The sequence below is a fragment of the Paenibacillus sp. EB106-06-01-XG199 genome (genome assembly GCF_058791575.1).
In genome coordinates this window covers 800,693-1,031,378 of record NZ_JBYTDQ010000001.1, presented here as the reverse complement: position 1 = coordinate 1,031,378, position 230,686 = coordinate 800,693, and the positions used below count along the sequence as shown (strand labels likewise).

Genomic DNA, 230,686 nt, shown 5'->3' with positions numbered 1-230,686 from the left:
ATTGCCGGAAGCTGTGGCCAAACGGATGGATTCAAAGCTTTGTTCCGGCAGCTCCAGGTATACGGTCTCATTCTTTAAATGGATGAATCCGGATGCCGGTTCAGCGTTAACGGTAAGCACACCCGCCTCCAGCGCCGCCGGCAGCCCGCCATTCGTTTTCATACGGAGCTTCACTTCTGAATCTTTGGAACGGCTCACCTTAATGGATTGTCCTTCAGTTTTCACTTCAATCTGCTGCACCCTGGAGCCCTCGAAAGAAGCTGTTTTCTCCACGGTTTTGTCCCCGCAGCCCGCAAGTACGAGGATCAGGAATGCTGCCGCGATGAGGACAAACCATTTGTTGCCTTTATATTTTGTCATATGGATCTCCTTCTTATTGATAAATTACCGGTCTGTAAGAGCCGGATGGTTATGCCTGCAACGAATAAAAGAACAGTCAACATGAGATAAAGCGCAGTGTTCCTTTCGAATATCCCCAAAAAGTCAAGTGAGGGCACATGATTGAGCGGTCCCACATACCACCAGAGCAAATAAATAACCTCAAACAGCTTCTTTGAGCCGCCTAATGTGCCCAGTGCAAGCGCCAAAGTCGGAATAAAGAGGATACCCGTTCCCCAAGCCAACAGGGAAGCCATCTGACCCTCCACGATAAAGCGGGTGATTGCACCTGTCGAAAACAGCAAGGTGATGAGGACGCCAGAGAGCCATTCCGTCAACCACTTCACCAGCGGCGAACTGCTGGACAAGATAAGTTCAGTGGTAAAATTATGTTTATCCCGCGTACCCAACTGCGACCATAAAGCAAGAGGCCATATCATAATAAAGGGCAGCCAGTTGTTTATGGAGTTTGACGTAATCAGCATAGGCCCCGAAATGAGCGCTATGGCGGGCAGCGTCCACCACAGGGACATGCCTTTCAGCATAAGCTTCAGCTCGGCTTTGACCCGCCCGGGCAACCTTGCACTCTTCACTTTTACTGCTGGAGACAGCTTCAGCGAGACACTGTGTTCTATGCGCGCAAGCGGCAAAGGTGTTGTCTTTTCCTTGCCCGAAGCAAGTAGAGGATGAACTTTGGATGAGCTTTCCGAGTTTTCAAAACGCCGAAATAGCAGGGCAGAGAGGACGACACCTACTATACCCGCAGCTATCCAGACTAGCCGGATTAGGATAAGCGAATGATCCCATGCTGCGCCTTCCCACACAAACGTGGAGATCGGGCCTTGTGTCGGATAATATCCAAAGCTTCCGCTCTCCTCAATACTAGAGAGGGTAGGATAATGCTTAGCTGCACTTTGGGCCATCGTTTTCAAAATACCGTTGATGCCGAACAAATCCCCCCAATCGCTTGGCGCGGCAATGGACATCACACCGATAGCGATCCATAGGCAGAAGAACAGCACATTTCCCATAACTCCCTTCAAACCGGGAAACACATCAAACAGGACGGTTAAAGAAGAGAGCAGAAACAGGGAGGGGAAGGTTAAATAAAAAAAGGGAGCCATATAATCCATCAGCCGGAGTTGGGAATCTTCTGCCCTCAGCAGTTGCATGGCCATAAAGGCCACCAGCAAGACAGCTCCAATCACCAGCATTACCACAAAATTGGCCGCCGCCTTACTAGCGATATACCTGATTTTTCGGACAGGGGTGGAGGCAATTAACGGCCCGAGCTTCAGGCGCACATCTCCCGATATTTGGCTTCGAAGCATGAAAAAACCGAATAGCCAAAGCATCATTGTGGACAGCATTGCCGCAAGCCCGCCCAGCCAGGCCGAGTTATAGATCCCTCTGACTCCGCCGATATAAAAGATTTCATACCCGGCAGCAGCATCCGGTACGCAGGCATAGCCGGCAAACACACTGATTCCTATGACGAGCAGGAAGGAATAGCTGCGCATCTGACTTTTCAAATTGCTTTTGATTAAATAAAAGTAGGCAGAGAGCGTTCGGATCATGGCTGAACTCCTAACGAGGACACTGTATACAGGTACGCATCCTCCAGTGAAGCGGGCAGCAGGGTGGCGTTTGCGCTGGGGCGCAGATCAGAAACGATCCGGGTGTGGATGCCGTCGCTGCGCTGAATGGCGCTGCTTATCGTGTATTTGGCCTGCATGTCCGGCAGGGCGGAGGCAGGCAAGACACAGTTCCAGACTTTCTGCTCCACACTCTGAATCAAGTTCTCCGGTGCCGCATGCTTGACAAGCCGTCCCTTAGCCATCAGAGCGATGGAGGGAGCGATGGACTCAATGTCGGTCACGATATGTGTGGATAAAATAATGATTCTGTTCCCCGATAAGCTGGACAATAAATTGCGGAACCCAATTCTTTCACCGGGGTCCAACCCGACCGTAGGTTCATCGACAATGAGCAGCGACGGATCATTAAGCAGGGATTGGGCAATGCCCACCCGCTGTCTCATGCCGCCCGAGAACCCGCCGAGTAATCTCTTCCGGTCATTTGAGAGATTCAAGATTTCCAGCAGTTCGTTGATTCGTGACCGGGCAGACTGGGCGGATAAGCCTTTCATTGCCGCTATGTATTCCAGAAATTCAAGCGGGGTCAGATTCGGATACACACCGAAATCCTGTGGCAAATATCCCAGCTCCTTCCGCAAACCCTGCGGCTGTCTGGCAATATCCACACCGTTCCATTTGATGCTCCCTTGACCGGGTTTCTCAATAGTCGCTAGCATCCGCATTAATGTGGATTTACCTGCACCATTGGGGCCAAGCAGTCCGGTCACACCCTGTTTGAGCTTCAAGGTAATGCCGCTGAGGGCCTGCTTTGCGCCGTAGCTTTTCGATACCTGTTCAATCTGTAGTTCCATCTCTATTCCTCCGTCACAATCCAATTGCCATACCATTCCTTGGCGGCGTAACATAAGATTAGCCCACAAAAGTAAAAACAAAGCAAAATTGCGGTTAAAAGGAAACAGCAGGGAAGAGAAATTCCAAAAGGAATGATAAACTGAGAGAGTACTTATGCACTCAGGGAGGAAATACTGTTGCTGAATGACAATATGAACGCAGAGAAAATTCTACTGGTCGATGATGAGCTGGGGATTTTGACTTTGCTGGAGATTTCGTTGAAGAAAGAGCGCTACCATAACATCACAAGCTGCTCAACCGGGGAACAAGCATTATTTTTCGTGAAAAATCATACCTATAACCTGATCCTGCTGGATGTAATGCTGGGGGATGTGAATGGCTTTGACCTGTGCCGTGAGATCCGCAAGCATACGGACACACCTATTATTTTTATCACCTCCTGCGCAAGTGATTTTGATAAATTGACCGGGCTCGGGATCGGCGGGGATGATTATATTACGAAGCCTTTTAATCCGCTTGAGGTCATTGCCCGGATCAAAGCTTTGTTCAGAAGGCAGAATCTCACCCAAGCCTCTTCTTACGGGAATTCGGAAGGTACCGGGGACAAAGAATACAATTACGGGCGTTTTATTCTGAGGCCTGCGGACGCCGCATTGATCGTGAATGGACAGACTGTGGAATGTACGGCCAAGGAGTTGGAGCTGCTCAGCTTCTTTTGCCGGAACCCGAACCGGATCTATACGACCTCTCAAATCTATGAACTGGTATGGGGCAGCCCCGGGTATGGCGATGAGAAAACAGTCACTATTCATATTTCCAAGATCCGGAGAAAGTTGGATGACAATCCGAAAGCCCCTGAGCTGATCATTAACCTGAGAGGGATCGGTTATAAATTTGTGCCGCCGGTCAAGGGAACCTGAGATGAAAACGGGATTTCGGTTCAGTGTCCATTTTGCCATCGGATTAATTGCCTGGATGCTTGGACTCGGCATTACCATGATGATTACCGTGGATGTGCTGTTTCCTCTGCTGGGCCTTCTGGAAGGGCAGGAGTATTATGATCTGTACATTCTGGCGGTATTTGTACTTAATATTACCGGATGCAGCGTACTGTTCGGCTGGTATTTCGGGAGTCCGTTAAGATTCATGATGTCTTGGATTGCTTCCTTATCGGGCGGGAATTTCGAACCTCCGCCTGCGGCACAGAGCATCTTCAAACGGAACCAGAAACTCAAATCCAGATACCGGCTGTACAGTGAATTGATTGTGAACATCGAGTCGCTGTCCGCCAGCCTGAAGCAGTCCGAACTCGAACGCCGCAAGCTTGAAGATAACAAAAAAGATTGGGTGGCCGGCATCTCGCATGATCTCAAAACACCGTTAACGTATGTCACGGGATACTCAGCTCTGCTTCTGAACGAGGAGTATAGCTGGAACGCGGATGAACAGCGGACATTTCTGCAAGAAATCCAGTCCAAAGGGCTGCATATGGAGGAATTGATCAGCGACATTAACCTCTCTTTTCAGATGAATGAGGATCATGCCTCCTTCCCCATGCATTTTGGCACGCTGGAGTTGATCGGATTCCTGCAGCGGCTGATTGCCGATGTTGGCAATGATCCGAGAGCGGTGTCCTACCTGTTGAGCCTGGAGGCAGAGATAGAGTCGCTGGAGCTTGTTGCCGACGAGAAGGTGCTCTACCGGGCATTGCAGAATATGCTGATGAATGCTGTACTTCACAATCCGGCAGGCACTGCCATTCACGTGACTGTGCGGCGGGAAGGGGAGGAAAGTGCGAATATCATGATTTCCGACAATGGCACTGGTATGGACGAAGATACGCTGAACAATCTGTTTCAAAAATATTACCGCGGAGCAAAAGGCAGCTCCCATAAGCTGGGAACAGGACTAGGTATGGCTATTGTAAAAAACCTGATCCTCGCACACGGGGGCTTCCTGACTGTAGATAGCGAAGTAAGTAAAGGAACCACATTTCATATCCGTCTACCTGTCCGGGAGCATGAAAAGTCTACTTGAGCTTGAGAGATCAGTTGAAATTTTAAACAAGATATGAAAAAATAAGTTGCTGTATCAAACCCGGAACTTCCATGAGCAGTATTAGCTGACTTCGGACAAACGGATAAAATTGAATAGGGGTGAATATGATGTTTTGGACATAAAAGATGAAAAACACCTTATTAGGTTCTTTATATTTAACTTTAGCTTCCATGATCTGGGGCGGTATGTACGTTGTTGTTAAAATTGTAGTATCGGTCATACCTCCATTAGAACTTGTATGGATGAGATATTTAGTAGCCATTGTTGCACTTCTAGTTATCGGCTTCATCACACGACAGAACTGGCGAATTGAGAAACGTTATTTTATCTTAATCGTAGCTATTGGGCTCATTGGTAATACGATTTCAATTGTTGCACAGGAAACTGGTACCATGTTATCCACAGCACAAATGGGAGCCATTATAACTTCTTCAACCCCAGCATTCATGGTTATTTTTGCTCGCCTTATTCTTAAAGAACAGTTGACACTAAAAAAGGGAATCTCTGTTTTATTAGCGACAATTGGGGTGCTTCTCATTGTTGGAATTGGTGATGTGAATTTATCCAGTACACTTGGAGGTATTGCCCTGCTTATTGCTGCATTAACATGGGGCCTCATGTCTGTACTTGTAAAACGTTTGCCAAGTGATTACTCACAAATTGTGGTAACCACCTATTCCATCTTAGTAGCCTTAATCGTGTTGACTCCTTTTGTATTGCCGCGGTTACACGAGATTAGTATCTCTCAACTGGCTCACCCGACGATTTGGGGAGGACTCTTATATTTGGGTATTGTTTCAACAGCAGGCGGATTTCTACTTTGGAATCGTGGATTACAAATGCTTAACGCTTCAAGTGGAGGAATATTTTTCTTCTTTCAACCCCTGGTTGGAACATTACTTGGATGGCTTGTTCTAGAAGAGAACATAGTTGTAGCGTTTTGGATCGGCTCTATTCTAATTCTCACAGGTGTTCTATTTGTTATCAACGAGAAAAAATAGTATTTAGGAAACTCCATTCGAATGTATGAAGTGCACATTCCTTTCGGAGTAGGAGAGCCCTTATGCAGGGCTCTTTTTCATATTCCTAAGTGGGAAGATCATTCGGCGATATGTTCTTGCAGCCACTGTCTGAAAAATTGCAGCTGCTCTTTGGTGTGAAAATAATGTTCGCCATGCTCCATCACGCCCAGTTCACAGTGAAACCGATCACTAAAAGCAGAGACTACGTCAAACTCGCACAAGTTATCGTCTGAGCCATAAAGAATTGCAGTTGGACTTTTCCATGTATTGATAGGATGTGATTTAACATATTGATAATAATCCCAATAAAGTATTTGTCCGATAGGGGTGGAAACTTCTTTTTCAGCTTTTAATTTCTCTTCACTTACGTTGAACCATGTCATCATACCTTTGATAATTCGCTCCATATCCAGAACTGGAGAAAGGAACAGAGACTGCTTAAGCGGTAACTTGTTGTAAGAAAGCAAGCTAAAGTATGCCCCCATACTACAAGCAAAGATACTGATGTCATTCGATAGATTTTGTGCATAACGCATGATAATCTCAAGATCATGAACACAATTTTGAACTTTGCAAGCGTATTTTTCTTCTTCGCGGTCACCATGCTCAGGCAAATCAAAGCTAAGGACCTGATACCCCCGTGCCGATGCTTCTTCAGCAAAGATAACAATCGCATCATCTGCTTTGTTGGACATATTACCGTGGACAGCAATAAATAGTTTGTTTGATTTCTCACCCCATACTATTGCTGGGATGCCCTCAATTTTCAATTCCTGCTTCATCATTTCATTACCTTCTTTGTAAAATATTAATAGCAATTATACCATGAATTAATAGTTAATTAAGGATATAATTGAAGTAGCAGGTCGCGTGGATGATCACGCGTCCCTTTTTTTGCTTTATTCAAATCATAGTTTTGACCATTTCAATTTAGATTGATACAATTAGGCAACTATGTCGAATGACTTTAAAAACAGGTGGTGATCTAAGCTTGCAACATGAAAACGAACTTTTGGATGTATGGTTGTCTTGGTCCCGCATCAATACAAATTTAAGTGAAAAGTTAGAACAAGCTCTGCTGAACAATTATAATTTATCTTTGAAGGAGTTTTATGTTTTAAATTTTATAACCAATTCCGGGGATAAAAAATTACGGCTACAGCAACTTCAAGAACTTGTGGGACTAAGTCAAAGTGCTACATCGAGACTCGTAGTAAGAATGGAAGCTGAAAAATGTGGTGCTTTAGAAAGACATATATGTGAGGATGATCGGCGTGGTATTTATACTCGAATTACAGAGTTAGGCGAGAATAAATACCAGCGGGCACTTCAGACCTTTCATCAGGTCTTACAAACAGAACTGAAAAAAGAGGGATTTAATACAGAAGTAGAGAATCTCACGAAAAAATTGTTTTTGTGACCCGTGCAGAGATCTTATTATTGGAGTTGAGTGGATGGTTAAGTTTAGGAATAAGACTTGACATAATTATTTTCATCCGTTAAATTATATGCATGCGCATGCTTATTTATTGTTACTGTAATTCAATTCAGCTGATGAGGAGTGGGTAGCTATCAAGGTGTTAGTGGTCGGATCGAATGGACAAATCGGACAGCACCTTATTCAACTGTTGAAAGAAAGCAAAGATCACACCGTCCGGGCGATGGTACGGAATAAAGAACAAGCCGATGCATTTGTACAACAGGGAGTCGAAACTGTTCTCGCGGATTTGGAAGGGACAGTAGACTCCATTGCAACGGCCGCCAAGGGTTGTGACGCTATTGTGTTTACGGCTGGATCAGGTGGAAAAACGGGTGATGACAAAACACTGTTAATTGATTTGGACGGTGCAGGAAAAACTATTGAAGCTGCTGAAAAAGCAGGCATTGACAGATTCATCATGGTCAGTGCAATTCAGGCGAATAACCGGGACAACTGGCACCAGAATATTCTACCGTATTACGCAGCTAAGCATTATGCAGACAAAGTGCTCGAAAGCAGCAGTCTGACATACACGATTATACGTCCAGGAATTTTGTTGAATGAACCAGGAACGGGAAAAGTGTCTGCTGCGGAGAATATCACTGTTGGCAGTATCCCTCGTGAAGATGTAGCACGTACCATTGTGGCTGCTTTGGAAAAGAAGCACACCTATAAGCGTGCTTTTGATCTGATTTCTGGTTATGATCCGATTCCTGATGCATTGCAAAAGTTCTGAAAAAACCATAACCTGAAAGTACATACATGCTTGCGCATGCATGATAACTTTAACATATAAGAGCAAAAGGGAGCGTTTATCCATGAAAGATTTGTTTAGTCCGTATTCTTTTAAAAGTTTAAATTTGAAAAACCGTGTTGTGATGCCTCCAATGTGTCAATACTCCGTCGACAATAAAGATGGAATTTCCACAGATTGGCATTACATGCACTATGTTAGCCGTGCTGTAGGCGGAACTGGTTTAATCATAATTGAAATGACTGATGTGGAGCCCGATGGGCGCATTTCCGATTTCGATCTTGGTCTTTGGTCAGATGATCAGATTCCGGCTCTGAAACGGATTGTAGATGCTTGTCATAGTCACGGTGCCAAAGTGGGAATCCAAATCGCGCACGCTGGACGCAAGGCGGAAGATGCTGAAGTTCCCGTAGCCCCGTCAGCTATCGCTTTTGATGAAAATTCTAAACAACCCCGGGCACTTACCACCGCAGAAGTAAAAGGAATGGTTGAGAAATTCCGCACTGCTGTAGCTCGAGCTGTCCAGGCTGGATTCGATACTATCGAGCTTCATGGCGCGCATGGCTATTTGATCCATCAATTTCATTCTCCGCTTACGAACAAACGGGACGATGAATATGGGAAAGATCTTACATTATTTGGCCGGGAGGTCATTCAGGCTGCAAAGGCCGAGATGCCGGAGGACATGCCACTAATCATGCGTATATCAGCTAAAGAATACGTTGAAGGTGGTTATGGGCTTCAGGAAAGCCTTGCTTTTGCCAAGGAATATCAAGATGCAGGAGTAGACATGTTTGATGTTTCATCAGGTGGCGAGGGAGCTATTGCTGCATGGGGCAGACCAGGAACTCACGCAGCTTATCAAGTACCGCTCGCTAGAGATATCAAACAAGCACTCGATGTTCCAGTGATCGCTGTTGGAAGATTGGATGATCCAATTTTGGCGAATGCAGTCATAGGAAATGAAGAGGCAGATTTGATTGCTGTCGGAAGAGGAATGCTGAGAAATCCATATTGGGCCTTAGAAGCTGCATCAAAGCTGAGAAAAGAAACAGCAATTCCTAAACAGTATACTAGTGGATTTGGATTCTAAGCCCGATTTGTCGAGAAATTAATGGGTTTAATACGAAAAAAACTTAGGAGGTTTATGATGTTTAATACCGAATCAGTACAACCATTACTCCGTCCCTTTACTTTAGGAAATCTTAATCTGTCTAATCGGACAGTAATGGCGCCAATGACCCGGAATCTGTCGCCCAATGGGGTTCCTGGAGCAGACGTTGCTGCATACTATCGCCGGAGAGCCGAAAATAATGTGGGTCTGATCGTAACAGAAGGCACGGTTATTGATCATGCGGATGCATCAAATCAGGAGAATGTCCCTTTCTTTTATGGTGAAGAAGCATTGAATGGCTGGGCAAATGTTGTGTCTGAGGTTCATGAAGCCGGCGGCAAAATTATCCCTCAAATCTGGCACATGGGTGCACGGGGCAACGTCAATGATTATTCCGAGTCCGAAATCAGTGACATCGTTGATGCTTTTGCACAATCGGCAGCTGAAGCCAAGCGCATTGGTTTTGATGGAATTGAAATCCATGGAGCTCACGGCTATTTGATTGACCAGTTCTTTTGGGAGAAAACTAATGAGCGTACAGATCGTTACGGAGGCAGCATGATTGCACGTACCCGCTTTGCGGAAGAAGTCATCCGGGCTTGCCGCCAAGCCGTGGGTCCCGACTTTACCATCGTGCTGCGCATCTCACAGTGGAAAGGAACGGAATATACAGCCAAATTAGCGAAAACACCCGACGAGCTTCAACAATTTCTGCAACCTTTGGTTAACGCTGGAGTGGATATTTTTCATTGCTCGACACGTCGTTTCTGGGAACCGGAATTTGAAGGCTCTGACTTGAATCTTGCTGGTTGGGTTAAGAAGCTTACAGGCAAACCAACTATTACTGTGGGTTCGATTGGCCTTGATGGTGATTTCATGACTCTTTTCACCGAAGGAAAAGGTGCAGAGAATGCAAGTATCGAGAGATTGGTTCAAAAGCTCGAAAATCAAGAATTCGATCTGGTTGCTATCGGTAGAGCCTTGCTTGTAGACCCTGCATGGGTCAGTAAAATTCGGGATGGGAAATTGGATGAATTGATTCCATTTACTCCTGAAGCACTCAAAACTCTTTATTGATCGGTAAATAAACCTCTATATAGATTGAACTTATAATTCTTCTATTTTGGGATTGGCCGTGACTACAGTGAATGTTTAGACTTCCGGCCGCTGTTAGATTTGGATTTCCTGAATTTAGCCGCGAATCGCGGTAGAAATCCAACCTTGCCCATGCTTCCGAAGCGAGCTTTCCTGCGGAAAGCTTTCAGGCGGGCGCTATCGCTCCTCCAGTTCCCAAATTCCCCTCCGCCACTTTTCCCTAAATGTATATTCTCAAGTTCAATATAGAAAACAAAAGACTGGTATTATACCGGTCTTTTGTTTGTTTTTCTTTTGTTCGTCAATCCATGTAACAGAATATGCAGCCCCCAAATGTTAAATTAACGGGGACACGGGTGGAAGTTCGGGCTGTCCGACTATCTATACACGTTGAATGGTACAATGTGAATATAAATAGAAATTAACACTACCCGGAGGGATGTTTGTCATGAGCGAATCGAATCAGGAGTATATCGTAATTTCGGGTGCGAGGGAAAACAATCTCAAGAACGTATCCTTGCGCATTCCAAAGCGGAAGATCACGATCTTCACCGGGGTGTCCGGATCCGGCAAGTCATCGATCGTCTTCGATACGATCGCCGCAGAATCCACACGATTGCTGAACGAGAACTTCAGCATGTTCGTGCGAAATTTTCTGCCCCGTGTTCCGCAGCCGGATACAGATGCGATTGAGAACCTAAGCATGGCTGTTATTGTGGATCAGAAGCGGCTGGGTGGGGGATCCCATTCCACGTTAGGCACGATTACTGATATTTCTCCCATTCTCCGGCTTCTCTTCTCCCGCGTAGGCCAGCCCTATGTTGGACAAGCGCACATATTCTCGTTTAACGATCCGCAAGGTATGTGCCCCGAATGTAACGGACTTGGCCGTCGGCTTGGCGTCGACATGAGCAAGGCGCTGGACAAGTCAAAGTCGCTCCATGAAGGGGCTATTCTGCTGCCGGACTATTCAGTGAACGGCTGGGAATGGAACATGATCGTGCAGTCAGGAGACTTCGATCTCGACAAGAAATTGAGCGATTATTCGGAAGAGGAACTGGAGCAGCTGCTGTACGCCAAGGCAAGAAAAGTTAAGATGGATTTCGCCGGCAAGGCAACAAATATTACAGTGGAAGGCGTCATTGAGAAGTTCACCAATAAATACATCAAGCAGGATGTGAAGATGAAGTCCGAGCGCACACAGAAAGCTGTTGCGCCGTATATTTCCGAGGGGCCTTGCTCCAGCTGCCACGGTGCGAGACTCAGTCAGGCTACGCTCAGCTGCAGGATCAATGGTCTCAATATTGCGGAGCTATCCTCCATGGAGGCCGGGAACCTCATCCGCGTCATTCGTGAGATTGATAACCCTGTCGCCGTGCCGGTCGTCAAGTCGCTGACGGAGCGGTTGCAGCATCTGGTGGATATCGGACTTGATTACTTAACGCTGGACCGTGAAACGGATACTTTATCCGGCGGCGAGTCACAGCGCGTCAAGATGGTTAAGCACCTGAGCGGCAGTCTGGTGGATGTCACCTACATCTTCGATGAACCCAGCGTGGGTCTGCACCCCCGTGATGTTCACCTTTTAAATGAACTTCTGCAGAAGCTGCGTGACAAGGGGAATACTGTGATTGTTGTCGAGCATGATCCCGATGTGATCAAGGTGGCGGATCATATCGTCGATGTCGGGCCTCACGCCGGTAGCCATGGCGGCAGCATTGTGTATGAAGGAAGCTTCCAAGGCCTGCTGGAAGCCGGTACACTGACAGGCACACATCTGAAACGTCCGCTCCAGTTGAAGCAAGAGTGCAGGCAGCCTTCCGGTAAGCTGTCCATCAAGGAGGCGACACTTCACAACCTGCGGAACGTGAGTGCAGATATTCCAACCGGAGTGCTGACAGTAGTAACGGGTGTTGCCGGTTCCGGTAAGAGCACGATGATTAACGAAGTCTTCCTCAGTCAGCATCCAGACGCTATCGTCATCGACCAATCGGCAATAGGAGTGTCAACACGTTCGAATCCCGCGACCTACACAGGCATAATGGATGATGTGCGTAAGGCGTTTGCATCCGCGAACAAGGTGAATCAAGGTTTGTTCAGCTTCAACTCTAAGGGGGCTTGTGAGAACTGCCAGGGACTGGGTGTTGTGTACACAGACCTTGCCTTCCTCGACAGCGTGAAGCTGCCCTGCGAAGTATGCGGAGGCAGACGATTCAAAGAAGAGGTGCTCGCGTACAAGCTGAACGGCAAGTCAATTGCAGAAGTGCTGGAGATGAATGTGGAGCAGGCATTGGCGTTTTTTAAGCTAAAAGAGGTTGTGCGAAAGCTCCAGGCGATGAGTGATGTGGGGCTGAATTATATTACACTCGGCCAGCCGCTCAGCACGCTTTCAGGCGGGGAATGCCAGCGCATCAAGCTGGCCAGCGAGCTGCATAAGAAGGGCAGTATCTATGTGATGGACGAGCCGACGACCGGCCTCCACATGTCAGATATCGGCCAGATAGAATAAATGCTTATTACATAAGGGCGCATTCGACTTGATTAGTTACTTTGCCCATATTGTGCCCATCAGGGGTTGATTTCCTCACGGAATTCATCAGATCTGAAAAATTATCAGCAGCTTCTCTCCTCAATGGCTTTGTTATATGAAGATAAATAAGCTTTGTTATATTGTCATTTTTATGGCCCATTCTTTTTTGAATGAGCTCTAAGTCAGTTCCGGCTTCTGCGAGCAAGGAGACATGAGTATGCCTCAAAATGTGTGAAGAGAAGTTTTTAGAAAGACCGCACCCTTTTAAAATAGTTTTCATGATTTTATTTGTTGATCTTGGGGAAATGGGCTGACCGGGGAGACTATTTCTATTCACAATTAAGAAATTTTTATCGTCGTAATTATGTGAAGTTTCCTTAAATCTTAAAACATCACTAATCAAATTTTCTATTACAGATGTGGTAATAGCGTCTATTTCAATCTTCCTTTTTGAGCTTTTTGTTTTTGGTGTACCCGGAATGTAAGTGCCATTTACTTTCCTTCTACAATACAAAGTCTTGGTTACACTAATAATTTTATTATCAAGATTGATATCAGATATTTTTAATGCATGCAGTTCCCCTATGCGTAAACCAGTGTAAGCCATAATGTGAAATATAGCATAAACTCGGTATGGGTAGGATTTATATGTGTAATCCAAAAATAAAGCAAGTTCTTCTTTTTCAAGATAACTCGGAATTTCTTCTTCTTCTTCGAGAGATTCCACTGTAACTGGGTCAAAAGGAATAATTGCATTAGTAGCAGGGTTTTTGCTCAACTCTCCAAGAGAAACTGCATAATCGAAAATAAGTTTTGCAGTGGCGTGAGTTGAAATCATAGTGCTATCCGAGTAGTTTTCGAATTCTTGCCCATCTATCTTTGATGGTTTTAATGACTTAAGTTTGTTAAGTGCAAATTGATAGTTTCTTTCAGTTATATCCTTAACTTTGCGTTCCCCGAGCACTACGTTCAATCGTTTGATATCAACGGTTCTTATATCTATTGAGTTTAATTTCTTTTTATTGGTTGGAGAAGAATAAGTTTTAATAAATTCCTGAGCTAATTCTTTGAATAAAAAATCGGTGTCTTTTATGTAATTACCCTTGAGTATTTCTGCATGCAACTTGGTGGCAGCCTCCACCGCTAGCTGACGTGTTTTAAAGTCACTGCCCTGAGGGTAAATCCTTTTTCCGGTGTTTGGATCGATGACGCTTAATCTAAACTCCCATGTTGCACCACAAGTACACTTTTTCTGATCCTTCGGACATTTGCAGCCTCTCTTACGATATGACGCCACAGTTAACCCTCCTTTAGTCTTTTTCTGGTTTGAAATGACCCATGTATAAGCCTGAAATGCTAATTTCATTAGGGTACAGTTCTTTTGTTTGGTATTTATCGTTTTCGGGAACCAAAAGAATAGAAGGAGATCCTTCCGTCCACTTGATTCTTTTAAGCATCCCATCTTCTTGATCATTGATAAGAGCTGCAACAATTTGTCCATTATACTCAGCCCAAGGAGCTTTTCTTAAATAGACAACATCTCCATCTTCAATACCTACGCCATTCATGGAATCTCCCTTCACCCTTAAAGCAAAATCGGGCTGCTTTTTCCCTGGAAAAGGATAACATATGTATTCTTCAATGTTCGATTCCGCTAATAAACCTTCACCTGCACAAATAGTTCCTACCAAAGGAATTTTCACCATTTGTTCAACCAGAGGTATTTCTATCGCTTCTCCGTAACTCGGATCAATTTCTGATTTAAGAACTTGCAAGGCAATGGCTAATTTATTTACATTAGCAGGTAACGCCAAAGATCGAGCATTTAAATAATCGGAAATTGTACTGGTGGGAATGCCGGTCAATTCACTAAGTTTTTTTTGAGTCATTCTTTTCTCTATTAGTAATTTTTTCAGATTCTTAGCTATTGAATCTCTAATTTTAATTTCAAATTCGGTGTGCTTTCCTCTTTCCACTGCTTCCACTCCTTGTATTGGTTATAATATTTAACTTCATTATATCCGATTTTTTCCGAAAAATAAAGACTGAATCCGAAAAAATCCGGTTGACTATCCGAAAAAAATCGGATATGATTTCATTAATCCCTTACAACAAGAAAAGATTGGAGGATATGTAATGGAAATAAAGGCGTTTGAAAAAGAAATATTGTTAATGATTACACTTGAGGCTGCCAGGAAAAATTGTGGATGGACTCTTGAATATGCTTCTAAAGAATTTGGAATTCATAGTGATACTTTATGGAATTATGAAAAAGATTCTACAAAAGTTTCACGCGAGTTCTCTGAAAAGGCCCACCAAGTGTATAAACAGCCGTTTGGACGTATTTTTTTCGGTAAAAAATCCGAATTTTTTCGGATGAGAGAGGAGGTTGTTTATGAAACTAAAAACGAAGGATACAAAAATCACAAGAGAAGAGTTGCCCAATAATCTGAGTCCGATGGTTATTCACTTATTCACGAGCATCCCGCTCAGCACTGTATATACGCATTTGAATAACGGATCAAATAATGGCGTGATTCCAACTTTTAAAATTGGAAGATCCATTTATGTTAACAGAGAATTATTTCTGGAGTGGTGGGACAAAGTCTCCATGCACACTAAATAATTCAACAGTACTATCCTTTATTCACATGTTTAATCACAGAATATCTGAAAGGAGATAACCATGCAAAAGGAAATAGATATTTACCGAATGGGCTTAATCGCTGCGATCCGGGGTGAAAGCGAGGAGGAGCAGAATAAAATCCTTTGTGAGCAACTTCTCCTAAAACTCAAGGAATTAGAAGGTGCGGAACTGCAACTATATTTTAAAAGTGCAGTAGTTTATCCTCTTCAAAAAGAAATCATCGTGAAACTTGTATTTCCATCAGTGGATAGTCCTATGTCACAAGAATTAAGGGATGAAATAACCAGGTTTGAGAGAAACAATGTGCCAAGGAGGGGGATAAGCCAATGAGTAATATTTTGAAAGAAGGTGCCGACCTGAACAAGGTCGCGAATGAAATAGTCTCGACCTTGATCAGGCATGGCGTGATGTACTCCGAAATCGAGAGAGTATGTGAACATGTGAAAGAGAAGTCCTTTAACTCGGTTATGTTGCAGCAATCTTTCGACGCTGCTTTTGAAGAAGAGACGAATGCCCTGCCTCAAGAAACAACGATTGATTTTGAAATGCCTAAAATTCAAGTAATCTTTAATGACGCTACCGACCTTGATTATGAAAAAATCGCCCAAGAAGTTGGAAATCAACTCGCTAAGGCGATGCAGGAGAGGGTGGTTAACCATGGTGATGTTCTATAGCCGGAAATGGTACAACGATGAAATAGGTACGATAAATGGTGTGAAAACATTGATCATCGAAGAATCACCCGGGAAAGTCGAACTATTATTGATTGTTTTCGACGAAGCAGACGTTGAGAGCATAAAGAAAGTTGTCATTGAGAAGATGCAAGCAAAAAAAGGGCTCTTCTTTGAAGCCAATTTAACAATCCTAAAGGCAGAAAGCTTCTTGGCTTTAAGTGATCTCTACGGAGAGGGCAACAGAGATTAATTCCGAAGCATATTGTTTTAAAAGGTCGATCTCTACTTGAGACAATTTGTTATCACTCGGGAGCCAAATCAGTAATTTTTCTTTTTCTAGCTTTGCTAATTTTAAATTTAATTGAGGGAATGCACTATTCAATGATTTGATAATTCCTTCTTGATTTGTACCTCCATGTAAAGCCAACGTTTTAATCAATTCTGGAGGATCTGATATAGCTGGGACATTGTCTACAGTGAGTTCTCTATAAGGCTTTACGCTATGCAATAAATGAGCATCACCAATTTCTTCTAAAAAAATAATAAGGTTTTTTACTTGAGTCTGATCGAGATTTTGATTCACATCTCCAGCGTAAATCGTAAGTGAGAATCCTCCTGGCGAATAAGCCCGAACGTAACTAATATCGGGAAAATTACTTTTAACAAGTGTTTCATAACGGATTCTTGTACTCAAAATGCTTCAACCTTCCTTTCCGTGAGATATGGTGAGTCTGGACAACTACCAATATTCGACAGAAGGAAATGAAATACCTACCAGGAAGGAAGTGGCATCCAAGAATGAACATCATCCCAGTAGAACATATGGGCCTGCGAGTAATAACTACAAATGATCTTGCCTCTTCAATGGGCACCGACACAAAGATTATCAGCAAGAATTTTGAAAGGAATGAGCATCGTTACCAAGTAGGTAAGCACTATTTCATTCTGCAGGGTGAGGAATTGAGGATTTTTAAAGCTTCCCGTCATATTGACGACAACCTCAAATATGCACCAGTTATATACCTTTGGACTGAAAAGGGCGCTTGGATGCATGCGAAGTCTTTGAATACGGACGCAGCTTGGGAAGCCTACGAGTCCCTGGTAGATGATTATTACCGAATCAAAAGTCCTTCAGTCGTCGTGGATCAGTTGAGCCCCCAATTACAACTACTCATAAAAATGGAACAGGGGATAAGAGAAATTGAACTGCGGCAGGATCATGCAGAACAGCAGCTTTCCATCATTAAAGAGACCTTTCTTTCCAGGGATGAAGATTGGCGTAATAAGATTAACGGCCTACTGAATGGGGCTACACGGCGTCTAGGCAAGTCTTACAGAGACATGAGGACACTTAGTTACCAAATGCTTGAGGACCGCGCTCGATGCAAACTGGACCGCCGGCTGACGTTCCTTAAGGATCGACTGCGGGAGTCCGGTGCTACCAAGACAAAGGTAGAAGATGCTAATCGCCTGGATATCATTGAGGCCGATCCAAAGCTTAAAGAAATATACACCACTATCGTAAAAGAGCTCAGTATTGGAGCCATGAATTAAGGAGGGATTACATTGGCAATCGAACTAGTCCCGGATGTGACTAGAAGTGGATTTCTGGCAAACGAGATCAGAATTACCGCTGCGGACACAACAACCGGGGAAGTAATTGAACGAAATCTTCAATTGACTTTTAAAGAGGACTTTCGTGGCATCTGGCTTGAAGGCACTGATGAATTTGGGGATCCGCAGGCAATTGTGATTTTGAATAAGTTTGGTAAGTATCTGCTGAATGAAGCTATTGCGGAACAACCGAAATCATGGGAGGGTGAGGAATTGTGGACAAAAGACTCATTGAGCGCGATTTAAGAGAGGAAATGACATATTGGCTTCAGGTGCAGCAGGACTCACACTGGCGCGGCGGTGAAGTGGACTTGAAGATTGCAGAGTTTGCTTCAAAAGAGCAGCGCCGGCTACAGGACAAGCTTCTTGATCTTTGGGATGGAGAGGCCCGTAAACATCACGAGCGCACGGCATTTATCTTTGCAAATGAAAAACAGCCCACCGGATCCTACCCCGGCAGGCTGAACACGAACATGAAAAAATCAATTACGGACAGCTTAACACGAAATGAGGGTGAGTGCAATGCATTCATACGCAGACATATATCGTAAGCATGAGCACCCATCAGTCATCCCTTACACATTACCACTCTATGACAAGTACTTTTTCACACGCGACGAAGGAGTTATTTGGAGTAATTCATTTCTCTCAGCGATTGTAAAAGTGGTTGCCTATATAAATCCGCAAACAGAGATTGATTTTGAACGGATCGAGTTCACGGATGATCAAATGCGTGTGGTCGAGCTTGCCAAGGAAATTCGAAAACGTAGGGCTCTTATGCGGCGGCCGGATAGGTTCTGTTATGACGTTCAGCCTTATTTTTATCGAATGGAAATGCAGAGGCTAAAAGATCAACTGGATGCACTAAAGGAGATTGAGCCTATGTACATCGATAATCCGGAATTGACGATGTGCCCGGCTTGTGAACAGTCCGTAGAGGCTGGTGAGAAGATCTTGCAGCTGCCCGACGGTTCCACTTGCTGCAATTGGGATTGTTACGCTGTCATCCTATCCAGGGAGCACGTTCATGGATCTTGAAAAATACATTCAAGACGTCAAGGCTCTACAGGCGAAGGCAGAGGAGTTTGACGAGGATGCTCCCGGAGCTGTACAAGAAAAGATCAAAGTGTTAACAAAGGCTCATACGCTTGCAGGGCGAGTATCAGCGCAGATGGATGCCAACTACGCTAAAGTATATGCCTTCCGCAAAATTTCGTATGCGCAAGCTAAAGATGCTGCGAAAACGGGAGACAAAGCCAATGCCGGAGAGTTAGCAATCATTAATCTCCGGATGGCTGAAGCTCAGGCAAAGGGTCTTAAGTCGTTCTGGAATAATGAGTTCAAATCGATAGCAGAGACACTATACGAGCTTCGGCTGCGGGTTAAGGTGGACCTGCACACATTAGGAGGTGGGGATTGATGGTAGATCAAACAGCCCTACAGACAATAAAAGATACAAGGCTGCGAAGAAGACTTAACGAACTTGAGTCTCTCCGTAGTCCGCAGAATGGAAACCTTCCCATTGAAGTGGAGAAAGAGATTCATGAAATAAGGAGGGCATTGCATTCTGTTCACCAGCCCGTTCGTCCAGCAAGAAAATCAGCAGGCAGTTGCATTAATCCGAAGTGCCGTAAGAGAATTCTCCAGGGACAAGCAGTTGTGAAATATGGTCCCCATGGACTCTGTTGTAATTTTAAGTGTCTTACGGAGGCAATGCGCAGCAATTGAAAGGGGTCTGACATCATGGCGCGGCCATTAAAAGAGGGCCTGGACTACTTCCCGTTGGACATCGACTTCGATCAGGACGACAAGCTGGTTGTACCGATTGCCAAATTCGGAATGCAAGGACTCGGAGTTATCGTAAAGATCATGATGAATATTTATCGCAACGGATACTTTTACCCATGGGAGGAACGTGAGCATTATGCCCTTTCAAGCAAAGTTAATGTTGACATTAATACCGTAATAGATGTGGTTAATGAGTGCATTAACTGGGGGTTCTTCAATGTTAATGTATACGACAAATACAAGGTGTTAACTTCCCGCGGAATTCAGAAAAGGTATATCGAAGCAGTGAAACGACGGAAGGCAATATCTCTACTGGAACACTACATGCTGATTGACCCGGGAGAAGAGTGCAAAAAGGTTTCGCATTCAATAATTGTAGTTAATGCGGACAGTAACCCAGTTAATGTTTACATTAACCCTGATAAATGTTCCTCAACGTTAGCAGTAAGTACACAAAGTAAAGTAAAGGAAAGTAAAGGAAAGAAAGAAGATATTAAACCATTGTGTGATCCGCCTCCGGACGGACCACCTGCTGCAGAAAAATATCATGATGATTTCGAGAGATTTTGGAAAGTGTTCCCACCAAATCGCCGGAAGGATAAAGCCAAGGCTTATAAAACCTGGAAGTCAAAAATCAAGGTGCCGGAACGCGAGGTATTAATCAAATGCACTGAGTTATATGCCAAGGACAGAAATACCATAGGGCGGGATGGAAGTTTCGCTAAGATGCCCACCACTTATCTCAATGCAGGCACTTATAAAGATTATCTGGAAGGAGAGGCCGCCAATGAAGCCGGTGAACATAATGCAGGCTCTACCGGAAAATACTCAGATTTTATTATTGAGTAACCCGACTTGGGAACATTGGGGCTGCTGTGTCGTATGCCGGAAGCTTCTCGGATATAAGGAGTATAAGGCGCTGGGTATCACTAAAAAGCTGCCTATCCATTGTGAATGCGAGATTGAGGCAGACAGGAAAAAGCAAATTGTTGAAGACCGCAAGCGGCGCACGCTGGCTGCTCAGAAGACCTTTAACCGGTACAACCTGATACCGAGTGCGCTAATCAATGCAGGGTTCAAGAATTTTATCAAGCGGCCAGGTTCAGAGAAGTGCTATCAGATAGCCACCGCCTTCTACGTTAATTTTGAAAAAGAAGTGAATGGTTATGTATTTTTCGGTGGTGTTGGTAGTGGCAAGAGTCACTTAGCCCGAGCAATTCAACGATCACTGGATGCCGATGGATGGCCCACACTATTCTTAGATTGGCCGCAACTGGCTGACTTGTCTCGCAGGTCCATCAAAGATAAGAGCATTGATATAGGGGCTATTGTCAGGGCGGCGGTGGATGTGGACCTCTTGGTGCTGGACGATATCGGCACCGGACATCTAACAGATTATGAATACAAATCAATAGCATTTCCGGTTATCAACGGCCGGCAGGGCAAGAAGACAATTTACACGAGCAACTTGGACCCGGAACGGCTGGAAGAGTGGTTTGCACTGGATAAGGATAAAAAACCACTGGATATCGACGGGCGCTGTATGGATCGGATTATCGGTTCCTGCACATTCATTCGCAACAAAGCAACCAGTTACCGGCAGGAGCGTCCAAAGATCCTTGAGTAAGGAGGAGCCATGAAAGAGATAGATGATTATGACCTTTATGATCTTGATTTTAATGAGTGGGCGCGGCGCGGCCGTGTAGCCTTCGGATTGGAGGAAGACATTGGCCGGAACCGGGAAGCGTCTTTACATGACGAAGCAAGAGAAGATGGATGAGGTATTCGGATCATTTGAATATCATCTTTTCGAAAAATTAACTGCTGCAGATCAGTTTATGGCACGCATTACATCCGAAGCCAGGATGTTAGGAGTAGATCAAGGATATATCAGCCAGTACATGGGAGAACGGGTGCTGGATATGATTGACCAAATAGCAGAGAAGAGGGAGGCCGAAGATGGGCGTAAGAACAAGAAAAAAGGTAGGGCCCGTTAACTATGCGAACCGAGGAATGATTTTTGAAAGTCACATTGACCTCAGTAACGAAATGTACGAAGCCCAGGACAGGGCAGTAATCAATAAGCGTCCAACCCCGGTTAAGGTGATGGAGCGTAAAGGGCAATATATCACTTTGGCAGTATTCGATAAAAAATCCACGGTGGATTATGACGGCATATACCGGGACCGCCGGATAGATTTTGAGGCCAAGGAAGTCAGTGACCTCATGCGACTTGATCTAAGCCGGATTGAAGATCACCAATACGACCATTTAGAAAAGTCACATCGGCACGGGTCAATAGCCTTTATCCTTGTATCCTTTACCCGTAACAGGAAAATGTATCTCCTGCCTTTCGTTGCCTTAAGAGTATTCAAGCAGGCTTCCAAGCTGCCGGGCGGACGCAAGAGCATTTCGATTGATGATTTTGAAATTGAGGGTTACGAGATTCGGAACGGTCGAGTGCCAGTAGATTACTTGGCTGCAGTAGATAAAATCTGGTTTCCGACAAAAGCGTAGGGGCCAGATATGACCAGGGACCGCGCACCGCCGCAATCAAAAATAGAACTGGTGTGCCTGTTTGACCAAATTATAGAAATGGAGTGACAGCATGAAGACAAACATAAATATCGGAACTTTGGCCGGTGGGGCTGTAGGAGAACGATTGAATATTGAATTACAAAAGGCAGCTGAGAACATTATGGACCCTAATACAGACTGGAAAAAGGCCCGCAAGGTGACGGCGACCATTACCTTGAAGCCGGATGAAGAAAGGGATATCGCAATAGTAAGTATTGATGTAAAAACCACCCTAGCGCCGGCTCATGGCATTGCTACAAAGCTCATTTTCGGAACTGAAAATGGTACTGTAGTGGCTGCGGAATTGGCATCCGGTGTAAAGAATCAATTGATGATCGACAATGACGGTGATCTCGCGGATGACACTGGCAAAAAAATTGTTCCTGCAACACAGCAAGAGGGAAATGTAGTTAATTTTAAATAATCTAACACACATCAGGAGGACTCATAAATGATTAAAGAAGCCATTCAATACATCGTCGGACTCGGTAACAAAGAAATTAAAGAGGTAGGAGATCAAGTCTTTGCTACCGGGGATCTGGAATTGATTGGAGCGCCAACTACTACGACACTAAAGGTTCGTAATCTCTCTGGAGTCGTCGAATATATCAAAAACGATTATGATAAGCAGCCGCCGGTGATGATCCACATTGAAAGCCCGACTGAAGTAAAGGTGTTAAGCACCTTCAACCGGGATAAGCGCCGCAATGTGCTGGTCTTCGCTGAAGCACTACTTCCACATATACCGTTTGAAAGATTTCAGAACGTCGAAGAGTTCAATATACTCCTGCAATCGTGCTTTGTGAAAAATGATGACCGTGACACTATTTTGAAGATCGTCGGAAATATTGAGGAGAAAACAGTTAAAACAACCGGGGATGATGGGATATCTCAAAACGTGGTTGCTAAAACCGGAATTACAAATCTAGCGGAGGTTAAATTACCTAACCCCGTTACACTCCGGCCATTCAGAACATTCGTGGAAATTATGCAGCCTGCCTGCCAATTTGTATTCCGGATGCAAGATGGCCCAAGAGCTGCGATATTTGAGGCGGACGGTGGAGCATGGAAACTGCAGGCCATTGCGGATATCAAAGATTTTCTCAATAAAGCACTGGAATCTGAGATTAAAGAAGGCAAGGTTGTCATCATCGCTTAACACTCTAATGGGGCGGCTACGGCTGCCCCACCCTTAAGGGGAGATCCTGAATGCCCGATAGAAAAGGAAATCTCACGAAAAATGAAATGATGGATACAGGCTGCCCTTGCTTTATACCGGACGCGCCGGGCGCACTTACTGGGCGGTGGTATGGAGAGCCGCCATTGGATGGAATCATCCTAACTCGCAGGCGCTGCGCGGCGTTGGGGGCCCCAGTTCGGGACCGGGAGTATCCGGTTGCCTGCCTCTATAGAGTCGAAATCAAAGACGATTACAGGTACGTACCCTTTTATCATAGACAGCCGGAGCAATTGGACCTGAAGAAGAGCACCTATTATGAAGACCGATGGTTAAAACGGCAAAGGCCGGTGATGACAACATGAAGGAATTGAACTGGAGAAAAGCCAAGCGGGATCAACTCTATGAGATTGCTTATAATGACCCCGGGGCGTCCGCGATGCATCGACAGCAGGCCAAAGCGGAAATCGGCCGCCGGCAGCGGAAGCGGCATGCTCGGGTTCAGTACAAAATTAAGCCCAAATATTAACACGACATCAGGAGGTGGGAAACGTTGGCCCACCAGACATTTTGGAAACCGGAGAAGCAACCAAAGGAAAAGAAGGCCAGCAGCCTCGGCCGGAGCAAAGCGGACAAAAAGCCAATTTCTCCATGGAAGCAAGGGATTCTGGCGGATCATAAATCCAATCCTTCCCGAGCTGACCGCAACGAATTCCCGGCAGACGTTATAAAACTCCTGAAGAAGCGGGCAGACGGAAAATGTGAAGTATGCAAACAGCGACCAGACATCGAGACACATCATGTGCGTACCAGAGCGCGTGACGGCCGCGGAGTGTTCCAAAATGGATTACGTGTATGTGGCGTATGTCACGACTTCATTCAGACCAATGAGGAAGAAATACAGTTCTGGGAAAACAAATGGGAAAAGAAATTCGGGCCTAATTTCTGGTTTGATGAGCTGGACATTGATATTCATGCTCGCAAGCAGGCAGCGCAGCAGGCAATTGAGCAGGAGCAAGAGCAGCGGCGGCATCGAATTGAGCCGGTAGCGGATCTAATTGCTACGGCAGCGGGTCGGCCACTCCGAGTAAAGGAACTGCGATTGCTGGAATCAATGGAATTGAAGCAGTTGGAGATAATCACCGGGATGTTCACGGATGCCCTTAATGGCTACGCTGCTCAAGGGAATTTACGCCCGTATGATCGGTTTGAGGATTAATAGATTCATATAACAACGATATTAATTCATTCTGGTTAGGAGAGATTCTCCATGAGAGAGATTATAGTTGATAACTTCGCAGGCGGAGGCGGGGCCAGCACTGGCATCGAGCTGGCAACTGGCCGCAGCGTAGACATAGCCATTAACCACGATCCGGCAGCCATCGCCATGCACCGGGCTAACCACCCCGAGACAGAGCACTACTGTGAAAGCGTCTGGGATGTTGACCCCCGGGAGGTCGCCGGTGGCCGTCCGGTCGGGCTTGCATGGTTTTCGCCAGACTGCAAGCATTTCTCCAAGGCCAAGGGTGGTAAACCAGTGGACAAAGATATACGCGGGCTTGCTTGGGTGGCGGTGCGCTGGGCGGCAACGGTCCGGCCGCGTGTGATAATGCTCGAAAATGTGGAGGAGTTCAAGACCTGGGGGCCGATTATTCCTCAAAAGGACCCTGAGACAGGGCGAATGTACAAGAAGGTATTTCATGAAGATGGAGAGTCTTGGGAAAAAGTTGTCTCGGAGGTTGATGAGGTAGTCCCGTATGACCTCCGCATAATGATTCCAGACCCAAAACGCAAAGGTGTTACATTTCGCTCATTCGTGAATGCCTTGCGGCGGCAGGGTTACCGGGTGGAATGGCAAGAACTGAGGGCGTGTGACTACGGTGCCCCAACAATCCGCAAGCGGTTATTTCTGATAGCTCGCCGCGACGGGTATCCCATAGTCTGGCCGCAACCAACACATGGCGATCCGCAGAGCGATAAAGTCAAGAGATTCAAGATTAAACCATGGCCAACGGCAGCTGAAATCATCGACTGGTCCATTCCTTGCCCGAGCATCTTCGACCGAAAGAAACCGCTGGCTGAGAATACTGAGCGCCGGATAGCTCGGGGGCTACAAAAATTCATCCTGCAAAATCCGAATCCGTTTATCGCTCCATATGTGATTAAGGTCAACCATCACGGTGATCAATTTCGCGGGCAGGCCATAGATGAGCCACTGCAGACTGTGACGGCAAAGAACGGCTGGGGAATTGTAACGCCGTACATCGCCCGGATCGGACAGACCGGCTTTGGTGGTGACCGGCTGCAGTACGAGCTAACCGATCCACTGACTACAGTAACGACCAAGGCTGAGCACTTGCTCGTTACGCCCTTCCTGACTCAGTACCATACGGAGGGACCGGGCGGCAATGTGAGGGGCCAGGAGCTTAATAGACCTGTTCTGACTGTGGATGCTTCAAACCGATACGGTCTGGTCGCCGCATTTCTGGCGAAGCACTACGGCGGGGGTTACACCGGAGCTGGGAACAGCCCGGACGAACCACTCAGCACAGTAACTACTGTTGATCATAACGCACTGGTAACAGCACACGTTGTTCGGCACTTCGGGGAGTCCGTAGGCAGCTCAGCAGACACTCCACTCGGCACAGTGACCGCTGGGGGCGGTGGAAAGAGCGGGCTGGTCACTTCTCACTTGGTCAAGCTGCGCGGCACCAATATAGGCCAGCCGATTGACGCCCCTATTCAAACAATAACAGCGGGCGGGCTGCACTTTGGCGAGGTACGGGCGTTCTTGCTCAAGTACTACGGCAGCGCAGACAACGGCCAGACACTGGACGGCCCACTGCATACCATTACTACCAAGGATCGGTTCGGGCTGGTGACGGTGGAGGGAGTAGACTACCAGATCGTAGACATCGGAATGCGCATGTTGGAACCGCATGAACTGTTCGCGGCGCAGGGCTTCCCGGCCAACTACATCATTGATGTTGATGCGGACGGACAGAAGTATTCCAAGAGCGCACAGGTCGCCCGCTGCGGTAACGCTGTCCCGCCTCCGTTCGCGGCCGCGCTGGTCCGGGCGAATGTACCACATATGTGTGTCGGAGCTGGCCGGGCGCTGTCACTGGAGAGATACAAGCCTGCTGCGGGGCAGATGGAGTTCAGCCTATGAGGAGTCGGATTGATGTGCTAATGCAAATATCTGAGGTTCGGGAAAGTCATTGCCAAGCCTGTAGCATTCCTGCAGACATCCTCCGGCAGCACCCCGGCCATCTGGCAAAGGCTGATAACCACTGCAACAAAGAATGCGAGCAGGGTGCAAAGCTCCAGGAGCTCGGGAAGCAGCTCACGCTGCCGGCGAGAAAAGGCGATGCTGTTGCTGGTTAGCGGGGCCACACCGACAGTCCGGAAGTATGCAGCATCCCCTAACCTGGGTTGCCTGCTAACCCCACGGTCCCGCAATTCGCTTGAATCCATGGCTGGACTGCCGTGGGCAGCAGATAATGATTGTTTCGGCGGGTTTGACGGAGCGGCAGAGACACGGTTCAGGGCGATGCTTACCAAGATCGCCGGAACCTCTCCGCTGTTTGTTACGGCTCCGGATGTAGTGGCAGACGCCGCCCGAACGCTGGAGATGTTTGATATCTGGGAACCGATTATCCGGGAGCACGGCCTGCCTGTAGCTCTTGTACTCCAAGACGGACAGGAAAATCTGGATATGCCTTGGGGGCGTTGTGAGGCGGTGTTTATCGGCGGATCTACTGATTACAAGCTGAGCGGCACGGTGCGCTGGTTGGTCCGGGAGGCGAAGTGGCGCGGGAAATGGGTGCATATGGGCCGCGTCAACAGCCTGGAGCGGCTGCGGATTGCAAGGGATATGGGTTGTGACAGCGTGGACGGTACTGGGTACAGCATGTTCCCGGAGGCTAACCTACCCGGAGCGCTTAAATATCTGCAGCATGAGCAGGTGGTAATGGATTTTTATGAACCAGTTTAGGGGCTGTTATAGCCACAGGGAGGGAACAGATATGAAGCACATCGTCTGCTACAGCGGCGGGGAAACATCTGGCATTGTGGCAGTCGAAGTGGCTGCCACATACGGGCCAGAGAACGTGATCCTGATCAACCATGATATTAACCCCTGGGTCGAGCATTGGGATATCAAGCGATTCAAGGCCGAAGTTGCGGATTTTCTTGGCATTCCCATCACATACGCCAACATGGCTGGCTGGGAAGTAAAAGACCAATTTGATGTTTGCATGGAGGCCAAGGCATTCAAAGTGGGGGTCCATCCCCTTTGTACCAACCGGCTCAAGACAGCGCCATTTCACAAGTGGCTGGCCGAGACATTCCCGGTGGAGCCGGGGAGCTGCCGGGACGATGTGACGATCTATTACGGATTTGAGGCAGGAGAGACTGCCCGTATAGAGCGCCGCCGGAACATCCTGCGGGATAAGGGATACCTGACTTGCTTCCCGTTGGCCGAATGGCCGGACCTGAACAACAGTACCCGGGATATCGGTATTGAGCCGCCAGAGACTTACGAGATATGGAAACATGCGAATTGTACGGGCTGCCTACGGGCGGGGCAACAACATTGGTACGTGGTGTACTGCCGGAGGCCAGATGTCTGGGCCAAAGCAAAGCACGCCGAGGATGTGATCGGGTACAGCATCCTCCGGGTCAATAACAAGCCGATGTTCCTGCGTGAGCTGGAGCCAAAATTCGCAGCCATGCAGCAGCTCGGTATTCAGGCAGATGAAAAAACAAAGCCCGCGACCTTTTGGGCGCAGGCAAAGAAATTACTAGGTAATCGTCCTGTAGAAGAAAATATCGGATGTTCGGTTATTTGACTCTACTCTCATACTCAGCAATAAAATTACGTCCTGCGAGTGTTAAACGACTTCCATTAGCGAAAGGAACTCGGGCAACGTTACCCGATCCTCCACGAGCGAATGTGATGTTCGTTGCTAAATTAGCCTCATCAACTTGTTCTAAGACGGCAACGAAATCTTTTTGCTCAACTCCCAGATCGGCTGCTTTAGGTTCCTTTTCCTGCTCAATGACTTTAAGAATCTGATACACGAGATCAGCGCTTGTCATGAATATCGACCCCTTTCTAATCATGATAGTTTCAACATAGGAATTCGACATTATATTCCAAATCACCTTCATTACTAATCAGGGCATAGCCCCTATAAGGAGAGATAAACGTGAGCGACAACGACAAATATTTCGAAGACAGCCTTGCTTCGCAGGGAACTAGTTTTTATCTGAGAGATGAATCAGATCATGCCTGGACTGTTATGGATCTTGTATTTGAAAAGATGAAATTACGAGGATGGTTCATTCAGACTGATCAACGCATTTTAAGAGATTACGCTATTTTGGCAAAAGACCACTTTGAGGGGCAAAAAGGCGACCTGAAGTTTAAAGCTGAAAAATACCGCCTTGGATTCAAAATTGAGTTTTTCCAAGAGATAAACACTGTCAATAGAAGTGGCGGGTACTATGATTTCGATAAATTAAAGCTCATGCCGTACTTACTTCGATTGTCATTTTTAACTGAATTAAAGCACATCAAAGCAACATGCAAAGCGGATGGATATGAGGATCAATCCAAGCTAGTTATAGTGAGGGCTTTCGATAAGGTAATGAATCATATTAAAAGCTCCTGCCATTACAAAGAAGGTAAAGAATTACCGGAGTATGAGATAGCAAGCTATAACAGCAAGGATAAGGACGGCAAGCGGATCAGGAACGGAGAAGTTAAGTATTTTAGAGACCCAAAAGGGTGTTTGCAGCGCGGCACAGTTTATCACAATATCAACAACATGTGGTGGGTCATACTGCATGAACATAAATACAGAAATATTGCGAGTTTTGAGTTCTTCGATTTAGACAGTGAGGAAAACCGGCAGCGGAAACTGATAAAGAAATCTGGTCATCACAAACCAGCAGCGCGCATTAAATTCAATGAAACCGCGACAGCCCAGATCAGCAAGGAATGCAAGGGCATAGGCAAAGAAGGTCGCTTAATGAAAGCTAATGAAATGCTGGCGAAGCTTTATAAATTCGATTGGACTTCAAGACACTTTGCATTTGAATTAAAAGCCAACGGCAGATTGTCCCTCATAGAAATCGAAAGCAAGGCATGGGGAAACCACAATGTACATGAGAATCCTATTAAGCTTAGCTTGTATGGACGCGAACTGCCAATGTCCAGCACAGAAAGCTACTGGGTGAAATCTCTCAGGGAATATGTGGTTCATGGCAAACGAACGATTACAGAATGGTTTTGCAAGGATAGCAACGGGCAGGGACGGGACGCTCATTACTGGCCGGAAGTGCGGAAGTTAGCCTGGGAGATAGGTGCATTAGTATCTTAATTGACCGAGGGATCGAGGGTTAACCACCCTCTCCCCTATATAGGAGCTGATAAGCATGAAAAATGTATTAATCATTTGGATAAACGGTGCAATTGCCGGTGTTGCTGAGCAGGCGGTAAAGGCCGCGCTGAGCCGGAGTTACAGTATTGAAGAAAGGGACCTGCAGCGGATTGAAAAGGGTTTTGAATTCATTTTCGATGATGAGACTGGCGGTAATGCCCGGATTGAATTTGTAAATGAAGATCCGCATTTGTCGGTAAAGATCACAACGGATTTTTCGTGGGAAGCAATACCTTTATACGACTTGGTGCAAGGCTGCTTCGAAGATGAAGGGGAGGCATAACCCATGAGCAACGAAACCCAAGGACTATATAACAAATATCAGATCATTAACCGCGAGACCGGGCAGGAGGCCGAGGGACAATACTTTGTGCTTAAGCCAGCGAAAGACCTGGCAGCCCGCGCGGCGCTGATGGCTTACGCAGATGCGACTGACAACAAACAACTTGCAATGGACATTGCGGTATGGCTTTCCAGTTTTCGCAGATACAATCCGGAGGAGGCTTAACCAGTATGAGCAGCCAACCGAAATACCGTGCTTGGTATAAGCCGCTGAGCGTCATGATCGAACCGGATAAGCTGGAAATGATCAATTTTGAAGTCAAGGTGTTGGGCGTGTATTTGGAAATGGACGGCAGGGGTTTCCATAAGCTACGGCTGTCGGATTTTGAGTTGTTGGAATATACCGGGCTGAAGGACGAGGAAGGGATTGAAATTCACGATGGCTACCTTTGCACAGACGATGGAGTATCCGTCTTGCAAATCATTTGGGTAGAGACTCACCATCAGTGGGGCGTAAAGGTGATCTCAGGCAGTGGCACGTTGAGTCTCGGACTGACTTTCCCTCTTTGGCATTGGGACAATTGCAAGCAGAACGGATTCCGGCAACTCAAGGTGATCGGCAACATCTATGAAAACCCGGAACTGCTCGGGGGAGAGGCGGTAAAGTGATGAAGGCTATAACCATCATACAACCCTGGGCGACACTGATCGCCACCGGGGAGAAGCGGTTTGAAACGCGTGGTTGGGCCGCGAAGTACCGGGGTCCACTCGCTATCCACGCCGGGAAGAAGGTAGACAAGGCCGCATGTGAGGAACCGGAGATTAAAGCAGCATTAGCCCGGCATGGATATACGGCAGAGTCAACAGGAGAGCTGCTGCTGATAGATTGGCACATAAATAAGGGGGCATAACAGCCCCCAACAATTTACTTGCGTCTTGACCGCCAAATACGGGTGCACACCATAATCATCGCAAAAATAAGTAGGAAATATAAAATTTTGGGCACATCATTCACCTCTATATTAGTCAATTTAACACCTTTATGTACCAAATAATAACATTCGATTGTTTTGGATTATGTGCTTTATATCATGAGAGGAGATAACCAGTATGAGCGATCAAGAACGTGAATTAAGAGTTATCTTGCTAGACGGATCAGAAGTAATTATAAACACAGGTGACAGTGTGCTGTTTCAGGCATCTCGTCCGGGAGCAATACCGTTATCCGTGGATGCAGATACGATCATTGATGATGTGCTGGCTGCTCTAACAGAGGCACAACAGACCATAGCCCAGCAACGGGAGGCGCTGGAATGGTATGCAAAACCCGAAAACTATGAAATTGGGAACTACACAAGCATGAGAGGTGAGATTCCTACTGATTGGGAGTCGAGAATACAGCAGGAGGCAGGGGAGAAAGCCCGGGCAACCATTGGGGAAGGAGCTAAGGCAAATGAATAAAGTTGAAATAAAGGAATGGTACGAGAGAGCGAAAAAAAAGGCGCAAGAATGTAATTTCTGCTGTGCATGCGAAAATTGCGAAGATTACATGTGGGCTAACGAGGCGTACATTCAGGAAATCGATAATAGCGGACCGATGTTTGGTCCAATAAATGAGGAACACCCGGAACGCAGGAAGGTGAGTGAGTTTGACGACCTATTCCCACCCCGACCAAATGATTCAGGGAGGTATTGAGGCCATGACACAAGTAAAGGAATGGAGCAACACCATTTACCCCAGAGAGAGGGCAGAGGCGGCATATATCACGCTACGGGAGGCTAAATAGCATATGTACTACTTACGTAAGGAACCGGAGGAGAAGACATTACCAGAAATACGCAAGACTGACGGAACAGTGATACCAGAGAGGCTATATATGAGTGATGACCGCGCGATCTATAAGCATAGAGATTTTGCACGCTTCTATCGTGGTTCATTCACCGGGCTGGATGGGCAGCATCAGGGAATGAAAGTGTACACCTGCAAGACTCTTAAACGAATCCTTGAGCTGAGACAGTCCACGTTCAGGTCCACAAATGAGCTGTTCGATGTCTATGACGAGAATGGGAAGGTTGAGCTTACAAATTATGAAGGAGGGGCAAGGGATGAGTAGAAAAGTTGAACCAAGACACGACACTGCAGGAAATCTTATTAAAGAATATGACGTTCTGAAGGACGAAGAGACCGGAGAGATGGCGCTGGTTATCCAAGCGGAGAACAAAGCGGGTGTAAGCGGCCTAGCAGCTCAGAACACGATCATTGGTCTTGGGGATTGGCTGGATGTTTATCCAGATGGCGTCTGGACTATCGTTGGTAACGCAGGAACTTCAGTGCCGCAAGATTGAAGCAAACTACATGATAGGAGAGGGTTCAATGGAGCAGTGGGTAATCGTTAACATGAATGGAGAGTATCTTGAAAAAGTCATCAGTAACCTTTCAGAAATATACACCAATGATATTAATAAAGCTTTGAAATTTAATAGTCGTGTAGAAGCTAAAAAAGAATGCGATGTTTTGGAATATCCAAAACAGATTCGTTAGTACGAAGTTCGGAGAAATGATGCAAGAGGGCCGTTAGGCCACCGTCCGACAGCATAAACCCAGGCGTAGCCGGGGGCCGCAGGGTTGTCATTTTCGATAAATATTATTCCAAAATTATTCCTGGGAGTAGGAGTAACCCTCCTCTCCCACTAAGGGAGGATATAAACGATGAATCATATCAAATTTGAACCCGGTGACAGCGTGAAGTTCGGGGAGCAATGGTGCAAAGACCACAACTCCAACCATCTTATTGGAAAAACCGTCATGATGACTCCTCAATGGTTTGAATATGATGACGATTTAGGTGGCGGTATAGACCAATGCGCCGGAATGTTTGAAGAGGAAAGCGAAGAACCGGATAGCATCTACCATTTGTTTGGCAACGATTTCGAGTGGTTCTCGGACTGTGAACTCATTAAGGGATCTGAAGAGGACAAAGCGGCATACAACAAAATCATTAAAGATGCTGAGGAAGCACAAGCCAAAATGTGGGAGGAAGCCCAATGACACAAACACACAGTTCCACCCTTTACCCAGATACCCCAGCACCCACCAAAAATGAGGAGGTTTAAATTATGGGACCAGGAAGAGAACCGGAAGTATGTGAAAATGACGAGTTGGTGTCAGAGTTTGAGATTGCATGTCGCGGCGGAGATTACGAATTTGCCGACGAGTACAAAAAAGAGATCCTTCGGCGTTTGGAGTCAAATATACAACCAGCCGCCGATCCGAACGCCGTACTGGAGCGCAACGGCATTGATCCTACAGGCTGGACATGGCATACCCCAGCACCCAAGGAGGCCGTAACACAGATTAAATCAATCAGACCCACAACTGCTGTATTAAGCGAGGAAGAAGCTCGAGCCTTTGAAACTACTGCCTCTGATCCAGAACCCACTGAAAGCATTGGTATGGAGCGTGTACGTGAAAAGTTTCAAGATTTCAAAGGAGGAAGGAGATAACCAATGACACTCACAAGGGAAGAGATACTGGCGAAGGAGCCGGGACCAGAATTTAATAGATTAATCGCAAGGGAACTATTCAAGGCATCCATTATTTCAAAGCCATCAGCACTAAGCGACAAGACATTTTATTTACTTATTGCTGGTGAGGATTTTAACCCAATCGAAAAAGGAAAGAATCTGGGCAATGCATGGTGGAGACTTTCGGAAGAACAGACATGGGAGGCTTGCCCAAAATATTCGACAGACATATCCGCAGCATGGGAAATAGTAGAACATATGAAAAAGAGGCATTTTACTGAATTGGCAATGATTGAACTTGATGATGGTTCGTGGGGATGGATGGCAAGATTCATTTTGGCGGAAGGTGAACCGCACTGGACGAAGGGGTATCGCGTATGTTCCAAAACCGCACCCGAGGCAATATGTAAGGCTGCATTGAGGGCTGTAATGAATGTATAACGGCCGTCAGGCCTCCGTAGCGACCGAATCAGCTTAGCGTAGCGGAGGCCGTATAAGGTCTGGTACTTAACTTATAAGGGGGCAGAGACAGATGTGGCAAATAAGAATTTACGATAGAGAACACTTTTGGTCCGATAACTTTCAACTTATGGAACTTGTGAAAGAAGTAGAAGTAGAACCGGAATTCGGAGAAACATTTGAGATCAACGGCAAGACATACCGGTGCTGCAGTAAAAGTCCGCAGGCAAAGGTGTTGGGTGTTGAGGAGATCACTCTTAATCACGAACCTGACGAAGAGTATGGCGATGATCTGATCTGCCCTTACTGTGGTCATGAACAAGGGGATGCATGGGAATTGAGCTCAGATAGCGACAAGATGGAGTGCAGTAGCTGCGGTTCGGAAATTGAATATGAACGTGAATATTCAGTCACCTACACTGTCAAACCAGTAAAAATGTGCGAAGTTGTGAAATTGTAGGGGCATAGACCCCAAAGGGAGAGGATACACGATGACAACAGCAAAATGCGCGAACTGCGGAGAAGATACTGGTCAGGCATCATCAGGTAACTGGTCACTTTACTGCACCAAGCCAGAGTGTAAGCAGGCGGCTATTGATAAAGCCATTGCTAATGCGACCGGGAAGAAACGCAAATCCAAGCAGGTATAAGGGGGAGAAGAGGATATGAGCAAAATAATCGTTAACTACGTCACACAAAGATCCCATTGCAAATGCTGCGAACAGAGGTTACCACAGCTTGAAATTAGCAAGGTCAAACAGTTCACGATTAGACCAGAAGATGTGACAGATTGGGCAGAACAAGAAAGTTGGGATAGTTCGGCGGAGAGCCCCGATGAACTTGCGGAAATGGTTAGAGAATTTACAGTTGAAATTATAAGTTTCGCTGCTGCGGATATGTTTGATCGTGTTGTTGTAGAAAAAAGTGAACTGGATAAGGTGAAGGAGTTTATTTCGCGAGAAGTTGTTGGTCAGGCCGGAGGCCATCGAGACGCGACCGAATAATCCCAGCGCAGCGGGGGCCGGGGTAAGGGATATGGCTCCCCATAAAGAAAGGAACAACCCAATGACAAATGAAGAAGCAATTCATGCAATCAAGTGCAATTACCCACCGGAGAATTACAGCAGGCTGCGGGAAGCACTGGACATGGCAATGTTGTTGCTGGCGGCTGCCCCAGCTCCATTGATCAACTGGATACCGTATGACCAGGCGAATCCTCCAGAATACGGTGACGATAAACAATACTTCGTGTGTAATGGGAAATATGCAGATGTTGCTGGATTTCACAAGTTTGCGGATGACGATCAACCGGAATGGTATTTACCTGACTGTTGCGCCTTAAATGGAAATGGTGATGTCACTCATTACGCCCATATCAACCTACCAGGGGAGGATACAGGAAAACCAACAGGAATTATTCCGAAAAATATTCCGGAGGAGGGAACAGACAATTCCTAAGACACACGTTGAATTTCTATCGGAGCTACAGAGGAAAATAAAGGAGGCTCCGATGGATGAGTGTACAAGAACTAGAACAGTCACTTTTACACAAGAACAAATTACCGCACTCGAAGACAGATTGGACGAAATCAATATCATCTTAGTAAACCATCAAATCAAAGGATTGTTCGAAATTGCTAAAGAAAGAGGTCTGATGAACAATGCCTAAACTGATAGATGCAGATAAGCTACTGGAATGGCTACACAAGGAACTGGAAAATACTTGTGACCCTCATGCTGCAGAGGTTCTAGATTTTGCAATTGGTGAAATCGAGGACGGAACCTTTGACCCCACACCAGTACAACCAGACACCCCAAAGCTGGGGGATAAGGTCAAGCATAAGAAAAATCCAGACTGGGGTTCGGGCAAGGTGATGGCAGTTGAGAAAACAGGAAAAAAGAACGCGTTAGTATACTTCGAGAGTCGTGAGTACAAAAAACAGTTAACAGAATGCGAGTTTATAGATTTAGAGGGAATCAAAGATGAGTAACGGTCTGCTGTTTTTCATTGCTGGGCTTGTTACAGGACAGTTTGCATTATTAGGAGCATTAGTGATTTTCCATCGAGAAGAGGCTGATATTAATGAGTGACTGGTATGTGGGGATCAAGAATAAAGCAAACGAGGCAGCCGGCGGCGGGCAGGGAGAAATAAAGAAATCGCAATTAACTCCGGAGGAACGGGCCGCGCTGGATTTGAAGTATCCACCCCCAACCGGTAAGGCAGCAGAGAAGCCGTTTGTGATTAAGGGGACAATCGAATGAGCATGCGTACCGAAGAGGTAAGAGACGCATTGAATGCCGGCCAGCGACAATTCCAGTTAGATACTGGTGTTACTGCAGAGGTGCTGGCGCATGGTTCCACCTGGGTTAAATACCGAACCCCGCAGATGAGAGGGCCGTTTCTAAGCCTCAGCATTATCCTATTTTCAACATCAGTTGTAGATACCGACACAGAAAAAAACCCTGACTCAGCATCAGGGCAGTAAGCAGCAACTTTTATCCTCACACATAATTATAACACAGAGGAGAATGAGGATGAAAACAGCACAGAGTACGACTCCAGAACAGCACATTACGGACTTAGGCCCGGCCACAGCATTAAACTATAAACTCTCCTTAAAGGGTGCTGAACGGGCGTACAGGACGGCAGACGCTGATGATAAGAAGGTTATCTCTGGAATGAAGTCGGATTGTGAGTTTGTAATTGAGTGGCTTAACACCGGGCGGCGGCCGGGGAATAAGCGTGGGATCGAGCGGCGGGCAGCATATCAAAGAGAAAAGCTGATTGATCCGATGAGAATTCAGGCATATGTCAGTAATTCAAAAGCCGGCAGCCCAAGTAATCTGAGCGACTGGGAGTATTTTCAGATAGAAGAGGCGCTGCAGCTGCTTTCGCCAATGGAACGGGAGTGCTTTACACTATCCTATGGTCACTGCATGCCTCACTCGTATATTGCTGAGGTTCTGGATCTCTCCCGGGGAAATGTATCAACACTTTTACAGCGGGCTAAAGATAAAATTCAAGAGAGCCGCAACAATAATCTGTTTTTGACATAAACATCGGTTTATTTGTGGGGCAAAAGCCATCTATATATAGGAGAAACTTATCAACGAACGTTTCTTTATAGGTAATGACGATGATAGCAGCCATAAGAATCTGATTAGCCCATGTGCCAACCAGGGGTAAATGCTATCGTCGTCATTTTTTCATTTGAGGTGACTGGCGCTCCTGCTATGTACGGTTAAGTACCACTTAATCCAGTATCAGAGGCGCATCACATATATATGATGTGGTGGCGGAAGAGAGACGCTTAGACATAAGGCAGATACGACTCGGTGAGCCCCGGCACAACCGACAGGCGCGGAGAGAGAACGCCGAGCTCCCACTGAAGGAAGTAGAACCGGAATAAGGCCAGGGGAACCATTTGGGGAAGTCAGGTACGCTGCTACCCGTTGCGCGAAATGCTGCTATGCCGGGGAGAATGGCCCCGGCCCACATTTATTATGGTATTATAGAATTAAAATGTTATCGGGAGGAATCAAGATGCCCGCATGGAGTTCACCAGAACAAGAAATTATTCTTGAAATAACAAAATATGAAGAACGCTACGGACTTAAGCCGCCTGAGATTAGAATAAGAAAAGATGTATGGGAAGAATGGATTGACCGAGAGATCCGCTGGTTGATTCATAGACTTTCAGATCCGCATGAACCTGACACATTTTTTGGAATTCCAATCAGAATTGTTAATGGTCTGACAGGTGGGAAAGTATTTGATTTCCCCTCTATTAATGAAGTCATGGGCGCACATAAATATAGATCAACTGGTAAAGGTCGCCATTAGGCGGCTTTTTTAATGCGCAAATAAGTAATTCATGATTATAATGTATCCGAAATTACGGGGGTTATATCGTAAAAACGTAACAAGGAAGTGATATTGTGGGTTTATATGAATGGTATGTATTGAGCGTTAAACTATTCTTGGTTGTAGCCGGTCTATGGATGTACGTCAAAGGGCAGCAGGCGATGAATAAGAAAGATTATCCCGCCGCCTTTTGGTCATTGGCTCAGGTCATTGTGGTTATAGTCCTTTTGAAATAAAACGAATCAAGGAGGGCTCTCATGGAATTGAGCCAATTCACTACAAGAGAATTGTCTGAAGAGTTAAGCCGCCGCGAAGGCGTTGATATTTTCATCGGTGAAGGTCATGAGCCCGTAGTGATTATGATTGGCGGCAATAGCATTAAGTACGATGGACCTGCAACAATCCTTGTCAACATAGATTAGGAGGCGCTACTGTGTTAATCCAGAAGCTGGACGATAAATGGATGATTACCCGTAAAGGGATGAGATTCAAGGCCAAGACATTAATCGGCTGCATCAAGTTATTGCGAAGCTTTTATAAGGATAAAGAATTCCAGCGTCAAGTGATGATTGAGAACACGGCAGGAAAATGACCTACCCATAATCTAAACCCCAAAAGCCCATGAGGTGACGGCGAAGTAAGGTACATGGGTCACTATATCCTGAAAGGATGAGTAGTTTGAATAAGCGACCAGAGCGAATTACCCTGTTCTTGCAGATCCTGCTTGCGGCAGCCGTAACACTGGCCCTATGGAATGGTTGGAAAGGCGCAGCGCTTAACCAACGATATGAGCGCTCTATCCAACAGCATGAGCAAAGCACCGAGAAATACAGCCAATACCTAGACCAGACTAAGCAACTCATTCAAGCGCGGGTTGAACAGATAGTAGGTGAGCCTGTTGAATGATCCATCCAAGATTCAATGGGAAGAGGTAGAGACACCGGATAATGTGACTGTGGAGATGCTGAAAGAATGGGTTGATTGCTTCTGCCCTAAGTGTGGATGGAATCTAAAGGGTGTGAAGCCTGAGCGCTATTGCACTCATTGCGATAATAACGAAAATCTGAATAGAAAGGGTGAACGAATTGTTCAGAGTACAATTCGTTAGCAAAACCACTTAAGCATCTTTGGGTGCTTTTTTTTATGTCTAAAAAATGGAGGCGGTCACGATGAGGTTAATTCCCGCAAGGAATCTGAAAGCTGTTGAAGATGAAATTATCCAAGTGCTAATAAAGCACGGTAGTCTTTATAATGAGATGTCGGAGATATTTGATAACGTTCATGAGAAGGTACAAAGTTCTGTGATTATGCAACAATCATTTGATGCTACCTGTGTTCAAGGAGCCATACTTCAGACAACGGGTACTGTTGATATTGATGCTATTGCCGAAAAAATAAGCGACAGAATAATAGATTCTTTGCAGCGCCGCGCGATCCGCGCTTAATTCAGCGAGAATTATTTAACTGGGGGTGGTGAAATGTAGTGGGGAAGAAGAGAGACCCGAAAAGGGCCGAGGCGGAACAATTATGGATTGACAGCGGCGGCAAACGGGACATTGTTGATATTGCCGCCAGCCTTGGAGTGCCGGACGGTACGGTCCGAGGCTGGAAGAGTAAAGATAACTGGGAAGCCACCCTGAACAGTGAGAAGGAACCGAAGCTGCCGGAGAAATCCAAGAAAAACAAACGGAACGTTCCCAACATAAATACGGAACGTTCCGTAAATCAATCGGAACGTTCCAAACAAAAGCGGAACGTTCCGATTCGGGAGCAGCCGCCACCGCAGGTTGATGAAGCGGATACGGGTGAACCAGATGAAGACGGACTGACTCCGAAGCAGCGGATATTTGTACTTGAGTACCTGCGGACCTTCAACGCTACACAAGCTGCAATCGCTGCCGGCTACTCAAAGAAGACCGCCTATGCCATCGGATGGGAAAACCTCAGGAAACCTGAGATACAGGCGGCCATTAAGCAGGCCAAGGAACAATTCACCGAAGAACTGGGTTTGGACATCAAGCGGATCATTGCTGAGTGGATGAAGATCGCTTTCGCGGACATCGGTGATTATGTCAATTTTGGTAACCGGGATTTCCCGCGCCACAATAAAAAGGGAGAGCCCCTTTTAGATGAGGACGGCAAGCAGCTGACTGGCACTCAGAATTTTGTTAACCTGGTCAATTCCGGTGAGGTGGACACCAGTATCATTTCTGAGGTAAAAGAAGGCAAAGATGGCTTTGGTGTGAAACTCTATAACAAGATTGAAGCGTTGAAACAGTTGGAGAAGTACACCGACTACATGGATGAAGAAACCCGCCTGAAGATTCGTAAAGAGCAACTTCTTATTGAAAAGCTTGAAGGCGGCGGTAATGGTGAAGCGCAGGCCTGGGTAAGTGCATTGATGGACGTTGCCGAGAAGCGGAAGGCGAAGGTGAACAGCGATGAGCGCTAAGCCTTATAATGTTATTTCATCAATGGCAGCCCTAATTGATCTATATTGGGATGAGCCGGCCGCATTTGCAGAAGATATGCTTGATTTCGATGCGGACACATGGCAACTGGCTGTGATGTACGATGTGGCTCATTCGCGTTTTGTGACGGTTCGTTCCGGTCAAGGTGTAGGTAAGACAGCTCTGGAAGCCGCTTTAGTCATTTGGTTTTTATGCTGCCGCCCGAATTCCCGGGTTGTTTGCACCGCTCCGACTCGCCAGCAGCTCCACGATGTATTGTGGTCTGAGGTGGCGAAGTGGCTGGAACGCTCGAAAGTGAAGAACCTTCTGAAATGGACCAAGACCAAGATTTATATGGTCGGCCAGGAAAAGCGATGGTTTGCAACAGCACGGACCGCGACCAAGCCGGAGAACATGCAGGGTTTTCACGAGGATCACATGCTTTTTATTGTGGATGAAGCCTCCGGTGTAAAAGACGATATCATGGAAGCTATATTCGGTACTCTAACCGGGGATGATAACAAGCTGCTGATGTGTGGTAACCCCACGCGAACAAGCGGTTTTTTTTATGACAGCCACCATAAGGACCGAGGAACCTATAAGGCGCACCGAGTATCCAGCCGCGACAGCAAGCGGACCAACAAAAAGAACATTGAGATGCTTGAAAATAAATACGGCAAAGACAGTGATGTGGTCCGTGTGCGGGCGGACGGGGAGTTTCCAAGATCAGAACCGGATACATTCATTCCCCTGGAACTTGCAGAGACTGCAGCAGCCCGGGAAGTGTATGTTCGGATTCTTGATGAGGACAGTGGGAATTGGGAATCAAGCATTCCTGAAACTGCCGAATTGGAAATAGGAGTAGACGTTGCCCGCTTTGGAGATGATGAAACAGTTATTGTTCCGCGGATTGGCGGGTTGGTTCCATTCATTCGTCATTATTCCAAAAATGATTTAATGAAAACTGCCGGGTGGGTCATTGTTGCAGCCAAGGAATGTATGCAGCAATACGGTCGACCTCGATGCATTGTGAAGGTTGATGATGATGGCATGGGTGGAGGTGTTACAGATCGCATTCGAGAAGTTGCCAGAGAAGACGGTCTGAATATCACCGTGATTGATTGCCACAACGGCGGAAAGGCCCTGGATACTGAACATTATGAGAACTGGGGTACAGAAGCATGGGCAACGGTCCGTGACCTGCTACAAGCAGAGGATATCCAGATTCCAAATGATGAGGATCTGATAGGCCAGCTTTCAACCCGGAAATATACTATAACCAGCAAGGGGAAAATCATTCTTGAATCCAAGAAGGAAATGAAAAAGCGTGGTCTCCGGTCTCCTGACCGAGCGGATGCGCTTATTTTGGCGTTTGCAAAAACCGGAGCCGTTATTGATCCGGCTGCTGCATCAATACTGGGAGGAGGAAGGGTATATGGCTAGATGGCGAATGGTAGATCGAGCGGTTGGCGAAATGTCTAAACTGCGGCAGGGTATGGCAGGCCTTTGGGGAGTCATTACCGGCACATTAGGCGGTACGTACAGGCTTGACTCCAGCCGTGTAGACTATGCCAAAGCCCGGGCGCTCTACGATAACACGGAAGAGAGTTACAAGCTGGGAGCGGGATTCGCTAAGAAAGTAGTTAATGCTTCTGTAGGCTATATTGGATTACCTGAATTTAAATCCAAGGATGAAGATGCTCAGAAGACTGTTAATGACTTTCTGAAAAAGAATGAATCCAAGGCACAGCGGACCCATTTGAATGCTATTAAAGAAGGGGACTGTTTTGTTTGGCTTACCCGTGAGAAAAAAGGCTCCACACTTTACCCCGAAAAGGAATCCCGCTTAGTTTATAACATCATCCCTCCGGAACAGGTCAAGCGGATTGACAAAGACCCGCTCACTGGAGAAGCGATGCAGTATGTGCTGGAAGCGGACCATACATGGTACGCAGAAGACGGGACAAAAAAGCAATGCAAAATCAAGCAGCGTATCAGTGCAGAGAAGCGCATTATCCAAGTGGAGGGCGACCAGCCGCCAGATTTGGAAATAGGAGAGCATGATAATCTATGGGGCTTCATCCCTATTATTCATTTTAAAAATGACGGCGATGAAACAACAGAATTCGGTAAGAGCGATCTGGAGTCTGTCGAACCATTCTTGAAGGTATACCATGATGTATTCCTTGCAGCGATTCAGGGATCCAAGATGCATAGCACGCCTCGACTAAAGCTTAAGCTGAAAGAGGTTCCAAGCTTCCTACTGAACAATTTCGGGATAAGTGATACGAAGAAGTTTGCTGCTGAAGGCGGCAGAATTGATTTGAACGGTAAGGAAATCCTGATTTTACAGGGAGAAGATGATGCTTCCTTTATCGAAGCCAAGTCTGCCACCGGTGATGCAACAGCACTGCTTGAATTCGTATTTTACTGCATTGTATCCGCTTCGGAGACACCGGAATTTATATTTGGCGTGCATACGCCGTCCAGCTTGTCCAGCGTCAAGGAGCAGATGCCTATCTTCATTCAAAAAGTAGAGCGGAAGCGGAAATCATTCACTGACTCCTGGCAGCTTCTGGCCCGTATGGTGTTGTCCATGACCTCACAATCAGAACTGACCACATTCGAGACCTACGAAACTACATTAGTGTGGGAAACCGTGGATCAGCGGGACTCTAAGGATGTTGCCGAAGAACTTAAACTTATCGTTGAAGCTCTGGATAAAGCAATGGCCGGGGGGCTTATCAGCGAGCCGGCTGCAGTGGAATACTTGTCTTATTGGGTTGATACTATGCGCCCATACGCTGGTGATGATCCAAGTATTGAGTACGAAAAAAGCCGTATTCTAAAAACCAAAATCCTGCATCGGCGCTTGGAAGATGGAGAAATATTTGATGCGGAACAAAAAGAGGTGGTGTAACCCATGGCTGATTATGCAACGGAGTCCGCGCGTAAGCTGCTGCAGGAACTTAAAATGACTGCCGGTAAATACGCGGTGTTTGCGCTATCGGCCCGGAAGAAGTACACCTCTCTGATGCTAAATCAAGAGCCGGAAGTACGTAGGATATTTATCAAGGCTGGAGACCAAGTATCCAAGGAGATCCGCAGCCTGCGGCAGCGAGGATTTGGTAGCCAGCTTAACGAGCGCTACCTCGATCCTCTGATGAAGACTCTACGGGAAACAAATATTCCTCAGTCGCTGCGCGAGCGGATGAATCAATATATCATCAAGGGAGTGGATGCCGGGACAAGCTATTCCTTTGACATTACGAAGCTCCATATCAGCAGTGCCAAAATTCCGGTTGAGCCGCTGGAGCGGATGATATTCCGAACCAACAAGCAAGCTGTTGATGCCATGTGGGCTCGCGGCGAGAACGGATTGATGTTATCAGATCGGATATGGCAGAAGGGAATCAAAGCCCGACATAGCATGACTGAGATCATTCAGGATGGTATCAAAAACGGGGAAGACCCGGTTAAGACCGCTCGCTTTTTGGAGCAGTACGTCCGGCGCGGGAAGAAGACTCTATCCGGTGACTACCCTGAAATGATGGAGCGGATAGGCAACCGGATTCCGAGCGACTTGTCCTATGAAGCTCTACGGCTGGTCCGGACGGAGACGGCGGCGGCCTTCGGAGAGGGAACTATTGCGGCTGCCCGAGTTAGTCCCAGCTATAGCGGCATGAAGTGGGTTCTTTCTGGAGCCCACCCGAAGCCGGATATCTGTGATGACCTGGCTGCAGCTGATCACGGCTTAGGCCGCGGCGTGTGGCCGGTGGGAGAAGAACCCCGAATGCCAGCACATCCAAATTGCCTGTGCGTGCTGATTTCGGTACACGAAGACCTTGACCTGTTCATGAGCCGTCTTAACCAGTGGACAAAGAATCCAGCCAGTCAACCGGACCTGGAAGAGTGGTATGAGAATGTGTATTCCAAGGTGGCGTAAAGGTGCCGGGCAGACATGTGGTTAAATCTCATATTTTGTGAGCATGTATGCATGTTGTGTTTCTGTCACATATTAAACTCTATATATTGTATGAAATGAATGATTATGTATTTCTGATGCATATTATCATGATTTTATTCATTTTATTGATCGAAATGCATGAATAGTATGCAGAAATCCTACTGTTTTTTCAGGAATTTAGGTTTATCGAGTCGTTTTCCGAACGAAGAGTTGCCTTCGGTGGAACGGCTATTTTTGTTGTATTCAGGAAGGGGTTGATATTTTGGAAGCTGTTATTTTTACAGAAGAACAACTTAAGGAAAAATGTGTGGAATGGCAAAAAATACTCCGGCTGCAGGACTGGAAAGTGGATCTTCATATTAAACGAGCGCGAGATATGGCAGGCGAAGATTGTAACGCTGAGATTAACTTGAATGAAAACCACAAGTTGGCATTCATAAACGTCATTGATCCTGTTGACTATGACCCTAAGCAATTAAGCCTGCAAGATATGGAGAAACATTTGGTGCATGAACTTCTCCATATTCACTTTTGGCCTCTCACTCGGGACAAGCGAGAAGAGGAAGCAACGACCATGGCGGAGGAACAGGCAATTAACTTGCTTTCACAAGCACTAATCAGCCTATACCGGAGAGGAGGTGAGACAAAAAAATGAAAAAGGTTCTGATTTGCGGTGAAATGGCTGCCGGCGGTACGACACTCTTTCGACTCTTCGCCGGAATTACTGGTGAAATGCAGGTAGATGATGTCCCCTTAGCGTCCGGAGTCGATGTGGAAGAGCTTAAGAAGGGTGATGCCGATCCCTTACAAGTTGTTGTTGAAATCCCCGCTTCCAAATCTAAGCGGGGCTGGAACTATACCGGCGAGTCGCTACGGAACATTGTTGATGCCGTCATGAGTAAAACCTTGAACGGGTTTTTGGGTCACCAAAAGGCAGAGGACGTTAGTAACCAGTTCCTCCCTCCAGTGACGCACTGGATCGGAGCCAAAATGGTGGGTGAGACAGCTTACTTCCGCGGTTTGGTTGATGCTTCCGCGAGTGATCTTAAACGTTGGATCCGTGGTAAACGTATCACTCAAGTTTCTATTTTCGGCATGCCGAAGCTACAAAAGGCAAACGGTGAAACAAACGTTGTCGGATATGATCCGCTGTCTATAGATTGGACCCCTCTTGACCGTGCGGGCATGAGCACACGAATTGTGGCGACCTCTGGAGAAATGTGGGATTTAGAAGGGGGAGGCCCCGAACAATCGAAGGGAGATGATGAGCAAGTGGAATGGGCTCAAGTAATTACTGAAGTAAAAAAGAAACACGGACTGAAAGGTGTAACCATCGGCACGCTAGCCGGAGAAATGGGTCTGACTGATCAACAGGTTATTGAAGAGCTCACCCCTGACTTCGCTAAAGAAGTACAGCGTGCGCTTGAAATCAGCGGCAAAGCTAAAGACATTCTCGGCGTAACTGGTGAGATGAACGTAGAGGACCTTTTCAAATCGCTTAAAGCAGCAGCTGAAAAGGATGCTGGAGCTGGCCGGGAGCAAATCGTCGGGGAAATGATTACGGAGAAAGTGACCTCTGAAGCGGTTCGTAAAGATATTAAGGACCCGGCAACGGCAATCGGCAAGCTTTGGTCATATCATGCTGCTTCTATTGCTGCTACGGCGACCAAAGAACAGATTGCCGGTGAAATGGATGCATTCCTTGCTGATCCAGCTGTTAAAGCAATTGTCAGCAACTATCATACTGATCCGGCAGCGGGCACAGGAAGCAGATCCAATAATAACAATAATGCGGGGTCCAGCGTGAAAACACGCAGTACCAGCATCTAAAACGAGGAGGAATAAGCATGACATTTACTGGTCAACCGGTCCCTACATCGTATGTTCCAGTTTCGCGGGCAAAGGTATCTGATGGCAAGAGCGTTCGTGTTACAGTGCCTGCCAGCACAACAATTGTGGCGGAAACCTTTAATCTGATTGCTGGTTTTTTTGGAGTTGCTAAGCAGAACGTGGTGACTGCCGCAGGCCAAACAGCGGATGTGATTCTTGATATCGAGCAAGCCGAGTTCGAAACTAACCAGATTGCAACCACGCAGAGTTTCGCAGTCGGTACTCCAGTCTATTGGGATGATAGCACCAAAAAAATTACCGAAACAGCAACGAATAACCGGCTTGTCGGCCGGATCACAGTTGCAAAAGATGCAAACAACGTTATCTGGCTGCTTCTTGGGCCACAAATCTAAGGGGGTTTAATCGAATATGACAAAAATCATCAGCATTGAAAGTTTGCGCGAAGAACGCCAGAAAGGGACATTCCAAGAGAATGTCCCTTTTATCGTTAATGGGGAGCAATTAGTCGTTGTAAAAAAAATTGTTAATGGAGAAATGGAAACCCTCGAATTCACGAGACCAGTCGGCGAAATGCTTACAAGCGGCAGTTTGGAGCAGTTCAAGGATTTGATGCGTAAAACCGTCCTGGATGTTGAGATTGGCCGTGAACAGGTTCCGATCCTGTACAAGCCGATCTATGAGAACATCACAGACCCATCTTTCCCACAATTGATTGATGCAAAATGGGCTCTGTACGGAACGGTGGTATTCTCCGATCACATGGAAGGTGAAGAAGTGAAATTCGGCGCCTTGAACGTGGAATCAGGGCCAGCGGCGCGTATTCTTACACAAACTGCGGGCTTTGAGATTTCCAAAGAGGTCAAGGAGTTCAACTCCTACTACATTGTTGAAATTTACAATAAGGCAATGGGAGAAGCTCATAACGCCAAGCTGAATGATATGCACTTGAGTCCGATTATTAACTTTGCTTACCCTAAAGCTGGGAACAAGACTGCATATCAAGGCGAAACAACGGATGCAAAATGGGTCCGCTTCTATTTGACGCTTAACCAAGCGTTGGCCGATACGCAGGGCGCCAAACGTGCGGGTTCTATCCTCCTGGCATCAAGCTTGGATAAATCAAATATTGAAATGGCGCTGAAAGGCGGTTACACCATCAACGGTACGACTTATCCTGCTGTTGATGGCATCAGCACAGTCATTTATTACGATGGCTGGACTACTACCGTTGGCAAGAAAACATATACGTACCCGGGTGTCGCGCAAGGAGAAGCATATTTGATTCGTCCAAAAAGAGGGTTCAAGGAGCTGGTTAAAAAAGACCTCCAGATTGAATCCACTGTCGGAGACCTTTCCAGACTTGTAGACGCTCAGATCGTAGGGTACTCATTCCGTGGTGTTTATGCAGCAGTTGAAGAAAATGTTCAGAAAATCACCCTGAAATCTTAAGGAGTGTCAGCATATGGAGGCGACAGCCCAGCTCCGAACTCGCTTGCGTAAACTGCTGAATGAGCGGATTCCAGAGGGCGGCACAGAGGATAACACGAATTTCACTGATTTTGACTTGGACGAGCTACTGGCCGAATCGGATAGTTTAGATTCGGCAGTGGCGAAGGGATGGACAGAAAAAGCGGGGCTGCTTCAGGCGGATATTGAGAGTTACAGTATCGGGTCAGAAAAATATGATCTTACTTCCCTAAAGGATCGTCTAGCCCACGCCCTGGCAATGGCTAAGCAATATGCGACTGCAGCAGACATCGGTAAGACAAAGGCTAATTACGGCAGCTACATTTTCGGCGTACAGCCTCCAGAGGTGTTGTGATGGATTTCGTGGAGCTGCGGCGCCGACATATCGCCTGGAATATCAGCCAGAACCCTTCATCAATTACCATTTACCGCGAGGGGAAGCGGCGTAAAGGTGGGGGCTATGAGGAAATCAAAGCAGACCTATCGCCGATAATCGTTAGAATTTTTGTCGGCGGTAACGCTCAATCTCCACAAGTCGATTCGGGGACAATCGGCACTATGCATAGCGATAAGGTATACAGCATGCTTGCTGATGAGTTTGCCGATATAAAAGCGGGCACTGATGTATCCGATACCTTTACCCACCAAGGAGATAAATTTAAGGTGCTGCAGGTAATGCCATATGTGATAAAAGGTGTTGTTGTTGGCTATATGGCGGATCTGGAAAGGGTGAAGTGATTGTGCCGAAATTGGGAGACAATGTTCGTGCTCATATGAAGCGAAAACGGGCAGGCTCATTCGCCATTATTCAGAACCTCGCCCAAACAGCAGAGGGTGAAATGAAAAGTAAGGCGACCTGGACGGACCGCACCACCACTGCTCGGCGATCACTTCACAGCGGCGTCCGCCCGTTGGGTAAAGATAAGATTCTGATGTATCTTGCCCATGGCGTCAAATATGGCCTCTACCTGGAAGAAGGGACGAAGCCGCATGTGATCCGGCCGAAGAATAAGAAGGCCCTTTACTGGCGCGGAGCGGCGCACCCGGTGAAGAAGGTAAACCATCCCGGCACCCGGGCCCGGCCGATTGTATTGCCGACCGCTAAGAAATATAAGGGTAAAATTAAGCAGGCTCTTGCGAAATGGTGGGGGATGACGTGAGAAATGCAATACGAAACCGACTTATTGAAGCCATTCCCGCTCTGACGGATGTATATGAGCCGCACGCAGCTGACAAAAGCAGCGTGAAGCCTTATGCGGTTGTCCTGCAGGGTGACGATGATAACGAATCTGCATGGGTAGGCTTCCGGCGGATCATTGAGGTATGGCCCTATGTGTCGCGTACCAGCTTCGAGGTTGTTGACGATTTGGAGCAGGAAATAGCTGCCGCTCTGGTAGCTGAGCCGCTTGTCACGGAAGCGGGGGAAGTGTTCACCTGTTCTTATATAGGTTCCTCTCAGGATACCGTAGACGAAGACTGGGATGCCATTACACGCGGCATGCAATTTGCTGTGATGGCACTGCAACCGATGGGTGCCGGTGTTCCGGTTACTTCAGACCCCTGGCTCAATGCTCTGGCTTCCTGGACCGAAACACTATTCGGACCGGACTGGAATGTGTATAAGGGCGTCTGGCCTGTTGGTTATAGCCGCTCCTCTATCATGTGGAGGATCACCGGGATGGAGGCCAAGCCGCTAGGGGTTGGGATGTTTGAGCTTACGAAGCGGTTCACAGCTCATGTCCTCGGTCCGGATGGGAATCAGGAACATTATAGTGTGCTGAAGCTCATTGAGGCGATCGGCAGCGTCCCGAAGATCCCGCTTGATGTGTTGGACCGGAGATACATGACTGTGAAAGATACGAAATCGAACACAGAAGCGGATGCCATTAAAGAGGGGCAAGTTACCATTACGTTAAGCCGGAAGGTTCAAAAGTTAGTAGATGAAGGCCCGTTGATAGCTGGAGTGAATTATAAACGAATATAAAGGGTGAGGTGGTAAGCGTGGCAGAGAAAGAACAAGCTGCAGCACAGCCGAAACAACCTTCTGTACCTGTTCAAGAGCTTTTGGCACATGCCGGAGCTCTTTTTTCATGCGGTCCGGAAGTGCTGGAGGGCGCTTTGTATGGCAGTAATAAAACAGAATTGACCGTTGATGAGGCAAGGGCGCTTATTAATGACTTTTTAAGAAGGAAGGTGCTGTAAATGGCAGGAGGAACATGGAGTGCAACGGACATGCCGGAATTGCCAGGCTTATATATGGTTTTCAAAGCTGCTGCGCTGGCTGCCATTAAACCAGGCTCCCGGGGGACGGTCGTATTGCCGGTAAAGGCTCACTGGGGGCCAATGAATGAATTTGTAGAGGTGGGCAGCGAGGCTGCAATCACAACTCTATTCACGGATGATGAGACCGGTGGTGCCACCGCTCGTACCACTTTGCGATTGGCACTGCTGGCTCAACCCAAAAAGGTGCTGACTTATCGTTTAGGAGACACTTCAGCTGCCTTTGCAACCAAAACGCTCCAGGATACCACGGCAACACCGGTGAACGCCCTAAAAATTGAGGCCAAGTACAAAGGAGCCCGCGGTAATAACTTCCGTTTATCCGTTGCTACAAACTTGGTAGATAACTCCAAGAAGGATATCAAACTGTATGACGGCACAACCCTCCTGCGAACCTTTTCATTTATAAGCGGGACCATCGCGGCGGCAGTGGCTGCCATTAATGAGGATGCCGGAAACATATGGATCATTGCTTCCGAGTTACTACCAGGTAACGGCATCCTGGCAGATGTTTCAAATATTGAGCTGACAGGCGGTAACTCCGGAATATCAGGCATCACGAATGCGGATTATATTGCTGCTCTTGGTGCATTTGAGACACAGGATTTTCATGTGCTCGCTTTGGATGGTGTATCTGATGCAGCACTGAGAACGAGTGTGGTCTCCTGGGTAAAGCGATTACGTTCAGAGGGCAAAGGTATCGTTGCCGCTCTCGGAGGCTCTGCAGCGGAAGATACAGGGGCTACAGCGGTGAGTACGGCTATCTCCCGCAGCGCCACTATTGATTATGAAGGCATTATTAATGTTGGAGACGGCGGGATTCTTGATGGAGTCGCCTATAGCTCCGCTCAAACTGCCGCATGGGTGGCCGGCCTTGTAGCGGGTACCGCATTGAGCGGTTCGACCACTTATGCCGCTTCACCTTTCGAGGATGTCACACGGCGCTGGACCCGTTCTGAGCAGGAGACAGCTGTAAAAGGCGGGGTTTTCCTGCTTATTCATGATGGCCGCAAGGTCAAGGTACTGAAAGGCATTAACAGTCTGGTCTCTCTACGAGAAGGCCAGAACAAAGGTTGGAAGAAAATCCGGAAGATTCGCGTCATGGATCAAATTAATTACGATCTTATGCAAACTGCAGAGGATAACTATATCGGCAAGGTCAATAACACCGCCGAGGGCCGACTTGCTCTGATTGGAGCGGGCAAGGATTATCTACGGACCTTGGCTACAGAAGGTGTAATTGAGTCAGCGGGCTACAATGTCGCACTTGACCCGCGATACTACGGGTCAGCTCCTGCGATTACACCTGAAGATGATCAAGTCTTCCTCACTTGGACGGCAGATGATACGGACGTTATGGAACAAATTTTCGGCACGTTTAACGTGCAATAAGGGGGGATAAGGAATGTCATTAGATCCAGGCAGAGTTATTCTTGGCACGTATGGGCAGGCCTTTATTGATGGGGTTTGGCAAACGCACATTAACCATCTGGAAGCAAAGATCGATGTGGATAAGCGGGAACTGAATTTGGTCGGTTACAACTGGAAGCAGTACAAAATCGGTGCCAAGAGCGGGACAGGCACAATCAGCGGTTACAAGGTCAGTTCCTCAATGCTGCAAAGGGAATTCTCTAAGTTCGATATCATTTCCAAACTAGACGACCCGGAAGCCTATGGGCACGAAACCATTCGATTGATCCGCTGCATGCCGGACAGTATGCAAATTGCCAACTGGACCGCTGGTGAGGAAGTGACGGAGGAAACACCGTTTACATTCGAAGGGTTTGAATTGCTTGATCCAATTATTGCGACTGTTTAATTTCAACTACTATAAACGGAGGAATACACAATGAGCGAACAACAATTAAGTGAACAACAGATATTGGCTGAACTTTTCGAAACGGCAGCTACAGCTCCAGAGGAATCTGTATATATTAAACGTCTGGGGCTGCGCGTCACGCTGAACGGTTTGACCTCCAGCCGAGTTGACAGCATCCGGGAGCGCTGCACATCCAAAAAGAATGTGAAGGGCGTCCAGGTGGAGAAGATGGACAATGAACTATTTAACTCCACACTGATTCAAGAAGCTACACAAGGCATTGAAGTCATTAAGAATTACGGGGAAAAGAATGAACAGAAGCTTGTCTTGGAGGGCTGGGGGGACGTGAGAATCACCAGTCAACTAAAATTGTCCGGCGGTGATCAAGCGGTCCGCCGGCTGCTGCTGGCCGGGGAACTGGACGCAGTAGGCGACAAGGTGCTCGAGCTCTCTGGTTTCGGTGTGGATATTGAAGAACTAAAAAACTAACCCGCTCCGGGGGAACGGTCACGCTATTATTCCATTTGTGGACAAAGCATGATTTGCGCCCCGGGGCGTTTTGGTCTTTACCCAAGGGTGAGCAGATGCTCCTGCGGGCGTTCACGGAACGGGAACTTGATATTATTTCTAAGTCTCCTCCGGGAATGCCGGCAATACCGAACGGGCGCCGAGGAAGGCGGGTGACCAATGGCTAATGAATTTTATCAGTTAGACCTTGTGATTGGCACAAGCGGCGTAGAGCGGACAGAACAGCAGCTCCGCGCCGTTGAACGTATGATGGAACAGGCACAGCGGCGAGCGGCGGCATTAGGTCGGACCCGTATGAACCCAACGGTCCAACTCAATGACCGACTAACCGCGCCAGCAGGCCGGATTACCTCTTCCCTTAACCGGTTGGACCGCATCAACGCTCGGCCAGAAGTAAGGCTCGTTGATCGGGCGACAGCAGGCCTGGGGAAAGTATCCTCTATGCTGGGTAGCCTCACAAGGAAGGCATTCCGCGTCACGGTAAATACAGCATTTACCGGTGCGGCTATGCTTACCGGAGCAGCCGTATATACGGGTGTGAAATCTACGCAGAAAGCAATGAATTTTCAAAATCAAATGAAGTCAATTCAAGCCTTGACCCAAATATCTGATTCGGAACTTGGAAAAATGCAAGCTCTAGCACTTTCGGAAGGCATGAGGACGAAGTATAACGCTCTTGAAGCGGCTCAAGGGGAGGAAGCGCTCCTTAAAGCTGGTTTATCTGTGAGTAAAGTTCAAGACGGCGGCCTCAGTGAGGCGCTCAACTTGGCGACCGCCGGCGGCATGCAGATGGTCGAATCAGCAGAACTCATGTCTACATCCTTAAATTCTTATAAAAAGGATGCTCTTTCGGCAGCGCAAGCTTCTGATATCTTAGCGGGCACCGCCAATGCTTCAGCAGTTGATCTTAACGATCTGCGCTATTCCTTATCAATGGTCGGAGCGGTAGCGGACGGGGTCGGCACCTCTTTCCTTGATACCAACCTGGCACTAGGGGTATTCGGTAACAATGGATTGAAAGGCAGTGACGCTGGTACATCGCTGAAAACCTTCTTGCTGAATTTGGTGCCGGAGACGACAAAGGCCTACAACCTTTTCAAAGAATTTGATTTGCTGACCGTTGATGTAACAGAAAGTATGAAGAAATTGACCAAAGCGGGCATAAATCCAGCCTCTTCATCTGTGAAAGATATTACTTCTGCAATGGATAAGTTTGTAGCTGCGCAAGCGGGAATTAAACCCGGTACAGCAAAAGCGGCCAAAATGACCAAAGATTATATGATGGCCAACGGTCTGCTGCACTCTGCTTTCTACGATGAAAAAGGCAATATCAAGGATATGGCGTCGATTGCTGATCTCCTGCAGAGCAAGCTGAAGAAGCTCACCAACGAACAGCGACAGTATTACCTGAAGCAGATGTTTGGTACAGATGCCATCCGGGCAGCAAATATTCTGTATAAGGAAGGCGCCAAAGGTATCAAGAACTTTCAACGGGAAATGTCCAACGTGACTGCATTGAAAGTTGCTCAGGATAAGATGAACTCTGCTTCCGGAGCGGTGGAAATGTTCAAAGGGGCTTTAGAAACACTCCAAATTTCAGCCTTGCTTCCAACAATGCCGATTATTCAGAAGGTTGTAACAAAGTTATCCCAAGTCGTATCCCGATATACACCGGAACTTACTGCAGCCATGGAGAATATGACCTCACAAGCTGAATCCTATGTCAAAACTCATTTCTTAAATAATACGGAATTCCAGAACCTTAGCTTCAAAGGGAAGATCGGATTTATTTTCGATGACCTGCAGGCTCAGTTTGATACATGGTGGGGTAGTACAGGACAAGGTGTTGTGGCGAATATGGCCGGCAAGATCGGAGCGGGATTAGGAGGAGCGCTGAAGGGTGTGTTTATGGGCGCTTTGGGGTTACTGGATGATGGCAATGAATCGCCATATAAGACAGCTGGAGAATCTGCAGGAGCGGCGTTCTTTCAATCGTTTATTGAAGCCTTTGATGCTGGAGCGATTGCGACGAAAGCAGCGAATGCTGTAAGTAATGTTTTTAGTAATGCCGTTAATGAACCTTCAGTGGGAAATACTGCATTAGCGGGTGGAGCGGTTGTCGTCGGTTCAGCGATTTTGAGTGGATTGTATAATAATATTCTGAAAACTCCTGTTGAAATAGGCAAAACAATTATCGGAAAAGGCAAGAGTGTAGTACAAACATTAGCAGGGAAAACTCCAACAGGTGTTGCAGGTTCTGAAGGTGCTATAATTGCCGGAGAATCTGCAGCCAGAGGAGCGGCAGCAGGTGTAGCTGATGCCAGCCAGTCAAAAATTCCTTGGAATGAGTTGCGAAGAGACCCACGATATCGCCCTGGTGGAAAAGGAATAAACCCACCAAAGGATTTTGCAATGCCTGGTGTTAAGTTAGCTTCAAAAGTAGCCTTGCCGTTAGTTGCGGCCGTCGATGCTTACTCTATAGCTACGGCGGATCCCGGAAGAGACAGAGCTGAAAAAGTTGGGTCTTCAGTCGGCGGGTGGTCCGGTGCGTGGGCGGGGGCAACTCTCGGAGGGGCAGCTGGTTCCGTAGTTCCAGGCCCGGGTACAGCGATTGGAGCTATACTTGGTGGTATTGGCGGTGGAATAGGCGGTAGCTTTGGAGGGAAGGGCTTAAGCAACAAGTTTATGGATCTTGTGTACGGTAAAAAGCAGACAATCGCCCCTGAGGTCGATGCTGTTATAGGTAACCCGTATCCTGGTTTGGATGCTGTTCTCAATCGTACTCCAATTCCTTATACACCGCGACCTATCGAGCCTGCCAAACCATCGGCACCACTTGTTACCGATATTTTAAGCAAGAGCTTGGAAACAATTGCATCCAAGATTAGCACTATGAATGCGACGAAACCCAGCGTTACTTTACCAAATAGTATGTCTTTGCCAATGAGCAGGCTGGAAAAACCCGCTGAACCGCAGACAGTGTTTATATCGCCCGACCAGATCAGTAGCATGGAAAGTGGAATACGTAATATAAAGGCAGAAACAACGAATCAAATCAATGTCACACTTCCTTACGGTGCTATACAGGTTAACGTGAAGCAGGAAGACCTTGATTATGACGCCATTGGACTGCAAGTCGGGAGCCGGATTGCTGCCGAAATGCGTCGAAGAACACAAAATATTAAGTAATAAAAGGAATCCCCCTTCATATGGAGAATAAAAGCATGTGAGGGGAGGGATTTCTAATGGATTTTCTAACATGGATCGGGTCAGCATTTCTTAATCCTTGGGTTTATTTTCTTTTCTTAATGCTTACGACTATAGCTACTATAATCGCAGTCCGTAATGCAATTTGGGCCTATAAAGAAAACAATAAACATGCGTTCTCTAAAGAGTTTTTTCGTGCTTTTTTGGGTGGGCTTGTAATTATGTATTTCGTATTTATATTTAATTAAACATTGTGGTAAATCATCATGAGCAATTCACGAAAACGGGGTGTTAGAGTGGAGTTACACCTTATAGACGGAGCGGGCAAAAACTTCGTCTTTCCGGTCAATCCGGAAGAAATTAAAATCAACCGTGGAAAAGGATTCGAAACGGTGAACATAGTAAGATTCGGAGAGTTTGATTATCCGAGTGGGGAGAAGGTGAAGGAAATCACCTTCTCTTCTTTTTTTCCCAAGGAGCCGGATTCGTACTGTGTGACACAGAATATCCCTGACCCTTACGAAGCAATGAACCTATTAACAACCTATATGGTGGGAAAGCAGCCGGTACGCTTCATAATTACTGGCTCTCCCTTAAATAACCTTGTAATTATATCCGTGCATGATACAACGTACCGCGGCGGTGAGCCGGGAGACGTTTATTTTGATCTTACGTTACGGACTTGGCGAGAGCCACGGGTTCATACTCAGGCTGGAGCAGCTAAGCAAAAAGCAACTTCTGTTAAAAATGCGGCATCTACCAGTCGGCCTGATACCAAGAAAGTACCGAAATCGTACACAGTCCGACCCGGTGACTCCCTCTCCAAGATAGCTAAACTGGAACTTGGCAACAGCGGAAAATGGGAGGCACTCTATGCATTGAATAAGAAAGCAATTGGTCCGGATCCAAACAAGATTAAACCAGGTCAGAAGCTGGTGATGCCTACATGAGCTATGAAGTTGTACATCTGGACAAGTACTATCTCCGGGAAATCATTGAAAGCATCTCACTCAAAGATTCACTTGATCAGATATCATACATGGCAACCGTAAGAATAGCTGTTCCGGCTTCTATGCAAGCCATCAATCCGGCGGATTTAATCCGCATTAGTGGTATTCCTTATGGAAAAAGCGAATGGAAGCCGCTATTAAACCCAGGAGTGGTGTGGGAATGCAATAGCACTACAGACAATATCAAGGTATTGGATTTAACTATTTATGACCGGACCATTTATATAGCTAAGTCCGAGGACGAATACTTATTCCCAGCTGGGCAAACGGCCAGTCAGCGGTTCCGAAAGTATGCGGCAGACTGGGGAATAGAGCTTTCAACCATCCCGGATACCAAGACGAAGCTGAAAAAGGCCGTTTACCGCTCCCAAGCGATTTACAGCATGATTACCGCTGACCTGCAGGAGACCGTAAAAGCGGGCGGGGAAATGTATATCCCCCGCATGACGACTAACGGTCTGGAACTCTTTAAAGTGGGCAGCAATTCGACTGTGTGGGTGCTAGAGGCGACAGAGAATGTATCTCGCCGCCGTACATTGGAGGGAGCTGTAACAAAAGTGAAGGTAATCGGTACGGAGGACCGCAAGAAGACAACCCGTACCAAAAAATCCGGTAGCAATGAAGAGACTCCTTCTCCAATCCTTGCGATTGCCACCGGAGAAGCCAAGAAATACGGCACGTTGCAGAGGATGGTTCAGGATGAGGATGTGAAGACCGCGGCGGCCGGCAAGAAACTGGCAGAATCCATGCTTACCGGGACACAAGAAACCATCTCATATACCGGAATTGACATTAATACACTTCGCGCCGGAGATGCAGTATTCCTGGATGGCACGAAGAAGATTGTCACGTCTATTACTCATATGTTAGGGGATCCGGGACACATGAATTTAGACCTGGCTACAGCGGATTACGTAAAAAGGAGGTATTTCTTGAAATATGGGTGATGCATACGATGTACTGCATGAGGCAATTCAGGAGTCCTTTAGTAAAAGGCTTGGGGAATCGATGTCTGGCGTTCCTGCAGAGATGGGTACAATCACCGGATCCGGTCTGAAGCTAGATAACTTCAAACATGAGATTCAAGATTACCTTGTCGCTGGGTGGACGGTAACGCTGGGGATGCCAGCATACAGCTTATCCGGGACGATAAACACCGGCAGTGGGAGCGGGACAGCCACATTCAACGTCCCCGCGAAGGAAATCAAAGATGTGCAAGTGGATATGGCGGCCGGGCTGCAGCCAGGGGATAGAGTGCTCACTATCCCTGTAAACGGAGGCAATGATGTAGTAGTCATATGCAGGGTGGTGGATACAGGTGGCTAATCTCTTCCCGGATGATATTGGATGGAACAGCTCAGAAAGTGACGAAACGCCTAGCTCCGAGGTTACATTTGGCCGGAGTTGGCGCTTCGACTATGAAGCTGGTGATTTTATTATGACTCCGACACGTAAGGTGGCTGCAGCAGGCGAGAAAGAGGCTTGGGTGGAGTGGTGCAAAAAAGCGTTGCGCACACCTCGTTACAGACATGTCATTTACTCAAGAAATCACGGACAGGAATTCGACGATCTTATTGGCCGCGGATACAGCAAAGCAGTTCAAGAGAGTGAAATACAGCGGATCGTTACTGAAACACTTAAGGTAGACCCACGAACGGCCAATGTTAGCAATTTCATTTTCACATGGGCAGATGATGCCTGTAATTTCTCCTGTACCATCACTAACGTACGGGAAGAATCGGAGACCATTGATGGGAGGACGGATGCCTAATGTCTGATTTACCTCTTTACCTGCAGGACCAAACCGAAGAAGAAATCATGCAGCGCATGCTGAACAGAGTGCCCGAGGACATTGACAAGTCCGAGGGCTCTTTTATTTGGGATGCACAGGAGCCGGTAGCATTCGCGCTGTCAGAAGCGGCGATTTGGGCCCGAGAGATTCTACGCCGCGGCTTCGCGAGTACAGCAGCGAGCACAGACCCCGCTTATCGTTCCGAGGAGCTAACGTTACGGGCAGCAGAACATGGTGTTCCGCGCCGCAATGCGGTGGCTGCAGTAGGTCAAGTAACCTTTACGGGCACTCCGGGTAAGGTCATTCCAGCCGGGACGGTTGTAGCTACGCCAGCGGATGAGGTCTCTGGTGAATCAAGTACCGAGTATGAGACTACTGCGGCTGTAACGATAACATCCGGCGGTACCGGAACCGCGCCGATAAGTGCTCTGGTGGCTGGAGTGGCAGGGATCGTGCCAGCCGGCGTAATTGAAATTATGAGCACGCCAATCAGCGGAGTGACGGCGGTAACTAATCAAACTGCCATTTCGGGTGGCGCTGACATTGAAACGGATGCCTCCTTGCTTGAGCGTTATTACCTGCGCGTGCGCAATCCCGGGACAAGCGGTAACAAAGCACATTACTTACAATGGGCTAGTGAGATTCCTGGTGTGGGAGCGGTCCAGGTTAAGCCCTTATGGCAGGGCCCAGGTACAGTAGGCATTTACCTTCTTGATACAGACAAACGCGCTGCTAACGCAAGCATTGTATCGTCGGTTCAGGAGCATATTGACCCTACTCAGGATGGGCAGGGGGAAGGGGCGGCGCCGGCTGGCCCGATCGTAACGGTCATGCCGGCAGTGGAGGTACCGATTAATATTTCAGTTAAGCTTACTCTTGCATCTGGAGCCACTCTTTCTGCCGTCAAAACGTTGATTCAAAGCGGAGTCGTCACCTACTTAAAACAGCTTGCTTTTGTGGATCCGCTCGTTCGATATACAAGAATCGCAGCAGTATTGCTAGATATTCCACCGATTATCGATTTTACCAATCTGACCGTTAATGGGCAGTCAGATACCAACATCCAGATTAACCCGGGTCAGGTCGCAGTGCTGGGAACGGTTGATGCCCATGAGTGATTTTGCTATCACCAGCTCTAGTGGGCAACAGATGTTTGCCAACCTCCCAGCGTATTACGAGAGATCACGGGTCATGAAGGCTGACTTGAATGCAAAAGGCGTGGAGCTGGACTATTTTACTCAGGCACTTAATGAGGTGCTGGATCAGTTCTTTGTCAGTACTGCCACATGGGGAATAGAAATCTGGGAAAACGAACTCAATCTTACTGTTGATGCCTTAAAGCCTATTGAACAACGGCGTTCCGTGATCGAATCAAAGCTTAGAGGAGCGGGAAAGTTCTCTGGACGATTGGTTAAGAATGTGGCCGAAGCGTACGATGGCGGAACCGTGGATGTTGCGTTCCGGCCTACAGAATATGCTTTTACAGTCCGTTTTATAGACACTCTAGGCATTCCGCCGAACCTGGACGACCTGAAGGCAGCTATTGAGGAAATAAAACCGGCTCATATGGACGTAGATTACAAATATCGTTATCTCCTTATCAGAGAAATCAACAATGTTATGACCATCAATCAACTGCAGCAGCACAAGCTTACCGATTTTGCGCCGTTCTTAGATCAAGCATGAAAGGAGAGACCTTATGCCAAGTAATACACCAAATTTAAATTTATACAAAAAGAACCCGGCAACAGACGGCGACGATACATTTAACATTGAAACAATGCTTAATGAAAACTTCGACAAGATCGATGCACATGCCGGAGACAATACACGTCACATCATGACAGCCGAACGCGATACATGGAACGCCAAAGAGACAACTGTCGGGGCACAGACAAAGGCAAATGCAGCGAGAGACGCCGCTATCAATACTGCTGCCTTAGATGCTACAACTAAAGCTAATGCTGCAAGGGATGCGGCAAAGGCTGCTTCAATCCCTATTGGGCAAAAAGGCGCAGCTGGTGGCGTGGCTGATCTTGATGCGAGTGGTAAAGTGCCAAGGGACAAGACATATAATTCGCTGGGTGGTCAGGGTGGCATAACAAACCTGAACACGGCTTTCACTGCGGGCATTTGGACAATTTCCCCCGACGCGACCGGAAGTCCAGAACCGAGCGGTTACGGCATCTTAGAAAATATTGTTAGTAACGCAGAAGTTTATAACGGCTCTAGCAACTGGATTATTCAAATTGTACGCATGCTTGATGGGGACGTGTTCTCACGCATAAAGGTGAATCAAGGCGTTTGGGGACCGTGGAATCTTGAGGGTGGCGTGGGCGTATTCAAAACCAAGGGGATTGTAGGCACTGACTATAACGAATATATCCATCCGGGTACTTACCAGATTTACGGAAACATACCAGCTAACGCTCCGCCATTAACAGCACCTTGGGGTATCCTTAACGTCTATATGGGAAGTAACGGTTATATTGTGCAGGAAGCCACCCAAACAACCACCTCATACGGTAAATGGTATCGAACGCGCATAGAAACGGAATGGGGTCCATGGCTCAACATCGCTGTGCAAAACAGAGCTGCAATATTTGACGGGGTGGATGCAAGAAGTGCCGAAAATTTTAGACTAGCGACCGACGCCCCAAGCACCTACCCCGGAGGAGAGACTACTTTCTTTGTTAACAACTCGCCGGGCTGGCCCGCAGTTTACGGCACTGTTGTTTCAGTCAGAGGTAACGATAGGGTAGGGGCTACGGCAGTCACTCAGTATTTTTATCCGTATAATATATCTGCCCCAATTAAGTACCGTCAAGCGCTATACAGCAGCGACACATGGGGCGAATGGAAGACCGTTCTCACAAATTCTGATGCTGTCGGATATGCCAAGACAGGGAGGTACGTTACTTTTGGCGGGACAGATACGGGCGTTACGACTCCTGAGTTTATAACGATGCTTAAGAATATGGGAGCACATTCCCCCGAGGGAGGATACTGGGTTGGTCGGGGCGATTGGTCCTATGCTACTAACGTCCATATTACGGACACAGGCCTTGGTTTAATACATCTTGCGGGGGCGGTTGTAGAAGTAATTGGCTCCCTTAACTCTGACCATTATACAATCCGTATTACGACACCTACGACCAACGCTGTGGACGCCGATACAAACAGTAGCGAGTTTATTTACGTTAACAATGGGGTGGGTTACTATCCGGCTTGGCGGAAGAGCTTGAACAGTGCAAATACATCGGGTTTGTTTGGAGTAGGGCAAACTGTAGGTAATGCCAATACACTTGTGCACAACGGCTCTTATGTTGTTGCCGCATCGTGGACAGGAAGTCTTTGGGCTGGCGCAGACGGCGCTAATCAAGGATATCTTACGCATACTAGCTGGAACGCTGACAACTCTTATGCCGTGCAAACGTTCATGCCCATTAATACTACTGATGTTGGAAGAAACGGAATGTGGTACAGAAGAAAAATAGCGGGTGCTTGGGGCACATGGACTAGAGTGTACAGTGCTGAAAATGACATCGGCATTTTCAAAGAAAGAGGTATCGTTCCTGCTGGGTCAGACTTAAATGACTATAACGGTAACGGTTCGTACATGCTCCTAAGTGATTACTACGCATCCTACGTCCATCGCCCTCCAGTAGACTCCTATTACGTTCTAACGGTTTCGAGGGCGGCTGGAGGCGGTGGATTTGTAAAACAAACAGCCACTCAAGTGTTTGGCTCCTTTGAGTACTATAGAACTCGCACCGATCAGGGTATTTGGAGTAGTTGGGTAGAAGTAATGACTAGTGAGTCGGGCAACTCCTTTGTTAGTAGAAGTTTACCTTCTTCAGGAGAGGACCTAAACAATAAAACCGCGCTGGGAATGTACGTCTTAGGAGCAAGTAACGATTATGTTAATGGTCCTGGATTAGACTGGTGTTTGTTAAATGTGTACAGGAACTCCAGCGGCTATATGGTTCAAGAAGCTACAAACGTCGGGTCTGATACTCCACGGAAGAGGTTTAGAACACGAACCGAAGCGAATTATTGGAGTCGCTGGACTGATGTTGTTACTACAGATGCCACTGGGAAAATTCCGGGAGTAGCTGCTAATAGAGTAGCTATTAATGGTGTGCCGTTAACGACAACCGCATCCACTACGGTGGCAACATACACGATCCCAACCACAGGTATGTACACAGTAAAGATTTGCTTGCATGTATCTAATCAACGGGATGTAGCAATTAATGTCAATTATGCGGGAATGGGAGGTTCAAAAAGCAGAGTTGTTTTACCGTATTTAACAACAATGGCCCCGGATGATTGGGATTTCATCCCTGTCACTATTTTATGTAATGCGGGCAGCAATATAAACGTAGTCGCGCAAACATCCATAGCCAATTCAGTTTATATAACTGCCACCATCACACAGGAGGGTTAACCAATGCCATTATATATACCGGGTTCGGCAGTCGAATCTCAAGTGCTGCAAGGAGCGACCTTTTCAGCAGGAACTAGATACAATGTTGTGGGTACAATGCCCAATAACGGAGCGGGCGGCGTAGTGACGCCTGGACCCACACCGCAGGTCAAGCCAGCAGGGGCATACACAACTGCTATTACAGTTGCTGGCGTATCCGTTCCAGCGGGCGCCGTGTTAGTGGGTACAACAATAGCGGGGACTGCTGGGGCAATGCCAAACAGGAGTGCGCAAAATATCCACTTACCTGCCGCTGCAGTAACGGTATGGGCTAATGATAGAGTGTTTTTGCAGCCCCCACAGGGTTACTATGATGGGTCCACGTGGGTTACTACTGCTGCTCCACAATTTAATGCTTCAAATATTCGTAATGGAGTGAACCTTCTTGGAATCACGGGAACTATGGTAGAGGGCAGACGAACAGCTACTGGAACGTTTGTCCACGGAACTGGACAAACTGCCACTGTTACTGGACTGGGATTTAAGCCAGGTACAGTCGAACTTGCCTGGACGCAGGATGGGCGGTATATCAGAGAAGGATATTCGTATGGGTCGTGGTATTGCTCATACATGAACGGAACCGCAACAGATCCACTTTATATCAACTTTTCTAATAGTTCGGTATTTAGCGGAGGGTTTACCATAGACATGCTTGGGGGACAAGGCTTTACGATCACATGGCGGGCGACAGAATAAAAAATAGGAGGATATTAATATGGAAATCGGAAGAAAAATTTATTATGACAAAGCGACAGGAAATGTAATTCTTGATACTGGCGAAAAAGTCGGTGATGTTGTTAAAACAACTCGCGAGCAGGATTTTGCGTCTTTCAAGGTGCTTAAGGAGCGTGTAGAGGAAACGGTAGGAATGATTGAATTAGAGTTCGGTCAATATAACGTCGAGTTCCGTGAGTCTTGGGGACGATTTCGCGTGAATCCAGAAACGGAGAAGCTGGAGTTTTTATATACAAACCCAGAAGCTCCAGAACAACCGACGGAACCAGTCTACCAGAAGCCACTCACGGAGCAAATCAAAGACCTGACAACAGAGCTATCCAGCACACAAATGGCTCTTGCTGATAATTACGAGCAGCTGCTCTCTGCACAAACTGAGGCCGTAAGTGCGCAATTGGCGTTAACTGAGCTGTACGAACTGGTATTGCCCCTGACTGGAGGTGCTAAGTAAATGACACAAGTATATGCAAGCTTGATCCGCAAGGGATTTAAAAAGCTGGAGCAAGTACCGGCTGTAATCCGTGAGGATGTTGCCGTGCTGCTGGGCGACAATGCGTAACTGGTTGGCGGGGCTGCTGGTGTCCGGCGGTCTACGTCTCATGAGGGGAGGTGATACCATGTCTGTTATTTATGCGCTGCTGATTATTAAGGGGCTGAAAACTTATGCTCAAGTACCTGCCAAGCTGCAGCCGGAGGTTAAGACCTACCTGGCCGCAAGCGACCTGGACGAGAACGGAGATCCATTACCAGCTAAATAGATTTAACGATGGCGCCCAGTGAGGCGTTTTTATTTTGCCCTCGGAGCCGAACCGGGGGCTGTTTTTATACACCAATTAGATAAAGGGGAGCATTCATGATGGCAGACGGGGGAGCAGATGTACGGGGAGGGGTTGAGGATGTAATGCCATTACAACGCCTTGAAGAGGTAGAGGCGGGGTTGAGCACTCTGTCCAGTGAGTTTGCCCGATTAGCTGCCGAAAATGTTACGGCAAACACTAAGCTGAGGCTACTGGAAGAGAATGACCATCGTCATGATGAAAATATTAAGGAGATCAAAAGTTCAACCATCAAAATGGAGATTCAGTTCAGTGCAATTATGGCTAAGTTCGACAGCCTCGAAAGCAAAATTTTCTCTCTGCTTCAGCAAGCTAACAAGGACAGCGGCGCAGAACGAAAGCTTTGGATGGATATGATTAAATACATTGTTTTGATTGCTCTTGGAGCAGCAGCAGGCAATCAATTTTTAGGAAAATAAGGAGTGGTGTAATGCTTACATTAGATCAGGTGAAACTCAAATCACATAAACGCCTTATTGGGCTGCATCCTGTCCTTGCAGCGGCTACGGTGGCCCTCATTGAGCGTTGTTACGTCCGAGGGGTCAATATAGTCATTACCCAAGGGCTGCGGACCATAGCCGAGCAGAACGCGCTTTACGCTCAGGGCAGGACCAAGCCCGGGAAGATCGTCACAAATGCCAAGGGCGGTACCAGTTACCACAACTTTGGACTTGCTATCGACTTTGCGCTGCTACTTCCAGATGGGAAACAAGTCTCTTGGGATCTGAAACGCGATGGTGACGGTGATAAGGTGGCAGACTGGACGGAGGTTGTTCAGGAGGCCAAAACGCTCGGGTTTGAGTGGGGCGGGGACTTTGTTTCCATTAAGGATGCCCCACACTTCCAAATGACTTTCGGACTGAGCACGTCCGCGCTACGACAAGGTTATACACCAAAGGCATCAGTAGTTAATGCGGCTTATGCCGTAATTGATAAATGTATGAAGGAGGTTAAACCACCTGTGAAAAAGGATGTAATCGTATCGGTAATTGTAGACGGTAAGAAGGTGGCCGACGGCGTAGCTGATGAAGGTGTTACCTATACGCCAGCAAGGGCCGTAGCAGAGGCTTTAGGGGCTACGGTGGACTATGACGCTAAAACCAAAACAATGACAATCACCAGCAAGGGGGATAAGTAAATGAAAAGCAAATGGCGTAACTATGGATTGTGGATATCTTTGACGGCAGCCGTGCTACTGGGCGTGCAAACGGTTGGGGCAATCTTTGGGCTGGAGCTGGCACCGGAGAAGTATGATGAGGTTACTACGGCGGTGAATGCTGTATTGGGTATCCTGGTGGTGTTGGGGATTGTAAGCAATCCGGAAGCTGGCAAGGGATACTCTGATAATCATTAGAAATTAAGATGACCCCGCAGTCTATTTTGCGGGGTCAATAAATGTTAAATAATTTGCATTTTTCATTACTAACAGTTATATTTTAATCAGGGATCGGGATTACTCGGTCGACCGCCCAGCATTATGCTGTGGCGGATTTATTTTTTAAGGCCTCCAAATTTTCAAGCCGCGACCTAAATGATCAGGATATTTAAACAGTTTTTTTTCAACTACATCATAAGCGGGGTCAATTAAATTATTTGGATCTATCTTTCTGTGCTGTTTATGAATGGGGTAACAAACCAAGTCGGCATATTCTAAAATTACAAACGAACTTCTATCTTCATCTTGTGCCCACCATTTAGGATTGAAATATACACCTAGTATATTTTTAAAGTGAGAGGCTGAATTTTTATTTGTACCTATTTCAACCATCTTTACTATGTAGTCAAGTACAAATTTATCTTCTTTCTTTCCCCTTGATTCTAACATCACAATTCCAGTTTTATTCCCCTCATTCAGACCCATACAAAATCTTTCCAATATAAACTGAACTGCGATGTGATAAGGATGAATTGCCCAGTCGGTATATTTTTTATAGTGAGCAAGTTTATCGACATGGCAAGATATAATTTTGGCATTTATAGACTCTATCATTTCTGTCAATGAGCCAGTTAGAAGAGAGGGCTCGATATTATTAAAGGGGAAAGATTTTTTTCGAATATCTCTAGAGTGGAAACACACTCGCTTTTGCTTGTCTTTATATAAACACATTCCATCATTCCAATACTTATATTTAACGGTGTTTACCACATTTTTCAATTTATCATATCGGTTTTGATCAACAACAACACCAGTTAATGTAAAATCCTTCATTGAGAAATCTATTTCGTCCTCTTTTCCGTTAGTAACTTTGCGTTTTATCGTTACCAAGTCAGAACTACCACTCTCATCCATACCCATGACATAGTCTACACCATCTGGCCAATATTCAATTATTTGAGGTCTTTTTTTCCAGTCTTCATCCATAATTATTCCTCCCAAGTAGTTACAACCTTACTGATATCATATTTTGTCAGGTAAAGATTTACAAAGGTTTTTTGTGGTCATTTATTTGAATGTGACAAAGTTCTTTCTTGAAAAGAAATATTTTCAAAGATAATCTATAATCAATTGGGATATGGAAGAACTGTATCCCACATTTATAGCGGGGGATTTATCATAGGGAGTGATTGTTTAGTGATTGCCTATAAAGTGCTGGAAAGCGATATAGAATTCTTCTCGGCGGCCTTAGCACAATCAAAGGTATCTGTCAGTATCGGGAAGATCCTGACCCAATCGGGCACCTAATGGACTACGGTGGCATAGTCGAGGGATATACTCCGGACGCTGTTAATTGCTGAGTTTACTTCATTAGAGAACGATTTGAATTTGGAGCATATATAAGATAACCCGCTGGGCTTGTGCCTGACGGGTTTGTTGTTTTTGTGCAATAAACAAGGTAGCGGCGGTAAGAGCAGACGTTTATATGATTCATTCCTGTGACCAATCGATTGCAAACTCGGAGTTACAGTCGGACAGGTAGGTCATAATAATATTTGCTCTGTTGAAAGCTTTAAGCGACTAGAATATGTTAGATATGAGCTTCTACAAAACACACCGGCATGAATAGCACATTGTTTACTCGACAAGAGAATCATCTTTTGAAGGTCTAAGACTAAGACATAACTCCCAGAGTTCTTTTAATAGACCTTTATTTGATGGTCCACCACAGATATGCTTACACCTCATAATATTGAAATCTAGACCTTCATTATAAAACACATGTATGTCTTCAGAATTTGTAACATGATTAAATTTACCAACAAGATAATATTTAAAGTCTTTACCACTAAGTTCGTACGATGTAATGGCATTTCCGTCTGCACCGGAACTTTGCGTGTAAGAAATGTCTGTTTTACTCAATTCATAAAAATTTTCAATAAGAACGTGAAAGATGGTATAGAAAAACTCATCATCAGCAAGGTCTTTATTTGCTTTTAGACCAAGTAGGTCACGGGTAACAATCACAGTTCCTTTATTGATAGAGCGGATAAGATCATTGAGAATTATATTCTTTGACCAGCGGAATGGAATGTTTAATTCCTCGCCATATTCTGCTTGAATTTCTTTCTCAATAGCGAGTGCCCAAGTTGTATTCTCCTCTTCTTTGCTTTTAATTACCTTTTTAAATACCTTAAACGCTCTTTCATTAAGGGTTTCGTTGTTTCCAATAATACCATACTTTAACATTAACTCTCTAAATTGCTCGATTGTTCCCCTTTTTTGACCTGTAAGCTCAATAACTTCAGATACAGTTGGCAAAGTTATCCCTCCAGTATTAGCGTTAGTCGGATTAGACTCTTATCCGACTTATTTGTTTGATATTAGATTACTACATAATGCTAAATATTTCAATTTGAATTTGGAAGTTGAATACTGCATAAGATTGCCTCGGAGGGCTCCGCTTACGCTCAGGCCGTTTATAAGAATCTCGTTGGTGATTATAAGCTATAGCAAGCCTTGGCATTTGCTTCTTACCAGCTGGTTGTACGAGGTATCAAAGTAGCACCAGAGGAGATCCGGGCAGCCGTCGAGAAAGTATATCTTGCTTATAAAGCGACTAAATTGACAAAGCAGTAATAATTGTCCACTGGCTTAGGCTGGTGGGCTTTTTTTATTTTGCTTAATTGTAATTTGTGGTACTATTTTCCTAACCCGTTTGTTTAAGGAGTGAGAACTTTGACGATATTAGATCAGCTATTAGAGAAAAATGAATTCCCTATAGTATTTATAGGTTCAGGTATTTCAAAAAGATTTTTAGATGATTTTCCAGATTGGCCAAGTCTACTTGAAGAATTTTGGGGAAAAGCAAACTTATATAATTTTTATGGTGAGTTGAATAATGCTCGCTCTCAAATTCAAATCAATTATCCGAACTTCAATGAAAAAGAAATTGATCATGAGGCTTACATTCAAGTCGGTGCTACTTTAGAAACAGAATTCAATCGACTCTTTAATAGTGGTAATTTGGATATTGATAACTTTACACAACAAGACTCTTTCAAATCTAAATTATCTCCATTTAAAAAGGCCATATCTAACCGATTTAAACAATATAATTTAAAGGTCGAAACGGAAGAAGAGTATAAGCTATTTACTAAAATGCTATTAAAAACACAAATCATTTTAACTACAAACTACGATACATTTATTGAAGACTCTTATAACGAATCTGGTGTTCATACTATTACAAAATACATTGGTCAACGCGGATTTTTTGGTGAGTCTTTTGATTATGCAGAACTGTATAAACTGCATGGGTGCGTGGATAGTCCAGACGATATAACCATAACGAAAAGTGATTACCTACGTTTTGAAAAAAACTCAGTTCTAATTACAGCAAAAATAATCTCTATGATGCTCACTTCCCCTATCATTTTTTTAGGATATTCTCTAACAGATGTTAATATGAGGAAAATCATAAGTGATTTTACCCGATCTCTTTCTGATGCTGAAGTAGAGTTGTTAGAAAATCGATTGATACTAGTAGAATGGCTTGAAGGAGAGCAAGGTTTAGTTGAAGAGGTACTAACCGATAGGGATTTAGGCTGTAAACTGAAAGTTATCAAAACTGACAATTTCGGGCTTGTATTTGATAAGATAAGTAAAGTTGATCAGGGAGTTGCGCCGTCTGAGGTTCGGAAGTATCAGCACGTGATAAAAAAACTAATTGTTGATGGAGGCAGGAAAGGTAGTTTGAATACGCTACTTGTCGCTCCTGATCAATTAGATGAGATTGAAAAGAGGATTGGGGACGGGAAATTAATAGTTGCGTTGGGTGATGCTACTTATATTTTTCAAATGCCTGACTTCGTAAGCTACGTATATAATTATTTTTATGAAATTGAACCTCTCCATACTGACATAGCATTACGATTTATTGCAAGTCAGAGTGCCATATCAAGAATTCCATTTCTAAAATATGTTAATGGTGTTGATATCGATAAAACAAACCTTCACCCGTTTGACAAAGATAAGATAAAACATAGGATCATATCATATCCAGATGCTACGGTATGCATTAAAAAGATAAATGCTTCATATAAAATTAGGATGCCTTCAATGAACACAATAATGAAACTCAAGTTTAAATCAGACAAAGAGTTTGAAGTAATAGCATATAATGCATTGAAATTAGATAAACAAGAGTTGAATGATTATATTAAAGAAAAACTCGAGGGGTTCAAAGCGGAGGGAGCACGGAGCCTACCGACATCTTTTAGAAGGTTACTAATGATTTTTGATTTTATAATTAATAAAGGTTAGCGCTCGAACCCACGTGTGGATTGACGCTAACCTCTTTGAAACCGTAATATTATATGTTCATATTACAGAAATATTCATTAAAAATCAATGTTTTTTGTTATGGCATTTCCTAATTCTAGGAGGACTTATTTCATTGGAGATTCTTTACAAAATCCTGGAGAGTGATAATGACTTTTTTGTAGCTGCCCTTGCGCAATCCGAGGTCTCAGTCTGGTACCGGGAAGATCCGGACCCAATCGGCCACCTAATGGATTATGGCGGATTGGTGGAGGGATATTCCCCAGAGAGAATCAAGATTGCTGGCGGTTGGTTTATGCGTGAACGGTTTGAATTTAGAGCATACATAAAATAACCCGTTGGGCTTCTGCCTAACGGGTTATTTCTTTTTAATCTTGTAGATCACCGACGGCGGGCTTTAATCAATGCGGCGATTGAGACGACCAGCGCTGCAGCAATGACAACCCAAGTAATTACGTTCAGCATGACTAATTCCTCCTTTAGAGGGGCCGTAGCCCCACATACTATTTGAACTCTACCGTGATGTAGGATAGGCCCATATCGTCGATTTTGTTCAGCAGATCATCCCTGCCTCTATCCGTGCGTACTAACTCGCGTTCGCTGCCATCATCCTCGGTGAGCATAGCTATCAATTTGCTTTTGCTGCCATTTTCAAAGACATTAATCTTCATTACCGTTCACACTCCTTATAGTAGTGGGGCCGTAGCCCCGTGGTATTTGCCTGGGATGTAATCGTCCACTATATCCGAAGGTTCTCCATTCCATACAGGCAGGGCATCAATCCACCGGAAATCATCCTCATTAAATTGCTCCCACTTACGTTCCCAAACGTTATGCAGTTTGTTATTGTCTGGCTTCCGCTCAACTCTGATTTCCATCCAGACGGCAGCTTCATTCCGCCCCTTGAAGAACCAGTAATCAGTATCCGGCGAAGGTAGGGCTGCCACCCTTTCCATATGCAGAACACTCTGTACATAATCCTGAGCCGGCTCTTTACGCAGTATCTTTACCATTGAACCTTTGTTTGCCATATCCCTTATCCCTCCTGCGTATGCCCACCGGCAGATTGTATCGTCCAAACCGTTTATGTTATGATTGGGTGGAGAGCAGGGGCCCTAACCCCTACCCTCCGGGAACCTTACTTACGTTTGCCTCGGCGGCTGCGTTTTTTGGTTCCTTTCTTTTTGTCCTTTAGCAGCAGATAAGCTGTGTAGCACTGGATGGCTGCTGTAAGGAGCTGTACCCAATCTTTCATGTTTTCCTCTCCTTTCTGGAAGTTAATGTTTCACTTCCTGTATTTAATATATCATTTTATGTATTATAAGTCAAATAAAAAGTTTGACTTTCTGTATTTATTTTATTATTATGAGTACATAAAGTTACAGGAAGGTGAAGTAAATGCCATTCTCATATAAGCCGCTCATGGTGCTGCTGGCTCAAAATGAAATGAAAAAGGGCGATCTTAAGCAGGCGTTGGGCTTTGGGCCATCAACCGTGGCTAAGTTTGACAAAGGGGAATATGTTTCACTTGAGGTGCTCGACAAACTGTGTAGCTATTTTGGTGTACAACCTAATGATGTTATCGAGCATGTGTCAGAACAAGCAGGGGAGTAGAGGGGGCATGAGTGGTGCATACAAAGTCCTTAAGAACGACGCTGACTTCTTCGCAGCTGCCTTGTCGATGTCACGCGTATCCGTATGGTTTCGCCTTGCCCCCGATCCTGTAGGGCACCTGATAGACTACGGCGGAATAGTGGAGGAGTTTACCCCGGATGATATCAAGCTGTCAGGCTCTTACTTCGTCCGGGAACGTTTTGAGTTTCGGGCAGAAGCCAAATAACCCGTCAACCTTAAGAGGTCGGCGGGTTATTTTCTTTTTCTTCAAGAGCGTCAATATATGGCTGATGATATTTCTTTTCACCTTCAGCCCGGGCCTTTGCGGCAGAATCGATATCTGAAAATGTGCCGAGATGATATGTTTTCCCTTTCACACGAATGCTGGCAGTGAAGGCCATAGAACCATCTTTTCGCAATCGCTGTCCAACACCTTTTTTTCCGGTAGTGTTGTCCACCCGTAGTTTCCGTTTGAGTGTCGGAACGACAACGCCATCTATAGTGAGCTGTTCCGCAGTCACCTCGTGGGCTAATCGAATTGCATCCAACCGATTGCATCCACATGATTCTGTTACCCCTCCCAGTAGTCTGTCTGAAGAAATTATACTTGGAGTGGGATTTCCACATGAACATGAACATATCCAATGCACTTTTCTATTCTTATGCTTAATATCGCTACGTTTTATGACAGTTAGTTTCCCGAATATTCTTCCAGTAAGATCATTTGTATTTTTCTCAGAAACACGTTCGCTTTGCAAGCATCCGCAGGAAAGTGTGTGTCCATTTCTTAAATTTGGCATGGTTACAGTGATCGGGGTTCCGCAGTCACATACACACTCCCAACGACGAGTATACCCACGCTGTTCAGCCTCTTTTGTCACTACTAAACGTCCGTAACGCTCTCCCGTAAGATTAATACTACGTTTACTCATTCCATCTATCCTTTAACCACAGTGGCCGCCCCTCGACAGTTGCATCAGGGCGCAGCATTATTCCGCGATAGTTCGGCTTTAATGCTGCGCGTGCTGCTTGGTCAACAGCCTGACGTGATTTCCCCAAGTGTTCAGCGACCCAGGGGATATCTACATATTCAAGGAGCGAAGTTACTTTCCCGCAGACTCTCCAAATTCTTCATCCAAGGCTTTATTCACTGCCGCAGCATTGTCTTCAAGATCAACATCTCCAGCCGAGAATACCACAGCGTCAACATCATCGGAGTCGTGTTCTTCTTTCAATTTTGCAATTCGAGCTGCAAGAGCAACTTGGGCATTAATTACTTCTGACCACCAATCATATGTATCCTGTTCAGCCACGAAAGCACCAGATTCTTCATCCCAGGTGAATTGTCCATCGGCTAAAGCGTCATAGTTTCCAATAAAGTCTTGTACAAAATCAGTGCCTGAAGCGAGGTCAATCATTGTCAGTTCTTTAATTTCATTCGTTTCAGTGATTAGTACTTTCATCATCGCTATCTATCCTTTCAACCTCATCCGGTTTCTCCGGTTTGTTGGCGATCCGTAATCTCTTGCTGTAATCTAAATATATCACCGATGCTTGTCGATGACAAGGGAACAATAATGAGAACAAAACATTAATTTCCATTGATTAAAAATTCCTAGTGCGGTTATAATACAAACAAATGTTCTTATATTAACGGAGGCGATCAATCATGAAAATGAGCATCGGCCAGACCATTGAAATTATATACCTGGATAAAGCCGGGAAGATCACTCAGCGAAAAATTGAAGTGGGCGGTATCCGTAACGGCCGTATCCGGGCTACATGCCTGACTACGGGTGGGCCACGCGTATTTCTGGAAACCAGTATCTTGTCTTGGCGTCCCGTGCAGGAGCGGCGGCATGCTTGACGATACCCCGCGTAAGCTGCTTCGGATCATATTTCAGTTCCGGTATCATTTAGACGGATGCCCAACATTAAGGAGCTACGACGATTGAGCGGGCGGCGGCCTGCGGAGATAATTAATGGTTTTAAAGTGCTGGCTGAAGAGAATTATATAGTATGGGAAGCAGGCAAAGCCATTGAGACGGCTGCAATTATCGAGGGCTGGGAACGTAACACGCCGTATGATACAGCGCCGCAGGGGGGCGCACAGAGCGCCAGGCGTGGAACTGACATAGATTACTGGTTGTATCATTGAGGGGGTACATATCGTGAGCAAATTAGATGGTAACGAGCGATGGAAAACAAAAATGTTAATGACAGAACATGTAGAAGAGCATGAGCGAAAAGAAGAGGAGAAGACCACCGGCAGTAAGATGCTCACTAATGATGAGCGCGAGATGATCAGGGATCTCATTTTACTGCCACATATAGATACCATGGTTAGCAAGAGCTTGAAGGAGATCGAGCATTCTGGCAACGTCCTTAAACGAGCCTATCTGATGGCCGGGCAGGCTATACAGCACCGAATCATGCGGGATACCTATCAACTTCAAAAAGAACTGAAGCAGCGTAATATTAAATTTTTTGCAGATGAACAAGATGAGTTTATCTCATATCACAAAATCTTTTGCCGGGGCTACCAGGAGCGATTCGGACTTACCCGCGATGTAATGCGTACTGAAATCAGTCTGCGGCTGACCAAATATACCGCAGAGCTCGGAGACTCATTAAAAGATCATCTTAAATAAGTAAGCCCCGTCAGTGATTATACTGACGGGGCTTTGTTTGTTGTTCACTCGTGATAATCTCGAAGGTAGTGCCAAGGAATATCATTGGGTTCTCGAAACTCCATCAATTCACTTAAATCTGTTACCCCTAGATGCTTAGCAATCGAAGCCAAAATTCCGAGATTGTAGGTTTGTAATTCATTTTCGCAGAATTGCTTAATCTCGTAAGGTTGAAAAGAGCTTTTCTTAGCAAGTTGTCTGCGAGTGACCCCTTTAGCGTCTAATACCTCTTGAAGTTTGATATAAATTTGCAGTTGTAATGCACCTCCATTTTATAGAATGATTATTCTGGCGTGATTCCTTTTTTCTCTTCAACCAATAGATTTACAACAACGCTGACCGTGCACTTCCTGCGGTCGGCTTCTTCGCGTAACCAATCTAAGAGCTCAGGTTCAAAATAAATGGCCTCGCGGATTTTCTTCTCTCCTTCGGCTTTCTTAGGCCGTCCTGCCATAAAATCAACTCCTTGTACAATTGAATTTTACAGCATTTAAAAATATTTAGCAATATTCGATATTATCTATTTACAAGCATTTAAAAGCATGTTAAATTAGATTCACAAGGAACACAATACAGCTGGCGGGCATACGCGGGAGGGATAAGGAATATGGAAACAATGATCGGAGAGTATGGAAATAGATATGAAAAGTACGCCGGGCAAGTTTGGGTATCGGAGCAAAGACCACAAGAGCAGCGACAAGGATTTAACGTGGCTACATTAGATAAGCGTTCGGGCGAGTTGAGAGTTCTGGGGTACACAAATCGAGATGATGAGGCAGGGCGAGTTTTAGAAGATGCCATTCGTGGGGTCTTAAATTCATATGGCTGGTTTGATCACGTAATAAATCATCTACTGGCAGAGCCAGATGAAATTGCAACATGCAGTGTGTGCAGGAGGGAATATCACGAAAATGATGTTAATCTAGTCGATTATGAAGATGATGTTTGTGTCGTATGCGAGCCGAAGTACAGAGAGGAAATCGGAGAACACGGGGCTACGGCCCCACTACTATAAGGGAGGCAATTGGTTATGTTTTATGTGATGGAAAACAAAAACGATGTGATCATCTGTAAGGATGAGGCGGCAGTAAAACACAATGAATCAAACGGCAGTGGATTTAAACTTGTCGGAACTCGTAGGACGGAGCGCGGCGCGGAAGCATTAGCAAACAAGCGTTGTGAACTTTAGGTTTGACACTAAGGGGCTACGGCCCCACAAAACTACAGCCGAAGGGCTTTAACCTTGGAGGATGCGCGATGGAGTACACATTAGGGATTCAGTGCCCAGATAACGGGGTTCCAGTATACGGAACGTTCGATGAAGAAACGGGGAATTGCTCTTTTGAGCTGGAGGATGAAGAGTATGCTTTACAATTCTGTGACTCGGATACGATAGCAGAAGCACAACACTGGTGCGATTCCATCAATAGACTAACTTTTTCAAGCGTGGATGAAGCTAATGAGCACTTGGTAGTGCTCGGCTCCAGCGAATTTTTCTAACCGCCTGACGATGGCTCCAGCGGGATGAATTGAACAATGTGGGGCTAAGGCCCCTTTAAAGGAGGAAATGATGATTAACAAGCAAAAAGAGATTGACGAATTAGCTAATTACTTAATAGAGCAATATCCAGGAGAACACGACGGAAGGTTCCGTCGAGCTGCAGTACTCGGAAGGATAGAGGCCATTGTAGAAAGCGACCGCACTCCATTTGCCAAAGTGCGGGATATCAAGATTGTACTAGCAGCAATGAATAAAGCAGATGACACCGCCTGATGAGCGCCGAGAGCGCCTTGGACCGGCTGCGGAGTTGGTCGAAACCTACCGGAGTGTATTTGCCGGGATGGTCGCGGAATCCGCCATAAGAGGGCTGCGCGCGTCCTCACATGTATAGGAGTGATATCTATGTTGGCTGTACATCAACGATTGGCAGAGATATTTCACGAGAATTTGAAAGGAGCCTTAACAGAGAAGTTGGATATCGAACTGCAGCAGTGTTTCCACGAGAACGCAAAATATTGCTGGGACATGAACACCCTTAATAATATGCTGATCCAAGCAAGAGCCACAAAAGATATTAAGTGGGAAGCAGATTTAACTGCACAAATGGATTGGCTACGGCGTACCGGTAAGGTGGTCATGCAATGAAATACGAAGATTTACACGAGGGGCAGGCTGTCCAGATTGCCGAAGGACATGGTAGCGGGTTTGGTGGCTTCCGGGGTGTAGTGGTTGGTGTCGGGGAGGCGATGACATTAGATAAAACATTAGTGATCAAAGGGGCAAGTGTAGAGATTGGTGGAGTGTTTTTGGTCTTAGTGGAGGCTGAATTCTTGGAGCCGGCGCAAGAAGAAAAACTGCCGCCTGGCTGGACTGAATTCGATGTGTGAATGATGTAGCATGACACCGTCTGACAAGCCTCTAAAATGTAAATTTTACTATACTCATATAGGACCAGAGATATATAATTAATCTATTGAAAGAAAAATATGGCAGGCGGTGTTGTGATTGTCGCGGGAGTCGATTCTATTCATTGTTTTTTCAACAATTGAAACGTTTGCTGTTTACTATGTGATGATGTCGATTTACAGGCTCAAACCTATGGAGTTTATATGGGAGGCTCTATTCACTATTTTATTGATGGATTTACAAAGTTTTGTATTAAGAGAGGAACTCTCGCTGTCACCTCTTGTACCTTTGATCAACATTTTTTTGTTTACATTATTGTTAAAGACGGTAATAAGGGTTCCGATAATTTGGTCAATAATCATCTCTCTTACCGGGTATTTCCTAATGGTACTAATACAAGTGGCGATCGTGAATTTGTCCTTCGGTTTATTAACGGTCGCAGAAATACATGCCAGTCCTGCAAGAGGTTATCTACTCCAATTTTTAAGTGGAGCTATAGGGATGGCAATAATAAAGATATACAACTTTTTTGGTGGAGGTTTCGATTTTGAATTCGAAAGACTAAAATTCAAAAGTGAAATTGTGATCGTGTATCTAATGATTATTGGCACCTTGTTGTCATCGGTAATTCTATTAAGTAGAAATAATTCATTCCTTGATGTTATTTTCATATCAATAGCTGTGTTGTTCTTCTTATTCTACGCAACTAGAAAGGAAAAAGAGAGTGATTGAACATCTAGCCCGCCTAATTGCCAAAAAAATAAAAAAAGAAGTGCCGAATCATATTACATCTGCAGAAGTGTTAGAGTTTTCTTTATCTATTCTAATTAACGCTGCAATGATTATAATAAGTACATTTCTCATCTCGGTACTTGTTACTGGGAGAGTCATTGAAACTGTAGTTGCGTTGATTGCATTTCCTGTGCTCAGACAAGTGTCAGGTGGGTTCCATTTAAAAACTGGTATGGGGTGTGTGATATTTACAACAATTCTAATGACGGCTATTTCTTATTCTGATTTTAGTAACTCAATAACAGTAGTATTCGGCTTGATCAGTGTATTTTTAGCTTTGATTTATGCTCCATCCGGAATAGAAAATCAATCCAGAATACCCGAAAAGTATTATCCACTATTAAAGGTGGTCACAGTCGCAATTATCAGTATGAATTTCATTGTCCTTTCACCTGTAATTGCATCTGCGTTTTTGATACAAGCTTTAACTTTAATTAAATTGAGGGGGTGATTTTATGAAAAAGGGATTTTACAATGCTGCAGCTACAGTACTCGGGGTGCTTGCAGTGGGCTTTGTATCACCTGCTAGTATCTGGTATGTGTATGGGGGGAATACGCCAAAGGAACTTTTAAAAAAACAGGAGGTTTAAATGACCTACTTTACAGTAACTAAAGATCCAGAAGGGGATACAGGTCTGCACACAATAACAGTTGACGGCATTTTAATGTTTGAGTATTCCCGAAGACACAACAAAATCCTAATGACGACCGCAGATGGCATATTTTATACCGGTGGTACCTTGGCTTACTGGACGAACGCTTTCATTAATTCTGGAAAAAATTTCATCCAGTCAGATAGAGGGACTTCAATAAATTTAGACAAGGTCATATCGGTTGATATAACCTTGAGAGTTGTTTATTTTGATTGTTACCATAGCGGCAAACAATTAAGGTGCACAATGTCTGAAAAAAGAAGTCCTTCAGTTATAAAAGAACTAAGATTACTCGAAACGAATATTGAATTTATCAAAGAGCGCTTATAGCGCTCTTTTTTGTAATGTCAGAAATGTAAATAGGAAATAATGTAGAATAATGTCGATTTGTGTGTAATACAATATTATTTCGTCTGTTGAATATGGATGTACATGGAATCATTGGGAGGTGTATTATTGAATTAATTCGAACGGGGAAAATATGTTGACATTTCTCTCTTGAACGCCTTTGTTGCACAAGCGCTGTCGGGGAGTAGAAATCTACTCCATCCTGTTACGTATTTTTGAACTCGTAAAGATCGGCTTCAGTACATCCCAGTATAAGACATATGCCTCTACTCAAAAGCGGGTTCGGACGTTTGACTCCTCTTTCGATCTGAGAGATTAACGTATGAGATGCTGATAAGCCATGCCTTTTCGATAATTCGAAAGATAACTCTTCTTGAGTAAATCCTTTCGCTAATCGGCGTTCACGTAACAGACACTCCCCTAAGCTGAGTGCCATAAATCCTCCAATTATTTAAATTTAATTAAGAAGGTGATTTTAATAGAATTATAGCATAAGGTCAATTTGATGACACTTTAATTAAGTGATGATGCAGTAGAGGGGAGGAAAAATCAATTGATTTATTTAACAGTTACAGAAGACGAACATGGCACAGGGATACAACAACTGCCTGTCGAGGAAATACTTTATATGCAATTCGATAATCGATTATTAATTTCAGTACAAACCGAAGTACTTCAATACTTCACTGTTGGAAATTTGAGATTTTGGGAGGGGGCTTTTAAGAAGGCTGGTTTGAATTTTTTGCGTTTAGATCGAGGAGTCTTGGCTAACCTAGATAAAATCAAAGCGGTAGACTCGGTCTATAAGATAGCTTATTTCGACACTATTATAAACAACGATACAAAGCGCTGTACGATGTCTGCAACTGGTTACAAATCTTTTCAAGAAAAACATGACATTAAGCAAGAATCTACTATCACAGCAGGCGTGACAATGTTTAAGGGCTTGTCTGGCAGGACAAGCCCTTAAGTGAATAACTTTCTAAAAAATTCAACTTAAATGTAACACAAATCAAGTCAAATGATAACTTGATTCAACGCGCAGAAAACTATTGACAAAACATTTTTTAACCGGGGGATCTAATCTTATGAACATAATAGAATCATTGAAACCTATAATTGAGGAAAGAGCCTCTGAAATACTCAATACCTTTACCTCGACTTCTGAAGAGAATAATAAATTTTTGGAATTGCTAGAGAAGGTAGAGGATCCCAAACTGGTTTTTGAATTAGAGAATTCATATTTTAATGGTTTGAGAAGTGCAATAATCGAGGGGTATAGCAAGGGGATAATTGAACTATCAGTTAAAGGATAAATACAATGAAGGCTACCACATCCATTCAAAGTAGATATGGTAGCCTGCCCACATTTTGCCCACAGAAGTAATATAAACAACGTAAATATAATAAATAAAACAACAATATTCTATAGAAATACTGCGTAGAATGTAGACATAGGAAAGATCATAAACGTATTTCCGATAGATGTCAGATATCGGTCACCTTCTGGAGATCATAAACCGCCTCGTGGATACCGGCAATACGGTGATTGTTATCGAGCACAACCTCGATGTGATCAGCCAAGCGGACTGGATCATTGATATGGGACCGGACGGAGGCAGCAAGGGCGGTCAGGTTGTGTTCGAAGGCACACCTCTGCAGATAATCCATGCGGAGCAGTCGATCACGGGAAGATACCTGATGTAATTAATGGCCGGAAGAGTTAACGAATTAATTTAAGATGATGGTAACTAACAATACCGCCCTCGAAAAGGGCGGTATTGTTAGTTACATATGAGGTTAGAATTGAAAGTCTTCATCCTTCAGCGGTTCCACGTTAAGCGCCCGGATATATCCGTTGCCTTTCTTCGAGAAGAAGTCATGCTGCTTGGTGTGGGTACTGATGCCGTTCTGGACAATCGGATTGATCTCTTCCTCGTCGAACAAAGGATCATGGCCCAGATTCATCATCGCTTTGTTAGCGTTGTATCTGAGGAAGGTCTTAACCTCGTCCACCAGTCCGATGGGAGCATAGATCTGCTCCGTATAACGTTCTTCATTCTCATGCAGCAGGCGGAGCAATCCCACCAGTGTCTGGTGCAGGTCGCGCTGATCGTCTTCCGCAAGTCCGTCAAAGATCTCCTGCGCGAGCACCCCGACATATACCCCGTGAATGCTCTCATCCCGCAAAATAAGGTCGATGATCTCACCGCTGCAGGTCATTTTACCCTGGCCGGCCAGATACAGCGGGTAGAAAAAGCCGCTGTAGAACAAGTAGCTCTCCAGCAGCACGGAGGCCGCCATAGCGAGATACAGGTCTTTAGGCGAGTCTATATTTTTGTAATATTGTGATATGGTCTCCGCCTTGAACTGCAGGTACGGGTTCTCTTCCACCCAGCGGAATACACTGTCTATCTCCTCTGTGGAGGCTAATGTGGTGAAGATGCTGCTGTACGACTTGGCGTGAATCTGTTCCATCATGCCCATGAAGCCCAGCACGGCCTTGCGCTGAAGGCCTTCAACATGCTCCATAATCTGGGGCATGCCGACCCCTCCTTGAATCGTATCCAGCAGTGTCAGTCCGCCCAGCACCTTCATATAAGAGTCCTTTTCCCGCTCACTGAGCGTGAGCCAGGACATTTTATCATCGGACAATGGAATTTCATCATCCGTCCAGAATTGCATAATGTTCTGATTCCAGAACATCAATGAGAAATCGTCGTCGGGACGGTTCCAGTTAACGGCTTGAATAGCGCTCATAATCGTGCAATCTCCTTTTTTTACGGCAATAGCCTTCCATTTAGATCGAGCAGGTGAGGCATTCCTCGACGGACAGCTTTTTGGTCCGGGTGTAATACAGCGACTTCAGTCCTTTATGTGCTGCATACAGGTAGGAGCGGGCCAGTTCCCTGGTGGATACATCGCTGTTGACATGCAACACGGTCGAGATGCCCTGGTCGATATGAGGCTGAATTTCCGCGATCAGGTCAATGACCTTGAACTGATCCATCTGGTAAGCCGATTTATAGAAGAACACATTGTCCGGCCGCAGGTACGGCATCGGATAGTATGTGGTTGAATTGGCATAAGTCCGGGTCTCAATCTGCTCCACAATCGGCATAACGCTCGAAGTGGCATTCTGGATATAGGAAATACTGGCTGTTGGCGCAATCGCCAGGCGGTAAGCATGGTACAGACCGTTAGACATTACTGCATCCCGCAATTGTTCCCAGTCTGCAGGCGACGGGATATACATATCCCCGAACAGCTCCTGCACTCTTGGTGTAGCCGGACGGTAATCCGTTGTCAGGTAACGCTCAAAATAAACGCCGGTGGCGTAGTCTGATGCCTCGAAGCCATGGAAAGATCTGCCGGTTGCAGCAGCGATCTCCATGCTCTTCTCCAGGGAGTGGAAGTTCATTGTCATGAAGAAGGTCCGGGCAAAGTCGCGGGCTTGCTCGCTTTCATAAGCGATGTTGTTCTTCGCGAGATAGCCGTGAAGATTCATGACGCCTAGACCAACAGAGTGCATCTCTTTGTTCGCTTTAGCTACGCCAGGGGCATTGGAGATACTGGTCATGTCGCTGACGGCAGTCAGGGCGATCATACCTTCATGTACGGATTCACGGATCTTGCCGTGCTCCATCACGTTGACAATATTCAGGGAAGCCAGATTACAGCTTACATCGCGGCGGATGGTATCCTCCTGTCCGTAATCGGCAATCTCGGTGGTCTCCTGGAGCTGGAAGATTTCGGTACAGAGGTTGGACATTTTGATCTGTCCGACATTTTTCAGGGCATGGGCCGCATTGGCGTTGCTCTTGTTCATAATATAAGGGTAGCCGGATTCCAGCTGGATCATGGCAATTTTGGTCAGCATATCGCGTGCACTCATGGCCTTCTTTTTCTTGACACGCGGATCGGCCAGCAGCTTATCGTACATGTCATCCAGATCCATATCGTCGAGATGTGTGCCATAGGCTTTGTACACAGTATATGGGGCAAATACATGCAGCGGTTCATTGTCCTTCGCCAGCTTATAGAAGCGATTCGGTATGATCAGCCCAATGGACAGAGTTTTAAGCCTTGTTTTCTCGTCGGCGTTAATCTTCTTGCTGTCGAGGAATTCCAGGACATCCCAGCCAAAAATGTTATAGTAGGCTGCTCCTGAGCCTTTGCGTTGACCCATTTGATCAGCATAGGAGAAGCCGTCCTCCATGAGCTTGAGCACAGGCATGATGCCCTTGGCTGCATCCTCGACACCCTTGATCGTCTCCCCGCGTGAGCGCAGCTTGGACAGGTTGACTGCCACACCGCCGCCGATCTTGGACAGCTGCATGCAGGTATTGAGCACGTAGTTGATCGAATTGAGCGAGTCGTCCATTTCGATAAGGAAACAGGAGACAAGCTCTCCACGCCGGCTTTTACCGGCATTCAGGAAGGTAGGAGTTGCCGGCTGCAGACGCTGTTCCATCATCGAACGGGCAAGCACTCCGGCAGTATCGGCGTTGCCGCGTCCCAGGTGGAGGGCGACTGCCGCCACACGATCCGGGTAGTGCTCCAGATATTGCTTGCGGTCATTGCTTTTTACAGCGTAGTCCATGTAGAATTTCGAAGCTGCCATATAGGAAGGGAAGCTGAAGTTGTAGCTATGGGCGATCTGGTAGACTTGCTCAATTTCCTCTACGCTGTACTGCCCGTAAAAGTTCTCGTAGAAATCCTGTTCAATCATGTAATCGACCTTAGCTTTTGTATTTGCAAAAACCAGGCTCCGCCGCTCTACATCCCGCATAAATTCGGCTACTGCCTCAAGGTCTTTGTCCAGTTGAAAGAAGCCGCTCTCGTCCCGCTTCATTAACATGTTATTCAGTTCAATATGCCGCAACCCGGCTCACCTCCTGTTTAATTCGTTCCACATCGCCAAATGTACCCGATAACTCAAATTTACCGATAACCGGCACATTGTACTGGTCTGCAATCAAGTCTGCACTGTTTGCGAACAGCTTGCCCCAGTTCTTATTGCCGCTGGCAGCAATGCCTTTCAGATTGGCATAATTATTCCCCAAGAAAGCAGACACCTTCTCTGGAATCTGTCCAAAGCCGGTGGTATATGTAATTAGCACATAGGGCTCGTCAATCGTCATATGCTCCTCAATCTGCACAGCCGGCAGCTTCAGCTTGCCGATGAAGCGTTTGACGTTTCCTGTTTTTGAATCATACGCGACTAGCATGGTGTCAGTCCCCCTGTAAATATTGAAACTACTCTTAAAATTGTAAAGATTGAATTGCTTAGTTTTAAATACTGAAAAATCATATTAACACTATATTTAGTGTGCGTTGTTTATTTTAATCACTATATGTTGGAAAGTCAATATTGACAAACCGCCTTATTCGTTATAAATCCGACTAGTAAGCGCTTTGCTAGAGGAGCGGAATCCCATAACTTCAGGCGGTGCAAGCACTTTTCCACTTCTGAAGTAGCTGACACGTTTGTAAGGGGGCTACCCATTACCTTATTATCTGGTCTTTATACGGTCCGTTGACTGAATATTGCTATAATCAATCAAAATATAGCAAGATCCCATGAAAGAATATCAATATTATTATATTTGTGTTTCGATTTGAAGTTGGATCAGATTACAAATACCCCAATAGAGGAGAACCCTAAAGATGGTTACGTTATTACTAATGATTATTTATCTCGCATTTATGGGTCTGGGATTGCCAGATGCTTTACTAGGCAGCGCTTGGCCCATTATGCAAGACGATATTGGTGCTACAACGGAAATGGCAGGTTATATATCGTTAATAGTCTCATTCTGTACGGTAATATCGAGTTTATTTGCCAGCAGATTGTTGCACAGATACGGTACGGGGAAGGTAACCTTGTTCAGTATACTCTCTACGACTATTGCTTTGCTTGGATTCTCTATTTCATCAGATTTCATATTTCTAATTCTACTTGCTATTCCTTTGGGCTTGGGAGCAGGTTCCGTGGACGCTGCACTGAGTAACTATGTAGCACTGCATTTCAAAGCCAAGCATATGAGCTGGTTACATTGTTTTTGGGGAATTGGAGCATTTACGGGTCCAATTATAATGTCGTTTTGGCTGAACCGTGATAACAACTGGCGTGCAGGATACGTTACAGTAGGCTTACTTCTGCTTACTATAGCAGTGATATTATTGGCCTCTTTGTCTTTATGGAAGATTTTTGAGAAGGGAAGAATAGAAGAGGGAAGCGATGAAAAGAAGCTTGTCAGTAACAGGGAGGCTTTGCGAATCCCAGGGGTGAAAATGTCCATGGTTACCATGCTCTGTTACAATGGCTCGGAAACAGCTGCTGGTCTATGGATGGCATCTTTTTTTATTGGGAATAAAGGGGTTTCTCCTGGCACAGCAGCGGCCTTATCCTCCTTATTCTATATTGGAATTATTATTGGAAGAATCATATCAGGATTTCTGTCGACAAACGTATCCAGTAAAAACCTGATAAGATATGGTGGAATCGTTGGCTGTTTTGGACTTTTGATTCTTGTTTTACCTGTCCCTTATTGGATTTCTGCAGGTGCCCTATTTATTGTAGGATTGGGCGGAGCACCAATTTATCCAAGTATTGTTCATTCCACACCGGAACGTTTTGGCAAAATAGCTTCCCCAAGTGTCATTGGACTTGCAATGGCAAGCGCTTATACGGGTTCAACACTTATCCCATCGTTGATGGGGATATTTGCAAGTCAATTGGGAATGATTATGGTTCCTGTTATTCTGCTCATTCTTTTTAGCATCATGCTGGTATCTTCTGAAATGGTTAACATAGTTTACAAACGTAAGGTTCAATAGGACAAGCGCATTTGGAACTGCAGGAGCGATCCTTTTATAAAGGTCAAATAGAAAGCCGCTTAAATAGCGGCTTTTTACGTTCTCCCCGAAATGGGAAAATCCTAAATTCAATCATACTCAATGTATTTCAGTCTCCCTTAGTAATCTCAATGAACTTGCTGGCTGCGGTCGTCAGCGGCATGTTGCGCATGGTCATCATGCCCACCCGGGCTGGGGGAAGCTGAACATCCAGTTGAATCTCGAAGAGAGAACCTTCCTCCAGCTCCTTGGACACGAATTCCCGGGTCACAAACGAGATGCCGAGTCCTTTGCGGGCAAACTCGATCAACAGGCCAACGCTGCCGACCTCGAATTCGGGCTTCAGCTCATATCCGTAGCCTTGAAACAAGTCCGTAATCGCCATACGTGCACGGCTGCTGCGGGAGAAGAGGATAATGGGGTACTGAAGCAGTTCCTCAATCGAGAGCACCTTCTGGTTCAGCTCGGCATAGTGGCTGCCCGCGATGAAACAGTCCTGCAGCTGAAGTCCCTGCCGCACCTCAAGCTGGGGATCGGTGATCGGCATGCGCACTACGCCCAGATCGACGAGGCCTTCTTTTAAATATGAAATGACCTCCGGCGTCGTTCCGTGGATCAGATGAAGCCGGATGCCAGGGTAGCGCTGGTGAAAGATTTCGATAAAAGGCAGCAGATAATGCTTGAACAGTGAATCACTGCCGCCAATCCGCAGTTCGCCGTTGTCAAGGTTTTTGAGCTCGGCCATTTTCTTCTCGGCTTGGGTGATAAGGATATGGGATTGTTCAATATAGGAGTACAAAGTGGCCCCCTCAGGTGTCAGCACGACGCCCTTGGAATTCCGGGTGAAGAGGGTAAGGCCGAAGCTGTCCTCCAGTTGCTTAATCGCATGACTGACGCTTGGCTGGGTAATGTACAGGGATTTGGCGGCTTGGGTCAGGCTTCCAGTCTTGGCTGCCCAGTAAAAAACCTTGTATAGCTCGAAATTGTTCATAGACATGGTCTATAGCTCCTGTGAAATATATTAATTACTTGTATGGATCGTATTTGTATTATAGTGTAACCAGGAAAGATAAACCAGAGCAAAAGGAGAATGGAGATGGAGGCAACCACATTTGTTTTATTTGGAGCGACAGGGGATTTAGCCCGAAGAAAAATCTACCCCGCGCTGTATAATCTGTTTCTCGACCACAAGCTGCACCATTCATTCTCTGTGATTGGTCTTGGCAGAAGAGAACTTGCTGATGAAGCCTTTCAGGCTATGGTGGAGCGGTCTATCCGGGATTTCTCCCGGCGGGAAGTGAATGTTTCTGCGTCCGTGCGCAGCTTTCTGAAGGCCTTCCGATATAATGTGCTGGATGTAGGGCATACAGAGGATTATCTTAAACTGCTGCAGCGGATTGAGAAGCAGGAAGAAAACATGGGCAGTTCCCCGAACCGGATGTTCTATTTATCTGTCGGTCCTGAGTTTTTTGAGCCGATTGCCTTGAACATTAAGGAAAGTGGCCTGGGTGCCGCCAAAGGCTGGAAACGTCTGGTGATTGAGAAGCCCTTCGGACATGACCTGCAGTCTGCGCAGGCGCTGAATCTGAAGCTGAGCGAAGCGTTTAGTGAGAATGAAATTTTCCGGATCGACCATTACCTGGGTAAGCCTATGGTGCAGGAGCTGGATGTATTCCAGCAGACGAATCCGGTGCTTCACGCACTCTGGAACAACCGCTACATTGCCAACGTGCAGATTACTGCGGGGGAAACGGTGGGCGTGGAAGAAAGAGCGGGTTATTACGATCATGTGGGTGCACTGAGAGACATGTTCCAGAATCATATGCTGCAGCTGCTGATGATGCTTGCGATCCGCTTGCCGAAAGACAGCTCCGCAGACGAGGTGCGCTACAAGAAAAAAGAAGTTATGGAAGCCCTGGAACCGTTGGAAGAAGCGGATATCCAGTTTAAAGTGATCCGTGGGCAGTACACTGCTGGTACCATCAAGGGCAAGCCGGTTCCAGGCTATCTCTCTGAACCGGGAATTCCGGCAGGTTCGATGAACGATACATTTATTGCAGCCAGACTTACGATCGATGATCCATTCTGGAAAGGTGTGCCGTTCTATATCCGAACCGGGAAGAGAATGAAAGAGAAATCGACACGGATTGTGATTGAATTCAAGGAGCCGCTCAAGCAGAACTCGTCAGCCGCCGAGGATGATATCCCCAATCTTCTGGTGTTCGAGATCAGCCCGAACGAGGGGATTACGCTACAGCTCAAGGCAAGAGATCCCCAGCATAAGGGGAAGTTCAAAGCAATGCATATTGACTTCCATACCAGATCTATTGAGATCCCTGAGGCTTATGAGAACCTGATTTATGATGCCTTACACGGAGATCCGTCATTTTTTGCACATTGGAATGAGGTGGAGCTGTCCTGGAAATGGGTGCAGCCGATCCTGAATGCTTTTGACAAGAATACGGCTCCTCTTCATTCCTACGCTGCGGGCACGTTCGGACCTGAAGAATCGAACCAACTGCTGGCGAAGGATGGAAATCACTGGTGGCTCGACTCTGCGATTGAAGAAGTAAGCGAGCTATCTTTGCCTGATGCTTCAAATTTTTAAAACTAATATTAGTTCAACTAAAAATGGAGGTTTACGAATATGAAATTTTTTATCGATACTGCAAATGTGGAAGACATTAAAAAAGCATACCAAATCGGTGTACTGTCCGGAGTCACAACGAATCCTTCTCTGGTAGCCAAAGAAGGCGTGAAATTTGAAGACCGCATTGCCGAAATTCTGCGCACTGTGCCAGAGGTAGAGTCCGTATCCGCTGAGGTAACACCGGATGCCGTCACTGCGGAAGAAATGATTGAACAAGCGAACGAGCTGATCAAGATCAATAATTATGATAAAAACATTACGATCAAGCTCCCGATGACGCTCGCAGGCCTGGAAGCCTGCCGGTATCTGACTAAAAAAGGCGTGAAAACAAACGTGACGCTGATCTTCACGGTGAACCAAGCGCTGCTGGCTGCCCGTGCAGGAGCTACTTATGTATCGCCATTCCTGGGCCGTCTGGATGATATTTCAGAGGATGGGGTGCAATTGATCGTAAAAGTTGCCGAGCTATTCCGCATTCATAACCTGGATGCGCAGATTATCGCTGCTTCGGTCCGCCATCCGGACCATGTGACCCGCGTTGCCATGGCCGGTGCGCATATTGCCACTATTCCGTTCAGCGTGATCGAGCAGATCTCCAAACATCCGCTGACCGATCAGGGACTGGAGAAGTTCGCTGCCGACTGGAAGAAAGCGCCGCAGGTCTAATTGTCCAGCACATATCATAGGGAGGTTTATTGACGATGGGTAAACAGCAGATTGGTGTGGTCGGCTTAGCCGTCATGGGTAAGAATCTGGCCTTGAATATGGAGAGCAAAGGGTTCTCGGTGGCCCTGTATAACCGTTCCCGGGAGAAAACCGATGAGCTGCTTGCAGAAGCAGCGGGCAAAAATTTCGCAGGTGCCTACAGTATTGAAGAGTTCGTTCAGTCTCTGGAGCTGCCGCGCAAAATCATGATTATGGTCAAGGCCGGCAAGCCAACCGATGATACGATTCAGCAGCTGGTGCCGCATTTGTCGCCAGGGGATATCCTGATTGACGGCGGGAACGCCTTTTTCCCGGATACGCAAAGACGGAACAGAGAGCTTCAGGCTCAAGGCTTTCGCTTCATCGGCGCAGGGGTATCGGGCGGTGAAGAAGGGGCGCTGAAGGGACCCGCCATTATGCCGGGCGGACAAAAGGACGCTTATGAGCTGGTGGAGCCAATCCTGACCGCCATTTCGGCCAAAGTGGACGGCGATCCGTGCTCCACTTACATCGGAGAAGATGGAGCCGGTCACTATGTCAAAATGGTCCATAACGGCATCGAATACGGCGATATGCAGCTTATTGGCGAAGCGTATCAGTTATTGAAGGATGTACTGGGACTGGATACCGATGAGCTGCATCAGATTTTCTCGGAATGGAACCGAGGCGAGCTTAGCAGCTATCTCATCGAGATTACAGCCGACATCTTCGCCAAAGCAGACCCGGACACAGGCAAGCCGATGGTCGATGTGATCCTGGATTCCGCCGGACAAAAGGGGACGGGCAAATGGACGAGTCAAAATGCACTCGATCTGGGCGTTCCGTTGTCCATCATTACTGAATCCGTCTTTGCACGCTTCATCTCTGCCATGAAGGAAGAGCGTGTGGCTGCAAGCAAGCGCCTGAAGGGACCTGAGGTCAAGAGCTATGACGGAGACGCCAAGGCATTCATCGAGGCAGTCCGCAAAGCGCTCTATGCCAGCAAAATCGCTTCGTACGCCCAAGGCTTTGCCCAGATGAGAGTGGCTTCGGATGAATATAACTGGAACCTGAACTACGGCAGCATTGCGATGATCTTCCGCGGAGGCTGCATTATCCGCGCAGGCTTCCTGCAAAATATCAAGGACGCCTATGACCGCGACCCTGAGCTCAAAAACCTCTTCCTGGATGAGTATTTCAGCAGTGTGGTTCATAACTACCAGGAAGCGTGGAGAGATGTAGTTGCGATTGCCGTCAAAAGAGGAATTCCGGTTCCGGCCTTCGCTTCCGGGCTGGCCTACTATGACAGCTACCGCTCCGAACGTCTCCCGGCCAACCTGCTGCAGGCACAAAGAGACTACTTTGGAGCGCATACCTTTGAACGGGTGGATCAGCCGGGAAGCTTCCATTTTCAATGGATGAACAACAACGAATAATAAGCTATCATCAGATATAAATATCTTTGCAGAAGTCCGGGTGAATAAGCCCGGGCTTTTTTAGCATCTGAGGGATTACGGAGTAAAGAGCCGCTCAACCTTCATTGAGTCATTTAGTAGCTCGATTTCAATGATTATGTGGGATACATAAAATAAATTAAAGTAAACAGCCAGCAAATCCACCACTTTTAATGAGTTGGTGATTATGCACCGATCTGCGTCCGTAAGTGAAACTGCCCCTAAGCTAAGGCTGTAGCCCAGATGAGAATCCCTCTAATAATATGTTGTAAATGCAACAATAATATTATAAAATATTAAACGTGGGCGACAAGTTAAAAATTGATGGAATTGCAGAATATCTTAATCTTATATAAAGGAGCTTCCTAGAATGTCAGTAATAATAAAGAAGTGCAGCCGTGAAGATTTACAAATACTACAGCAAATTAGCGTTGAGACATTCAATGATACGTTTAAACATCAGAATTCACCTGAAAATATGAAAACCTATTTAGAAAAAGCATTTACCTATAAACAGTTGGAAAAGGAATTGAGCAATGTTTTTTCAGAATTCTTTTTCATCTTTTTTAATGAAGAACTTGCCGGATATCTAAAAGTAAACATCAATGATTCCCAATCTGAAAAAGCAGGTGATGAGTCACTAGAAATTGAAAGAATCTATATAAGAAACAATTTTCAAAGAAAAGGGCTTGGAAAATATCTAATAGACAAAGCAATGGAAGTAGCGGTGATACAAAATAAAAAGATGATCTGGCTAGGAGTTTGGGAAAAGAATGAGAAGGCCATTGATTTTTATAAAAAAATCGGTTTTGTTCAAACGGGAGCTCACTCTTTTTACATGGGTGATGAAGAACAAATTGATCTTATCATGACCAAAACATTCGCCTGAAAGTTATTCCTAACTGTGCGATTCCCTTCATATTGCCCCTTACAAGGTGCTGAACACGATATTGCGCAGCTTGCGCGTAATTGCCATCGTGCCGGCATCTTTTTTTTGAATCATAAATAGTATAGTCAGACCTTCTTGAGGACTGTTGCTGAAGTACGCCCCCAGCCAGCCGTCCCAGCCGTATTCACCTTGGCTGCCGATAAATCCGGCTTTTCCGCAGTCGGTCATGATGCGCATCTGATTGCCGTAGCTATGTCCGCGCAATGTATGCCACGTATCGAAGCCTTTTTGCTGCCAATCGGTTAAAGCTGCAGACGTTAAATATTTAACTGTTCCGGGCTTCAATAGTTGAACACCTTTTAAGCTGCCTTGATTCATTAGCATTGTTGTAAATTTGGCGGAATCGTCAATCGTAGACACAAGTCCCGCTCCGCCCGACTCAAATGCCGGATCAAGGTCCATCTGATGGCCAATGCCCAGGTGGCTTTCCGCATACAGCTTCAAACCGCCTTCACCATCATCCTGATAGGTTTTCACAAGGCGTTCTCTTTTTCCTTCAGGCAGCCAGAAACCGGTATCTTTCATTTCCAACGGTTCGAAGATTTCCTTTTTCAAAAATTGCCCATACCGCATGCCGCTAACCGCTTCCACAATCGCACCAAGGACGTCTGCCGAGGTTCCGTATTGCCAGTACGATCCCGGCTCGAACGAAAGAGGGCCCTTACCTAGGCAGTTTGCAAATTCCATTGTGCTCATCGCGTTTTCACTGTACAAACGGCTGCCCAGTTCTTGGAACAGAGCATCCGTATACTGTCCGGCTTTGTCCGTTCCGCCATATACCAATCCCGATGTCATGTTCAGCAGATCGTGAATGTTGACTTCCCGGCTGACAGGCACCAGTTCGCCATTTTTTTCGACCTGTTGATTTTGGAAGCCCGGGATATAACGGCTAACAGGATCGAATAAATCAATATCCCCACGCTCGAGCAGCATCATGACGGAAGTGGCGGTAATCGGCTTCGTCATCGAATATAAACGAAAAATCGAATCCCTTGTAATAGGACGTCCCGACTCAAGATCGGCCAAGCCGTCTTCATGGTAAAAAACTTCTTTGCCGTTTTTGATCAGCATGAAGTTTGCTCCTGCGATTTCCTTGTTGCCGATACTTGTTTTCAGCGTTTTTTTCAATTGGTTGGTTAAGTTTGACTCCAGCATGTCACTTATGTCTCCTTCTCGAATAACTTCACTTTAACTAAAGCGGATGTTAACCATTCGTTATAGAAAATATTAAGCGCTTTCGGACAGATTGTATAGTGCCACGGTGGAACGCAATCCGGTTAACCTGCAAAACGAATACAATATAACTCTTATTCCACCGAATAGTTTTCCATAAGATATGCTGTCTCCTCGGCATTATTTGGGGTATATTGGAAGGAGTAAATCAATCCAAATGTAGTACCGGACAGGCTAGCTCAATGATTTCGCGGATACTCATTGGACGAGCATGAATTCAGCATTGTGATGGAGGAGAAAAATAAATGTCAGATGTAGTGATCCGGATACCCGTTGAATCGTGGTCAATAACGGAATTGACGAAGGAGACATATTGCTGCTGTTTCCAGCCTGTACAGATTTGGGGAGACGATGTTGAGGTTGAAATCTTCCTGCCCACGGCAATCGGAAGTAAGGAAATGGCAAAAGATGCAGCTATAAGTGCCGTTCCTTTATTGGAGAAGGAGCTTGCCTGGCTTCAGATGAACAAGGGAGAACTCGGTAAGGCGATGGAGTGGGCTAAAGAGCGGGCCGAGGAATGGATATGGGATGACCCGGATTTTGTTGAGCTATCAGACAATGAAGGCTATGTGGAGCTGGACGGGGATACTGTTAGAGTCCCTATTTCGGATGAAGCTTTTTTAAACAGCTTGTTTCTATGGAGTGTTGTTTTTGAGCAGGTAGATGGTGCCGGTTCGTTTAAGATGTCAATTGAGCTTGGGAACAAACCGGATTATTTTGCCGGACATCGGATACATATGGACATAGATGAACACAAAAATTTTGTAAACCAAGGTTTATAAGGAGGATGGGGACATATGACAGAGAAGGCGAAGACACTGTGGCAGCGCATTATTGCCAAAGGCAGCCGGAATAATCCGGGGTACGAAGCGAGTTTGAATTTACAGCCTGGCGCTAGCAGAGAAGAACTTGATGGGCTTGCCAGTACGCTGGAGGTTGTACTTCCGCAGGAGTTGAGGGACTTCTACAGCATATATAATGGTCAGGATTGGGAAGCAGGCTCGGAGTGTTTTGTCCGAAATCTATCGCTGTCGCCGCTTGAAAAGATTCTCGAGGATTGGGAATTTCTAAATGAAGAGTTTGATCCGGATGACATGGAACCGGAGATTGCCCCGCAGATCAAGCCGTTCCTGTGGAATCCGCGGTGGATCCCTATTGCCAGCAACGGGGGTGGCGATCATCTCTGTGTAGACACGGACCCAACTGGAGAAGGGACCTTTGGGCAGTTGCTCTATTTTTATCATGACTGGGGAAACCGGTCTGTTGAGGCGGCAGGCTTGTTTGACTTTATTGAACAATGCTTGAATGAAGAGGAGTGAGAAGATAGAGGTAGATTCTGCATAGAACCATAAAAAATGGTATCCTCAAAAAGTGAAGGGGCAGCATAGCCTTATGAAACTAGGACATATAATGATTTTCGTCAATGACATGACAAAGGCGAGATGGTTTTATTCTGAATTACTAGGTTTGCAAACACTGTTAGAGCAAGAAAACAAGCTTGTATTTGCCCTTGACGGCTGTCAGCTTATAGCTTTCAAGTGTGAAAAGACCAAAGAAATTGGAGATTATTCAAACGAGGCTAGAACAGTTTTGGTGTTTGAGGTCGTGTCCGTTGAGCAAACTTATAAGGAAATGAAGGATAAGGGTATTCAATTTTTGCATGATAAACCTACTGAAGGGCGATATGCTGCTTTCGTTGATCCGTTTGGTAACGTGCATGAAATCGCTGAATCGTTCGCAATATCGATGTTTTCTGAGGGCAGCTGATCTTTGATGAATTCAAACAAACGGAGGCTATTTTCCTTGTCGCTGGGGTGGTAGGTGTGTTGGAGGTGTGGATCAGTGAAGGTATGAACAAGCCGCGTCAGTTGATATCCAAGTGTCTTTATGAGGTATTAATGAAGATGGATATTTGACAGTTGGGAAGCATAAAAATAGTGAGACCGGAATACCGGATGCAGAATTCACAAAAAACAACTCGAAAGGGAGTAGGTTATGGACATCGAAAAAATCAAACAGATTATAAATTCTGGGGAGATGTATGATGACGCAGGTGATGATGTAGCAGAAGTTAGGTCACGCGCTTTAACCATGTGCCGGGAATATAATCAAAAAGTAAATACAAATGAAGGCTACGATATGTCTATATTGAAAGAATTGTTTTCAGACGTGGGTGAGAATGTATATATTGAATCTAACTTCCGTTGTGAGTTTGGATTCAATATCTCTATGGGACACGATGTGTATATTAATCACGACATGATTATTCTTGATTGTAACGAAGTGAAAATTGGAAATGATGTCTTTATTGGGCCACGAGTGGGGTTATATGCAGCAAATCATGCGGAGGATCCGTTTGAACGGGCGGATAAAGGAGTCTATTCGAAACCAATTACTTTAGGGGATCGGGTATGGCTGGGGGGAGACGTTAAAGTTACTCAGGGTGTGACTATAGGCGAAAACAGCATTGTTGGTGCTGGAAGCGTAGTGACCAAAGATATTCCTCCTAATGTCATTGCTGCAGGAAATCCGTGCAAGGTTATTAGACCGATTAAATTTTCCGATCGTCCTTGGAGAAGATAAGTATATTGAATGGATTTTCCGGACGATCTTGAAGACAGGGTATTCATCAACTCATTTAAATGGGTTGATTTTTTTTGCCCCAAATAGAGGGAATCGGCTAAAAAGTCTGTTCTTATCCTATTGCCACAAAGCCTGAGGTTATCCTTCCATCCATCCTTATCCCCTTAATTCCGGTTATAAAATCATTCTTTACCGTCCGTTCTAATTATGTTATATTGTTGGCATGGGAGGAATACGCAGATAAAAAGCCACGTTTCATTGAAAATGAATATGGCCGTCTAGACATACTGTTTTTTTTGCCCAAATAAGAACGATCGTTCTAAAATGTACTTAAAGCTCATTTACACTAATTTCATGTTATGGAGGAGAGAATATTATGAAGTATACAGTTATTACAGGAGCAAGTTCAGGGATTGGATATGAGGCGGCATTGGCGTTTGCTGCACGTGGCAAAAACTTAATTTTGGTTGCTAGAAGATTGGACAAATTAGAAGAACTCAAATCAGCAATTCAGGATATTGATCCTACTGTTAATGTTATTGTTCGTACAAGTGACCTGTCTGTTACAGATCAGGCCCACACACTGTATAGCAGTCTAAAGGAATACCAAATTGAGACCTGGATTAACAATGCGGGGCTCGGTGAAGCTGCTTTTGTAGTTGAGCAGAATTTAGATAAAGTTGAAACTATGTTACGTGTTAACATCGAATCCTTGACGATCCTTTCTACACTATATGTGCGAGATTATGCTGATGTAGAAGGAACTCAGTTAATTAACGTCTCTTCCGCACTCGGATATGCCATTGCTGTTGGGAATGTTGCTTATTCTGCATCTAAATATTACGTTAGTGCCTTCACAGAAGGGCTTGCAAAAGAACTAGAAATGAAAGGCGCAAAACTAAAAGCAAAAGTTTTAGCACCAGCAATAACGGAAACAGAATTCGTGAAGAAATCATTAGATGCTGAAGAGTTTGATTACAAAGCAAACATGCCTAAGTACCACACTGCCAAACAAATGGCGGGCTTTATGGTGGATCTTTATGATAACAACGAAGGGGTCGGGATTGTAGACCAGAACTATGATTTCAATCTGAGGGGCAGAATCTATCCAATAATTTCAGAATCTTAAGTTCAGAGAACCGGATAAAGGTGAAACATGGCGTACAACTGAAGATTGTGCGCCATGTTTTTAGTCTAAAGATGTTCGATGCTATCCCCAATTTAGCAAAGGAAGAGGATGAATATGAGAGCAGCTCAAATACAGAAATATTCAAAAATAATACAAGTGGAATTAAATGATGTTAACATACCAGAGATCAATAGCCATGAGGTACTTGTCAAAGTAAAAGCTGCAGGTGTAAATCCACTGGACATCCTTAATCTGAATGGCAGTGTTCGGATGATTGCCGACTATAAGTTTCCATTAACTTTAGGGAATGAACTATCAGGAATTATTGAAGCCGTTGGAGATGATGTTTTGAATTTTAAGGTTGGTGACCCTGTTTATACGAGATTGCCGCTTATTAAAATCGGTGCTTTTGCTGAATATGCAGCCGTGAATGAAGATGCTTTATCCATCATGCCTGAAAATCTATCTTTTATTGAAGCAGCTGCAGTACCCCTTACTGCCTTGACTGCTTATCAAGCATTACACGATGTACTCCGTGCCCAACCGAATAAAAAGCTATTCATTCCTGGAGGAACCGGAGGTTTTGGTGCTATGGCAATCCCCATTGCCAAATCAATGGGATTATATGTTATTACAAGCGGCAGTGAAAGAGGAAAATCACGTACACTGTCGATCGGGGCTGATCAATTCATAAATTACAAGGCAGAGAATTATGCTAACATACTGTCAAATATCGATTATGTGATCGACACCTTGGGTACCCAAGAGATCAAAGCTGAACTGGGCATTTTAAAACCACAAGGGAAACTGGTATCATTGAAAGCAGGACCTAATTATCGCTTTGCGGCTGATAATCATTTTCCGGTGTGGAAAAAAGCATTGTTTGGCCTAGTAGGTGCTCGTTTAGATTCTTTAGCGCGTAAGAAACAAAATGAATATCGTTTTTTATTTGTGCAAGACAACGGAAGTCAATTACAAGAAATCACCAAACTTGTTGAAAAAGAAAATATTAAACCCTCTATAGATTCAACTTATACGTTTGGTGATATTAACAAGGCGTTGCTTAAAGTGTCGACGGGCCATTCCCAGGGCAAAGTTATTCTGACCTTCTAAATAACAAGTAACTTAAGCGACGTTGCTCGCGTGTTCTGAGTAAAAACAAATTATATCCAACGCCCAGAAGCAAAGAATTCGAAAAGGGGAAATAAATATGAGAATAGAGTTACATAAGCAAAGTGATATTGATATTTTAACTGATATTTGGTATAGAGTCTCAATTCAAGCACATGATTTTATCGCTCAAGAATATTGGCTTTCTCAAAAAACGGAGATGAGAGATAAATACATTCCCATGTCGGACACCTATGTAATTTACAATCAAGCAGAAATTGTTGGGTTCGTTTCTATGGTTGATGACTATTTAGCGGCACTTTTTATTGATACGTCATATCAAAAAAATGGTTATGGAAAAGAATTAATTAATTTCATGAAAAGTCAAAAATCAAAAATCACATTAAAAGTATATAAAGAAAATACTTCAGCAACACGCTTCTATGAGAAGAACGGCTTTACTATTAAAGAAACTCTATTAGATGAAAACACTAATCAGGAGGAATATCTAATGGAATGGGAGGAGTCATAAAGGATACAAGTTCTTGTCCTTTGCGCAGGACAAGAACTTGGTCTGATTGGCGAATAGATCAATGTCTAGTACCATGGATTGAATTCATCCAGAATTCGGACTCATTCTTGGCGTATCAAGTCAAACAAGCAGCTTCTCCATAATCATCACGTCAGTCGGCTTTCCATCTAAAATTCCTTGGTTCTCAAATACACCGACTTCACGATATTTCATTTTTCGATACAAACCTTGCCCATTTCCATTGAAAGGGAAGGTAAACAAGACGATTTTATAAAACTCATTTTTTCGGGCTTCTTCTTCTAAAGCTTCCAATAGTATGGATCCGATGCCTTGGCCTCGATACTCCCTATGAATATAGATGGACAAATCAGCCACTCCACGATATGCGCAGCGAAGAGAATAATGATTTAAAGACGACCAGCCAATGATGCCCTGATCATCTTCGGCGACCAGAATCGCAAATCTTCCTTGATGATCATCAAACCAGTTATTTATGAAGGGAAGATCTTTCGTTTCTTCTTCAAGAGTAGCAATTCGATCTTCGATGCCTTGATTATAAATGTGAAGAATATCCTCTACATCTGCATAAGTTGCCTTCCGAACGCTAATGTTCTGCATATCCATAACCTCCAATCAGTTTAAGGTTTTACTGCTTTAATAACGGCTGAAACGATGTATTGGTCAACATTGGCACCGGGAACCCAGTCTTTTATAAATATTCTGGACTCGTCTTTAGGCTCAATCCTGATATCAGTAAAGCCGGTTTCGCGAAGCAACGCTTCAACAACTGTAATGGAAGAGGCACCGGAGATACAACCAGAGTAGAGTTCATCAAGATCATTTTTAATTTCAGGTGGAAGTTCCGCCGTAGTTACGATGTCCGAGATGGCCAGACGACCGCCCGGCTGAAGGACCCGGTAGGCTTCACGGAACACCTGTTGTTTATCTGGCGAAAGGTTAATAACGCAATTGGAGATAATCACATTTACTGAATCGTCGGCGACGGGAAGATGCTCAATCTCGCCCAAACGAAACTCAGTGTTCATAAATTTCCCTTTAATAGAGTTCTCCCTTGCGCGGCTGATCATCTCAGGTGTCATATCCACACCGATTACATGGCCTTGGTCACCTACCTGCCGGGAGGCCAGGAAACAATCGAATCCGCCACCGCTCCCGAGGTCCAGAACATGTTCACCAACCTGCAGTTCAGCAATAGCTTGAGGATTGCCGCATCCAAGGCCTAAATTGGCACCCTCGGGGGCTGCAGCCAGTTCTTCACTGGAGTAGCCCATTTTAGCGGATATGGCATCAAAATCAGAAGGGGAGTCACAGCAGCTGTCGGCTGGGGTGCAGCAGGAAGAGGCAGCTTCAACCTTTTTTACGGCGATTTTTTGGTAGCGGCCCCGTACATTCTGGCGGATCTGGTCATTTGTGATTTGGGTCATGATTGAACACTCCTTTAAAGGTTTGGATTAGATGTTCACATTATTGTTGAAATAACTTGCAAAATGCAAGTATAAGTCAAGAGGAATCACCCTTTTACCGGTGCACAGCAATTGATGGATTTCCCCATAGCTTCGTTGAACAGCTTAATCGAACGCAGTAAAGTTTCTACTTCAAACTCACTCATATTCGAAAATGCTTCATTCAGGTAGGCGTTCATTTGTTGATCAATCGTTGTTGCCACCATTTTCCCTTCGGGAGTAAGCGCCAGAGTATAGACTCTTCGATCTGCCTTGTCAGCTGTTTTTGTAACCAGCTTCATTTTCACCAAAGATTGGACTTGTCTGCTAAAGGTTGTAATATCGGTCCCGAGTGTTTCAGCAACCTGTTGCATGGAGGGACTATGGCTCCGATCAATTTCATACAGCAGATGGCTTTGGCTCGCGGAGAGATTACATCCGCCTACGCTGCAGCAATCTTTATTCAGTAATCCTAAACGACGGGTCATGATTTGGAATAATTCTCGTGGGGTTTCCATTGTTTTCACCTCTTGACTTAAGTTATATCTTAATTACTTGTAAAATGCAAGTGTAATGTGAATTCGCGAATCTTTTTGACATCTTTCAGCCAGCGAATGATCATCATCTACACAAACCAATAAAACAATGGATTAGTAAAAGAACAATATGAACAAGATACCAACTGTTGTTTGCTACAAGTGACATTTAGGTTATTGCTTATATAAGCGCATAATTATATAATGATGTTCGAGGTCCGATCTAATTTTCTTGAAGGGAGAGCTGAGATACGTGCGGTGTAGACATTACTGGGGGGTAATTACTTGGTAGCTCTTGCAAGCCTTATCTTTATAGTCACATTGATTTTTGTCATTTGGCAGCCTAAAAATCTGTCCATTGGATGGTCTGCCTGCGGCGGGGCGATACTAGCTTTGCTTGTCGGGGTAGTCAGCTTTAACGATGTTCTTGATGTGACTCTGATTGTCTGGAATGCTACCTTGGCATTTGTGGCGATCATTCTGATCTCGTTGATTCTCGATAAAATCGGCTTTTTTGAATGGGCTGCCTTACATATGGCAAGAGCTGCCCGCGGGAACGGAACCCGGATGTTCATCTATGTCACCATTCTTGGAGCAGTAGTAGCCGCGTTTTTTGCCAATGATGGTGCGGCTCTCATCTTAACTCCTATTGTGCTCGCAATGGTCCGTGCACTCCATTTCGACGAAAAAAAAGTATTTCCGTTCATCATTGCCAGCGGGTTTATTGCGGATACAACATCATTGCCGCTGGTTGTAAGCAATTTGGTGAATATCGTATCGGCAGACTTTTTTGGACTGACCTTTATGGAATATGCCGGGCGGATGTTATTGCCAACCTTATTTTCCTTAGGTGCAAGCATTATCTTGCTCTATCTCTTCTTCCGTAAAAGTATTCCAAGGAACTTTGATAGCTCACAGCTGAAAAGTCCTCAAGAGGCCATTAAAGACGATCAAATGTTCAAGTTGTCCTGGGTTGTTCTTGCTGTTCTGCTGGTGGGATACTTTGTCAGTGAATTCCTGAACATTCCTGTTTCTGTGGTGGCTGGGATTATCGCCATATTTTTCCTGATCATGGCAAGAAGAAGTCCAGCTGTTCCGACCATGGAAGTGGTGAAGGGCGCACCTTGGTCGATCGTATTCTTTTCCATCGGCATGTATGTCGTCGTGTATGGGCTGCGAAATGCAGGCCTTACGGATGTATTGGCTGATGCCATTCAGACTATATCGGAACAAGGGGTGTTTGCTGCTACGATGGGGATGGGCTTTATTGCCGCAATCATCTCCTCAGTAATGAATAACATGCCTACCGTTATGATTGATGCCCTGGCCATTGAGGCTACGCAGACCTCGGGACTAATTAAGGAAGCCCTGATTTATGCGAATGTCATCGGTTCTGACTTAGGACCGAAGATTACACCGATTGGTTCACTGGCAACCTTGCTGTGGCTTCATGTGCTTTCGACCAAAGGTGTGAAGATATCCTGGGGAACGTATTTCAAAACAGGTATAATTCTGACGATTCCCACGCTTTTCATCACACTGTTGGGCTTATATATTACATTGATTCTATTTTAACACTAAAGGAGATATGCATCATGGATAAGAAAACCATTTACTTTTTGTGTACAGGGAATTCCTGCCGGAGCCAGATGGCCGAAGGTTGGGCGAAAAAATACCTGAGTGACGACTGGAATGTATACAGTGCGGGGATTGAAGCTCACGGTTTAAATCCGAAGGCCGTACAAGCCATGAACGATGTGGGGATTGATATTTCAAGTCAAACCTCGGATATTATTGATCCGCAGCTGCTGAATAACTCCGATCTCGTGATTACTTTGTGTGGAGATGCCGCAGATAAATGTCCAATTACCCCTCCTAAAGTGAAACGTGAGCACTGGGGATTTGATGATCCAGCGAAAGCGCAAGGAACAGATGAAGAAAAATGGGCTGTCTTTCAGCGGGTTCGTGACCAAGTGGGTGAGCGCATCAAACAATTTGCTGAAACCGGTGAATAATTGAGGGGAGAATTATAATGACAAATTATCACGAACTAATCGAAGGCAAAGTATATATCGGCGGGGAGAATGCACTGCTTGAAGCTCTTCAGGAGCAAGAGATTACCGATGTGTTTGATTTAAGAGATACCGGTACTAAAGCAGAAGGCTTTCCTGCCAAAGTAACCCGTCATCATTTTCCGATTGTGGAAGATGAGGGCGGCCAGGAAGGTTCAATTCAAGCGGCGATCCAGGCGGTAACAGCAGCAGTGAATAGCGGAAAGACTGTGTATTTTCATTGCGCTGGAGGACGGAATCGTACGGGAACGGTAGCCACAGGTGTATTGCTCGAACTTGGTCATGCTGCAACGGTTGACGAAGCTGAAGCCTTGGCCAAAGAAAAGCGTCCAGACATCAACATTAAGCAGGATATGCGTGATGTGCTAAAGGGCTTTTATCCATCCAAGTAAAGTATAGCCCTTGATAGTTCAAACGATCTTGAGTTAAGAATTACATTAAATCCTTTGAAAAAAATAGGGTTATTAATCAACTCATTTAAAATGGGTTGTTTTTTTATGTACTGTAACTTAGGGAAAACTATAAGTACATATTCATTTAAAAACCCGCACCTGGCGCGGGTGTGCAGAAATAGGGGATAACTGGATACTAATTATGGGCAGTATATATATAATCTCTCTTGCAAACCTTGTAAGACTTCTTCCGGCATTTCCCTAACCTTTATATCCTCACCGAGGAAAAGTAGCCAATTTGTTATTTCGGTCATTTCTTCAGGCTTGTTAACATTGATAAAAGTCTTTAGAACGGCTGTGGTCTGGTAAGGATTCGTATAGGAAATTGAAACCTTTAAGGGATGGTATTTTTTGAACTGGGCAATCGCTTTTGGACCAAGCTCAAGGACCAGATTGATTACTTCTTCCTGTTTACTTAGCTTTTCTAATATCTTTTTTTTACTTAATCTTTTTTTCGTCGGGTAGGGTATGACACTAGTGAGATGGTCGACAGGAAAAATCTGCTTCTTTTCTTCTTTCAAGTCAAAACCTTCGATCAGCCAAAGGCTTTTTTCACGATAAAGGTGCAAGAGATAAATTGGATACGACTTTATTACCTTCCCTTCTTTGATAGTAATCAATAAATAGCTGTCTGAAAGAAGGATTTGGATCAGTTTTTCTAACATGGGATGGGGGAGGTCTGAAAGATCAAGCAGGTCGGGATTATTGGGGTTGGTCCCTTCAAAAAGCAAGCTTTGATTTAGAAGAAAAAGCTCTTCTTGCTGGTTTTCTGAGATGAGGCCCAGTAATTTTTCAGATAAAGACTGACGACTTTTTAGATAGGGAAGTTGTTGATTTCTAGTGGCCATAAAGGCAATAAAAAGGGCTTTGACCTCATTATTGGTAAAGCGAACGACGGGAAGTACTGAGTTGCGCATGACAAAATAACCCCCATCCCGTCCAACTTCAGCGACAAGCGGCATCCCTAAAGCCTCAATTTCTCTGATATCTCTAATAGCTGTCGAACGGGAGATGTTAAATTCCCGCATGATTTCAGAAATTGTAAAATGGGCACGGTTGTTGATATACCGCATGATGATATTAATTCGTTCAACTTTTTTCATCGGACTCCTAAACAGTATCATTTTTTGACATGATTTAAGGCTATCATATACTTATCAAGTGAAGAAGACAAATCATTTGATTAATTTAACAAGAAGGCAGGTTTTGAATATGGCAGAATATACCTTAGAAGAAAAAGACAGCTTTACTGTTATAGGTTTAGGTACGGAGCTTACAAGTGATTACACAGACTATGCTGGCATAAACAAGGAAAAGTCTGATTTTTGGCAGGCCGTCAGCCAAGATGGAAGGCTTGATTATTTAAAAGGCATAGCCACAAATGAGTACATTTTTGCCGTGAACGAAGCGGTGAATAGCAAGATGATGCATTATGCTGGCGTCATGACCGAGGCTGCTGCACCAGAAGAAGCCAGAGTTATTCAATTTCCTAAGGGGGAATACCTGGTTGTTAAAGGAGAAGCGAAGACGGCTGATGAACTGAATAATAACCTTGCCGGCCTTGCCTTTGGTCAAGCCTTGCCGGAAGCAAAGAATGTAGCCTATGTTGGCGGGCCAAATGCAACGGCTCTGATGGGGCAGCGAAACGGATTAGTTTTTGGTGAAATGTGGATTCCTGTTATAAGGAAATAAAGAGTATAGAAGGAGGCATAGGCATGTCCTATATCGTTGATTTTAAAAATGTGTCTACGATTGGTTTAGAATCTTCACCTGTAGTAGAAACCCTTGCCGGTTTACGTGCGAATGAAGCCCGTTACTTTATGAATAAGTACAAGCATGAATTTACGGTTGTCCCAGCCAGTGAAAGCCAGGAAACCCTTGCTTATGTGAACCGGATTTTGAAAGAAGAACGTGATATTGAGTTTGCGGCCAAACCTTTAGAAACATCGCGTTTTCAAGTGGAAAATATCCAATTTGCCTACGTCTTTTATGAGGATGGTCTTGCGATCAATGTCATGTATACGGTGGATGACCCTAAGAAGCGGGCCGTTGGTTTTAAGCTTTCTGAGGGGATGGAGGTTCCAAAGGAGTTAGAAGCAAAGTTTAAGTTTGCCAGGCAGAAATCTAAACTAGCTGGGACCATCCGGGGTTCGTTTTTTGTAATTAAAGGAGAATATTAAAGTAATTAAGGACCCGCGCCCCGCGCGGGTTTTGTATTTAAAGTAAGTTGTTTTATGGGGCTACTGCGGAAGAAGGATATTTCAATTATAATTGTTTTTCACCTTCCTGTTTATAGGCAGAAACTGGTAAACTGTATATATATTGAAGAGGTTTGGACAAAAGATTATTATAAATATGTTATAGCTAAAGGAGAGATATTATCACTTATAACGAGGTTGTTAAAAGCGTTGATGCATATTTACTACCATTAATATCAGAGTTATACGGGTTGGAAGGATATGAAACCGCTCTGGTTAAGGCACATGACGGAGGGCGGAATGTCGTATACACCTGTGAGAAAGAGGGCGCTGACGCAAAAATACTCAGAATTGCTTTTTTACCGGACAGGAGCCGGGAAGATTTTCTGGGAGAACTTGAGTATATCAGGTATTTATTCGAGCATGGAGGTAGTGTCTCGGATGTAGTCAGCTCCAGGAAAGGAAATCTGCTGGAAGAGATCACCCACAGTCATCATATCTTTTTTATCAGCCTGTTTAAAAAGGCCAAGGGGAAAATGCTTGTAGAAAATAATTACCAGTACCGGGAAGGCGCTCCAATTACCGAATATTATTATAATTGCGGTAAAGTCCTGGGGAAACTGCACCACATATCGAAAGAGTATACTCCTATCCATCGCCGGTATAGTTTTTTTGACAAATACAATGCCGAATATATTGATAAACTGATACCCAGCTCCCTATCTTTGCTTAAAAAGAAGTTGGTAGGGCTCCTTGATACCTTACAAGGATTGGATAGGAACCAGGAGACTTTTGGGTTGAACCATTTTGATTACAACGATGGGAATTATTCGATAGATTTTGATACCGGGCAAATAACCGTATATGATTTCGATAATTCATGTTACTGTTGGTATATGTTTGACTTGGCCAGTATATGGGGAAACGGAATGGGCTGGATACAATCAGAACCAGACGCCGGTAAACGCAAAAAGTTTATGGAGGATTATTTTGAAACAGTCCTCGCAGGATACAGATCTGAGACCAAGATCGAAAATTCGATGTTGGATACATTGCCCTTGTTTATTCAAGCAAACTTCTTGGAGAATATTATAGATGCGTTCGAGGTAATGCGAAACAACGGCGAAGAGCCGGAGTGTGATGAGGAGCTGTCGTATCGTATAAAATGCATGGAAGACGATATCCCGTATTTCGGATTTTTCCATGAGATTTATTCGTGTGAAGAACCTTTTCAGTATGAGGAGCGAGATATTTAGTCTTTTTATGCATCAGAAGCCGCCATATTGACGGCTTTTTTTGTTTTTATGTAATAAGTTCTTTTCCCAAATACCTTTAGTTCAGAATCAAGATAAATGCAAAAAAGTCGAATGTAGGTCTAAAATGCGTTTTATTGCGAAGAACATCATTCCATTATTTGATACACTTTGTGCATATTTGGATGCGGGGTTTGATCCGCTAAATATGAAAGACATGACCGGAGATGAAGTGTCAGGATGAAGTCAAAGCTGTACAAATCAGATACGGTCAAGAAAGGGGGATCATCACAAGACTGAGCAAAGAGAACATTTTGAAGATATGAAGAAAAATGAAGTTTCGCTGTTATGGCGGTTTCATGTTCAGATTTTCCCCTGATTTCTAAAATGAATTTTAGATAAATAGGAGGAGTTAAGTACATGAGTATAAAAGCTATTTCCATCAAGAAACCTGTGCTTGCATTCTTTATGTCATTTCTAATGGTAATTTTGCTTGCAATTCCCCCATCTCCGGGATATGCAGAGTCAGCGGGCAGTCAGACCGCCCGTCAGGCGGAATATCTTGACCGCGGTCTGGTTGCGATTCTGGCCGACAACGGCGTGTTCTTGAGCTGGCGGTATTTAAATACGGATCCGAATGAAATCGCTTTCAATGTATATAAAAACGGATATAAAGTCAACACGTCGCCCATCAGCGATGCCACGAATTATGTGGACACAACAGGCGCAGACAGCTCACAGTATCAGATTTCCGCCGTCATTGCCGGCAAGGAAGAAATGCAGCCGGAGACGGTATCGGTGTGGCATAGTGATTATTTACCCATTCCGCTGGATAAACCGGCCGACGGCCGAACCAAAGACGGGGGCACGTATTCCTATTATGCCGGTGATGCTTCCGTGGCGGATTTGGATGGTGACGGCGAATTTGAAATCATTTTCCTGTGGAGTCCGAGCAATTCGAAGGACAATTCCCAGGCCGGCTATACCGGCAATGTCTATATTGATGCTGTTAAACTTGATGGCACCAAGCTCTGGCGGATCGACCTGGGTGTCAATATCCGCGCCGGAGCTCATTATACCCAGCTGATGGTATATGATCTGGACGGCAACGGCAAAGCCGAGGTTGTCGTCAAAACAGCGGACGGAACGAAGGACGGTCAGGACACCGTGATCGGAGACGGAACGAAGGATTACCGTAACGACGGCGGGTATATCCTGACGGGCCCGGAATATCTTACGCTGTTCGACGGACAGACCGGAGCAGCCGTGTCCACCGTAGAATATGAGCCTCCAAGAGGCGATGTAAGCGCATGGGGCGACGGATACGGCAACCGTGTAGACCGGTTCCTGGCCGGTATTGCCTACTTGGACGGCGTGAAGCCAAGCGTAGTCATGGCCCGCGGCTACTATACGCGCACCGTGCTCGCGGCTTATGACTATGTTGGCGGCAAATTAGTGCAGCGCTGGACCTTTGATACCAACGAGGCAGGGGCACAATATCAGGGACAAGGCAATCACAATTTAAGTGTGCTGGATGCCGACGCTGACGGCAAAGATGAAATCATGTACGGCGCGCTCGCGATAGACGACGACGGAAGCTTGCTGTATAGCACCGGACTCGGCCATGGCGATGCGATGCATGCCGGCAAGCTCGATCCGAACCGGGACGGCTACCAGATCGTCAGCGTACATGAACACACGAATGCCGAATACGGGCTGGAGATGCGCGATGCCGCTTCAGGAGAAATTATTTGGGGCCAGTATACAGGGAAAGATACCGGCCGCGGAATGTCGGCGGATATTGATCCGAATTATCCTGGTTACGAATCCTGGGCATCCACGATTGTCAACGGACAGATGGACCCTTTATCCCGCGGATATGCAGCGAACGGAGAAGTCATTTATGAACAGAATGAAGTGCCGCGAAGTGCAAACTTTGCGATCTGGTGGGATGGCGATCTCCAGCGGGAGCTGTTCGACCACGAATGGAACAACAGTACAGCGAAAGGTATTCCGCTCATTTACAAGTGGGATTACGGGAATAAGCAGCTGAAGGAAATCTTCCGGGCAGCAGGGAGCTTAACGAATAACCATACCAAAGGAAATCCGGCACTTCAGGCGGATATATTGGGCGATTGGCGTGAGGAGCTTCTGCTGCGCAGTGAAGACAGCACGGAATACAGACTTTATACGACGACAATTCCGACAAGCTACCGGATTCCCGCGTTGATGCAAGATCCGGTATACCGGCTGGGTGTAGCCTGGCAGAATGTAAGTTACAACCAGCCGCCTCACACGGGATTTTATCTCGGGGCGGAAGCGACGGAATTCCCTAAAGCGAATTTGGCTCTTACCGGCGGAAAAGAAGTACCGGAGCAGGTCTATCACTTTGATTTCGGTACAGACCCTGCGGCTGGTACAACCGCCGTGCAGGATACACTCTATGCACAAGCTACGGGTTACGGATTCGAGAAGACAAGCGGAATTACGGTGGATGCAAACCATGTTTCTCTGCCGGAAAACGCCAAATTCGCTGTAGACCTGCCCAATGCCAATTACAAGGTAACGTTCAAACTGGGCGATGATGCACGCGACTCGAACGTAGGCGTCAAATCCGAATTCGTTCAGAAGCTGGCCGTAACCAGCGTGAACGCGGGAGAACCCCGGATCTATTCTTATGACGTTGCGCTGGTAGACGGCCAGCTGGAGTTCATCTTCTCCGGCACGGCCATTGATGTGCAGGAAATCATCATTGAGAAATACCCGGAGAAATCACCGGGAGCCGCGACGACGATCTATTTGGCTGGCGATTCGACGATGCAGTCTTACAGCGCGCTGCAGGCTCCGCAGGAAGGCTGGGGTCAGCAATTCGGGCGCTATTTCTCTAAAGGCGTTGTGGTCCAAAATGATGCGATCGGCGGCAGAAGCAGCAAATCGTTTATGGTTGACGGCCGTCTGGATACGATACTAGAGCGGATCAAGCCGGGAGATTTCTTCTTTATTTCCTTCGGCCATAACGACGCCAGCGCAGGCATTCCGGACCGGTATGCAGCTCCGGCGGATTACAAAACATACTTGGCCCGTTATGTGAAAGGCGCCAGACAGCGCGGTGCAACACCGGTGCTGCTTACTCCGGTAGGGCGCAGAGATTTCAATACAATAACTCAAGAATTTAACGTAAGCTTCCCGGAATATGTGAAGGCTGCCAAAGAAGTGGCGGAAGAGCTGGGCGCGCCGCTGATTGATTTGAGCCAGTTAAGCGTTACGTATTACGATAAGATCGGCCTGAGTGCTACGGAGAAAATCTTCCTGTACGCCAATCCGGGCGAATATCCGAAGTACCCGAACGGTGTGGGCGATAATACGCATTTCAGCAGCTACGGTGCGCAGGTCATTGCCGCATTAGTTGCGGGAGCGGTGAAAGACATGGATTTAAGCCTTTCGCCGTATGTCATTGACCCGGACATTTTGGAACCCGAGCCGGAACCGGAGATCCAGGTCTATGAGGAAAACTTTGAGGGCGATCCTGCCGCCTCCGAATATGCGCTGGTCAATGCCACAGGTATCGGCGGGCAGATGACGGGAACGGTCGCAGAGCAGAACGGGAACAAGGTGCTGTCCCTTAGCGGTTCCGGCTCCGGACACCGGGCGAAAGTGTTCCGCCTGTTCGATGCAGTGAATGGCGACATCGTCAATGTCAATTTTGACTGGCATTCCGGCAATGTGGGCGCATCCCCGTCGGAAGGACATCTGTCACTCCAGGATGCGAACGAGAATATTATTTTTACTCTGTTCACAAAGTCCGGCACCACAAGTCCAGATACGAAAATCCATTATTTTGCAGGCCCATATACAGCAGACTATGGTACCGGCACTTCAGCTGTTCCAGAAGGCGGCACAGCCACGAACATCCTAAAAAACCAGTGGGTCAATGTGGATGTCAATATTAATTTTGCCAAGAAGAAGATAGATTTGACGTTGACTAGCCTGGCGGACCCCAGTGTCACACAGACGATCGGGGATATTCCGATGAATCCCGGTGTCTACGCCAATAACGCAAGGGCACTCCGCTTTCTGGGAACAAGAAAGGGTGGGGGAGGCACATTGAACTGGACCACTCAGATCGATAACGTGAAGATTGAAGGGACGAAGCTGCCGCCGGTTGCCGGCAATCAGAAGGCATTGATAGCGCTTCATGACAAGGTCAAAGCATTGGATCTGTCGTCTTATACAGAAGCATCCAAAGCGGTGCTGAATAAAGCTTTGGCGGCTGTGGAAGCGATCATCGGTACGGAAGCGACGCAGGCCCAGGTCGACCATGCAATGAACATGCTGACGGTCGCGAGGGATTCGTTAACAAGCGAACCGGCAGGTGAGATAAGCGAGTACAAGTTTGATTTTGGCTCTGGGAACGCTGCTGAAGGATACACAAAGGTAGACGCCAAAAGAGCTTACCTGGAAGGAAACGGCTATGGCTTTGCCAATACTGCGCTACTCCAGGACGAGAACCGGGAAACCGGGGATGACCTGAAGGAGGATTTCACCCGCGTGAACGGCACCTCCTTCTTGGTGGAAATGGAGCCGGCCAATTACCGGGTAACAATGACCATTGGCGATTCGCAAGAATCGACCAACGCAGGGGTTGTTGTAGAACAAATGCCCAAATTGCCGGTTACAACTGTACCGAAGGGTGAATTCAAGGAAATTTCATATGACATCGCCCTGATTGACGGTGTCTTTAACTTTGAGTTCTCAGGCAGCACGCCAAAGATCAACGCGCTGAAGATTGAGCGTCTGCCGGGCAACGGTGCGGGCGATCAGCCGGTTATTTATCTGGCAAGTGATTCCACGGTAGCCAATTATGCGGAAAGCCATCGTCCGCAGGCCGGATGGGGCGAAACGCTTAAAGGGTACTTCGATCTGGATCAGATCAGTATCGATAACCGGGCTGTAAGCGGCCTAAGCAGTAAAACCTTCCTCGTAGGCGGATATCTCAACAACATTCTGCTGGGCATTCACGAAGGGGATTATCTATTCATGCAGTGGTCCCATAATGATTCCACACCATCCCGCCCTGAGCGTTACCTTACACCTGAGCAGTTCAAGGTGTATCTGAAAGATTACATTAAAGGCACTGTACAGAGAGGCGGAATTCCGGTTCTGGTTACGCCGGTCAACCGACGCGATTTTACCGGAGAAGTATTGAACAAGAGCTTCCCGGAATATGTGCAGGCAATGAAAGAGACGGCGCAAGAAACCGGAGCATTACTGATCGATCTGAATCAGGCCAGCTGGAAATATTTCCAGGAGCTTGGTCCTGAGGGTACCAAAGCTATTTTCATGTGGGTAGGTACAACTGAGGACAATACCCATCTTCAGATGAACGGTGCGGTCAAGGTATCCGAGATGGTGGCACGGCTTGTGCAAGAGCTGGATATTCCGCTGTCTGACCTTGTCACACTGGAAGAGGAACCATCGGATACGACAGCACCGCATACGACCGCGGCAGTAGAAGGTGAGTCGCGGAACGGGTGGTATGCTTCAGCGGTAAAAGTAACATTTACCGCAACGGATGAAGACCCGGGAGTTGACGCGACCTATTACCAAGTCGATGGCGGCAAAATTGTGAGTGGCACGCATCTAATTCTGAGCGGTGAGGACAATCACACCGTGACCTACTGGAGCGTTGATCTGGACGGCAACAAAGAGACCAAACAGTCGCTTTCGGTGCCGATTGATCTCGCACCTCCGGCCATCGCGATTCAGGGTCAAACGGAATACACTATTGATCAACACGTAGATATCACTTACACGGCCGCCGATACAGCCTCCGGCGTGGCCGAGCCGAATGGCGTAATGGTGAATGCCCCGGCTTATACGCTGGAGCCAGGCTTGAATTCAGTAACTGCAGCGGTCTATGACCGTGCGGGCCGGGAGAGCAGCGTTGACTTCAGCTTCGGAGTTACTGCTACCTTCGTAAGCCTGGCAGAGCTGACACGCACCTTTGCAGCCGAATCGGAAGACCCGGGTGCAGGAGTGGTTGCTGAACAGCTTGCCGGTAAGCTGCAGCAGGCTGAACAATCGGCGAATGCGCGTGATGGTGCGACGGCGCGCCAGCTGCTAGTGGCATACGGCAATGAAGTTGATGCCAGCAGTGATAAGGTGTTTACGGCTGAACAGGCAGACGCGCTGCGTAAGTGGGCCGTATGGCTCAGCCAGGTGACGCCGCTGGCGAGCAGCGCTCCAGGCACTCCAGTGTTGTCCGACAATAACGGGCATGATACGGGTCTTAGAGACGGAGATTACACTATTACGATGAATCTCTGGTGGGGCAATAACGGGACTCTTTTCAAGCTGTACGAGGATGGCAAGCTGATCAAAGAAGTGCCCCTGACTGACCACTCTCCATCCGCCCAGTCCGTGCAGATTGATATTACCGGCAAGCGGAACGGAACGTATGTCTATACCGGTGAACTAATCAATTCACTGGGTATGACGAAAGGTTCGCCGCTGACTGTGACCGTCACCGATGCATCCCCGGGGCAAGCGGTATTATCGAACGACAACTGGGATGGAGACGGCAGCTTTAACGTCAGTATGAATCTGTGGTGGGGGACAAATGCTACCGAATATGAACTCTATGAGAATGGAGTTCTGGTAGACACGCAACCTCTGCAGGCTCATACGCCCGGCGCCCAATCGGCAGTAACAGCAATCTCCGGAAAGGTTCCTGGATCCTATGAATACGAGGTTGTATTACGCAACACGGCGGGTGAAACCAGAACGGCGAAGATGATCGTAACGGTCCAAAAGTAACTGGATGAGGCTCGACAAAACACAAAAAACCGGCTGCTAAATGATCGGCAGCCGGTTTTTTGTGTTGATATAAGTGAAAAAGTGATTACTTAATGATGAGACTAAGGGAAGCGGGAAATTAAAAAAGAACCTGAGTAATTTATCAGGTTCTTCTATATTGCATATAAACAGACTCGATGATATAATCAGTCTGCGTCTTTTTTTAACATGTATAGACATAAATATAACATCTTACATTTTAAATGTACCATGCCGCTGAACTCTTGTCAATTGTTTTTTTCTCAATTTAATGATTAGGAGAGATGTTAAATGAGTTCTTTGGTTCTCGGATTTCAGGAAGTGGACAATACGCAGCTTTTGCTCGTTGGCGGAAAAGGGCTCCATTTAGGGGGATTATCAAAAATAGCAGGAATAAATGTACCCGAAGGATTTTGTGTAACAACAGCGGGATATCAAAAAACCATCGCACAAAACGAAACGTATTCTGCTTTGCTCAATCAGTTAACCTTGCTAAAAGTAGAAGATCGGGATCAAATTAGTGAAATCAGCCGGAAGATTCGACAACTCATTATGGAAGCAGAAATCCCTTCCGATGTTGTGAAAGCAGTAACTCACTATCTCTCCCAGCTTGGTGATGAGCTTGGCTATGCAGTGCGTTCTAGCGCGACTGCCGAAGATTTACCGCATGCCTCTTTTGCGGGTCAACAAGACACCTATTTAAATATCATCGGCAAAAAAGCCATCCTGCAGCATATCAGCAAATGTTGGGCTTCGCTATTTACGGAACGCGCGGTAATCTACCGTATGCGGAATGGATTTGATCACAGTCAAGTTTATTTATCCGTGATCGTTCAAAGGATGATTTCCCCGCAAGCTTCAGGGATATTGTTCACCACTGATCCAATTAGCAACAACAGGAAGCTGTTATCTATCGATGCCAGTTTCGGACTCGGAGAAGCACTGGTTTCTGGTCTGGTATCTCCCGATTGTTATAAAGTACAGGAAGAGGAAATCGCCGTTAAGATAATATCAACCAAACAATTGGCTATCTATGGACTACCAGAAGGCGGCACTGAAACCCGGCAGCTCGATCCCGATCAGCAAAAGGCTCAAACACTTACTGAACATCAAATTTTACAGCTGGCACGGATCGGAAGACAAATCGAAGCTTATTTTGGCTGTCCACAAGATATCGAATGGTGTCTGGACCATGATACCTTTTATATCGTCCAGAGCCGGCCAATCACTACTTTATTCCCGATTCCTGAAGCAAATGATCAAGATAATCACGTTTACGTATCTGTCGGCCATCAACAAATGATGACTGATCCTATGAAACCATTGGGCTTGTCTTTTTACCTGTTAACGACTCCTGCACCTATGCGTATAGCTGGCGGAAGGCTGTTTGTGGATGTCACACCACATTTGGCTTCGCCAGTCAGCGGAAAAGTGGTAATAGATGCCTTGGGGAAATCCGATCCGCTCATAAAGGACGCACTGATGACCCTCGTAAAGCGGGGGGATTTTATCAAATCATCAACAGATGGTGAAAAAGCACCGGGGCCAAGTGGGAGCAACAAAGGCATGCCTTCTGCGGGATCTCAACTACAAACTGAAATCGACCCGGCTATTGTTCGTGATTTGATTAAGAGTAGTGAAGCTTCAATAGAAGAGTTACAACAAAACATCCAAACGAAATCAGGATCGGATTTATTTGATTTTATTCTGGAAGATATTCCGCAATTAAAGAAGAATCTTTTCAATCCGCAAAGCTTGGATATCATTATGGCTGCTATGGATGCTTCATCCTGGGTCAATGACAAAATGAACGAGTGGTTAGGTGAAAAAAACGCAGCAGATACGCTTTCCCAATCTGTACAGAACAATATCACTTCGGAAATGGGCCTGGCGCTACTGGGTGTAGCAGATGTGATTCGTCCTTATCCGGAAGTCATTGATTATTTACAACATATAACAGACGATAACTTTTTGGATGAACTGGCTAAGCTTGATGGTGGACAGGAAACCCAAGACGCTATCTATGCATATCTGGCCAAATTCGGAATGCGATGCAGCGGAGAAATTGATCTTACGAAAACCCGTTGGAGTGAAAAACCAGCTACACTTATTCCTATGATTCTCAGTAATATCAAAAACTTTGAGCCAAATGCTAGCAGTCGGAAATTTGTGCAAGGGCAGCAGGAAGCTATGGCTAAAGAACAAAAGTTATTAGAGCGTTTGAAGCAATTACCGGATGGTGAACAAAAAGCCAATGAAACCAAACGAATGATCGACCTGATCCGTAATTTCAGCGGTTACCGGGAATATCCAAAATACGGCATGGTTAACCGCTACTTTGTTTATAAGCAGGCTTTATTGAAAGAAGCGGGACAACTCGTACAAGCGGGCGTCATTCATGGAAAGGAAGATATATTCCACCTCACTTTTGAAGAACTTCGCGAAGTCGTACGCACAAACAAACTAGATTACCAGATCATCAGCAAACGAAAAGACGAATACAAATTGTATGAAAAACTAACTCCACCACGTGTGATCACGTCGGACGGTGAAATCATTTCGGGTGAGTACAAACGAGAAAATCTGCCAGACGAAGCTATTGTAGGTCTAGCTGTTTCCTCCGGAGTTATAGAGGGGCGGGCACGTGTCATCTTAACCATGGAAGATGCTGATCTGGAAGATGGAGATATATTAGTCACCGCATTTACTGACCCTAGCTGGACACCATTGTTTGTATCCATAAAAGGCCTAGTCACCGAAGTAGGTGGACTGATGACCCATGGAGCAGTTATTGCACGAGAATATGGCTTACCTGCAGTTGTCGGAGTGGATAAGGCTACCAAACTGATAAAAGATGGGCAAGTAATTCGCGTGCATGGAACAGAAGGGTATATCGAAATATTGTAATGGCTGAATACGTCATATATGGCCTTAGCTGCAACCTGTCATAGATAGAAGGGCGGGTATCCTGTCGTTCGCAAGTTGAAATCATCGTGCAATCTGCGCAGGCGGTAAGCGTTCATGGCGAATTCACGCAGCTCCTCAAGAATGGTGTAATTCGCCCATGCGCCTGCGACAGCACCGATCCCAGGCACCATCTGCAGCATTTTCCGGAAGTCAATGGCGTCACGATACTCAATCTGAAATGTCTCCCAGTCCATATTCCGGGAGTATTCGTCGTCGGAGACCCACTGTTCCTTTTCAATATGCCAATGCGTGATGGAATAGAGCAACCTGGCACGGTTTTCCGGTCCCGAAAACGTCATTTGAAATACCTTGAGAATGAATACCCGCTCGGAGAAGTGATTGGTGTCATAACCGTAAACATGAGCTAGCTCGAACAAAAATTTCATTTTGATCGCAATTAACGCTGGAAAGTCTACCATACTAAGCATAATGCCGCCAGCTCCCGTTCCAGCGCCTTCGGCAACCGCTATTTTTTGGTATAAGGCAAACAACTCTTTCGCTTCCTTATCGGCAGACTCCAGACCCGGAGTGCTCTGCACCGGACGGCGAGGCGTATATTCCGCACCGAACAATGCCGTGCGCACGATTGATCGTATAGTGGTCGTAATGATGTTATGCACCTTCGGGGGAATTAAATGATTTATTCGATTGCCGATTGTTTTCGATGTTTTTTCCAGCCATCCCGGCGGTTTGAACATTTTTTGTTCCCAGTTGGCAACTTCCCTTTGTACTTTATGTTCGTAATTCATGATCAATCGCTCCTCCAAAAGACATAGCCATATTGTAACGAATATCTCCGTGATTCGGAACAGACCGCGGTAGGTAGCGGACCTCGACTAAAGTCCAGCATCACATACAGGGATAGATTAGAATGAACTGTTCAACTCAAAGGCCATTAAAGGTTTCTTTGGCCATAATATCGAACATTTTCATAATCACAAATATAGCAGGGTTGAAAAATCCGCACTTCCATGCTTACAAAGTTGTCAGGAGGATTGCACTAAATGAAACCATCAATACAAAAAATTCGCGATTTAACTTTAGTACGAAGAGCGGGAAGCCCCTTATTGGTCATAGGCTGTGATTCCAGCGCAAGTATCGGGAACAAGCCAATGGATGCTGTGCAGACTCCGCCGGATATAGTCGGCTATTATACAGCCAGAGTTGCGGTTATGGAAGTTCTGTCCGTGGGCGCGGACATACTTACCGTAGTGGATACCCTAGCTGTGGAAAAGTATCCGACAGGGAGCGAAATTATCCGCGGGGTACAAAGGCTGCTGGACGAAGCTGGACTCACGGAGGCTCATTTGAACGGCAGCACGGAAGAAAATTTCAAATCATGCCAGACCGGCTTAGGGATTACCGTAATCGGGGAAACCGATGAGGAACGGCTGAAGCTGATGCGGTCGGTTGCCGAAGACTGCGTGGTCATGTTGGGGGAACCGCTGATCGGGAGCGCAGTATTGGAACAAGAGGCAAGAGTATGCAGTATCCGGCAGCTGCAGTCACTAGTAGCCTCGCCTGAGGTGCATGAGATTCATCCGGTCGGCTCTAAGGGGGCCGGGTATGAAGCTAGACTTCTGGCTGAGCTGAACGGCTGCGTTTTTCAGGCAGTTCCAGGGATCACAGAAAAGCTGAATGCCTCAGGAGGTCCGTCTACAGCGGTGATTTTTTCAGCAGCAGAGGAACAGCTTGAACACATCCAATCCGAAATTGGCGGCGAGATGGAGATTATCGGTCGTTTGCTACCCCTCAGGCGATAGAGAAAGCAACAATGATGTGAGGGAATCCCATAATGGTATTTAAGATAGTAGATGAGGATATCTGGTTTGCTCGATAAAGCAATGTAGATTCTTCTTTAGTGTAAGAATATTATAAATAACTCAATTTTGGAGGAGTCTGTATGCCATATTGTAAAGTCAAGAATGCCCATATCTATTACGAGGAAATTGGTAAAGGCAAACCGATTATAATGATCCATGGTTTTACACCAGACCATCGTTTAATGAGTGGGTGCATGGAACCGATATTTCAAGATAATTCCGATTGGCGTCGTATCTATCTTGACCTGCCTGGAATGGGACAAACAAAGGATTACGATCAAATATGTAATTCAGATGATATGCTGGAAGCAGTTATAAATTTTATCGAAACTCTGATCCCAAATCAAGATTATCTCATAGCAGGCGAATCATACGGTGGATATATTACAAGAGGAATAATTAATAGACATAAAGATCGTATTGGTGGTGCTGCACTGATTTGTCCATTAATAATTCCTGAACACAAGAGAAGAATACTTCCCGAGCATTTAGTTGTTCATTCTGATCGCGAGTTTATGGACACTTTAAGTGAAGAACAAATAAGTGATTTTAGCGCAAATCAAGTCGTTCTCAATGAATATAATTGGAAAAGGTATTCTGAAGAGGTAGTGGCAGGTTGTAAAATCGCTGACTACGATTTTCTTAGCAAGATTCAAAGAAACTATGGATTTTCCACCAATATCGATGAATTAGTTTTCGATAAACCAACAGTATTTACTCTTGGGCGGCAAGATGCAGTCGTTGGTTACATAGATGCTTTTAGAATTTTAGCTAATTATCCTAGAGCAACCTTTGCCGTTCTAGACCGAGCAGGCCATAATCTTCAGATTGAACAGGCTCTATTATTTGAGTCGCTTATGCGTGAATGGCTTGAAAGAGTAACAGAGTTTGGATTTTAGTTGTGTATTAATCCGTTGAACTAACATTAGCTTGTCAATGGAAGAAATAAATATCCTTTCTCCTGCGATTACTCTCCATCTAAATTAGGGCGACTTATTGAAAATAGAAAGTACCTTTGTTACTGTTATTGATATACAAGCTGAGAAGGAAGGTACGTTATGTCATTAACAACTCAAGTGTTTAAAGCAACAGAGCCTCATGTGAAGATCATCGGGCGGACCCACTACTATAACGAAGTACTGTGGCTGGCTCTCTCAGGCGGCGGGGTGGAATTTTCATTCTATGGCAGAAAAGCGGAGATTACTTTAAAAGGTGATGCTGTCGCCTCAACCGGTAATAACTTGGCTCGAATTGGCATCAGCGTAAACGGGAAACGGGTAATTGACGATCAACTGGACACACCGATTAAAACGTATACTGTATTTGAAAGCGATACTGTGCAGGATATAACGGTAACGGTTATTAAACTATCAGAGGCTGCGATGTCAACAGTTGGAATTCAAGAGATCGCGGTCGATGCTGCGGATGGCATTAAGCCAACCCTGCCAAAATTACATACAATTGAATTCATCGGCGATTCCATTACCTGTGGCTATGGCGTTGATGATGAATATGAGCTGCATTCTTTTTCCACGGCTACTGAAGATGTCACAAAAACCTATGCCTACCTGACTGCTCAGCAGCTTCAGGCTGACTACAGCATGGTTTCATACAGCGGATACGGTATCATCACAGGCTACACAGAAAACGATCAAAAGCTTACCACTCATCTTATCCCGGATTACTATGAAAAAGTGGGCAAGTCTGAGGGGGAATTTGAGGGTACACTCCTGCCCCAAGACGTATACTGGGATTTCAATAAGTTTACACCTGATCTGATTGTCGTTAACCTCGGAACGAACGATGATTCCTATACCAAAGAGGAAGCTAGTAAGCAAGCAGAATATGCCCGGAAATATATTAAATTTCTAAAAATGGTCAGACGCAACAATCCTCATGCCTCAATTCTGTGTACGCTGGGGATTATGGGGGATAGACTGTATCCTTATGTCGAACAAGCGGTTAGCGGGTATAGCCGGGAAACAGGCGACAGCAATATTAGCGCAATGAAGTTTGATGAGCAGCTGGCAGCTGACGGGTACGCCGCCGACTTTCATCCGTCTCAAGCTACTCATAGTAAAGCGGCGAATAAACTGACTGCTCAGATCAAAGAGCTTATGAAGTGGTGAAAAATGAAGAACATTGTAGTCATGTGTTCATTTATTTTTCTGATTCGATAGGTATTTCTGCCTTCCATTACTATTTGACCTAGGCATAACACCGTAAGGCTTCTTCAGAAGGGTATAAAGAATTTCCTTTGTAACTAGTGAGCTAGGTACGGGATGTCCTCCGACATGATAATTCCTCCAATTTTCCAAATAATCCAGCTGCAATCTATTCAGTGAATTCTCAAACGCGCAACCCTTTGTATACTTGTGATTACGGTGATCTAATCTTGTATTATATAAATCGGGACGGAGAAATTCCATCCCGATTTTTGCATTTTATTATAGAGGAACTTAGATGTGGTATTTCCGTGAGATTTTAAAATAAATCGTGCATCACCCTCATATGAACTTCCATTCATAATTGTTACTATAACGGTGTAGCAAGATAATACAGATTAAATTAGGAGGGTTATAGATGTTGAAATGGAAGCGTTCTCTTACAGTCTTGGCCATGACAGCCTTGCTGGGAACGATGGCGGCATGCGGAGGCGGCGGGGCAAAAAACAATGCAGAAACTTCTGCAGAGCCTGCTAGCACAAATACTGCCGAAAAGGGTGCACCCAGCAATGAACCTGTTAAGCTACGAATTATGTGGTGGGGATCCCAGCCGCGACATGAGGCGACCTTGGCTGCGCTGGACTTGTACACAAAGAACAACCCCAATGTTACGTTTGAGCCGGAGTATTCCGGTATGGATGGATATTTGGACAAATTATCGACTCAAGCTGCGGCTAGTAACGCACCAGATATCATTCAGCTTGATCCGGGCTGGATGCCGGACTGGATGTCACGTAACCAATTGGCTGAGCTGGCTCCTGAGGTTGATGTAAGTAAATTTGATGAGAAATTACTGGCCGGAGGCCAACTTGACGGGAAGCAATATGCTGTTCCCCTGGGTTCGGTAGCGTTCGGTATGGTGTATGACAAGGCTGCTATGGATAAGCTTGGGATTGCGAATCCGGCCAATGGTTGGACTTGGGATGATTTCTTCGCCTTGGCCAAGGAATCCAAATCCAAGCTGCCAAGCGGGCAATATTTTACCTTGGACTATGCAGGCAACTACTTCATGTATTCGGCCTACCAATACGCCAAGGGTAAAGGCCAGGTCATCACTGATGATGGTCGCTTTAACGTAGATCAAGCTGCCTACTTGGAATGGACCAAGAAGTTTGAAGAGCTGCGTAAGGAAGGATTGGTTCCTCCGGCAGACGTAAACGCATCCGACAAGGAAAATGATCCGCAAATGGACTTGATGGCAGCTGGCAAAGTTTTGTTCCGGTATAGCTTCTCTAATAATCTGGGCACTTGGGACAGTATTAAACCAGGCGCTTACGCACTTGTAACCATGCCGCGTTCAGAACAAGCAGGCGGATGGTTGAAACCATCCATGTACCTGTCCGTCTCCAAAAACTCCAAGCATGCTGAAGAAGCTAAAAAATTCATCAATTGGTTTGTGAATGATCAGGAGGCAGGTAAGATTCTGCAAACCTTCCGCGGCCTGCCGGCTAACAAGGAAATTTCCACTTCCCTGGAAGCTAGCATGAGTGATTTGGATAAGGTTGGCTTAGAACTCCTCCGTGCTACTGAAACGGATGGACAGACCTGGTCGGCCGGAGCGGGAGGCTGGACGAACTTTATTGACAAAGATTGGGTACTTGTCCGGGATCAGCTCAGTTTTGGAAAAGTTACACCAGAGAAAGCCTTTGAGCAGTTGAAAGAAGCGGCGCAATCTTACGAAAAATAATTCAAGGCCCGGAACAGCCTTGTTCCGGGCCTTGAATTTATTTCTGTGTAGAGGCTGTACCGAATATTCCGGCCATGCTGGCGCAGGGACAAAAAAGATCAAGTGGAGTTTGAGGAATAGGGGGGAGTGTACATGGGTAATTCTGTGTTGTATCAACCAGGAGACGGGTATCTGGCCTGGCTGCAGTACCGCCGGATCACAACGGGAGCAAATGTTGATCAATATGCGGCATACAATCATCTTGTTGTGACTGAGCAGGATGATGTTGTTATTCGTTCTGCAGTGGACGAGCTGACTCAAGGCATGGAAAGATTCACAGGGAGAAAAGTATCCATCTCCGAAAAAACAGAGATAACTCCCAGTATCATTATAGGAACATTCGGAACTGGCTTAGCGATAGATGAATCATTCAGCACCGGTGTAAGCGGTGCTGTTAAGGCAGAGGGTTATGCGCTTCAAACGGACAGCATTACCGGTAATATCGCCATCGGAGCAGCTACTCCCGCAGGTGTATTATATGGAGTGTTCCATCTGCTGCGAATCATGGGTACAGGGGGCTCTGTGCAGAATTTGAATATTTTAGAGAACCCTGTCAATCAGCTGCGTATGATCAACCAGTGGGATAATATGGACGGGAGTGTGGAACGGGGCTATGCCGGGGAATCAATTTTTTATGAAGATAACCGGGTAACAAGCAATCTTCAGCGTATTCAGGATTACGCCCGCCTGCTGGCCTCCAGCGGAATCAATGCGATCGCCATCAATAATGTGAATGTCCACCGGGTGGAGAGCAGGCTGCTAACAGAATTCCTGCCGGACGTGGCGAAGCTGGCAGCTATTTTCCGCAGCTATGCCATCAAGCTGTTTCTGAGTATTAATTATGCTAGTACCATAGAGCTCGGCGGTCTCTTAACGGCAGATCCATTGGATTCCAACGTTCGTGAATGGTGGAGCGCGGCAGCGTCGGAAATATATGCAGCAATACCTGATTTTGGAGGATTCCTGGTAAAGGCCGATTCGGAGAACCGGCCGGGACCGTTCACCTATGGAAGAGATCACGCCGACGGGGCCAATATGCTGGCTGAAGCGTTGAAGCCGCATGGCGGAATTGTAATCTGGCGATGTTTTGTATATAACTGCAAGCAGGATTGGCGCGACCGTACCACGGATCGGGCGCGGGCAGCCTATGATCATTTCCAGCCGCTGGATGGACGCTTCATGGACAATGTCATTTTGCAGGTGAAGAATGGACCGATTGACTTTCAGGTGAGAGAGCCAGTCTCGCCGCTGCTAGGTGCTATGCCGAAGACGAATCAGGTAATCGAATTTCAGATTGCCCAGGAGTATACCGGCCAGCAGCGTCATGTGTGCTACCTGATACCCCAGTGGAAGAAGATTATGAACTTTGATACGCAGCTCCAAGGAGAAGGAACTACTGTCCAGCGCATTGTGGAAGGAGATGTTCACGGCAATCCTTACAGCGGCTTTGCAGCCGTCTCGAATATTGGAAATGACAGAAATTGGACGGGACATCTGCTGGCACAGGCGAATCTGTTCGGTTACGGCCGTCTGGCCTGGAATCCGGAGCTGTCTGCTGAGAAAATTGCTGTGGAATGGATTACGCTAACCTTTGGCAACAATGAGCTTCTGCTTCAGACCATACTAGACATCCTAATGAACTCCTGGGAGATTTATGAATCGTATACTGCCCCGCTAGGCGTTGGGTTTATGGTCAATCCTGACCATCACTACGGCCCTAATGTGGATGGATATGAATATTCAATGTGGGGCACCTATCACTTCGCAGACAGTTATGGTATAGGTGTGGACCGTACTACTGCAACAGGAACCGGGTATACCTCCCAATATGCCCTTATTAACATGGAACTGTACGAGTCGCTCGAGAGCTGCCCGGATGAACTGCTGCTTTTCTTCCACCATGTCCCATATACCCATGTGCTTCATTCTGGCAAAACTGTGATTCAGCATATTTACGACACACATTTTGAAGGCGCGAAGCGGGCAGCTGGATTGTTAGACGCCTGGAAGCTAGTCAAAGGACATATGGATGAACTTGCGTACCAGCATGTAGCAAACCGTCTTGAGGAGCAGGCTGAGCATGCTAAGGAGTGGCGTGATAGAATCAATACGTACTTCCTCCGGAAGAGCGGCATTGCTGACCAATGGGGAAGAACAATTTATTAATGATTCATGTAAACGGGAAGCGGTGAATGCCGCTTCTTTTTTTAAAGTATAAGAATTTATATGCTTCACGCTATAAATTATCCTTCTATTTCTCGCTGAAACGGATACCGTCCTTTTGAGGACGGCGAAGCCGTTTCCACTTGTCGTTATATTTTGAAAGAATTCGAGCATTCCCCTCCTTTAGCGGATGATATGCGGATTATATACTTAAAGTATAAAAATTAACCACAAGAGGTGACCACAGATGAACCGTTCCATAGCCACTATAGCCCACTCTGCTGCGAAGACGAAAAAAAGCTCATACTTTCGAAGCAGATGGAACGCTCCGCTTGCAGGCTATTTATTTATTTCGCCCTGGCTGATCGGATTTCTAGCGCTTACGGCATATCCGTTATTTTTATCACTGTACTATTCGTTTACCGACTACACTTTAATGCAGCCTATGAAGTGGGTTGGGACCCGCAATTATGAGCGTATTTTTACAGCGGATCCTAAATTCATCCAATCTGCTAAGGTAACCTTCACTTATGTGCTGGCTTCTGTACCTTTGAAGCTTATAGCGGCCCTCTTTGTCGCTATGATACTCAGCAAGGCGGTAAAAGGAATCAGCTTCTACCGTACGGCGATCTATTTTCCATCACTTATCGGAGGAAGTATCGGGGTATCGCTGCTCTGGCGCAACATTTTTGGTGTAGACGGGGTCTTTAACAAACTGATTGGCGTGTTCGGCTTTGAAGGGAAGGGCTGGATTACAAGTCCCGATACGGCACTTGCCACGCTGATTCTGCTGACGGTCTGGCAATTCGGCTCCACCATGGTTATTTTCCTGGCCGGCCTGAAGCAAATTCCTAATGATCTGTACGAGGCTTCTTCTGTGGACGGGGCCAATAAAGTAACTCAATTCTTCAAAATCACATTGCCGATGCTTTCACCGATTCTTTATTTCAACCTAATTATGGCAGTTATTGGAGCCTTCCAAATGTTCACTTCCGCATTTGTGATTACGAACGGCGGGCCGATGAACTCCACTTATGTGTATGCGATGTACTTGTATGAACGGGCATTCAGCCGTTACGAGCTGGGGTATGCTTCAGCACTTGCCTGGATTATGCTGGTCGGAATTATTGCAGCCACTGTACTGATTTCTTACACCTCGAAGTATTGGGTATTCTATGAAACAGACACTGGAGGGAAAAAACGCAAATGACAACACTAAAATTGAAGCCTGCGTTTCGCCATCTGTTCATGATACTCTTCAGTTTCATTATGGTTTACCCGGTTATCTGGTGGATCGGTGCATCACTGAAACACAGTACAGAGCTTGGCTCGCCGTCGATTTTTCCAGCTGTCCCGCAATGGAGCAACTTCACAAAAGGCTGGAGTTCGGTTCCAGGACATACGTTTACAGATTTCTATCTCAATACCTTCGGACTTGAGTTTGCCGTAATCGTCGCAACACTGTTATCCTGCACACTCGTTGCCTTCGGTTTTGCGAGATTGGATTTTCCGTTGAAGAATTTCTGGTTCTCCATCCTGATGCTGACCTTAATGATGCCTGGACAAGTGCTAATCATCCCTCAATACGCATTGTTCTACCAGCTTGGCTGGGTGAATACGTATCTCCCGTTTATTGTCCCCCATTTGCTTGCCGGTGGGGCAGGCGGCAGTTTCTTCGTCTTCCTCCTGATTCAATTTATACGCGGTGTTCCCAGAGAACTTGACGAATCGGCCAAAATTGACGGGTGTTCCTGGTTCGGTATCTTTTGGAGGGTTGTTATGCCTCTCGCCTTTCCTGCGATTGTTACGGTGACAATTTTCTGCTTCCTGTGGAATTGGGACGATTTCCTGGGTCATCTCCTGTACATCAACAGCGTGGACAAGTATACTGTTGGACTCGCGCTGCGTATGATCAATGACTCGCAATCAGCGGCGGAGTGGGGTCAACTGCTTGCCATGTCACTAGTGTCAATTCTTCCAGCAACTATTGTCTTCATGTTCCTTCAGAAGTACTTTGTTGAAGGGATTGCAACAACTGGAATAAAAGGATAAGATGCAAGTGGAAACAGCTTTTCCGTCATCAAAAGGACGGTATCTGTTTCAGCGAGAAATAGAAGGATAATTTATAGCGTGAAACATATAAATTCTTATCTTTTTAAAAAACTTCAGTCCGTTAACGGTAAAGCTTCGAATACCCTTCGCAGCTTTACCGTTTATTGTGTCTGAACCGGAGTTGAAGGAAGGTAGAGCGTTTGATCAATCCCTATAAAAAATATAGAATTGACCGTCTATTTTTTCATAGCTTTGCCATAGTGCTTATAGTAGTAATTGGTGTTACCGCAGGGACAAGCTACAGCAATTCTTCAAAGGCATTGGTACAGACCACCTCGCATTACCAGCAACAGCTGCTTGATGAGTTGAATAATGAAATTACGACCAGGTTGGTCATGATCGAACAAATTTCACTGTCCAGCTCCCGTGACAGCGAGCTGATCAACTTTCTTCTGAACAGGCAGGATGAATTTGAGAGGTATCGCAGGCGTGCGGGTGTAGAAAGCGCACTCGCGAATTTGACCTATGCCATTCCTCTGATTCAAGGAATTGACCTGTATATGGATAATCCTATCCTGAGTGAGCGGCAAAACTACATTCAGTTCCGGAACCTTGCGGATCTTAACAAGCAGGAAGGGGCCGAATGTCTGGCGAAGAGCGATTTCTGCTGGTCCAAGGAGTATAATTACCCCAGTGTGCAAGGCGATATCCCTGTTCTTAGCTTTTTCAGAAAAATAGTCTACGAGAATGACTATCTGGGAGTCCTTAAGGTCCACATTAAAGCCGACGAAATACGCAAACTATTAAAAGGAAATTCCGACGGATCAAACCGGATCATGGCTAGTAGCGAAGGCCAGCAAATTATGAAAATAGGCGATGCGCTGGACCAGAACGACTGGTCCCAGTGGATTGATCTGAAAAGTAACAAATCCGGGTATGTCCATATTCCGGCAAAAGATGGATCGCGTGATACACTGCTCGTCTACTCCAGAATGGATAATTCCATCTGGACACTAATTGAATTTACGTCTTGGAAACAGATCACGGCAAGCAGCCTGAAGCTGGCAGAATGGATCGGTTTAATTGGTATTGCCGCAGTGCTGCTGGTACTGCTCTTGACCCACTTTTTAAGCAAGCAATTTACCAAGCCGATCAAAAAGCTCGTAACTGCGATGCGGCTGTATTCCGTAGGAGGCGACAATGTAGAACTTCCGGTGGATTATGAGAATGAATTCGGTTATTTATTCTCCGGTTACCGGAAGCAGAACGAACGGATTGAAGAACTGTATCTCTCCCTGGAGCGCCGTTATGAACAGCAGCGGAAAGCCGAAATTGAGGCACTTCAGGCTAATATCAATCCACACTTCCTATATAATATGCTGGATCAACTCAACTGGATGGCGATTGATGCCGGACAAGACGAACTAAGCCGTATTTTGGAGCTGATGGGACGTATGTTTCGGATCGGCTTGTCCAACGGCAACAGCTTTATCACAATAGCAGATGAACTGCTGCATATAGAGTGTTATCTGGAAATCCAGCAGCTGCGCTGGGGAGAAGGGCTTGAATACAGGATTGAGGCAGCGTCTGAGCTACAGGAGTTATACATTCCGAAGCTTACACTACAGCCGTTCGTGGAGAATTCTATCGTTCATGGATTCAATAAACAGAAAAGCGGCTATGTATCTATCGTAATGGAGAGAATGGGAGATGCTCTGCATATTGTCATTGAGGATAATGGTGCCGGACTCAAGCAGCCTGAAAACAGTTCCCATAACCGTCATACAGGAGGCTACGGTATACGTAATGTGAGAGAGAGAATTTCCGGTTACTTCGGGGAGAGTTATGGAATTACATTAAGAGAACGTGAAGAAGGTGGAACAAGAGTGGAAATAATGCTCCCGCTGCTGACAGATTCTCTAACCAAAAAGGACTGATCCCTAAGAGATAGATCCATGGTCAATATACAAACGCACATATTACTTTGGTAAGCGCTTCCGTTGGTAAGTGAAGCAGCCGTGCTTTCGTACTTATGGAGTTAAGGAGGTAAGCGTAATGTGGAAAATCGCAATCATAGATGATGAGCGCCAAGTCCTGAAGGGGATGAAACGGGCGATTCCCTGGGATGAGCTGGGAGCTGAGTGGGCTGGAGAAGCTATGAACGGAGAGGACGGACTGGAGGTAATCCGCCGTACCCTACCGGACATTGTGATCACTGATCTTTATATGCCCGTGATGAGCGGTCTGGATATGATGGAGCAGCTTAGAACGGAAGGATTCCAAGGTAAAATCATTATTCTGAGCGGTTATTCAGATTTTGAGCATGCGAGACAGGCTCTAAGGTTTCATGTGACCGACTATGTCTCTAAGCCAATCAGTCTGCCGACGTTAAAATCGATTCTAAGCAATGTCGTACAAGAACTTGAGGAAGAGGAAGAGAAGCGAATCAGGCAGTGGGAGATTGAGTTTAAAATGACGATGTATGAGCCTTTTGTTGAACTGGAGTGGGTTCGCTCCGCAGCTGTCGGTACCCTGGGCCATGCATACAGAGACAGCACTCCTCTCCCCCCGTCATATCTTTTTTGGCAGGAGCGCAAGCATGTCACTGTCGGAATCGAGCTGATCCGTGATGAACGAGCCAGATGTCTATCCGTCTCCGATTGGAACCTTTTCCGGTTTGCGGTCAGCAATATTGCTTGTGAAGTAGCGCGTAAGCTGTTCCCGGATCTGGAATACACAGAGCTGCACAGTACCAGAACATTACTGATTATTCATCCGGATGCAAGACAGCTCGAACAGTTAGAAGACAAGCTGGAAGAACTGGGAATCCGGCTGATTGACAGCATCGGCAGCTATCTCAAGCTGGTTACACGTATAGGAATCGGGGGAGTGAAGGATACATGGACCAAGCTTTCCGACTCGACAGAGGAAGCTTTCCGCGCGATGGATCAAAGAGCATTACGGGTCGCTTCCGCACATGAAGTGTATCTGTACCGGGAGAACAGCAGCAGCGAACCGGGAAGTGTCGCCCTTTTTCCGGTCAAGTTCTCGTATAAACTAGCTACGGCAATGAAGGCATCTCAGGAAGCGGAAGCCCATCAGCTTGTGCTGGAATATATAATGGAAATGAAAAAGCAAGAGGGGATATCACAGGGATACGTACAAATGCTTGGAAGCGAGCTATGGGGAATTATAACCTATTCGTTGTATGAATCCGGCTTTGTACTGGATGACCTGTTCACCAATGACCAGATTGCCAAGGAGATCAGCAGCCTGATTGTACCGGACCAGCTGGCAAGCTGGCTTATGGACAAAATCACCAGGATCTGCAGCAACAGGCAATGGAAAGGAAGCAGTAAGCATCGGCAGGTTGTCGATTTCATGACCAGTTACATTCATGAGCACTATGCGGAAGAGCTGACACTCGCCGAGCTTTCGGATAAGGTATTCATTTCGCGGAACCACTTGTCTATTATTTTTAAAAATATTACTGGAGAAACCTTCAATAACTATCTGACCCGGGTGCGGATCGAGAAAGCGCGGGAGTTACTCATGGAGCGGAATATGCTGGTGTATGAGGTGGCGGAACGGGTCGGCTATAAGAACATTCCCTACTTCAGCACATTGTTCAAGAAAATAACCGGTATGAACCCTACAGAACTTATAAAAAGCTAACGCCCCAAAGGACAGCATGCTCTATAAACGGAGAGCAACAGCGACGTTTCTCCGGCAAGTACCTGGTTCTGTTTGATGCCTTGGGCCAGCGGAAGTGTTATAGAAGGCTTGGCCGGCGACTACTGGGAAGCAAACGTCAAGTAGCGTTGGTGATTATAAGTGACACGCACAATGAGGATGGGACTGACCCAAAAGCCATGAAAGCATGGTGGGAAGAAAACGAAGTTCAATTGGAAAAGCAACAACAATATGAAACTGAAGTGAAAACCGGACCGGGTAGGGGATTATCCCTATCCGGTCCGGTTATTTTTTTCATCCACTTTGTGCTCTTTCAGCAGATTGCAGGCAAGCGAAGGCTACACGGCTAAACGATCAAGGAACTTATAAGCGTCGCTATTAAACTTCCAAACAACACCAAATTTATCAACCAACATTCCGAAGCAGGAAGACCAAGGCATTTCTGATAACGGCATAATAATATAGCCTCCCACAGACAAATTGGAAAAGTAATTTTCCAGTGCCTGTTTATCATCAATAACGATACTAATCAGTAAATTGTTGCCTTTAACCAACTCGCCTGTTACTTTCTTCATCGAAGGCAGAATATCCGACATCATTATTTGTCCACCAGCGAATTCTAACGATGACTCCATAATCATGTTCAACTCATTTTCTGGCATAGGATAGTTTGGATCTTGTGGAAAATCCTTGAATTTCACTTTTTTTACTTTACTTGAATTCAGAGCTTCTGAATAAAACTCAATGACCTGCTCTGTATTCCCATCAAAGTTCAAATATGCAATAACTGACATGAAAAAACCTCCTTCTTGTAATACATGAAGTATAAGCTATAATAGGTGACAGCTATTTTGTCACCTATTATAGCTTTGGGATAATTTTTTTACCTTAAGAAGATTATCTGGGAGGGACAATATGAATAAAATTGAAAGACTAATATCTATAGTAATGATCTTGCTGCAAAAGAATGTTGTTTCCGCAACCGGATTTGCACAATTATTTAACGTGTCCAAAAGAACGATTCTACGTGATATGGAAACTCTCAGTTTGTCTAACATACCTATTTATTCTATAAATGGAGTTAAGGGGGGATACGGGATTATGGATGAATACAAATTAGACAAACGACTGCTAAGCAGTAAAGACTTACAAAATATCCTAACCGCACTGGGCGGATTGGGACAAATTCTATTTAGTGACGAAGTTGAGCTAACTCTTAAAAAAATTGAATCGATGATAGGCTCAGCAACCTGGAAAGGTTCAATTCACCTGTCATTTTATGAATGGAACGGTCGTTCTGAAATTCTTCAAATACTAAAGACTTGTCAAGAAGCAATAGTGCAAGGAAGATTACTTACATTCGATTATATAGATCGAAGTGGAGGGAAGACGAATAGAATGATCGAGCCATACCAGCTTCATTTTAGTGAAATGAGTTGGTATTTGAAGGGGTTTTGTTTAAATCGAATGGAATATCGGACTTTTAAATTGTCCAGAACGGATAATCTTAATATCGATATCAAAACATTTGTTCCTAGAGATTTTTTGACTGAGCAAAAAGCCGAACAACATTATCAACCGGAATTAATTACAATTAAAGCATTGATCTCGCATAGCATAAAAGATCACTTTATTGAAAGATACGGGCAGAAAAGAATTGAAGCCTATAATTCTGAATTTTTAATAGCCACAATAGATGTGCCGCAAAACCATATCGGATTCCGGTTTTTGGCTAGTTTTGGATCTGAATTAGAAATCATAGAGCCTCAAACATATGTTGAAGATTTTCGAGAGTTTCTAAGTGCCATGATAAAGAAATATGCCTAAAGAATCCCCATTGAGGCATTAATGCGCTTTCCTTGAGGTCTAATAAATAATACATACGGATTGACTCCCGGGGTTAACGCCTTTAAGCCTGTGAGAGTTCGTAAACGCAGGTACGATAGCTGAAATCAACGAAAACACAAAAAAACCATAGATCATATATGACCCATGGATTCGTATGTCATTTTTTTCAAGACCTTATTCAACATCATAGCAAATCAGCAATTATAAGTCTATATTTTTTTTGAGAATTAATTTACCATCTTGTTATAAGATGATGAATGGAGATGGTGAAAATGCTCAAAGAAATATTTGTTAAGAATGCAATGACGTATGAATATCCGCCGGATGGAGGGATAGTACCGATTATTGACCCGTATGATGGATGTACAATTGGATGTCCTTATTGTTTCCAATTAGAAGATGAGACTTGGAATACTGACTTGAATGTTAAAGTTAATATTCCAGATGTTTTGCAAAAAGAACTTATTCAATGGAATAAAGAAGATACTGTGTACTTGGGTAGTAAGTGTGATCCCTATATGGAGATAGAACGGAAATACCAATTAACAAGAAAATGTTTACTTGAATTAAGTAAGTTAAACTTGAAATGTATGGTTACAACTAAAGCCGGATCAAAACTCATCTTTAGAGATATTGATGTAATAAAACCCATGGGGAACAAATTCACTTTACTTTTAGGATTAACTAACCTGCAACAGTTGAGTGAAATCGATGATTATACTCTTATGAGTAATATACAGACAGCAAATCAGTTACACCGAATGGGAATTACTGTATGGGTATTTATTACTCCGATTTTACCTGGTATTACTGATATAGATTCAATGATTAACGCAATAGATCAAGACATTCCTATATTTTTGGATAAGGTTAGATTAAAACGAAACACTAGACCAGCACTAAGGTTGGAACGTTTCATCGACAATCATTACCCTCATTTAATTACGACTTACAAAGACATAATCTATAATAATACGGATGTTTACTATGAAGATATCAAAGAAAAGTGGGGTAAAACTGAGAGAGTAAAGTTTGTATTCGAGTCAAGTAATTCAACCGGCTAAGGGTAGTCTTTATGAGAACGATTGGTTATGTACTAATAATACTTTTTATTATTTTCCTTTTATCTGCTTGTAATAGTAGCAATGTTAATTCCAGTGACTTCCATCCTTCTTCCAAATCCGATGTGTAGCAACCCACACCAGTGAGCCGCCTTCAGAAGAAATAAAAGTAGAAGACAGAATGATTGTCCTCCAAGGATTCCAACGATTGACGGCATGAAGGTGGGGCTTGTACAACTGCCCGGGATGATGACCGGGATGATTATTTCTGGAGCCAATCCGGTCATAGCCGTGCGTTTTTAGCAGCTATTCACCTTAGAAGGTTGGTAACATCTCTTTTACTCAAGAATGCCGGTATCTACAATTTTAATCTCTACTTTAGGATGGAATCGTACTTTACGATAATCCTTAGACCAATTTTTCTCCTTCCAGACATTGTGATGATAAGCAATAAGCTTTCTCCCCACACCAAAGATATCACAGTTAGCCTTTTGGACTTCTTCCACAACCGATTCAGCTTCCTTTGTGAGAATTTCCGAAAATGCTTGATTTATTTTTTGAAGATCTTTTTCTTTTAGCAAACGCTCTCCGGGAAACTCTTCTACGACGGCTTGAAGTTTTAATTCCAAATTGACTTCAACACTTTCGTCAGCAGAAACCGATACCTTGAATTTCCGTTTCACTTTTTTCAAACCTACATTAATGGTAATGTACTCCTGTATATTATCCGGATAGCCCAGATCAATTTTCTTTGTAAATCGCGCATTTTTTCCCTTTTGCCCCATCAGTAGGACTAGTAAGATTGACTGATCCGGGTTCGTCATCCCACTATAATACTGATCATTAAAGAGGGCCAATCCTTTCGTGATAATCTCATTGCCTTCTATAGCTATATAGGGAAGAGCAAAGTCCTGTCCAGGATCCTTCAGGAACCGGAACACGGTATCTAACGTTTCTTTTGGAAATACACTCATTTCCTCAAGACTTTCAATCTTTTGTGTAATGAAATCGCCAATCTTTAATTCCCCAACCATCTTTTGTTCAAGAATGTCGGAGGCATTTCCTTCGGCTATAATTACCCTAACGTTGGATGTCGGGTTGGTTGGATCCCTAAAGTTCACATCCAAATTAGAGTAAAGGCCTTGCTTTGCCACTGACTTTCCAAGTAATTGAAAACCATTTTTAAGAAATCTTATGTTTCCCCTCACCCGATTACGCATCTCATTGCTGGCACTACGCAGGTTATGTCCATAACTCGTATGAATTTCGTTCGTAGTGGATTTTTGCTCAATATCAGGCGGAATGATTAATTCCACAGTTTCTTTTATCATTCCATTTTCAGTTACATCAAACCCCGCACTGTAGGCTAGATGTAAGTCTTTCAAATATTCCCGGTCCCAGCATCCGGTGAGGCTGAGGGGGGAAAGAATAATCAGCACCGATAGCATAACCTTTCCTAATTTCACGTACCATCTCATGCAAGGCCACTTCCTTTTCTCTTTATCATTAGAGAAATGATTAACATTACCAGCGGGAGCCCACCAATAAAGAAATAGGCAGCATATGTAGAGGCTGTATCCAGTAGATGAATGCCAACAGAAGTTACTGGCGCAAGCGCGATTATAAATGTAGTGATTTTCACAAATGGAGTAAAATTCCGATGGCTTTTTCGCCTCAGTAAAGCACTGAGCCCCATGGACGCTGCATAGCAATAGCTTACGATAGAACATACAAGGGTTATGGCCCAGATCGGCAAAAACAAGATATCTGCACGGTCTATAATGAAAAAGCTTAGAGATTTCATTAAATAAATGACCGGTTCGGGAATCATTTTGATTTGCTCGGAGTTAAAGAACATCAGACAGGTAGAGACCACAAAGAAATAGAATAGGGTCACAAACAAGTTAGAGAGACTGACTGTTATCAATTTTTGTTTATCTGTACCTTCAGACAGCGGGTAGATGATCAGCATTAATTCGAAACCATACATAGATATGGTTGTTTCCTTTGCTCCTTTTACGATATTCCAGAAGCCTTTTTCCAATAGCGGTAACATATTTTCCAGATGGGCTTGAGTTAATCCATAAATGATAAATAAAAATAGTGGAATAAAAAGCACGGATGCCAGCGTATAAAATCTTGCCAATACTGTCAGCTTTTCTCTTGAGAGGTAGAGAGTCATGATAGAAAAAAGAGCTAGTACAGCCCATCTTGGCGTAGTTTGCAGCATCCATCTCCGGAGCACCTCAACGGCACTAAGCATAATATTAGAGCCAAGCAGAATAAAGTAACCAATATACAGAATAATCAATAGACTGCCAATAATCGGGCCTGCAAGTTTCATGCAAATACCGAATAGGTTAAGTCCGGGGAATTTCTTCAGCAGGACCCACAGAAGAATGATGACAAGTTGGGTAATAACCCCTGCAACTAAAACAGAAAGTCCACCTCCACCTTTGGCAGTTTCGTTAAGTTTGTTAGGAAGAGACAGAATACCAACACCGATTTGGGCTTGAATAATAAAAAGGAAGAGTTGTCCCCTTGTGATCATTTTTTCTTTTTGAGCCACCGTATCAACTCCTGTAAGTACTATGTAGATTAATGATCATTTATCCGTTTTTGGGTTGCTTGAACTCTTTCGGATGGACCAAATTGGAAAGCGTACGAAGGTATCTTTCAGGCCTTGAAATTTCAACGGACTTAATGGTCTCAGGTAGGTTTGCCCAAACGATTCTAGCTTGCACAAATGTATGAAAATGAGTGTTAACCCAAATGATATCCCAATATATCCGAATAATGAGGCAGCAATCATCAATGGAAACCGCATAAACCGGATAGCAGAGCTCATTTCGTTGGAAGGGATAAGAAAAGATGCAATGGCAGTCAACGCTACAACAATAATCATCGAATAAGAAACCAATCCCGCCTTAACAATTGCATCCCCGATAACCAACCCCCCAACAATCCCAATAGTTTGACCTACACGACTGGGCAGACGTAGTCCTGCTTCCCGTAGCAGTTCGAATATAAGTTCAAGCAGCATCGCTTCAATCAGCGGAGGGAAAGGGACCCGGGTCAATAAACCTTGAATCGAAAAGAACAATTGCAAGGGAAGGACATTGGAGTGGAAAGAAACGGTGGCAATGTAGAGCGCTGGCAACTGAAATGCTGTTACAAAGCCGATCAGACGGATAAACCGGACAAAAGAAGCGATCATCCATCGATTGTTATAGTCATCCGGTGTCTGATAAAAGCTGAAAAAGCTCGCCGGCAAAATCAGAGCTGTAGGGTCCCCATCCAGCAGTATAGCCACATATCCATCCAGCAAATAAGCTGAGGTATGGTCCGGACGCTCCGTATTGATTAGTTGTGGAAATATGGAGAAGGAGTTATCCTCCGTTAATTCCTGAATAAAGCCAGTGGAGATTATCCAATCGAGCGAAATTTTCTTTATCCTTGATTCTACAATTTTTATCAATTCTGGGTTGGCCATATTCTCCATATAGACTAAGCCTACCTGCTTGGGGGCGAATTTCCCAAGTGTGAAGTAGCGGACAATAAGGTTTGGGGAGGCAATTTGTTTCCGAATCAGGTATAAGTTAACCTTCATCTGTTCAATAAAACCGTTGTGAGGTCCCCGAATAACCCCTTCATTCTCAGGTTCGCTAATGCTTCGTTCATATTTGGCAGGAGTGAAGAGGACATAAAATTCAGACATTCCTTCTAAAAAATAAAGACAGCTTCCTTCAAGAAGTCCCTGAATGCCTTGGTTTAGTTCTGTTTCCAAACTGAAACTAAGTGTTGTGAAAAGCTCAGAAAGGTCTTTGTCCTGATTACGGCTAAAAGGAACAATCACGTTCCGTTCAATCAATTCCGTGTCAGTGAGGGACTCCAGATAAAAGACCAACCCTTCCCTTCCCTGAAAGGATAAGCTTCTTTTTTTGAGGTCACTTGTATAGAATAGTGCTGCTTCGATATAATCGGAGTTTTGATCTACAGAAGGAGATGAGGTCTGAGTTTGGTTAGTCATTATAAGGCGCTCAACTTTCGATTAGTTTTGCGGTTAACGTTCCCGAATGATTTGCAGAATATTCCTGACGGGAACTTTAATGTGCGATATAGAAGAATATTGGGGATGATGTTGAGCCAGCAGACGTTTCTGTTTTGTTTTCCTAGGGACATGAAGTGGAGCAAAAATGAGCAAATCATCGATCGCTTAAGAGTAATACCATAGAATGCGCATTCATTCGCGAAGTGGTGGCATTTTGGGCTTCTTTTGCCATCCGCAACGTTTTACATTAAATGGTCACAGGCGTAAGATTCAAATCAACAACCGAATGTAATATAACTGTTCTCAAATGGCTGAATTCCGATAATGGGAACGGGGGAACCAATGGTGAATGTGGCTTTTGCTCAGATAGCTGCCGCTCACTTGGGGTGAATCCTTGCTGCGTGCTGAAAAGCCGCTTCTTACAAGGTAGGGCAATCTCGCTGCCCGAATCCGTCAGCTAACCCCGTAAGCCTCGAAGAGAGAGGATGAGCGCCATGATCGATTAACCGACCACGGAGAGCCCTGACGCTTCTGTGGTCTTTTTGCTGCGCATGCAGAAAGGGAAAACGATCTATATGAGAGTTTAGAAATCTTATAACAACGAAATTCAGAGTGATTAGGCACTATCTAAAATCCTTTAAAGGGGGGGATTGGTATCGTTACTGTATTTATCGTGTGCTTCTGGGTTGGATTGCTGCTTCTCCTTAGCGGCGGATTTCATGGGCATGGCCTGGCCGGTCATCTGCATGTGGGAGGTGGCGATGCTGGTGGTCCGGGCTTTGTGCCCATACTCCCTCTAATGGTATTTGTCACGGTCTGGGGCGGCAGTGGTTATGTGCTTACCCGGTTCAGCGGAATGAATATACTTGCAGTGGTGCTGATCTGCACCGGGGTTGCCTTGCTGCTGGGCTGTCTGATATATGCGGTGCTGGCCCGGGTGATGACTCGGTATGACAGTAGCATGAATAAAATGGATTATGAGCAGGCGGGACAACTCGGGTACATCAGCATTTCTGCAGGGGATGGAGCAGTGGGAGAGATGAAATATGTGCTGCATGGAACGATGCGTTCCATTGGAGTACGGGCAGAAACCGGCCAGCAGCTCGCCAAGGGTGACAGGGTGATTATTTTGAAGGTGGATAAAGGATTAGCGGTAGTCACCCTCTTCGAGAGGGAAAACGAACAATTATAACTAACGGGGAGTGTCGAACCAAATGGTTATTCTTTATTTAATCTCGGCAATTGTTGTTGTTATCCTGCTGGCTTTGTTCAGTATCGTGAACGCTTATAAAAAGGTTCCGCCCAATCAGGCGATGATTGTATTCGGCCTCGGCGGAAAAAGAGTGGTTCAGGGCGGCGGGACGTTCGTCATTCCCGGCTTCCAGAACAATAAGACCATCTCTATGATGCTGATGAGCTTCGATGTCATCCCAGCGCAGGCAATGTTCTCCCGGCAGGGCATCAAGCTCAACCTGGAGGCGGTAGCCCAGATTAAGATTAAAAGCGATCCTACCGCTATACTTACTGCCAGTGAGCAGTTTATCGACAGGCCGGAAGAGGACCGTGAGACGATTATCCTGCATTCGGTGGAAGGCCATTTGCGCGGCTTGATCGGACAATTAACGGTAGAATCCATTCTAAAGACACCTGACGAAATCAACAGCAAGATGCGGGAGACCTGCTCGGAAGACCTCGACAAGATGGGGCTTGAGGTAGTCAGCTTCACCATTAAGAAAATTACTGACGACAAAGGGTATATCGACAATATGGGGGTTCCGGAAATTGAGCGCATCCGCCGCGATGCCAGCATCGCCAAGGCGGAAGCAGAACGCGACATTCAGATCAAACAAGCCGAGGCGGAGAAGGAATCCGCCATTGCCAAAGCCAATGCACATCAGGCTACCATTGAAGCTGGAACCGCAGCCCGCGCCAAGGAATCTCTGTTCGAGAAGGATTTGAACATTAAGCAGGCAGACTTTAAACTGGAAACTGAAGTAAAAAAAGCACAGGCGGATCTTGCGTACGAATTGCAGCAGAACAAAATTAAGCAGTCGCTGGTTACCGAACAGGTCAAGATTACGCAGATGGAAGCGGAGGCCAATAGGACCGTCCGGGAAATCGAAGTTGAGCTGAGACAGAAGGAGCTGGAGGCCACGGTGATCAAGCCTGCTGAGGCGGAGAACCAGGCTACGATCATGAGAGCGGAAGCGGCTAAGCAGCGGAAAATTCTTGAGGCTGAAGCAGAGGCGGCCACAATGACCAAACGGGGGCTGGCAACAGCGGAAGCAGAACTGGCGAAGGGAAAAGCCAACGCGGAAATTGTTCAGCTGGCCGGAGCAGCGGAAGCGGGGGCACTGGAGAAGAAAGCTGAAGCGTACAAACAGTTCACGCAAGCCGCCCTTATAGTGGAATTCTTGAAGGTTCTGCCAGAGCTGGCTGATAAAATCGCTTCCCCGCTGGCCAAGGTCGATAAGATTACAGTGATTTCCCAGGATGGAGCTTCATCCGGCATAAACAAAATTACCGGCGATATCGCCAAAATCATGGCCCAGGTTCCTGAATTGACACAGACGCTTACCGGTATGAACGTGACAGAGGCTCTCAGCGGGCTGCTCGGCCGGGATAAGCAATAATTCTATATTTCCTTGCATAAGCACCTCTCTATTAAGGAAAACTTCTGTAGTGCGAATAAACAGCATGATTCCGTTTTTGGAGACTTATTTTGATTTCCTAGGAGGTTAAGATTTATGACAAATCAGGATCCGCAGGAGCTGCTTAAGCGAAAACACGAAATGGATGAGCAAAAAAGGCAGTTCACAAATTTTTCCCGAAGTGTTTGCGGCCACGGTGAGTTAGAAGCAGGGCAGGAATTCAGTACTGACCGGGTGCCTGACGATCAAAACCGTATGAAATCTGTTGAGAACAAACGTGATTGATAAAGCTATAAAAATAAGCCGATCCTTTTCTGGATCGGCTTTTCGTTGTCTAATGGATGAACCAGAGTTGTCTAAAATAAATTTTCCACTAAACAGCTTTGTGATAGATATCTTTCATGATACAGTGAAAAAAGGGTGTAGCTTAACTTTAAAAACTTTCTTGAATTAAACTGAGGTGCTCAATGAATCGAATTTTAATGGTTGAAGATGATGATAATTTGGTGTTCGGTATTGATTATACTTTAACGAGTGAAGGATATACCGTTGTTATTGCCGGTAGCTTGGAAGAAGCAAGGAAGGTATTGAAAACAGACACAGTCGATTTAATCTTGTTGGATATAAATTTACCTGATGGTTCAGGATATGACCTGTGTAGAGAAATCCGTACATTATCCCAGGTTCCCATCATATTCTTGACAGCTTTGGATGAGGAGACAAATGTTGTCGCTGGACTTGATTTGGGCGCAGATGATTATATGACCAAACCGCTCCGTACTAAAGAACTTCTCTCTAGAATAAAAGCCGTATTAAGGCGCAATCATAAGCCCACGGATGAAGCGAATAGATGGATATCCAACGATATTGAAGTTCGAGTTCTAGAAGGAACTGTTCTTAAATACAATCAGGAACTTTTATTGACGGGGCTGGAATATCGATTGCTATTAATGTTAATGACTCACCCTAAGCAAATTTGCAGCAGAAGTATCATTCTTAACAGTCTGTGGGATATGTCAGGAGAATTCATTGATAACAACACCCTTTCGGTTCATATTAGAAGGTTAAGAGAGAAGATCGAGGATGTTCCTGCTGTACCGAGATACATCATTACCGTTCGAGGAGTCGGATATAAATGGAATGCAGATGTTATAGGGAGATAAACCATGAATGAATTCGTCCGTAATCCAGAGTGGAAGTCTATTACTGTTAAAGCGATCGTATTACAAGTTATGTTAGCAGTAATCATGTTCTTTTATATGAGTTATCAAGTCAGTCAGATCAATAAGGCCGTGGTTAATCAGAATGCTGCATTGATTGGTTATGTTTTGAAGCAAGCTCCACAACTAGAAAATGAAATTATCCATTTTATCACTCAGGGTGCACAAGAAGATGAAATCGTAGAGGGAAAACGCAGCCTGGCTCAATATGCATACAAAGATGATATGCCCGTAAACAATCAACCTGTACTCTCGGATACCGCCTTACCCATGAAAACGGCAGCTCACGTTTTGCTTTTTAGTATTCCGTTTCTGCTGTTATTGGGATGGGAATACCGCAAAATATTTGATAAGATCCGAACCATAACCTTTGCAGCGGAGCAAGTTGTTGAACATCAGTTTGATCAACCGCTTCCGGAGAAGGATGAAGGCGACTTTGGTGCACTAGGACGAAACTTTAACGCGATGGCCGAAAGGTTACACAACAGTCTTCGGCAACTCCAACAAGAGAAATCGTTTCTACGAAACCTGCTTTCCGATATTTCGCATCAGCTCAAAACGCCGCTTGCATCCCTCATCGTTTTTAATGAAAATTTGCTGAATGATCCTCATATGAAGGAAGAAATGAGAACGAAATTTCTGGATCGAAGCCGTCAACAACTAGAGCGAATGGAATGGCTGATTATCAGTTTACTGAAGCTGGCACGGGTCGAAGCCGGAGCAATAACGTTCCAGATAGAACGAGTTCGAGTAAGAGCAATGATCGATCATGCTGTACATTCGTTGCGAATGTTATCCGAGCAAAGGAAGCAGAAGATTCACCTTCATGGTGGAGAAGATATGTATGTTTGGGCGGATGAAGAATGGCTAACAGAAGCCTTGATTAATTTGATTAAAAATGCACTGGAACATACGCCACTAGAGGGCGGAATTGATGTTACTTTAGAAAAAAATTCATTATTTCAGACAGTAATCATTCGAGATCAAGGAGAAGGCATTTCCCCAGAAGATTTGCCTCACATTTTTGAACGATTTTATAGAGGGAGAAACACGACAAAGCCGCAAAGTCTTGGCATTGGCTTGTCCTTATCCAAGTCCATTATTGAAGAACAAGGCGGGATGATCACCGTTGTAAGTCAGTTAGGGCTAGGAACAGAATTTAGAGTTTCGTTTAATACCTGGGATAGTGGAGGAAGCTTACAATAACGTAAGCTTCCTCTTCACTGTAATGTAAGCTTCGATCTTTATAATAACAAACATACAAAGAGGCACATTAGCTCAGGAGGCAAACAGGTGGAAATACTAAAAACGATTAATTTATGCAAAACCTATGGAAGTGCAGAGGCAAAGGTTGAAGCTTTAAAAAATGTCAATTTCTCCGTTCAGCAGGGAGAATTTGTTGCCATTGTAGGAGCCAGCGGGTCAGGAAAAAGCACCTTAATGCATCTCCTAGGTGGAGTGGACCGCCCGTCTAGTGGACAAGTCATCATCGCTGGTACGGATCTTTATACCAAAAGTGAAGAGGAGCTCGCTATATTCCGAAGACGGAAAATAGGATTTATTTTTCAATCCTACAATCTGATCCCGGTCCTATCTACAGAGGAAAACATCAAATTACCAATGCTATTGGAGAACAAAAGGGTAGATGATAAGTATGTCCAGGAATTAATGGGTATATTAGGTCTGACTGAGCGAAGACATCATCTTCCATCCGAATTGTCAGGCGGACAGCAGCAAAGAACGGCGATTGGGCGTGCGTTAATTAATAAACCGTCGATTATTTTGGCAGATGAACCTACCGGAAATCTAGACAGTAAAAGCAGCAAGGACATTATGGATTTACTTACGTTTTCCGTTAAAAAATATAATCAGACCTTAATCATGATCACGCACGATTTGAATATTGCTAAAATCGCAGATCGAGTCGTAAGAATTGAAGACGGAGTCCTTCTACAGCCAAATGAGGTGAGTGAACGTTGAAAAGCTACACAGCTCTCACCGGAAAGTACTTGAAGGGACAGAAAAAAAGATCGCTGCTTACGATCTTCGGTATAATCTTGTCGGTTACGCTGCTTACATCCATTGGTACAATTGGGATGAGCTATTGGGATAAGTCAGTCAGACAAACCCTGCGGGACTTCGGAGATTATCACGTCTCTCTCAATGGTATTTCGGGAGAAGCGGTCCCAAAAGTCAAAAACAATGCTACCGTAAAAAGTGCAGGCGTCATCAGTAGAGAAGGATATGCTGTTATTAGGGCGTCAAAGGAGAAGGAAAAGAAGGAAGATCCGTTTGCCGCACCCTACCGGTACCTGAATGTCAAGCGATATGATGCGAATGCAATGCAAATGCTTCAGTCACAGCTAGACTCGGGCCGCCACCCGGAAAATTCGGATGAAATTATCCTCTCCACATCGAGTTTGAGTTATTTTTCAAAAAAACCAAAGCTTGGTGAAACGATTACGCTAAACCTTGGAATCCGGAAGGTATCGTCAACGGGTGAAGACAAGAAGATAAGCGGACTTGGCGATTTTGGTTGGGATCTCGACGAAGCCTTCCAAGCACAATCCCAAAAAGAATATACTGTTGTAGGCTTTATGAAGCCCTTAAGCACAGGGAGCTGGTCTTCCAGATACATCTTTCCTGCAATTACTTTCGATGATAACAAAAACATCGATAACAACAAAAATTACTTTATTTACGTCAAAATGAAATCTTTGAATGACATCAAAGAAAAGACGGCAGATTTGATGTCCTCTTTACAGCTGAATGATGTCGAACAAGGTTCTGCTATACAACTGGATAGGGAGAGCTATATTAAAAATGTAAGAATTGAGTACAATAATGAGCTGCTTAGATTGTATGGCAAAAGCATTTATGAAGGTGTGAATAACAGCTTAATCCTATCATTCGCTGCTGTCATTGCGATTATAATGATTTGTACGATTGCAATGATTTATAATATTTTTCATATTTCTGTACTGGAGCGGATTTCACAATTCGGTATGTTACGATGCATTGGAGCTACACCAGCCCAAATTCGCAAAATTGTGATGCAAGAAGCGGCCCTGCTGAGCTTGATCGGCATACCCATTGGGATTCTCACGGGAACTCTTTTTATGAAGATATTGTTTTACAATATCAGCTTGTTAACGTTAGGTTTTTTACATGATATGAGAATGGTCATTTCCGTACCGATTCTAATCTCCTCCGGTTTATTGGGCTTGCTGAGCGTATTCCTTTCCGCTGTTGGACCAGCTAAACAAGCAGCTCGCGTATCACCTCTTGAAGCCCTGAAAAATGTGGGAAGCACGAAGGTTGAAACTATCACTAAGGTCAGAAAGTCTCTGTTCGTTAATAAGCTGTTTGGCATCGTAGGGCAATTCGCCAGCAGAAACTTGCAACGGAACAAGAAACGTTTTCGGATTACAGCCTTTTCCATGATTATTAGTATTATTTTATTTATTGTCTTTAGTGGTTTGGTTGATTTCATGCAGCGAACAACACAGCTCTCAGGAGCGCAGTATTCTTATTCGCTTTCCTATGATGGTCCTTCAAAACGAATAGACAATACTGTGTATCGGGATGTTTCTAAGCTTGATGCTGTTCAACAAGCCTACAAATTTTACAGTAATCAAGTAGATGCAATCATCCCTAAAGATAAGATTAATCCCAAATATTATGGATTTCATAAGGAGCGATACGTCGTTGACGAAGGGGAAGGTTATCGAACAGATAATAATTTCCTTGTGTCCTACGGAGTCAATGGCTTAAATGCTCTGCAATCCAAGCTCACGGCCGGGAAGATTGACAAAGAGAAAATGGATCAAGAGAATGGTGTTATCGTCCAACAAAAAATAAAGATGATGACAGAAGAAGGCAAACAGCTAATTCTCGATCAAACCCAATTTAAGGTTGGAGATCACATCAAAATTCGAACAGTTGAAGGAAGTGATAAAGAATATCAAACTGTGACAGTGACCGGAATCGTCGATCATGATTTGTTATCAAAGGAATATACTAGTAGCCATATTGTTACATTCATTACGACCCCACAAGTATACACCAATATTATGGGTAGCAATATTTACTCTAGAATTTTTATCCTTGCTAATTCCGATATATCAAATCATCCTATAACGGACTATCTTAAATCATTAACTGAGAAAGACGCTGGTTTTAACTACAATGATCGAGTGGCAGAGGTCGCTCAAGCTAAAAACGACGCAAAGACTTTTAGTATCTTGCTTTACGGTTTTATCGGTGTCATTGTTCTAATTGCTTTCTTGAACATTATCAATACAGTAAGCACGAATTTAATTCTTCGTACGAATGAATTTGCAACCCTCAAGGCCATCGGCATGACGCAGAAGGAAGTGAGGAAAATGATTATTTTAGAAAGCGTATTTTATGGATTGTTTGCCGCTGTAATAGGAACTATCCTAGGGACAGCGCTGGATTACGGAATACATCTTCTCTTCACCGGTGCTTTAGATGCAGAGTGGGTGTTCCCATGGTCCAGTATCGGGATCGCTTTCGCGGGTTCGCTGATCACAACGTTTCTCGCAACAATTAGTCCGATGTACAGGTTGAAGAAAGTAAATATCGTAGATGCTCTCCGGAGCGAGAATTAGGATCGGTTGGTTAAAAATAGTAACACAAAGCCAGCTATAAATAATGAATTTAAAACAGGCACCCTTTATCATACGGGGTGCCTGTATTTTGAAAATACAGCTGTCTTAGGAATCCCTAACTACAAATGTCCTAACGAAAGCGTTAGAAAAAAATACATTGTCTTTTTTCTGGTAAAATAGAATTCATACTATAAGCCAGGTAGAAGGAGTGCGGCAATGATTTATTTGAGAAGCTTTAAGCTTTCTGATTATACGGATCGGAATCCCAACATATACCCTGATTATGTATTTAAGCACTTGGCTGGAGAGGTGCTTTTGTTTGATCGAATTACTGTGTTGTATGGCAATAACGGGAGCGGAAAATCCACTTTACTCAATGTAATTTCCAACAAGCTGGGAATTCCGGGGGCCGAAAGAATGACAAGCTATGGGCATAGTATTTATGCTCAGCGATTCCTTGATTTGAGTAGCTATCAGCTTGGGCATGATGAGCACGAGCATGAGATCAGGCAACTTCCAAAAGGAAGCCGGTATCTGAAATCAGAGGATATTTTATATGAGATCAAGAAGATACAGCAATCTTCCGTGCTGCGTGAGGGAATAATAAATGAGCAGATTAACAAAGGGATGAGCAAGGCTCAGGCGGCACAACATGAAGCTACGTATGCGTTTAAAAAGAAGCTGGAGGACATTCAATTTTCACAAGAAAAATACTCTAACGGAGAAACGTCCATGCAGTTTTTTGAGGAATATCTGCTACCAGGGCAATTGTATTTATTGGACGAGCCGGAAACGTCACTTTCTCCTGCCAATCAAATACGGATGGCCGAACAAATAAATGAGCTGGCACGATATTTTGATAGTCAATTTATTATTGCCACGCATTCTCCCTTTGTTTTAGGCACATTACATGCAAAAACTTATAATCTGGATGCCAAACCTCTTCAAACAGCAGAGTGGTTTGAACTAGAGAATGTACAATTTTTTTATCGGTTTTTCAATAAGCATAAGCAATTGTTTGAATGAGAGTAGGACAGACACAGATTGTAGCTTTTCATCTGAGAAGGGTTTGCTCTAAGACCTTCCTCCGTAAGCTTGATTCCTGAGTGAATCTGATGAATGGATATCATATGATTGATAAAAAACAACTGGGGATTAATACTCGGTTGTTTTTTTACTGTCTGCGTATCAGGGTTGATAGAAGGGGGGAATCGGATAGCTAAAAATTTGATAACAGACAGAAGTTAGAGACGATGATAAAAGTTTCGAAGGAATATTTTGAAGAACTAAGAATCTTGTGGTTATAGAAATGGAAACTATAAATATAGACCGGCATTATCCGAACAACCGCTATTGACAAACCACTACTTTGTGTTACTATATAGTGGTAGTAAGTAATACTGAATACCAGTCATACAGAATAGCAAGGGGGATTGTGTTGGAAAACCTGACGGAAATGCTCAAAGGCGTGCTTGAGGGCTGTGTCCTTGAAATAATAAGCCGCAAAGAAACCTATGGCTACGAAATCACGCGGCGGCTGAACGCCCTCGGCTTTACAGATGTTGTGGAGGGAACGGTGTACACCATCCTGATCCGGCTTGAAAAAAGCAAGCTGGTGGATACCACCAAAAAACCCTCCGACATGGGTCCTCCGCGAAAGTTTTTTGCGCTCAACGATGCGGGGCGTGAGGAGCTGCGGAGGTTTTGGGAAAAGTGGCAATTTGTTGCATCGAAAATCAACCAATTAAAGGAGGAGTAGGAACAATGCTTGATTCGATCATAAAATTGATAATTGGCGATATGGAAGAAAAACGGGCCTATAAACAAATGATGAAGAGGGTTGATGCCTTACCGAAAGATTATCGGTTTGCATTTCGCAAAATTCAACATTATATGTTTAGCGTTGGCCCCCTAGGCGGCGGTGACATGACGATATTTACGGACTTGACGATGTTTAAGGACTTAGTGGATTTATTTGAAGCAAGTGCGGCAGAGGGCAGGCAGGTTCTTGATGTCATAGGCAGTGACGTCGGCAAGTTTTCTGATGAGTTTATGCGTGCGTCGGTTACCAATACCGAAACAATGCGGGAAAAACTAAACAAAGAGATTATGGAAAAATTTAATAAGGAGGGGCAATAACTATGCTGGAGCTTATCAAAAAAATGATCGGGGATAAAAAAGAGTATAAGCAGCAAATGGCAAGGGTAGAAGCGCTTCCTGAAGACTATCGGTTCGTATTTGAAAAAATCCATGGATACATGTGGAGTTTCGCAGTAGGAGACGGCTCTGATATGTTGAAAATTCAGCACGAATTGATCGAGTTGTTTGAAGCGAGTGCGGCGGACGGCAAACACGTTCTCGACGTGACGGGCGAAGATGTTGTCGGGTTTTGCGACGAGCTTCTGCGCGGCACGAAAATGTGGACCGATAACTTTCGCAATAAATTAAACCGCGACATGATGAACAAACTCGGAAGGGGGGACGATTCTAAATGAAAGACATCGCAATTCAAGTAAAGGATTTAAAAAAATCCTACAAGACCACGGAAGTCCTAAAGGGAGTGAATTTCGAGGCGCGGCGCGGCGAAATCTTTGCCCTGCTCGGCTCCAACGGCGCGGGCAAAACGACGATTGTTAAAATTCTCACCACGCTGCTTAAACAGGACGGAGGCACTGCCTTCGTAAACGGCTTTGACATCGCGTCAAAGCCCGACCATGTACGTCAGTCGATTAGCTTGACAGGACAGTTTGCTGCCGTGGACGAGATATTGACCGGGCGGGAAAACCTGATCATGATTGCCAGGCTCCGACACCTGACAAATCCGATTCAGATCGCGGAGGATTTACTGAACCGCTTCGGCCTGAACGAAGCCGCCAAGCGCAAGGTGTCTACTTATTCGGGCGGTATGCGCCGCAGGCTCGACATTGCCATGAGCCTTGTGGGAAAACCGCAGCTTATTTTTCTCGACGAGCCGACCACCGGGCTTGACCCCGAAGGACGCAACGAGGTTTGGAAGACAGTCAAAGAGCTTGCGGATAATGGCACGACGGTATTCCTGACCACACAGTATTTGGAAGAAGCTGAGCAGCTTGCAGATCAAATTGCCATTCTGCATGAGGGCAGGATTATTGCGAGCGGCACCCTCGCGGAGCTGAAAAAGCTGTTTCCGCCCGAAAAAGTGGTGTATGTTGAAAAACAACCCACATTGGAGGAAATATTCCTCGCAATCATCGGCAAAAAGGAGGAAAAGTAAATGGAAACGATTAAGAAACACTTTTTCAGCGATATGAGCGTTATGCTTGGACGTTCCATGCGCCATATTTTCCGCAGCATGGATACCATCATCACGGTCACCATCACTCCGATCGCAATGCTGCTGCTGTTCGTTTATGTGTTCGGCGGCGCGATTCAAACCGGCACGGATAACTATGTAAATTACCTGTTGCCCGGCATCCTGCTGATTGCGATTGCAAGCGGTATTGCCTATACGGCTTACCGTCTGTTTATGGATATGCAAAGCGGCATCTTCGAACGGTTCCACTCCATGCCGATTGCACGTTCGGCCGCGCTGTGGGGGCATGTTCTGACCTCATTGGTGTCCAATGCGATTTCGGTTGCCGTCATCATTCTTGTAGCGCTCATTATGGGTTTCCGCTCGCCGGCGGGAGTATTGTCATGGCTTGCGGTGGCCGGTATACTTGCGCTGTTTACGCTGGCTTTGACATGGATCGCGGCGATTGCCGGACTGTCCGCAAAATCGGTGGACGGCGCAGGCGCCTTTTCCTACCCGCTTATCTTCCTTCCGTTTATTAGTTCGGCGTTTGTGCCTACCGAATCGATGCCGTCGGCTGTCCGCGTTTTTGCCGAGAACCAGCCAGTGACTTCAATAGTGGAAGCCATCCGCGCACTCCTGTCGGGGCAACCTGTCGGGAATGACATTTGGGTTGCACTCGCGTGGTGCTTAGGGATATTGATCGTCGCATATCTATTTGCAATGCGCACATACAAACGGAAAGCGGCTTAAACAATGTAAAGGAACTGAATATGTCAGTTATCAAAGAGCCAGACGCTAAGACGCAGAGCCGATTACCGTGAGTGAAATCACAGTTGCCGGCTCTTTATTTATGAAGGACATGAGAGCTCCTTAATACAGCCGGAGGGATGATAGAAATGAAAACGGTTTTAGACGGTCAACGAAATCATGTCGGAATAAAAAAGAGAAATATCTTTTGGTTCAGAATAAAAAGAGATGCCATCCTGTATGCCCTTTTGCTGCTGCCTCTGTCGTACATTGCCATTTTTAAATATGTTCCCATCAATGGCTTGATTATGGCATTCCAGGATTACAACATTTTTGCAGGAATCGGAGGGAGCGAATGGGTAGGACTGGATGTGTTCCGGTTTATTTTTCAGCAGGACAGCTTCTATCGCGCATAGAAGAACACGCTTGTTCTGAATGTTCTGGATTTGATCGCGGGATTTCCGGCGTTCCTGACCATTTGCGCAGCGTATCCGTTAACGAAGAAGCGGCTATGGGGGGAAGAAACTTTATTTTATCAGCATTGGTCTTCACTATGTATTTCAGCGGCGGTTTGATTCCCTCCTATATTTTACACATACCGAAATACTATCCGTCCGCAGAAGATGTTCATTTCACCGGGGCCGTCAATTATGGTCCTACCCGGCAGGTGCAGGGGAAAAAGTAACAGCAGACAAAAGCAGAAACCACAACCCGCACAAGCAATTTTGTAGGCTGTGGTTTTTTAGCTTCGGTTCATTGTTATAATAGAAGGCGAAGTGATACCCAACGGACGAAATAGTGGGAGAGTACGATGGAAAATCACCAGAGCGAGCAAATGGCTCTCAATTTCGTCTGATTAAATGAAGAAACAAGGGGGGAGAGTTTGAGAAAATCTCTGTTTTTGATAATTCCGCTCTGGCTGGCAAGTACTTTTTTTGCAATTTGGCCAATTCATGCGGATTGGGCATACAATTTTGTTGTAAACGACGGGAAATCCTATATCATTTCTGACAATCAAGTGGAAAAGGAACAAATCGGTTCAATAATAGGCAAAGTTACATCATTTTCAGACAAGGAAGGCACATACTCAGGTAATTTTTCGAATTACTATCCGAAGGGCACTGAATATTATAATATCAAAGATTTGGACAAAAATGAGGCAATTGCGATTAAGATAAATGATGGGTCATTCATTAAAGCTAATTATGAGGGTGAATATGCCGGTTCCAGATTTGATTGGGAAAAAGTTTTATGGTATTCCGCCGGCTTAATCTTGCTAGTCCTTGTCATTGTCATTGTCATTGTCTTTGTGAAAAATAATTGGAAACGAATCTAATAATAAAATGAAGGATCGTTAAGACGTTAGTTAAATAAAACAGCGACAGTCTAGGATTTTATTTTGTCGCTGTTTCGGCTTCTGGTGTCAGTCTAATTATTCATTGGTGGCATCGTTAGGATTCATTTCAAAAATGGCTCAGCCATCCGGATCATTTCTTCTTTACTAAAATACTGTCCGCTCATCTCGTCCATTTGATAGTGGACAGATTCTCCGGACAGGTGATGGAAATATGAAATCCATTCACCACACATAGAGCTCACTGAGCTTAATAAAAGTGGCAGCTTCCGGCAGGCTGCAGCAGCTTGAACAAGCGGCGGCTTTGTAGTCTGGGGCTATAGTATAAGTCTGTAAGTACATTGATTCCGCTTGCGTGATCAGATTAAAGCTGCCATCTTCACGCTGCTGTACCGTAAATGAATCAAGCGGCCGGGACAGCCCGGTACCAATCGCCTTGATGTAGCTTTCCTTTAAGGTCCACAAGTCATAAAAAAAATCCTGCCGCTCCCCGGCAGACTTGCCTTGCAGCGCCTCTCGCTCCTCCACAGAAAAAAACCGCTCTGCTATTTGAATATCTATAGGCCGTATCTGCTCAATATCTACTCCGAGAGAACCCTCATTCATTCCCCAGATCATCAGCACCCAATCTCCTGAATGAGACACATTATACTCAAAATCAGGCAGCCCAGACACCCCCGGTTTGCCGAATGGATTCTCCTCGAATTGAATTTTGCCATTCCGTTGACCGAGCTGGCTGCAGAGGATGTACCGCACCAGTATCTCGCCAAATAAAGAACGATAGGCATCTTCCTTATGGAAAAACCGGGCGAGACGTGCGCGCCGGACTTCCGATACCTGTGCTGTAAAATAAGCATAGCTCTCCAGACTTAGCTGCTCCGGGAGCTTAAAAGCAAGAATTTTGGACATAAACAACACCTGTCTTAGGAGATTTTAATTTGTTTTCGTTATTGTGAATGTTGCGAAATATGAAGTCCGTTCTCTAAACAGGACAGCTATACGATTCTAGCATATTATTTTGAACTCACTCCATATCTAAATTGGTACTAATAGCTCTTTCCGGAATTTGCACATTATCAAACTACTGGCATATTACGACATAATAGGACGTCGAATGCTGCAGATACATACACAATTCTGTTATTTTACTTTAATTTAAAATAATTATTTTTATTGTTATATAGTCCTAAAGAATGGTATTTATTTAAATATTTTCATAGTATAGTTGGTATTATCAAGACGTCGTCAAAATTAGTTTTAATACTACAATGATATTGAATAAAAGCAATATTACGGGAGTGATATCATGTCATTGGAGAATGAATGTGAAGATAATAAGGCGGATATTGCCATTATTGGCCTCTCCATCCGTCTGCCTGGCATTGATACCGTTTCCCAGTTCTGGGAAGCAATCCTGGGTGGAGAAGAGGTGGTTGCTAACACTTCCTCGCAGGATAAAGCAGAAGTTGCTTCTGCGGAGGGAAGGCAAAACTTTATTCGCACAAACACCAACATTCGGAACATTGAGAACTTTGATGCTGCTTTCTTTAATTTCAACATAAGAGAGGCGTCCTTGATGGACCCACAGCATCGTCTGCTTCTGGAGATGGCTTGGGAAGCGCTGGAGGCGGCGGGATATGATCCGGGAACCTATGAAGGTCTTATAGGGATGTATGCGGGCGTGTACGCGAACTATTATCAAATGTTCAACCTTATGCCGCTTCTAAATGGCAACCGAGCAGCCTCCGAACTCCAAATGCAGATCGCAAGTGAGAAAGACCATGCGGCGACGATGGCCGCTTACAAGCTAGGCCTTACCGGGCCAGTGCTGAATGTTCAGTCTGCCTGTTCCAGCTCGCTGGTTGCTGTACATTTAGCTTGTGAGAGTCTGCTCACTTACTCCAGTGACATGATGGTATGTGGAGGTGCAACACTCGGCATTCCCCAAGCCAACGGCTATTACTATCAGGACAACGGGTTGTTGTCCGCTGATGGGCATCTCCGGGCGTTCGATAAGCAGGCTACCGGCACATTGTACAGCGACGGGGCAGGTTGCGTCGTACTGAAACGATATAGTGATGCCCTTGAGGATGGCGACACCATTCATGCCGTTATTAAAGGTTCAGCCGTCAATAATGACGGAGCCCTCAAAGCCGGATATGCAGCCCCCGCAGTCAAAGGTCAGATTCAGGTTATTGAACGCGCACAGATGAACGCCGGCGTAAGCGCCGCGGACATCTGTTACATAGAAGCACATGGTACCGGCACTCCTCTAGGAGATGCGATTGAGCTTGAGGCACTACATGAAGTATTTGCCAGACATACTGAAAAAAACGCTTTTTGTGCTTTGGGTTCGGTTAAATCTAACGTCGGTCATACGGGGCCATCCGCAGGTATTGTTGGGTTAATCAAGACAGTCATGGCCCTGCGAGAGAGGATACTGCCACCCGCTATTCACGCAGATACACCACATGACAGGTTAATGACGGGCCAGAGCCCGTTTTATCTGAATCCTGTTCCGCTGGAGTGGAGCAGCCCCAATCAGCGGCGTCTGGCTGGGGTCAGCTCCTTTGGGCTTGGAGGTACCAATGCACATGTTATCCTGCAAGAAGCGCCGGTGTTGCCGAAGGAACCTTCCTTGCGGCGCAGCAAATTGTTCGTCCTCTCCGCCAAAAGTTCAGAGGCGCTCAAGAGGCAAAAGCAATCCTTGCAGCAATTTCTAAGCTCTGCTTCAGAAGAACTGTTAGCGGATGCAGCCTATACACTGCAAACCGGACGGAAGCTGTTTGAGCACCGGGCAATTTGGCTATACGGCTGCGGAGGTGAGACGGAATGGATGGAACGGGAGACTGGGAAGAAAGATAACCCCGATCTTGCGGGCATGCCCTTGTTCCACTTCCCGGATCTATCCAATTTAGAGGCTCCTGAGCTTGGGGGTTGGATTGCTGAGGAAATGGTATTCTACAACAACTTCGTGCAGGGTAAGAAACTGGCAGAGGAATGGTCCGGCAAGGGAGATTCGGCATTGCAGGAACAAGCCACATACGCATTAACCGTGCAGATCTCCTTATTCAAACTCTGGGAGAGCTGGGGAATCCATCCCTCGGGCTGCCAGGGTACGGGCAGTGGCTTATTTGCCGCCGCTTATGCCTGTGGCCTCCTGACTTATGCGGATGCTTTGTATCTTGGCTGCTCCTTTACGGCCGCACTCGCAACTTCGGGGGAGGCGCAGGGTACTTTTGTCCGAAGCTACCGGCAACGTGTCTCCAGTCTGAAAACGGGGCCGATGAAGGTTCCACTCGCAGCACCGCCGGGGAGGGGCCCGATGACTCATACGGAGTGGAGCAACAGCGATTTTTGGACAGCGTATCTGACGGATGCCCTGGAAGACGGAGCCTCATTACAGACCAGCAGTAAGAACGAAAAAGATCGGCTAGTGCTTGATATGAATCTCGGTGAACCTTCGGAAAGTCATGGAACCACCGAATGGAAGAGCGTTTACCTTCTTCTCGGCAAAGTCTGGATGGAAGGCTGCCCCGTCAATTGGAAGGCTTATTATCAAGGGGAACGCCGCCGCCGCATTGAATTGCCTGCCTATCCATTTGAAAGAACACGCTGCTGGGTGGATCGGGATGATTCTGCACTTGATACTACCGGACCGCTTCAGCCCATTTCGGAACCCGTCAACTTGCGGCCAGAGCAGTTGGATGGATACATCGCACCAAGAACAGAGGTTGAACGGGACTTGGTTGCAGCTTGGGAGCTGTATCTGGGGGTGTCCCCGATCGGAATCAACGACAATTATTATGAACTGGGAGGCAACTCGCTGCTGGCAGCTTCCTTGCATGCACATATATGTGAACAGTTTTGCGTGACGCTTAGACTTGAAGTTTTTTTGGAGCAGCAGACGATAGCCCGATTAGCCGAATCCATTGAATCCTGGAGATTGAATTCTATATCTGCGAAAGGCGGACACTGATAATGGATCTTGTGAATAAGGCATTGCATCGTTTAAGCCATCCCCAAAAGAGAATTTGGTATACAGAATGCCTTCATCCCCAGACAGCCGTACATCATATTGGTGGCTGTGTCCGTATTCACGGAACGCTCGACTTCCCCCGTTTGGAAACTTCGATCCAGAATGTGATTCAGTCTCATGATGGCCTGCGCCTGCGTTTGCGGGCACAAGACGGTGAACCGCAACAATATGTAGCGGATACTACTTCGCAACAGCCGTTGCCCCGCTACGACTTCAGCTCATATGCCAATCCCCAGACGGCTTATGAGAGGTGGGTGAAGGCAGAGGCGGCAAAACGATTTGAACTTTTCGATTCTCCTTTATACCACATTGCTACCTTCAAGGTGGGGGAGCAGGATAATGGTTTTCTCCTGAAAGCCCATCATATCATCTGCGACGGCTGGTCAATGGACCTGCTGACCAGACAAATTCTCGGACATTATGAATCGCTGGGCAGGGAAGACATTTCTGACTGTGCCGTGTCTGAACCCTCCTATTTGACTTATCTTGATCTCGAAAGTCAATACCTGAGCTCTCAGCGCTGTCAGAACAACAAACAATTTTGGGAGAACAAATTTGATGTTCTTCCTGAACCGCTGTTTGACAAAACTGCCACTGCTCCAGCCGGCAGGCGCTATACCCGCCTGCTCGACAAGCAGGCCACAGAGCAGATTATCCGTATTCTGCCAGAGCTTAATGTGTCATTGCCCCTATTTTTATCTGCCGCATTCGGGTTGGTACTAGGCAAGTATTACCAGAGAGACGATCTAATCCTGTCCATACCTGTATCCAACCGCTCTGCTCACACCAAGGCAACGGTTGGCATGTTCACTGGCAATCTGCCGCTGTCGCTGCATCTTAAGGACGGCCTGTCTATACGGACATTTTTACAGCGGGTACGCCGTGAATATTCACGTAATCTCGCCAATCACAAGTATCCGTTCGATCTCCTTGCAAAGCATCTTCAGTTGCGAAAAAAAGGGCATGGCAGCTTATACCAGGCCGCTGTGAATTATTATAATACCCATCTGCTGACAACCGTGGACAGCATGAGGATTAGCAATGAGGAGTTCTACTCCGGCGAGCAGGCTTATCCTGTACAGTTGATGATCAAGGACTGGTCCGAGGATGGCACGTTATTGTTCACTTTGGACTACCAGACACAGATCATTGGCAAGGAAGAGGCAGAAACGCTGGTGGAATGTCTCCTGCATGTGTTGAACCAGATGGTGCATACTCCAGACCTCCCATTGAAGGAACTAACACTGTCTACCGAAAGGCAATGGGAACAAACTTTGATTCATTACAACCAGCATTCTATCCATAACTATCCACTTGAAAAGACGGTTGTGGATCTATACGCAGATCAGGTTCGGCTCCATCCGAATCGGATTGCCGTGAGCTGTGCTGATGAGAAGCAGACCTTCGCAGAATTGGCGCAGCGGGTCAATTGCCTTGCGGCAGCCCTGACTGCAGAATTTCCGCAAGTGTCAGGCGTTATAGGCGTACGGATGCATCATTCTCCCGAACTGGTCATTACAATCCTGGCGATTCTTCAGTGCGGCGCGGCTTTTCTGCCGCTTGACCCCGGAGTTCCGGCCGCCAGAGCGGAGTATATGCTCCGAGACTCGGGAGCAATCTGCCTGTTGACTGATCTGCCAGAGGAACCGGCTTCCGGCTGGCCTATTCCAACGCGCAATCCCCGGCATCTGCTCCGGCATAGCCCGTTGTCTGCGGGGGAACAGCAGAGGCCGAGTCCTGAAAAAACGGCTTACATCCTATATACCTCGGGATCTACAGGAGCACCCAAAGGGGTGAAAGTTCTTCATTCTAACCTGGCCAACTATATCACTTGGGCAGCGGCAGAATACTTGACTTCTGAACACGAGGTGTTCGCCTTTTATTCCTCAATCGCCTTTGATCTGACGCTGACATCCTTGTTCGTACCACTGGTCAGCGGCACTCAGTTGAGGATATACCCTTCCAGTGGCGAGGACTATACCTTGAGCCGGATTCTGAGCGAGAACAGAGCTACAATAATCAAGCTTACCCCTTCCCATCTTGCGCTTATGGGGGAAGAACGGAGGCCGGATGCTGCCTTGCGGACACTGATTGTGGGCGGGGAGAGTCTCAAGACCGGCCTTGCGGCAGCCGTTCAGCAAGCCTACGGGCCTAATCTGGCTATTTATAACGAATACGGGCCAACGGAAGCAACCGTAGGCTGTATGATTTACCGTTATGATCCCATAAAAGACAAGGGAGCGGCGGTTCCAATAGGAGTACCTGCTGCAAATGCGAAGCTATATATATTGGATAGGGATTTGCGGCCGCTGCCTCCAGGCGCGAGGGGAGAGCTCTACATTTCCGGCCCCGGTGTTGCGGCTGGCTACGTCCATCAACCCGAGCTGACGGCGGAACGATTCTTGCCGGATTCAGTGAACAAGGGCAACCGGATGTATCGTACGGGGGATCTGGTCCGGTGGGGTGAAGGCGAAGTGATGGAATATATCGGCCGCTGCGATACCCAGCTTAAGGTTAGAGGCTACCGAATCGAGACGGAAGAGATTGAACATCACCTGCTGGAGATGGAGGGTATCCGTAATGCAGTTGTCTTGACGGAGGGTGAAGGTCCCGGCATGGAGCTGGTCGCCTGTATTGTCGGAGGCTCGCTTACAGCGTTGGATATCCGCAGCCGTCTGGCAGGCATCCTGCCTGGATACATGGTTCCGGGACGCATCATTTTTAGGACAGAGATTCCGCTTACTGCTAATGGGAAGACCCATCGGAGGCAGCTTGCACAAGATTTAAATGCCGCCCCTGCAGAGGTCCAGGAGTACGAAGGGGGGACTCAAACTGAACGGCTTTTATCCGCACTACGGATCGTTCTGGAGCGTAGGGAAATCAGCCTGGAGGACCGTTTTTTTAATCTGGGCGGGGATTCCATCAAAGCGATTCAGATTTCAAGCCTGCTCAAAAACCAAGGACTTCAACTCAGCGCGGCAGACATTCTGGATCATCCTCTCATAAGCGAAATGTTGCTGCATCTCACGGAAGATAAGGCGGTTCAGCCGCAGGGTCCGCCGGAGGGAATCATCCCGTTGACACCGATCCTGTCGTGGTTTTTCTCCCGGGAGCTTAAGAATAAAGACTACTATCTGCAATCGATGCTGCTGGAGATCAGAGAAGATGTTGCCATGCATACCCTTGAAGAGAGTATAAGGCAGTTGATTCGGATGCATGACTCCTTGCGCTTGCATTATGACTCTGTAAAGCAGCAGCTATCCTATAACAACGACCTTTCTGTGCGTGAGTTCCAGCTAAATGTACTTGATTTGACCGAATTTGATTCTAAACAACGGGAGCAAGAGTTCCTGTCGTATACCACCGTACTGAAGGCAGGCATACGCCTTACTGAGCAGGATCAGTTCCCTTTCCGCGCCTGTCTGATTATGGAGCCGGGACGTGCTAATCGTCTGCTGCTGGCGGCTCACCATGTCTGTATAGACGGTGTCTCATGGCGGATTATTATGGAGGACTTGGGACGATTGCTTAGGGGAGAACACCAGTGGCTGCCCAAAACATCATCGTTCAAGCGCTGGGCGCTGGCGCTGAGCGAACGCGCTGAACCGCTGGTCCAGCGGGAGCGGGAGTATTGGAACGGAAATTACAACCTCACAGATGAACATTGGCTTTGTTTAGGGCAACCGGGTAGTGGACGTACGACGCTTCGTATGCTGACGTTCGGCCCTACGGAAACGGGGCTATTGCTTGAACAGTGCCAGCAGATTAACGGGCTACAGCCCCAGGAGCTGCTGCAGACTGCGCTTGCCCTGGCACTTCATGATTCCTGGGGCTGGCAGACGCAGGTCATTTGGCTGGAAGGACATGGCCGGGAGCCCTTGTTCCCTGAAATTGATCTCTCGCGTACCACTGGCTGGTTCACCAGTCTGTATCCGGTCAGAATTACGGTTGAGGCAAGTACAAGTGTAATCGAGAGGAGGGATAACATCCTCCAACAGTTCAGGGCGGTGCCCCGCAAAGGTCTGGGATATGGCATTTGGGCTTATGGATTAGGGCAGATTACACCGGCTGTTCCCCGGATTTTGTTCAATTATCTTGGGGAATTTCTGGAGGATTACGGAAATGGGCTGTTGCGTGTTCTGAATGAGTCAACAGGACCGGATATGGCTGAAGACAATGCAACACCATTCGTACTTGAGATCAACGCTTATATTCTGAAGCGCAGACTGTATCTGGAGTTACATTATCCCTCCAGTATGCCGGACAAGGTCATAGAGCAGTGGATGGAGCGGTATGAAGCCTTCTTTGTGGAACTTCTCACTCAACCGCCGGTTCAGAGGGAGCCAAACTGGACACCGGCCGATTTTGATGCGGTAGATATGACGCAGGAGGAATTGGATTCGTTATTCAAGTAACAGGGGGGATGGCATGAACCGCTTGCTAATCAAAATGCTCTGTGCCTGTATTCTGCTTGGCATAGCTGCGCTGCCGCCAGCTTCGGCAAATACTGCTGGCAGCGGGATTTCGGCTGAGTCCGTCGACGAATATGTGCTTAAGCTGATGGATCAGATGGATCTTCCCGGTGTCTCTGTAGCTGTGCTTCGCGGTGACAAGACTTATGTTAAGGGGTATGGCAAAGCTGACACCAGCCGGAATATACCGGTAACCCCGGACACCTTGTTCGAACTTGGCTCCAACAGTAAAGCCTTTACCGGCGTCGGTCTGCTGCTGCTTGTCGAAAGAGGGCTTGTAGACCTGGAAGCGCCAGTAACCCGCTATCTGCCATGGTTAGCACTGCAAGCAAAGGGGGAGTCTACCAAACCAACGGTTGGGCATTTCCTCCACCAGACCAGTGGGCTGGGCAGTGATTCCGTTGCGCTGATTGATCCGTCCACCGAAGATACCGCACTCCAGGATACGGTGCGTAGACTAAGCGAGAATCCGCTCTGGTATAAACCGGGGACTCAATTTCTGTACTCCACCGGTAATTATGATGTGCTTGGCGCGATTATTGAAGCTGTGAGCGGGTTGTCCTATGAATCCTATATGTCCGCTGAAGTTTTGCAGCCTTTGGGTTTAGAGCAAACATCCGCAGGAAGAGCGATCTTGCAAGGTGGCACGAAAATCTCCCAAGGCTACAAGCCTGGACTTATCGGCAACAGAGAGTATCAAGCCCCCGTCTACCGCGGGAATACACCCGCAGGCTACATTTTGTCAAGCGCTAAGGATATGGCCCGCTGGTTGAATCTACAGATGAACCCGGCAGCAGCACCTTCAGAGCTTAGGGGGGCCATTGCCCGTGCGCAGATTCCCGATGTAACGGTCAAGGCAACAGAAACTCCTCCGTACACGACACCTTTTAGCTATGGAGGTGGCTGGCTTGTGTTTAACAAAGGAGATCATACCCTCTTTTCACATGGGGGCAATAATCCCAATTACTCTTCTTACATCTTGTTTGATCCAGTACAACAAATCGGAGTTGCTGTCCTGGGGAATCGGAACACGACGGCGACTTACGCCATCTGCGAGGGACTGTATGCCTTGCAGCAAGATCTGAAACCTGCCGCTGCACCAATGGATACTATGGACACGGCGAATCTCGCAGGACGGATCATCATCCTCATTTGTGCGGCTCTTTGTCTCTGGATGATCTACGTATGGGTCAAGGATCTGCGCTTGATCCGCAATGGCAGACGGATGCGCAGGGGACCTTCTTTCGCCCTATACGCCAAGACATCCGGTTTGGTTATCCTAGCCGCTCTTATTATGGGTGTGGCCTGGTATATGCCCAAAATGCTTTTTTGGGGCTATCCTTGGAGATTTATTGTCGTTTGGGCACCGTTTACGATAGTCCCGGCTATGATTTTGATCGCAATTACAGGAACGATGTTCTCGGCCTTAAGACTGTTAAAAATGTGGTTCCCGCTACACCCAGCGGTGCAAACGGACCGCCGGACACACCCGCAAGTGATTCAAGAGGAGGCTTCTTTATGACTATCAAGCTTTTTACAATTCCGTATTCCGGTAGCTCAGCAGCCATTTACCTGAAATGGAGGACTCTGCTGCCGGAAAATATCGAAGTGGTACCCCTTGAATTTCCAGGCAGAGGCAAACGGTTCGGGTCCAAGCTATGCGACAGTATGGAGGAATTGATTGACGATCTTGTACAGCATATTGGCAGCCAGCTTCAGGGGAGTCCATATGCGCTGTACGGACACAGCCTGGGAGGACTGGCGGCTTATGAACTGAGTGTGCGGCTTCTGGAGAGCGGACAGGCACTTCCGGTACATGTCTTCCTCTCTGGCTGTAATCCCCCGCACCTGCGTTATGGAGAGGAGCAACTGCATAAACTGCCCGACGAGCTATTCCTTCAAGAAATTCTCAAGCTGGGCGGTACTGCTCAGGAACTGGTTAATCATTCAGAGCTAATGAGAGTTTTTTTGCCGATCATCAAAGCGGACTATAGAATCTACGAGTTGTATGCCGGTAACGGCCGGTGCGTGAAGCTTCCGGTGGATTGCACAGTCATGCTCGGCACCGATGATCCCTTGATGCCTGCGGAGAACGGGATAGAGTGGGAGCAGTATATCAGCGGGAGCATGGTGATCAAAAATCTGCCCGGCGGCCACTTTTTTATTCATGACCGGCAGGATGATGTGATCGCCGCCATTCAGGATGCACTTGCCGTTCATAAGTGAGGAGGCCCAAGATGAAGGTTGAGAAAAACAACGTCCAAGATATTTGGCCGCTGCGGCCGCTGCAGCAAGGGATGCTGTTTCATTATTTGCAGGGGGAATCCAAAAGTGAATACATGGAGCACCTTGTCCTTAGCCTGCAGGGGCAAGTCGATAACCGGCTGTTCAATGAGGCCTGGCTCGCTGTCTACCGTGCGAATGACGCATTGCGGTCCGTGTTCAAATGGGAGGGTCTCCGGTCACCTGTGCAGGTGGTGCTTCGGAGCCTTGAACCGTTGCCGGAAATCTATGATTTCACGGGCGGAATTATCCCTGATGAATTTATGGCCGTCATTTCCAGTGAAGATCAAGAGGCTCTGAAGCAGAGTAAGAGCATAGAAGAACGGATGCAGCTAACTGCAGAAATCATTGGCAAACGGAACCGTACGATGCGTTTCGACCTGACCCGGGAAACCCTAAGAATCGTATTATGTAAGTTCGACGGGGAATGCAGATTGTTCTTTACGTACCATCACATTGTGCTGGATGGCTGGAGTCTCGGCATTGTGCTGGAAGAATGGCTTCAAACCTACCGGGCACTCGCTGAAGATCAGGAAGTGTCCCTTTCAGCAAAGCCGGGAATGAAGGCTTATCTGGCTGCTGTCAAAAACTCACGCGAACCGGAACGCGAAGCGGTGTATTGGGCCGATTGCCTGCGGGATTATGAAATAAAGCAAACGATACAGCCGTTCTACAAACCCCGGCGTTCGGGATTTAAACGGGTATCCCTGAACATACCGGGAACGGCAGCGGCGGGAATGCGGCTATTTTGCCAAAACAATGGCATTTCGGTAGCCACCTTGATGAATGGTGCGTGGGGCATATTGCTCCAGCGGTTCAAACATGTTGATGATATTGTATTTGGCTCGACGTTATCCGGCAGGGGTGTTAGTCTTACCGGCATCGGGCGTATAGTCGGGCTGTTGATCAATACGGTGCCGCTGCGTCTTTCCAGCCGAAAGAGGGAAAGTGTTCAGGAGTATTTCGCAGGTGTTCATTCAGCAATCGCGGCCAGGCGTCCATATGAAATGGCTGGTCTGTCTGAGATCCGGGAATACGCTGGGATTCAAGGTACGGAGGAGTTATTTGATACCTTACTGGTCATGGAGAACTATCCGCTGGATAAGGTGCTCCTAGAGCAGCCGATGGCAGACTCAGTACCGGAAGATCTAACCGGGCAAGTTCCGTTGTCGATCAGTTCCTTTGAAATGGTGGAGCACACTCATTATCCGCTTACTCTGCTCATTCGGGAGAGCAGCGGTTTCGAAATGGACTTCATCTATGATCAGGAAAGCTATGAGTATTTTGTGGTAAATCAGATGTCACAGTGCTTTGTGCAACTGCTGCATAATCTTGTCGCGCAGCCAGAGGTCCAGGTGTCAGACATTAGGATCGCTGAACCTGACGCATTAAAAATGAACGGACTGTTGTCCGCCGCCGAACCCCTGAAGCAGTTCCGTGAACAATCTATTCCGCAGTGGTTCACCACGATGGCACGGAGCCATCCCCAGAACATTGCCATAATTCATGAGCAAGTCAAGTGGACCTATGCTGAGCTTGACCGGATGTCTGACCGGGTAGCCGCTGCACTGATTCGTCATGGAGCCGGGCCGGAGCAATATATTGGAATCGAGTCTCGGCGGAGCCCGGAGACGATCATGGGACTGCTCGCGATTCTGAAATCCGGGGCGGCTTATGTGCCTCTGCACCCGGATTATCCCGAAGAACGGATCAGGTTCATGATCGAAGATTCAGGAATGCGGCTTATGCTGTCAGACACGGATAGCCGGCTTTCTTCTATGAAATCCATAAATGTTGATACGCTGTGTTACCAAGATATCCTTGAGAAAGAAGATCCAGCACCGTTGGACAGCTTCCCTTCTCCGCATGATGGCGGACACCGTCTAGCCTGCATTGTTTATACTTCCGGATCTACCGGAAAGCCCAAAGGTGTAATGATCGAGCATAGAGGCATCGTGCGGCTGGTCAAGCATACAGAGTTTGTGAATTTCAGCATCAGCGATGTGATTTTGCCGACATGTCCGTTTGAATTCGATGTCTCCAACTTCGAGATCTGGGGGGCACTGCTGAATGGAGCGTCACTGTACCTTATGGCTCAGGACAAGCTGCTGATGCCTCAGGTATTAAAAGAAACGCTGCTCCAGCAGAAAATAAGCTTGATGTGGATGACTACACCGCTGTTCAATCAATTAGCCAGTGTGGATGCTTCGCTGTTCCGTTCCCTGCGTTATCTGATTATTGGTGGTGATACGTTGTCGCCAACACAGATTAACAAGGTGAGACAGGCCTGCCCGGCTTTGGCACTCGTCAATGGCTACGGTCCTTCCGAGAATTCGGTGCTGTCCACCACATTTGCAATTGAACGGGAATATGAGACCAGAATTCCGATCGGCAGACCTGTCTCGAACTCCACTGCATATATTCTGGACCGGGATCAACAGTTTTTGCCTGTGGGAGCAATTGGTGAACTATGCGTCGGGCTGGAAGGCGTGGCAAGAGGGTATCTGAACAATCCTGAGCTAACCGAAATCAAATTTATTCCCGATCCGCTTTATCCAGAGTACAGGATGTACAGAACAGGGGATTTGGCCCGATGGCTTCCCGATGGAAATATTGATTTTCTTGGGAGAGCCGACAATCAGGTGAAGGTTCGGGGATACCGGATTGAGCTGCAAGAAATCGAACATGAATTAAGCCGGCTGCCCGGAATAGAAGACTGTACGGTTATTATGATTCAGTCATCTGACCGGGAGAAGGAGCTGGCTGCATATTTTGTCGCGGGTGACACACTGCAAGCAGGTTCGCTAAGAAAAGCGTTGCTCGAACGGCTGCCATCCTATGCGGTGCCTACGCGTTACATGCAGCTTGCTGCGCTGCCGCTGACGATCAACGGGAAAATTGACAAGAAGGCGCTGCGCAACCTGCGGTTCTCTTCCTCAGTCACCGGAGGTACACCTGCAAAATCATTGGCCTTTATGGAAATCACGGTGCTGGAAGCCTGGAAGGAAGCATTAGGGGTGGAACAGATTGGACTTGATGCCCCCTTTTTTGATATCGGCGGGAATTCGCTCCTGACGATCCGTATCAGCGATAAGCTGCGTACCTCCACCGGTATTGAACTGTCGGTAACCGATTTATTCCGATATCCAACGGTCAGAGAGCTCGCCGCGTACATGGCGGCGAAGCAAACCGAAGGGAGTCCGAAGAACGACACCGATCATGTAGCTGTTACCTCTCAAGTAGAGCAACAGCCGATGGAAGGTGCTTCCGCAACAACCCGTGATATTGCTGTTATCGGACTTGCCGGAAGGTTTCCAGGTGCTGCCGATCCGACGAGTTTTTGGCACAATCTGCGGGATGGGAAGGAGAGCATTTCGTTCTTTTCCGATGAAGAATTGCGCGCTGCCGGAATTGCCGAGACGCTGTTGCGTGACTCCAGGTATGTGAAGGCCAAGGGGATGCTTGAGGATATCGAATACTTCGATGCGGAGTTGTTCCATTACAGTCCGCAAGAGGCCGAACTTATGGACCCGCAGCTTCGCATTCTGCATGAACTCGCCTGGGCGAGCCTGGAGGATGCCGGGTACGATCCCATGCGGTACCGGGATGCCATTGGCTTATTTGTGGGCGCAACGGTCCATTTGAACTGGGTAAACCGCCTGTTCGATTCGCTGGAGGACGATACAGAACGCTGGCGGGCGGCAAATCTTAATGTACATTCCTTGAGCATGCCCATCTCTTATAAGCTCAATCTGAAAGGTCCGTCGTTAACCGTAGAAACCGCCTGTTCTTCGTCTCTAGTAGCGGTACATCTAGCCTGTAATTCCCTGATGCAAGGAGAATCGGATCTGGCGCTGGCAGGAGGGGTGTCGATCTCAGTACCCAAGAAATCGGGCTACACCTACCTGGATGGCATGATTAAATCGCCGGATGGGCACTGCAAAGCCTTCGATGCTGATGCCAAAGGGACAGTCAGCGGCGACGGTGCAGGTCTTGTGGTGTTAAAAAGGCTGGATCAGGCTGTTCGGGATGGCGATCATATCTACGCTGTTATTAAAGGATCTGCGATTAACAACGATGGAACGCGCAAGGCTGGATTCACGGCACCTAGCGTTCAGGGACAATTAGAGGTTGTGACGGCTGCCTTGGAAGCCGCAGCCGTCCCTGCGGAATCCATCAGTTACATTGAGACGCATGGTACGGGCACCCCACTGGGTGATCCCATTGAGATCAAGGCCTTGTCCGGGTTGTTCCCCGCCTCCAATGGAACTGGAACAGCCATCGGGTCAGTCAAGACCAATATCGGACATCTCGATGCTGCTGCGGGAATTGCCGGATTCATTAAGACAGTGCTGGCACTGCATCACAAGCAGTTGCCTCCCAGCTTGCATTATATGCAGGCAAATCCAGCAATCAGCTTCGACAAAAGTTCATTGTATGTCAATGCCAAGCTTCAGGATTGGCTGCCGCCGGAAGGTTCGCCGCGCCGTGCCGGCGTAAGCTCCTTCGGAATCGGCGGAACCAACGCGCATGTCGTCCTGGAGGAGGCACCGCTTTCCGTCACCGCAGATCATGGGAACAGACAGAACCGGAGTGAGGGATCACCCGAATTGTTCCTATTATCCGCTGCGACAGAAGAAGCCTTGCTGCAAAAAACAGAAGACTTGCTCTGTTATCTCAGTTCGGCAGAAGGTCAAGAGCAACAGCTTGCTGATATCGCCTATACGCTGAATACAGGCCGTCAAGAATTGAACTGCCGGGTGGCATGGATTGCCGCGGATGCAGCTGAGCTTGCTGCCGGCCTGCGTGCTTTCCAGAGCGGAACACGCAACATTTCCCGTATCCGGGAGGCTGTGCATGTAGTATTCGCATTCCCGGGCCAAGGAACCCAGCATGCAGGAATGGCACGTTACCTGTATGATACGCAGCCGCTATTCCGGCTTGAAATGGATCGCTGTCTGGAGCTGGCCTCACCGATCTTGGCGACCGATTTGCGGTCCATCTGGCTGCCGCAGCAGGGGCCGGACTCGGGAGGGTCAACACTGCCGGCAACAGCTTTGAAGGCTATCGACCAGACCGAAATTGCCCAGCCGCTGCTGTTCATGGTGGAGTATGCGCTGGCCCGGCTTTTGCAGCATTGGGGCATCTCACAGACGGCTATGATCGGGCATAGCCTCGGTGAATACACGGCGGCCTGCATCGCAGGCGTGTTGACGCTGGAGGAGGCTATCCGGCTGGTGATCCGCCGATCCTCGCTAATGCAGCAGATGGAACACGGCGAGATGATTAGTATTGGCCTGGGGCATGAACGTTTGCTTCCACTGCTGGGCGAAAGGCCCGATCTGTCCGTGGCTGCGACCAACAGCCCGGAACTCACAGTGGTCTCGGGACCGCCCGCATCCATTCGTGCCCTGTCAGCCGAGCTGCGGCAAAACGGCCATGAGCCGTTCCGTCTGCAGGTATCGCATGCCTTTCATTCCGCGATGATGGAGCCGATGCTCGGCCCCTACAGCAAAGCGCTCCAAGAAATCAAATTGGAGGCTCCGGTAATTCCGTACATCTCCAATGTTACGGGTGGGTTCATCACAGCCGAACAAGCGGTGGACCCTGAATACTATGTGAATCATGTCCGGCAAACCGTCAGGTTCTCGGAAGGCGTGGCAACGCTGGCGGAACAGCTTGAGCCTGTATTTCTGGAAGTCGGCCCGGGCCGGACGCTGGGTCAACTGATCCGCCGCAATCCGGGTATCAGCAGTAATAGTAAGATTCTTAGCATAGTACCCAAAGCCTCCGAGGCACAGGCTGCAGGTGTCCATCTGCTTCAGGCCTTGGGCGACCTATGGATGAGCGGGGTGGCTATCAACTGGGAGATAGTATTTGAGAACCGCAAAGGACGGCGGGTTTCCCTGCCGGTATACCCGTTCGAGAAGCAATATTACTGGAAATATCAGCAGGGGAAGGCAGAGAATATCCAACCGGACAGCTCGCTTTCCCGCAAACGTCCGGTTTCAGAATGGGCTTATGCCCCCGACTGGAGTGAGCAAGAGGGCCGCTCGGAAGACAAACATCCAGCCTGCAACGGACAGACGGTGCTGTTGTTCACTGAGCGGAGCCTTCTCTCTGACCAGCTTGCAGCGTTGCTGGAGGAGCAAGGGGACCGCTGGATCAAGATCTACCCCGAAGGGACCTTTCAGAGGGAATCTTCTGCTGAGTACACCCTCGATCCCGGCAATCCGGCCCATTATACTCAATTGTTTGATGTGCTTGCCGAAGCCGGGATACAGCCGCCGGAACGGATCATTCATCTGTGGAGTCTCGGGTTGGGACAAGCCGAAACCTTGGCTCAGGCCCAAGTATCATCCAGTCGAAACGGGGGGAATCTTGCCGACATTGAGGTGCTTAACCGCTGCCTGTACAGTGTACTGGAACTGGTTCGTGCGGCCGCTGTAGCCGTGCAAGGGAAGCCGCTGGAGCTTACGCTGGTCACAAATCAAATGGAACGGGTCTATTCGAACGACATTGTAGATCCGCTAAAAGCTACCCTGCTTGGAGTAGCCAGCGTTATCCCGCTGGAGTACCCGCATATCCGGGTGCATACACTGGATCTCGATAAGGAGTCCGCCGCCGCGAATCCCGGACTTCTGCTGACACTGCCTTTCAAAGGATCGGATAGTAAGGCTTGTCCGCTTCCCACTCGGCAAGCGCTGCGGTCCTCACACCGATATGAACATGGCTTCATCCGGGTGCCCCTTCCCCGGAGAACCCTTCCGTCCGGCGCTTTGCGCAAGGGAGCGGTGTACCTGATCACTGGCGGACTTGGCGGAATCGGCCTTGCGCTTGCCGATTATCTGGCTAGTCAATATCAGGCCAAGCTTGTGCTGGTTAGCCGCAAGCCGCATCCGGTACAGGATCGGCTGGAACAGCTATGTGTGAGCGGAGCACAGGTGCATGTGGAATATGCCGATGTCGCTGACCGAGCTTCGATGGAACGCGTCATTTGCGCAGCGGCGGAGCGCTTCGGCCCGCTGGACGGAGTATTCCATGCCGCAGGAGTGCCGGATGGAAGCATGATCCACATCGCAACAAGAGAACAAATCGCAGCGGTGCTACGGCCCAAAATCGCAGGTACCACAGCCTTATATGAGGTGCTTGCAGATATGCAGCAGCCACCGGCATTTCTCCTGCTGTTCTCTTCGATCAGCGGAACGTTCGGTGCTTTCGGACAAAGTGGGTACGCAGCGGCCAATGCCTTTATGGACGGATTCGCCCATGCACATGCCGGGGAGTCGTCTGGAATGCGCGTAGTCAGCGTGGATTGGGATGCTTGGAAGGAGACGGGGATGGCTATTGAGGCTGTGAACCGATATAACGGCTCCGACAAAGATGATTTGGATACCCCAGCCTACAAAGAAGGGCAATCGGATCTTCCGCTGCGCATCTCCCACCCGCTGCTGACCTCCAAAAGTGAGACGGCAGGGGAGACGCAGACGGTTTATATGTCCAGATTGTCGGCAGAGCATCATTGGGTACTGGACGGCCACCGGATGCTCGGTTCCTCCATTTTACCGGGAACAGGTTATGTAGAGATTCTCAGAGCATCGTTTGAAGAGTTAACCGGAGATACCGGCCTAAACATTGTAGAACTGTTTTTTGTGCAGCCGCTTGTAGTCGAAGAGGTATGTGAGCTAAGAACCGTTTGGTCCAAAAATAGCAGCGGCTGGGAATTCTCCATGTCCTCCATAGGAACGGCAGGAGAATGGGTACAACATGCCAAAGGCTGCGCGGAGCGCCTGGATGAGCAAACTGATCGGACACTCAGCCACGCAGAGCTCAATAAGCTCCATAACTGCCTACTGACAGCAACGGTTCCTGTAGAAGCAGAACGATCCGAGGAGGGCACGAAGGTACGCATGCAATATGGCCCTCACTGGAACAACATGCGCCGGTTCTTCCGAAACGAGAATGAAGCTGTTGCCGAATTGTCACTGCCAGAGGATCTGGCAAGGGACTCGGCTGATTACGGAGTTCATCCCGCTCTGATGGACCGGGCAACGAGCCTGCTCAACGAACAAACGGAGGACAGCCGTGCTTATCTGCCTTTTGCGTATAAGAACCTCCAGATTCTCCGGCCGTTTCCTGCTAATCTCTGCACCATTGTGCAAGAAGGGGAACAAAGTGAGGAAGCTCGGACGTATACCTGCCGCATTACCGATCTGGAAGGCAGTGTACTCATGGAGATTGAAGAATATGTCATGAGAAAAGTCCGTGACCAGTCACTGTCAGACAAGTTGCCGCTGGAACGCGCAGGAACGTTGCCTGCGTTCGGCAATTACCGGCTGGGATTAGCCGTCCCAGGTGAACTGAACAGCCTCCATATCCTGTCTGAATACCGGATACCTCCGGAACCGGATGAGGTAGAGATTAGAGTGGTAGCTAACGGCCTGAACTTCAAGGAAGTGCTGTATGCACTCGGTGTGCTCAAGCTGCCGGATACCTATGGTTTCAGCTTCGGCCTGGAATGTGCAGGAACGGTAACGAGGGTGGGGGCAGGCGTAACCGGTTGGCTGCCTGGAGATGAAGTGATAGCGATAGCCGGAGCAAGCTTGGGCAAATATGCGCGAGTGCCGGCAAGCTCGGTGGTGCGCAAGCCTTCCCGGATATCGTTTGCTGAAGCGGCAACCCTGCCGATTGCCTTTATGACAGCTTACTACGCGCTAATTATCCGCGGACAGCTCTCCTTGGGCGAGAAAGTGCTGATTCATACGGCAACAGGCGGCGTGGGTCTGGCAGCCGTGCAAATCGCCCAGTGGGCTGGAGCGGAGATTTATGCAACGGCTGGCACCAAAGAGAAACGAGACTACCTGCGTTCACTAGGTATCTCGCATGTGTACTCCTCTCGGGATCTTGCTTTTGCCGACCAAATCCGTGAGTCTGCCGGAACGGTAGACGTGGTTCTGAATTCCCTGACGGGAGAGGCTGTCGAAAAAGGGCTTTCCTTGTTGGCCCCGCATGGCAGATTTCTGGAAATGGGCGTAAAGGACATTATGGAGAACAGCAAGCTGGGAATGCGGATTTTCGAGAAAGGAATTTCTGTGTCAGCCATCAGCATGGACAGCGGACTGCCAGGCTACACAAGGCTTTTCCGCGAGATTACCCGGCATGTGGAAGACGGCACTTTTACACCGCTGCCTGTGATTCCCTACCGGTTCGCAGATACGGAAGAGGCTTTCCGGTATATGGCATCGGCCAAGCATATCGGCAAAATCGTCATTACCCAGGAACATGCCGCAGCTCAAAAGCCGGAGACGGTACAGCTCCAGGGTGGAATGACCAATGCTGAAGGAATGGAAGTGCTTGAGCATATTTTATCCAAAGTCATGAGTGCAGAGTTGTCTCCCGTTCAGTGGCTGTTGTCAACGACCGACCTGAACACCCGGTATTCCTTACTTGAGGCCAACACGCCGGAGGGTATAAGACCTGCTAATAGGCCTCTTCCTGCGGGACGCAAGCGGAAACGTATGGCTAGCAGCACCGAATATGCACCACCGCTTACGCAGACGCAGAAGAAGCTGGCAGAACTGTTCATGGACTATCTGGAGCTGGAGGCGATTGGGCTGCATGACAACTTTTTCGAAGCGGGAGCAAGCTCACTTGACCTGATTCAGATTAATGCCCAAATCAATGCTTTGTCTATCAAAGATACGTCGATTGTCAAAATGTACTCCTACCCGACGATTCATCTGCTGGATGCCTATTTGTTCGCGGACAGGGAAGACCAGACGGACAAGAGCGAGGTTCTCAAAGATTCCGAAGACCGCAAAAGAAAGGCAAGCCGCTTGAAAACACTGGAGTCCATCAAGGGAAGAAGGTGACGTGATGAGTGAAGAGACCGCAGAAACCGGACTAGAGATTGCTATCATTGGCATGAGCGGTAAATTTCCGGGCGCGGATAATATCGAGGAGTATTGGAATCTGCTGATACAAGGCACATCCTCGGTAACCCAATTCAGCTTCGAAGAGCTTCGGGAACAAGGGATTTCTCCAGAACGTTTGAACCATCCCGATTACGTCAAAGCGAAGCCTTACCTGGGCAACGTATACGATTTTGATGCTTCTTTATTCGGATATGCCCCCTGGGAAGCCGAGAACATGGACCCCCAGATCCGTCTGTTCCACGAAATTGTCTATCATGCGCTAGAGAATTCGGGCTATCACCCCGACCGCTATGACGGCCAAATAGGCATGTATGCCGGGGCCCCGCTCGACCTGAAATGGACAAGTGATCATTTGTCCCGTCACGGAGACGGAGAAGATGTGCTGGAGTCGGGCATCGTGTCGAGCAAGGATTTCTTAAGCCAACTGATTTCCTACAAGCTCAATCTGACGGGACCCAGCTACACCCTGTACACCGCCTGTTCAACCTCACTCGCAGCAGTCCATCTGGCTTGCCAGGGTCTCCTGCTTGGAGACTGCAATCTGGCCGTTGCCGGGGGGGTGACACTGGAGCAGCCGGGCAAGTCGGGTTATCTCTACCAGGAGGGCACTATTTATTCTAAAAGTGGCGTTTGCCGCCCTTTCGACAGCCGGGCCGATGGCACCATCTTCGGAGAAGGCGCAGGCGCGGTGGTGCTTAAGCGCCTCTCGGAAGCTATAGAGGACGGCGACCATATCTATGCCGTGATTAAAGGCTCGTCGAGCAACAATGACGGGCGTCGAAAAGTAGGCTTTGCTGCCCCCAGCCTGGAGGGCCAGAAGGAGGTCATCCGCTCGGCCTGGAACCTCGCCGATATTGAACCGGAAACCATCGGTTACATCGAAACCCACGGTACCGGCACCAAAGTCGGTGACCCGATTGAATTTACCGCCTTACAGCAAGTGTTCGGGCAGGAGAGCCAGCACCGGCCCATCGGCTCGGTCAAGGGCAACATCGGACATCTTCATGCCGCTGCCGGGATTGCCGGCTTGATCAAGACTGCTTTGTCTCTGGAACGGGAGTTGATTCCGCCGACAGCCAATTATGCTGAACCCAATCCGCTGCTGGAGATGGAGAAGTCGTCCTTTTACCTCAGCCGGGAACCTGTGGCGTGGCCTAGAGGGAAGCTGCCGCGCCGAGCAGGCATCAGTTCGTTTGGCGTTGGCGGCACCAATGTCCATCTGGTTCTCGAGGAGCCGCCTATCCGGGCACTCAGTGAGCCGGCGGAGCTTCCGGCGGTTCTGCTTCTCTCAGCCAAAAGCCCTGCTGCCCTGGAGCGGATGCAAGGCGAACTGGCAGATCATTTGGAGAACATCTCAAGCAGCGTACCGCTGGCTGATGTTGCGTTCACGCTGCAAATGGGACGGGGGCAATTCAAATACCGGCTAGCCTGTGCTGCAGCGCAGACGGAAGAGGCTGTCCGCCTTCTAAGAGGTTCTGAAGGTGTTGGAATGATTCGATCTTCTCAGGAGCATATCAACCGTCCGGTGGTGTTCATGTTCACAGGCCAAGGCTCGCAAGTCATGGGGATGGGCGCAGAGCTGTACCAGCGCCATCCGTCCTATCGCCAGGAAGTGGACCGGCTGTCGGAGCTGCTGCGGCCGATGCTTGACCTAGATATCCGCCGCTATATCGGCGTGGCGGAGGCCAAAGCTCTGACTCTTGCTGGCACTTCCTCCGATTCGGAGCTAGACCAGACCTGGCTCGCTCAGCCCGCATTGTTCGTTTTGGAATATGCGCTTGCCCGTGCCTGGATGAAGCTGGGCGTCCGCCCTTCCCACATGGTGGGACACAGCATCGGGGAATATGTTGCGGCAACACTCGCCGGGGTTTTCACCCTTGAGGATGCTCTCGATATTGTTGTGGCTCGCGGACGACTGATGCAGTCCGCCCCAGGTGGAATGATGTTAGCCGCAGCTATTCCTGCATCTGAAGCTCGTCGTTATGTCAGTGCAGACGTATCGCTCGCAGCTATTAACCAGCCGGGGTTATGCGTATTCTCAGGCGACGAAGAAGAGCTGCGGCAGCGGCAGGAGGAGTGGAGCCAAGCGGGGATATTCACAGCAAGGCTGAACACCTCTCATGCGTTCCACTCTGCACGGATGGATGCCATTCTGGAGCCATTCGGCGAGGTGCTCCGCTCCAAACACCTGAATACACCCGAGCTGCCGTTCTATTCCTGTCTGACCGGGGAACCTGTCACTAGCGAGATGGCAGTGAATCCCGAGTATTGGACCGCGCAGCTTCGCGGGACGGTGAACTTCTCGGCGATGATTAGCGGCTGTCTAGCCAATGAGGACAATGTCTTCCTTGAAGTAGGCCCAGGCCAGACGTTATGCCGTCTGGCGAAAGCTCAGAGCGGAAGTGACCGCCTGGTGCTGTCCAGCCTGGGAGCCACGGCAGCAACAAGTGAAGCAGTCGTTTTCGTGCAGACCTTGTCCCAGCTATGGCTGGCCGGGGTACCCGTCCAGTGGGAGCAGCTCTATTCGCCGCAGTCCCGCCGGCGGCTGCCCCTGCCTATGTACAGCTTTGACCGGCAGACCTATCTGCCTCGGCCAACGCTTCCAGGGCCGCTCCCGGCGGCAACGGCGGAGCAGGACATTTCCTTGCTCTATCTGCCTGCATGGAAGCAGGAGCCGCTCCCGGACGCACCAAATAATACCCGTTCGCATCCTCGAACCTGGCTCATTCTGCGGGGAGAAGGCCGGGCAGTCAAGCGATGTAAAGAACAGCTTGTTGAACAGGGAGACCGCTGTATCGAGGTGCTGGCTGCCGCGCAGTATCGACGGCTAGCACCGGATCTGATCGAGCTGAATCCGGTCCATGCCGGGGATTACCAGCGGCTTGCCGATGACCTGCGAAGGGACGGCATTGTCATCGACCGCATTCTCCATACCTTGATGCTGGAAGAGCAGCCGCAGCCCGGAATTCCGTCCGCTGCAGAGATGACGGGAGCATCAGCAGCCGAGCGCGGATACCTGTCGCTCATTCATTTAGTCCCTGCCCTGGATAAGGCTCTCTGCGGAGCGCAAGTCCAGCTAACAGTGGCGGCTAGCCGGATCTTTACAATCTTCGGAGCAGGAGGAGGTGAGGCGGAACGACGGGCCATCCTTGGGCCGCTCCTGGCCTTGGGCCAAGAGCAGCCCGGCTGGCAGGGCCGGCTGGTTGACTTCCAGCCTGAGGAGCCCGAAAGACGTCTGACAGACAAGCTTTGGCTGGAGCTCATGTCGCGCCCCGGTACTTCGATAGTAGCCGCTTACCGGGGCGGGACGCGGCTGGTGCAGGCTTTTGAACCATTTACAGCTCCAATTCATTTAGGCGACCCTGCTAACTTCTCCGAAACAGCGGCAGCGACACCCGGGGAGGTTTATCTGGTTGTCTCTCCCGCTGGTGGCGCGGAGTTGATCCGCAGCTTTTTGGCAGCCCGGCCTGGTGTAGAGGTCATAGCATCCGAAGGTCTAGGATCAGATCAGCTTCGCCAGGCCATTGCGGCAGCGGCTGGTATCTGCGGCCGGATTGACGGGGTGGTATTCGAACCGGAGCTGCAAGCCTTGGAATGGCGGACACTTGCGGTGTTGTCTACGGCGGTGAACCCCAAGGTTCCAGCGCCCCGCACCTTCCAGGAACTGAACAAGCTGCTGCAGAGCTGCGGTGCTGAGATCGGTTTTGGCTGGATATTATCCTCCTTATCTTCCGTAGTTGGCGGACTGGGCCTCACCGAACTGGCAGCGGCAGCAGGCGTGCTTGATGCCGCTGCGGAAGATGCGGGCAGCGGGAATCTCCCCTGGCTGTCGCTGAGCCGGGATTTCATCCGCAGCACGGCAGCACCGGGTCCGGGCATTACCCGGGAACAGGAGTATGTCTTATATGAGCAACTGTGGCCGATCCGGGGACAGATCAGCCGGGCTATCATTTCTGCCCAGCCTCCAATATTCCGGTTGAAGAAAGCCTCAGAGGGACAGCCACTTCCGGCGGAAGCCCAACCCTCTGCCCATCCTTACCATGCTGCGGGCAGTCGTGAGCGCCCGGCTTATCTGGGGGCATACAAACCTCCAGTGACGGAACAGGAGGCTATCATCTGTGAGATTATAGCCGAACTGCTTGGAGTACATCCGGTGGGAGTGGACGACCATTTTTACGATTTGGGTGGACATTCGCTGCTGCTGACACGACTCCTGTCACGAATTAAGGATGTGTTTCGCACCGAACTGCCGCTTCGTACCGTGATGGAGAATCCAACAGTGGAAGGGATGATCCACAGCTTGGTGAGCGAGTGGGGAGATGCCGGAACCGTAGCGGACATTGCAGATGCCTACCGGGAATATCAACGGCTGACCTATGAAGGTGTACAGTGAGCAGAATTTAGGACGGAGGAAGAACGATGGAACAGAGGATTGGCGTTGTAGGCTCAGGTGTGATGGGAAGCGGCGTAGCCCAGGTCTTCGCTCAAGGAGGGTACGACACGGTAGTTGTAGATGTATCAGAAGCGCAGATGCGCCGAACCCGGGAGAAGATCCGGGAGAGCCTTCGTTTTCAGAAAATGATGACGGGTGTGGCCCCGCGGGAACGTGCCGAGGTGGTGCTGGACCGCATCCGCTTCACCCAAGAGATCGAAGACCTCACTGCGTGTTCGTTCGTGGTGGAGAATGTGACCGAGAGCTGGGAAATCAAGCAGAGGGTATACGAACAGCTTAACAAGGTCTGCGCGAAGGATTGTATTCTGGGGGTCAACACGTCGGCGATTTCAATCACCCGAGTTGCTGCATTGGTGGAACACCCCGAACGGGTTGTCGGGATTCATTTCATGAATCCGGTGCCGCTCAAACCTATGGTTGAGGTCATCAAAGGATACCATACCACCCCGGAGACGCTGCAGATGACGCAGGAAATGCTGGGAACCCTCGGCAAGCAAAGTGTAATTGTTGACGACTCGGTCGGGTTTGTGACGAACCGGGCGATGATGATTTTTGTCAATGAGGCCATCTTCATGGTGCAGGAGCAGGTGGCTTCTCCGGAGGATATTGATATTTTGTTCAAGCAGTGTTTCGGGCACAAGATGGGCCCTTTACAGACAGCCGACCTCATTGGTCTGGATACCATTCTCAAGTCACTTGATGTGCTGTACGAAGGGTATAACGACAGTAAATACCGCCCTTGTCCCTTGCTCAAAAAAATGGTCGATGCCGGGCTTCACGGTATGAAATCCGGTCAGGGTTTTTATTCTTACAATTGATTACAGGAGGCTGATCCCTATGAATCATGAGGAAATCAAAGCACAGGTGACTACATTTCTTACCCGCTCACTGCGTACCAAGGAACTTAAGGAGGACGATAACATCCTAGAGCTGGGCCTTGTGCATTCCCTGTTCATGATCCAGTTGATTATGTTCATCGAGAAGACCTTTCATCTGGAGCTGGAAGAAGAGGATTTGGACATGGAAAATATCAAGACCGTCCGCGATCTGGTAGTTCTGATTGAACGCCATCAACCTACGGGAGCTGAAATCTAATGACTACGCCGCTAAAATCGACCTCCGTCCCTACCGCCCTTACCGTCCGCCAGTTTGTTGACACGCACATCCTGCCGCAGGCCGCCCAGATGGATCAGGAGCAGGAGATTCCGCGCGTATTGTTCACTGAGATGGCAGCCGAAGGACTTACAGGCCTTGCGATTCCAGAAAAATATGGGGGAACTGCCGTCGACTACGCCACACTTGGAGCCATTCATGAGGAATTGGGCCGCGGGTATGCCTCGGTGCAGAATGCCTGTACTGTGTTCGGCATGGTCTGCAAACCGCTGGCGCGGTTTGGGTCGGAAGCCCAGAAGCAAAAATGGCTGCCCGCCATCGCGGCTGGCGAGGTAATTCCGGCGATTGCAATCACCGAACCGATGGTGGGCAGCGATATTGCCAAGCTGGAGACGGAAGCGGTGCAGGAAGATGGACAAATCATCCTGAATGGCCGCAAAAAGTACATCACGCTCGGGCAAATCGCCGATTTGTTCCTGGTGTTCGCCCGCTTGAACGGGCGCGGGGTCGCTGTACTGGTGGAACGGGGAACTCCCGGTTTGCAGATTGATCCAATGCGGGGGCTGATGGGGCTGAGGGCCAATATGGTTGCCGAGCTGACCTTCGAGCATTGCTGTGTGCCTGTGGAAAATTTGGTTGGCAAAATCGGCTTCGGCTTCACCCATGTGGCGAACTATGCGCTGGATGAAGGCCGTTACACCACCGCCTGCGGCAGCGTCGGGTTGGCACAGGCCTGTCTGGAGCAAAGCATCCAGTATGCCGGTGAGCGGTTCCAGTTCGGTGAACCCCTGCGCAAGCATCAGCTTGTGCAGAAGATGCTCAGCGAAATGATTACGGAGTCCAAAGCCGCCCGCGAGCTCTGTGCCGCCGCCGGGAGACTGCGGGAGCAAGGTGATCCGGCGGCTATCACAGAGACCTTGGTCGCCAAATACCATGCTTCCAAAACGGCTGTCCATGCAGCAGATCATGCCCTGCAAATACACGGCGCTTCAGGCTGTATGAGCGGCAATCCGGTAGAACGGTTCTACCGGGATGCGAAGATTATGGAGATTATTGAGGGGACTTCACAGATGCATGAGCTGCAAATAGCACGCACCTTCCGTTTGTGACACAATGCCGCATCTTTGGCAGAAGGGTGAGGATCGGATGAACCATCAAGCAGACCTGGCTTTATTATTCCCTGGATCAGGGTCCCAATATAAAGGAATGATGCGGAGCCTCTATGAATCCTCAAGCAGGGTGCAGGACACCTTGCATGAGGCAGATGAAATTCTCGGTTTTGAATTATCCCGGCTGATGATGGAGGGCAGCACGGTCAAGCTGAACCGGATCGGGCATATGCTGCCGGCCATCTGTGCGGCGAGTGTTGCCCATTACCGCCTATACCGGGAGCAAGGCGGACCGCTTCCAGCCTACATGGCGGGACACAGTCTGGGCGAATATTCTGCACTAATCTGCAGCGGTGCCTTGTCCTTCAGGGACGGGCTGATGCTGGTCCGCTTCCGTGCCCGACTGGCGGAAGCGGTTATGGAAGCCACGGACGGCGCCATGAGTATTATGAAATCGGTTGATCCTGCACAAGTCGCATTGCTATGCCTGAAACTGCAAGCTGAAGGGCGGGAGGTCAGCATTGCCTGTCAGAACTCCCGCAGCCAAATCGCGGTTTCCGGTCAAGACGCTGCACTGGTCGAGCTGGAGCAGCGGGTAACAGAAGCGTCAGATTATGCACAGATCAGCCACTTGATTGGAAGCGCCCCTTATCATTGTGCTCTAATGCAGCCGAGAGCCGCTGAAATGACGGAGGAACTGCTCAAGTATAACTGGAGCCTTCCGGCATGTCAGCTTCTGTCCAATGTAACCGGACGGCCTTATACATCTATCCAGGAAATGCAGGGGCTGCTGGCGCAGCAGCTATACAAACCGGTGCTGTGGCAGAACTCCATCATGTATCTGCTGGAGAACGGTGTTCAGACATTCATTGAAATGGGTCCGCAAAACATCCTCAAAACACTGATGCCCGAAATTTCTGGGCAGACCCGTGTATATGCCCATGATGAAAAGGTGGACCGGATGACCATTAGAGATCACATAGCTGCGTCTTCAGCCATTCCTGTGCCCAGGCACAAGGCTGAGACAAGTCCACCAGCCGCAGATTTGCGGCTTAAAGCAATAAGCATGTGTCTCACCCATGCCATGACCACCCGCAATAACAACCAGGCTGATGTTCCGGTTATGCCGTCCTTGGAGCTGTATACGGAAGTCAAACAGATGAAGCATGAGCTTGATCAAGGGGAAATAGCACTTGGAGAAGAGCATGTTGCCCTGGCAATATCCATGCTGCAGGCTGTGTTTGAAGATAAGCGTACCCCGGACAGTGAACGGGAGCTTCGATGGCTGCAGATCAAGGAAAAGACCGGTGTGGAGCGGCAAGCAGAGATTACTCCCATTGCAAGGAGGGGACCGGAATGAGTCTGCCTACTGTAGAAAACGAATTGCTGCATACACTGCGCGGCTTCAATGATACCGCTGCGCCTTATTCACAGGACACCACCATTGTCCAGCAGTTTGAAGCACGCGTGGCGGAGCAGCCGCTCGCACCGGCTGTATACGTGAAGGAGGCCATCTACACTTACGGGGAATTGAACCGTGCGGCGAACCGGCTGGCTCATGCGCTGCGGTCCAGCGGTGCCGGAAACGGGTCGATTGTCGCCTTAATGCTTGAGCGTTCTTTTGACATGCTGGTTGCCATATACGGTGTACTCAAAGCCGGAGCTGCATATTTGCCGCTGGATCTGGAGAGTCCGTCTATGAGGCTGCAGACCATGCTGTCTGACAGCGCCCCGGGCTGGGTCATTACGGAGGGTGGCGTTTCCCGTCCGTCTGTGCTGCCTGCAACAGCAGAATGGGTCCCGCTGGATAGTCTGGCAGACCGTGAACTGCCCGAGACGAATCTGCCGGACGGACCAGAGCCAGGTGACTTGGCTTATGTAATCTATACTTCCGGTTCCACCGGCAACCCCAAGGGTGTGCTTGTGGAACATGATGCCTTGACCAACCGGATCGAATGGATGCAAAAAACCTTCCCCATTACCCGCAAAGATATCCTGTTCCAAAAAACAGTATATACCTTTGATGTCTCGGTCTGGGAACTGGTCTGGTGGTCAACCGCAGGCGCTGCGGTCTGTCTTCTGCAGCCGCGCAAGGAAAATGATCCGCGCATGTTCGTGAGACTGATCGAGAAAACAGGGATCACTGTCATTCATTTTGTTCCCTCCGTATTGCGTTTGTTCCTTGAATATATCGGCAGCGATTTTGCACTGGAACGCTTGCGCAGCCTGCGGTATGTCTTTTGCAGCGGAGAAGCGTTGACCGTCCCGCTGGTTAGTCAGTTCTATCATACCTTCCCGCCCGGACAAGGATTGAAGTTGATCAATCTCTATGGTCCTACGGAAGCAGCGATTGATGTAACCTATCATGTCTGCGAGCGGAATGCTCTGGACAAGCCAGTTCCCATCGGACGCCCCATTGACAACATCCGCTTGTATATTCTGAGGGATGATTTGACGCTTGCATCTATTGGAGAGACAGGACAACTGTATATCTCAGGAGTGGGGCTGGCACGCGGATATCTGAACCAGCCACAGCTAACGCTGGAGAGATTCGTGCCCAATCCCTATGAACCCGGACAGCGCATGTACCGTACAGGCGATCTCGCCTCATGGACTATGGATGGGGAGGTCATGTACGCCGGACGGGAGGACGATCAGATCAAACTGCGGGGACTCCGCATTGAGCTGGGTGAAGTGGAGAGCTGTTTGCTCCGTGCAGCCCATGTAAAAACCGCCGTTGCCGGGGTGCGCATAGGTGATGCCGGGGAACAATTCCTAACCGCCTTTGTGGTTGCGGCTGCGGGCGCGGAGCCCATTCCGGAACAGGACAAGCTGCGGGCGCTGCGCGCCGAGCTTGCTTTGTATTTGCCTGCGTATGCGATTCCGTCAGAGATCATCTGGATGGATGAAATTCCACTGAAACCAAACGGCAAGGCAGACCGGAGCCTCCTGCTTGCCATCCACGGGGGTAAGGCCGCACAAAGCTAAGGGGGCGGAATGGAAGATGATAAACAACGAGCTGTATGACAGATTATTGCGCAACAAAGGCATTTCAGTTCCGGGGAACAAGCACACCGCAATTCCCCGTACAGGAGAGTCTGGTTCCTTCGGTTTGTCCCCCGCGCAGCGCGGGATCTGGTTCCTCCAGCAGCTGCATCCGGGCAGCGCCGCCTTCAATAACAGCGCAGTACTGAAGATCGAAGGGAACCTCGACACAGACTGCATGCGGGCAGCACTGCACTCCCTGCTGGAGCGCCACGAACTGCTGAACGTGAATTACAGACTGCACCAGGGCGAACCGTGCGCCTGCCCTCACGCAGGAGACTTAGCTTTTGAAATATTGGGAGCGGAGGGCGGCGGCAAAGCCACTTCTTCCGAATGGCTGCATGCCGAAATCACACGCATTGCAGGCAGTCCGATAGACCTGGAGCATGATCCGCTAATTTCTTTTACACTGCTGCAGGTGGGTGAGCAGGAGCATATCTGGATCATCCGCATGCACCATATTGTAGCGGACGGCTGGTCGAAGGGGATTCTCCTTCGTGACTTCACACGTCTGTATGGAGCAGAGTTGGACCGGACAGCACCAGACTTGCAGCCGCTTACGATCCAGTACCGGGACTATGTACGGTGGCTTGAGAGCCGGAGTGAAGATACGGCGTATGCACGGGACCTGGCATTCTGGCTGGATAAGCTGGAAGGTGCGCCTCCTATGCTGGACATACCCGCCGATTTTAAACGGCCAAGCTCTATGTCGGGCTTGGGAGGGATGGAGTCGTTTCGGATAGAGCCTGACGTGTATGAGCGCATTGGCAGCTTTTGCCGGAAGGAACGCTTATCGGTGTTTCATTTCCTGCTGACCGTCTTCAAGACGCTGCTCTTCCGGTACTGTGCAGAAGAAGATTTACTCGTCGGAACACCGGTAGCCGGACGGACAAGAACCGAGCTGGAGCCGCTGATAGGGATGTTCGTGAATACTGTGGTAGTCCGTACGCAGCCGCGGGACGACCTGTCTTTTATAGACTATGCAAGGAGCGTTCAGGAAGAGGCTTTGCTGGCTTTTGACCATCAGGACCTGCCGTTCGATCTGCTTGTCGAGAGACTGAACCCGGACCGCGAGCGAAGCGTACAGCCTGTCTTCCAGACCATGTTCCAGCTCGATAATCTGGAGATGCCTGTTATGGAAGCGCAAGGTCTCCGCTTGTCAGCCGTCCCGCTGGACATCGGAATTGCCCAGACTGATCTGTCCGTATCCTGCTGGGAGGAGGACGGAGGACTGAGGGGGACTTTTGAATTCAGCTCCGATCTGTTCACAAGAGCAACGATGAGACGAATGATCGGGCATTTTATCCGGCTGGCGGTGGCAGCTCTGGAAGATCCGCAGGAGACGCTTGGACGGATCAACCTGCTGGAGGCTTCAGAAGAGAAGATGATTTTACAGACATGGAACGAAACAGAGCAGCCAGTACCGGAACATGGATTTGTAAGTTGGATCGAGCACAGAGCTGTCCAAACTCCAGAGAAATGCGCGGTGCTTGAGGGAGAACATGTACTTAGTTACCGCGACTTGAATCAGTGGGCGAACCGTCTTGCGGCACAGCTTTTAGACAAGAGCCTGCACGCGGAGACGCCGGTAATCGTCTGCCTTCCCTCCTCGGGACGTTTTGTGGCAGCTGCACTTGCCGTATCCAAAACAGGAGGAGCAGTGGTGCCCGTTGATCCTGCGATGCCCCGGGAGCGTATCCGGCAGATGGTGGAGGAGCTTGGCGACGTGTATGCACTTAGTGATTCCGTCCATTCCGAGTTGCTGCCGCTCCCGCCAGAACGAGTGATCTTGCTGGAGGAACAGATCCCAGTGTTCGGTGAGCAGGACGAGCGGGGACCAGACAATGGATTATCGCCGCAGACGCTCGCTTTTATCATCTTTACTTCCGGTTCGACAGGGGTTCCTAAAGGAGTCCTTCTGGAGCGGCGCAGCATCGACAATCTGGTCCACTCCTTTCTTTCATCGTACCAGGCGACGGACTTGGATCGTCTGCTGCCCATTACATCGGTTGCTTCAGCCAGTTTCATCGGAGAGTCGCTGCCGATTCTGGCTGCCGGAGGGACACTCGTCTTGCCGGATACCGAAACAATGCTGCACCCGGGCAAGCTGCGGGCCTACATGGAGCGGCATCACATTACGATCCTCAGCACCGTACCCTCTATGGTTAGGCGTTTGAATAGCGACGGCGGAACCTCTTCCCTGCTTCGCCTCATTCTGAGTGGTGGAGAGACTTTGCAGTCCAGCCATGTGGATAGGCTAAGCGGAATGGATATTGCCAACGGGTATGGACTATCAGAATCCGGCGTGTGCAGTACGTATAAGTTACTGAAGCCCGGCCAGGATGGGGAGCAAGCCGTTTCCGCCTCACTGGGCAGACCGGTAGCCAATCAGCAAGTCTACGTGCTGGACTCTCATTTACGGCCGGTTCCGATTGGGGTCAAGGGACAAATCTGCATCTCTGGACATGGCTTGGCCCGCGGATATTTGAATCGTCGTGACTTGACCGAAGCGGCATTTGTTCCCCATCCGTTCCGTCAAGGCGAGCGGCTGCTTCTGACCAGAGATACCGGATATTGGCTTCCCGGCGGCGAGCTTGCCTTTATCGGCCGCAGCGACCGGCAGGTCCAAATCCGCGGGTACCGGATTGAGCTAAGTGAAGTAGAGCGGCATTTGTGCACGTTCCCGGAAGTCGAGGAGGCGGCCGTGCATCCTCAGCCCGATTTTGAAGGCAACCTGCGGCTGATCGCATACTATACGGTCCGCAGCCAAGCGAGCATTATCGGCCAGCAATTGGCGCATTGGCTGGAGTCGCGGATTCCTTCATATATGAAGCCAGCTGCTTATATTCAACTGGAGCGTATTCCCTACAATGCCAATGGCAAGCTGGAAGTTTCTGCCCTTCCACACCCTGGCGAGAGCCTTGCCCGTAGCGGGGCCGCCTATGAACAGCCCCAGACCGCCACTGAGAAAAGCATTGCAAAGGTCTGGGAGGAGATTCTACAGCTCCGGCACTTTGGCGTGGAAGACAACTTTTTTGATCTGGGCGGACATTCGCTGCTGCTCGCCAAAGTGCATGACCGGCTCAGCCGGGAATTCCCCGTTCCGCTGACGCTGGTGGATTTGTTCAAATACCCGACGGTCCGTTCACTCGCCGGATATCTCAGCGAAGGCTCGCGCGATGCTCTGGGGACTGACATTTACGAGACGGCCGCGAAGCAAAAAAACGCATTTCTCCGTTACCGGAAAACAGCTTCTTCCGTAGCGGTTCGCAGCACCATAGAGAAGGAGGAATAGATGCTATGAGTCATCCTGAGTATCCTTATAACGGAAATGAAATTGCGGTCATCGGCATGGCGGGAAGGTTCCCTCAGTCCGAAAACCTGGAGGCCTTCTGGCGCAATCTGACCGAGGGAAAAGAGTGTATTTCCCATTACTCCAGCCGGGAACTGGAGGAGGCAGGCATTGACCCCGGAATACTGAGTCAGCCGAATTATGTCCGGGCCAAAGGGGAAATCGGCCAGCTCGATGCATTCGATGCCGCTTTTTTCGGGATCAATCCCAAGGATGCGGAGCTTATGGACCCTCAACACCGGATGATGCTCGAGTGTGCTTGGGAGGCGCTGGAGCATGCTGGCTACCAATCCTCGGAATGCGGAGGCTCCGTGGGTGTTTTTGCCGGAAAAAGCATGAGCTCATATCTGTTCCTGAACCTCTATCCTCATATTCAAAAAATGCTGGCCACCGGCAATTTGCAGGCAGCCATCGGCAATGACAAGGACAGTATGGCTACAACGATCTCCTATCGCCTGAACCTCAAAGGCCCGTCTATGGCGGTGCAGTCCTCGTCGTCCACCTCGCTGGTCTCCGTCTGCATGGCAGCACAGAGCCTGTTGACCTATCAATGTGACATGGCGCTGGCTGGTGGCATCACGGTTGGCCCGCCTGAACGTGCAGGCTACCTGTTTGAGCCTGGAGGAATTATGTCGGCGGATGGGCACTGCCGCGCTTTTGACGAGAACAGCAGCGGATTTGTTCCGGGCAACGGTTACGGTCTTGTCGTGCTGAAACGGCTGGATGAAGCGATCCGCGACAAGGATCATATCTGGTCTGTCATCAAGGGGTTTGCCGTCAACAATGACGGAGCGGATAAAATCAGCTATACCGCTCCAAGCGTAGGCGCACAATCCGAAGTCATCGCTTCGGCCCAGGCGCTGGCAGAGGTTCAGCCGCAGACGATCGGTTACGTTGAAGCGCATGGCACCGGCACCCGAATGGGAGATCCCATTGAAATAGAGGCGTTGACCCAAGCGTTCCGCCTTGGCACGAATCAGCGAGGGTATTGCCCGATCGGTTCGGTCAAAACAAACATAGGGCATCTCGATTCTGCCGCCGGCATTGCCGGATTCATCAAAGCGACGCTCATGCTGCACCACAAGCAAATTCCGCCGACGCTGAATTATGAGCGCCCTAATCCGGCGATTGACTTTGACGGCAGTCCTTTTTACGTAAATACAGGGCTTACGGATTGGCCCGAGCAAGCCTACCCGCGCCGCGCCGGAGTGAACTCGCTCGGTATGGGCGGCACCAATGCCCACGTGGTTCTTGAAGAGGGTCCACGTATGTACAGTGCACCAGCCGTGCCGGGGTGGCATATTCTCCCAGTCTCAGCGAAATCCGAGACCTCCCTGGCTGGTAATCTGTCCCGGCTGCAGCATTATTTGCGCGAAGAGACGCAGACGAAACTAGCGGATGTGGCATATACACTGTCGGTTGGCCGGCAGGCTTTTGGGATCAGGGCGGCTGTGGTCTGCTCCACGCAGGAAGAAGCTGTCCTGGCAATGGAGGCGGCTGACCCGCAAGCGGTATACCAGGGAGAAAGTCCTTCCAGGAACCGTCCTCTGGTGTTTATGTTCACGGGGCAAGGCTCGCAATATATGGGGATGGCGGCAGGCCTATATGCTGCTGAGCCGGTTTTTCGCGAGTATTACGACCGCTGCGCAGTGCAGATCCAAAGCCTGACGGGGATGGATATCAAGCCATTGATGCAATCCGGGAAGAATCACCCGCAAACACTGGACGTGAACGAGACCGCGCTTACCCAGCCGCTGTTATTTGCTGTTGAGTACGCTATGGCCCAGCTCCTGATCAGCCGGGGACTTCGTCCACAGGCCATGATCGGCCATAGTCTGGGAGAATACGCCGCAGCCGCAATCGCAGGTGTGTTCCGTCTCGAAGATGCCGTTCTGCTGGTCTGCCGCAGGGCAGAGTGGATGTCCCGGACCGAAAGAGGAGCGATGCTGGCAGTTGGGCTCAGCCGTGAGGCAGTAAACGGATATCTACAAGAGAGAATTACGCTGGCAGCGGTCAACAGCCCAGGTCTATGTGTGTTGTCGGGAGAAGAAGCCTCCATTGCCGAACTGGAACAGCGGCTGACGGAAGAAGGGGTTTTTAATAAGAAACTATCCACCTCTCACGCCTTCCATTCGCCGCTGATGCAGCCGATGGTCGCCGCTTACCGTGAGTTGTTGATGCAGGTGGAATTAAAGGAACCCTCTGTTCCAATAATGTCCTGTCTTACCGGTACCTGGCTAAAGGCTGAGGAGGCTACCGATCCCGGATACTGGACCCGGCATATTCTCGACCCGGTTGTCTTTATGGATGGACTTGGGGCCCTGCTGCGCGAAGGAAACCGGTTGTTTGTGGAATTAGGACCAGGCTCCACATTATGTGGTCTGGGGCGGCAGAACCCGGCAGCGGCTGAAGACAGTGTGTGGGTGCCCGCCTTGCGTTCTGTCCACGGACAGGACGGGGACACGCGGGTGTTGGCACAGGCTATAGCCAACCTATGGGTATGCGGTGCAGATCTGGACTGGGGGCTTTATTTCGGAAATGAGACGCGCCGGCGGGTTCCGCTGCCAACGTATGCGTTCTCCCGGCAGAGCTACTGGGTATATCCCGAAGCTGCCCCGTCCGGCTCAACCGCCTCGGTTACGGTTACGTCAGGGACACAAACATCCGGGATATCCTTACCGTTCAGTTCCATTCCCGAGCAACGTCAACCCGGATCACGCCATGCCCGCCCCAAGGTAACGGCAGCGTACCGTGCGCCGGAGGGGAGCATCGAGCAGCAGCTTGTGGAGATTTTGGAACGGGAGCTTCATATTCAACCGGTGGGTGCGGATGATAACTTTTTCGAGCTGGGAGGCCATTCGCTGCTGGCCACTCAGGTGCTTGACCGGATTCGGCAAGCTTTGGGCGTACAACTGTCCATCGAGAGCATATTCCTGCGTCCGACTGTAAGCGGAATGGCCCAATTGCTGGAGAATACCTCCGGGGAGACCCGCAAGGAGCAATCCATTGCAAGTTTGTTCCAGGAAGTGGCTGCCATGAGCAGTAGCGAAATCGCCAGCAGCCTTGCAGAGGACAAACTCAAACCGAGCGGAGGGAAGGGGTAATGGCCGAACAAGTAGCCTTATCCTCATTGTCGCCTGAGCAAAAACAATGGTTCCGGCTGCAAATACGTGAACGGGGTATTCCCGTACTGCAAATTCCATTGGAAAAACAAACACGCGATGGCAATGGATTACCGTTGTCCTACAGCCAGGAGCGTTTATGGCTGATGGAACAGCTCGGCGGCGCCGCCTCCAGTTATCATCTGCATCAGGCCATCCGAATTACCGGTGCGCTTAAGAAGGGGCATTTGGAAGCCAGCCTGCGCCTGCTGGCGGCCGGTCACGAGAGCTTCCGGACCTCATTCTCCGCCAAAGAGGGGAAGGCGCAGCAGCACATCGCCGCTGACAGCGCCATTCCGCTGCTGCAGATCAAGGTCACAGGGGCAACAGAAACGGAACGGCTGCGCCAGGTCGAACAAGCGGCTCAGCCGCTGCTAACGCAGCCGTTTGATCTCGGCAAGCCGCCATTGCTGCGCGCCGGATTGTACGAGCTGGCAGAGGATGACCACATGCTTGTGTTCGTCATTCATCATATTGTTGCCGATGGCTGGTCGCTTAGATTGCTTACAGAAGAATGGGTGCAGCTCTATAACGTATTATGCAAGGGGCAGAGCCTACCGCATAATCAGCGTGAATACGACTATGCCGATTATGCCTGCTGGCAGAGAGAATGGATGCAGGCAGAGATGCTGACGGAAGGTCTGCATTATTGGAAGGAGCAACTGCGGGGCGCAGATCCTTACTATACAATTCCTTCCCATCGCCCGCGCCCGCGCTTGCTGACCTCGGGCGGAGATAGCTGTACGCTGCGGATCGAAGCGGAGGAGCTTGAAGCGCTCAGAGTTCTCGCAAGGTCTGCAGGCGCCTCGCTCTTCATGACTGTACTGGCTGCCTTTAACGTGCTGCTGTACAGATATACAGGCAGGGGAGATGTTGTGGTCGGCACTCCGACGGCGGGAAGATGCCGGGAGGAGACCGAAGAGATGCTGGGCTGCTTCGTGAACAATGTGGTGTTAAGAACGGATATCCGCGAAGCAGGCAGCTTCACAGAGGTCCTGCAACTTACCATGCAGACAGTGCTTGGAGCTCTGAAAGCTCAGGAAATCCCGTTCGAGCATGTACTGGATGCATTGAATCCGCCCCGGGACTTGGCTTATTCGCCTTTATTCCAGCTCTTTTTTATCTTCCAGCAAGGCGATATGTCACTGGATCAACTGGACGGTGCTGTCTGCACGCCGCAGAAGTGGACTCAGCACTCTGCCAAATTCGATATCACACTGGAAGTTATCGAGCATCCTCACCATTTGGATGTAATGCTGGAATACAACACCGATCTCTATGACAAAAGAATAGCAGAAGGACTGCTCGCTAACTATGTCTGGATGCTTGGGCATTTGCCGGCGAAGGCGCAGCAGACGCTCCCGCAGCTTCCATTGATTTCTCCGTTTGAAGAAGCGGAGCTGCATAAGGCAGGCATCGGCCCGGGTGTTGTTTACCCGGAGCGATCGACACTGTATTCACTGGTGGAGCGGCAAGCCGCAGCCAATCCGTCGGCCGTGGCAATTGTATGCGGCCCCCGTTCCTATACTTATGCCGAATTGTATGGGGCGGCAGAGCGGTTAGCAGCCTATTTGCAATTGTCAGTCGGCGCAGGGCCGGGTCATCGCGTTGGCATCTGCGCCCGTCCTTCGTTCGAGCTGGCGGCAGGCATCCTGGGTATTCTGATCAGCGGCAGCGCTTATGTTCCGCTCGACCCGGCCTTTCCAGAGCAGCGGCTGCAATACATCGCGGGCCACGCCGGACTGGACTGCATTCTGGTAGATCATCCTGCGGAAGCCGAGCGGTTCGGCAACCACCGCTGCTGCGACATCAGCCCAGGCAGCCTGTGTTGGCAGACTAATCGTGCTCTGTCTGACTCCAAGGCATCTGAAAGACCGCATCACGCTTATATGATTTATACCTCCGGGAGTACAGGCCAGCCCAAAGGGGTAGCCGTGACTCACCGGAATGCGGTTCATTTCCTATATGCCATGCAGGAACTGCTGCATATGACATCCGAGGATTCGCTGTTGTCTGTCACGACATGCTCGTTTGATATTTTCTTGCTCGAACTGTTTTTGCCATTATCCGCAGGGGCAACGCTGATCTTCCCACAGGAGGGAAGCGGCGATCCAGGACTGCTTATGGAGAATATGAATCGTTATAAGCCGACCTTTATGCAGGCAACACCGGTATTGTGGCGGCTGCTGCTGGCAGAGGGCTGGAAGGGTTCAGAGCACATGACGGTACTCTGCGGCGGTGAGGAACTGAAGCCGGAGCTTGCTGCACAATTGTTACACCGGGGTAAAGCGGTATGGAACCTGTACGGCCCCACCGAAACGGCGGTATGGTCTCTGGCCCACAAGCTTACGCCGGATGACCTCCTGTACAAAGTCCCGATTGGCAGACCGATCGGCCGTACAACCTGCCTGGTCCTGGATGAAGCGCTGGCTCTTGTGCCATTCGGAGCCGAAGGCACACTGTACATCGGAGGTGACGGCGTAACGGACGGCTATCACCGTCAGCCGGAGCTGACCGCGCAGAAGTTCATCATGAACCCGCTGGACCAGGCGGGAGGGCGGCTATTCAATACGGGGGACCGGGTCCGGCTGCTGCCTGGAGGAGAAATGGCCTATCTCGGCCGTAAAGACCAGCAGCTCAAGCTGCGGGGCTTCCGTATCGAGCCTGCTGAGATTGAACAGCAGTTGAACCTTCAGCCAGAGATTGCGGCAAGCGCCGTAGTCGCTTGCGACGACGGACAGGGAGAACAACTGTTGGCTGCGTATTGGGTGCCGTCCCCTTTAGCCTCTGGCAAGGAGAGCATTCCTGACGAGACAGACTGGAAGGAAACACTCCGCGGGGTGCTTCCCAGTTATATGATCCCGGCACGTTTTGTTAAGCTTGCTGAGCTGCCTTTGACACCAAACCGCAAGGTAGACCGGCAATTCCTTTCACGTTTGCCACTGGACAAGGCAGTGTTAACCCGCAGGTACACAGCGCCGCGAAGCACAACTGAGATCCGGCTCGCCGAGGTATGGGGTGAGGTGCTGAACCTGACCAGCGTGGGAATACACGATCATTTTTTTGATTTGGGCGGTAATTCTTTGCTCGCTGTCAAGCTGCTGACTGAAATCCGCTCCAGGATGCAGGTGGAGCTGACGCTCCGGGAGCTGCTTATCGCCTCCACCATTGCCAACATGGCAACTGAACTGGATGATGCTGCGGTGGCACCTTTGTCAGAGACGGGAAGCTCAGCCAGAGTGGACTTACCCGAATTTATAGTGACGCCGCAAGAAGCCTTTGTACCTTTTCCTTTGACCGAAGTACAGATGGCCTATTGGGCCGGAAGACGGACAGGCAGCGCCGCAACTCATGTCTATCAAGAGATGGAGTTTGCGGGTCTTGATATTGAACGTTTCGAACAGTGCTTCCAAACGCTCATTAAGCGGCATCCTATGCTGCGGGCAATGGTCATGCCGGACGGCATGCAGCAGATTCTGGAAGAGGTCCCGCCTTACCCGGTGAGAATGGCAGACGCAAGCGCCTGCTCCGAAGCGGAGCGCGTCTCACGGCTGGACGACATTCGTCAAGTGATGTCGCAGACTATTCATACCGGCAGTTGGCCGATGTTCGCCATTGAAGCGACCCGGCTGCCCGAAGGACTGACCCGGCTGCATATCAGCTTTGACCTTATGATCGCCGATGCGCTGAGTTTTCGGATTATTCTGGAGGAACTGGCTGCGCTGTATGCCGGAACAGCCCAATTGCCCCCACTGGAAGCAACTTTCCGTGATTATGTGCTGTCCTTGCTGTCCGTAACCTCTGCAGACCGTTATAGAATGGCGCAGACCTATTGGCAAGGGAGACTTCCCCGCCTCCCGGCCGGTCCGCAGTTACCTGTTGCGGTTTCTCAAGGCCTCAAGCGGCAGGAATTCAAGCGCTGGAAGGCCGTTCTGCCGGCCAGGCTCTGGTCGAAGCTGTCGGCGGCAGCACGCAGACGGGGGTTAACTTCCTCCGCATTGCTGCTCGCCTGTTATGCGGAAGTGCTTGCGCTGTATGCCAAGCAGCCGCATTTCTTGTTGAATCTAACGCTGTTTAACCGTCTCCCGCTGCATCCGCAAATGGAACATCTGGTTGGTGATTTCACAACCATCAGTCTGCTGGAGGTCGATTACCGTAACCCTCTTCCTTTTGGCAGCAGGGCTGAACAGCTCCAGGAGCGTCTGTGGACCGATCTCGATCACCGCCTTTACAGCGGCATCCGTGTGACAGAACAGCTTATGGCACACAGCATTCTGAGTGAACCGGTTCCAGTGGTGTTCACAAGCCTGCTGGACTTGTCTGACAGGGAGAAGACGACAGCCGGATTTGATCAGATCTTCCAGCGGAGGAATGAATCTGAGACGGAAGCACGCAGTCTGTCGGAGACACCTCAGGTATGGCTGGATCACCAGGTAGCTGAACGGGACGGCGAGCTTCACTACAATTGGGACGCGGCCCTGAGCAAGTTCCTGCCGGGAGTGCTGGATGAGATGTTTGCCATCTACGGAAGCTTGCTGCGCCGTTTGGCAGAAGATGAAGAGGCCTGGGAGCAGGCCCTGCCGCTGGCCGATTCGGGTTCAGCCGGATTCGCACACCGCCTGAAACTGGCGGAAATTAACACACGGCACCAACACAAACAGGAGACTAAGGACATTGCCCTGCATCATGGCTTTCAGCGGATGGCACACACTAAGCCCAATGCTCCAGCCCTGCTTGTGGGCGGATATACGTTCTCTTACGGAGAGTTGAACCGCAAAGCCAATGCTATAGCGCATCAGTTGGTGGCGTATGGCATACAGCCGGAGACATTGGTTGCCGTAGTGATGGAAAAAGGCTGGGAGCAGGTGGCGGCGGTCCTAGGGATCTTAAAGGCCGGAGCGGCCTACCTGCCGGTAGATGCAGGTCTGCCTGCCTACCGCATTGGAGAGCTGCTGGAGCTCGGACAGGTTCAAGTGGTACTGGTCCAGTCCTCTGTCCCTGTAGGTGATTGGGCCACTACCGGTATTAAGACCATAGAGGTCAACGAAAATACCCGAAACGAAGAGACGCCGGAATATGGAGGCAATGCAGACGGAATAGGCGAGCAACTGGCCTACGTATTATTCACTTCCGGCAGTACAGGAACGCCTAAAGGGGTGATGATCAGCCATATAGCCGCGGTTAATACGTTGACCGACATTAACCGCAGCCATGGGCTGAACCCGCAGGATGTCGTGCTTGGACTTTCTTCGCTAAGCTTCGATTTATCCGTATTCGACATCTTCGGCTGCTTGGCGGCAGGAGGCACACTTGTGCTGCCAGAGCCGCAGCGGCTACGCGATCCGGCACACTGGCTGGAGCTGATGCAGAAGCACCGGGTCACGGTCTGGAACAGCGTTCCAGCCTTCATGAACATGCTGCTGATGTATGCCGCATCTGAAGTACGGCTGGATTTCCTCAGACTGTGCCTGCTCAGCGGAGACTGGATTCCTTCTACTCTTCCGGGAGCCATCCGCCGCCTGAGTCCTGAGGTGGAGGTGATTGCGCTTGGCGGGGCAACCGAAGCAGCGATCTGGTCGATTCAGTTCCCGGTTCACACTGTCGATCCGGCTTGGACCAACATTCCCTATGGTCTGTCCATGTCCGGCCAGCGTGTATATGTGCTGAATGCACGGATGGAAGAATGTCCAGTATCGGTGCCGGGAGAGTTATATATTGGCGGTCTGGGCGTTGCCAGCGGCTACTGGCGGGATGAGATCCGCTCTGCAGAACGCTTTGTCATGTCGCCTATCACCGGAGAACGCCTCTACCGGACGGGGGATTGGGGCCGTTATGGTTCAGACGGGGTCATTGAATTCCTTGGACGCGACGACCTCCAGGTCAAAATCAGCGGCTACCGCATTGAGTTAAGTGAAATCGAAAGCACCCTGAAAGCCTGTCCCGGCGTTCAAGAGGCTACAGTGCTTGCTGAAGGAGAGGAGGACGCGAGGCGTCTGCGCGCTTTTGTGATTGTCAGTTCGGAACGGCAACCCTTGCCGGACACGGCTGCACTGCGCTCCCATTTGCGCTCCCGGCTTCCAGGCTACATGGTTCCTTACAGTATAAGCATTCTTGAAGAATTCCCTTTGACTCCCAACGGCAAAACTGACCGCAAAGCACTGCTGGCCATTCTGCCTGAGACGATTGAACCGGCAGCGGGACCGACGCAATCCGTACTGGAAGAAGGTATTATCTCCATTTGGAAGGAGCTGCTGAACCGTCCGCATGTCGGCAGGGATGAGCATTTTTTCGACCTTGGCGGCAATTCGCTCAAGCTGGTTCAGATGCAATTGAAGCTGCAGGAGATGCTAAACCGCGAGATTCCTATTATCGAGCTGTTCAGACATACCTCCGTCGCAGCGCTGGTTGAATTTTTCGGAAGTGCTTCAGTGGACAAGTCCCCTACAGGTATGGAGCAAAAAGCGGTGGACCGCGCGGACAGGCGGTTTCATGCAAGACAAACGCGCCGCAGATGATTTTGAACATAAGGGAGGAAACACAGTGAGCAAGGAACAGTCGGAGCAGGATATAAGTAATGATATCGCCATCGTCAGCATGGTGTGCCGGTTCCCCGGGGTGGATTCCGTGGAGCAGTATTGGGAGCTTCTCGCTAGTGGAACGGATGCGCTGCAGCTAAGCCCCGCACCGGCAGGACCAGGCATAGAACCCCTGAGCCGCCTGGGGAGCGAAGGTCTGATCCCGGTGAATACTTCATTGAAGAATACTGAGAAATTTGATGCTGCCTTCTTCAAGCTGACCGGCAGGGAAGCCGAAATCACCGATCCGCAGCATCGGCTTTTTATGGAGAGCGCCTGGGAGGTACTGGAGAAGGCAGGGTATAACCCTCTTAATTATCCCGGACTGATTGGTTTGTTCGCAGGAGTCAGCACTAGTACTTACCTGATTAACCACTTGCTTGCGGACAGAGACCGGAACGAATCCGTCAGTGATTTGCAGCTTATGATCGCCAACGACAAGGACCATATGACCGCCCAAATTGCCTATCGCCTAAATATTTGCGGACCTGTCGTTGCCGTACAGACTTCTTGTTCGACTTCTCTCGTAGCAACGCATCTGGCCTGTGAAAGTCTGCTCAGCGGACAATGCGACCTTGCACTGGCAGGGGGCGTGACGCTCAAATTCCCGCAAGTTCCGGGCTATCTGCACCGCCAAGGGGGGCTGACCGCAGCAGATGGGATGATTCACGCTTTTGACGCAGAGGCTACTGGGACTGTATACAGCAATGGCCTGGGAATCGTCGTCTTGAAAAGGCTTGAAGATGCACTGCGGGACGGAGATACGATCCAGGCCGTAATCAAAGGCTCGGCAATTAACAGCGACGGCGCTAACCGGATCGGCTACGCTGCTCCCGGTGTAGATGGCCAGGCGGCGGTCATTGCTGAAGCCATGAGCATCGCCCAAGTCCAGCCGGATGCAATCAGCTACGTTGAAGCACACGGCAGCGGCACGCCGCTTGGAGATGATATAGAGCTTGAGGCGCTAAGCAGAGCGTTTGCAGCGGCGCGCTCCAACCGTTTTTGTGCAATTGGTTCGGCCAAAACCAACATCGGCCATGTTGAGATGGCTTCTGGGGCAGCCGGTCTGATCAAAACAGCCTTGGCGCTCAAGCACCGGAAAATTCCGGCAAGCCTTCATTTTGAGACACCGAATCCCAAGCTTGAGGAGCATAGCAGCCCCTTCTACGTGAATGATATGCTTGCGGACTGGGATGCCGGTGAACATGGGCGGTATGCCGGAGTCAGCTCCTTTGGACTAGGTGGAATCAATGCCCATTTGGTGCTGACGGAAGCACCGGTTCAGGCGGAAGGGGATGCGGAGAACCGCTGCGAGCTTCTGGTCCTGTCGGCCAAGACAGCAAGTGCGCTGGAGCGGATGTGCGCCAATATGGCGGCTCATATAGAAATACACCCGCAGCTTAATCTAAGCGACGTGGCCTATACCCTTAAGACAGGACGGGCGGTATTTGCCGTTTCAAAAGCTATTGTTTTTCGCGGGCGCACCGATCTGCTGGAGCAGCTAAGGGCTGCGAGTGTAACGGGTACTACACGTCAGGGGTCTGCAGAGGAGGGCAAGCTGGCAGTTTGTCTAAGCTTCTCACAAAACTGTGTGCTCTCTGCAGAGGAGGCCCGCGATTTATACGAATCCAATCCGACATTTCAGCAGTTGATTAGCGAACTGTCCGACCAAATCCGCCGCTCATATCCACTCGACCTGAGACATTATGTTCGGTCCGCCCTTGCACCTGAAGCTTCTTCCGCTACCGGAAGGATGCTGTCGTTTGCGCTGCAATTGGCGCTTGGCCGCCTATTCCTTGGCTGGGGCATCCAAGCCTCTTCCATCGTTGGTACAGGAATAGGCGACTGGGTCAGACTGGTGTTGAAGGGCGAATGCGCCTTGGAGGATGCTTTACATCAGCTCATCAGCGAAGACAAGGATCATACTTCCGGTCATTCACCTGAACAGGTGGAGCAGGTCTATGTCCTGAATCTGGGCAAGCCCAGCCAATCCGACGGGCAGATTGCAGCGGCAGGCCAAGCACCAGGACTATATTGGCTGCAAAGCGAAATCGCCCGATTATGGCTGGCAGGCGCTGAACTGGATTGGGCGCTGTATTACGAAGGAGAACACAGACGCAAGCTGGAGCTCCCAACCTATCCTTTTGAACGAGGTGTATTCTGGATTGGCCCTTCCAGCGGGCGTGCCACAACAGATGTTGAGAGTGACAGCCGCCAAGGGAACAGTACGGCAGGCAACAACTATTATCAGCAGAAAGTCAAAGAAATCTGGGAGCAGAGCCTTGGGCTCGAGATCGCGGATGGACAGGAGACCTTCTTCGAGCTAGGCGGGCATTCCCTGCTGGCGACCCAAATTTTGTTTGTGATGAACAAGACCTTCCGTACGGAAATTACGCTCCAGCAATTTTTCGATCACCCTACTGTGGACGATCTGGCTGCATTGGCAGCGGAGCAAGCCGGGCAAGGCATCAGTGCGTATACTGATCTTCCTGAGGTGCAGATTGCTTTGGCGGAGCGGTATGAACCCTTTCCACTGACCGATGTGCAAAAGGCCTACTGGATCGGCCGTTCTGAGGGCCTGGAGCTTGGAAATGTATCGACCCATATGTATTTTGAAAATGATGTCGCTGACCTTAATCTAAGCACGTTCCAGCAGGCGTTCCAAGCGCTGATTGACCGGCATGACATGCTTCGCTCGGTGATTCTTCCGGATGGGCAGCAGCAGATTCTGCCTCAAGTTCCCAGCTATATAATCCGTTCCTATGACATCACCGCTTTTGGGGAAGAGGAGCGAAGCGCCCATGTGCGGTCTATTCGTGAAGAGATGTCGCACCAGGTGCTGGATTGCTGCCAGTGGCCGTTGTTTGATGTCCGCGCGACGCGGCTGCCTGAAGGCCGGGTCCGGCTGCATATCAGCGTCGATCTGCTAATCGCTGATGCCTGGAGCCTGGAGCTGCTGCTGCGCGAGCTCTCTGTACTTTATCTGAATCCTGCCCATGCCTTCGAGCCGCTGACCTTGTCCTTCCGCGATTATGTGCTGGCCACTGCAGAGATTGAAAAAAGCGAATTATTCCGCCGCTCCGAGACGTACTGGAAGGGCCGGCTGGACTCCCTGCCAATGGGACCGCAGTTTGAACTTGTGAAGGAACCGTCCCAAGTGCCGAAGCCGGAATTCAGACGGCGGCAGCATGTCATCTCCGCACCACACTGGAAGCAGCTCAAAAAGAGAGCGGAAGGTTATGGCATTACCTCTACGGTGGCTTTACTGTCTGCTTTTTCGGAGGTGCTGACGTTATGGAGCCGCAAGGCGCATTTCGCCCTTAATCTGACCTTATTCAACCGTCTGCCGATCCATCCCGAAGTGGGCGAAGTCATTGGGGACTTCACCTCCCTGACTCTGCTGGAAATTGACAACCGCGAACCGGGTGCCTTCATCAGCCGGGCCCAGCGCCATCAGCGCAGGCTGCTTGAGGATATGGATCACCGCTATTTCAGCGGTGTGCGGGTGACAAGGGAGCTGCTGGCCAAATACAAAGAGCCATCGAAGGCGATTGTACCCGTAATCTTCACGAGCATTCTGAATCAGACAGAACAAGCTGCGACCGAAGGCCAGCCCGCCCAGGCCTTGCAGGAGGATCGCTACAGTGTCTCGCAGACTCCTCAGGTGTGGCTGGATCACCAGGTGCTGGAACGGGATGGGGAATTGCATTTCAATTGGGATTCTGTAGATGAACTGTTCCCGGCCGGCATGCTGGACGAGATGTTCGCTGCATATTGCGAGCTGCTGGACATGCTGGCTAAGGAAGCCCAAGTCTGGGATGAACCACTGCCCCTGAGTATGGAGCTTTCGCGCAGTATGCCGCACCGCGAACGTCTTCATGAGGTTGCAACATTCCATACCCGGCCACTGCTGCCTAATCCGTCACCCGGATCACTGCTGGAACGTTACCACAACAATGTACGGCAACGACCGTCCGCAGTGGCACTTATCACTTCTGGAGGGCAGCTTAGTTATTCCGAATTGAATGACTATGCCGATTACGTTGCCGGTCAGCTTATCCTAAATGGAATCCGTCCGGGCGAACCGGTGGCCGTTGTGATGCACAAGGGCTGGGAGCAGATTGCTGCCGTGCTTGGGATTCTCAAGGCTGGCTGCGCGTATCTACCCGTGGATGCCTCGCTTCCCCAAGCCCGGATAGCTGAGCTTCTGCGGCTTGGACAAGTCGCAAATGCTGTCATTCAGCCCGATTTGGATCACTCAGATTGGCCGCAGCTTATGCACGTTGTTCTTAACGGACAGTGCAAGCCGGACGGCAAATACGGGGCAGAGGACCCAGAGGCGGCAGACCGCCTGGCGTATATTATGTTCACTTCAGGGAGCACGGGCGTTCCCAAAGGTGTCATGGTCAATCACCGCTCTGTTCTCAATACCATTGAAGATATTCTTCACACTTATAAAGTTGGACCGAATGATGTCATGTTCGGCCTGTCTGCGCTGAACTTTGACCTGTCCGTGTTTGATATCTTCGGCATGCTCTCTGCAGGAGGCACACTCGTTCTGCCAGACAAGGATCATCTCCGGGACCCTGAACATTGGCTGGAGCTGATGAACAGGACAGGTGTAACCCTCTGGAATACAGTTCCTGCACTCCTCAGCATGCTTACGGAACTGGTCAAAGATACGAATTCGCCAGTCTGCAGCTCGCTGCGTCTTGCTCTGCTTAGCGGTGACTGGATACCACTGGGCTTGCCTCAAGCAACCAGCCGGTTGAAGCCAGGGCTTGAGGTGGTCTCGTTAGGCGGTGCCACCGAAGCAGCCATCTGGTCGATTGCTTACCCGGTTCAGGAGGTGTTGCCTGGCTGGACCAGCATTCCTTACGGACGTTCACTCGCCAATCAACGGGTATACGTGCTGAACGAACGGATGGAGGAGTGCCCTATTGGCGTATGCGGGGAATTGTATATTGGGGGAGAAGGCCTCGCTATGGGCTACTGGCAGGATGAACTGCGAACCCTGGAACGATTCATCCGTCATCCTCTGACCGGCCAGCGGCTCTACCGCACCGGCGATCTCGGAAGATATGCGGAGGACGGAAATATAGAATTCTTGGGCCGGGAGGATCTGCAGATTAAGGTACGCGGGCATCGCATTGAGCTAGGCGAGATCGAAGCTGCCCTGAAATCCCATCCGTATATCAAGGAGGCTACCGTAATCAGCCAAGGGGAAGGCGAACGCAAACGGTTGTCAGCCTATGTGACTGTAGACCGTGAACAGGCTTACGGTGTCGAGGGGATGGCCGGGCAGGAATTGATTACGGGTGCAGTGGACCGGATGTTGTTCAAGCTGAATGAACCCGCATTGCGAAATAATCTATCCGGTAAAAGCTACAGTCTGGCCGATGCAGTGGAAGGCAACGATCCCTTCTTGCGGCGGCGCAGCTACCGCAGCTTTGTGCAGGAGCCGATTTCCCAGCAGCAATTCGGGGCATTTACGTCCGCTTTGTCACAAAGGACTTTCGATGGTCTTCCTTTTCCCAAATTCCAATATGGTTCTGCAGGCGGGCTGTATCCAGTCCAGGTCTATTTCCATCTGAAGCCTGGAGCGGTAGAGGATCTGCCTGGCGGGCTGTATTATTACAACCGCAAGCAGCATCAGCTTGTACTGCTCGAAGAACATCCAAGGATGGATACTGCCATTCATGCACCGGGGAACCGTGAAGTTTTTGAAGCTTCGGCCTTCCAGATTTTCCTGATCGGCTGCATGGATGCAATCGTCCCTATGTATGGACAAAAGGATGGGCTGGGCTATTCGATGATGGAAGCCGGGATCATCTCGCAGCTCCTGGAAGATAAAGGCCCTGAACACGGAATTGGCTTAATTCAAATGGGTACCCTGGGCTTCGATCACATCCGCCCAATGTTCCGGCTGCGTAGTAACGATGTATATCTGCATTGCCTGCTTGGAGGCGGGATTACGCCTGAGCAGATGACTCTGTCTGGACAGGTGGAAGAGATGAACCTCTATTCTTCCAATAAAACCACTACTAAGGAGAGCAAACCGGACATCGGCAAAGCCCTAACCGGTTATTTAAAAGAGAAATTGCCTTCATACATGGTGCCGTCGGCTATACAGGAGCTGGAGAATTTCCCGCTGACAGCCAATGGCAAAGTAGACCGCAAAGGGCTTGCGCTTCTGGCACCGCAGCTCCCGGAAACCGATGAAGCGGCTGCTATGACGACCGGCGAACTCCCCTCTGGATCAGCTATGTTGCTGCAGCAGATTGCGGATGCCTGGCGCAAAGTTCTGAACCGTCAGGATATTGGCCTGCACGATAACTTCTTCGATCTTGGTGGTGATTCGATCAGTATGGTTGCGCTCTTCCGCGAATTACAGGAAGATTATGGTAGCAGGCTGACTATGATCGAACTATTCAGGTATCCGACGATTAAAGATCTCTGTGAATTTCTGCTGGAAGATGCAGCAGATTCACCGCCGCAGGATGACTTGCCCCTGGAGCGTGAACGGGCTGATTCCCGGCGCAGTTCCCTGGCCCAGTTAGCCGGCAAACAGCGGCAAGGCCGATAAACAACCTAAATTCAGGAGGGAACAGAACATGAAGAAATTTATGCTGCTATTATTTATTGCGCTGCTGGCCTGTCCGAGTGACACTGCCTTATCGGCAGCCGCTCCAGCGGTCAAGATCTCGTGGAATGGAACACCGATAACCTTTACAGGGGCCTCACCGGTTCAGGAGGGCAAGACCTGGCTTGTACCGATCCGGCCTGTCTCCGAAGAACTGGGTGCAGATTTGCAATGGGCTGCCAAAGAAAAGAAGCTTACCCTGTCAACATTTGCCCGAACGGCAATACTGGTTATCGGCAGCAAGCAAATGAAGGTCAATGAGCAGACCATTACTCTTCATGCAGCCCCTAGACAGCACCAGTCCGCCATCCTCGTTCCACTGGAGGCGCTGGAGGCGATTGGGCTTGTAACAGCCTGGAATCCGGCGAAAACCGCAGTGGATCTGAAGCCGGAATTCACCGTTGTTAAAAAGTACGTTTTCCCAATTCAGGTTGCAAGCATCCGTTACCGCGGCCAATACGAGGAAATTACCAAGGTCTTTACCCTGCTTGACAGCAAAGTGAAGGATGTAATCAATGGTCAAGGCATGAGTTTGTATTATGAGCAGAATTATGAACTAGGACATGACACAGAGATTTGCATTCCGGTCAGCAAAGCTGTGGAGGGCGAGTCTATAGAATACAAGGGCCAGAAGATTCCGATAGTTACCAAAACGCTGGAAGGCGGTTATTTCCTGTCGGTGGTTCACCAGGGAACGCCGGATACGCTGGGTGACGTCTGGGCGCAAATGGACTTATATGCTAAAAATACAGGAGTCCAGCTTACATCACCGTCACGGGAAGTATATGTGAATGAGGATCTGAAGGATTACCGTAAACAGGTTACCGAAATTCAGCTCCGGTTCAAAGACCTATGAAGCATTATAACGAAGGTACGTTTTGCTGGGCCGAGCTGGGCAGTGGTGATCCGGCAGCATCCGCTGCATTTTATACCGCATTATTTCCTTGGAGCACACAAACGACAACTATGGAAGATGGGCGAAGCTACACGGTATTCCAATCGGACGAACAAGATGTGGCTGCCATGTATTCCTTAGGTGATCCCAAGCTGGCCTCTTTCTGGGGCTGCTACATTGCTGTTCAGGACGTGGAGTTCTCGGCTGCACGTGCCCAGTCACTGGGAGCGGAAATGCTCATTGCCCCAAGACGCATAGGGGACAAGGGCACTATGTGTGCATTCCGTGATCCTACCGGAGCGATGGTGGCCTTATGGGAAGCGGCAGAGCATCTGGGATCGGGCGTTCAGCACGAGCCGTACTCTATCGACTGGCATGAGCTGTATACAACTGATCTGAACGCCGCCGCTCATTTTTATACGGAACTACTGGGATGGTCAATGGAAGAAGTACCTACTCCGTCAGGCCGTTATCTCCAGTTCAAAGTTGGAGCAGACTACGTAGCCGGCATGAAGGCAATTCCCCAGGATATGGCGAACATGAGCAGCGGCTGGGGATTATATTTCAAGGTTTCCGGATGCGAGAAGGTCGCTCAGCAAGCGGTAGCCTTAGGAGCTTCTGTGGTGATCTCCCCAATGCCTGTGCCGGGTGGCGGGACATGTTCCACTTTGCAAGACCCGCAGGGAGCTTTCTTTTCGATCCAGCACGGGTTCTAGGCGCAAATTGTTCCGGGATAGTCCTAAACAGCCGTTTGGCTATCCCGGATATTTCAAAAAGAATAGTGAGGTAGTGACACAATGACCTACTTGCAAATTACCAAAGAAAACATCGAACAAGAACATATCTGCTGCGCCCTGGGCGCGAAGCAATATGAGCAGGCAGTCCGGGACAAAAAGCAATGGCTGAGCGAAAGGATGGAGGAAGGGCTGGTTTTTTACCGGCTGAATGACCGGGCGAAGGTTTTTATTGAATATATGCCTGCCGAGAAGGCTTGGATCCCGCTTAATGCCCCTAACTATATGTACATTAACTGCCTGTGGGTATCTGGAAGACACAAGGACAATGGTCATTCCAAACAGCTTCTGGATAAGTGCAAGGCAGATGCCCAAGCCTTGGGCATGGATGGCATTGTGCATATTGTCAGCAAGAAGAAAATGCCTTATTTGAGCGATAAACGTTTTTTTGAGCATATGGGATTTCAAATCACCGATGAAGCAGATCCTTATTTCGAGTTGGCGGTACTCAAATGGAACGATGAGGGGGAGTACCCGTCTTTTGCACATTCCGTGAAGTCTGCGCCAGCCTCGGGCGACGGGATTTGTATTTATTACACAGCACAATGTCCTTTTGCCGTTGGTGTGTTGGAGGATTTGCGGTCAGTGGCGAAGGAGAGGGGTATCCCGTTTACGGCTCATCTCCTGACTACCCGGGAGGAAGCCCAGGCCGCCCCTTCGGTCTGGACAACCTTCAGTCTGTTTCTTAATGGTACGTTTAGCACTCACGAGATTATGAGTCCGGGCAAGTTCGCGAAACTGCTCGACAGCTCCAAATAGTAAGGATACAGGGAGGAAGAAACTTGAATTTAGCTTATCTTACCGCTTCCGATGTGATCCGGCTGCTTGAACAGGGTGAGGTGAATTCCAGGCAACTGCTGGATTACTATTATGGCCGGATGGACCTTGTGAATGAAGGGCTAAATGCCGTAGTGCAGCAGCAGCGGGAAATTGCCTACGCCCAGGCGGATCAGGCCGACCGGGACAGAAAAGAAGGCCGGAGGTACGGGCCACTGCATGGCCTGCCGCTTACGGTCAAGGAGTCATTTAATGTCAGCGGGATGCTTACAACCTCTGGTGCCCCGCATTTAAAACATAATATTGCTACAGAACATGCGGCCACGGTGCAACGATTGATTCAGGCCGGAGCGATCGTTATGGGGAAAACCAACGTGCCGGTGATGACTGCAGACTGGCAGACCTATAATGATCTATACGGCACGACCAACAACCCTTGGAACACAAACTTGACACCAGGGGGTTCATCTGGCGGCAGTGCGGCCGCTTTGGCGTCTGATTGCACGCCTGTGGAATTCGGCAGCGATCTGATCGGCTGCCTGCGGATTCCTGCGCATTATACCGGTGTATATGCCCATCGCTGCAGTCTTGGAATGCTGTCGCTTAGAGGACATGTTCCCGGAAATCCTCCCGGTGATCCAAGCGAGCCTGATTTGTCGGCGGCTGGCCCGCTGGCCCGAAGCGCCAAGGATCTGCGGCTGATGATGGATGTGCTGTATGATCCCTGGGTAGATGTGCCTGTCCCTCCTGATTTCCGCACTAACACATTAAAGGAGCAAGCGAAGATTAAAGTCCTGACCTGGTTTGAAACTCCGGAGCATGAAATAGATGAACATATTAAACGCAGATATGCTGATTTTACCGCAGGTTTATCAAGGATGGAGGGGGTGGAGGTTCACCACGGAATGCCTCCTGAGATCCAGATGGACAAGCTGTTCGACCTGGCTATGCAGCTGTCTGGACGGCTTGTCGGCACCTCGTTCAATTCAAGGCAGCGCCTGACTGCAAGTCTGGCCTCCCTTGGCTTGCGGGCATCCCGTTTGGTGACGAAGGCTTTTCCTGAAGGGCTAGAGGACTATTACCGGGCAATGAATCAGAGTGAGGGAGAACAAGCGGAAACGGACCGTCTGCGTCAGGAATATAACCGTGTGATCACTTCCTTACTTCAGGAATATGATGTTCTGCTGCTGCCCATCAGTCCGGTATTGGCAATTCCCCACATGCAGCAGGCGGTAACTAGAAGGATTCTGAAAGTGAATGGACGAGCAACTGGTTATAACGAGCATTTAATCTGGAATATCCTCGCGACTGTCTTTGGACTGCCTGCCACAATTTTGCCGCTGAACCGCTCTAACGATGAATTACCTTGTGGAATCCAGATCATCAGTGGGCATTTCAAGGATCATATCACCATTGACTTTGCCGAAATATGCGAGTCATTGACAGAGGGATTTCAAATTCCTCCTGGCTATTCATAACTCTACTGCTCACCTTACATCTTCAAAATCACGATAAATATTATTTTCATCTTCAATAGTTTACGGATAGAAATGAGTAATAAAAGCACAGGGCCGCGGCTATGTGCTTTTTATTTGGCGGATGCTTATGCCGGGCAGTGCATGTATAGCCGCTCGCCTGATCTGTTATGTAATCGGCTCAAGCCGGTTCACTATGCGATGCCTCGCGTTCTGCGGCCGATTGTACCTCAAGCTTACGGACAAGGGAGGGAAGTGAAAAAAGGTAGAAGAAGCTGACGGCTACTGTACATAGCCCGAGTATATAGTGCAGCCAAGTCACCGAAATCCAGGCGGGAAAGGCCAGGGCGACAATGCCCAGTGCCATGGAGTGGCCCAGCATTATGACCGGATCAATCAAAGCATTAACCCTGCCCATATTACGGGCAGGAACCAATTCGGGCATCCAGCTGCCAAGAACGATATTGATTGGCGCAATTGCAATACCCGCGAGCAGAATAATGACTAAGTATACCTCGACCTGACCGGCAAAACCCAGCCCCCCAATAAGCAGGCTGGCTACGAATAACCCCGTTATAAGCACCGGAGTCCGGGTGAAGCGGGCAATGAGACGAGGACCGAGAATGCTGCCCAGCAGGAAGCCGATGCCAAGAAAAACGGTAATCATGGAGGAATAGACGACATAATTATCGGGACTCAGCTTATATTTCATTGCAAAAATCGGAAGCACAGCAAACACACCATTTACGATCCCGAAGAACAAAAATCCGCTGATAAGTACGAGCAGCAGCCGATTTCCGGTGATATAACGAAGACCCTGCCAGAAATCTGTAATGAGGTGCGAAAAGCGAAGCTCCCGAATGCGGTTCTTGCCGTTAGGCATCCGGGCATTCTCGGGAAAATCCCCCCAGGCCAGCAGCAGACCCGAGATTAGAAAACTGGCACCGTCGACGATGATAGCGCCTTCAATTCCAACAAAATGATAAGCAGTCGCTCCCAGGCTCATCCCGAATAACATGAACATTCCCATAACGATCTGGTTTAACCCCGATGCCTGAACATACTGGTCATGACCGATGCTTCCCTGCAGCAGCCCCATCTCAGCCGGACCAAAAAATTTGGATATCGAGCTGCGCAGAAACAGGACCAGAAAGCATAGCACGATTAAATCATAATGCACGAATACCAGCAGCAGCAAGGTCAATCCGGCACGGATCCAATCGCTGTATGCGGCGATATGCTTTCGGTCGAACCGGTCGGCCACAACACCAACGATCCAGAATACTGCCAGTGTAGGCAAGGAATACATCAACTCCGCGGTCGTTGCCAGGGAGGGGCGCTCGCTGAAGCGGTCTACCAGATAATAGGCAAAAGCCATGTTACCGACCACCGTACCCAGTTGGGAAGCAAAAGCCGCAATAAACAGCTTGCAGAACACAGGATTGCGAAAAAGTGACTTCATTGAATCTCCTCCCTTAAACCAAAGAAATCCATTGCTTGGCCGGCTGACGGTTGAAGCAGACTGTACAGATAGTGAAGTAGTGCATTGAATTGCATACCGGTATCCGCTTGCCTGGTGCCAACCGTGATGGAATGTGTAACGATACCTTCCTGAAAGGATGAGACCACCCTGGATATCTCACTAAGATCCATGACTGGAGTAAATTCACCGCGGCTTACCCCCGTCCGAAGCAAATCTGCAAAACGTTCGATGCCTCTTTCGTACCGTCTTTCAAGCAGCTCTCTGCGTGAAGAATCACGCCAGCCGACTAGAAAATACTCGTAAAAAGCAGGCATCATTCCGCCGCCCTCCATTTGCTCCAAATCATGAAGCTGCTGGGTATAGAGTGTGATAATGACCTGCCAAATGGATGATGAAGCAGCCTTCAAGTATTCAAGATACTGTTCATACTCAAGATCCTGACGATCCAGCAAGGCTTCAAAAATTTCCTCCTTCGTTTGATAATAGAGGTAAATCCAGCCCCGGCTCATGCCAGCTTCCTCGATAATATCCTTCAGCGAGACCGCGCCGTAGCCTTTTCTACTAAATACGCATTTAGCAGCATCCAATATCTGCCGGCTTCGCTGTTCTTTCCGGTGATCCGTCAATCGGGGAGACATTTACCCGCCACCTTTCTAAGTATCCAAAATGAACCGCGTGTCATTATTATTTTAATGACACGCGGTTCATTTTGCAACAAATAAATAGGAGGCTGGAAGAGGAAGGCAGTCAGCCGTCCTACCGTGCCATGTTATAGTATCGAATCTGAATTCCAAGGGTCAGACTGTTGTTTCCGGAGTTGTAATTCCGGTTGGTGCCGCCTTCTACAGCCCAGTAATGTCTGATAAAAAATCCTTTTACATACTTAATTTAGTATTTAAGGGTGATATATTAAAATTACATGGGAAAAAGACGATATATAGGGAATTAAAGGAATTGCATGAAGGAGATGACACAATGGCAATGTCAGCCGTTAGCTATGAACATTTGCATATACTTCCTTTTGAGATGAGACTGCATCATGTGACGTTGGTCAAGAAAATCAATGACCACGCCAAATTGACGTTTACGGGCATGATCTCGGAAGATAGGGAAGAGCATTATGTACGGATGGCGGATGAGAATACCCCGGTAGAGCTTCTGTATACCGACGAGAAAGGAAATAGCAAGCGATTGTTTCATGGCACGATCCTCAAACTCCGTGTCAAGGTCGATAAGGAAGCCTACTGGCTGGAAGCGGAAGCCATCTCTCATACCCACGCAATGGATCTCAAACCGCAGACGCGTTCCTACCAGAACAATTCTATGCTCATTCCCGATTTAATGCATAAGATCAGCGGGTACTACCCCAATGGGCAAAGCTTTAATACGTTTGTGGAAGATAAAAGACTGGATGCGTATACCCTGCAATATCAGGAGACAGACTGGCAGTTTCTGAAGCGTCTGGCCTCCCGTTATCACACGGTGCTGGTTCCTGTATCCACGGAAGACAGCGTTCGCGTGTATTTGGGCATTCCAGATCATCGGGACGCAGGCAGGATAGAAGCTACCCATTACCGGATGTACAAGGATATATTAGCCTTCAAAAAAGAGGCGGGAAACGGAGAGAGCGGGCTTAGTGAACGGGATTATATTTGTTATGAAGTGATGCTGAACAATCAGGTGCTTGAACTTGGAGATCAGGTCACCTTCAAAGGCCAGCAGCTTCACGTGTTCGAGGTACGGACCGAAATGAAGCAGGGTCTGCTTACACATCACTACACCCTCTGTCTGAAACGGGCAGCTTACCGGCGCATGAAGTATAATTCCAAGCTGATAGGCTCTTCCCTCTCAGGAAAAGTCATGGAAGTGGTCCGGGATGAGGTCAAGGTGCAGCTCGATTACGATCAGGACTGGAGCCTCGCGATCGCTAGCCCTTTTCCGTATTCCACGATGTATGCCTCGGACGATCAGACGGGATGGTACTGTATGCCGGAAAAAGGCGACGCTGTCCGGATCTATTTCCCCAATGCGAAGGAAGCAGAAGGCATTGCACTCAGTTCTGTGCGGAAGAAGGTGCCGGAAGAAGCAATGGCTCCCGCATCCAAGCCGGGCAGTACATCCGCTGCTGCAGGCAGACACAGCCAAAATGTGACGACGACCGTAGTCCAGCAAGAACAGCTGCAGCCTGTTATTCATTACGACAAGGATCTAAAGGAAGATTTAATGGCCAATCCGAACACGAAGTTCTTGTTGACGCCAACCGGCCAGAAGATCACGTTCGAGGAAGATAAAATCATCATTACCGGTGCGACCGGGGGCGCAACGCTTACTTTAACGAGTGCGGGCACGATTATTCTGAATTGTGAGAATAAGATTACATTGCAGGCCAGCAAGCAAATTGAAATGGTCTCGGAATCCATTATGATGGTTGCCAACCAGATTGAAATGTCCACCAAGGACGGAAACGGCGGCTTTACGATGGATCAGGGGCAGGTCGTGATTAAAGGCATCGAAGTGCTGATGAATCAATAGAACACACCGAAGAGAGGAGCGCACGGGATGCACGACCTGGAGATATGGAACCATTTTATAGAAGAAGATGTCCTGCCTCAGCGAAATGAGCTGATTAAATCCTTACATACCTATTACGTTCAGCATAAAAAACAGATCACCACCCAACTCGTCCCGCTGTTTGACCAGTTCTGCGAGAAGGCACAACTCCAGCAGCAAGAGGGGAAATTAATGAAATGCGCCTATCTTCATCTCTCCCTGCTCCGGACGAGCCTGAACGAAGGGAAGCCCGTCTATATGCTGGAGGCCAGCGACAGGGACACGGAAAGCAAGGTGCAGCTGACACCTTTTCATTATGATGCAGGCTGGATCTACGGATTCGCGGACGCTTGGGATCAAGCATGTGAGGAGAAACGCAGACGTTATTTAAACCGTATTCACCGCCATTCGTTCGAAGTCTGGAAGGCCCGGCAGCTGTATCCGTTCCACATCTATATGGTACATGCTGTTCGTTATGCCATGGATACCATCCGGCAGCTTGTTTCTTTCCAAAACCTGGAGAAAGACAGTGCATTTGAAGTGCGTGTCGGTCAATTTCGGGACCCTGAGGTCAGTGAATCTGTGTACCGCGTCAATGAAAGGCAACGTTCCTCCATTACTTGCAAAGGGTGGCTGGAAAATAAGTCAGATCAGGAATACATCTATGAACATATTGCCAAGGTCAACTTGTCCCGTGGCTATTACGAAGGCGTTGATCTGAGTTATGCAAGGTTTGAAGAGGTGACGCTGACCGGAAGTCATTTCGGGGGCAGCCGAATGCTCGGTACCCGCTTCGAGCGCTGTGTGTGCGATCAGGCCGATTTTCGCGAGAGTCTTCTGGTGGATACGGACTTTCGCGATTGTGACCTGACTTCTGCAAGGTTCGACCATGTGCTGGGAATTCGGGACATGGCGGCAGAAGCACATGGCTTGGTATTCGGCTTGAATGGCGTGTTGTTTCAACAGGCCAATCTGACGTTTGCCAGCTTTCAGGGCGCGAGAATTGCCGGAGATTTCACAGGTGCACAGCTGGAAGGGACGAATTTCACAGGCGCAGACTTGACGGGAAGCCGGATGCTGGAGCGGGATGCTGCTTCGGTAACACTGACCAAGGAACAGCGTGGCACGATGATCTGGGTGGGGGAAACGCTGCATGAGTAGCATGAAATACTTCGTGCTGGAGCATGACCGGCGCTTGCCGGCAAATGGAGTGAATCTGGCATTCCCGGAACGTATGCTGAAAGGGTATGAGTATGCCGGGCCGCAGGAAATCGTCTATACCAAGCCGGGTAATCTCCTCTCTGCCTGCAGTCTGATCGAACATCCGATATTACTGGTCAGCGAGGAGCTGCGGGCAACTGTATCTAAGCAGTTACCGGACATTCCTTATAAAAGTGTGGTCGTAATGGACCTGGAACAGCAGGGGCAATTTTATTATGCATGGATGGACTTTCCGGAAATTCCTTGTCTTGCACCTGACCGCACAGAGACGGAAAACGGACGGATTCACACCCTTTGGGCAGACACAGAAGCATTAAAGGAAACGGCAATTTTTCAAATTCCATATTACCGGAGTCGTGTGCTGGTTGCACGTGTGGACATCGCTGAGAGCTTGCTTAGAAAAAGTCTGTATGGCTTAAGTGTCAGACCGATCCGGTTGACGAGAGGAGAAACTTGAAATGGGAATTATGGATACCTTGTTGACGAAAAGCACGCTTAACAAGCTCCTGGAATCCCCGTGGCGAAGCGAGGACACGTATGTGACGGCGGGGGCGTATATGCATTGCACGCGAGGCACACATGAGGAAGTGCTGAACAAGCAGGACCCGAACGGTGTGTACATCAATGGCAGGCCGATGTTGACGGTGAAGGATTGTGTGCTATCCACCTCGGAGCCGGGAACGATTCAGGGCACTATTCCCTTTGACCGAATGGGACAGGCGCTCGATGGAAACTTCTATTCGTTCGGCTATTGCCGGAGTGATATGAATCCGCTGAAGGCGGCTGAGAAAACCTTGGGTTTTACAGATCCTTCGTATATGGTCGACCCCGATCCGGAGGAACCCACCGTAGGCCAGTTTATTTATCCTTGTGCGCCCAAGCTGATGCCAACGGTGCTGGGACCTTCTTCTGCTGGAGGCCCATCCCCTGAACCGCAATTCAAGCTGTCAGGTGCAGTATCTGCGCTGACCACATTGCTGGAGCGCTTAGCAGGCGCTCAGACAGAGTGGACCAACGGCAGTCCGAATGTTTATATTCAAGGGGTACAGGCGCTGACCAGCAAGTCCTGCTTATTTTGCCAGTATGGAGGTCAGATCCGGTTGCTCACGAATGGAATGGACCCGGCGCCGCCTGAGTTCTCCGCGAGATAAAGAAGAGAGGTGATGGTGAGGGCATGGGAGCAGAGTATCACGGGGATGGCTACGAGCTGCAGTGGCCTTATGAGCTAAAAGCGATCCGCAGTTTCCGGATTGAACGGAAATTTAATACACATGCGCGGTGCACGTTTACGGCGGTCATGACGGAAGAAGAAGCGGAAGCCTGCTTGCTGAGAAGCAGCTTCGAGGACAGCCTTGTCTTCCGCAAACCGGCCAAGCCGCGGGTGGAGAGCTGGTTCGCCGGCGGCATTACGAATGTAGATATCCAAATGGAAGACGGGATTCCGCATGTGCAAATCGAGGCGCTCTCACGCAGCTATGCGATGGATATGGAGCCGAAGAACCGGTCGTACCAGAATAAGCATCTGACTTATTCGGAAGCCATCGCGGGGCTTGCTGCGGACTATCCCGGAGGGGATGCGCACAATATGGCGACGGGCAAGCAGGACGCCCTGGGCACCTTAATGGTTCAATACGGTGAAACTGACTGGCAGTTTATGAAACGGCTGGCTTCCCGGGTGGGGACAGTGATCTTGCCGGATGTCACACTGGATGCACCGCGCGTCTATTTCGGCGTGCCGGACCTGTCCTGGGGAGAGGAGTTGAAGTCCAAGCATTATACGGTCATAAAGGACCGGGCCGCCTATGAAGAGCTGAAGGCGCATGCGGAAGGAACGGAAGCGGATCAGCTCCATGAGGGGGATTTTGTCCGTTACCGGGTGGTCAGCGGTCAATATTGCCAGGTCGGAGACGATGTTCTTTTTAAGAATCAGATGTGGGTCGTCTCCGAATCGGTGATCAGCTATGAATCCGGGCTGCTACAGTATGAATATGTGCTGGTGAAACGCCAGACATTGCGAAGGAAGTCGCGGCGCAATGAGGCGATTCAAGGGGTATCCCTTGAAGGCCGGGTCGTGAAACGGGCAAACAATATGGTGAAGGTGCACCTTGACATCGATGCCGGGCATGACACACAAGGGAACTGGTGGTTTCCGTACTCTGGGGAAGGGAACAATATCTTTCACTGTCTGCCGGAGGAAGGTGCGCGGATCAAGGTGTATTTTCCAAGCGGGGTAGAGAAGAAGGCGATAGCGATTAACTCGGTTCGCGGCGGGAGCGAGGAGATGAAGAGCCGGACAGTGTTCCAGAAGCCGACGACGAAGGTGTTCGAGATGCCGGGCGAAGCGAGGATGCAGCTGGGAGACGACGGCGTCCTGTTCCAGAAAGGGACGGTCAGCCTGCATTTGGATGGCGGGAACATCACCGTTAATGCCAGCGAGGATCTATTGCTGGTAGCGAGCAATCGGATGGAGCTGGGAAGCGGGGACGGAAAGAGTATACTGGAATCCATCCGGATGCGGGCAACGCAGCAGATTACGCTGCAAACGAACGCCGCCCATTATATGGTCGTCAGCGAGAAGCGGGTGGGCATCCATAGCAGCAAGATCGACTTCCAGAAAGTCGAAGTGGATTACATGGAGCTGCTGACGGATGCCGAGCTGAAGGAGCTGTATATTGACGAGCTGGCCAAAGGTGAAATCATGATGCAAGAAATAGATTTAAGCCTTAAATTAGGTGCGGCCACGCAATTAACAGAAGGACAAAGAGCCGATATCCGCTCCAAAGTGGCGGCTGATGCGAGCGGCAATCCGGGTACCCAGGAAGCGGCACGAAGCTGGATGAGCGGGAAGGCGGCGGAAGAACAGCAGAGCGCCTATAAGAAGAGGTATGGCCAGCCGCCCGCCAGCGAGCCGGAGAAGCAGGGCGAGGAAGAAAAACAAGCGGAGCTGGAGAAGAACCAGCAGCTCTATGAGGTGGAGGACCGGAACCGTACAGCGGTTCATGCCTGGAATCAAAGTGCGGAGAGGATCATAGAGCAAGGCAGAAAGGAAGGTAAATCGCGAGCGGAGATCGAGGCGATGATACCAGCGCTGCCAGAACTGGCCGTAAGCGCACCTCAGCAAAACAAGCAGCCGGGAGTTATGGAGGGACTGCTGGATGCAACGGGAATCCGTCAACTGGTGGACCAGATGAAGCCTGTCCTGGAACCCGCGCTGGATGACTGGCTGCTGCAGAATGTCGTGCCGCAGAAACCGGATTATCTCAGCAAAAAAATGGAGAAAACAGTATACTTATCTCGATATACGTTCCAGGTATTAATCCTAGACCCCCAAATGCTGGTCGCGGAGTTCAACCTCTTATTCGGTGTGGTGGCGATCATCTCGGCGATTCCGACAGCCGGAGGATCGTTATATCTCTTGGCGGCTGCAGACATCGCCTTTAGCGTAGGTGTGATCGTGATCAACGTGGAGAAGCTGAACGATCTCAAGAACGGAAACGCCTATACGAATCCGACCTTCCTCGGCATGGACCAGTCACTGCTGGATGGACTGGGGATTGGCATCGCCTTTGTGAGCTTGACCAGCCTGCTCAAGCACGGCTTGTATAAGGCTGCAGATAAAATAGCGAACCGCAAGAATATTGCGGCGCTGGATGATGCTTTGAAGGCATTGACGAACGAAGCGGACACCGCTGCTAAACTTAAAACAAACCTGCCCCAGAAAATGGTGATTAAAGATGGCGGGTGGGTGGATGACCTAGCAAAGAGCAAGAGTCTTACAGGGGCAGATGACGCTAGGACAGTGGGAAAACCAAAAGCGGAGGGTTCGTCGCGGTCGGTTGAGGAGACGGGTAAAGTAACGAAAACAAAAAATACTGATCCGCCACCTTATGATAGAGAGAAAATACTAAGAAACATTGAAGAAAGTAAAAAAGCTCGTGAAGCCTCCAATTTCGATAAGTATTTACAAGAAGAAAAGGTGCTTCTTGAGAAGTTGAACAAGGGGACGGGTGAACTTAGTCTTAATAAAGTAAAGAAAAATACACCAGGAATTGGAGGAGAACTCTATCGACGTAGTCAAGAACTTCGAGATTTGTTGCCTGAAGAAATAAGAGATTTAGGTAACTATGGACTAGCCCGTGTTGAGATTCCTGGATTAAAGAAAGAATTTAAAGCGCATAGTCAAATTCAGGATGCAGATCAGAAATGGTCAGAAGGTTACTCTCCTTTACCACCCGAAAAGATCGAAGAACGAATATTCGAGCCTAAAGATGTTAATCCGTGGAATGAGGTAGATAGAGAGGGGGCTTATAGTAGGAAATGGGATACCGAGTATAAAATTCTCGAAGATGTTGCAAAACAACTCGGTGGCAGCAAAGGGGCTGTGAATAAAGATGTAACTGGAAAAATTGATTTCTATACTGATAGAGAACCATGTGCCAGTTGTACACCTATCATCCAGGAATTTAAAGAAATGTTTCCTAATGTAGAATTGGTTATTTACTTTAACCGTAATTTAAAAAAGAGATAGTTTTGGAGGCGATTACCATGGTAAATAAGTTGTCATACGATAAAGTAATAAAATATGGTACACAAGGCTTTGAAAAATATTTAAGTGAGGGATTCACTGTTAATCAAGCAACTTCAAGGTCAATCGTAGAATTCGAAATTCAAACTGACGATTTTCAAGATGTTGAATGGATTTTGTACCTTATCTTAGCAAAGTTAGGTATTGAACATGGCGACTTAAGAGACGACATTAAATCCCAAGCAATGGATATCATACATTCGAATAAATTGGTGAAGTTTTGGAGACAGGAGGGGCTTGATAATAAAGAACTTGAAGAAAGGGTTTTATTTGTAGAAGGGATAAAGGATTTATTAACAACAGTCTAAGACACTTCTATGAATTAACTGGTTATAGGATCATTAGCCATGCGCACCATACACCGCCCATTAAGCGAGCGGGAGATAATGAAGCCAAGCAAATTTAGCTTTTCATGCCCGCGCGAAGATTAAACTGAACCTGAGAATCAGGGTCTGTCAATTATTTTGTGTAACCAGTCGTTCAATACCACACTACGAGTTAGCCACCCGTATTGTGGTATTTTTTGTCATAGTTCCTATCCTAGTTGTTAATGAATTGCCCCCACCCAGTGCCGAATGAATCAGGCAGCAAGGCATTCTTCGAAAATGAATTATGCAAAATGCTAAACTCAAAAATGTGTATAACTACCAGGAATGTAGTCCAAGCGATCTTTTCAGTTCTACGTATATTAACGTATAAAACTTGAAAGGGGAAATGAAAGATGGCAACAATTATAAGTTATGGTTCCAAAGCGTTAAATCCATTAGGAGCTGCTGTATTAACAATTCCACCGGGGCAAAATGTTGGAATACTTGATACCTCAGTAGTTATTCCTCCGGAAAATCCTGCATCTTTCTCAAATAGAGTTGAGTTAAAAGCAAGTATTAACATTGACCAGATTGCAACTCCTGATAATTTCAATGTTGTAATTCTCAGAGCTGGGACAGTAATATATCGCTCTCATATTCGACTTGTGGGTACAGCAAATCCTGAAATTAAGCAAATAAATGTTCTGTGGGTTGATGGTGCCCCTTTGGGCGTTATAAACTATCAATTGGGTATTGAAAATTCGATTCCGGGCACTACCTTCATCAATATAGTTGGACCAGTAGTATTTACTGCAACAGCTATTGGAGGAGAGGGCGTAATTTAAGTCGTGCACTAAGATTTGCGTTCAACCAGGTAACAAAAGCGACATTCGCCGGAGTAGTTCATTACGCCCCTGTGAAAAGCATTGGACAGTTGAACCGATCTGGTTCAGCTGTCCTTTTTTTCATGGCTTATACGTAATTAGAACGATTGCTGAAAAGGGGGTTATGCTGTATACATTTATCTCCGCAAAGCTTCCCAATGTCTGAGCCAATTAAATTACTTACAGATTCGATAACTGAAGAAATAAAAAACCACTCACGCTCGGAAATCCCAAGCTTAAGTGGTTAATCGTGCTTTTATATCTTATAACAACCTTAAGTTGTCGGGTTCAACGCCCCTTGATACTCATTCATTAAATTGTCGATAATCTGCTGTACGGACAAAATCTCTTTAATCTCATGGACTCTGGACCCAGCAAAAACTAAACCGTTCTTAACATCTCCTCTAAGGGAAGTAAGCAGGGATTCCATTGTACAGAAGCGATGTGAACAAACCTTTAGACAATCATAACATTTGACTATCTTTAATTTGGCATTATCACTGATCCGGTCCGTAAATTCATTCCGAATCGCTCTACCTTCTAGACCCACTGTAGACTTGATGAGGACAGTATCTCCCTGTTGAGCATCTACATACTTTTGCTTGAAGGCTAAGGGAGCATCACACTCATGGCTAGCCACAAAACGGGTACCCATTTGAACACCAGATGCGCCAATCCGAAGGGCTTTTGCGATATCATCCCCTGTCAGAATCCCACCCGCAGCAATAACCGGAATCGAAACAGCCTCTAAGACTTCAGGAAGGATATCAAACATGGCTCTGTCTGTACCTAAATGGCCCCCTGCTTCGAACCCTTCCACAACGACTGCGGAGGCACCAAGTCTTTCGGAAATTCTGGCTAATTTGGCGGATGAAACAATAGTTACAACAGGAGTACCATATTCTTTACCCCAAGCATAAATATCTCTAGAAATTCCGGCTCCGGAAATAATAAAGTCAACCTTTTCTTCCAAAGCAACCTTCATTTTTTCGGCAAAATCCTTTACTGCGAATAGTACATTCACACCGATATAGCCAATCCCTTTAGAGAGTTCTCTTGTTTTGCGAATATGCATTCTCAGCTCATCAGCAGTGATCCCTGTACCAGAGATGGTGCCGATCCCGCCTGCATTAGCTACAGCAGCGGCTAGTCCACTTAAGGATATGCCTACGCCCATTCCACCTTGAATAACAGGAACTCTGGATTTAATATGTCCGAATTGGATTGTTGGAAGTTTCAATTACGCACCTCTTTCACAAGTTGTAGATATCATAAAAACTCCTCTGGAGTAATTAGCTATAACTTAACACAGTTAAGTCTTTCCCGATGTGACTGTGAGCATGCTCAAACCATGTTAAATATCATGTCTTTCAACTGATTTCTTTTATGAAATTTATAACGCCTTTTGGGCAGATGACAGTTTTTAGAAACAAGTGAAGCTTGCTTTAATAATCAGTATGGATCAATTTTATATTCGTATTCATCATTGGATTGAAGGAATCGCCGCTTTCTAATTTTAATGGATTCATCCTAATGAAGATAAATCCAACTCAATTAAGGGACTGCAGGCGATGATAGAACTGGGGAAGAAGCAAACAGGCGGTATTTAATGAAACTAACGAATGATAATCTCCTGTTTAACTATAAAGTAGAGGCAGGAAGATATCATGGTAGAGATATTCCACATGATGCACATGGGAGACGCCAGTCTGTCAGATCCGGGGGAAACTAAAAGTGGATCTCATTTTGGACGAGCTTGCTGAATGCCAGAAAGATAACGGCGGACAATGGGCTGGGCCTATTCCAGAGAAATATTTACATTAGATCGCAACAGGAAAAAGGATACCAGGCAGAAGGCGGCAGCATTATCGGCATGGATTGTTATGGTCCGCTTGATATACAACCTACTCAGCGTGGGCTATTCTGGTATGGAGTTCATTCGGCTGAGATGCTATTTAGAACGTTAGGAACAGGTTGTGTAAAGGTTTCCGCTATCACAAGTGGCGATCACGACCTCATTATCGGTCCGGATTTGGAGCATTGCTGCACAAGAACACGAAAACACAATTTATCGACATATCCAGCCATCCGAAACCGTATTATGCCAGCTTGATGGAGAAAATTATGAAGCTGTTCATAACAGGAATATCTGATATAGATACTGAACAAACGCTTCAGATACATTCGTTTCCTGGAAGCGGCCAATGAAAGTCGTGAATTTGGTTTAGAAGTCTATTTATAGGTGGAGGTACCTGAATCAGCTTCAACGTACAAGTCAATATTGGAGGACAAGAATCTGTTCCGATAATTTATGGAAAAGGCAACCCGCTAGGGCTGCCTTTAATTTTACAACTGATACTGCCAGTTTCTTTAATTTATTAAATCCACCGACCAGTTCTTCTTAAGAACGAAACATTTTATTAACCTGCGGTTGTTGCAACCAATCCTTCAGCGTGGTCAATTGGAGATCAGGGACAATCACGCGATCTTTAACATCATAATAGTTCAGGGAATCAATATTCGTTCCAATCCAACGGTAGAAGCTCGCAACACCAGATGCTTGTTTTTCTCCCATCACCGGCGTGAGAGATGCTTCGAAATCATCGTAGCTCAGAGACTGGAATGTGACATTTTGGCCCAGTGCTTGTGTAAAGCGATCCCCGAGTTCTGCACCAGTCAATGCTTCAGGCCCTGGAGCCAGTATCGTTAGACCTGCCAGCTCAGGATGACTTAATGCATAATAATGATATTGCGCCGCGTCATCGGAGTTGATCCAAGGAATAGATATATCCGCTGGCACAGGGTAGAACAGCATCCCATTATTGATAAGCCCTGGGATCAAGAAGTTTTCCATGTAAAGCGTTGGTTTTACCAAGATGGTCGGAATTCCGCTTTGTTGTACGTATTCAATCATTTCGCGCTTTACATCCAATGTTTTGGTATCGGTAGGCTGTTCTGGCAAGAAGCCATTCGAATTGACGACGATCAATTTTACGTTTGCTTGCTTTGCGGCTTCAACAGCATTGGTGATGTGTAGTTTGATCAATGCTGTGTCATATTCAATGGGCATATTCAAGATATGGAGACAGAACTATTGGGAAATTGCAGTCCATGTCCAGTCGAATTCACAGTCAATATCATCGGCGGAAAATGGAAACTTATGATTTTATATCATCTTTTAGATAATGACATGATCCGGTTTAATCAACTACAGAAAAAGCTTTCTTCAGTAACACATCGTACATTGACGCGGCAGTTGCGTGAATTGGAGGAGGATGGTGTGGTCAATCGAGTTACTTTTGCTGAAGTACCCCCCCGTGTAGAATACTCGTTGACGGATAAAGGGAAAAGTCTCACTCCCATGTTATTACAAATGCGAGATTGGGGGCTTCAACATATGTGACGGCAATAAAAAACCTTGAATTTTCACAACAACAATTGGGATCATATAAGAGACGGTGATTTTTCTTGATTTGGATAAAGGAAACGACCATCCGTTTGTTAGGATGGTCGTTTTTTTAAAAAAACTTGCCGCTTCAGCAAAGAGTTTTATTCTAGATAGTTCTTCGAGTAATTCGAATTGAAGACATGGCATCATTATTAAGATAGGTAGTACTTAGATTATCATTTGTTACTAATGTTGAAGAACGTCCTTTAAAGTCCGCATCTGAGTAACCTACAACATCATAAGGTCCAACAATCTTAATAGAGCTCACTGCATCATTCATACCAATATCTTTAAAGTTCGTAACACTACTTGTCAATTGCTTAGAGGTCCCTGAAAAGTTAGAATCTTTGTAAATATAGACCCCTTGTTGCGCTAATGGAAAACTCGGGTTTGTTATTACTTCATAATCAATTATAGCTTCTGATAAATCGGCTTTTCCTGCAATATTCCCTGTATCTAAAGGAATTACAACAGATCCCATATAATCATCCGCATCTGTTGAAGATGAATCATAATCCTTTACTTCCAACCACAACCGAGGACTACTATTAGACACTGCGATATGAAGTGTATTCGAACGCTCTGAAAAAGTAGTATTTGCGGTTTTTTGGTCACCACCAAAAATGACGGGGTGCGGTATATTTAAAGCCGCATCCGCTTTCATCCACACTCTTTCACTTATATATCTCTTTCCACTTAGTGGATATGTGTCCATACTAATATATATATCAGGTAGATTATTGCTTGGGTCCTTATAAACTTTAGGGGTGACAGACTTGAGGGTTACTTTATGTGTCCAATAGAGATTGTATACATATTCATGCGAGAATGTCCCTAATCCATTAAAGTCAATATCAAATAAATAAGCTGGATCGGTGAAAAAGATTCCCATTCCTAGTGTTCCATCTTGGTCTTTATCAGACCAGTTCCAAGGGGCATTTGCATGGTTGTTGCTTGTGTGTGTATTTGGAAAAACACCAAACGATTGAAAAGGCGTATTGTTATATTGAAATTTCCTCTCCCATAATTCATCTATTGGCAGGATTCCATAATTATAAGTGTGTTTCCACTTTGGTGAAAATTGATTAGGCTGTCCAGAATATGAAGGCTCTCCAAATTTATAGACAATCCCATCATCGCCAACATCTTCGTTACTAGTATAAGCACTCACACCATGCCCATGGTTCTCACCAAGTCCATTTGAACTTATAAACACCTCTGGATGGGTTACTTCAGAGTAACGAACTGAAGTACTTTCAATTCCAACGTATCCTGGCTGCACATTAGGATCTTTTAAACGATACCGTAGGAAATCAGAATGACTAATTGTTTCCATTGCCACAGGAACACCATAGCTTCCATCTTTTCGAACTGCCATCATCATTCCTTCTAAGTCATTTTCGTGTTGTTCGGCGGAAACAGGTCCATCATCACGTGCATGATAAAAATAATAGCCTAAAAAGAGATGTGTCTTCGTTTCTTGAACAGAAGCATATACATATGGGACTTGAGGGACTACTCCTATTGTTTCCCATTGATCAGCCATGTTCCAGTTCCCGTCTGCATTAAATTTCGCAATTAAATCCGCTATCCCACCAGCAAAATCCTTATTAATATCTTGATAAATAACAGGGGAATATCTTGTAAGATAATCCCAGTAAGGTTTTCCATCTGTACTTAAACGATCGAATAAAGGACTGTGGCCGTTCATCGTTTGTGACTGTGCACATTCTGCTGAATTTGAAGAATTTTCATTTAAGTTCATGGATAATCCTCCTTTATAAATATGGTATGATTTTCTAAACACTTTCCAACTAAATTTATTAAAGCAAGGTTGTAAATATGATATAAATTTCTTAGCGGGCCTCAGCGACTTTCCAAAACTGAAAATCAGTTACCAAACAGTAGGTTCAAGTAATCGATGAGATGAAGAGGAGAAAACTGAAATGAGGACAATCAAGTGCATGATGGATCACCTGTACTGGGCAGACGGACGCATCTTGGACGCGCTCGAGGAGAGTGAGACGAAGAACAAGGACCTGCTGATGCTGGTTCGGCATATCGCGGTCGCGGAATATGTTCTACCAATCGAATTGACTTGAAAGTGATTTTGAAAAGTTTTAAACGAATGACTATCTAGATATTTACTTTCTAGACGATTAGTGTATAATACCAATAAACCAATTCTTTCCTCTAATAAGAGGGGGCACAACACCATGTTGTGCCCCCTTATTTATTTCCATGGAGGACTGTTCGGTAACCAATTAAGAGGTAGGAGGTAATGATCCTGATGTGAAAGAACTTATTAAGAGCTGCTGATCTGAGTGGGAGTTGGTGGCCGTTACAACCAAAACTAGAACTTTATTTACTGTGTAAAATATAAGAGGACAAGAATTTCGTGAAATTCCATCGTCACGCAAAGGCAGTTATGAATCCCGTTGCTCGTTTTAGTCAACTCTGGATATGTATACATAGATGGCACTAACACCATCGGCATATCAAGCCGTACAGCGTACGATCTGCGATGCTCGATATTGCCGTCTGGCAGCACACAGATTTCTCCAAGCGTTAATATAAGGTATACGTGTTGAGAAAAAACACATCGCTTTACCCTTCTAGATGTAATAATCTAAAGGGGGTTTTTTAAAAAAGAGAACGTAGCTATATTGAATTGAAGAGGTCGTTATAGCCTACCATAATAAAAACAAGATATCCACACCCTTGTACAAGGAGCAGATTCTATGAAAACAATCGCCATTATTGAAGATGATGAACATATCGGAAATATTCTGGCAGAAACTTTGACCCGTGAAGGATATGATGTTGTCCGGGCTTACTCAGGTACAGAAGCAATCTTATTATTTCAGCAGTGGACACCGGATTTGGTGTTGCTTGATTTGATGCTCCCTGGACGATCCGGTGAGGAATTGCTTCCTGAATTAAAAGGGATTCCGGTAATTGTAGTCAGTGCCAAGGCCGGGATTGATGATAGAGTTAATTCTCTGTTAGGCGGCGCCGCGGACTATATAACCAAGCCCTTTGAGATTAAAGAATTGCTGGCTCGAATTACCGTTCAGCTTCGTAGTCGAAGTGACCATGCCTCCGTCCTGACCTTTGGCGATTTAACGTTAAATAAGACCTCTCATGCGTTAACCGTACAGGGCCATCCAGTGCATTTGACAAAAACAGAATTTGCAATCATCAAACTTCTGATGCTAAACCCAACGCAAGCGATAGCAAAATCAGTTCTGCTTGACCGAATCAGTATGGATACACCTGACTGTATGGAAAGCTCTCTAAAGGTTCATATCAGCAATATGCGCCGGAAACTCCGTGAAGTCAGCGGGAATGAATACATTGAGGCCGTATGGGGAATTGGCTTTAAGCTGTCTGAGCATAAATCTTAACTGATTCTTTACTGTTTTCTTTACTGCCTTCTTAACTATTTCTCGATACACTCCATACATCAGTAGTAAGGAGGCGATTTAATGGATTATTGTTTAACAACCAATAACTTAAAAAAGTCATATGGGAATTTTAAAGCTTTGAACGGGCTGACCATGAAAGTGCCCAAAGGCTCAATTTATGGTTTTGTAGGGAGAAATGGGGCCGGAAAGACAACGCTCATTCGTTTGATTTGTGGTTTACAGCAGCCAACGGCAGGAGACTATACGCTGTATGGTAAAAAACACACCGCTAAGGATATAGTGAAATCCCGCCGTCGTATGGGTGCTGTGGTGGAAACGCCGTCGATTTATCTCGATTTGACTGCGGAGGACAATCTCAGAGATCAATATCGTGTATTAGGACTTCCTTCGTTCCATAATATCCCGGAACTGTTGCAGTTTGTGGGACTGGGGGATACAGGAAAAAAGAAAACAAAAAATTTCTCACTCGGTATGCGCCAGCGTTTGGGCATTGCCGTCGCTCTTGCGGGGGATCCCGATTTTCTTGTTTTGGATGAACCCATCAACGGACTCGATCCACAGGGTATCATTGAAATGCGTGAGCTACTTTTGAAACTTAACAAGGAACGGCAAATCACTATTCTAATCTCCAGTCATATTCTGGATGAGCTATCCAGATTGGCGACTCATTATGGTTTTGTTGATCAAGGGCAAATGGTTAAGGAAATCAGTGCAGCTGAATTGCACGCAGCATGTCGGACATGTACCTGGCTTAAGGTATCGGACACGGGTGTGCTCGCCCGTGTGCTCGACCAGCGGGGAATAGAATACATAATTCGTACGCAAAACGAAGCCGTTATGTATGGAAAAGTGAGCGTAACCGACCTTGTTATGGAACTTGCAAAAAATAATTGCGAAGTCTTTACTTTGAACGAGCAGGATGAGAGCTTGGAAAGCTACTTTATCGGTCTAACCGGGGGTGGCGAAGTTGAATAAGTTGTTATCTTCCCATTTCTCACGCATGCGGAAAAGCAGAACGCTCCTGTCTTGCACAGCGGCTATGATGCTGTTTGCCAGTGCAATACTGTTCATTATCTACAGAGAAACAAGAATGAGCGATGCTAGTCTGCAGCTTCATGAACTGCCCCTCTTTCTTTTTAACATTGTAATTGGAGGAGCTCTGGCTACGTTTATAAGTCTGTTTTTGGGCACGGAATACAGTGACGGTACGATGAGAAATAAGCTGATCGTGGGACATCGAAAAAGTGACCTTTATCTGTCCAATTTAATATCCAGTTTTGTTGCGGGACTGATTCTTGCCCTTGTCTATATTGTCATTCTTATGGTAGGCGGCATTGCGGTACTTGCTTCTTTTGAGGCGGATTGGAATACAATATTGCTGTTACTAATAAGCAGTGTATTGTTAATACTGGTATATGCTTCTATTTATACCATGATGAGCATGCTGTTTCAGAATAAAGCCGCGGTGGCGGTGACTGCCTTGATTGCATTTTTTGTTTTGCTCATAGCGGCAACCCAGCTTCAGAGTCGGCTCAGCGCAGAGGAATTTTATTCAGTTGACACACTTACGGATACAGGGAAGTATGTACAGGAATTGGTGGCGAACCCCAGTTATCCGCGTGGCACAAAAAAGGCAGTATATCAATTCTTATATGATTTCCTTCCGACAGGTCAAGCCAATCAAATTGCTATGGGGAATGCAACGGATTTTATCCAGATGTGGGTCTATTCTCTGGCAATTACAGTTATGACCACAGTTATTGGATTGTTAGGGTTCCGTAAAAAGGACATAAAATAATGGAGTAGGTGTGGAATGAAAATCGGATTGTGGCTCTTATTCGGCGTATTCGTGTTAATCATTGTATTTCTTGTAGGGAAGGTGTACCTTTTACGGAAGTCTACTCAGGAAATAAAGAACTCGATCGACGATATCCTCACATCCGATACCAATATATTGATTAGTATTTCCAGCCGTGACGGACAGATGCAGCAGTTGGCGCACAACCTGAATACCCAACTTGGTTTGCTGCGCCAAGAACGTCACCGTTATCAGCAGGGCGATACTGAATTGAAGGAAGCAATCACAAATATATCCCATGATTTGCGCACCCCTTTGACTGCAATATACGGTTATCTTGATTTATTGGAAGGGGAGAATAAGTCGGAATCCGTACAGCGGTATCTTGACCAAATTCAGAATCGGACCGAGGTCTTAAAGCAATTGACCGAAGAACTTTTCCGCTATTCATTGATCACTTCGGTGCAAGAGATAAGCTATGAGAAGTTGACCCTGAACCGGGCGCTGGAAGAAAGTTTGTTATCCTATTACGGTGCATTTAAGACACGGCAAATTGATCCGGAAATCGAGCTTCCGGATTCACCGATTCACCGGTCGCTTGATCCCACTGCCCTCAGCCGTATTTTGGGAAACATCTTAAGCAATGTAATTAAGTATAGTGATGGTGATTTGAAGGTAAGTTTACATGGGGATGGGAAAATCACTTTTACCAATTCCGCTAAAAAGTTATCTCCGGTTACGGTGGGCAGGTTGTTTGATCGATTTTATACCGTTGAAGACGGCAGAAGCTCCACAGGATTAGGATTATCAATCGCAAAAATTCTTACAGAACGTATGGAGGGATATATAAACGCTTATTATCAAGATGGAAATCTAACGGTTGTATTGTATTTTCCTAAATAAAAGCAGAATGCCGCAAGCGGCGAGGTAACTTTGTGCCATATGTGTAGGCAACTTTATGTCATTGGCAAACCATCGTCGGTAGGCAAGAACATAGTTCTATAAGAACCCGCGCTCCGCGCGGGTTTTCTGTTTTAAGGGATCAAGTTCTTGTCCTTTTCTCTGGACAAGAACTTGATCCCATTGCCGAAAATGGACAAGAACAAGAACATGGTACTATGCCGATTAGATGATTATCTAAACATATTTGTTGATACATCGGACCTGAAATTACACAAAGTTGATTTTTTGATAAAAGAACATGCATTATAAGCCTACCAAATGTAGTTTTCCACCAGCTTCAGTGCTGTGTTTTCTTTTGAAGATGTGAAGTGTCCGTGGCTTCTACAAAGGGATGGGGAATACTGGTACGCATGATTCTTATCATCAAAGTATATCAACGTCAAATACAACTTTTCTCATTTCCCATATTGTATTTTTACTATGGGAATTTCTTACCCTCATCTATACTGTTCTCGAAAGAACTCACTGATTTCTGTTATTCCGACGAAGAGAGAAGTTCTTGTTCTATAAGAGACTTAAGACCAATCAAAATGGACTTTAAAATTCAACGTGCTGCTGGTTTTTAGATTGTGTTATTCTGTCTATTAGTGAACTCAATTTAGAGAGCGGGATGTTACTTGAAAAGAAATATATTATATATTGAAGATAATGAGAAAATAGGCAGTTGGGTAAAAGAAGAATTGGAACAGCGGGGATTTTCAGTTCAGTGGCTGCTTTCTGGTGAAGGAGCTGAAAAAGAAGTGAATCAGCATGAAATCGTTATTTTGGATATCATGTTACCCGGTTTAGATGGATTTACTGTGGGAAAACGATTAAAAAAGGCAGCTCCTGCTGTTCCTATTTTGTTGTTAACTGCCCGAACATCGATAGATGATAAGGTAGAAGGTTTACAATTTGCTGATGACTATTTAACGAAACCATTCCATACGGATGAATTAGTTGCAAGATTAGAAGTATTAATCCGTCGAAGTGGCGGAACACATTCCGAACGTATTTCATTAGGGAATTATATTGAAGTAGATCCAGAAGTTCAAATGGTGTTTGACAAAATCACAGGAGAAGAAATTATATTGACAGGGAAACAACATCAAATTTTAATGTACTTCTTACGCCACCCTAATCAAGTTTTACCAAAAGAACAAATCTATGAAGCCATTTGGGAAGAAACTTATATAACAGGTGATAAAACATTAATGGTACATATCCATCGACTGCGCCAAAAGTTGGAACGTCATCCGGATTCCCCAGAGATTATTGAAACGTTGAAGGGAATAGGTTATCGGGTGAAACTATGAAACAGACTAAATCATTATTTCGCCGTTTTCTAAAAGGACATTTTCTATTTATCTTTTTTCCTCCGATTGTACTTATTTTCTTATCTGCGTTCATTGAGTCTCCTTTTAATGAAGAAGAGCTGAATAAGTTAAATTATTTTTACGTTGTACTGCTTTTGTTTGGTTTTATTATTGTAGCATTTGTTGTGATATCTTGGATTTTCTTCTTGAGGCTTCGTAAACGTCTCACCCGCTTACAGGAAGTCATGTCATTTTCAGCTAATAATTTTCCTAAACCAATATCTGTTCAAAGAGATCGTATGGATGAAATAGACCAGTTAGGAAGTTCTTTTAATTGGATGATTCAGCAGCTTGAAGACAGCCGCAAGCGAGAATATGAAGAGGAATTATTACGACATCGGCTCATTGCTAATTTATCTCACGACTTACGAACGCCACTTACTATTTTGAGAGGACATATCACCAGATTAAATAAAGAAGCAATAAGTTTAGAAGGACAAAACTCATTAACAGAGATGAACCATACGATTACAAGAGTCGGAGATCTAATGGATGATTTACTTTCCTATACATTGCTTACATCAGGGAAATATCCTTTTGGGCCCACTTCAACAGATATTGGACGTTTAGTAAGAGCCTCTGTTGCTGCGTGGTATCCAGTATTTGAAGAAAAAGAAATTCAGGTTGATGTTGATTTACCGGCAGAGGCGACTTTTTATTGGGAAGCAGATCCTAAATGGATGACACGGGTTCTGGATAATTTATTTCAGAATATTCTTCGCCATGCAGCAGAGGGGAAATATGTACACATTGTGGTTGATGTAGAAAAAGAACTGATCCTTGTTGCAGACAGAGGTCCAGGTATGGATAACTCTTCCTATGAGCATGGGGCGGGGATTGGTTTATCGGCTTTAAATTATATGTTGAAAAAAATGAAGCTGAAAGCTGACTTTACATCAAATGAAAATGGCACAAGAGTGGTTATTGGTAGAGCTTAACCTAAAGGTAACCCAGAATTAAACAACATGATCACCGGGATGTAACTTTGCTTCTTTATAATTAGAACCATAACAGAAAGGAAGTGTTGTGGTTGCTTACAATTGATAACTTAGTCAAACATCGCGGGACTGGGGAAATCTTATCAGGTATTAGTTTTAAAGCTAGACCAGGTAGAGTAACTGGTTTTTTAGGTCCAAATGGGGCAGGTAAAAGTTCTACACTTCGCATCCTGCTTGGATTAGATCGTGCCACCTCAGGGAGTGCGCTAATTAATGGAAAGCCATTTGCAGAATTACATAATCCTCTGGCAACAGTAGGTGCCGCACTTGATGGATTTGGAGCTCATCGTATGCGAACAGGACGGGCACATTTGCGTTGGATTGCCCGTGCCGCAGGATTGTCCCGCTCACGTGTCGAGGAAGTTCTGGAAATAGTAGGTCTTACTAATGCAGCTGGTAAAAGAGTGGGGAATTATTCCCTTGGTATGGGGAGAAGACTTGGAATGGCAGCTGCATTACTTGGTGATCCACAAATATTGATTTTAGATGAACCCGTAAACGGGCTCGACCCAGAAGGAATTCGTTGGATTCGGACATTTTTACGTGAACGTGCTGATTCTGGAAACACGGTGTTACTGTCCAGTCATCTAATGGGAGAACTTGCAGAGACTGTTGATGATGTGGTGATTATTAAGCATGGAACAATCGTTGCAGATGGAACATTGGAAGAAGTAATAGGTAACCATTACACGCTGGAGGAAGCCTTTTTTGCCCTGACATCTGAAAATGCAGGTGAGGTTGTATGAGAGCATTCAACGCGGAACTATCTAAATTGTTCTCCCTGCCGGGCATTTGGCTTGCCTTGCTTATTGGAGCATTTGCCCCAGCGGTCATTGCTGCCTTGGACAGTATAGCAGAAAAAGATGCGATTATAGCTGGAGTTAGCACACGGCTATCGGAAGTTGGATATATTGGCTTAGCTCTTGGTGTGCAAGGCGTTATTATTCTTGGTGTGCTTGCTGTCAGCAGTGAGTATTTGACAGAGAGCAGTGAATCTGGTGGAGGACAACAGATTACAACAAGTTTAACCGTTGTTTCATCCCGATTTCTTTTTTTGCTGGCAAAAGCAGGCGCTGTGACAGTGATCAGCATACTGCTATGTATTGTTGCTATTATGACAACTGTGTCTGCAACGCATCTTATTCTCGGCGAATATGCCCCTGCATTTGAATGGTCCAGACTTATCGGTGCAGTTTGTTACTGGACATTCACTGCTCTTTTAGCACTTGGGATTACTTTGCTAACTAAGAATGGCATCATCCCGCTTGCTGTGCTCATAATAAATTCTTCCGTTGTATCATTTAGTGTCCTGCTTTATAGGGTTACAAAGTTGGCGTTTTACTTACCAGATAGGGCTGGCGCTGAAATGTTTATGTTTACGAGCGACAGACTTCACACCCCGTCCACAGGCAGTTTATTCGACAGATTTCACACTCCCTTCACAGGCGGTGTAGTCATGTTTGCCTGGGTAGCCGTTATTTTCATTGTTGCAGCTATTGTATTCCATAGGAGGGACGTTGCATCATGAGTGTCTCACCTAGTAGAAAGATAACACAAATCCTTGGTGCTGAACTGGATAAATTAGTTACATTACCATGGATATGGCTCACTCTTATGGGGACGTTCATTCTTAATTTAGCTTTAACTGCAGCTTTTACTTCTGTTGGTCTACAAGGGGCAGCAGGAACGCAAAGTATACTGAATATAGGACTTGCTTCTATGGGACATATTCAAGCAGGGTTCATTATTCTTGGTATCATAGCTACTTGTTCGGAGTATACGGGTGGACAGATTCGAACTACTTTAACCACGATACCTTGGCGCGGGTTCCAATTATCCATGAAGCATTTGGCATTGGCCATTATATCTATTCCTGCTGCGTTTATTATTGCTGCATCAGGTGTACTATATACTTTTATTATGATGAGAGACACAGCCGTAATGATTGAAATAGACACAATGATAATAACATTAATAGGTGCAGCAGGCTATCTAACCTTAACCACACTTCTCAGTGCAGCTATAGGTGCTTTATTAAGACGAACCACTCCTGCTTTAGTGGTACTGCTTGGTTATTATTTCATTGTCAGTCCATTGTCGAGAGATTTTCAACCTAGTATTAGAAATTATTTTCCGGATACGGCAGGATATTATATGTACATGCCGCCGCCTTCCTCTGATGTAATAAATGTCCTTACACCTATGCAAGGGACAGGTATTTCAATGGTATGGACACTGATCTTTTTTACAGCAGCTATTGTATTTTACCGTAAACGAGATGCCTAAGTTTATTCCAGCGATGAATTCCACGGGATGTACTTGAGAAAAACTCTATATGTATCGTCAACGAACTGAAAACGTAAACCAGTATTGTATGATATAACTTCCAAACCACCAGCAACGTTTTAGTGGGAATAGCTTAGGAACAAAAATACTCTCTTTTATCTGCTTGTATAGCAAATAGAAGAGAGTATTTATTATATTGGATAAGTAAAGTAGTACTCGAAGTATTTATTTTGTAATTCCAAAGCTAGTATTAGTTGTATATTTCGGTTCATTGCTATGCAGGACATAAGGTTTGGCTGTCATAATAACATTCCTTCTGTGCCTGTTCATACTCCGTTCATATTGCCGTAACGAAGGGGACATTTTGGTTGTTTACACTTTGAATATGTCGCTATATAGATTGAACTTGAGAATTATATTTAGGGAAAAGTGGCGGAGGGGAATTTTGGAACTGGAGGAGCGATAGCGTCCGCCTTTAGATTTGGATTTCTACCGCGATTCGCGGTTAAATTCAGGAAATCCAAACCTAACAGCGGCCGGAAGTCCAAATATTCTCTGTAGTCATGGCCAACCCCAAAATAGAAGAATTATAAGTTCAATTTATATAACGCGGCTCTACAGATATAAGGACAGGAGAAGATGAACGTGACAGGGACCGGTGGAAATCAAGAAAGGGAACAGAATCCGCAAAAAACAGAAACTATGGTCGAAAATAATAGGAGGTCTTCTCGGGGCGCTTGTGCTGTTCATGGGCATCTTGTTTATCGTTAATGTGATCAGTAACGGGGTCGAGAAAAAGAAAATCGAACCATACGGCCAGTATGTCAATGTGGATGGTAACAAAATGAATGTATTTATATAAGGCAGCGGCGAACAGACAATCGTCCTTCTTCCTGGGCAAGGGAACTCCGTCGCCAGTGCTTGATTTCAAATTGCTGATCGATGAATTGTCTCCAGAATACAAAGTCGTAGCGATTGAGCCGTTCGGATACGGGTTGAGCGACGAAACTGAGAAGGCAAGAAAAACAGAGAATATCGTCAGTGAAGTTCACGAAGCTGTGCAGCAGTTGGGTATTGACCGTTACGTTCTTATGGGACTTTCCATCACTGGACTATACGGAGTGTCCTACGTGAACAGCTACCCGGATGAGTATACTAAAGAACAAATGCGTCTCATTTCGAA

At 47.2% G+C, this 230,686-nt stretch carries 226 protein-coding genes, 5 pseudogenes and 1 riboswitch (2 of these 232 cut by a window edge); of the genes and pseudogenes, 194 read left to right on the top strand and 37 right to left on the bottom strand.

The genetic code is table 11. From position 1 onward, the window contains the following. The 3 genes in view from AC3WT9_RS05070 to AC3WT9_RS05060 are tightly spaced (each overlapping or abutting the next) and all read right to left on the bottom strand, a layout consistent with a single transcriptional unit that may run on beyond the window. Positions 1-360: the 5' portion of a DUF4097 family beta strand repeat-containing protein gene (locus tag AC3WT9_RS05070; RefSeq protein WP_341378682.1), read on the bottom strand. The gene continues 252 nt to the left of window position 1, outside the view; only the first 360 of its 612 coding nucleotides appear in the window; it begins with the start codon at positions 358-360; its stop codon lies off the left edge, out of view. Next, on the bottom strand, positions 357-1,955 hold the full coding sequence (locus tag AC3WT9_RS05065; protein ID WP_341378684.1) for a hypothetical protein: 1,599 nt from the start codon (positions 1,953-1,955) through the stop codon (positions 357-359). The genes AC3WT9_RS05070 and AC3WT9_RS05065 overlap by 4 nt, the downstream gene beginning before the upstream one ends. Next, positions 1,952-2,827, bottom strand: a complete 876-nt coding sequence (locus AC3WT9_RS05060) for an ABC transporter ATP-binding protein (protein ID WP_341093295.1) — start codon at positions 2,825-2,827, stop codon at positions 1,952-1,954. Before AC3WT9_RS05060 ends, AC3WT9_RS05065 begins: the two co-directional genes overlap by 4 nt. A gap of 192 nt (positions 2,828-3,019) precedes the next feature. Here AC3WT9_RS05060 and AC3WT9_RS05055 point away from each other — a divergent pair, with 192 nt between their 5' ends. The 3 genes from AC3WT9_RS05055 (at position 3,020) to AC3WT9_RS05045 (ending at position 5,887) form a co-directional block, all read left to right on the top strand. Beyond that, complete coding sequence (locus AC3WT9_RS05055; RefSeq protein ID WP_341097675.1) at positions 3,020-3,748, top strand: response regulator transcription factor; 729 nt, start codon at positions 3,020-3,022, stop codon at positions 3,746-3,748. 1 nt (position 3,749) lies between these two features. Beyond that, positions 3,750-4,865, top strand: a complete 1,116-nt coding sequence (locus tag AC3WT9_RS05050) for a sensor histidine kinase (RefSeq protein WP_341093297.1) — start codon at positions 3,750-3,752, stop codon at positions 4,863-4,865. Between the two features lie 146 nt (positions 4,866-5,011). Next, entirely contained in the window at positions 5,012-5,887 is an 876-nt protein-coding gene (locus AC3WT9_RS05045; RefSeq protein ID WP_341378685.1) for a DMT family transporter, read from the top strand. Positions 5,888-5,985: 98 nt separating this feature from the next. Here the strand turns inward: AC3WT9_RS05045 and AC3WT9_RS05040 are convergent, their stop codons facing one another. After that, a complete protein-coding gene (locus AC3WT9_RS05040; protein WP_341093301.1) occupies positions 5,986-6,693 on the bottom strand; it encodes an alpha/beta hydrolase in 708 nt (235 codons plus the stop codon). A gap of 176 nt (positions 6,694-6,869) precedes the next feature. Between AC3WT9_RS05040 and AC3WT9_RS05035 the strand changes: the two genes are divergently transcribed. The 5 genes and pseudogenes from AC3WT9_RS05035 to AC3WT9_RS05015 form a co-directional block, all read left to right on the top strand. Beyond that, positions 6,870-7,328, top strand: a complete 459-nt coding sequence (locus tag AC3WT9_RS05035; RefSeq protein WP_341093303.1) for a MarR family winged helix-turn-helix transcriptional regulator — start codon at positions 6,870-6,872, stop codon at positions 7,326-7,328. A gap of 151 nt (positions 7,329-7,479) precedes the next feature. Beyond that, on the top strand, positions 7,480-8,124 hold the full coding sequence (locus tag AC3WT9_RS05030) for an SDR family oxidoreductase (RefSeq protein WP_341097676.1): 645 nt from the start codon (positions 7,480-7,482) through the stop codon (positions 8,122-8,124). Positions 8,125-8,206: 82 nt separating this feature from the next. Continuing rightward, entirely contained in the window at positions 8,207-9,235 is a 1,029-nt protein-coding gene (locus AC3WT9_RS05025; protein ID WP_341093305.1) for an NADH:flavin oxidoreductase/NADH oxidase, read from the top strand. Positions 9,236-9,292: 57 nt separating this feature from the next. After that, positions 9,293-10,333, top strand: coding sequence for an NADH:flavin oxidoreductase (locus AC3WT9_RS05020; protein ID WP_341093306.1), 1,041 nt, complete (start codon positions 9,293-9,295; stop codon positions 10,331-10,333). 466 nt (positions 10,334-10,799) lie between these two features. After that, positions 10,800-12,854 (top strand): annotated as a pseudogene (locus AC3WT9_RS05015) (ATP-binding cassette domain-containing protein); the annotation flags it as partial. A 13-nt stretch (positions 12,855-12,867) separates the two neighbouring features. Here AC3WT9_RS05015 and AC3WT9_RS05010 read toward each other — a convergent pair. Continuing rightward, entirely contained in the window at positions 12,868-14,178 is a 1,311-nt protein-coding gene (locus AC3WT9_RS05010; RefSeq protein ID WP_492407459.1) for a site-specific integrase, read from the bottom strand. Positions 14,179-14,191: 13 nt separating this feature from the next. Further along, positions 14,192-14,857 carry a LexA family protein gene (locus tag AC3WT9_RS05005; RefSeq protein ID WP_492407458.1) on the bottom strand — a complete coding sequence of 222 codons (666 nt, stop codon included), beginning with the start codon at positions 14,855-14,857 and terminating at the stop codon, positions 14,192-14,194. Between the two features lie 160 nt (positions 14,858-15,017). Here AC3WT9_RS05005 and AC3WT9_RS05000 point away from each other — a divergent pair, with 160 nt between their 5' ends. The 4 genes from AC3WT9_RS05000 (at position 15,018) to AC3WT9_RS04985 (ending at position 16,452) form a co-directional block, all read left to right on the top strand. After that, positions 15,018-15,329 (top strand): helix-turn-helix domain-containing protein, encoded by a 312-nt coding sequence (locus AC3WT9_RS05000; RefSeq protein ID WP_492407457.1) that lies wholly within the window; start codon positions 15,018-15,020, stop codon positions 15,327-15,329. 238 nt (positions 15,330-15,567) lie between these two features. Continuing rightward, positions 15,568-15,858 carry a hypothetical protein gene (locus tag AC3WT9_RS04995; RefSeq protein WP_492407456.1) on the top strand — a complete coding sequence of 97 codons (291 nt, stop codon included), beginning with the start codon at positions 15,568-15,570 and terminating at the stop codon, positions 15,856-15,858. Further along, complete coding sequence (locus AC3WT9_RS04990) at positions 15,855-16,202, top strand: hypothetical protein (protein WP_492407455.1); 348 nt, start codon at positions 15,855-15,857, stop codon at positions 16,200-16,202. Before AC3WT9_RS04995 ends, AC3WT9_RS04990 begins: the two co-directional genes overlap by 4 nt. Beyond that, positions 16,186-16,452 (top strand): hypothetical protein, encoded by a 267-nt coding sequence (locus tag AC3WT9_RS04985; RefSeq protein WP_492407454.1) that lies wholly within the window; start codon positions 16,186-16,188, stop codon positions 16,450-16,452. Before AC3WT9_RS04990 ends, AC3WT9_RS04985 begins: the two co-directional genes overlap by 17 nt. Here AC3WT9_RS04985 and AC3WT9_RS04980 read toward each other — a convergent pair. Then, on the bottom strand, positions 16,417-16,896 hold the full coding sequence (locus AC3WT9_RS04980) for a hypothetical protein (RefSeq protein WP_492407453.1): 480 nt from the start codon (positions 16,894-16,896) through the stop codon (positions 16,417-16,419). The two genes, AC3WT9_RS04985 and AC3WT9_RS04980, sit on opposite strands and share 36 nt — an antisense overlap. Before the next feature lie 104 nt (positions 16,897-17,000). On the opposite strand from AC3WT9_RS04980, the gene AC3WT9_RS04975 reads away from it, so the two are divergent. The 19 genes from AC3WT9_RS04975 (at position 17,001) to AC3WT9_RS04885 (ending at position 28,211) form a co-directional block, all read left to right on the top strand. Further along, a complete protein-coding gene (locus tag AC3WT9_RS04975) occupies positions 17,001-17,756 on the top strand; it encodes an ORF6N domain-containing protein (RefSeq protein ID WP_492407452.1) in 756 nt (251 codons plus the stop codon). Between the two features lie 12 nt (positions 17,757-17,768). Continuing rightward, positions 17,769-18,062, top strand: a complete 294-nt coding sequence (locus AC3WT9_RS04970) for a hypothetical protein (protein WP_492407451.1) — start codon at positions 17,769-17,771, stop codon at positions 18,060-18,062. Beyond that, a complete protein-coding gene (locus tag AC3WT9_RS04965; protein WP_492407450.1) occupies positions 18,032-18,367 on the top strand; it encodes a hypothetical protein in 336 nt (111 codons plus the stop codon). The genes AC3WT9_RS04970 and AC3WT9_RS04965 overlap by 31 nt, the downstream gene beginning before the upstream one ends. After that, the gene (locus AC3WT9_RS04960; RefSeq protein WP_492407449.1) at positions 18,339-18,854 is read left to right on the top strand and encodes a hypothetical protein; all 516 of its coding nucleotides are present in this window, start codon (positions 18,339-18,341) and stop codon (positions 18,852-18,854) included. Before AC3WT9_RS04965 ends, AC3WT9_RS04960 begins: the two co-directional genes overlap by 29 nt. Further along, positions 18,844-19,236: a hypothetical protein gene (locus AC3WT9_RS04955; protein WP_492407448.1), complete on the top strand. Its 393-nt coding sequence runs from the start codon at positions 18,844-18,846 to the stop codon at positions 19,234-19,236. Before AC3WT9_RS04960 ends, AC3WT9_RS04955 begins: the two co-directional genes overlap by 11 nt. A gap of 323 nt (positions 19,237-19,559) precedes the next feature. Beyond that, positions 19,560-20,453 (top strand): DUF4373 domain-containing protein, encoded by an 894-nt coding sequence (locus AC3WT9_RS04950; RefSeq protein WP_492407447.1) that lies wholly within the window; start codon positions 19,560-19,562, stop codon positions 20,451-20,453. Then, positions 20,392-21,231, top strand: a complete 840-nt coding sequence (locus AC3WT9_RS04945; protein WP_492407446.1) for an ATP-binding protein — start codon at positions 20,392-20,394, stop codon at positions 21,229-21,231. Before AC3WT9_RS04950 ends, AC3WT9_RS04945 begins: the two co-directional genes overlap by 62 nt. 9 nt (positions 21,232-21,240) lie before the next feature. Then, positions 21,241-21,384, top strand: a complete 144-nt coding sequence (locus tag AC3WT9_RS04940; protein ID WP_492407445.1) for a hypothetical protein — start codon at positions 21,241-21,243, stop codon at positions 21,382-21,384. Further along, the gene (locus AC3WT9_RS04935; protein WP_492407444.1) at positions 21,359-21,601 is read left to right on the top strand and encodes a hypothetical protein; all 243 of its coding nucleotides are present in this window, start codon (positions 21,359-21,361) and stop codon (positions 21,599-21,601) included. Before AC3WT9_RS04940 ends, AC3WT9_RS04935 begins: the two co-directional genes overlap by 26 nt. Continuing rightward, complete coding sequence (locus AC3WT9_RS04930) at positions 21,564-22,121, top strand: Holliday junction resolvase RecU (protein WP_492407443.1); 558 nt, start codon at positions 21,564-21,566, stop codon at positions 22,119-22,121. Before AC3WT9_RS04935 ends, AC3WT9_RS04930 begins: the two co-directional genes overlap by 38 nt. A 91-nt stretch (positions 22,122-22,212) precedes the next feature. Next, entirely contained in the window at positions 22,213-22,605 is a 393-nt protein-coding gene (locus AC3WT9_RS04925; protein ID WP_492407442.1) for a replication terminator protein, read from the top strand. A gap of 27 nt (positions 22,606-22,632) precedes the next feature. Further along, a complete protein-coding gene (locus AC3WT9_RS04920) occupies positions 22,633-23,340 on the top strand; it encodes a hypothetical protein (protein ID WP_492407441.1) in 708 nt (235 codons plus the stop codon). A 50-nt stretch (positions 23,341-23,390) separates the two neighbouring features. Continuing rightward, a complete protein-coding gene (locus AC3WT9_RS04915; protein ID WP_492407440.1) occupies positions 23,391-23,723 on the top strand; it encodes a hypothetical protein in 333 nt (110 codons plus the stop codon). After that, positions 23,720-23,887, top strand: coding sequence for a hypothetical protein (locus tag AC3WT9_RS04910; RefSeq protein WP_492407439.1), 168 nt, complete (start codon positions 23,720-23,722; stop codon positions 23,885-23,887). The genes AC3WT9_RS04915 and AC3WT9_RS04910 overlap by 4 nt, the downstream gene beginning before the upstream one ends. Positions 23,888-23,911: 24 nt before the next feature. Beyond that, complete coding sequence (locus tag AC3WT9_RS04905; protein WP_492407438.1) at positions 23,912-24,577, top strand: HNH endonuclease; 666 nt, start codon at positions 23,912-23,914, stop codon at positions 24,575-24,577. Positions 24,578-24,628: 51 nt separating this feature from the next. Continuing rightward, positions 24,629-26,530 carry a DNA cytosine methyltransferase gene (locus AC3WT9_RS04900; protein WP_492407437.1) on the top strand — a complete coding sequence of 634 codons (1,902 nt, stop codon included), beginning with the start codon at positions 24,629-24,631 and terminating at the stop codon, positions 26,528-26,530. Next, on the top strand, positions 26,527-26,745 hold the full coding sequence (locus AC3WT9_RS04895; protein ID WP_492407436.1) for a zinc-finger domain-containing protein: 219 nt from the start codon (positions 26,527-26,529) through the stop codon (positions 26,743-26,745). Before AC3WT9_RS04900 ends, AC3WT9_RS04895 begins: the two co-directional genes overlap by 4 nt. Beyond that, positions 26,729-27,355: a hypothetical protein gene (locus AC3WT9_RS04890; RefSeq protein WP_492407435.1), complete on the top strand. Its 627-nt coding sequence runs from the start codon at positions 26,729-26,731 to the stop codon at positions 27,353-27,355. The genes AC3WT9_RS04895 and AC3WT9_RS04890 overlap by 17 nt, the downstream gene beginning before the upstream one ends. After that, positions 27,342-28,211, top strand: coding sequence for a hypothetical protein (locus tag AC3WT9_RS04885; RefSeq protein WP_492407434.1), 870 nt, complete (start codon positions 27,342-27,344; stop codon positions 28,209-28,211). The genes AC3WT9_RS04890 and AC3WT9_RS04885 overlap by 14 nt, the downstream gene beginning before the upstream one ends. On the opposite strand, the gene AC3WT9_RS04880 is transcribed toward AC3WT9_RS04885, so the two are convergent. Beyond that, positions 28,204-28,461, bottom strand: coding sequence for a hypothetical protein (locus AC3WT9_RS04880; protein WP_492407433.1), 258 nt, complete (start codon positions 28,459-28,461; stop codon positions 28,204-28,206). The genes AC3WT9_RS04885 and AC3WT9_RS04880 overlap by 8 nt on opposite strands. Positions 28,462-28,571: 110 nt before the next feature. On the opposite strand from AC3WT9_RS04880, the gene AC3WT9_RS04875 reads away from it, so the two are divergent. From AC3WT9_RS04875 to AC3WT9_RS04585, 59 genes and pseudogenes are all read left to right on the top strand, one after another. After that, complete coding sequence (locus AC3WT9_RS04875; protein WP_492407432.1) at positions 28,572-29,747, top strand: hypothetical protein; 1,176 nt, start codon at positions 28,572-28,574, stop codon at positions 29,745-29,747. A 55-nt stretch (positions 29,748-29,802) separates the two neighbouring features. Beyond that, entirely contained in the window at positions 29,803-30,090 is a 288-nt protein-coding gene (locus tag AC3WT9_RS04870) for a hypothetical protein (protein ID WP_492407431.1), read from the top strand. Between the two features lie 3 nt (positions 30,091-30,093). After that, the gene (locus AC3WT9_RS04865) at positions 30,094-30,315 is read left to right on the top strand and encodes a hypothetical protein (RefSeq protein WP_492407430.1); all 222 of its coding nucleotides are present in this window, start codon (positions 30,094-30,096) and stop codon (positions 30,313-30,315) included. Positions 30,316-30,320: 5 nt separating this feature from the next. Further along, positions 30,321-30,758, top strand: coding sequence for a YopX family protein (locus tag AC3WT9_RS04860; protein WP_492407429.1), 438 nt, complete (start codon positions 30,321-30,323; stop codon positions 30,756-30,758). Then, a pseudogene (locus tag AC3WT9_RS04855) lies at positions 30,758-30,952 on the top strand (ASCH domain-containing protein); the annotation flags it as partial. The gene AC3WT9_RS04860 and the pseudogene AC3WT9_RS04855, both read left to right, overlap by 1 nt. Positions 30,953-31,199: 247 nt before the next feature. Next, entirely contained in the window at positions 31,200-31,550 is a 351-nt protein-coding gene (locus tag AC3WT9_RS04850; protein ID WP_492407428.1) for a hypothetical protein, read from the top strand. Continuing rightward, on the top strand, positions 31,543-31,785 hold the full coding sequence (locus tag AC3WT9_RS04845) for a hypothetical protein (protein WP_492407427.1): 243 nt from the start codon (positions 31,543-31,545) through the stop codon (positions 31,783-31,785). The genes AC3WT9_RS04850 and AC3WT9_RS04845 overlap by 8 nt, the downstream gene beginning before the upstream one ends. Positions 31,786-31,879: 94 nt before the next feature. Next, complete coding sequence (locus tag AC3WT9_RS04840; protein ID WP_492407426.1) at positions 31,880-32,203, top strand: hypothetical protein; 324 nt, start codon at positions 31,880-31,882, stop codon at positions 32,201-32,203. Then, positions 32,196-32,435: a hypothetical protein gene (locus AC3WT9_RS04835; RefSeq protein WP_492407425.1), complete on the top strand. Its 240-nt coding sequence runs from the start codon at positions 32,196-32,198 to the stop codon at positions 32,433-32,435. Before AC3WT9_RS04840 ends, AC3WT9_RS04835 begins: the two co-directional genes overlap by 8 nt. 28 nt (positions 32,436-32,463) lie before the next feature. Then, a complete protein-coding gene (locus AC3WT9_RS04830; RefSeq protein ID WP_492407424.1) occupies positions 32,464-32,631 on the top strand; it encodes a hypothetical protein in 168 nt (55 codons plus the stop codon). 168 nt (positions 32,632-32,799) lie between these two features. Further along, complete coding sequence (locus tag AC3WT9_RS04825) at positions 32,800-33,138, top strand: hypothetical protein (protein ID WP_492407423.1); 339 nt, start codon at positions 32,800-32,802, stop codon at positions 33,136-33,138. Between the two features lie 68 nt (positions 33,139-33,206). Then, a complete protein-coding gene (locus AC3WT9_RS04820) occupies positions 33,207-33,593 on the top strand; it encodes a hypothetical protein (RefSeq protein WP_492407422.1) in 387 nt (128 codons plus the stop codon). 3 nt (positions 33,594-33,596) lie between these two features. Then, positions 33,597-34,055, top strand: coding sequence for a BC1872 family protein (locus tag AC3WT9_RS04815; protein ID WP_492407421.1), 459 nt, complete (start codon positions 33,597-33,599; stop codon positions 34,053-34,055). A 91-nt stretch (positions 34,056-34,146) separates the two neighbouring features. Then, positions 34,147-34,533 carry a hypothetical protein gene (locus AC3WT9_RS04810; protein ID WP_492407420.1) on the top strand — a complete coding sequence of 129 codons (387 nt, stop codon included), beginning with the start codon at positions 34,147-34,149 and terminating at the stop codon, positions 34,531-34,533. A gap of 31 nt (positions 34,534-34,564) precedes the next feature. Next, a complete protein-coding gene (locus tag AC3WT9_RS04805) occupies positions 34,565-34,723 on the top strand; it encodes a hypothetical protein (protein WP_492407419.1) in 159 nt (52 codons plus the stop codon). Between the two features lie 15 nt (positions 34,724-34,738). Further along, positions 34,739-35,077, top strand: coding sequence for a hypothetical protein (locus AC3WT9_RS04800; protein WP_492407418.1), 339 nt, complete (start codon positions 34,739-34,741; stop codon positions 35,075-35,077). Positions 35,078-35,138: 61 nt separating this feature from the next. Beyond that, complete coding sequence (locus tag AC3WT9_RS04795) at positions 35,139-35,531, top strand: hypothetical protein (protein ID WP_492407417.1); 393 nt, start codon at positions 35,139-35,141, stop codon at positions 35,529-35,531. 52 nt (positions 35,532-35,583) lie between these two features. Continuing rightward, a complete protein-coding gene (locus AC3WT9_RS04790; RefSeq protein WP_492407416.1) occupies positions 35,584-35,742 on the top strand; it encodes a hypothetical protein in 159 nt (52 codons plus the stop codon). After that, positions 35,735-36,064 carry a DUF3553 domain-containing protein gene (locus tag AC3WT9_RS04785; RefSeq protein ID WP_492407415.1) on the top strand — a complete coding sequence of 110 codons (330 nt, stop codon included), beginning with the start codon at positions 35,735-35,737 and terminating at the stop codon, positions 36,062-36,064. Before AC3WT9_RS04790 ends, AC3WT9_RS04785 begins: the two co-directional genes overlap by 8 nt. Before the next feature lie 92 nt (positions 36,065-36,156). After that, positions 36,157-36,336: a hypothetical protein gene (locus AC3WT9_RS04780; RefSeq protein WP_492407414.1), complete on the top strand. Its 180-nt coding sequence runs from the start codon at positions 36,157-36,159 to the stop codon at positions 36,334-36,336. After that, the gene (locus AC3WT9_RS04775; protein WP_492407413.1) at positions 36,333-36,560 is read left to right on the top strand and encodes a hypothetical protein; all 228 of its coding nucleotides are present in this window, start codon (positions 36,333-36,335) and stop codon (positions 36,558-36,560) included. The genes AC3WT9_RS04780 and AC3WT9_RS04775 overlap by 4 nt, the downstream gene beginning before the upstream one ends. A 49-nt stretch (positions 36,561-36,609) precedes the next feature. Continuing rightward, positions 36,610-37,131: a sigma-70 family RNA polymerase sigma factor gene (locus AC3WT9_RS04770; protein ID WP_492407412.1), complete on the top strand. Its 522-nt coding sequence runs from the start codon at positions 36,610-36,612 to the stop codon at positions 37,129-37,131. A 487-nt stretch (positions 37,132-37,618) separates the two neighbouring features. Then, on the top strand, positions 37,619-37,918 hold the full coding sequence (locus tag AC3WT9_RS04765; RefSeq protein WP_492407411.1) for a hypothetical protein: 300 nt from the start codon (positions 37,619-37,621) through the stop codon (positions 37,916-37,918). 95 nt (positions 37,919-38,013) lie between these two features. Then, complete coding sequence (locus AC3WT9_RS04760; protein ID WP_492407410.1) at positions 38,014-38,175, top strand: hypothetical protein; 162 nt, start codon at positions 38,014-38,016, stop codon at positions 38,173-38,175. A 21-nt stretch (positions 38,176-38,196) separates the two neighbouring features. Then, on the top strand, positions 38,197-38,361 hold the full coding sequence (locus AC3WT9_RS04755) for a BC1881 family protein (RefSeq protein WP_492407409.1): 165 nt from the start codon (positions 38,197-38,199) through the stop codon (positions 38,359-38,361). Positions 38,362-38,372: 11 nt separating this feature from the next. Next, positions 38,373-38,531, top strand: coding sequence for a hypothetical protein (locus AC3WT9_RS04750; protein ID WP_492407408.1), 159 nt, complete (start codon positions 38,373-38,375; stop codon positions 38,529-38,531). A gap of 86 nt (positions 38,532-38,617) precedes the next feature. Continuing rightward, entirely contained in the window at positions 38,618-38,845 is a 228-nt protein-coding gene (locus tag AC3WT9_RS04745; protein WP_492407407.1) for a hypothetical protein, read from the top strand. Between the two features lie 263 nt (positions 38,846-39,108). After that, positions 39,109-39,384, top strand: coding sequence for a hypothetical protein (locus AC3WT9_RS04740; protein WP_492407406.1), 276 nt, complete (start codon positions 39,109-39,111; stop codon positions 39,382-39,384). A gap of 38 nt (positions 39,385-39,422) precedes the next feature. Then, positions 39,423-40,391, top strand: a complete 969-nt coding sequence (locus AC3WT9_RS04735) for a terminase small subunit (RefSeq protein ID WP_492407405.1) — start codon at positions 39,423-39,425, stop codon at positions 40,389-40,391. Continuing rightward, on the top strand, positions 40,381-41,832 hold the full coding sequence (locus AC3WT9_RS04730; protein ID WP_492407404.1) for a phage terminase large subunit: 1,452 nt from the start codon (positions 40,381-40,383) through the stop codon (positions 41,830-41,832). The genes AC3WT9_RS04735 and AC3WT9_RS04730 overlap by 11 nt, the downstream gene beginning before the upstream one ends. Continuing rightward, positions 41,825-43,309, top strand: coding sequence for a phage portal protein (locus tag AC3WT9_RS04725; RefSeq protein ID WP_492407403.1), 1,485 nt, complete (start codon positions 41,825-41,827; stop codon positions 43,307-43,309). The genes AC3WT9_RS04730 and AC3WT9_RS04725 overlap by 8 nt, the downstream gene beginning before the upstream one ends. Positions 43,310-43,312: 3 nt before the next feature. Beyond that, a complete protein-coding gene (locus AC3WT9_RS04720; RefSeq protein ID WP_492407402.1) occupies positions 43,313-44,335 on the top strand; it encodes a retron-type reverse transcriptase in 1,023 nt (340 codons plus the stop codon). Positions 44,336-44,618: 283 nt separating this feature from the next. Continuing rightward, complete coding sequence (locus AC3WT9_RS04715) at positions 44,619-45,011, top strand: hypothetical protein (protein WP_492407401.1); 393 nt, start codon at positions 44,619-44,621, stop codon at positions 45,009-45,011. Continuing rightward, on the top strand, positions 45,008-46,186 hold the full coding sequence (locus AC3WT9_RS04710) for a hypothetical protein (protein WP_492407400.1): 1,179 nt from the start codon (positions 45,008-45,010) through the stop codon (positions 46,184-46,186). Before AC3WT9_RS04715 ends, AC3WT9_RS04710 begins: the two co-directional genes overlap by 4 nt. Before the next feature lie 17 nt (positions 46,187-46,203). After that, positions 46,204-46,599: a DUF2190 family protein gene (locus AC3WT9_RS04705; protein WP_492407399.1), complete on the top strand. Its 396-nt coding sequence runs from the start codon at positions 46,204-46,206 to the stop codon at positions 46,597-46,599. Positions 46,600-46,615: 16 nt separating this feature from the next. Continuing rightward, positions 46,616-47,656 carry a hypothetical protein gene (locus tag AC3WT9_RS04700; RefSeq protein ID WP_492407398.1) on the top strand — a complete coding sequence of 347 codons (1,041 nt, stop codon included), beginning with the start codon at positions 46,616-46,618 and terminating at the stop codon, positions 47,654-47,656. Positions 47,657-47,669: 13 nt separating this feature from the next. Beyond that, a complete protein-coding gene (locus tag AC3WT9_RS04695; protein ID WP_492407397.1) occupies positions 47,670-48,029 on the top strand; it encodes a hypothetical protein in 360 nt (119 codons plus the stop codon). Next, positions 48,029-48,412: a hypothetical protein gene (locus tag AC3WT9_RS04690; protein ID WP_492407396.1), complete on the top strand. Its 384-nt coding sequence runs from the start codon at positions 48,029-48,031 to the stop codon at positions 48,410-48,412. The genes AC3WT9_RS04695 and AC3WT9_RS04690 overlap by 1 nt, the downstream gene beginning before the upstream one ends. A gap of 2 nt (positions 48,413-48,414) precedes the next feature. Continuing rightward, on the top strand, positions 48,415-48,834 hold the full coding sequence (locus tag AC3WT9_RS04685) for a hypothetical protein (RefSeq protein ID WP_492407395.1): 420 nt from the start codon (positions 48,415-48,417) through the stop codon (positions 48,832-48,834). After that, entirely contained in the window at positions 48,831-49,658 is an 828-nt protein-coding gene (locus AC3WT9_RS04680; RefSeq protein ID WP_492407394.1) for a hypothetical protein, read from the top strand. The genes AC3WT9_RS04685 and AC3WT9_RS04680 overlap by 4 nt, the downstream gene beginning before the upstream one ends. A 17-nt stretch (positions 49,659-49,675) precedes the next feature. Further along, a complete protein-coding gene (locus AC3WT9_RS04675; RefSeq protein ID WP_492407393.1) occupies positions 49,676-49,876 on the top strand; it encodes a YqzN/YkzM domain-containing protein in 201 nt (66 codons plus the stop codon). Beyond that, positions 49,877-51,346: a phage tail sheath family protein gene (locus tag AC3WT9_RS04670; protein WP_492407392.1), complete on the top strand. Its 1,470-nt coding sequence runs from the start codon at positions 49,877-49,879 to the stop codon at positions 51,344-51,346. 13 nt (positions 51,347-51,359) lie between these two features. Then, positions 51,360-51,773, top strand: a complete 414-nt coding sequence (locus AC3WT9_RS04665; protein WP_492407391.1) for a phage tail tube protein — start codon at positions 51,360-51,362, stop codon at positions 51,771-51,773. 30 nt (positions 51,774-51,803) lie between these two features. Then, the gene (locus AC3WT9_RS04660; RefSeq protein ID WP_492407390.1) at positions 51,804-52,262 is read left to right on the top strand and encodes a phage tail assembly chaperone; all 459 of its coding nucleotides are present in this window, start codon (positions 51,804-51,806) and stop codon (positions 52,260-52,262) included. Positions 52,263-52,460: 198 nt separating this feature from the next. Further along, positions 52,461-55,490 carry a phage tail tape measure protein gene (locus AC3WT9_RS04655; protein WP_492407389.1) on the top strand — a complete coding sequence of 1,010 codons (3,030 nt, stop codon included), beginning with the start codon at positions 52,461-52,463 and terminating at the stop codon, positions 55,488-55,490. Positions 55,491-55,804: 314 nt separating this feature from the next. Beyond that, positions 55,805-56,458, top strand: a complete 654-nt coding sequence (locus tag AC3WT9_RS04650; RefSeq protein ID WP_492407488.1) for a LysM peptidoglycan-binding domain-containing protein — start codon at positions 55,805-55,807, stop codon at positions 56,456-56,458. After that, positions 56,455-57,465, top strand: a complete 1,011-nt coding sequence (locus tag AC3WT9_RS04645) for an XkdQ/YqbQ family protein (RefSeq protein ID WP_492407388.1) — start codon at positions 56,455-56,457, stop codon at positions 57,463-57,465. The genes AC3WT9_RS04650 and AC3WT9_RS04645 overlap by 4 nt, the downstream gene beginning before the upstream one ends. Next, positions 57,458-57,844, top strand: a complete 387-nt coding sequence (locus AC3WT9_RS04640; protein WP_492407387.1) for a hypothetical protein — start codon at positions 57,458-57,460, stop codon at positions 57,842-57,844. The genes AC3WT9_RS04645 and AC3WT9_RS04640 overlap by 8 nt, the downstream gene beginning before the upstream one ends. Beyond that, entirely contained in the window at positions 57,837-58,289 is a 453-nt protein-coding gene (locus AC3WT9_RS04635; RefSeq protein ID WP_492407386.1) for a DUF2634 domain-containing protein, read from the top strand. The genes AC3WT9_RS04640 and AC3WT9_RS04635 overlap by 8 nt, the downstream gene beginning before the upstream one ends. Next, positions 58,289-59,428: a baseplate J/gp47 family protein gene (locus AC3WT9_RS04630; RefSeq protein WP_492407385.1), complete on the top strand. Its 1,140-nt coding sequence runs from the start codon at positions 58,289-58,291 to the stop codon at positions 59,426-59,428. Before AC3WT9_RS04635 ends, AC3WT9_RS04630 begins: the two co-directional genes overlap by 1 nt. Continuing rightward, positions 59,421-59,996, top strand: coding sequence for a YmfQ family protein (locus tag AC3WT9_RS04625; RefSeq protein ID WP_492407384.1), 576 nt, complete (start codon positions 59,421-59,423; stop codon positions 59,994-59,996). The genes AC3WT9_RS04630 and AC3WT9_RS04625 overlap by 8 nt, the downstream gene beginning before the upstream one ends. Before the next feature lie 13 nt (positions 59,997-60,009). Then, complete coding sequence (locus AC3WT9_RS04620) at positions 60,010-62,760, top strand: pyocin knob domain-containing protein (protein ID WP_492407383.1); 2,751 nt, start codon at positions 60,010-60,012, stop codon at positions 62,758-62,760. Positions 62,761-62,763: 3 nt separating this feature from the next. Then, positions 62,764-63,495 (top strand): hypothetical protein, encoded by a 732-nt coding sequence (locus AC3WT9_RS04615; RefSeq protein WP_492407382.1) that lies wholly within the window; start codon positions 62,764-62,766, stop codon positions 63,493-63,495. A 19-nt stretch (positions 63,496-63,514) separates the two neighbouring features. After that, positions 63,515-63,985 carry a hypothetical protein gene (locus AC3WT9_RS04610; RefSeq protein WP_492407381.1) on the top strand — a complete coding sequence of 157 codons (471 nt, stop codon included), beginning with the start codon at positions 63,515-63,517 and terminating at the stop codon, positions 63,983-63,985. Next, a complete protein-coding gene (locus AC3WT9_RS04605; protein WP_492407380.1) occupies positions 63,986-64,093 on the top strand; it encodes a CD1375 family protein in 108 nt (35 codons plus the stop codon). A 58-nt stretch (positions 64,094-64,151) separates the two neighbouring features. Beyond that, the gene (locus tag AC3WT9_RS04600; RefSeq protein ID WP_438497189.1) at positions 64,152-64,292 is read left to right on the top strand and encodes a CD1375 family protein; all 141 of its coding nucleotides are present in this window, start codon (positions 64,152-64,154) and stop codon (positions 64,290-64,292) included. Between the two features lie 95 nt (positions 64,293-64,387). Beyond that, positions 64,388-64,789 (top strand): hypothetical protein, encoded by a 402-nt coding sequence (locus AC3WT9_RS04595; RefSeq protein ID WP_492407379.1) that lies wholly within the window; start codon positions 64,388-64,390, stop codon positions 64,787-64,789. Between the two features lie 11 nt (positions 64,790-64,800). Next, the gene (locus AC3WT9_RS04590) at positions 64,801-65,508 is read left to right on the top strand and encodes a M15 family metallopeptidase (protein WP_492407378.1); all 708 of its coding nucleotides are present in this window, start codon (positions 64,801-64,803) and stop codon (positions 65,506-65,508) included. Then, complete coding sequence (locus AC3WT9_RS04585; protein ID WP_492407377.1) at positions 65,509-65,724, top strand: phage holin; 216 nt, start codon at positions 65,509-65,511, stop codon at positions 65,722-65,724. A gap of 144 nt (positions 65,725-65,868) precedes the next feature. Here the strand turns inward: AC3WT9_RS04585 and AC3WT9_RS04580 are convergent, their stop codons facing one another. Both AC3WT9_RS04580 and AC3WT9_RS04575 read right to left on the bottom strand, forming a co-directional pair. After that, positions 65,869-66,732, bottom strand: a complete 864-nt coding sequence (locus AC3WT9_RS04580) for a DUF3800 domain-containing protein (RefSeq protein ID WP_492407376.1) — start codon at positions 66,730-66,732, stop codon at positions 65,869-65,871. A 651-nt stretch (positions 66,733-67,383) separates the two neighbouring features. Then, complete coding sequence (locus AC3WT9_RS04575) at positions 67,384-68,067, bottom strand: hypothetical protein (protein ID WP_492407375.1); 684 nt, start codon at positions 68,065-68,067, stop codon at positions 67,384-67,386. A gap of 417 nt (positions 68,068-68,484) precedes the next feature. On the opposite strand from AC3WT9_RS04575, the gene AC3WT9_RS04570 reads away from it, so the two are divergent. Further along, positions 68,485-70,071, top strand: a complete 1,587-nt coding sequence (locus AC3WT9_RS04570; RefSeq protein WP_492407374.1) for an SIR2 family protein — start codon at positions 68,485-68,487, stop codon at positions 70,069-70,071. Between the two features lie 133 nt (positions 70,072-70,204). After that, positions 70,205-70,423, top strand: coding sequence for a hypothetical protein (locus AC3WT9_RS04565; protein WP_492407373.1), 219 nt, complete (start codon positions 70,205-70,207; stop codon positions 70,421-70,423). Positions 70,424-70,592: 169 nt separating this feature from the next. Here the strand turns inward: AC3WT9_RS04565 and AC3WT9_RS04560 are convergent, their stop codons facing one another. Then, a complete protein-coding gene (locus AC3WT9_RS04560) occupies positions 70,593-70,760 on the bottom strand; it encodes a hypothetical protein (RefSeq protein WP_492407372.1) in 168 nt (55 codons plus the stop codon). A 15-nt stretch (positions 70,761-70,775) separates the two neighbouring features. Next, the gene (locus AC3WT9_RS04555) at positions 70,776-71,120 is read right to left on the bottom strand and encodes a hypothetical protein (RefSeq protein WP_492407371.1); all 345 of its coding nucleotides are present in this window, start codon (positions 71,118-71,120) and stop codon (positions 70,776-70,778) included. 367 nt (positions 71,121-71,487) lie between these two features. Between AC3WT9_RS04555 and AC3WT9_RS04550 the strand changes: the two genes are divergently transcribed. Beyond that, on the top strand, positions 71,488-71,703 hold the full coding sequence (locus AC3WT9_RS04550; RefSeq protein ID WP_492407370.1) for a helix-turn-helix domain-containing protein: 216 nt from the start codon (positions 71,488-71,490) through the stop codon (positions 71,701-71,703). Between the two features lie 7 nt (positions 71,704-71,710). Beyond that, positions 71,711-71,929 (top strand): hypothetical protein, encoded by a 219-nt coding sequence (locus AC3WT9_RS04545; protein ID WP_492407369.1) that lies wholly within the window; start codon positions 71,711-71,713, stop codon positions 71,927-71,929. 10 nt (positions 71,930-71,939) lie between these two features. Here the strand turns inward: AC3WT9_RS04545 and AC3WT9_RS04540 are convergent, their stop codons facing one another. Then, the gene (locus AC3WT9_RS04540) at positions 71,940-72,635 is read right to left on the bottom strand and encodes a hypothetical protein (protein ID WP_492407368.1); all 696 of its coding nucleotides are present in this window, start codon (positions 72,633-72,635) and stop codon (positions 71,940-71,942) included. 171 nt (positions 72,636-72,806) lie between these two features. Then, the gene (locus AC3WT9_RS04535) at positions 72,807-73,169 is read right to left on the bottom strand and encodes a hypothetical protein (RefSeq protein WP_492407367.1); all 363 of its coding nucleotides are present in this window, start codon (positions 73,167-73,169) and stop codon (positions 72,807-72,809) included. Positions 73,170-73,372: 203 nt separating this feature from the next. Here AC3WT9_RS04535 and AC3WT9_RS04530 point away from each other — a divergent pair, with 203 nt between their 5' ends. The 3 genes from AC3WT9_RS04530 to AC3WT9_RS04520 all read left to right on the top strand — a co-directional run bounded on the left by AC3WT9_RS04530 (position 73,373) and on the right by AC3WT9_RS04520 (position 74,354). Continuing rightward, on the top strand, positions 73,373-73,570 hold the full coding sequence (locus AC3WT9_RS04530; protein ID WP_492407366.1) for a hypothetical protein: 198 nt from the start codon (positions 73,373-73,375) through the stop codon (positions 73,568-73,570). Between the two features lie 84 nt (positions 73,571-73,654). Then, positions 73,655-73,861: a hypothetical protein gene (locus AC3WT9_RS04525; RefSeq protein WP_492407365.1), complete on the top strand. Its 207-nt coding sequence runs from the start codon at positions 73,655-73,657 to the stop codon at positions 73,859-73,861. Between the two features lie 13 nt (positions 73,862-73,874). Next, positions 73,875-74,354, top strand: a complete 480-nt coding sequence (locus tag AC3WT9_RS04520; RefSeq protein ID WP_492407364.1) for a YhjD family protein — start codon at positions 73,875-73,877, stop codon at positions 74,352-74,354. A gap of 44 nt (positions 74,355-74,398) precedes the next feature. Here AC3WT9_RS04520 and AC3WT9_RS04515 read toward each other — a convergent pair whose 3' ends face one another. Together AC3WT9_RS04515 and AC3WT9_RS04510 are read right to left on the bottom strand one after the other, a co-directional pair. Beyond that, complete coding sequence (locus AC3WT9_RS04515) at positions 74,399-74,635, bottom strand: helix-turn-helix domain-containing protein (protein ID WP_492407486.1); 237 nt, start codon at positions 74,633-74,635, stop codon at positions 74,399-74,401. A gap of 41 nt (positions 74,636-74,676) precedes the next feature. Then, positions 74,677-74,847, bottom strand: a complete 171-nt coding sequence (locus AC3WT9_RS04510; protein WP_492407363.1) for a hypothetical protein — start codon at positions 74,845-74,847, stop codon at positions 74,677-74,679. Positions 74,848-75,000: 153 nt separating this feature from the next. Between AC3WT9_RS04510 and AC3WT9_RS04505 the strand changes: the two genes are divergently transcribed. The 9 genes from AC3WT9_RS04505 to AC3WT9_RS04465 all read left to right on the top strand — a co-directional run bounded on the left by AC3WT9_RS04505 (position 75,001) and on the right by AC3WT9_RS04465 (position 78,575). Beyond that, complete coding sequence (locus AC3WT9_RS04505) at positions 75,001-75,408, top strand: hypothetical protein (protein ID WP_492407362.1); 408 nt, start codon at positions 75,001-75,003, stop codon at positions 75,406-75,408. A 15-nt stretch (positions 75,409-75,423) separates the two neighbouring features. Next, positions 75,424-75,582, top strand: coding sequence for a hypothetical protein (locus AC3WT9_RS04500; RefSeq protein WP_492407361.1), 159 nt, complete (start codon positions 75,424-75,426; stop codon positions 75,580-75,582). Positions 75,583-75,650: 68 nt separating this feature from the next. Next, entirely contained in the window at positions 75,651-75,893 is a 243-nt protein-coding gene (locus AC3WT9_RS04495) for a hypothetical protein (protein ID WP_492407360.1), read from the top strand. 67 nt (positions 75,894-75,960) lie between these two features. Continuing rightward, positions 75,961-76,167 carry a hypothetical protein gene (locus AC3WT9_RS04490; protein ID WP_492407359.1) on the top strand — a complete coding sequence of 69 codons (207 nt, stop codon included), beginning with the start codon at positions 75,961-75,963 and terminating at the stop codon, positions 76,165-76,167. Between the two features lie 129 nt (positions 76,168-76,296). Continuing rightward, positions 76,297-76,539: a DUF7667 family protein gene (locus AC3WT9_RS04485; protein ID WP_492407358.1), complete on the top strand. Its 243-nt coding sequence runs from the start codon at positions 76,297-76,299 to the stop codon at positions 76,537-76,539. Further along, the gene (locus AC3WT9_RS04480) at positions 76,536-76,781 is read left to right on the top strand and encodes a hypothetical protein (protein WP_492407357.1); all 246 of its coding nucleotides are present in this window, start codon (positions 76,536-76,538) and stop codon (positions 76,779-76,781) included. The genes AC3WT9_RS04485 and AC3WT9_RS04480 overlap by 4 nt, the downstream gene beginning before the upstream one ends. Positions 76,782-77,524: 743 nt before the next feature. Then, complete coding sequence (locus tag AC3WT9_RS04475; RefSeq protein WP_492407356.1) at positions 77,525-78,043, top strand: accessory gene regulator ArgB-like protein; 519 nt, start codon at positions 77,525-77,527, stop codon at positions 78,041-78,043. Positions 78,044-78,047: 4 nt separating this feature from the next. Next, positions 78,048-78,182: an AgrD family cyclic lactone autoinducer peptide gene (locus tag AC3WT9_RS04470; RefSeq protein WP_492407355.1), complete on the top strand. Its 135-nt coding sequence runs from the start codon at positions 78,048-78,050 to the stop codon at positions 78,180-78,182. Further along, complete coding sequence (locus AC3WT9_RS04465) at positions 78,183-78,575, top strand: hypothetical protein (protein ID WP_492407354.1); 393 nt, start codon at positions 78,183-78,185, stop codon at positions 78,573-78,575. 223 nt (positions 78,576-78,798) lie between these two features. Here the strand turns inward: AC3WT9_RS04465 and AC3WT9_RS04460 are convergent, their stop codons facing one another. After that, the gene (locus AC3WT9_RS04460) at positions 78,799-79,029 is read right to left on the bottom strand and encodes a helix-turn-helix domain-containing protein (protein WP_492407353.1); all 231 of its coding nucleotides are present in this window, start codon (positions 79,027-79,029) and stop codon (positions 78,799-78,801) included. 117 nt (positions 79,030-79,146) lie between these two features. Here AC3WT9_RS04460 and AC3WT9_RS04455 point away from each other — a divergent pair, with 117 nt between their 5' ends. The 3 genes and pseudogenes from AC3WT9_RS04455 to AC3WT9_RS04445 form a co-directional block, all read left to right on the top strand. Next, entirely contained in the window at positions 79,147-79,563 is a 417-nt protein-coding gene (locus AC3WT9_RS04455) for a LytTR family transcriptional regulator DNA-binding domain-containing protein (RefSeq protein WP_492407352.1), read from the top strand. A gap of 118 nt (positions 79,564-79,681) precedes the next feature. Further along, the gene (locus tag AC3WT9_RS04450) at positions 79,682-79,909 is read left to right on the top strand and encodes a hypothetical protein (RefSeq protein ID WP_492407351.1); all 228 of its coding nucleotides are present in this window, start codon (positions 79,682-79,684) and stop codon (positions 79,907-79,909) included. A 169-nt stretch (positions 79,910-80,078) separates the two neighbouring features. Further along, a pseudogene (locus AC3WT9_RS04445) lies at positions 80,079-80,300 on the top strand (excinuclease ABC subunit UvrA); the annotation flags it as partial. Positions 80,301-80,393: 93 nt separating this feature from the next. Here the strand turns inward: AC3WT9_RS04445 and nrdF are convergent. The 3 genes from nrdF to nrdI are packed head-to-tail and all read right to left on the bottom strand — an operon-like array spanning position 80,394 to position 83,824. Further along, positions 80,394-81,353, bottom strand: coding sequence for a class 1b ribonucleoside-diphosphate reductase subunit beta (gene nrdF, locus AC3WT9_RS04440; protein WP_341378689.1), 960 nt, complete (start codon positions 81,351-81,353; stop codon positions 80,394-80,396). A 40-nt stretch (positions 81,354-81,393) separates the two neighbouring features. Then, positions 81,394-83,478 carry a class 1b ribonucleoside-diphosphate reductase subunit alpha gene (gene nrdE / locus AC3WT9_RS04435; RefSeq protein WP_341093310.1) on the bottom strand — a complete coding sequence of 695 codons (2,085 nt, stop codon included), beginning with the start codon at positions 83,476-83,478 and terminating at the stop codon, positions 81,394-81,396. After that, positions 83,465-83,824, bottom strand: a complete 360-nt coding sequence (gene nrdI / locus AC3WT9_RS04430) for a class Ib ribonucleoside-diphosphate reductase assembly flavoprotein NrdI (RefSeq protein ID WP_038592234.1) — start codon at positions 83,822-83,824, stop codon at positions 83,465-83,467. Before nrdI ends, nrdE begins: the two co-directional genes overlap by 14 nt. A 439-nt stretch (positions 83,825-84,263) precedes the next feature. Here nrdI and AC3WT9_RS04425 point away from each other — a divergent pair, with 439 nt between their 5' ends. After that, positions 84,264-85,436: an MFS transporter gene (locus tag AC3WT9_RS04425; RefSeq protein WP_341378691.1), complete on the top strand. Its 1,173-nt coding sequence runs from the start codon at positions 84,264-84,266 to the stop codon at positions 85,434-85,436. A gap of 127 nt (positions 85,437-85,563) precedes the next feature. Here the strand turns inward: AC3WT9_RS04425 and AC3WT9_RS04420 are convergent, their stop codons facing one another. Next, complete coding sequence (locus AC3WT9_RS04420) at positions 85,564-86,451, bottom strand: LysR family transcriptional regulator (RefSeq protein WP_038592247.1); 888 nt, start codon at positions 86,449-86,451, stop codon at positions 85,564-85,566. A 99-nt stretch (positions 86,452-86,550) separates the two neighbouring features. Between AC3WT9_RS04420 and zwf the strand changes: the two genes are divergently transcribed. The 4 genes from zwf to paiA all read left to right on the top strand — a co-directional run bounded on the left by zwf (position 86,551) and on the right by paiA (position 91,131). After that, complete coding sequence (gene zwf / locus AC3WT9_RS04415) at positions 86,551-88,062, top strand: glucose-6-phosphate dehydrogenase (RefSeq protein ID WP_341378693.1); 1,512 nt, start codon at positions 86,551-86,553, stop codon at positions 88,060-88,062. Between the two features lie 39 nt (positions 88,063-88,101). After that, positions 88,102-88,770 (top strand): fructose-6-phosphate aldolase, encoded by a 669-nt coding sequence (gene fsa / locus AC3WT9_RS04410; RefSeq protein ID WP_341093313.1) that lies wholly within the window; start codon positions 88,102-88,104, stop codon positions 88,768-88,770. A 35-nt stretch (positions 88,771-88,805) separates the two neighbouring features. Further along, positions 88,806-90,224: an NADP-dependent phosphogluconate dehydrogenase gene (gene gnd, locus AC3WT9_RS04405; protein WP_341378694.1), complete on the top strand. Its 1,419-nt coding sequence runs from the start codon at positions 88,806-88,808 to the stop codon at positions 90,222-90,224. A gap of 388 nt (positions 90,225-90,612) precedes the next feature. After that, positions 90,613-91,131 carry a spermidine/spermine N(1)-acetyltransferase gene (paiA, locus tag AC3WT9_RS04400; protein WP_341093315.1) on the top strand — a complete coding sequence of 173 codons (519 nt, stop codon included), beginning with the start codon at positions 90,613-90,615 and terminating at the stop codon, positions 91,129-91,131. Between the two features lie 39 nt (positions 91,132-91,170). Here paiA and AC3WT9_RS04395 read toward each other — a convergent pair whose 3' ends face one another. Then, the gene (locus tag AC3WT9_RS04395; RefSeq protein WP_341093316.1) at positions 91,171-92,346 is read right to left on the bottom strand and encodes a serine hydrolase domain-containing protein; all 1,176 of its coding nucleotides are present in this window, start codon (positions 92,344-92,346) and stop codon (positions 91,171-91,173) included. A gap of 323 nt (positions 92,347-92,669) precedes the next feature. On the opposite strand from AC3WT9_RS04395, the gene AC3WT9_RS04390 reads away from it, so the two are divergent. From AC3WT9_RS04390 to AC3WT9_RS04360, 7 genes are all read left to right on the top strand, one after another. Next, a complete protein-coding gene (locus AC3WT9_RS04390; RefSeq protein WP_341378695.1) occupies positions 92,670-93,206 on the top strand; it encodes a DUF2262 domain-containing protein in 537 nt (178 codons plus the stop codon). 15 nt (positions 93,207-93,221) lie between these two features. Further along, positions 93,222-93,743: an SMI1/KNR4 family protein gene (locus AC3WT9_RS04385; protein ID WP_341093318.1), complete on the top strand. Its 522-nt coding sequence runs from the start codon at positions 93,222-93,224 to the stop codon at positions 93,741-93,743. Between the two features lie 73 nt (positions 93,744-93,816). Then, the gene (locus AC3WT9_RS04380; RefSeq protein WP_341093319.1) at positions 93,817-94,191 is read left to right on the top strand and encodes a VOC family protein; all 375 of its coding nucleotides are present in this window, start codon (positions 93,817-93,819) and stop codon (positions 94,189-94,191) included. A 228-nt stretch (positions 94,192-94,419) separates the two neighbouring features. Beyond that, complete coding sequence (locus AC3WT9_RS04375; RefSeq protein WP_341093320.1) at positions 94,420-95,007, top strand: sugar O-acetyltransferase; 588 nt, start codon at positions 94,420-94,422, stop codon at positions 95,005-95,007. 376 nt (positions 95,008-95,383) lie between these two features. Further along, the gene (locus tag AC3WT9_RS04370) at positions 95,384-96,136 is read left to right on the top strand and encodes an SDR family NAD(P)-dependent oxidoreductase (protein ID WP_341093321.1); all 753 of its coding nucleotides are present in this window, start codon (positions 95,384-95,386) and stop codon (positions 96,134-96,136) included. Between the two features lie 114 nt (positions 96,137-96,250). Further along, positions 96,251-97,249, top strand: a complete 999-nt coding sequence (locus AC3WT9_RS04365; RefSeq protein ID WP_341378697.1) for an NADP-dependent oxidoreductase — start codon at positions 96,251-96,253, stop codon at positions 97,247-97,249. Between the two features lie 97 nt (positions 97,250-97,346). After that, a complete protein-coding gene (locus tag AC3WT9_RS04360) occupies positions 97,347-97,778 on the top strand; it encodes a GNAT family N-acetyltransferase (RefSeq protein WP_341093324.1) in 432 nt (143 codons plus the stop codon). 120 nt (positions 97,779-97,898) lie between these two features. Here AC3WT9_RS04360 and AC3WT9_RS04355 read toward each other — a convergent pair whose 3' ends face one another. The 3 genes from AC3WT9_RS04355 to AC3WT9_RS04345 form a co-directional block, all read right to left on the bottom strand. Continuing rightward, a complete protein-coding gene (locus tag AC3WT9_RS04355) occupies positions 97,899-98,396 on the bottom strand; it encodes an arsinothricin resistance N-acetyltransferase ArsN1 family A (protein WP_341093325.1) in 498 nt (165 codons plus the stop codon). Positions 98,397-98,416: 20 nt separating this feature from the next. Beyond that, complete coding sequence (locus tag AC3WT9_RS04350; protein WP_341093326.1) at positions 98,417-99,223, bottom strand: arsenite methyltransferase; 807 nt, start codon at positions 99,221-99,223, stop codon at positions 98,417-98,419. Between the two features lie 86 nt (positions 99,224-99,309). Then, on the bottom strand, positions 99,310-99,759 hold the full coding sequence (locus AC3WT9_RS04345; protein WP_341093327.1) for a MarR family winged helix-turn-helix transcriptional regulator: 450 nt from the start codon (positions 99,757-99,759) through the stop codon (positions 99,310-99,312). A gap of 303 nt (positions 99,760-100,062) precedes the next feature. Here AC3WT9_RS04345 and AC3WT9_RS04340 point away from each other — a divergent pair, with 303 nt between their 5' ends. The 3 genes from AC3WT9_RS04340 to AC3WT9_RS04330 are packed head-to-tail and all read left to right on the top strand — an operon-like array spanning position 100,063 to position 102,241. Next, on the top strand, positions 100,063-101,352 hold the full coding sequence (locus AC3WT9_RS04340; RefSeq protein WP_341093328.1) for an arsenic transporter: 1,290 nt from the start codon (positions 100,063-100,065) through the stop codon (positions 101,350-101,352). A gap of 20 nt (positions 101,353-101,372) precedes the next feature. After that, positions 101,373-101,792 carry an arsenate reductase (thioredoxin) gene (arsC, locus tag AC3WT9_RS04335; RefSeq protein WP_341093329.1) on the top strand — a complete coding sequence of 140 codons (420 nt, stop codon included), beginning with the start codon at positions 101,373-101,375 and terminating at the stop codon, positions 101,790-101,792. Between the two features lie 17 nt (positions 101,793-101,809). Further along, positions 101,810-102,241 (top strand): protein-tyrosine phosphatase family protein, encoded by a 432-nt coding sequence (locus AC3WT9_RS04330; RefSeq protein WP_341093330.1) that lies wholly within the window; start codon positions 101,810-101,812, stop codon positions 102,239-102,241. Between the two features lie 200 nt (positions 102,242-102,441). Here AC3WT9_RS04330 and AC3WT9_RS04325 read toward each other — a convergent pair whose 3' ends face one another. After that, positions 102,442-103,404, bottom strand: coding sequence for a helix-turn-helix transcriptional regulator (locus AC3WT9_RS04325; RefSeq protein ID WP_341093331.1), 963 nt, complete (start codon positions 103,402-103,404; stop codon positions 102,442-102,444). A 109-nt stretch (positions 103,405-103,513) separates the two neighbouring features. Here AC3WT9_RS04325 and AC3WT9_RS04320 point away from each other — a divergent pair, with 109 nt between their 5' ends. The 5 genes from AC3WT9_RS04320 to ppsA all read left to right on the top strand — a co-directional run bounded on the left by AC3WT9_RS04320 (position 103,514) and on the right by ppsA (position 115,493). Beyond that, positions 103,514-103,993, top strand: a complete 480-nt coding sequence (locus AC3WT9_RS04320; protein ID WP_341097677.1) for a GyrI-like domain-containing protein — start codon at positions 103,514-103,516, stop codon at positions 103,991-103,993. 23 nt (positions 103,994-104,016) lie between these two features. Continuing rightward, positions 104,017-104,481: a DUF8821 family protein gene (locus AC3WT9_RS04315; RefSeq protein WP_038592309.1), complete on the top strand. Its 465-nt coding sequence runs from the start codon at positions 104,017-104,019 to the stop codon at positions 104,479-104,481. Positions 104,482-104,750: 269 nt separating this feature from the next. After that, positions 104,751-105,755, top strand: coding sequence for a phosphotransferase enzyme family protein (locus AC3WT9_RS04310; protein WP_445744972.1), 1,005 nt, complete (start codon positions 104,751-104,753; stop codon positions 105,753-105,755). Positions 105,756-106,172: 417 nt separating this feature from the next. Then, positions 106,173-112,568 (top strand): rhamnogalacturonan lyase family protein, encoded by a 6,396-nt coding sequence (locus AC3WT9_RS04305; protein WP_492407349.1) that lies wholly within the window; start codon positions 106,173-106,175, stop codon positions 112,566-112,568. A 309-nt stretch (positions 112,569-112,877) separates the two neighbouring features. Beyond that, positions 112,878-115,493 carry a phosphoenolpyruvate synthase gene (ppsA, locus tag AC3WT9_RS04300; protein ID WP_341378704.1) on the top strand — a complete coding sequence of 872 codons (2,616 nt, stop codon included), beginning with the start codon at positions 112,878-112,880 and terminating at the stop codon, positions 115,491-115,493. Between the two features lie 38 nt (positions 115,494-115,531). Here ppsA and AC3WT9_RS04295 read toward each other — a convergent pair whose 3' ends face one another. Further along, a complete protein-coding gene (locus AC3WT9_RS04295; protein WP_341378706.1) occupies positions 115,532-116,302 on the bottom strand; it encodes an EcsC family protein in 771 nt (256 codons plus the stop codon). 255 nt (positions 116,303-116,557) lie between these two features. Here AC3WT9_RS04295 and AC3WT9_RS04290 point away from each other — a divergent pair, with 255 nt between their 5' ends. The 9 genes from AC3WT9_RS04290 (at position 116,558) to AC3WT9_RS04250 (ending at position 129,217) form a co-directional block, all read left to right on the top strand. Further along, positions 116,558-117,316: an AIR synthase related protein gene (locus AC3WT9_RS04290; RefSeq protein WP_341378707.1), complete on the top strand. Its 759-nt coding sequence runs from the start codon at positions 116,558-116,560 to the stop codon at positions 117,314-117,316. Positions 117,317-117,456: 140 nt separating this feature from the next. Further along, positions 117,457-118,275: an alpha/beta fold hydrolase gene (locus AC3WT9_RS04285; RefSeq protein ID WP_341093337.1), complete on the top strand. Its 819-nt coding sequence runs from the start codon at positions 117,457-117,459 to the stop codon at positions 118,273-118,275. Between the two features lie 159 nt (positions 118,276-118,434). Further along, entirely contained in the window at positions 118,435-119,505 is a 1,071-nt protein-coding gene (locus tag AC3WT9_RS04280) for an SGNH/GDSL hydrolase family protein (RefSeq protein WP_341093338.1), read from the top strand. A gap of 454 nt (positions 119,506-119,959) precedes the next feature. Next, on the top strand, positions 119,960-121,288 hold the full coding sequence (locus tag AC3WT9_RS04275) for an ABC transporter substrate-binding protein (RefSeq protein ID WP_341093339.1): 1,329 nt from the start codon (positions 119,960-119,962) through the stop codon (positions 121,286-121,288). A gap of 132 nt (positions 121,289-121,420) precedes the next feature. Continuing rightward, on the top strand, positions 121,421-123,493 hold the full coding sequence (locus AC3WT9_RS04270) for an alpha-glucuronidase family glycosyl hydrolase (protein ID WP_492407348.1): 2,073 nt from the start codon (positions 121,421-121,423) through the stop codon (positions 123,491-123,493). A gap of 244 nt (positions 123,494-123,737) precedes the next feature. Beyond that, positions 123,738-124,700, top strand: coding sequence for a carbohydrate ABC transporter permease (locus AC3WT9_RS04265; RefSeq protein ID WP_341093341.1), 963 nt, complete (start codon positions 123,738-123,740; stop codon positions 124,698-124,700). After that, a complete protein-coding gene (locus AC3WT9_RS04260; protein WP_341093342.1) occupies positions 124,697-125,542 on the top strand; it encodes a carbohydrate ABC transporter permease in 846 nt (281 codons plus the stop codon). Before AC3WT9_RS04265 ends, AC3WT9_RS04260 begins: the two co-directional genes overlap by 4 nt. A 200-nt stretch (positions 125,543-125,742) precedes the next feature. Further along, positions 125,743-127,479 carry a sensor histidine kinase gene (locus AC3WT9_RS04255; RefSeq protein ID WP_341378708.1) on the top strand — a complete coding sequence of 579 codons (1,737 nt, stop codon included), beginning with the start codon at positions 125,743-125,745 and terminating at the stop codon, positions 127,477-127,479. A gap of 118 nt (positions 127,480-127,597) precedes the next feature. Then, the gene (locus AC3WT9_RS04250) at positions 127,598-129,217 is read left to right on the top strand and encodes a response regulator transcription factor (RefSeq protein ID WP_342479850.1); all 1,620 of its coding nucleotides are present in this window, start codon (positions 127,598-127,600) and stop codon (positions 129,215-129,217) included. 356 nt (positions 129,218-129,573) lie between these two features. Here the strand turns inward: AC3WT9_RS04250 and AC3WT9_RS04245 are convergent, their stop codons facing one another. Continuing rightward, a complete protein-coding gene (locus tag AC3WT9_RS04245) occupies positions 129,574-130,029 on the bottom strand; it encodes a VOC family protein (protein ID WP_341093346.1) in 456 nt (151 codons plus the stop codon). Between the two features lie 121 nt (positions 130,030-130,150). Here AC3WT9_RS04245 and AC3WT9_RS04240 point away from each other — a divergent pair, with 121 nt between their 5' ends. The 3 genes and pseudogenes from AC3WT9_RS04240 to AC3WT9_RS04230 all read left to right on the top strand — a co-directional run. Continuing rightward, positions 130,151-131,062, top strand: a complete 912-nt coding sequence (locus tag AC3WT9_RS04240) for a helix-turn-helix transcriptional regulator (protein ID WP_341378711.1) — start codon at positions 130,151-130,153, stop codon at positions 131,060-131,062. Positions 131,063-131,355: 293 nt separating this feature from the next. After that, positions 131,356-132,147 carry an SPL family radical SAM protein gene (locus tag AC3WT9_RS04235; RefSeq protein WP_342479851.1) on the top strand — a complete coding sequence of 264 codons (792 nt, stop codon included), beginning with the start codon at positions 131,356-131,358 and terminating at the stop codon, positions 132,145-132,147. Between the two features lie 195 nt (positions 132,148-132,342). After that, positions 132,343-132,444, top strand: a pseudogene (locus tag AC3WT9_RS04230) (ABC transporter permease); the annotation flags it as partial. 38 nt (positions 132,445-132,482) lie between these two features. On the opposite strand, the gene AC3WT9_RS04225 reads toward AC3WT9_RS04230, so the two are convergent. Genes AC3WT9_RS04225 through AC3WT9_RS04215 form a run of 3 tightly spaced genes read right to left on the bottom strand, consistent with a single transcriptional unit; the run spans position 132,483 to position 136,174 of the window. Then, positions 132,483-133,622, bottom strand: a complete 1,140-nt coding sequence (locus tag AC3WT9_RS04225; RefSeq protein WP_341093350.1) for a Ger(x)C family spore germination protein — start codon at positions 133,620-133,622, stop codon at positions 132,483-132,485. Beyond that, on the bottom strand, positions 133,619-134,713 hold the full coding sequence (locus tag AC3WT9_RS04220) for a GerAB/ArcD/ProY family transporter (RefSeq protein WP_341378713.1): 1,095 nt from the start codon (positions 134,711-134,713) through the stop codon (positions 133,619-133,621). Before AC3WT9_RS04220 ends, AC3WT9_RS04225 begins: the two co-directional genes overlap by 4 nt. Positions 134,714-134,749: 36 nt before the next feature. Further along, entirely contained in the window at positions 134,750-136,174 is a 1,425-nt protein-coding gene (locus AC3WT9_RS04215) for a spore germination protein (RefSeq protein ID WP_341093352.1), read from the bottom strand. Positions 136,175-136,494: 320 nt separating this feature from the next. Further along, positions 136,495-136,682: riboswitch (cyclic di-AMP (ydaO/yuaA leader) on the top strand. Between the two features lie 162 nt (positions 136,683-136,844). Between AC3WT9_RS04215 and AC3WT9_RS04210 the strand changes: the two genes are divergently transcribed. From AC3WT9_RS04210 to AC3WT9_RS04140, 15 genes are all read left to right on the top strand, one after another. After that, positions 136,845-137,387 carry an NfeD family membrane protein gene (locus AC3WT9_RS04210; protein WP_492407484.1) on the top strand — a complete coding sequence of 181 codons (543 nt, stop codon included), beginning with the start codon at positions 136,845-136,847 and terminating at the stop codon, positions 137,385-137,387. Positions 137,388-137,409: 22 nt separating this feature from the next. Then, complete coding sequence (locus AC3WT9_RS04205; RefSeq protein WP_341378714.1) at positions 137,410-138,828, top strand: flotillin family protein; 1,419 nt, start codon at positions 137,410-137,412, stop codon at positions 138,826-138,828. A gap of 114 nt (positions 138,829-138,942) precedes the next feature. After that, on the top strand, positions 138,943-139,131 hold the full coding sequence (locus tag AC3WT9_RS04200; protein ID WP_341093355.1) for a hypothetical protein: 189 nt from the start codon (positions 138,943-138,945) through the stop codon (positions 139,129-139,131). A gap of 182 nt (positions 139,132-139,313) precedes the next feature. Next, the gene (locus AC3WT9_RS04195; protein ID WP_341378715.1) at positions 139,314-140,009 is read left to right on the top strand and encodes a response regulator transcription factor; all 696 of its coding nucleotides are present in this window, start codon (positions 139,314-139,316) and stop codon (positions 140,007-140,009) included. Positions 140,010-140,012: 3 nt separating this feature from the next. Continuing rightward, positions 140,013-141,272 (top strand): HAMP domain-containing sensor histidine kinase, encoded by a 1,260-nt coding sequence (locus AC3WT9_RS04190; RefSeq protein ID WP_341378716.1) that lies wholly within the window; start codon positions 140,013-140,015, stop codon positions 141,270-141,272. An 87-nt stretch (positions 141,273-141,359) separates the two neighbouring features. Further along, positions 141,360-142,046: an ABC transporter ATP-binding protein gene (locus AC3WT9_RS04185; RefSeq protein ID WP_341093358.1), complete on the top strand. Its 687-nt coding sequence runs from the start codon at positions 141,360-141,362 to the stop codon at positions 142,044-142,046. Next, the gene (locus tag AC3WT9_RS04180; RefSeq protein ID WP_492407347.1) at positions 142,043-144,700 is read left to right on the top strand and encodes an ABC transporter permease; all 2,658 of its coding nucleotides are present in this window, start codon (positions 142,043-142,045) and stop codon (positions 144,698-144,700) included. The genes AC3WT9_RS04185 and AC3WT9_RS04180 overlap by 4 nt, the downstream gene beginning before the upstream one ends. A gap of 216 nt (positions 144,701-144,916) precedes the next feature. Next, entirely contained in the window at positions 144,917-145,726 is an 810-nt protein-coding gene (locus AC3WT9_RS04175; protein WP_341093359.1) for an AAA family ATPase, read from the top strand. A 430-nt stretch (positions 145,727-146,156) separates the two neighbouring features. After that, positions 146,157-146,459, top strand: a complete 303-nt coding sequence (locus AC3WT9_RS04170; protein WP_341097680.1) for a PadR family transcriptional regulator — start codon at positions 146,157-146,159, stop codon at positions 146,457-146,459. 5 nt (positions 146,460-146,464) lie between these two features. Continuing rightward, entirely contained in the window at positions 146,465-146,839 is a 375-nt protein-coding gene (locus tag AC3WT9_RS04165) for a DUF1048 domain-containing protein (protein WP_341093361.1), read from the top strand. Between the two features lie 2 nt (positions 146,840-146,841). Then, a complete protein-coding gene (locus tag AC3WT9_RS04160; RefSeq protein WP_341093362.1) occupies positions 146,842-147,195 on the top strand; it encodes a DUF1048 domain-containing protein in 354 nt (117 codons plus the stop codon). Continuing rightward, complete coding sequence (locus AC3WT9_RS04155; RefSeq protein ID WP_341093363.1) at positions 147,192-147,953, top strand: ABC transporter ATP-binding protein; 762 nt, start codon at positions 147,192-147,194, stop codon at positions 147,951-147,953. The genes AC3WT9_RS04160 and AC3WT9_RS04155 overlap by 4 nt, the downstream gene beginning before the upstream one ends. Then, positions 147,954-148,724, top strand: coding sequence for an ABC transporter permease (locus AC3WT9_RS04150; protein ID WP_341093364.1), 771 nt, complete (start codon positions 147,954-147,956; stop codon positions 148,722-148,724). It begins immediately after the preceding gene. A 146-nt stretch (positions 148,725-148,870) separates the two neighbouring features. Beyond that, complete coding sequence (locus AC3WT9_RS04145) at positions 148,871-149,137, top strand: hypothetical protein (RefSeq protein ID WP_341378717.1); 267 nt, start codon at positions 148,871-148,873, stop codon at positions 149,135-149,137. A 467-nt stretch (positions 149,138-149,604) separates the two neighbouring features. After that, complete coding sequence (locus AC3WT9_RS04140; RefSeq protein ID WP_341093365.1) at positions 149,605-150,057, top strand: hypothetical protein; 453 nt, start codon at positions 149,605-149,607, stop codon at positions 150,055-150,057. 243 nt (positions 150,058-150,300) lie between these two features. On the opposite strand, the gene AC3WT9_RS04135 is transcribed toward AC3WT9_RS04140, so the two are convergent. Beyond that, complete coding sequence (locus AC3WT9_RS04135; protein WP_341093366.1) at positions 150,301-150,984, bottom strand: 4'-phosphopantetheinyl transferase family protein; 684 nt, start codon at positions 150,982-150,984, stop codon at positions 150,301-150,303. Positions 150,985-151,381: 397 nt separating this feature from the next. Here AC3WT9_RS04135 and AC3WT9_RS04130 point away from each other — a divergent pair, with 397 nt between their 5' ends. The 19 genes from AC3WT9_RS04130 (at position 151,382) to AC3WT9_RS04040 (ending at position 204,199) form a co-directional block, all read left to right on the top strand. Further along, a complete protein-coding gene (locus AC3WT9_RS04130; RefSeq protein WP_341378718.1) occupies positions 151,382-154,054 on the top strand; it encodes a type I polyketide synthase in 2,673 nt (890 codons plus the stop codon). 2 nt (positions 154,055-154,056) lie between these two features. Continuing rightward, the gene (locus AC3WT9_RS04125) at positions 154,057-158,529 is read left to right on the top strand and encodes an amino acid adenylation domain-containing protein (protein WP_492407346.1); all 4,473 of its coding nucleotides are present in this window, start codon (positions 154,057-154,059) and stop codon (positions 158,527-158,529) included. 13 nt (positions 158,530-158,542) lie between these two features. Further along, positions 158,543-160,108 (top strand): serine hydrolase domain-containing protein, encoded by a 1,566-nt coding sequence (locus AC3WT9_RS04120; RefSeq protein ID WP_341378720.1) that lies wholly within the window; start codon positions 158,543-158,545, stop codon positions 160,106-160,108. Beyond that, a complete protein-coding gene (locus AC3WT9_RS04115) occupies positions 160,105-160,812 on the top strand; it encodes a thioesterase II family protein (protein ID WP_341378721.1) in 708 nt (235 codons plus the stop codon). Before AC3WT9_RS04120 ends, AC3WT9_RS04115 begins: the two co-directional genes overlap by 4 nt. An 11-nt stretch (positions 160,813-160,823) precedes the next feature. Next, positions 160,824-170,741, top strand: a complete 9,918-nt coding sequence (locus AC3WT9_RS04110; RefSeq protein WP_341378722.1) for a non-ribosomal peptide synthetase/type I polyketide synthase — start codon at positions 160,824-160,826, stop codon at positions 170,739-170,741. 4 nt (positions 170,742-170,745) lie between these two features. Beyond that, positions 170,746-175,197 (top strand): type I polyketide synthase, encoded by a 4,452-nt coding sequence (locus AC3WT9_RS04105; protein WP_492407345.1) that lies wholly within the window; start codon positions 170,746-170,748, stop codon positions 175,195-175,197. A gap of 26 nt (positions 175,198-175,223) precedes the next feature. Then, positions 175,224-176,075, top strand: coding sequence for a 3-hydroxyacyl-CoA dehydrogenase family protein (locus AC3WT9_RS04100; RefSeq protein ID WP_341093376.1), 852 nt, complete (start codon positions 175,224-175,226; stop codon positions 176,073-176,075). Positions 176,076-176,094: 19 nt separating this feature from the next. Further along, positions 176,095-176,352: a phosphopantetheine-binding protein gene (locus AC3WT9_RS04095; RefSeq protein WP_341093377.1), complete on the top strand. Its 258-nt coding sequence runs from the start codon at positions 176,095-176,097 to the stop codon at positions 176,350-176,352. Further along, on the top strand, positions 176,352-177,479 hold the full coding sequence (locus AC3WT9_RS04090; protein ID WP_341093379.1) for an acyl-CoA dehydrogenase family protein: 1,128 nt from the start codon (positions 176,352-176,354) through the stop codon (positions 177,477-177,479). Before AC3WT9_RS04095 ends, AC3WT9_RS04090 begins: the two co-directional genes overlap by 1 nt. A 37-nt stretch (positions 177,480-177,516) precedes the next feature. Beyond that, the gene (locus AC3WT9_RS04085; protein WP_341378724.1) at positions 177,517-178,839 is read left to right on the top strand and encodes an ACP S-malonyltransferase; all 1,323 of its coding nucleotides are present in this window, start codon (positions 177,517-177,519) and stop codon (positions 178,837-178,839) included. Beyond that, positions 178,836-180,467: a non-ribosomal peptide synthetase gene (locus AC3WT9_RS04080; protein WP_341378725.1), complete on the top strand. Its 1,632-nt coding sequence runs from the start codon at positions 178,836-178,838 to the stop codon at positions 180,465-180,467. Before AC3WT9_RS04085 ends, AC3WT9_RS04080 begins: the two co-directional genes overlap by 4 nt. Before the next feature lie 16 nt (positions 180,468-180,483). Continuing rightward, on the top strand, positions 180,484-183,819 hold the full coding sequence (locus AC3WT9_RS04075; RefSeq protein WP_341378727.1) for a non-ribosomal peptide synthetase: 3,336 nt from the start codon (positions 180,484-180,486) through the stop codon (positions 183,817-183,819). Between the two features lie 5 nt (positions 183,820-183,824). Then, positions 183,825-186,980: a type I polyketide synthase gene (locus AC3WT9_RS04070; RefSeq protein ID WP_341378728.1), complete on the top strand. Its 3,156-nt coding sequence runs from the start codon at positions 183,825-183,827 to the stop codon at positions 186,978-186,980. Then, a complete protein-coding gene (locus AC3WT9_RS04065) occupies positions 186,980-193,552 on the top strand; it encodes a non-ribosomal peptide synthetase (RefSeq protein ID WP_341378729.1) in 6,573 nt (2,190 codons plus the stop codon). The genes AC3WT9_RS04070 and AC3WT9_RS04065 overlap by 1 nt, the downstream gene beginning before the upstream one ends. Positions 193,553-193,577: 25 nt before the next feature. Further along, positions 193,578-200,198, top strand: coding sequence for a non-ribosomal peptide synthetase (locus AC3WT9_RS04060; protein WP_341378730.1), 6,621 nt, complete (start codon positions 193,578-193,580; stop codon positions 200,196-200,198). A gap of 28 nt (positions 200,199-200,226) precedes the next feature. Then, a complete protein-coding gene (locus AC3WT9_RS04055) occupies positions 200,227-201,111 on the top strand; it encodes a stalk domain-containing protein (protein ID WP_492407344.1) in 885 nt (294 codons plus the stop codon). Beyond that, positions 201,108-201,866, top strand: a complete 759-nt coding sequence (locus AC3WT9_RS04050; RefSeq protein ID WP_341093394.1) for a VOC family protein — start codon at positions 201,108-201,110, stop codon at positions 201,864-201,866. The genes AC3WT9_RS04055 and AC3WT9_RS04050 overlap by 4 nt, the downstream gene beginning before the upstream one ends. 81 nt (positions 201,867-201,947) lie before the next feature. After that, on the top strand, positions 201,948-202,703 hold the full coding sequence (locus AC3WT9_RS04045) for a GNAT family N-acetyltransferase (RefSeq protein ID WP_341093396.1): 756 nt from the start codon (positions 201,948-201,950) through the stop codon (positions 202,701-202,703). Positions 202,704-202,726: 23 nt separating this feature from the next. Continuing rightward, a complete protein-coding gene (locus AC3WT9_RS04040; protein WP_492407343.1) occupies positions 202,727-204,199 on the top strand; it encodes an amidase family protein in 1,473 nt (490 codons plus the stop codon). Positions 204,200-204,377: 178 nt separating this feature from the next. Here AC3WT9_RS04040 and AC3WT9_RS04035 read toward each other — a convergent pair whose 3' ends face one another. Both AC3WT9_RS04035 and AC3WT9_RS04030 read right to left on the bottom strand, forming a co-directional pair. Further along, positions 204,378-205,658 (bottom strand): MFS transporter, encoded by a 1,281-nt coding sequence (locus AC3WT9_RS04035; RefSeq protein ID WP_492407342.1) that lies wholly within the window; start codon positions 205,656-205,658, stop codon positions 204,378-204,380. Continuing rightward, positions 205,655-206,317, bottom strand: coding sequence for a TetR/AcrR family transcriptional regulator (locus tag AC3WT9_RS04030; RefSeq protein WP_341378733.1), 663 nt, complete (start codon positions 206,315-206,317; stop codon positions 205,655-205,657). The genes AC3WT9_RS04035 and AC3WT9_RS04030 overlap by 4 nt, the downstream gene beginning before the upstream one ends. Positions 206,318-206,654: 337 nt before the next feature. Here AC3WT9_RS04030 and AC3WT9_RS04025 point away from each other — a divergent pair, with 337 nt between their 5' ends. The 7 genes from AC3WT9_RS04025 (at position 206,655) to AC3WT9_RS03995 (ending at position 215,188) form a co-directional block, all read left to right on the top strand. After that, complete coding sequence (locus AC3WT9_RS04025; RefSeq protein WP_341378734.1) at positions 206,655-208,211, top strand: contractile injection system protein, VgrG/Pvc8 family; 1,557 nt, start codon at positions 206,655-206,657, stop codon at positions 208,209-208,211. A gap of 27 nt (positions 208,212-208,238) precedes the next feature. Beyond that, positions 208,239-209,390 carry a pentapeptide repeat-containing protein gene (locus AC3WT9_RS04020; RefSeq protein WP_341378735.1) on the top strand — a complete coding sequence of 384 codons (1,152 nt, stop codon included), beginning with the start codon at positions 208,239-208,241 and terminating at the stop codon, positions 209,388-209,390. Next, positions 209,383-209,907: a hypothetical protein gene (locus tag AC3WT9_RS04015; RefSeq protein ID WP_341378736.1), complete on the top strand. Its 525-nt coding sequence runs from the start codon at positions 209,383-209,385 to the stop codon at positions 209,905-209,907. The genes AC3WT9_RS04020 and AC3WT9_RS04015 overlap by 8 nt, the downstream gene beginning before the upstream one ends. A gap of 1 nt (position 209,908) precedes the next feature. Further along, complete coding sequence (locus tag AC3WT9_RS04010; RefSeq protein ID WP_341378737.1) at positions 209,909-210,601, top strand: DUF4280 domain-containing protein; 693 nt, start codon at positions 209,909-209,911, stop codon at positions 210,599-210,601. Between the two features lie 23 nt (positions 210,602-210,624). Then, complete coding sequence (locus AC3WT9_RS04005) at positions 210,625-213,978, top strand: deaminase domain-containing protein (protein ID WP_341378738.1); 3,354 nt, start codon at positions 210,625-210,627, stop codon at positions 213,976-213,978. Positions 213,979-213,995: 17 nt separating this feature from the next. Further along, entirely contained in the window at positions 213,996-214,343 is a 348-nt protein-coding gene (locus AC3WT9_RS04000; protein WP_341378739.1) for a hypothetical protein, read from the top strand. A gap of 413 nt (positions 214,344-214,756) precedes the next feature. Then, positions 214,757-215,188: a hypothetical protein gene (locus AC3WT9_RS03995; protein ID WP_341093432.1), complete on the top strand. Its 432-nt coding sequence runs from the start codon at positions 214,757-214,759 to the stop codon at positions 215,186-215,188. A 313-nt stretch (positions 215,189-215,501) separates the two neighbouring features. Here the strand turns inward: AC3WT9_RS03995 and AC3WT9_RS03990 are convergent, their stop codons facing one another. Together AC3WT9_RS03990 and AC3WT9_RS03985 are read right to left on the bottom strand one after the other, a co-directional pair. Next, positions 215,502-216,467 carry an NAD(P)H-dependent flavin oxidoreductase gene (locus tag AC3WT9_RS03990; RefSeq protein ID WP_342479876.1) on the bottom strand — a complete coding sequence of 322 codons (966 nt, stop codon included), beginning with the start codon at positions 216,465-216,467 and terminating at the stop codon, positions 215,502-215,504. A 1,161-nt stretch (positions 216,468-217,628) separates the two neighbouring features. Further along, positions 217,629-218,273 carry an NmrA family NAD(P)-binding protein gene (locus AC3WT9_RS03985; RefSeq protein ID WP_492407341.1) on the bottom strand — a complete coding sequence of 215 codons (645 nt, stop codon included), beginning with the start codon at positions 218,271-218,273 and terminating at the stop codon, positions 217,629-217,631. Positions 218,274-218,306: 33 nt separating this feature from the next. On the opposite strand from AC3WT9_RS03985, the gene AC3WT9_RS03980 reads away from it, so the two are divergent. Further along, positions 218,307-218,630 (top strand): winged helix-turn-helix transcriptional regulator, encoded by a 324-nt coding sequence (locus AC3WT9_RS03980; RefSeq protein ID WP_342479878.1) that lies wholly within the window; start codon positions 218,307-218,309, stop codon positions 218,628-218,630. 151 nt (positions 218,631-218,781) lie between these two features. Here the strand turns inward: AC3WT9_RS03980 and AC3WT9_RS03975 are convergent, their stop codons facing one another. Continuing rightward, positions 218,782-220,440, bottom strand: coding sequence for a beta/gamma crystallin-related protein (locus tag AC3WT9_RS03975; protein WP_492407340.1), 1,659 nt, complete (start codon positions 220,438-220,440; stop codon positions 218,782-218,784). Between the two features lie 181 nt (positions 220,441-220,621). Here AC3WT9_RS03975 and AC3WT9_RS03970 point away from each other — a divergent pair, with 181 nt between their 5' ends. From AC3WT9_RS03970 to AC3WT9_RS03920, 11 genes and pseudogenes are all read left to right on the top strand, one after another. After that, positions 220,622-220,777 (top strand): hypothetical protein, encoded by a 156-nt coding sequence (locus AC3WT9_RS03970; protein WP_341378740.1) that lies wholly within the window; start codon positions 220,622-220,624, stop codon positions 220,775-220,777. A gap of 639 nt (positions 220,778-221,416) precedes the next feature. Then, complete coding sequence (locus AC3WT9_RS03965) at positions 221,417-222,082, top strand: response regulator transcription factor (protein WP_341378742.1); 666 nt, start codon at positions 221,417-221,419, stop codon at positions 222,080-222,082. An 81-nt stretch (positions 222,083-222,163) separates the two neighbouring features. Further along, on the top strand, positions 222,164-223,078 hold the full coding sequence (locus tag AC3WT9_RS03960) for an ATP-binding cassette domain-containing protein (RefSeq protein WP_341093444.1): 915 nt from the start codon (positions 222,164-222,166) through the stop codon (positions 223,076-223,078). A 64-nt stretch (positions 223,079-223,142) separates the two neighbouring features. Next, positions 223,143-223,901: an ABC-2 transporter permease gene (locus tag AC3WT9_RS03955; protein WP_492407338.1), complete on the top strand. Its 759-nt coding sequence runs from the start codon at positions 223,143-223,145 to the stop codon at positions 223,899-223,901. A 186-nt stretch (positions 223,902-224,087) separates the two neighbouring features. After that, a complete protein-coding gene (locus AC3WT9_RS03950; RefSeq protein WP_492407337.1) occupies positions 224,088-224,804 on the top strand; it encodes a sensor histidine kinase in 717 nt (238 codons plus the stop codon). A gap of 677 nt (positions 224,805-225,481) precedes the next feature. After that, positions 225,482-226,159, top strand: a complete 678-nt coding sequence (locus tag AC3WT9_RS03945; RefSeq protein WP_341093446.1) for a response regulator transcription factor — start codon at positions 225,482-225,484, stop codon at positions 226,157-226,159. After that, positions 226,156-227,157 carry a HAMP domain-containing sensor histidine kinase gene (locus AC3WT9_RS03940; protein WP_341378745.1) on the top strand — a complete coding sequence of 334 codons (1,002 nt, stop codon included), beginning with the start codon at positions 226,156-226,158 and terminating at the stop codon, positions 227,155-227,157. The genes AC3WT9_RS03945 and AC3WT9_RS03940 overlap by 4 nt, the downstream gene beginning before the upstream one ends. 92 nt (positions 227,158-227,249) lie before the next feature. After that, positions 227,250-227,963 (top strand): ABC transporter ATP-binding protein, encoded by a 714-nt coding sequence (locus AC3WT9_RS03935; RefSeq protein WP_341378746.1) that lies wholly within the window; start codon positions 227,250-227,252, stop codon positions 227,961-227,963. After that, on the top strand, positions 227,960-228,745 hold the full coding sequence (locus AC3WT9_RS03930; RefSeq protein ID WP_341093451.1) for an ABC transporter permease: 786 nt from the start codon (positions 227,960-227,962) through the stop codon (positions 228,743-228,745). The genes AC3WT9_RS03935 and AC3WT9_RS03930 overlap by 4 nt, the downstream gene beginning before the upstream one ends. After that, entirely contained in the window at positions 228,742-229,503 is a 762-nt protein-coding gene (locus AC3WT9_RS03925) for an ABC transporter permease (protein ID WP_341378747.1), read from the top strand. Before AC3WT9_RS03930 ends, AC3WT9_RS03925 begins: the two co-directional genes overlap by 4 nt. A 658-nt stretch (positions 229,504-230,161) precedes the next feature. Further along, positions 230,162-230,686: pseudogene (locus tag AC3WT9_RS03920) on the top strand (alpha/beta fold hydrolase) (it continues 289 nt past the right edge of the window).

What these genes read in the sequence shown, in the direction of transcription:
- AC3WT9_RS03925 (WP_341378747.1), top strand. Translation starts at nt 228,742, where the DNA reads ATGAGTGTCTCACCTAGTAGAAAGATAACACAAATCCTTGGTGCTGAA.
- AC3WT9_RS05045 (WP_341378685.1), top strand. Translation starts at nt 5,012, where the DNA reads ATGAAAAACACCTTATTAGGTTCTTTATATTTAACTTTAGCTTCCATG.
- AC3WT9_RS04175 (WP_341093359.1), top strand. Translation starts at nt 144,917, where the DNA reads ATGATTTATTTGAGAAGCTTTAAGCTTTCTGATTATACGGATCGGAAT.
- AC3WT9_RS05065 (WP_341378684.1), bottom strand. Translation starts at nt 1,955, where the DNA reads ATGATCCGAACGCTCTCTGCCTACTTTTATTTAATCAAAAGCAATTTG.
- AC3WT9_RS04885 (WP_492407434.1), top strand. Translation starts at nt 27,342, where the DNA reads ATGAACCAGTTTAGGGGCTGTTATAGCCACAGGGAGGGAACAGATATG.
- AC3WT9_RS03950 (WP_492407337.1), top strand. Translation starts at nt 224,088, where the DNA reads ATGCAGCAGTTGGCGCACAACCTGAATACCCAACTTGGTTTGCTGCGC.
- AC3WT9_RS04165 (WP_341093361.1), top strand. Translation starts at nt 146,465, where the DNA reads ATGCTTGATTCGATCATAAAATTGATAATTGGCGATATGGAAGAAAAA.
- AC3WT9_RS04800 (WP_492407418.1), top strand. Translation starts at nt 34,739, where the DNA reads ATGAGCAAAATAATCGTTAACTACGTCACACAAAGATCCCATTGCAAA.
- AC3WT9_RS04235 (WP_342479851.1), top strand. Translation starts at nt 131,356, where the DNA reads ATGCTCAAAGAAATATTTGTTAAGAATGCAATGACGTATGAATATCCG.
- AC3WT9_RS04090 (WP_341093379.1), top strand. Translation starts at nt 176,352, where the DNA reads ATGACTACGCCGCTAAAATCGACCTCCGTCCCTACCGCCCTTACCGTC.
- AC3WT9_RS04530 (WP_492407366.1), top strand. Translation starts at nt 73,373, where the DNA reads ATGAAAATGAGCATCGGCCAGACCATTGAAATTATATACCTGGATAAA.
- AC3WT9_RS04365 (WP_341378697.1), top strand. Translation starts at nt 96,251, where the DNA reads ATGAGAGCAGCTCAAATACAGAAATATTCAAAAATAATACAAGTGGAA.
- AC3WT9_RS04240 (WP_341378711.1), top strand. Translation starts at nt 130,151, where the DNA reads ATGAATAAAATTGAAAGACTAATATCTATAGTAATGATCTTGCTGCAA.
- AC3WT9_RS04245 (WP_341093346.1), bottom strand. Translation starts at nt 130,029, where the DNA reads ATGTCAGTTATTGCATATTTGAACTTTGATGGGAATACAGAGCAGGTC.
- AC3WT9_RS04690 (WP_492407396.1), top strand. Translation starts at nt 48,029, where the DNA reads ATGGATTTCGTGGAGCTGCGGCGCCGACATATCGCCTGGAATATCAGC.
- AC3WT9_RS04095 (WP_341093377.1), top strand. Translation starts at nt 176,095, where the DNA reads ATGAATCATGAGGAAATCAAAGCACAGGTGACTACATTTCTTACCCGC.
- AC3WT9_RS03940 (WP_341378745.1), top strand. Translation starts at nt 226,156, where the DNA reads ATGAAACAGACTAAATCATTATTTCGCCGTTTTCTAAAAGGACATTTT.
- AC3WT9_RS05060 (WP_341093295.1), bottom strand. Translation starts at nt 2,827, where the DNA reads ATGGAACTACAGATTGAACAGGTATCGAAAAGCTACGGCGCAAAGCAG.
- AC3WT9_RS04640 (WP_492407387.1), top strand. Translation starts at nt 57,458, where the DNA reads ATGGGTGATGCATACGATGTACTGCATGAGGCAATTCAGGAGTCCTTT.
- AC3WT9_RS04380 (WP_341093319.1), top strand. Translation starts at nt 93,817, where the DNA reads ATGAAACTAGGACATATAATGATTTTCGTCAATGACATGACAAAGGCG.
- AC3WT9_RS04670 (WP_492407392.1), top strand. Translation starts at nt 49,877, where the DNA reads ATGGCAGGAGGAACATGGAGTGCAACGGACATGCCGGAATTGCCAGGC.
- AC3WT9_RS04135 (WP_341093366.1), bottom strand. Translation starts at nt 150,984, where the DNA reads ATGTCCAAAATTCTTGCTTTTAAGCTCCCGGAGCAGCTAAGTCTGGAG.
- AC3WT9_RS04030 (WP_341378733.1), bottom strand. Translation starts at nt 206,317, where the DNA reads ATGTCTCCCCGATTGACGGATCACCGGAAAGAACAGCGAAGCCGGCAG.
- AC3WT9_RS04395 (WP_341093316.1), bottom strand. Translation starts at nt 92,346, where the DNA reads ATGCTGGAGTCAAACTTAACCAACCAATTGAAAAAAACGCTGAAAACA.
- AC3WT9_RS04295 (WP_341378706.1), bottom strand. Translation starts at nt 116,302, where the DNA reads ATGAATTACGAACATAAAGTACAAAGGGAAGTTGCCAACTGGGAACAA.
- AC3WT9_RS04700 (WP_492407398.1), top strand. Translation starts at nt 46,616, where the DNA reads ATGACAAAAATCATCAGCATTGAAAGTTTGCGCGAAGAACGCCAGAAA.
- AC3WT9_RS04325 (WP_341093331.1), bottom strand. Translation starts at nt 103,404, where the DNA reads ATGAAAAAAGTTGAACGAATTAATATCATCATGCGGTATATCAACAAC.
- AC3WT9_RS04370 (WP_341093321.1), top strand. Translation starts at nt 95,384, where the DNA reads ATGAAGTATACAGTTATTACAGGAGCAAGTTCAGGGATTGGATATGAG.
- AC3WT9_RS05050 (WP_341093297.1), top strand. Translation starts at nt 3,750, where the DNA reads ATGAAAACGGGATTTCGGTTCAGTGTCCATTTTGCCATCGGATTAATT.
- AC3WT9_RS04215 (WP_341093352.1), bottom strand. Translation starts at nt 136,174, where the DNA reads ATGACTAACCAAACTCAGACCTCATCTCCTTCTGTAGATCAAAACTCC.
- AC3WT9_RS04780 (WP_492407414.1), top strand. Translation starts at nt 36,157, where the DNA reads ATGAGTGACTGGTATGTGGGGATCAAGAATAAAGCAAACGAGGCAGCC.
- AC3WT9_RS04110 (WP_341378722.1), top strand. Translation starts at nt 160,824, where the DNA reads ATGAAGGTTGAGAAAAACAACGTCCAAGATATTTGGCCGCTGCGGCCG.
- AC3WT9_RS04500 (WP_492407361.1), top strand. Translation starts at nt 75,424, where the DNA reads ATGTTTTATGTGATGGAAAACAAAAACGATGTGATCATCTGTAAGGAT.
- AC3WT9_RS04785 (WP_492407415.1), top strand. Translation starts at nt 35,735, where the DNA reads ATGCCTAAACTGATAGATGCAGATAAGCTACTGGAATGGCTACACAAG.
- AC3WT9_RS04830 (WP_492407424.1), top strand. Translation starts at nt 32,464, where the DNA reads ATGGAGCAGTGGGTAATCGTTAACATGAATGGAGAGTATCTTGAAAAA.
- AC3WT9_RS04625 (WP_492407384.1), top strand. Translation starts at nt 59,421, where the DNA reads ATGAGTGATTTTGCTATCACCAGCTCTAGTGGGCAACAGATGTTTGCC.
- AC3WT9_RS04825 (WP_492407423.1), top strand. Translation starts at nt 32,800, where the DNA reads ATGAATCATATCAAATTTGAACCCGGTGACAGCGTGAAGTTCGGGGAG.
- AC3WT9_RS04015 (WP_341378736.1), top strand. Translation starts at nt 209,383, where the DNA reads ATGAGTAGCATGAAATACTTCGTGCTGGAGCATGACCGGCGCTTGCCG.
- nrdF (WP_341378689.1), bottom strand. Translation starts at nt 81,353, where the DNA reads ATGAGCGCTATTCAAGCCGTTAACTGGAACCGTCCCGACGACGATTTC.
- AC3WT9_RS04205 (WP_341378714.1), top strand. Translation starts at nt 137,410, where the DNA reads ATGGTTATTCTTTATTTAATCTCGGCAATTGTTGTTGTTATCCTGCTG.
- AC3WT9_RS04010 (WP_341378737.1), top strand. Translation starts at nt 209,909, where the DNA reads ATGGGAATTATGGATACCTTGTTGACGAAAAGCACGCTTAACAAGCTC.
- AC3WT9_RS04320 (WP_341097677.1), top strand. Translation starts at nt 103,514, where the DNA reads ATGGCAGAATATACCTTAGAAGAAAAAGACAGCTTTACTGTTATAGGT.
- AC3WT9_RS04560 (WP_492407372.1), bottom strand. Translation starts at nt 70,760, where the DNA reads ATGAAGATTAATGTCTTTGAAAATGGCAGCAAAAGCAAATTGATAGCT.
- AC3WT9_RS04835 (WP_492407425.1), top strand. Translation starts at nt 32,196, where the DNA reads ATGAGTAGAAAAGTTGAACCAAGACACGACACTGCAGGAAATCTTATT.
- AC3WT9_RS04195 (WP_341378715.1), top strand. Translation starts at nt 139,314, where the DNA reads ATGAATCGAATTTTAATGGTTGAAGATGATGATAATTTGGTGTTCGGT.
- AC3WT9_RS04945 (WP_492407446.1), top strand. Translation starts at nt 20,392, where the DNA reads ATGAAGCCGGTGAACATAATGCAGGCTCTACCGGAAAATACTCAGATT.
- AC3WT9_RS04940 (WP_492407445.1), top strand. Translation starts at nt 21,241, where the DNA reads ATGAAAGAGATAGATGATTATGACCTTTATGATCTTGATTTTAATGAG.
- AC3WT9_RS04470 (WP_492407355.1), top strand. Translation starts at nt 78,048, where the DNA reads ATGAAAAAGGGATTTTACAATGCTGCAGCTACAGTACTCGGGGTGCTT.
- AC3WT9_RS04935 (WP_492407444.1), top strand. Translation starts at nt 21,359, where the DNA reads ATGACGAAGCAAGAGAAGATGGATGAGGTATTCGGATCATTTGAATAT.
- AC3WT9_RS04600 (WP_438497189.1), top strand. Translation starts at nt 64,152, where the DNA reads ATGTCTGTTATTTATGCGCTGCTGATTATTAAGGGGCTGAAAACTTAT.
- AC3WT9_RS04375 (WP_341093320.1), top strand. Translation starts at nt 94,420, where the DNA reads ATGGACATCGAAAAAATCAAACAGATTATAAATTCTGGGGAGATGTAT.
- AC3WT9_RS04450 (WP_492407351.1), top strand. Translation starts at nt 79,682, where the DNA reads ATGAACATAATAGAATCATTGAAACCTATAATTGAGGAAAGAGCCTCT.
- AC3WT9_RS04170 (WP_341097680.1), top strand. Translation starts at nt 146,157, where the DNA reads ATGCTCAAAGGCGTGCTTGAGGGCTGTGTCCTTGAAATAATAAGCCGC.
- AC3WT9_RS04120 (WP_341378720.1), top strand. Translation starts at nt 158,543, where the DNA reads ATGAACCGCTTGCTAATCAAAATGCTCTGTGCCTGTATTCTGCTTGGC.
- AC3WT9_RS04595 (WP_492407379.1), top strand. Translation starts at nt 64,388, where the DNA reads ATGATGGCAGACGGGGGAGCAGATGTACGGGGAGGGGTTGAGGATGTA.
- AC3WT9_RS04545 (WP_492407369.1), top strand. Translation starts at nt 71,711, where the DNA reads ATGAGTGGTGCATACAAAGTCCTTAAGAACGACGCTGACTTCTTCGCA.
- AC3WT9_RS04665 (WP_492407391.1), top strand. Translation starts at nt 51,360, where the DNA reads ATGTCATTAGATCCAGGCAGAGTTATTCTTGGCACGTATGGGCAGGCC.
- AC3WT9_RS03980 (WP_342479878.1), top strand. Translation starts at nt 218,307, where the DNA reads ATGGAGACAGAACTATTGGGAAATTGCAGTCCATGTCCAGTCGAATTC.
- AC3WT9_RS03970 (WP_341378740.1), top strand. Translation starts at nt 220,622, where the DNA reads ATGAGGACAATCAAGTGCATGATGGATCACCTGTACTGGGCAGACGGA.
- AC3WT9_RS04465 (WP_492407354.1), top strand. Translation starts at nt 78,183, where the DNA reads ATGACCTACTTTACAGTAACTAAAGATCCAGAAGGGGATACAGGTCTG.
- AC3WT9_RS04585 (WP_492407377.1), top strand. Translation starts at nt 65,509, where the DNA reads ATGAAAAGCAAATGGCGTAACTATGGATTGTGGATATCTTTGACGGCA.
- AC3WT9_RS04820 (WP_492407422.1), top strand. Translation starts at nt 33,207, where the DNA reads ATGGGACCAGGAAGAGAACCGGAAGTATGTGAAAATGACGAGTTGGTG.
- AC3WT9_RS05020 (WP_341093306.1), top strand. Translation starts at nt 9,293, where the DNA reads ATGTTTAATACCGAATCAGTACAACCATTACTCCGTCCCTTTACTTTA.
- nrdI (WP_038592234.1), bottom strand. Translation starts at nt 83,824, where the DNA reads ATGCTAGTCGCGTATGATTCAAAAACAGGAAACGTCAAACGCTTCATC.
- AC3WT9_RS04035 (WP_492407342.1), bottom strand. Translation starts at nt 205,658, where the DNA reads ATGAAGTCACTTTTTCGCAATCCTGTGTTCTGCAAGCTGTTTATTGCG.
- AC3WT9_RS04580 (WP_492407376.1), bottom strand. Translation starts at nt 66,732, where the DNA reads ATGGATGAAGACTGGAAAAAAAGACCTCAAATAATTGAATATTGGCCA.
- AC3WT9_RS04105 (WP_492407345.1), top strand. Translation starts at nt 170,746, where the DNA reads ATGAGTGAAGAGACCGCAGAAACCGGACTAGAGATTGCTATCATTGGC.
- AC3WT9_RS04960 (WP_492407449.1), top strand. Translation starts at nt 18,339, where the DNA reads ATGCATTCATACGCAGACATATATCGTAAGCATGAGCACCCATCAGTC.
- AC3WT9_RS04250 (WP_342479850.1), top strand. Translation starts at nt 127,598, where the DNA reads ATGTGGAAAATCGCAATCATAGATGATGAGCGCCAAGTCCTGAAGGGG.
- AC3WT9_RS04840 (WP_492407426.1), top strand. Translation starts at nt 31,880, where the DNA reads ATGTACTACTTACGTAAGGAACCGGAGGAGAAGACATTACCAGAAATA.
- AC3WT9_RS04495 (WP_492407360.1), top strand. Translation starts at nt 75,651, where the DNA reads ATGGAGTACACATTAGGGATTCAGTGCCCAGATAACGGGGTTCCAGTA.
- AC3WT9_RS04725 (WP_492407403.1), top strand. Translation starts at nt 41,825, where the DNA reads ATGGCTAGATGGCGAATGGTAGATCGAGCGGTTGGCGAAATGTCTAAA.
- AC3WT9_RS04190 (WP_341378716.1), top strand. Translation starts at nt 140,013, where the DNA reads ATGAATGAATTCGTCCGTAATCCAGAGTGGAAGTCTATTACTGTTAAA.
- AC3WT9_RS04425 (WP_341378691.1), top strand. Translation starts at nt 84,264, where the DNA reads ATGGTTACGTTATTACTAATGATTATTTATCTCGCATTTATGGGTCTG.
- AC3WT9_RS04590 (WP_492407378.1), top strand. Translation starts at nt 64,801, where the DNA reads ATGCTTACATTAGATCAGGTGAAACTCAAATCACATAAACGCCTTATT.
- AC3WT9_RS04895 (WP_492407436.1), top strand. Translation starts at nt 26,527, where the DNA reads ATGAGGAGTCGGATTGATGTGCTAATGCAAATATCTGAGGTTCGGGAA.
- AC3WT9_RS04085 (WP_341378724.1), top strand. Translation starts at nt 177,517, where the DNA reads ATGAACCATCAAGCAGACCTGGCTTTATTATTCCCTGGATCAGGGTCC.
- AC3WT9_RS04485 (WP_492407358.1), top strand. Translation starts at nt 76,297, where the DNA reads ATGTTGGCTGTACATCAACGATTGGCAGAGATATTTCACGAGAATTTG.
- AC3WT9_RS04790 (WP_492407416.1), top strand. Translation starts at nt 35,584, where the DNA reads ATGGATGAGTGTACAAGAACTAGAACAGTCACTTTTACACAAGAACAA.
- AC3WT9_RS04345 (WP_341093327.1), bottom strand. Translation starts at nt 99,759, where the DNA reads ATGGAAACCCCACGAGAATTATTCCAAATCATGACCCGTCGTTTAGGA.
- AC3WT9_RS04920 (WP_492407441.1), top strand. Translation starts at nt 22,633, where the DNA reads ATGATTAAAGAAGCCATTCAATACATCGTCGGACTCGGTAACAAAGAA.
- AC3WT9_RS04225 (WP_341093350.1), bottom strand. Translation starts at nt 133,622, where the DNA reads ATGAGATGGTACGTGAAATTAGGAAAGGTTATGCTATCGGTGCTGATT.
- AC3WT9_RS04930 (WP_492407443.1), top strand. Translation starts at nt 21,564, where the DNA reads ATGGGCGTAAGAACAAGAAAAAAGGTAGGGCCCGTTAACTATGCGAAC.
- AC3WT9_RS04330 (WP_341093330.1), top strand. Translation starts at nt 101,810, where the DNA reads ATGACAAATTATCACGAACTAATCGAAGGCAAAGTATATATCGGCGGG.
- AC3WT9_RS04705 (WP_492407399.1), top strand. Translation starts at nt 46,204, where the DNA reads ATGACATTTACTGGTCAACCGGTCCCTACATCGTATGTTCCAGTTTCG.
- gnd (WP_341378694.1), top strand. Translation starts at nt 88,806, where the DNA reads ATGGGTAAACAGCAGATTGGTGTGGTCGGCTTAGCCGTCATGGGTAAG.
- AC3WT9_RS04995 (WP_492407456.1), top strand. Translation starts at nt 15,568, where the DNA reads ATGCAAAAGGAAATAGATATTTACCGAATGGGCTTAATCGCTGCGATC.
- AC3WT9_RS04045 (WP_341093396.1), top strand. Translation starts at nt 201,948, where the DNA reads ATGACCTACTTGCAAATTACCAAAGAAAACATCGAACAAGAACATATC.
- AC3WT9_RS04100 (WP_341093376.1), top strand. Translation starts at nt 175,224, where the DNA reads ATGGAACAGAGGATTGGCGTTGTAGGCTCAGGTGTGATGGGAAGCGGC.
- zwf (WP_341378693.1), top strand. Translation starts at nt 86,551, where the DNA reads ATGGAGGCAACCACATTTGTTTTATTTGGAGCGACAGGGGATTTAGCC.
- AC3WT9_RS03995 (WP_341093432.1), top strand. Translation starts at nt 214,757, where the DNA reads ATGGCAACAATTATAAGTTATGGTTCCAAAGCGTTAAATCCATTAGGA.
- AC3WT9_RS04360 (WP_341093324.1), top strand. Translation starts at nt 97,347, where the DNA reads ATGAGAATAGAGTTACATAAGCAAAGTGATATTGATATTTTAACTGAT.
- AC3WT9_RS04985 (WP_492407454.1), top strand. Translation starts at nt 16,186, where the DNA reads ATGGTGATGTTCTATAGCCGGAAATGGTACAACGATGAAATAGGTACG.
- AC3WT9_RS04890 (WP_492407435.1), top strand. Translation starts at nt 26,729, where the DNA reads ATGCTGTTGCTGGTTAGCGGGGCCACACCGACAGTCCGGAAGTATGCA.
- AC3WT9_RS04555 (WP_492407371.1), bottom strand. Translation starts at nt 71,120, where the DNA reads ATGGCAAACAAAGGTTCAATGGTAAAGATACTGCGTAAAGAGCCGGCT.
- AC3WT9_RS04805 (WP_492407419.1), top strand. Translation starts at nt 34,565, where the DNA reads ATGACAACAGCAAAATGCGCGAACTGCGGAGAAGATACTGGTCAGGCA.
- AC3WT9_RS04160 (WP_341093362.1), top strand. Translation starts at nt 146,842, where the DNA reads ATGCTGGAGCTTATCAAAAAAATGATCGGGGATAAAAAAGAGTATAAG.
- AC3WT9_RS04845 (WP_492407427.1), top strand. Translation starts at nt 31,543, where the DNA reads ATGAATAAAGTTGAAATAAAGGAATGGTACGAGAGAGCGAAAAAAAAG.
- AC3WT9_RS04130 (WP_341378718.1), top strand. Translation starts at nt 151,382, where the DNA reads ATGTCATTGGAGAATGAATGTGAAGATAATAAGGCGGATATTGCCATT.
- AC3WT9_RS04740 (WP_492407406.1), top strand. Translation starts at nt 39,109, where the DNA reads ATGAGGTTAATTCCCGCAAGGAATCTGAAAGCTGTTGAAGATGAAATT.
- AC3WT9_RS04865 (WP_492407430.1), top strand. Translation starts at nt 30,094, where the DNA reads ATGAGCAACGAAACCCAAGGACTATATAACAAATATCAGATCATTAAC.
- AC3WT9_RS04065 (WP_341378729.1), top strand. Translation starts at nt 186,980, where the DNA reads ATGGCCGAACAAGTAGCCTTATCCTCATTGTCGCCTGAGCAAAAACAA.
- AC3WT9_RS04870 (WP_492407431.1), top strand. Translation starts at nt 29,803, where the DNA reads ATGAAAAATGTATTAATCATTTGGATAAACGGTGCAATTGCCGGTGTT.
- AC3WT9_RS04630 (WP_492407385.1), top strand. Translation starts at nt 58,289, where the DNA reads ATGTCTGATTTACCTCTTTACCTGCAGGACCAAACCGAAGAAGAAATC.
- AC3WT9_RS04280 (WP_341093338.1), top strand. Translation starts at nt 118,435, where the DNA reads ATGTCATTAACAACTCAAGTGTTTAAAGCAACAGAGCCTCATGTGAAG.
- AC3WT9_RS04710 (WP_492407400.1), top strand. Translation starts at nt 45,008, where the DNA reads ATGAAAAAGGTTCTGATTTGCGGTGAAATGGCTGCCGGCGGTACGACA.
- AC3WT9_RS04975 (WP_492407452.1), top strand. Translation starts at nt 17,001, where the DNA reads ATGAACATCATCCCAGTAGAACATATGGGCCTGCGAGTAATAACTACA.
- AC3WT9_RS04610 (WP_492407381.1), top strand. Translation starts at nt 63,515, where the DNA reads ATGGAAATCGGAAGAAAAATTTATTATGACAAAGCGACAGGAAATGTA.
- AC3WT9_RS04660 (WP_492407390.1), top strand. Translation starts at nt 51,804, where the DNA reads ATGAGCGAACAACAATTAAGTGAACAACAGATATTGGCTGAACTTTTC.
- AC3WT9_RS04815 (WP_492407421.1), top strand. Translation starts at nt 33,597, where the DNA reads ATGACACTCACAAGGGAAGAGATACTGGCGAAGGAGCCGGGACCAGAA.
- AC3WT9_RS03965 (WP_341378742.1), top strand. Translation starts at nt 221,417, where the DNA reads ATGAAAACAATCGCCATTATTGAAGATGATGAACATATCGGAAATATT.
- AC3WT9_RS04720 (WP_492407402.1), top strand. Translation starts at nt 43,313, where the DNA reads ATGGCTGATTATGCAACGGAGTCCGCGCGTAAGCTGCTGCAGGAACTT.
- AC3WT9_RS04260 (WP_341093342.1), top strand. Translation starts at nt 124,697, where the DNA reads ATGACAACACTAAAATTGAAGCCTGCGTTTCGCCATCTGTTCATGATA.
- AC3WT9_RS05040 (WP_341093301.1), bottom strand. Translation starts at nt 6,693, where the DNA reads ATGATGAAGCAGGAATTGAAAATTGAGGGCATCCCAGCAATAGTATGG.
- AC3WT9_RS04460 (WP_492407353.1), bottom strand. Translation starts at nt 79,029, where the DNA reads ATGGCACTCAGCTTAGGGGAGTGTCTGTTACGTGAACGCCGATTAGCG.
- AC3WT9_RS04150 (WP_341093364.1), top strand. Translation starts at nt 147,954, where the DNA reads ATGGAAACGATTAAGAAACACTTTTTCAGCGATATGAGCGTTATGCTT.
- AC3WT9_RS04925 (WP_492407442.1), top strand. Translation starts at nt 22,213, where the DNA reads ATGAAGACAAACATAAATATCGGAACTTTGGCCGGTGGGGCTGTAGGA.
- AC3WT9_RS04075 (WP_341378727.1), top strand. Translation starts at nt 180,484, where the DNA reads ATGATAAACAACGAGCTGTATGACAGATTATTGCGCAACAAAGGCATT.
- AC3WT9_RS04490 (WP_492407359.1), top strand. Translation starts at nt 75,961, where the DNA reads ATGATGATTAACAAGCAAAAAGAGATTGACGAATTAGCTAATTACTTA.
- AC3WT9_RS04050 (WP_341093394.1), top strand. Translation starts at nt 201,108, where the DNA reads ATGAAGCATTATAACGAAGGTACGTTTTGCTGGGCCGAGCTGGGCAGT.
- AC3WT9_RS04285 (WP_341093337.1), top strand. Translation starts at nt 117,457, where the DNA reads ATGCCATATTGTAAAGTCAAGAATGCCCATATCTATTACGAGGAAATT.
- AC3WT9_RS04645 (WP_492407388.1), top strand. Translation starts at nt 56,455, where the DNA reads ATGAGCTATGAAGTTGTACATCTGGACAAGTACTATCTCCGGGAAATC.
- AC3WT9_RS04775 (WP_492407413.1), top strand. Translation starts at nt 36,333, where the DNA reads ATGAGCATGCGTACCGAAGAGGTAAGAGACGCATTGAATGCCGGCCAG.
- AC3WT9_RS04115 (WP_341378721.1), top strand. Translation starts at nt 160,105, where the DNA reads ATGACTATCAAGCTTTTTACAATTCCGTATTCCGGTAGCTCAGCAGCC.
- AC3WT9_RS03960 (WP_341093444.1), top strand. Translation starts at nt 222,164, where the DNA reads ATGGATTATTGTTTAACAACCAATAACTTAAAAAAGTCATATGGGAAT.
- AC3WT9_RS04080 (WP_341378725.1), top strand. Translation starts at nt 178,836, where the DNA reads ATGAGTCTGCCTACTGTAGAAAACGAATTGCTGCATACACTGCGCGGC.
- AC3WT9_RS04055 (WP_492407344.1), top strand. Translation starts at nt 200,227, where the DNA reads ATGAAGAAATTTATGCTGCTATTATTTATTGCGCTGCTGGCCTGTCCG.
- AC3WT9_RS04505 (WP_492407362.1), top strand. Translation starts at nt 75,001, where the DNA reads ATGGAAACAATGATCGGAGAGTATGGAAATAGATATGAAAAGTACGCC.
- AC3WT9_RS03955 (WP_492407338.1), top strand. Translation starts at nt 223,143, where the DNA reads ATGATGCTGTTTGCCAGTGCAATACTGTTCATTATCTACAGAGAAACA.
- AC3WT9_RS04860 (WP_492407429.1), top strand. Translation starts at nt 30,321, where the DNA reads ATGAGCAGCCAACCGAAATACCGTGCTTGGTATAAGCCGCTGAGCGTC.
- AC3WT9_RS04535 (WP_492407367.1), bottom strand. Translation starts at nt 73,169, where the DNA reads ATGATGAAAGTACTAATCACTGAAACGAATGAAATTAAAGAACTGACA.
- AC3WT9_RS04355 (WP_341093325.1), bottom strand. Translation starts at nt 98,396, where the DNA reads ATGCAGAACATTAGCGTTCGGAAGGCAACTTATGCAGATGTAGAGGAT.
- AC3WT9_RS04765 (WP_492407411.1), top strand. Translation starts at nt 37,619, where the DNA reads ATGCCCGCATGGAGTTCACCAGAACAAGAAATTATTCTTGAAATAACA.
- AC3WT9_RS04155 (WP_341093363.1), top strand. Translation starts at nt 147,192, where the DNA reads ATGAAAGACATCGCAATTCAAGTAAAGGATTTAAAAAAATCCTACAAG.
- AC3WT9_RS04810 (WP_492407420.1), top strand. Translation starts at nt 34,147, where the DNA reads ATGTGGCAAATAAGAATTTACGATAGAGAACACTTTTGGTCCGATAAC.
- AC3WT9_RS04770 (WP_492407412.1), top strand. Translation starts at nt 36,610, where the DNA reads ATGAAAACAGCACAGAGTACGACTCCAGAACAGCACATTACGGACTTA.
- AC3WT9_RS04200 (WP_341093355.1), top strand. Translation starts at nt 138,943, where the DNA reads ATGACAAATCAGGATCCGCAGGAGCTGCTTAAGCGAAAACACGAAATG.
- AC3WT9_RS04510 (WP_492407363.1), bottom strand. Translation starts at nt 74,847, where the DNA reads ATGGCAGGACGGCCTAAGAAAGCCGAAGGAGAGAAGAAAATCCGCGAG.
- AC3WT9_RS04305 (WP_492407349.1), top strand. Translation starts at nt 106,173, where the DNA reads ATGAGTATAAAAGCTATTTCCATCAAGAAACCTGTGCTTGCATTCTTT.
- AC3WT9_RS04955 (WP_492407448.1), top strand. Translation starts at nt 18,844, where the DNA reads ATGGATCTTGAAAAATACATTCAAGACGTCAAGGCTCTACAGGCGAAG.
- AC3WT9_RS04350 (WP_341093326.1), bottom strand. Translation starts at nt 99,223, where the DNA reads ATGACCCAAATCACAAATGACCAGATCCGCCAGAATGTACGGGGCCGC.
- AC3WT9_RS05055 (WP_341097675.1), top strand. Translation starts at nt 3,020, where the DNA reads ATGAACGCAGAGAAAATTCTACTGGTCGATGATGAGCTGGGGATTTTG.
- AC3WT9_RS04990 (WP_492407455.1), top strand. Translation starts at nt 15,855, where the DNA reads ATGAGTAATATTTTGAAAGAAGGTGCCGACCTGAACAAGGTCGCGAAT.
- AC3WT9_RS04275 (WP_341093339.1), top strand. Translation starts at nt 119,960, where the DNA reads ATGTTGAAATGGAAGCGTTCTCTTACAGTCTTGGCCATGACAGCCTTG.
- AC3WT9_RS04390 (WP_341378695.1), top strand. Translation starts at nt 92,670, where the DNA reads ATGTCAGATGTAGTGATCCGGATACCCGTTGAATCGTGGTCAATAACG.
- AC3WT9_RS04020 (WP_341378735.1), top strand. Translation starts at nt 208,239, where the DNA reads ATGCACGACCTGGAGATATGGAACCATTTTATAGAAGAAGATGTCCTG.
- AC3WT9_RS04125 (WP_492407346.1), top strand. Translation starts at nt 154,057, where the DNA reads ATGGATCTTGTGAATAAGGCATTGCATCGTTTAAGCCATCCCCAAAAG.
- AC3WT9_RS04290 (WP_341378707.1), top strand. Translation starts at nt 116,558, where the DNA reads ATGAAACCATCAATACAAAAAATTCGCGATTTAACTTTAGTACGAAGA.
- AC3WT9_RS04480 (WP_492407357.1), top strand. Translation starts at nt 76,536, where the DNA reads ATGAAATACGAAGATTTACACGAGGGGCAGGCTGTCCAGATTGCCGAA.
- AC3WT9_RS04315 (WP_038592309.1), top strand. Translation starts at nt 104,017, where the DNA reads ATGTCCTATATCGTTGATTTTAAAAATGTGTCTACGATTGGTTTAGAA.
- paiA (WP_341093315.1), top strand. Translation starts at nt 90,613, where the DNA reads ATGTCAGTAATAATAAAGAAGTGCAGCCGTGAAGATTTACAAATACTA.
- AC3WT9_RS04025 (WP_341378734.1), top strand. Translation starts at nt 206,655, where the DNA reads ATGGCAATGTCAGCCGTTAGCTATGAACATTTGCATATACTTCCTTTT.
- AC3WT9_RS04070 (WP_341378728.1), top strand. Translation starts at nt 183,825, where the DNA reads ATGAGTCATCCTGAGTATCCTTATAACGGAAATGAAATTGCGGTCATC.
- AC3WT9_RS04620 (WP_492407383.1), top strand. Translation starts at nt 60,010, where the DNA reads ATGCCAAGTAATACACCAAATTTAAATTTATACAAAAAGAACCCGGCA.
- AC3WT9_RS04385 (WP_341093318.1), top strand. Translation starts at nt 93,222, where the DNA reads ATGACAGAGAAGGCGAAGACACTGTGGCAGCGCATTATTGCCAAAGGC.
- AC3WT9_RS04270 (WP_492407348.1), top strand. Translation starts at nt 121,421, where the DNA reads ATGGGTAATTCTGTGTTGTATCAACCAGGAGACGGGTATCTGGCCTGG.
- AC3WT9_RS04540 (WP_492407368.1), bottom strand. Translation starts at nt 72,635, where the DNA reads ATGAGTAAACGTAGTATTAATCTTACGGGAGAGCGTTACGGACGTTTA.
- ppsA (WP_341378704.1), top strand. Translation starts at nt 112,878, where the DNA reads ATGAGTTCTTTGGTTCTCGGATTTCAGGAAGTGGACAATACGCAGCTT.
- AC3WT9_RS04000 (WP_341378739.1), top strand. Translation starts at nt 213,996, where the DNA reads ATGGTAAATAAGTTGTCATACGATAAAGTAATAAAATATGGTACACAA.
- fsa (WP_341093313.1), top strand. Translation starts at nt 88,102, where the DNA reads ATGAAATTTTTTATCGATACTGCAAATGTGGAAGACATTAAAAAAGCA.
- AC3WT9_RS05035 (WP_341093303.1), top strand. Translation starts at nt 6,870, where the DNA reads ATGACTTTAAAAACAGGTGGTGATCTAAGCTTGCAACATGAAAACGAA.
- AC3WT9_RS04695 (WP_492407397.1), top strand. Translation starts at nt 47,670, where the DNA reads ATGGAGGCGACAGCCCAGCTCCGAACTCGCTTGCGTAAACTGCTGAAT.
- AC3WT9_RS04950 (WP_492407447.1), top strand. Translation starts at nt 19,560, where the DNA reads ATGGCGCGGCCATTAAAAGAGGGCCTGGACTACTTCCCGTTGGACATC.
- AC3WT9_RS04850 (WP_492407428.1), top strand. Translation starts at nt 31,200, where the DNA reads ATGAGCGATCAAGAACGTGAATTAAGAGTTATCTTGCTAGACGGATCA.
- AC3WT9_RS04420 (WP_038592247.1), bottom strand. Translation starts at nt 86,451, where the DNA reads ATGTCTATGAACAATTTCGAGCTATACAAGGTTTTTTACTGGGCAGCC.
- AC3WT9_RS04880 (WP_492407433.1), bottom strand. Translation starts at nt 28,461, where the DNA reads ATGACAAGCGCTGATCTCGTGTATCAGATTCTTAAAGTCATTGAGCAG.
- arsC (WP_341093329.1), top strand. Translation starts at nt 101,373, where the DNA reads ATGGATAAGAAAACCATTTACTTTTTGTGTACAGGGAATTCCTGCCGG.
- AC3WT9_RS04910 (WP_492407439.1), top strand. Translation starts at nt 23,720, where the DNA reads ATGAAGGAATTGAACTGGAGAAAAGCCAAGCGGGATCAACTCTATGAG.
- AC3WT9_RS04655 (WP_492407389.1), top strand. Translation starts at nt 52,461, where the DNA reads ATGGCTAATGAATTTTATCAGTTAGACCTTGTGATTGGCACAAGCGGC.
- AC3WT9_RS03930 (WP_341093451.1), top strand. Translation starts at nt 227,960, where the DNA reads ATGAGAGCATTCAACGCGGAACTATCTAAATTGTTCTCCCTGCCGGGC.
- AC3WT9_RS04265 (WP_341093341.1), top strand. Translation starts at nt 123,738, where the DNA reads ATGAACCGTTCCATAGCCACTATAGCCCACTCTGCTGCGAAGACGAAA.
- AC3WT9_RS05000 (WP_492407457.1), top strand. Translation starts at nt 15,018, where the DNA reads ATGGAAATAAAGGCGTTTGAAAAAGAAATATTGTTAATGATTACACTT.
- AC3WT9_RS05025 (WP_341093305.1), top strand. Translation starts at nt 8,207, where the DNA reads ATGAAAGATTTGTTTAGTCCGTATTCTTTTAAAAGTTTAAATTTGAAA.
- AC3WT9_RS04145 (WP_341378717.1), top strand. Translation starts at nt 148,871, where the DNA reads ATGAAAACGGTTTTAGACGGTCAACGAAATCATGTCGGAATAAAAAAG.
- AC3WT9_RS04900 (WP_492407437.1), top strand. Translation starts at nt 24,629, where the DNA reads ATGAGAGAGATTATAGTTGATAACTTCGCAGGCGGAGGCGGGGCCAGC.
- AC3WT9_RS04615 (WP_492407382.1), top strand. Translation starts at nt 62,764, where the DNA reads ATGCCATTATATATACCGGGTTCGGCAGTCGAATCTCAAGTGCTGCAA.
- AC3WT9_RS03975 (WP_492407340.1), bottom strand. Translation starts at nt 220,440, where the DNA reads ATGAACTTAAATGAAAATTCTTCAAATTCAGCAGAATGTGCACAGTCA.
- AC3WT9_RS04915 (WP_492407440.1), top strand. Translation starts at nt 23,391, where the DNA reads ATGCCCGATAGAAAAGGAAATCTCACGAAAAATGAAATGATGGATACA.
- AC3WT9_RS04605 (WP_492407380.1), top strand. Translation starts at nt 63,986, where the DNA reads ATGACACAAGTATATGCAAGCTTGATCCGCAAGGGATTTAAAAAGCTG.
- AC3WT9_RS04005 (WP_341378738.1), top strand. Translation starts at nt 210,625, where the DNA reads ATGGGAGCAGAGTATCACGGGGATGGCTACGAGCTGCAGTGGCCTTAT.
- AC3WT9_RS04755 (WP_492407409.1), top strand. Translation starts at nt 38,197, where the DNA reads ATGGAATTGAGCCAATTCACTACAAGAGAATTGTCTGAAGAGTTAAGC.
- AC3WT9_RS04730 (WP_492407404.1), top strand. Translation starts at nt 40,381, where the DNA reads ATGAGCGCTAAGCCTTATAATGTTATTTCATCAATGGCAGCCCTAATT.
- AC3WT9_RS04550 (WP_492407370.1), top strand. Translation starts at nt 71,488, where the DNA reads ATGCCATTCTCATATAAGCCGCTCATGGTGCTGCTGGCTCAAAATGAA.
- AC3WT9_RS04795 (WP_492407417.1), top strand. Translation starts at nt 35,139, where the DNA reads ATGACAAATGAAGAAGCAATTCATGCAATCAAGTGCAATTACCCACCG.